Here is a 225,955-nt window from a genome sequence, read left to right as displayed (position 1 = left end):
ATCGTCGATGGGATCAGCCGTCAGGGTGGACAGGAGGACCTGGATGAATGGTTCGCCGGGATCCAGAAGTCAGGCGCACCGGCGAAGGACATCGAAGGCTTTGCCAACCGGATCGCCGAGGTGAAGCGGTCCTTCGAGCCCGACAAGGCAGCGGCATGGCTGGAGCAAAATCTCGACGAGCCGTGGGTGGAGCAAAATGGCATCGTGGCCAGCACGGCAAGTGCCTTCGCCGAGCGCAGTCCCGCGGAGGCCATGGAGTGGGCGGGGCGGACCGGCATGGAGAGCGCGACCATTCATGCGATGAACACGTGGTGCCAGCGTGACCATCAGGCAGCGGGAGAGTGGATACTGGGCAATGTGGGCGCACCGGGCCATGCCGCGTCCGTCCAAGTCTATGCGAATTTCCTGTGGCGGCGTGACCAGGATGCCGCGCGGGCCTGGGCCCAGCGCATTGATGATCCCACGCTGCGTGCCAGAGTGCTGGATTCCATCCCCGAGGGAGTCACTCCCGGGGGCTGAATCCCTTCAAGGATCCACGATCGCGCGCACCGCCGGGCGCAGGTCTTGCGGGAAGTTCAGCTTGAAGTGGATGCAGCGGTCGCGCGTGGTCCAGAAGCCGGTGATGCCGGGGACCTTTTCGGTTTCGAAGAGCTTCTTCAGCGCATTCACCTTCAGGTGCGACGGGTGACCCTTCCGGACGTGGACACGGCCGGCCTGCACTTCATACCACTCGATGGCGACTCGCTCGACGAACTGGGCCATGCCGGAATCTTCAGCAGCACTGGAGAATCGTCCAGACCTGATCAAAGCGACCTGCCGCTAGGTCTTCTTCCGGAATCCAGAAGTAGAGGCACCCGGCGTCGCCCCAGCACCAGCCGAGGTCGCGATCAGAGTCGAGCTGGAGCAGCAGCGTCCATTTCGTGGAGGAGGGGAGACCGAGGAATCCGGCGGCGTTTGCCAGATCGTCGTCCATGTCCTCCTGGACGAGGGCGGGTGCGGACAGGACTCGGTGGTCCTCGGGCGGGTTCGCTTCGGAAAGCGTCATCTGTGCGTCTGACACGACCTCCGCGATGGCCGCGTCCGATTGCTGGATGAAGTCTTCCAGTCGCTCCTCCTGCGCGCGGGTCGGGCAAAAGGCGGCGACCCGGGTGAAGGCGAGCGGCTTGCGCGGCGGTGCATGCGGCGGGGTGCCCGGCTTTAGAATCGGTCGGGCACTCGCGGGGTCAGGTGAGAATAGTACCACCGTGCCGCTGCGATCTCCGGCCTCGCTGCCCCATGGCGAATTTGCCGCGTCGTAGAAGAAGGAGATCAGGCCGCGCGGCGGGCGAGCGTGCCCGGTTTCGGGGATTTCTTCCAGATTGAGCTGGGCGAGGAAATCGAGTGGCTGGCCGTCTCGATGCGGCCATGCATGCGCGGGATCGAGCAAGGCCGCTCCGGAGAGCGAGGAAGCCGCGGCGGGGATGCTCTGGAGCGAGCGGAAAGGAGTGGCCAGCGTGATGGTCTGGAATGCACCGGCGATCTCCGACCGCAGCGGCTCCGGCAGATTGGCGAGGAGTCGTGTCTTGCTCGCATCCAGATCGACGGGCGCATCCAGCGGTGAGGGTGAAGATGGGGGTGGCCCCACACGCTTGGGAGCGGGATCGAGCTTGCCCAGCCAGCTCGCGTTTTTCTCATTCACCGCCTTCATCGCCCGGGTGCCCGCGATGCCGAAGACCAGCGATTTCATGGAGGTGAATAGGCAGCCGAGACCAAGCGCCCCCAGCGGTGACAATCTGACTCTAGGAGTCGAGATGAACATGAGATAGATCACCGCACCGAAGGCAAGCAGCCCGATCCAGTCCGCGGTCGATATCGCGCGGAGCTTCATCTGCGAGAGCAGGTAGGCGCACACGCCCCCGGTGATCGAGCCGCACAGGATCGCGATGATCATCCACGGGAGTGGCGGTGATTTTGCGAGAGCAAGGAAGATCCCGGCCGCGCCCCAGAGCGCCGCGGATTTTTGCCAGCCATCCAGACCCTCGTAATGGATCGTTGCCATATCGGCAGCTTATGAGGAAACGAGCACGTTCCTCAACTGCTGATGTAACTCTCCCGGGATGCTGTCGGAGAAATGATACCTGCCGGAGCCGTCGGCATGAATGGTGCCAGAGGCGATGCCCTCGTCGGAAACGATGGACTGGATCTCCCGGATGATGCCGCCGGACAGACGCCCCTTGGCCAAGCCGACCTTCCCTGCTCGGATCACGAGGACGAGCGGGGAAGTCAGCTTGAGCAGCCAGAGCATCGCTCAGAAGTGCTTCATCACCTTCGCGACCGCCGCTTCCGCGGTGAGGCCGTGGAGCTGCATCAGCGTGTCCGGCTTGCCGTGCTCGACGAATTCATCCGGCCAGCCGATGCGCTCGACCGGCGTGGTGATGGCGGCGTCGTGCAGCAGCTCGATCACGCCGCAGCCGAAGCCATTGTGAAGGACATGGTCCTCGAAGGTGCAGACCACCTTGCACTGGCGGGCGAAGCGCTCGAGCACCGCACCGTCGAGCGGCTTGATGAAGCGGGGATTGATCAGCGCGACAGAGAGGCCCTTGGCTTCCAGCAGCGCCTTCGTCTGCTTCGCCATTTCGAAGAGGGTGCCCAGGCCGATCAGCGCGACGTCGGTGCCCTCGGACTCGACGATCGCCTTGCCGAGCTCGATCGGAGCGACCGGCGCGTCCAGCGGGGTGCCATTGATCGGGCCGCGCGGGTAGCGGATCGCGGTCGGACCGGCCTCGTAGTCCGCCATCCACTTCAGCATGGCCACGAATTCCGGCTCGCTGGCCGGCTGCATGTGGACGATGCCCGGGACGGGGCGGAGGTAGCCGATGTCGAAGAGCCCGTGGTGCGTCGGGCCGTCGTCGCCGGAGAGGCCGCCGCGGTCCATGCAAAGGCGCACGGGCAGGTGCTGCAGCGCCATGTCATGGATGATCATGTCATAGGCGCGCTGCATGAAGGTCGAGTAGATCGCGAGGAAGGGCTTGATGCCCCGGGTCGCGAGACCGCAGGCGAAGAGCGCGGCGTGTTCCTCGGCGATGCCCACGTCGTAGTAGCGCTGGGGCAGCTCTTTCTTGAAAATCTCCAGCTTGGTGCCGCCGGGCATGGCCGCGGTGATGGCCACCACCTTCTCGTCGGCCTTCGCGAGGTCCGTGACCGTGCGGCCGAAGATGTCCGAGCAGGTCGGCGTGGCGGAGACGTCCACCGAGCCGTCCTCGATCTTGTAGGCACCGAGACCGTGGAACTTGCCCGGGTTGTCCAGCGCGGGCTGGTAGCCGCGGCCCTTTTCCGTGATGATGTGCAGCACCACAGGCTCGTTGAGCGTCTTCAGGTGCTCGAAGGTGCGGATCAGCAGCGGCAGGTCGTGGCCGTCGATGGGGCCGAAGTAACGCAGGCCGAATTTCTCGAAGAGGACATTCGGGAAAAGCAGGTTCTTCGCGCCTTCCTCCACCTTGTGGGCGAGCTTGCGAACGGCCTTGCCGGCGACGCGCTCGACGAATTCCGCGGCGGAATTCCGCACGCTCGCGTAGGTCGAGTGCGTCTGCAGGGCGTTGAAGTAGCGGGCGATCGCGCCGACGTTCTTGTCGATGGACCACTCGTTGTCGTTCAGCACGACGATGAATTTCTTCGTCGTCTCGGCGATGTTGTTCAGCGCCTCAAGGGTGGGGCCGCAGGTGAAGGCGGCATCCCCGGCGACGGCGACCACGTGGCTGTCATCCTTCGTCAGGTCGCGGGCGGCGGCCATGCCGAGCGCGGCGGAGAGGGCGGTGCCTGCGTGGCCCGCGCCATAGCAGTCGTGCTCGGACTCGCTGCGCAGCAGGAAGCCGTTCAGGCCCTTGTAGGTGCGGATCGTGTGGATGTCCGGGGCTCGGCCGGTCAGCATCTTGTGCACGTAGCCCTGGTGGGCCACGTCGAAGACGAAATTGTCAGCCGGGGTGGAGAAGACGCGGTGCAGCGCGATGGTCAGCTCGACGACGCCCAGATTCGGCCCGAGGTGGCCGCCGGTGCGGGAAAGCGAGGTGATGAGCGAGTGACGGACCTCCGCGGCCAGCTTTGGCAAGTCCGCCTCCGCGATAGCCTTGACGTCTTCGGGAGTGCGGATGGCGGAGAGGAGCGGCCCGAGGGCGGGGGGCTCAGAAGAGGCGGATGTCGTCATCGTCGTCGTTTTCGGCCGGTGCGCCGGTCAATTCATCATCTTCGTCCGCATCGGAGGTCTCCTCCTCGGCGGCTTCGGCGCGCGCGCTGATGGTTTGGAGGCGCTTCCGCGCGGAGGCGAGGACCGTTTCGCATCGAGCTAGCAATTTCGAGCCCTTTTCGTAGCGGGACACCAATTCTTCCAGCGGAAGCTGCTCTTCCTCCATCGCGGCGACGATTTCCTCCAGCTCCGCGAGCGCGGCTTCGAAGCTCGGATTGTCGCCGTTTTGACCTGCGTCGGGAGTTTTCTTGCGGGCGGGCATCTGTCGGGCAAGGGCGCGGGACTAGGGATTCGGGGCCGTCTCCGCGCGGCGCTCGCCGTAGTAGAGGATCTCCGTGCCCGCGAGGGGCTGGAGGTGCGGGTAGCGGCGCACGATGTCGCTGAGCTTCGGATCCTTGTCCATGATCGAGATGCCCACGCGATTCGCGCCGGCGGCAGTCACGTCCAATGCCAGACCATTGAAAATCATGGAGGCGAATTCGCCATACTGGTCCCGGACCACCGGTGCCGGGTCGAATGTGGTCGAGCTCGGGCTGACCATGATACCGCCGAAGGGGGTGCCCAGGGCGTTCGCCTGGTCTTCCATCTTTTCAAAGCCGCGCTTGGTCTTCGGCAGCCAGAGGCTGATCTCGTCGGCATACCATGCCACGGCCCAGGGCTGGTCGGAGACGACCACGCGGACCTTGTCCTTCTCGTCCTCGCTGGGGGCGACCAGCTTCGGGAGGGCTTGGTTCAGCACGGAGGGCAGGTAGGGGGGCCAGTGCGGATAGCCGCGGTCGCGTACCCACATGCCCAGCTTCACCTTGTCAGGGATGGACATGAGCATCGGGGCAGCGGAGAGGAGGATCACCGCGACGTAGTGGACATTCCGCAGGTAGGGGACCGAATTGACGGCTTCCAAGCGGCTCCACAGGATGGAAATGAACGCCAGTCCGTAAGCGGCCATCACCGGAGCGAAGAGGATGTGGATCTGGTTCGGATGCAGCAGGACGGTGCGATTGATGCCGAAGACCGCCATGCCCAGCGCCGCGAAAAGCCACATCAGGACGATGGCCCAGCGGAAGCTCGCGATCGACGTCCGCTTGAAGGGATGCAGCAGCGCGACGAAGAACAATGGGGCTGCGAGGATGCCGCCGAGGAAAGGCAGCAGCTCCGAGATCTGGACCAGAGTGGTGCCCAGGATCCGCATCATCAGGCCGTCCAGCGAAAGCGACGCGCTCTGCAGGTCGTGATTCCGCATGATGGACGCCTCGGTTCCGTTGCCGAGGCCATTGTAGAGCACGTAGAGGGCGGTGCCAAAGGGCTGCCCGGAGAAATCGCTCGCCCGCATAAGCGGCCACGCCAGCGCTATGGCCAGCATCGCGAGGCCGGAGAGCGCCACCAAGCCGCGAGGGCGGAAGGCGATGGCCGCGAAGACCAGGAAGCCGAGGAAGATCCACGCTGTGATCCAATGCGACAGCACCATCAGCACCAGGAAGAACGAGGCGGCCAGTGCGTGGCCGAAGGGCGTCTTGCCCTCCTCCGTGGCCTCCACCGCGCGGTAGGTGAAGTAGAGGGCGCAGCTGAAGAGCATCATCAGCAGCATCTGGGGCAGGCCGCTCTGGGAAAACTTCCACATCAGGTCGCACAGCAGCATCAGCACTGCCGTCACTCCCGCGATCTTCGCGTCGAAGATCCTGCCTACCAGCAGGTAGGTAACCCCGATGGACACCAGGAAGAAGAGGGTGGAAACCAGCGCGATCACCCGGTCGAGCGGATAGACCTGCTCGTTTTTCCCCATCGGCCATGCGCCATCCTTGTCCGCGCCGGCGAGCTTGAGGACCACGCCCATGATCAGCGGATTGAGCGGGGCGTGGTAGGTGTCCTTGAATTTCGTGTAATCCACCGCGCCGCCGTTTGCCTGCTCCGCCTCGTAGTAGGCCAGCGGGCGGATCATCTTGGTGGTGAGGCCTTCGCCGCGCGCGAATTGTCGACCGATCTGGGCCTGCTCCATGGCCTGCGGCGAGTCCAGCCCGCGGAAGAGGGGGAGCAGGTGCAGCAGCGTGAAGCTGACGAGCACCAGGAAGAACAAGATGCGGCGGATCATTACCGCGGTCTCGAACTGGGAAGAGGGAAGGCTGCTCATGGGGAATACGGTCGCGGCACCCGCGGGCCGTCAGTCCTCTTCCTCCTTCAGCTTCCGCTGCAGGGTCCGGCGACTGATGCCGAGTAGCTCGGCTGCCCGCGTCCGGTTGCCCCCGGCTTGCGCCAAAGCCGCGCGGATGGCGCTGGTTTCGAGCGCATGCAAGTTGAATTCCCCCCCAGCGGCAAGGGGGATTTTCCCGGTGTCGTCCGTCGTCACCAATCCCGCCGGAACGGGTGCCAGCGAAGGGAAGACCGGCAGTTCCCCCAGCACCGAGGCGGGCAGGTGGTGCAGGTCGATGACCGGCTCATTGCTCATCACGACGCCGTGCTCGATCGCCGTGCGCAATTCGCGCACATTGCCCGGCCACGGGTAGGCCCGCAGCACCCGCAGCGCGGCATCGGTCAGCGGCTTCACCGGGCGGCGGTTTTCCTCGGCGAATTCCTTCAGGAAGGCCCCGGCCAGCAGGACGATGTCCTCGGCCCGCTCGCGCAGGGGCGGCATTTCCACCCGGACGACATTCAGGCGGAAATACAGGTCCTCGCGGAAATCACCCCTCGCGACCAGTGCGGCCAGGTTCTTGTTCGTCGCGGCCACCACGCGGACGTCCACCTTCACGGTCGTGTTCGACCCGACTCGCTCGATGGTCCGCTCGGACAGGGCACGCAGGAGCTTCACCTGGATGGAGGCGTCGATTTCACCGATCTCGTCGAGGAAGAGCGTCCCGCCGTCCGCCTGCTCGAAGCGGCCGATCCGCCGCTGCACGGCCCCCGTGAAAGCTCCTTTCTCGTGGCCGAACAGCTCGCTCTCAAGGATTTGTGGGGCGAGCGCCGCGCAGTGGACGATGACCAGCTTCTCCGCCGGGCGGCCGCTCAGGCGGTGGATGGCGTGGGCGACGACCTCCTTGCCGGTGCCGCTCTCGCCCTCGATGAGGACGGTGGCGCGGGTCGGCGCGACCTGCCGGACCACGTCGATCACCTTTTGGATCGCCGGGGATTTGCCCGCCAGCTTTTCGAGGCCGGTATTGTCTGAGACCTGCGCGCGGAGCTGTTTGTTCTCCGATTCCAGCTTCCGGCTGCGAAGGGCGCGCTTCAGCAGCATTTCCACCTCGTCGAGGTTCAGCGGCTTGGTGACAAAGTGCCAGGCACCCCGGCGCATCGCCTCGACGGCCGTGTCCACGGAGCCGTAGGCGGTCATCATGATCGCCACCGGCGGGTGGGAGAGCGCCATCGACTGGTCGAGCAGGTCCATCCCCGAGTCGCCGCCCATCCGCAGGTCGGTCAGCAGCAGGTCGATGGGCTCGGCCTTCAGCACGGTCATCGCCTCGGCGACATTCGACGCGGTGAAGACCTCGAATTCTTCCTCCAAGGCCGACCGCAGGCCATCGCGGGTGGCCTTTTCGTCGTCGGCTATGAGCAGGGTGGGGGTGGTCATGGGAAAGTGGAGCGACCGGTGAATCGGTCATCGTTGCGTGTGATCCCGTCGTGAATGCCGGGAGAGTCTTTCGAGAAATTCCTGATCGCTCGCCTTCGCCATCCGACGACGGGCGAGCGTGGAGGAGATCACGCGTCCGATCTCATAAAAAAGAAGGATGGCAGCCATCGGGATGGCGAAGGACAGCATGACACCGAACCAATCCAGCGACAGTCCGGGAAGACGCGGCAGCCATTCGCTGGGGAGGAAGGGGGCACAGGCAATCGAAGCGATGATCAGCACGATCGAAATGGTCCTGAGCCGCCGGAAGATGTCGGGTTCGTTTCGGTCCATGGTAATTCAGTCGATGTCGATGATGCTCACCGGCGGTTCCAGCAGCCTCACCGGCCGCGGGCCGCGTGGGAGGTGGATGAGGATGCGGGTGCCGGCGCCGGGTTCGCTCTGGATTTCGATCTCGCCGCCATGCTCGCGGACGACGCGGCGGACGATGAGCAGGCCTAGGCCCGTGCCGGATTGCTTCGTCGTGCGGTAGGGCTCGAAGAGCGAGCCCATCTGCTCCGGCGGGATGCCGCTGCCATTGTCCTCAATGGATAGGGTAGCCTCGAATTCATTCGCGTGCGCCGAGATCCGGATCACGCCGTCCTTCCCCGCCATCGCCTGATAGGCATTGCGCAGCAGATTGTAGAAGACCTGCTGGAATTGCCCGGCATCCAGCTCCAGCGCGGGGAAATCATCGTCCATGTCCAGCTCCACAGTCACGTGGCGGGACTCCAGCTCGGGCTCCAGCAGCTTCACGGCATCGCGCACCACCTGGGTCAGGTCGCAGCGCTCGCGATGTGGCGTGGTCGGGCGGATGGCCTGGAGGAACTGGCGGAGGATGGTATCGAGCCGCTGGATCTCACGGCGCGCGGTGGAGAGGTTTTCCTCCAGCGGCTGGCGGTCGCCAGGTGGCAGCTTCTTCAGCTTCCGCGCCATCAGTTGCAGGTGGATGTCCAGCGAGTTCAGCGGATTTCCGATCTCGTGCGCCACCCCGGCGGCGAGCAGGGTGAGGGCATTCAGCCGCTCGCTTTCCAGCGTCTGCTCCGCCTCCTGCCGGGTAGTGGTCAGGTCGCGCACCAGCATCACCCAGCCGACGGTGGCCGAGCCCTCGCCGGATTGAATGGGGGACAGGTAGAAATTCAGGAAGCGGTTTTCCGGGTAGAAGATCTCCAGGTCCCGCGAGACCGAGGTGCCGGGTTTCGCCAGCGACTTCCACTCCAGCCCCGGGATGCAGGCCGTGACCCTCATGCCGGGTGCCTCTTCCGCATCGATGCCGAAGAACCGGCACGCCGCGCCATTGATGAAGGAGATCTCCCCGTCCTCATCCAGCACGATCACGCCCTCGTGCAGTGCCTCGAAGACCTGCTCAAGGAAGCCCTTTTCCCGGACCAGCCGGTCCAATAGCTGCCGGGCCTCGGCCGGGTCGATCCGGTCGATGCGGGCGAGCAATTTGTCGAGGAATCCGGGCTTCAAGGTTGGATAGAGAGGTTCGCTGCCAGGCTGCCGAGCGCGCCAAGTTCCGAGTTGGAGATCGGAATCTTCGCGTCCTTGGCGTCTTGGCGGTTCATTTTTCCCGATGCTCGATTAGGAAAGGCACATGGAACCCGTGGTCGTCCTCTGCACCTTCCCCGATCTCGATCAGGCGCGACAGATTGGCGCGGCTCTGGTGGAAAGGCAAGTGGCTGCCTGCGTCAATCTCCTGCCCGGCACCGAGTCCATCTATCGCTGGGACGGCAAGATCGAGCGCGCTACCGAAGTCCTCGCCGTCATCAAGACCACCCGCTACCCCGACCTCGAAGCCGCCATCCGCGAACTCCACCCCTACGAGGTACCGGAAATCATCTCCCTGCCGGTGAAGGCGGGACTGCCGGAATATATCAAGTGGGTGGGAGAGTCGTGCGGGAGTCCGATTGGCTGAGGGGATAAGCTCTCAGCCATCACTCCGTCAACAATCCCAGCTCGCGGAGTCGCTGCTCCAGTTTCTCGATCGAGTCCCACGGCAGGATGGGTGAGTTGCCGCGCTCGTCCGGTGGATTGCTTTCCAATTGATCCGACCACCCGCCGTGACCGGTGAGTGGCAGTAGCGGGCGGTGGTGAAGCCACGCGAGGCACACCTCGGAGATCGTCCCGGCGCGGCCGCCGATGACCAGGCAGGCATTCCCGGCCAAGGCCATGAGGAGATTCCGGGCATCACCCATCCCGCAGGGGATGAGCACCGAGCACGGCCATCCTTCGAGATTGATATCGTCCGACGGGACAATGCTCACGACCGTGCCACCGGCAGCGAGGGCATTCTCCGCGGCGACGCGTGTCGCCGGGCTGCCGCAACCGCTGACTACGGTGATGCCGAGTTTCGCGAGAAGGGCACCCGCCGCAGCGGCCAGGGCAAATGCTTCCGACCCCGGCTCGGCACTGCCGAGGATGCAGACCTGGGGACGGCGGACAGGGAGAGTGATGGTGGTATCCATGGTTCGAGCCGCCAATTTCCGGGGGCATGTATCGGGCGTAAAGCCTCATCGCTCGTTTCCAAACCCGGTCACGCGAGGTAGCTGTTCCTGATAGCCGGGCGAAACCAAACATGTTAGATCAAGTGCACGAATGGCAAAACGCCCCATGCTTCAGTGGATCCTGCTTTGCGGAGCAATGAGCGCCATTCCCATTTGTGCCGAGCCGATGACTGCCGAGACCTTCGCCGACCACGCCTCAAAGCCGGATCTGACCGATGAGCAGATCTATACCATCGAAAAGCTGATCGATAATGTGCGTTGGGAGTTCGATAAGAGCTACTGGCGCGAATCCATCAAGCTCACCGACGAACGCCGCAAAGAGAACTACCAGCCGAAATTCAACCAGAAGCATGTTGCTCCAGCATCAGCGCTTCTGGAGAAAAGGGATTGGCTGAGCCTTCAGCGGGTGAATGCCGTGCGTCCTGTCAGGGACATCGGGGCGCTTCGCTTTTTCAATCAGGTGGAAGGTCTCTCACTGGGTGAAAATGAGATCTCGGACATTTCGGCGCTTGCTGGATTCAAGGAACTCCGGCGACTGCTTCTTAAGGAAAATCCTCTCCGCGATCTTTCTCCATTGGTCGGTTGCTCCAAGTTGGAAGAATTGGATATCGCAAGGAATCCCATCGAGGATTTCTCGGTTCTCGCAAAACTGCCGTCGCTCAAGCAGTTGACGATCTCGGCGGATCAATTGCCGACGCTTGGCAGGGTTGAGTCGCTGCCCGATCTTGTGGAACTCCATGTCTGGTCTATCGAAGCGGAGCCGGCGGATTCTCTTCGCCTTCTTCCACTGATGCCGAAGCTGTCTTCCTTGTCGGGCATCAGATCGAAAAGCCTGGCAGGCGTGGAGAGGTTTCCTTCGCTGCGGAATCTCTCTGTTGATGGGGACTTCGATTCGCTGGAGCCTTTGGCGGGGCTTCGAGCCTTGACCCACTTGCACATCATCACCACGTCGGAGGTCAGGGATCTCAAGCCACTTGGAGGCCTTGCCGGCTTGAAATCGATCTGGATCGTTTCGGACTCTTCGACTCTCGATCTGGAACCGCTCGTGGCGATTCCGAGACTTCGCGATGTCACCGTGAGATGTGCGGGCGTGGAACCTGCCGCGCTGGCGCCTTTTCGGAAAAAGCTCGGCTCTTGGGACGAGGACTTCCACTTGGCAACTCCGCGTCACGCCCCATCACAGAAGCTCGAGGTTCTGGACCAGAAAGCCTTTGAGGCGCTCGACCATCAAGCGCCCCATGGCACCTGGAATCCCGAGGGCAATTCGAACATGCTGGGTTCCGAAGTCGATTGGCTCGACGAGAAGCTCAAAGCCGCGTTCGACAAGTGGCTTCAAGAAGACGAGGATTATTACTTCCACCGATGGCAGGTCGAATGCCGGTGGCGCGACGTGCAGGTGACGAGCGAGAAGTCACTCGATTCGCTTCCGCGAGTGATCGCGGATATCCAGGATGTTCTCTGCCACAGCAAGAATGACTGGATCATCTACCTCCAATCAGAAGGTGAAGAAGAAACTGAGGAATTCAAAATCTGGGTCTATCCTGACAAGGTTGTGGTAGCAGAGGAGCACGCGGAGCTTATCAGGAAGCTATTGAGCAAGAAGTGACTTCTTCCTGCTTTTCTGCGCTCATTTCGCGTGACGGTTCATCGTCATCCGCCCGTCTCCCGGTGCCGATGCCATAGCAGTCCGGGCTCCACTTAACGGCAATCGGCTATCGCTCGATCGTGAATCCCTTCACGCCGTCGAGCGGCGGGATGTTCTTCACGTGCATGCCCTTGATGTTGTGGGCCAGCGGGCTTTCCTCGGCGATCTCGTTGATGAAGGCTTCCACCTCCTCGCGCTCGCCCATCACCTCCAGCTCCACGGTGCCGTCGGGCAAATTCTTCACCGTGCCGCAGACCTCGAAGCCTTTGGCCAGGTCCTTGGTGGTGTAGCGGAAGCCGACGCCCTGGACGCGGCCCTCGAATATCACACGGCGGGCAATCACTTCGCGTAGGATGCGCTGTAGGTGGCCACGCCGTCGAGGAACATTTGGACCGCCACCATGATGAGCAGCAGGCCCATCAGCCGCTCCAGCGCCCGTGTGCCCTTGGTGCCCAGCAGCTTCAGGATGGCAGGGGAGAAGAGGAGGATCACCGCGGAAACCAGCCACGCACCGCTCACCGCCAGAGCGATCGAGCCGATGGCCGCGGGGTATTTCGATGCGGTCAGCAGGATGAGGGCAATGCTCGACGGGCCAGCCATCAGCGGCACGGCCAGCGGGACGATGAATGGCTCCTCGTCTCCGGTCTCGCCGAGGATTGATCGCGTGGGGAAGACCATGCCGAGGGCGATGAGGAAGAGCAGGATGCCGCCGGAGATGCTCAGCGTGGCAGGCCGCAGCCCGAGGAAGCCGAGCAGGTGCTTTCCGATGAAAAGGAAGCCGAGCAGGATCGCCAGCGCGAAGAGCAGCTCGCGCAACAGCACCGTGCGGCGGCGCTCCTCCGGGATTTTCGAAAGGATGGAGTGGAAGATTGCCGCATTGCCGAAGGGATCGAGCACGAGGAAAAGGGTGACGGCGAGGGCGAGCAGATTCACCGGGCGATCTGAGCGTGCGACGCCGCGCCTGCCAATCCCGGACCCATGTTTACCGTGGCCCCGGCTTCCAGCCGGAGGTCTCGATGTCATGAGGGGCTGCCGGCTGGAAGCCGGGGCCACTTTTCCCGGCGGGGGAGTTGCATCTTTTCCCCGCCGGAGATGTCGGAATCATGATGGCAGGTGTTTCCGCCAGCCGCCACGCTTGCGAGGATGACCCTGAAACCCATTTCCCTCCTCCTTTTCTCGGCGGCGCTCGCTTCGGCGGAGTCGTTTCCCGTCACCATCACGGTGGACGCCGCGCGGCCGGGCAAGGAGCTGAAGCCGATCTGGCGGTTCTTCGGCGCGGACGAGCCGAACTACGCCTACATGAAGCACGGCGATGAGTTGCTGGGTCATCTCGGCTCGATGAAGCCGAAGGAGGTCTTCTTCCGCGCGCACAGCATGCTTGTCACCGGCGATGGCACGCCCGCGCTGAAGTGGGGCTCCACGAACGCCTACACGGAGGACGCGCAGGGAAATCCGGTCTATGACTGGACCATCGTCGATCGCATCTTCGACAGCTACCTGAAGAATGGCGTCCGGCCCTACGTGCAGATCGGCTTCATGCCGCAGGCCATGTCGGTGAAGCCCGAGCCCTACCGCCATCACTGGACCCCGGCGGCGAAGTATGACGACATCTACACCGGCTGGGCCTACCCGCCGAAGGACTGGGCGAAGTGGGAAGAGCTCGTCTATCAATGGGCCAAGCACTCACTGGAAAAATACGGCAAGGATGAGGTGCTGAAGTGGTACTGGCAGACGTGGAACGAACCGAACATCGGCTACTGGCGCGGCTCGCGTGAGGAATTCTTCAAGCTCCACGATCACGCGGTCCGTGGCGTTCGCCGGGCCATCCCGGGGGCAAAGGTCGGCGGTCCGGACCTGGCCGGCGGTGCGGGCGGGGATTTCCTGAAGAGCTTCATCGAGCACTGCGTGAAGGGGAAAAACCTCGCCACGGGAGAAACCGGCACTCCCACGGACTTCCTCTCTTTCCATGCGAAGGGCCAGCCTCGCCACATCGACGGACGGGTGCAGATGGGCATCGCGAACCAGCTCCGCGACATCGACGGTGCCTTCGCGGTCATCGCCCGCTATCCCGAGATGAAGGACACGCCGATCGTCATCGGCGAGTCGGATCCCGAGGGCTGCGCGGCATGCCAGGGGCCGCAGCTCGCGTATCGGAATGGCACGATGTATTCCAGCTACACGGCGGCGAGTTTCCCGCGGAAGCTGGATCTGGCGGACAAGCATGGCGTGAATCTGGAAGGCGCGCTGACCTGGGCCTTCGAGTTCGAGGACCAGCCGTATTTCGCCGGCTTCCGTTCGCTCGCCACCAATGGCATCGACAAGCCGGTGCTGAATGTCTTCCGCATGTTCTCGAAGATGGACGGCCTGCGCCTGCCCGTCGCCAGCGACCACGCCGTGTCGCTGCCGGACCTGCTGCGCTCCGGCGTGCGGGGAAAGCCAGACGTTTCCGCGTTGGCCGCCATGGATGGGAAGAAGATCACGGTGATGGCGTGGCATTATCACGACGATGACCTGCGCGGGCCGGACGCCGAGGTGCGCATCGATCTGGTCGGCGCGCCGAAGGGCTTGCCAAAGGTGAAGCGCTACCTGATCGACGAGACCCACTCGAATGCCTTCACCGCGTGGCAGGCGATGGGCTCCCCGCAACAGCCGACCGCGGAGCAGATCGCGACGCTGGAGCAGGCCTGCAAGCTCGCCGAGGTGGAGGAAAAGCCCCGCTTCATCGAGGAGGAAAGTCTCTCCGCAGTGATGCTCACGCTGCCGCGCCAGGGCGTCACCTTGCTGGAGCTGGAGTGGTAGGCCGGTGGATGCGGGCTGGAAATGCCCTTGTCACTTTTCCCCCGGTGCCTTTGATCTCCGGTCGTGCCCGCGAGATCCCAGCGCACCAGCGGCTCCGTCGCCATGGACGACTACCTCGAGCAGATCCTGCATCTGATCGAGTCGAAGGGCTATGCCCGCGCGGTGGACATCTCGAAGAACCTCGGCATCTCCCAGGCCAGCGTGACCAACATGCTGCGCCGCCTGGACACCGAGGGGCTGGTGAAGCACGAGAAATACCGCGGCACCGTCCTCACCGAGGAGGGCCACCGCATTGCCAAGGCCATCATCGACCGCCACGAGACGCTGACGCGCTTCCTCCGCCTCTTCGGCATCGATGAGGAAACGATCTACCGCGACGTGGAGGGCATGGAGCATCACGTCTCCCGGCCCACGCTCGCGGTCATCCGCGCCATGGCGGACCTGCTGGAGTCGCGGCCCGGCCTGCTGGAGGAAGCCCGTGCAAAGAGCCGGGAAATCCGCGGCTGAAAACTCAGTAGTTCAGATCCAGACTTCCTGGCGCGCGAAGGGCCAGTTCGTCTGGTAGGCGGCTCCGGCCGACTTTTCGAAGCGCGCATCATTCACCCCGTTGGCGATGGCGACGGACTGCGGCTTTTCAAAGGGCAGCATGAAGGTCGCTGGCCGCGGGGTCACGGCCTTGGGGGCCGAGCGAAGGGCGGCGATGGCCAATTCGGTGATTCTTTCCTGGGTGCTCATGGGGGAGAGACTGGGTTGGGGATTCCGCTGGGATGTTCCTGATGGGGAACAGGCACATCATTACGAAATTCGGACATGCTAACATTCCGTGATCATGTAGGGCGTGGTTTGCCCCTATCTCTCCCTTGGAAAGAATAGCCCCGCCGTCAGGAAATCCCGGGCGGGGCCGTGCCCGATGGGCAACTTCAGATCCAGAGCTCGCGTCTCGCGGATGGCGGGACGACCGGGAGACCGCCGGATTCCAGGATCAGCCGGTGACGGGCATGCGGCTGGGTCTCAAGGCTGGCCGTGGCAGGACGCCGGGCGGCAAGGACGGGAACAAGTTCGGGCACGGGGCCGGAGCACAGGACGGCACGCGCCGCCTGGGCGATTCTCTGTTCGAGGGTCATCGGAACGGGGGGATAAGGGGGAAGGTCGCGGCGACGGGGATCACCGTTGGACCACCCCGGATCCTGCCCGAAAATTACCCCTCCGACATCACGCGATCGCGTAGGGGGCTCAGAGATTACCGTCCGCCACGATCTCGGCCATCACCCGGCGGGCTTCCTCGGAGTCGGACCACGCGGGCAGCGAGAGCAGGTCGGCAGCCTCGTGCAATGAGGCGACCTCGGCGGAATCGGTCAGGCGGCTCGCCGCATCGCGCAGGAAGGGGATCGCATCGGCCTCGCCGAGCATCACCATGCCGTCGCGGGCGAGCTGGCGGATCTCCGGGTCGCTGTCGAGCAGCCACGGGCGGATGTCCCTCACGGCGGAGGGCTCGTAGCGAACGGCGGCCGCCTCGATGGTCTCGCGTGCGGTCGCAAGTCGCTTCGGATCAGAAGTCGCGGTGGCGGTTGCACGGCGGCTCCCGCTTTCGCGCTGCGATACCTTCTGCGGGGACTTCGCGGGCTTTGCGCTCTCTCCGGCAGGAGCAGAGGGCTCGGACTCGGCCTGCCGTGAGGAAGTGTAGGCGACGAAGGCGGTCCAGACAGCCAGGCTGGAGACGATGATGAACTTTTTCATGGCGACGGAAGGGAAAGGAATGGAGGGGAAAAGCCCCGCCGGACGGACCGGCGGGGACGGTGTCAGGAGCGGGGCAGATCAGGGAACGGCGTTGCCGGGCAGCAGGGCCGAGAGGTCGGCCGGCTTGGCCTTCGTCACGCGGTAGCTGCCGACGAGGACGCCGACGCCGGTGCCGCTCTTGCCGGTCAGGTTGTAGTTTTCGGTGATGGTCACCACCGGGGTGGTCGTGGAGCCTGCCTTGAAGTTGGCTGACTTCACCGTCTGGGTGCCGAAGGCGCTGCTCGCGCCGTTCTTCACATTCAACGTGGCGGAGACGCGGCGGAAGAGCGTCGGCTTGGTCGCGCCGCCGGTCGGGGTGAATTCCGTTCCGGTGGTGGCGGTGCCTTGGGCCACCGGCTGGGTCAGCAGCGTCGCCGGCACGGCCACGGCGGTCTTGCCCGGCTTGGTGGCGTAGACATTGCCGACGCCCGAGGGATTGGCCAGGCGCTGGATGGTCCAGCCCGTCAGTGTGCCGTCGAGGAGGTTGGCGACGCGCATTGCCTCGAGGATGTCGCGGTTGATGAAGCGGACCGAGCTGGTCGTGTAGGTTTTGCGCACGCCGCCCTGCACGTTGCCGGTGGTCGGGGCGTTCTCGGTGATGATGGTGGCTTCCACCAGGACGGGGGAAATGGTGCCGGGCTTGGCGGTCTGGCCGTGCGCGGTGGCGAGGCCGGCGATTGCAAGCAGCGGGAATACAAACGATTTCATGTGACGATTGTCGGTTCGATGGTGTCGTCCGCGGCTTCTTCCCCCGATTCTCCGGGAGCGGTGGAAACCGCGGACTCACCAGCAAGTCGGAGGATGGACGATTTCCTTGGAAATTTTCTTCAGGAAAACTTCCGCGTGGCCGCTGCGGACAGGCGCTTGGAACCTGCGTGCCGATTTGGAAGCCCCCACCGGTTGACGCGCGGGCCCACAGCCACGTAGCTTCGGGCCTCTCATGAAACGCCGCTCTGCCATGATCCGCCCCGGAGGAGTCCTCCGTTGGTCCACCGTGGCCCTGCTTGCCGGGGCCGGTCTCACCGGCTGCGACCGCGGCGATTACGTCGCGTCCGCAAAGGACCAGCAGATGGCAGAGACGCAGAAGCGCATCGACGAGCTGGACGCCCAGAAGGCGAAGCTGGCGAGCGGCATGGTGCCGAATAACTTCCACTTGGAAGGCGTCGGCTACTACCATGCGGATGCCCGTGATTTCTACCCGCACCCTTACGGCTTCGAGCGCGAAGGGAAGTGGTTCGTGAATGGCCTTTGGCAGAACGTCCCCGGCCCCGGCCTGGTCGCCGACAGCCGCCCGACCCCGGAAGCGCTGAAGAAAGTGGAGGGTGCTCTGGAAAAGGAGCAGCAACTCCTCGCCGGCCAATCCGGCACCGCGCGCAGCGGCGGCGGCTTCGGCATGGGGAATGCCCTGCTGATGTACTGGATGCTCTCCGGCAACCGCGGCTTCTTTTCTCCCGGGAATGGCTTCCGCCAGGCAACCTCGCAGGCACCGCAGTGGCAGGGCAATATGGACAACCAGCGCCGCGCCGTGGCCTCGCATGCGGCGGCGAATCCCGGCTACCAGCGCATGGTCGAGCAGAGCCGCGCGAGCGGCAAACCGGTCCGCGCGGGCGAGTCGGTCCGTGGTGGCTTCGGCTCCAGCAGCCGGAACAGCGGTGGCAGTGGCGGCTTCTCCTCCGGTAGCTGATGAGCGCTCCCATCCGATTGGAATCCCGGGCGCCCCGGCCGGATTGGCAGCGTCGCGTCGAGGAGGCGGGCCTGCTGTGGCATGCCACCGATGGCCAGCCCTACTGGACCGAGGACCAGAGCCTGGTCTTCACGCTGGATGCGGCGGAGGAGCTGGAAGCGGCGGCCAATGAGCTGCACCAACTCTGCCTGTACGCCTGCGGTGAGATCGTCCGGCGCGATTGGTTCGGGCGGCTCGCCATCCCGGACGCCGCCGCAGGCATGGTGCAGGCGTCTTGGATGACGGGGGATCGCGCGCTCTACGGCCGCTTCGACCTCGCATGGGACGGCACCGGCAAGCCGAAGATGCTGGAATACAATTCCGACACGCCGACCTCGCTGCTGGAGGCCGCGGTGATCCAGTGGCAGTGGCTGGAAGACGTGGCGCCCGATGGTGACCAGCTCAACTCCATCCACGAGGCCCTCGTCGAGCGCTGGAAGATTTTCCCCGAGCAGATGATCCACTTCGCCTGCGTGTGGGACAATCTGGAGGACCGGCAGACCATCGCCTATCTCGCGGAGACCGCGGAGCAGGCGGGCAAGTCGGTCGAGCTGATGGACATGGGCGAGATCGGCTTTTCCGAAGGCGGCCGCTTCACGGATCCCTCGGAACGCTCTATTGAGCGGCTCTTCAAGCTCTACCCGTGGGAGTGGATGGTGGAGGAGCCCTTCTTCGCCGAGATCGGCCTGGAGCGGGACCGCTTCACCGAGCCTGCGTGGAAGATGATGCTCTCGAACAAGGGCATCCTGCCCATCCTCTGGGAGCTGAATCCCGGCCATCCGCTGCTGCTTCCCGCCTACGATTCGCGCGAGGCCCTCGGCGAAATGGACCGCTGGGTGGAGAAGCCTTTCTTCGGTCGCGAGGGCAGCGGCGTGGTGCTGCGGTCCCGCGGACCCTTCCACTCGCCGCCACCCATCGGCCCCACGGTCTATCAGGGTCACGCCAATCTCTTCGAAGCCGCAGGTCGTCACGTCGTGTGGGGCCTGTGGATGGTCGGCGACGAATGCCGCGGACTCTCCGCCCGCGGAGATACCTCGCCGGTCACCGGGAATCTGAGCCGCTTCCTGCCGCACCGCATCGCGTGAAGCCGCCGCGCCGGGTTGCAAGGAATGCCGGGAGATGAAAGATCGGGCCATCGGAAGATCGATCCACATCACCGGCATGGGCTTGGCGGGCTGCTGCCTCGCCTGGCAGCGGCATTTCCGCGGCGAGGGATTCACGTGGGAGGATGACGATCGCCCCGGTGCCGCGTCGAAGGTGGCGGCGGGACTGGTCAATCCGGTGACGGGGAAGAACTTCAGCCCGAGCTGGCGGCTCGCGGAATTCCTGCCGGAAGCGGAGGCATTCTACGCGAAGGTCGGCGAGCTGCTGGGGCGGCAACTGTGGTTTTCCTATCCCGTGTGGAGGCTGGTGGCGGAGGGCGAATGGGCCAAGGTGGAGTCCAAGCTCGGGGAAGCCGGTCCGTGGCTGGAGCGTATCGAGGAAGACGTCCCCGGGTGGAGCCGCGCGGTCGTGCTGAAAGGCGGCGGACGAGTGGCGACCCGGGAATTCTGCGAAGGCACACGCGCCTATTTCTCGGCCATGCGGCAGCAACCGCAGGACCAGGCAGCGACGGTTTGGTGCGAGGGGGCTGCGGGATTGATCGCGGGACGCCTCGGGCGGCATCGCTGTGCGAAGGGGGAGATCCTCACGCTCCGTGCGGGCTGCCCGGAGGATCGCATCCTCATCGGTGGCGGCGGCTGGCTGGTGCCCGTGGGCGGCGGGCTCTTCAAGGTCGGCTCGACCTATGTGTGGGACCGCCTCGACGGCGAGCCGACGGATGAGGGCAGGGCGAAGGTCGAGAAGATCGCGCGCCTGCTCGTTGGCGAGGATTTCGAGGTCATCGCCCACGACGCAGGGGTCAGGCCCATCGTCAGGAAAAGCCAGCCGGTCATCGGCCCGCTGGAAGACGGCCGCATCGTTTTCAATGGCCTGGGATCGAAGGGCTCTCTCTACGCCCCAGGCGTCGCCACCCGTCTCGCCGCCTGGCTGGCGGGTGAAGCGGACATCGAGTCGGAGCTCGATGTGAGGTGCTTGTGATTTCCCGTGGCCCACTCTTCATCGCTTGGCTATTTCCTGCCGCGCTTCACCCAGATAGGAAAGATCAACGCTTTCGTCCCCATGCCCAAGACCAAGACCCGCCTGCCAAATCCCGAGGAGCAAGCAACGCTGCGAGACGCCGTTGCCTGGGTGAACAATCTCCTCGCCGAGGAATACCAAACCGATGTCCGCCTCACGGGTACGATGGAGGACATTCCGAACCTGCACACGATGCTCGGCGAGGGACCCTTCACGGATGACCCGGAGGCCGAGCTGAAAACATTCGGCATCGTCTTCGGCAATGTGTTGGCCCGCGAGCTTGGCCTGCGCTGGGTGATCCACCGCGATGACGAGGGCACCAACTACGCGCTCCAGTATCAGGACACCGAGCTTCTCGTCTTCCCGTGCGAGGTTATCTCGGCGCGCCTTGAGGAAGGCGAAGAGATCGACGAGATCAATCTGGAGGCGATTCTCGAAAGCCTGCGCGAGTCCTTGGCCGGGGAGGCTGCCAATAAGAAGCGGCGGGATTGAAGATCCTGCCACCTTTGTCCGGCTTGTATCGACGGAATGTCGATGCGCCTCAGAGGAATCGCGTCAGGCCGCGCACGGTTCCTTCATCGAGCCGGCGCACCAGCGCGGTCGCGAGGGCGACCATGTGGAGGTAGTCGTTCACGTCGATGATGGAGTTGTGCGAGTGGATGTAGCGCGCGGGCACGCCGAGCACCACGGACGGGATGCCATCACCCGCGAGGTGGAATGAACCCGCGTCCGTGCCACCGCTGCGGCGGACGGTCACCTGATGGGGAATGCCCTCCTCCTTCGCGGTGCGGATCGCCAGCTCTGCAAGGCGCGGATTCATGATTGCGCTGGGGTCGTAGAGACGAATCTGCACGCCACCGCCGAGGCGGCCCTGGCTTTCGGAGCGGTTGAAGCCCGGGGTGTCATCCGCGGGCGGACCTTCGAGCACGATGGCCACGTCGGGCTTGGAATGCACCGCGGCCGTCTTCGCACCGCGCAGGCCCACCTCCTCCTGCACCGTGCCGGCGAGGATGATCTTGTTCGGCCGGGCTGCGGCGGCGAGTTGCTGGCCGGCCTGGATGGCTCCGGCCATGCCCACGCGGTTGTCGAAGGCCTTCGCCATGTACCAGTCCTCGCGCTTCATCGGCGTGAATTCGGATGCCGGGGCGATGGGGTCGCCGATCGCGATGCCGAATTCATTTTCCGCCTCAGACCTCGACGTTGCGCCCACGTCGATGAAGAGCTGGTCCATGGTCATCACCTGGCGGCGCTGTGCTTCAGGAAGGAAGTGCGGCGGCTTCGACGCCACCACGCCGGTGATCTTTTCGCCGGAGCGGGTCCGGATGATGACGCGTTGGGAGAGCAGGCTGTGCTCCCACCAGCCGCCGAGCCCGATGAACTGGAGGAAGCCGTCGGGCGTGATGTTTTGCACCATGAAGCCGACTTCATCCATATGACCGGCCACGATCACGCGGGGCCCTTCGCCCGGCAGCTCGCAGAAGACGGAGCCGGAGCGATCCGCGGACAGCTCGCCGCAGTCTTCCAGCTCGTTGATGAAGATCGCACGCACCTCGTCCTCGTGGCCCGGCACGGAGTGGGCTTCCGTCAGTTCCTGCAGCAGCGAGATGGCCTTCGTCTTCATGCGTCCGAGGCTACCGGCCACCGTGCGGGGCGCAATCCGGATCGTGACAATCATGTGACCGATCCGCCCGGACCTGCTAGAAGACGCGCATGGAATTGCGGCAAGTGCAGTTGTTTCTCGCGGCGGCGGAGGAAGGGAGCATCACCGCGGCGGCGCGGAAGATGAACCTGACCCAGCCGGCGCTGAGCCGTCAGATCAAGGCGCTGGAGGAAGAGCTGGATGTGGAGCTCTTCACCCGCGGCGCGCACTCGGTCGCGCTCACCGCCGCCGGTCGCGTGCTGGTGGAGGAGGGGAGGAAGCTGGTGGAGCGTGCCGAGCGCGTGGTGAAGATGGTGCGCGCGGAGTCCGCGGGCGAGCCGCTGCGGATCGGCTACGCGCCCTCGCTCGCCGGGCCGCTCCTCGGGCTGGCGCTGGAGCGCTTCTCGCAGGTCCACCCGCGGGCACGAGTGCAGCTCCACGACTGCTCCAGCGCAGAGATGCGGGAGGGCCTGCTTTCCGGGAAATTCGACGTGGTCGTCACTGTCCCGTGGGAGGGCGATGCGGGGGCGGTGCAGTGGACGCAGGTGCGCCAGCACCCGATGAGGCTCGCGGCGCCGATGTCGCACCCCTTCGCCGGGCGTGACCGGGTGAAGCTTTCGGAGCTGAATGGCCAGCGGCTCCTCCTCTTTTCCCGCACGGACTACCCGGAGTATTGGCAGGGCGTGACGCGGCTCTTCCGCGACCACGGCATCGATGCCAAGGTGGCAGGGGAATTCGACGGCGTCACCAGTCTCGGCTCCGCGGTCGAGGCCGGGCTGGGCGTCGCGCTCATCGCCGCGGGCAGCCGCATCGAGCGCGTGGCGGTGCTCGCGCTGGACCCGGAGCCGGAGCCCGTGTGCGTCTCGGCCGGGGTAGCGGCCGGGAAGGAAACGTCGCCCGTGACTGCCGTTTTCGTTGCTGAATTGCGGGCCGTCGCGGCGGAAGAAGAGAAAAACGCGGCAAAAACCCGGTAACGAAGAGCGCTTTCCGGCGGAGAAACCAGCAACTGGCAAGGTTTCCGCTGCATCGGATACAATTTCTTGCTCGCGGAGAAGGAGACTACGATGTAATTACCGTTCTTGTGACTGCGCGCCACCGCTGCAGAACCAACCGTCGGGGATCCGCACGCGGATTCGCCTTGGTGGCGTGCATGATGATGGTGACGCTTTTGATGGTGGTGGCGCTCGGGCTGATGAGTCTTTCCAGCATCGAGATCCGGCGCTCCGGTCGCGAGGATCACGCTGCCGCGGCACGGGCAAATGCACGGATGGCGCTCATTTCCGCCATCGGCCAGCTCCAGACGACCCTCGGCCCGGACCAGCGTGTGTCCGCCACGGCGGAAATCCTCGGCGAAGGCGTGAAGCAACCTCACTGGACCGGCGTGTGGCGTACCCGGCAGGCGGACGGCAGTTCCTGGTTCACGCGGGACGATCTCGCAGGCGGGCTTCACGACGGTCGCGCCGCGGGCACGAAGGAAAAGGCACTAGCCTGGCTGACCAGCGGCGAGGGCGATCCGATGACCGGTCCGACGGGCGAGACCATCCCGCTCATCAGCGCCGGTGCGAGCGGCCAAGTAGACCCGGTGGCCGTGCCGCTGGTGAAAGTCGCGGAAAAGGGCAAGGCCACGGGCAGCTACGCCTGGTGGACGGGTGACCTGGGCGTGAGGGCAAACATTGCCACCGCCGACCCACGCTCGGACACCGTCGCCAGCCGGGAAAATCCTGCCGACGGCGGCATGTATCGCATGCTCGCCAGCGCTGCTCCGGATCTCACCATGATGGGTCTCCCGGAGAAGCTGGACAAATCCCACGGCGACCGGCTCGTCACCGCCAAGACTTCCGCACTTACACCGGCGGGCCCCCAGTGGACCAGGGATCATGGCTTTGATTTCACCGTCGCCTCCAGCGGCGTGCTCGCGGACGTGGCGGAAGGCGGCCTGAAGCGCGACCTTACCGCCTATCTCAGCGGGGATGGCACGGTGCCGGACCTGCAAGGACGCGTCGGCCTGAAGGACGATGATCCGCTGGTCGGCAGCCGGATTTCCGATACGGGTGCCACTGCCAGCAAAAGTGCCAGCGCGACCGCCGCCGATTCCCGCCATCGCATAACGGGTCCCCGCTTCGGTCTCCTCAGGGATTGGGCAAGGCAGTCTGTCTCGTTCGCTGATGGCTCATCCAATGTGCGTTTGCCCGAGACAATGGACGGTGATGTCACCGTCTCTCGCGCTAAGGCATTAGCGAATGAGAAGCCGGTCAAGCTTTCGGGAAACATTCACTCGGGTCTCCAGCCAATCGTCGTGGAGGCGAGCATGTATACTCAGATGAGCACGAATGAAATCGCTCATGTTGCTGGAGCGGGCAAGTCGTACCAGATCCGCCCTTTGCACTATCCGCGGGTGGTTTTGTGGAATCCCTACAATATACATCTTCAAACGGAGCGTATGATGGTGATGATTCAGGGTAATGGACGCCAAGAAATGTGGACGCAAAATAGTTATCGCGGGGTTAGTGTTGCTCCGTCTCAGTGGATATCTTACGAGGGTGGTCGAAGTGCGGCTACCTTCTTTTCAGGACTTCAGGTTTTTAATGATGAGGCTTACAAGGATCAATATGTTGGGTCTTATTTTTTTTCCATTCCGGTAACAATATTCGGCCCGGGGGAATGTCTCGTTTTCTCTCCAGCGAAATGCGCGGAATATGATTGCCTCACTTTGTATAATAATAGGCAGGATTATAATCTGGCTGGGAATGAGCTGAGTTGCGAGGTTGCTCCGGATTCGTCTCGATGCTATTATATATCTGACTCTGATAATAATGGGGGGTTTCCATATGTGATTACCGCTTTCTGGTACGCTCCAACTCCTTACTGGTCTCAAGCTGGGCGCAGTGGAATCGAGAATCAGGGCGACGACACTCGAGTCATTTTCAAGAGCTTGGGAACGTCGACGGATAAAGTAACGTTCTCTCGCTTTGATGCGCTCCCTCAACTCTCCGTCCTCTCCGCTTCCTTGCAATTCGGTGCTGGGCGGGAACCGCGGATTGCTTGGAACAACTTCGAGAAGATGCCAATCCAGCTCCTTGACCGGCTGAACCCGAAGCCGACCGTGGTGCCGAATGTCCGCACGCGCGAAGGTATCCGACTTCGTTGGTTCACGGAGCATCCGTCGAATCGAATCGGCTCCGGTCCGTTGGCGGCTACCCCGCATTTCGACGATGCAGTGCTGGCGAATTTCAATCCGCGCGCAAGTTACATCGTGCGTTCGCCATGGGAGAATGTCGCGGGCAGCTTGCCTGCCACTGGCAGCGGTGGCGGCCCGTGGTTCTTCGGCGCATACACGCGGGATCTTTACGATCAGGCGGTGAGTTGGGACGAGCAGGCACCCGTGCCGCGAAATGGACGCTACCACGGGAACCCTTTCGGCCCGCCCCAGGAGGGTGCGGAGCGCTACATTCTTTTCGATCTGCCGCGTCACGAGACCGGCGTGGTTTCGCTCGCGCAATTCCAGCACGCGAAGATCTCCGAGCTGGTGTGGCATCCTTCGTTCGCGCTGGCGAATTCACTCGCGGACCCGCGTCTCGGCACCGGCGAGAATGCCGGACTGAATCGAACCGCGGCCGCCGCCAGCGATCAAGCGAGTGCTGCCTACGGCGGCTTCCATGAGGATGACATCGGCTGGTCGAATGACTCGCAGCGCGGGAAAGACAAAGGCGACTGGGCCGCCACAGCGCGTGCCATTCTCGGCGAGACGCCCGAGACCGACAACCTTGTCTATGACCTATCCTTCGAGGCGAATCAGACGCTGTGGGACCGCTTCTACCTCTCCAGCGGCACGGCGCAGGAGAAGCTGAAATTCCGCGATGATCCGCTGGCGAACCCGCTGCCGAATTCACGGCTGCGTCCTGTCGCCGGGACACCGCCGGATTTTTCCAGCCTCACCGATTTCCACCGCTCGGCGTCGCAGCTCATGGTGGATGGAGCCTTCAATGTGAACTCAACGCGCGTCGAGGCGTGGAAGGCGCTGCTCGCCTCGTCAAAGCTCACCGGCTATGGCACCGGCGGCACGCCATTTCCCCGGGTGCTGGATGCTCCCGGCGGCGCGTGGAAGACCGGCGACGAGGCTTGGGATGACAAGGCATGGTCCGGCTACCGCGAGCTGAGCGATGAGGAAATCGGCAAGCTCGCCGAGGCAATCGTCCATCAGGTGAAGCTCCGCGGGCCCTTCATCTCGCTCGCCGACTTCGTGAATCGCCGCCTCGCTGAAGACGAGACCGGGCGCATGGGCCCGCTGCAGGCGGCCATCGAGAGTGCCGGGCTGAATGCCGCGCACGTGGAGGCCTACCCGCTGGACAATCATCACTCGCTGCCCGACTACCACCATCCGGACAATCTCCGCGACGCGACCCGGCTGGAGCAGACGCTGAAGCCGGCATCGAAGGCATGGGGCGCGCCCAGCTATCTCACACAGGCAGACGTGCTCCAGGTCATCGGCCCCGCGCTCACCGCCCGCTCGGACAGCTTCGTCATCCGCGCCTATGGTGACTCCGTGGATGAGTCGGGGCAGGTGCAGGCGCGCGCTTGGTGCGAGGCCACCGTGCAGCGAATTCCCGAGCCGGTGGTGGCGGATGAATCCGGTCTTGATCCGAAGAACGCGGGCCAGCCCGGGGACTTCGGCCGCCGTTTCGTCATCGCATCCTTCCGCTGGCTTTCACCGGAGGAGATCTGATAGACATGATCCCATGAAGTCCCCCGTTTTCGCCGGACTCCTCGCACTCGCGTGTGTCTTGCCAAGTCTTGCGCAGCAGCCGACCCCGCAGCCTGCGGAGGAGAAGGCGAAGGCACCCGCAGGGCGTCAGGTGCGCTTCCTGCCCGTTGGCGATCTGCCGCCCTTTCGCCAGGAGATCCGGGACGGCGTGGCGTATGAGCTTGAGCCGCCCGCTGGCAGCATTCCACCGCGGCAGGTAGCCGTGGGCTTCGGGGAAGAAAAGACGGATGCCGTGCCGCTGTTGCTAGGTCGCGTCACCGAGCCGCTGGCCGCTCCCGGTGGCGAAGGCCCGATGCTCATCCGCCAGGGGAATGACGCCGCCGATGCCGAGCCATGGCTGCGCGTGAATCGCCCGGAGACCGGTGACTTCCTTGTCCTCCTCTGGCGCGACGCGACGAAGGGCGATTGGGGAAAAGCGCGCTCGCTCGTCCTCTCGGATGCCCCCGAGGCTGCGCCTGCCGGTCGGGTCCGCATCGTGAATATCTCGCCCGTGGCCGTGGGCGTTGTCTTCGGTGGCGAGAGGATCAAGCTGGAGGCGGGCAAGTCCTACCAGCGGGCCATGCCCATCGGAAAGGACACCGAGTTTCAGCTCGGAGCGGTCACCACATCCGGCGATCTCCAGCGCTTCCACTCCGGTTCGATTTTCCAGAATCCCGGGGAAAGAAGCCTCATCGTGATCTACCGTGCCGATGGCGTCCAACCGCGCCGCCCGCTGAAGGCGGTGGTGCATCGTGAGCCGGTGAAGTAGCGGGAGAACTTGCTGGAAACCTGTGCAGAGACCGTCATCTGATCGCTGCCGCCCTATTGCTTCGGCTGACCAGTGGCTGCACGCTCCCAGGGGTCACTCGCGGTCCTTCGTGTCCATTACGATGGTGACCGGGCCGTCGTTCACGAGGGCGACCTTCATGTCGGCGCCGAAGCGGCCCTTGCCCACCGGCTTTCCGAGTTCGGTGCCGAGCACGGTGCAAAAGCGTTCGAAGAGCGGCTCGGAGATTTCCGGCCGGGCGGCGCGGATGAAGGAGGGGCGGTTGCCCTTCTTGGTCGAGGCGTGGAGAGTGAACTGACTGACGACGATCGCCTCGGCACCGCAGTCCGTGACCGCGAGATTCATCAGCCCGGCCTCGTCGGGGAAGATCCGCATCTTCGCGATCTTCGCTGCCAACCACGCGATGTCTTCCTCACCGTCGCCATCCTCAATGCCGAGGAGGATCAGCAGGCCGGTGCCGATGGACGATACGGCCTCGCCATCAATGGTGACGGAGGCGGAGGACACGCGCTGGATGACGGCTCGCATGACGGATGGTGGAGAGGCGGGATTTGCTTCAATACACCGGCACCGAGGGATCGATCTCCGCAGACCATTGGTCGATCCCGCCGCTCATCGACCACGCCTCGGCCCCGCGCTGCCGCCAGTAAGTCGCAGCCCGCAGGGAGCGCATGCCGTGGTGGCAATAAACGATCACCGGGATCTCCGGCGGCGTGGCTTCGGCGAAGCGGGACAGGGGCACCAGCAGCGCCCCCTCGATGCGGCAGATGCGCCACTCGTCGTCCTCGCGGCAATCGACGAGCGCGATTTCCCCACGGCGGACCGCCGGCAGTAGGTCCGAGACCTGTGCCGGTGTGACCTCGATGCCCGTCGCCGGGTCGGGCAGGGTGGCCTCGCTCATCGCTCGACGGTCACCGGGGTGCCGAGCGGGGCGTTTTCGAAGAATTTCACCGCCATCTGGTCCGGCATGCGCACGCAGCCGTGCGAGGCCGCGTAGCCCGGCAGGTAGCCGGTGTGCATGCCGATCGCCGGGGCGAAGTTCAGGTAGTTGAACATCGGAGCACCCTCGTAGTAGCAGCCCGGAGGCACCGGCTCGTTGTGCGCCTCGGCGTCGTCATCCACCACGCGGTTCGTACCCTTTTCCTTGAATACGCCGTAGCTGGAGGAGCGGTGCCACTTGTTTTTCATCGTCACCTTGTAGGTGCCGGAGGGGGTGCCGCGGCCTTCCTTGCCGGTGGAGATTTTCGAGACGCCCGCGAGCTGCCCGCCCTTGTAGAAGAATGCCTTCTGCTGCGTCAGATTGATCCGGATCGAGGCCGGGCCAGTCAGGTGGTCGCCATCCCAGTAGGACACGTCGTCGGGCAGCGGGCTGGATTTCCAGTCATGCTCCCGCTTCTGCGTGTAGCCGGACATGTAGTGGGACTCGCCGCGCATGCTGGAGAGGTCCATGCAGGAGGTGGCGAGGAAGGGGAGAAGTAGTGCTGATGTGGCGACGCAGGCTCTCATGATGGTGATTTGGTGGGGCGGATTATAAACTGTGAAAGCCGCTGCGGGTCAAGGACCGGGGAGGCGGCTTCGCAGTCGGGCGGGGTGCGGGATTCCCGTAGGAAATGAGGGGCAGGGAAAGGATTTCTTCCCGGGTATGCGCGGAATGCCGCGCTTTTGCGGCTCACCGGGCACTTGGTTCCGCCGGGCTTGCACCCCGGGCCCGGCATGATAAGGGTGCCGCCCCATGCCGAACTACGACTACGTCTGCGAGACCTGCGGCCACCGCTTCGAAGTCTTCCAGAGCATGAATGACGCGAAGCTCCAGGATTGCCCGCTGGAAAGCTGCTCCGGAAAGGTGAAGCGACTCCTCGGCACCGGGGCCGGACTGCTTTTCAAGGGCGCGGGCTTCTACCAGACCGACTACCGCTCCAGCTCCTACCAGGCCGGGGCAAAGAGCGACTCCGCCGCCTCGAAACCGGCCGAAAGCTCCACTCCGGCGGCCCCGGCTGCGGCTCCCGCACCCGCCCCGTCGAAGAGCTCCGAGTGAGAGCCCTTCCCAAACCGGGAAGCGTCTGCTACCGCTCGACGCATGGCCGATGAGAAAGCACCGCTCCCGAAGACGAAGCACAAGGGCAGTTGCCTAGAGAGGCTCATGGCCCTGGTGTCATTCGTCACCATGGCGGGCCTCGGCACGGCGGTCTATTTCATGACCCAGGCGCAGGACCTGACCGATATCAAGGGCCGCGCCACTCCCACCGCCTCCACGCCAAAGGTCCGCGACCTGCGTGCCGTGCTGAAGAACTCGCTGGACCGCAACTACCCGCTCACCCTCGGCGAGGAGGAGATCAACCAGTACATCCGCCAGACCCTCGTGTCGAAGCAGGGCGGATTCGCCGGATCGCAGGTCTCGCTGGATGGCGTGAGCGTGCGGCTGGAAGACGGCCGCGCCGAGATCATCACGGAGCGCAAGGTCTTCGGTCAGCCGGTCACGCTCTCCATGTATGTGCGCATCGAGCAGCACATCGACGTCCATGGGAAGACGCTCACCGGCCTGTCCCGTGACGGCGGTTCCTTCGCGCCAAATGTGAAGTTTCTCGACGAGCGCCTGAAGAAGGGCGGTCGCTTTGGAAAGCTTGTCGTGCCCCAGGGTTTCCTGCTGCTGGCGATGCCGCAGTTCGAGAAGCTCGCAAAGGTTTACGAGCGGGAGATCCACCTCGCCTTCGAGGAGATGTCGCGCATCCGTATGGAAAAGGGCAAGCTCGTCCTCGATCCCCGTGCCGACGGAGGCTCGTCGATGCTTCCCGGCGAATCCTTCTGAAGTCCGCTCAAGCCTCATCCTGCCATGGTCGCCGCCCGTGCCGTCAGTCTCAGCCTGCTCTCCTGCGCGGTGCTCTGCGGCCAGGAGGAGGTGCCACCACCGCTGCCGCCTCTGCCCCCGCCCACGGCGATCCCGGTGGATGAGGCGGAGGCCGTGGCTCCGGCTGAGGCCGATCAGCCCGTGCCGGTGGTGCCCGGCGGAAATGTCCCGCGACCGAAGGGCATGGAGGCCGCGATCAGCCAGTCGGGCATGTTCCGCGTGCTGGGAAAGGACCCGCTGAAGCGCTCGTCCATCGCGCTCGCGCTGGAGCAGGTGCGGGAGCAATTCCTCGACCTGCTGCGCGAGAAGTCCACGCCGGCAGCCGGGGCGGAGGGACGGCGCGGACAATTCGTGGATCCCGGCGCGAAGGACACGGATTCCTTCAAGGTGCCGGTCACGGTGGAAATCGTGGAGCCGGATCAGGACAAGCCGTCCGCCGCCCGGCCCGTCGAATACGGCCTCGTCAGCGCAGAGGGCCAGCTTTCGCTCATCATCCGCATTCATGCTGACCCGGGCATCGACCAAGAGCAGTTGGAACGCGCCGCATTCACCGTGCTCCTCTATGAGCGCTCGCTGAGGACCGCGAAGCCGGAGGACGATGAGCCGCTGGTCGTCCGTCCGTGGCTTGTCGAGGGACTGGTCGAGGCCCGGAAGTGGAAGATGGGTCAGGCGGACCGTCGTCTTTACGAAGGTGTCTTCCGGCGCGGGGGCGGCTTCACCATGGATGAGCTGTTCGAGTTGGGAGACCGCAGTTTCCAGCAGCTCGACAGTGCCTCGCGGCTGACCTTCCGCGCGCTCTCCGGCGCACTGGTGATGGCGCTGCTGGAGCAGCCGCAGGGCAAGGACGCGTTCAAGAATTTCGCGGGGGAAGCGGCGCGCTTTTCCGGGGAGATGCCGGTGCTCCTGCGCAAGCATTTCCCGGATCTGAATCTCTCCGAGCGCAGCCTCGCCAAGTGGTGGGCGCTCACCCTCGCCAGGCTGGTGCAGCCGAAGCTCTCCGAAGTGCTGCCGGTACTGGAGACCGAGCGCGAACTGGAGACTGCCCTGCAATTCCACACCCGCGACCCGGAGGGGAATGCCCTCGACCTCGGGCTGGACACCTGGCGGGAAATCATCGCGCTGGAAGAGGCGGATCGCATCGAGGCCGTGCGCCCCGCCGAGGACGGACTCGTCCGGCTTTCCTACCGCTGCTTCCCTTCCTACCGGCCCATCATTCAGGAGTATCAACAGATCCTCCGCGACGTGGCGGCGGGGAAGGACAGCAAGGTGGAGACGCGCCTGGCGGATCTCTCCGAGCAGCGGTTGGTCCGCTCGCAGCGCGCCACCCACGCCCGTGACTACCTCGATTTCTTCGAGATCTCGCGCGCCCGCGACCTCAGCGGTGAATTCGACGACTACATGCGCCTGAAGAAGGAGCTGGAACTCCGCCCGCGCCCGAAGCGCACCGACCACCTCAGCGAGGTGCTCGATACCCTGCAGAAGACTTACGAGCCGAGGGCGGGCAAGCGGTGAGGTAATCTTTGTTCCCGTATGCTCATCCCGCGGCGAACCTCTATCGCCACGGTTCTTGTCTCAAATATCTGTAGTCCTGGGGTTGCTTTATTGTCGTGATAACTTCCGGCTTCCGTTCCGGTCGGCGTGAGGTTAGCGGATGGACGTGAAATCGATCCTCCCCTTGATCTCGGGTTTCGCCCTCTTGCTCGGCGGTGTTTCCTCCGGTCAAACGCCGCAGACCCCGAAAACCGAACCCTCCCGTGTCTGGACCGTCGCGAAGACAGGGAAGGGGAATCCCGGCACATTGGTCAGCAAGACGGCCGACAAATCCAGCATCGTCATCCGCATGGCGAATGGCCGCGAGGTCACGGTGAAGACCGCCGATCTCGTTCAGGCAGACAAGGACTATGTGGCGAAATGGACCTCATCTGTGGATGCCCCGCCAAAGGGCATCGTCCGCGGCAAGGCATCGACCCTCGCACAGGCGCAAGGTGGCAAGAGCCGCGTGATGGAAGACCTCCAGAGCGTGCTTTCCCACTACGGCACGGCGAAGGAAGACACGGATACCCATCCCGATGCCATCATTTACAAGGGACCTGCATGGTATGAAGGCGGACCGGAAATAACCATCCCGTATCTCATGCCCGTGGAAAAGGCGCTCGCCCTGCTGGTGGAACGCCCCGGCCCCGCATCACGTCGGCCCGCTGTCGCTCCGGGCTTCCCACCTGGCATGGGAATTTTCGAGTACGACATCCGCAGCGGAGCATACAACCGCATGTTCATCGTCGTCGATCAGGCGAATCAGGTGGTGGCGCTGCAGGCGAAGTCCGAGAACAAGAACGACCCCGCCGTCCCCACGCGGAAATGGAACCGGCGGGACTTGCCCATGAACAGCACCTCGGACTTTCTCGAACCGAGAACCGGTGGTGCCAGGTGCCATGTCCATGATCTCCGGAAGAGCGAAAAGCGCATCGTCATCGATCTGGAGGCAAAGGGCGAGACCCTGCTCTTCCTGCCAGCCCCGATGGTCAATCTCTGTCTCTTCCACCTCGCGGAGGATTTGAGGAAGCGCTGACTCCCGCGCGGCAAGCGCCCAAATTGACCGAATCGGTCAAAAGTCCGCGCGTTTCCTGCCGGTGATTTGACACCTCCGGGCGGTCTTTTCACGCTCCATGCCTGTGAGCACCATCCAGAGCACGCCCTTGGAAAAACTGCACGTCCGCCTCGGCGCCCGCATGGTGCCCTTCGCGGGGTGGAACATGCCCGTCCAATACACCTCCATCATGGACGAGCACGGCGCGGTGCGCGGTGCCGCGGGGATCTTCGACATCTCCCACATGGGCCAGTTCATCGTCGGCGGTGCCGGCGCGCTCGAGTGGCTGAACAAGATGCTGGCGAACAACGTGGCCAAGCTCGGCGATGGCCAGGGCCAGTATTCCTTCCTGCTGAATGAAGCCGGTGGCGTGATCGACGACCTCATCGTCTATCGCACCGGCGAGAATGACTTCTTCCTCGTGGTGAATGCCTCGATGATCGAGGAGGACTTCGCCTGGATGGCGAAGCACCTTACGGGTGACGTGACGCTGCGCAATGAAAGCCCGCTCTGGGCTGGCATGGCCGTGCAGGGTCCCGAGTCCGCCGCCGCATTTGCAAAGGCATGTCCGGGCCAGACGCTGCCGCCGCGGAATGGCATCGTGCGCTTCCCGGTGGAGGGCGGCGAGGCCGTCGTCTGCCGCACCGGCTACACGGGTGAGGATGGTTTCGAGTTCTTCTGCCCCGCCGGCGAAGGCGAGGCCTGGTTCGAGAAGTTCATCGAGTGCGGGGCAAAGGCCTGCGGCCTCGGTGCCCGCGACTCCCTGCGCCTGGAGATGTGCTACCCGCTGAATGGCTCGGACCTCTCGCCGCAGCGCACTCCGATCGAGGCGGGTCTCGGCTTCTTCGTGGATCTGGAAAAGGGCGACTTCATCGGTCGCGAGACCCTCGCGAAGCAAAAGGCCGAGGGCCCTGCCGAGAAGCTCGTCGCGCTGGCCTACACGGACAAGGGCGCGCCGCCGCGCTCGCACTACCCGCTGGAAGATGCCGCGGGGAATGTGATCTCCGAGCTTTCCTCCGGCGTGCTTTCCCCCTCGCTGGGGCAGGGCATCGCCATGGCCTACGTCCCCGCCGCGCTGTCGAAGCTGGGCACCGAGCTTTTCGTCGATGTCCGCGGCCGCAAGTTCCCGGCCAAGGTCGTGAAGAAACCGTTTTACAAGCCCGCCACCGCGAAAGCATAAGCTAGCAACACCCGATGAACGTTCCGCAAAACCTCCGCTACAACAGCTCCCACGAGTGGGTGCTTCTCGAAGGCGACATCGCCACCGTCGGCATCTCCGACCACGCCCAGGAAGAACTCACCGACGTGGTGTTCGTCGAACTCCCGCCGGTCGGCAAGACCGTCGATGTGGGCGACCCGACCGCCGTGGTCGAGTCCGTGAAGGCCGCCAGCGACATCTACGCGCCGATCTCCGGTGAGGTGGTGGAAGTGAACGACGCCGTGGAAGCCGATCCTTCGCTCGTCAACACCGACCCCTACGGCAAGGGCTGGATCTTCAAGCTGAAGGTCAAGAACGCCGCCCAGGTCGAAGCGCTCCTCGACGCCGCCGGCTACGAGGCGCTGATCGGTTGATCGATCCCGTCAGGCATCCTTTTTGCAAAACCCCGCTCCGGAAACGGCGCGGGGTTTTCTCTTCCGTGGCTCTGGCATCCTGCCGGAAGCCTCTGCGGAGCCGCCAGATGAAGCCAACTCCTCGCTCGCGACTCCACTGATGGGAGCGCTCACATAGCCCTCCCATCCCAGCCGTCAAGTCAGTCAATCAATCGCAGCCGCAGCACGCCGGGCTGAGCGGGCGATCTTCCTCAGCGGTCGGTGCCGCCAGTGCCGGATTCGGAGCCAGCGTGCCGAGTCCGAGCTTGGACAGCAGCTTGCGGTCCGCCTCGATGGCCGGATTTTTCGCGGTCAGCAGCTTGTCCCCGTAGAAGATCGAGTTCGCCCCGGCGAAGTAGCAGAGTGCCTGCGTCTCGTCGGACATGCGCGTGCGGCCTGCGGAAAGGCGGACCTTTGCCTTCGGCACCGCGATGCGCGTCACGGCGATCATGCGGACCACGTCGAAGGCGTCGATCGACTGGCTGTCGGCCAGCGGCGTGCCGGGCATCGGCATCAGCGAGTTGATCGGCACGCTCTCCGGCTGCGGGTTGAATTCGGAAATCACCTCCAGCATCTTCAGGCGATCCTCCGTGGACTCGCCGAGTCCCAGGATGCCGCCGCAGCAGACCGACATGCCGGCGTCCTGCGCATTGCGGATGGTCCGCAGGCGGTCGTCGTAGGTGTGGGTCGTCACGATGTTCGGGTAGTGCTCCCGGGAGGTGTCGAGATTGTGATTGTAGGCGGTGACGCCCGCTTCCTTCAGCGCCTTCGCCTCCTCCGGGCCCAGCTCGCCGAGGGTCACGCAGACCTCCATGCCGAGGGTGGAGACGTCGCGGACGATATCCAGCACTTGCTCGAAGCGCTGCGTCCCGCCGCGCACGCCGCGCCATGCGGCGCCCATGCAGAAGCGGGTCGATCCCGTGTCCCGAGCGGCCTTCGCGCGCTCCATGATGGTCTCCTTGCTCATCAGGCGCTCGATCTCGACGCCGGAATTGTAGCGCGCGGACTGGGCACAGTAGGAGCAATCCTCCGAGCAGCCGCCGGTCTTGATGGAAAGCAGCGTGCAGAGCTGCACGTCATTCTCCGGCCAATTCGCCTCATGCACGGCACGGGCCTGCTGGAGGAGTTCGAAGAATGGCAGGGAATGGAGGCGCTGGAGTTCGGCGAGAAGCATGGGTGAAAGTCGATTGGAAGATGGTTCAGCACTCGTGGAACGGCGTGTCGCGATGGCGAAGCACGGTGCCTTTTTTTGAGATGATCCATCGGATGGTGGAGCGACCGTCGCATTCCTGGGGGATGCTCCACTCGATGAGGACGGTGCCCTTGTCTTGGGATAGGACCAGTTTCGGCTGGTGAAGCTCCGCAAGGTGCTTGTCGAACTCCCAACGCGAATCCTCCGGCACCTTGGCAATTTCCTTATCCGGATAAACGTCGATCCAGAGGCCGGTGAGGTCGTTCCAGAAACGGTCGGCGATTTCCACCGGCTGTCCCTCCCAGACGAGGCGGAATTCCTTGATTCGATCGTTCCACCGGTAGTCGGGGTGTTCCTTGATCAGCTTCACGTGAAGCTGGATGTCGGGCATCTTTCCCTCGGTGGACTGGATGCACTTGGCAGTGAATTCCCAACGGGGCTCCACCTTGTCGTGATGGAAAACCACCTCGTCCGCGTCCTGTGCGGCCGCCAGGGAAGCGGTCGCAGCGGACAGGCCGGTGCCTGCAAGGAATCGACGGCGGTTCATTCGCTCGGGATGTGAGGTGAATCTAGCGCACCCAGCCTTCGCCGATCGGGAGCAGGCCCTGGCCGACCACGGTGTAGTCCGTCTTGCCGCGCGCGCCTTCCATCTTCACGCCGGTGGCGCTCTTCCAGACCTTGCTCATGCTCTCGCCGGTGTGGCAGCCCCAGCTTTTGCAGTAGGCGTCCTTGGCGAAGATGCTGCCGCGGATTTTTCCCAGGTCGCGCTCGTGCAGCCAGGCGGTGCAGGCGGCCATGATGTGGCTGCCGTAGTCCAGCATGAAGCAGTGGCGATTCGAGTGGCCGAAGTAGTCGAAGGTCTGCACCGCGCCGCGCGGGCGGCCATTCAGCGAGGAGATCAGCTCCTGACCGCTCTCGATCCACACCAGCGAGACGCTCCGCTTCCGCGCGAGGTCGGATATCCAGGTGGTGTAGGGCTTGCCGTCTTCCTTGCCGCGGTCCTGGTAGCCCGGGCGATAGACGATCCAGATGATCGGTGCGTTTTCGCCGTAGGCCTTGCGGATCTCCACCATGCGCAGCGTCGAGGCGCGGACGAAATTCGCCCACCAGCGGTCATGCTGGTCGCGCTCCACGCGGAGGTTTTCCCACTCCCGCAGGGCGGGGCCGCCGGTCACGATGACGTGTTCGGCGGAGGCGAATGAAATCAGCGCGAATAGGGCTAGCAGGACGTGGCGCATGGGTGGCAGTGTAGGGATGAAGCGCGGGCTGGCAATGGTTCACTGGGACCGCGGAAGTCATTCCGCTGCGCAAGTTGCACGGCGTGAGGTCCCCGCAGCGCGACTCAGAGCACCGCCGCCATTTTCTCGAGACCGGCCAGCATGTGCTCGCGGGTGGTGCCGAAATTGAAGCGGATCCAGCCCGGCCAGCCGAAGAATGCGCCATCCGAGAGGAAAAGTCCGGCGTTCTTCTCGAAATACTGCGCCGGATTCTCGACGCCCATGCCCCGGGCATCGATCCACGCGAGGTAGGTCGCCTCGCCGGGGATCACCTTCAGCTTTGGCATGCGCTCGGCGACGAAGGCGTCCAGCGCGGCCCGGTTCCCCCGCAGGTAAGCGAGGAGCTGCTGGCGCCATGGCTCGCCGTGGCGGTAGGCGGCCTCGGCGGCGTAGTAGGAGAGGGCATTGATTTCCGAGAGGGTGTGGCCCCGCTGCGCGCTGAAGCGGCGGCGGATCGAGTCGTCCGGGATCACCGCGAAGGCATAGCCTAGGCCGGCGATGTTCCAGGTCTTGCTCGGGGAAAGCAGCGTGATCGTCCGCTGGCGCAGGTCCTCGGAAAGCTCCAGCGCGGAGAAATGCGGCGTTTTCTCCGCATCCAGCACCAGGTCGCAGTGGATCTCATCGGAGACCAGCACCAGATCGTGCTTCACGCAGAAGCGGGCGAGCTGCTCCACCTCCTCACGGGTGAAGACGCGGCCGAGCGGGTTCTGTGGATTGCAGAGCAGGAAGACCTTCGTCTCGGGCGTCACTGCGGCCTCCATCGCATCCCAGTCAAATTCGTAGCGTTCGTTCACGAGGACGTGATCGACGGTGATGAGCTTCGCCACGCCGTCGTGATGGACGCCGATGAATGGCGGATAGACCGGCGTGCAGGTCATCAGCGCCTCGCCCGCCTGGCAAAAGGCGCGGCCGGCCAGCGAAAGGGCGGGCACGAGGCCGCCGAGATGGACGATCTGCTCGCCCGGGACGGTCACGCCGCGCTGGTTTTCAAGGTAGAGGTCAATCGCCTCGTTCACCCCGGCATGTGCCTGCGCGTAGCCGAAGACCCCGTGATTGATCCGCGCGTGCAGCGCCTCGATGATTTCCGGTGCGGACGTGAAATCCATGTCCGCCACCCAGAAGGGATCGAGTTCCGGCCGGCGGTCGAACTTGATGCAGCCGGTTCCCTGACGGGTGATGGGGACGTCGAAGTCGTAGGTCACGCGCGGGTTTTTAATCCCGCTCCCGGCGCTGGCAAGTCCCCTGACGCCGTGAGAATGGGACTTTGTGCGATATGAGGGCTTGCGGCAGGATGCCGCAGCCACTTTTGTGACCGCCGTGCTCGCCAAACGCATCATTCCCTGCCTCGACGTCACCGACGGTCGTGTGGTCAAAGGCGTCAATTTCGTCGATCTCGTCGATGCCGGTGATCCGGTCGAGTGCGCCATGGCCTACAATGCCCAGCAGGCGGACGAACTCGTCTTCCTCGACATCACGGCATCATCCGACAACCGCGCGACGATGGTGGACGTGGTCCGGCGCACGGCGGCCCATTGCTTCATCCCGCTGACGGTGGGCGGAGGCATCCGCTCGGTGGAAAACATGCGCGAGATGCTTTTGGCAGGAGCCGACAAGGTGGGCATCAATACTTCCGCGGTGAAGGATCCCGGGCTCGTCGATGCCGGGGCGAAGGCATTCGGCAGTCAGTGCATCGTCGTGGCGATCGATGCGAAGCGCGAGGGCCCCGGCAAGTGGGGCGTCTACACGCACGGCGGTCGCACAGCCGTGGGGCTGGATGCCGTGGAGTGGGCGAAGGAGGTCTGGCGCCGCGGGGCAGGGGAGATCCTGCTGACCAGCATGGACGCCGACGGCACCCAGGCCGGCTACGATTGCGAGCTCACGGCGGCGATTTCAGAAAGCGTCGGCATCCCGGTCATCGCGAGCGGCGGCGCCGGAAATCTCGATCACATGGTGGAGGTGCTGGAAAAGGGGAAGGCCGATGCCGTGCTGGCCGCGAGCATCTTCCACTTCGGCAAGCACACCGTGGGCGAGGCGAAGAGCTACTTCGCCGAGCGCGGCATCCCGGTGCGGCCGGAGATGTGAGACCGGTGCGGACGTATCGACGGAACGTCGGCACTCCTCAGAGCATTTCCAGCGTGCCGACGATGCGGTCGGCCAGCGAGAAATCCAGGCACGCGGTGGTGCGGTTCGGCACGGCCCACACGTTCAGCCCGGCGGCCTTGGCGGACTTCACGCCATTCAGCGAGTCCTCGATGGCGAGGCATTCGCCGGCGGGGATGCCGAGGCGCTTCACCGCCTCCAGCCAGAGGTCCGGCGCGGGCTTGATGCGCGGGGCATCGCCGCGGCAGACGACGTGGCGGAAGTAGGGCATGAGCTGCAGCTTCTCCAGCCAGCCATCCACCCACTGGTGGGAAGAGCTGGACACCACGGCGAGCGGCACGCCCTCCGCGGTGAGCTTTTCCAGCAGTGCCACCACCCCGGGCATGGGGCCTGCCTGCTCCAGGTCGCGGCGGATCTCCACCTGCCGGTCGGCGTCGAGCTGGTGCCAGTCAAAGCTGCGGCCGGTGAGTTCTTCCAGGTGAACCTTCGGTGACCACGTGTCGAAGTCCGAGCCGATGCACTGCGTGTAGGTCTCCAGCGGGAGCGGATGGCCGTTACTCAGAAAGGTGCGGTGCCAGGCCTCGTAGATCGCCCACTCGGTGTCCACGAGCACTCCATCGAAATCGAACAGCACCGCCGAAAACTGCATGCGTCGGGATGAGGCGGCGGGGCAGGGCGGGCAAGGATGATTTTGTGGCGGGGCTGGTGGGATGGGTGATCGGGAGGGGCTTCGTGGGTTCGTGGCTTTGCCCAGCCGAAACGACGCAGTCGTTTCGCTACGAAGAGAGTCATGCTACGGAGGGAGTCCTGCCACGATTACTTCGCGGGCAGATGCACCCGGGTCACGAGGTCTGCCTCCGGGGTGACGGTGGGGTCGTTGTCGTAGATTTCGAAGAGCGGCACCTTCTTGTCCGTAGTGAATTTCTTCGCGCGGCCATGCATCATCCCGGCGGCCCATGCATTGCCGAGGTGACGATACGGGCCGGTGTGCTTCACGACATACGCGCGGCAGGACGGGATCTCCCCGCGAACGAAATCCGTGGGTATCTGGACGTCCCTGGTGAGGGGGAATCCGATCGTGTAGTCCGCCACTCCTTTCACCGGATCCCACTTGTGCGTGATCGTGAATGGCGGGCCGGAGGGTGTGTTCCTGCTCGCCTCCAGCCATGCCATCAGCTTTCCCATGTCGCGGCTGATGGACGTGCTGATCTCCGCCGTGGGCGTGGTGGACCTCACTCCCACGTAGCGGAAGCCCTTCACCTCCTCGATGCCGGGGAAATCCAGCCTTGATGGCACCGTGCCGGTCTCCACCAGATCCTTCAGCATCTTCAGCCCGCGCCCGTAGTCCGAGCCGATCCAGGCTGTCATCATCGGGCGCATCCACCACATGAACCACGGCAGGGAGCCCTCCATGGTCCACTCCACGTCGGTCTCGTGATCGTGCTCGGAAAGGTGGAATGCCACCTGGTTCACGGACTTCCACGGCTTGAGAAATGTGAGCCGGTGGTGGATGGACCACGGCGGGTCGCCGCCGGTGATCTCCATCTCGCCGCTGCCGGTGATGCTGCCGTCCCACGTGTAGCCGCGCCCGTCATCGGAGTAGGCGAGCTTTGCTCCCGGCTCCGCGAGCAGCCACGGCGACCACGCGGGCCAGCTTTTGAAATCGCGGATCAGGTCATAGACCTGCTGCGCCGGAGCCGCGATGCGAATGGACTTGTGGACGGAAAAGGTCGGCATGACGAGGAGGGAAAGTTTCCATCATCATGGACACGATTCCGCGTCAGGGAAAGCAGGCTTTCACTACTCCCGTGCGGATGCATCCCGTCAACCGACCTTCCGGCCCGGGCTTACATGATCCGGTTCACAAGCTTCTCGCCCTTCTCGAAGCGGCGGAGATTCTCGATGAAATGGCGGATCAGCACGCGTGCCTCGTCGTATTGCCCGCCCGCGGTGTGCGGCGTGATGTGACAGGTCTCACAGGTCCACAGCACGTGGTCGTCGGGCAGTGGCTCCGGGTCGGTGACGTCGAGCCAGGCGGCACCGAGGTGGCCGGACTTGAGGGTCGCGGCGAGGTCGTCCTGCTGGGTCGTGGTGCCGCGGCCGATATTGTAGTAGATCGCTCCCGGCTTCATCTGGGCGAACCGGGCGGCATTGAACCAATGCAGCGACTCCGCGTTGTCGGGCAGGATGTTGATGACGTGGTCGGCTTCCGCGAGGGCGGCGGAAACTTCGTCTGGAGTGACGATCTTCACCTTCTCGTCGCCACGAACCGTGCGGCGCATCGCGGTGATGCTCATGCGGAAGGGCTGCAGCAGCTCGATCACACGCTCCGCGATCGCGCCGTAGCCGACGATGAGCAGGGATTGCTCCTGCAGTAGCTTGCAGTCCCGGCGCAGGCCATTCCACTCGGCGGAGCCATTCGCGCATCGTGACTTCAGGTTGCGCGGAAGCTGGCGGGCATTTGCCAGCATGAAGGCGATCACGTGTTCCGCGCAGGCATCGTCATAAACATGCGAACTGTTGGAAACCGGGACACCCTTTTCCTTCACGGCTGCACGGAAGTCGGCGGTATCGTAGCGAGTGTAGCCCGCGGTGCTGACCTGCAGCCACTTCAGCTTTGGCGAGGAAAGCACGGCATCCACGCGCGGCTGGCCGAGCACGATGTCCGCCTCCTGCATCAGGGGATCGGTCGGCACGTCGGCGAGCACGGAGGCACCGCTTTGCGCGGGCAGCAGCAGTTCGTGAGGGGCGATCCCTTCGCGGAGATACTCCAGGAGTTCCGGCGAGGTGCTGAGGTCAGTGAAGATTTTCATGGGTTCGAGGGAATGGTGAGGATTGCCGACGTCTCGTCGACATGGATTTACGGGACGGTCTCCCGCACTCCTCAGGCACCGAGATAGGCCTCTTGAACCTTGGGGTCGGCCTTCAGCTCGGCAGACGGACCTTCCAGCAGGATCTTCCCGGTCTCAAGCACATAGCCGTAGCTGGAAACATCCAGCGCCAGATTCGCATTCTGCTCGACGAGCAGGATGGTGAGCCCCTGCTCGCGGTTGATCTCCACGATCCGCTCGAAGATCGACTTCACAAGCAGCGGCGCGATGCCGAGCGATGGCTCGTCGAGCATCAGGAACTTCGGATTGCTCAGCAGCGCACGGCCGATGGCCAGCATCTGCTGCTCGCCGCCGGACATCGTGCCCGCGGGCTGGTTCTCGCGCTCCTTCAGGCGGGGGAAGAGGTGGAAGACGTACTCGGTCTGCTTTGCGATCCACGCCTTGTCGCGCTGGAGGTAGGCCCCCATCGCGAGGTTCTCTTTCACCGTGAGATTCGCGAAGACCATGCGGCCCTCCGGCACGTGGCAGAGGCTGCGCGAGACGATCTTGTGAGCGGGAAGGTTCGCAATTTCTTGACCCTCGTAGCGGATCTTCCCGGAAGCAACTTTCACCAGTCCGGACAGCGCCCGCAGAGTGGTGGACTTGCCAGCGCCGTTCGCGCCAATCAACGTCACAATACTTCCCTGAGGCACCTTCAATGAGACGCCGTGCAATGCCTTAATCGCCCCATAGGAGACGTGGAGATTTTCTACATCAAGCATGCTGGAGGCGTGTGGCGTGATGGGAAAAGTGGCTGCGGCATCCTGCCGCAAGCCTCGAGCGCCTAGAAGGGCTCGCGGCAAGATGCCGCGGCCACGGTGAAGAAGAGCCCGCTTGCTTCATGGTCACGTCGTCTCAATCGGGGTGGCTGCCGCTCCGAGGTAGGCTTCGATGACCTTCGGATGGCATTGGATTTCCTTGGGCGTGCCCTCGGCGATCTTGCGGCCGTATTCGAGCACGGCGATGCGTTCGCAGATGCCCATGACCACCTTCATGTCGTGCTCCACGAGCAGGACTGCGAGCTGGTAGCGGTCCTTGATGAAACGGATGAGGTGCATCAGGTCGTCCTTCTCGGACGGGTTCATGCCGGCGGCGGGCTCGTCGAGCAGCAGCAACTTCGGCCGGGTGGCGAGCGCGCGGACGATCTCCAGGCGACGCTGGTCGCCGTAGGGCAGGGAGGTCGCCATTTCGTCGCGGAACTTCGCGAGGTTGAAGATCTCTAGGAGCTCCAGGGCGTCCTTCTCGATCTCCGCCTCGCTCTCTTTCCAGGCCTTCCCGCGCCAGAGCGAGCCGAGGAAATTCTGGGAATTGTGGAGCTGCTTGGCGACGCGGATGTTGTCCAGCACGCTCATCGAGCCGAAGAGGCGGATATTCTGGAAAGTGCGCGCGATGCCGCGGTCCGCCAGCTTGCTCGGCTTGATCCCGGCGGTGCATTTCCCGTCGAAGCGGATCGTGCCGGAAGTCGGCTGATACACGCCGGTGATCATGTTGAAGGCCGTCGTCTTCCCGGCGCCATTCGGGCCGATGAGTCCGACGAGTTGGCCAGCGCCGACGGTGGTGGTCAGCTCGCTGACCGCAGTCAGGCCGCCGAACTTGATCGTCACGTTCTCGAGTTCCAGGAGCGGTGTGCTCATGCTGCGGAGGAACGGCGCTTGAGGTTGAGGGTGAAGAGCCCGCCCGGGCGCACCAGCATCAGGAAGATGATGAGCAGCGCGTAAACGATCATCCGGTATTCGGCGAAGTCGCGAAGCAGCTCCGGCAGGACCGTGAGCAGGATGGCCGCGGCGATGACGCCGACCGTGCGGCCCATGCCACCGAGGATGACCATGACCACGATTTCCACGGACTTCAGCCAGTCGAAGCCGGTGGGCGAGAGGAACTGCTTGTGGTGGGCATAGAGGCCGCCCGCGATGCCAGCGAAGAAGGCCCCGGTCACGAAAGCGGTGACCTTGTAGCGCACGGTATTGATGCCCGAGGACTCGGCTGCGATCTCGTCGTCATGCACGGCGAGGAAGCCGCGGCCGTAGGTGGAATTCACCAGCGAGGTGATCGCGTAAATCGTCACGGCGGCGAGGCCGAAGGTCCATCCGAGGTTCGTGAATTTCGGGATGCCCTTCAGGCCGCTGGCTGCACCGATGGCTTCCGTATTCTGCGCGATCACCCGGATGATCTCGCCGAAGCCGAGCGTGACGATGGCGAGGTAGTCCCCGCGCAGGCGCAGCGAGGGAATGCCGACCACGAGGCCCACGACTGCTGCGAGAATGCCACCGGCAAGCAGCGAGAGGGGAAACAGCATCTTGGCATTTTCCCCCATCTGCAGCGAGAGCCAGGCGGCGAAGTAACCGCCCACCGCCATGAAGCCGGCATGGCCCAGGCTGAATTGGCCGGTGTGGCCGTTGATGAGATTCAGGCTGACGGCGAGGATGATCGCGATGCCGACATCGATGGTGATGCCGAGGTAGTAGCGATTCATCCCGCCGGAAGAAAGGGAGGCCAGCACCGCGATGGCGATGCCGATGAAGAGCCAGCGTTTTGCTCCGGAAAATGGCATCAGACTTTCTCGATGGTGGCGCGACCGAGCAGGCCGGCAGGTTTGAAAAGGAGGATCAGGATCAGGATGCCGAAAGCGATCGCGTCGCGGTAGCTGGACAGTCCCGGAATGCCACCTGCGAAGGTCTCAAGCAGGCCGATGAGCAGACCGCCGATCACCGCGCCGGGGAGATTTCCAATGCCGCCGACGACCGCTGCGATGAAGGCGCGCAGGCCGGGTTGCACACCCATCAGCGGCTCGATGCCGGGAGCCTTCATCGAGTAAAGGATGCCCGCGATGGCCGCGAGCGCCGAGCCCAGGCCGAAGGTGAAGGAGATGATGCGATTCACCGGCACGCCCATCAGCGAGGCGGCTTGTTGATTGAAGGAAACCGCGCGCATCGCCGTGCCGACGCGGGTCTTCTGGACGATGACCCACATCACGCCCAGCAGCAGCAGGGTCACCAGTGGCACGAGGATATCCGTGCTGCCGATGACGAGGTTGCCAAAGTGGAATTGCTTCTCCGGCAGCAGCTTCGGGAAGGAGCGGGTGGCCGCGCCGAAGACCGCCTTGTTCTGGCAGGTGAACTCGATGAAGAGCGACACGCCGATGGCCGTGATGAGGACCGTCAGCTTCGGGCGCTTCCGCAGCGGCCGGTAGGCGAGGAACTCGATCAGCATGCCTATGCAGGCACAGATTCCGGCGGCGAACACGATGATCATGATCGCGCCGAAAACCGACTGCGGACCGAAGGCCTTTTCCACCAGCGGAGCCAGGAAGAGCGCCGCGAAGGCACCCAGCATCAGCACGTCGCTGTGGGCGAAATTGATGAACCTCAGCACCCCGTACACCATGGTGTAGCCGAGGGCGATGAGGGCGTAGATCGATCCCAGCCCGAGACCGTTGATGAGCTGCTGGATCGTCTGCTGGAGGTCCACAGGTGTTCTGGGTGAAGAGTTGAGAGTAGAGAGTGAGAAGAAGGTTGTGCAGTGGAGGTTTTTTTACTCTCAACCTTCAACCATCGACTCTCGACTTCCTCACGGATTCACCGTGGCGGTGTAGCGGAACTGGCCGTCCTCGATCTTGATGAAGACGAGGGCCTTCACGGCATCGCGGTTCTCATTGAGCGAGAACTTGCCGCTGACGCCTTCGAAGTCCTTGGTGGCGGCGATCGCGTCGCGGAGCTTCGGTCCTTCGGTGGTGCCGGCGCGCTTCATGGCATCGGCCAGCAGCATCGCGGAGTCGTAGCCGAGCACGGCCATCGCGTCGGGGGTCTTGCCATTGAAGCGCTTCTTGTAGGACTCCACAAAGGCGGTCATCTTCGGCGTGCCCTGGTCGGCGGCGCAGTGGGTGGAGAAGTAGTGGCCGTTCATCGCTTCCTTGCCGATGTCGAGGAGGACGTTGCTCTCCCAGCCGTCACCGCCGAAAAGTGGCACGTTCAGGCCGAGGTCCTTCGCCTGGCGTGCAATGAGTGCGACGTCCGTGTAGTAGCCGGGGACGAAGACCGCCTGCGGGTTGCTGTTCTTGATGGTGGTGAGCTGGGCTTTGAATTCCTTGTCTCCGCCATTGTAGTCGAGCTCGGTGACCAGCGTGCCGCCGTTCGCGAGGAACTTCTCCTTGAAGAACTTCGCGAGGCCCTTGCTGTAGTCGCTCTTCACGTCGGTCAGCATGGCGACCTGGGTCGCCTTAAGCTCGCCGGTGGCGAAGTTCGCCAGTGCGGCACCTTGGAAAGGATCGGTGAAGCAGGCGCGGAAGATGAAGTCGCCGACCTCGGTGACCGAGGGATTGGTCGAGGCGGGGGAGATCATCGGAATGCTGTTGTCCCGGCAGACCGGCGCTGCCTCGAAGGAGCGGCTGGAGGCCACCTCGCCGAGAATGGCGACCACACCGTCCTTGGAAATCAGCTTGTTGACGGCGTTGGTGGATTCGCCGGCCTTGGACTGGTTGTCCTCGGTCAGCAGTTCGAGTTGCTTCCCGAGCACGCCGCCCGCCGCATTGATTTCCTCGATGGCGAGCAGGGTGCCCTCGTGCGACGAGGTGCCGAAGGTGGCTTCCTTGCCGGTGAGCGAGGCGAATTCGCCCACCTTGATCGTGTCGCCGCCGCCCTGTTTGCAATTGGTGAGACCGAGGGCGGCAATCGATGCCACGAGGGCGGGAAGGGCGAATGTGCGGATTTTCATGGGAAAGGTGCTCGGATCGTAAAACCGGAGCGAACGCTAGGAAGCCGCCCGGAAGAGCGCAACCGTAAAGCAGACGCCGTGCCCCGGACCGCGACTTGCGGGTTTCCCGGGGGTGGGAAATTTCGACCGAGAAGGGAGGTCTCACGGAGTACGCATCTTTTCGGGAAACTCGAAATGTCCCGACGGGACTTCGTTCCATAGCCCGGGGTTGATCCGACGAAGGAGGAGCTACCCCGGGAATGGAGCGGATGGCCCGGCTACCTCGAAGAGGTTGTGTAGGGCGGCTCTGTATCAATCCCACACGTATTGCTCATCCCAAGGAATGCCGTGCTTCTTCAACATCGCGCGGAATTCATCTTGGAACGATCTGGCCCGGTGGTGCTCTTCCTGTCCGGCGATGTAGGAGGTCACCTTCTCGACATTCGACTGGCTCACCGAGAAAATTCCATATCCGGATTGCCACGCGAAGTTCCTGAGAAGTGGAGCCTTGTTTTTGATCCACAGGCTGGACGCTCGCTTCAACTCCTTGACCCAATCAGCCTGCGAGATGGTCCTGGCCTGTCGCGCAAGGATGTGGACATGATCCTGCACGCCGCCGACGAGGATCGTCGGGCAATCGAGCTTGCTCGAAATGCCCGACAGATAAGCGTGGGTTTCCGAGCGTATCGAGGGGTCACTCAAAAACGCCTCGCGATTCTTCGTGGAAAAAATCAGATGGAGGTAAACGGCGGAGAGTGATTGCGGCATGGGAGGTTGGGCGCTTCACAACGCCTTTGGCGTAGCCCATCATCGCGATGCTACCCAGGGTAGCTCGTGCCTCGCAACCCTGGGCTGAGGGGTGAAGTCCCGTTGGGACACAAGGCCAAGGTTGACGGGGTCTGTCCGGCTTCCGATCCTGCTATTCTCAAGGAACCGCCTGGCCCCGAAGGCTAACGGCACTCAACGATCACCCGACAAAATCAGCTCTGACGATGATCCTACATCCTGCTCGGGGGGATGCGTGATGCCGGGCTGTCTCACGACGGAGAGGCATTTGCCGATGGCTTCCGCCGGCGTGTCAGCGGTAGTCCCCGTCCTGAGATTCGCCTCGGAGATCAGTCCGGTCAGCGCGAATGCAAACAATCCCAGGATGAAGATCACGACGATCCAAGCTGGGTTGCGCGAATTCATGGGCGCATCTCACAGGCGGGATGCACTGCTGGCAAGATTTAACTTTGCTTTGCAAAGTGATGCCGATGAAGGGCGATCATCATCAACCATTCTCCACCGCCGCCACGATGGCGCCGAAGACTTCTTCCGCGCAGCTCACCGGGACGAGGGAGCCGAGGATGAGTGGCTTTTCCCCGTCTTCCACGACGTCGCGGCCGTGGGAGCCTTTGACGAGCGTGGCATCGAGGGGGATGACTTCCATCAGGCCGCGGAGGCCGAGCTTCTTCTTGATGAGGAATTTTCCGATTTTCAGCTTCGGATTCGCGATGGCGGGATCGATGAAAAGCTCCGCCGGATCATAGCCGGGCTTTCGGTGGATATCGATGCAGCGGGCGTAGTCGGGGGCCTTCGCGTCATCGATCCAGAAGTAGTAGGTGAACCACGCATCCGGCTTCGAGATGGCGACAAGATCCCCGGCCCGCTCTGCGCCCACGCCGCTGCCCCACATCTCCCCGGCGGTGCGGACTTCGTCGATGCCGTCCGTTTCCTCCAGCATCGAGCGCACCTCGCGCATCAGCGAGCGGTCATTCACATAGACGTGCGCCATCTGGTGATCCGCCACGGCGAAGACCCGCGATCCACCGGCATCCAGCGTCTCGCGGCCGAGCTCGTCCTTCACCTGGATCCAGCCCTTCTGGCGGAAGAGGCGGTTGAGATGGATCGGCTGCGTCACTTTCGAAATGCCGTATTCTGAAACGACCAGTACCTTGATGCCGCGGGCTTCGAGGAAGTCGATCAGCTCGCCCGTGACCCGGTCGATCGCCTCCAGTTCGGGCGCGATCTCCGGCGCGCCTGGGCCGAATTTTTGCAGGCAGTAGTCGAGGTGCGGCAGATAGATCAGGCTCAGCGTCGGCTTTTCCCGCTCCTCCACCCATCGGGCGGACGTGGCGATCCACTCCGAGCACGGAATGCCCGCCATCGGACCCCAGAAGGAGGGGAAGGGAAACTCGCCAAGGTCCGCCTTGATCCGCTCACGCAGGTCCATCGGCTGCGTGTGGATGTCGAAGACCTTCCGCCCGTCCGCCGGGTAGAGCGGGCGCGGGGTGATCGCGATGTCCGCGCTGGAATACATGTTGTACCACCAGAAGAGCTTCGCGCAGGTGAAGCCGGGGTGCTTGCGTCGCAGGTGGTCCCAGACCTTTTCGCCGCGCACGAGGTGATTGCTCTGTTTCCAAAAGCGCACCTCCGCGCTTTCGCGGTCGTACCAGCCATTTGCCACGATCCCGTGCTCGCGCGGGCAGGTGCCCGTCAGCATCGAGGACTGCGCCGTGCAAGTCACCGCCGGGAATGCCGGGCGGAATGCCTGCTGCCCGTTCTTCTCCGCGAAGGCCTTCAGCCGCGGAGTCGAAGGACCGAGCAGGGAAGGGGAAAGTCCCACCACATTGATGACCGCCACGCGCTGCATGCGCGGAGTGTTTCAGCCATGCCACGCGATGCCAGCCTCAATCCTCAGCAAGGAAGACTGAAAAAGTGACTGCGTCAGCTCCCGGTCGCAGGCCCGGACTTGGCCTTCTTCAGGTTCTGCTCGTCGCGGATCTTCCGGAGATATTCCAGGTAGCGGCGCTGGGCGTCCACGTCCGGGCCGCCGGCGACGGGTTGGGTGCCTTTCGTTGCCGTGCCGCCGCCTTGGCCTGCGGCGGCACTGCGGGCGAGTTGCTGGATCTGCTGCTGGCCGTACTTTTTCCAAGCTCCGTAGGGGACCTGGGCTGCTTCGACGAAGCGCCAGTGGCACTTCTGGCCGGATTGGAGATTCAGGTAGTCACGGACTGCCGGGGAGATATCGATCCCGGCGGACTTGTTCGAGGTGTTCTTCGGGCGCTTGCCGAGGAAGACGTATTCGAAATCATCCGTCACCCACGGTCCGCAGTCTTCCCACTGCGCGTAGCAACTGTACTTGCCGTTGAAAATCTGCACCCACCGGCCTTTCAGGACCGTCTTGCCAGGGGCGGGATTCATCCGGTTGAACCACGGGATCACCTTGGAAGCCTCGGGCTTGTGGCGCGCCCAACCCTGCACGTCATTGTAGGGCAGGGCCACGTAAAAGGGATTCAACTGGGGCGTGAAGCCCTTCGGGCGGAAGTCGCCGGTGGTGTGGTTGGCGATGCGGGCCGCAGGTGCGGGGTCATCGTAGCCGCCGAAATTCACGGCCCATGCCTGATCCCACGAGGATTTGTGGTTCGGCGTCGGGTTGTTCTGCGTCGGCTGCTCGCCGATCCAGAAGACGGTGGCGGTGATATTCAGCCGCCACGGGTAAAGCTGGCCGACCGCGGGATTCACCGGACGCACCGGTGCGGTCGAGCGGTTCGAGGTCGGGATCACCACGCGGGGCAGGCTGCCGGTGGTTTTTCCGGACTGCTGCGCGCTGGCCGCGGAGGGGAAGATCGCGAGGAGCGCCGACAAGACGAGCCCGGCGGCTTGATTCCCCCGGCACTGGCGTTTGGCTGCAATCGCTGGTCTTCCCATCGTTTGGTTTTTTAAATTAAAAGCGTCGAAGGATCGTGTCCTTCACGAAGCGGTCGTCAGTCGCGGGGTAGTCTAGCGTATGATGCAAGCCCCTCGACTCACGGCGACGGATCGCGCAATCGACGACGAGAGAAGCGACCGCGACGAGGTTGCGCAACTCTAGAATGTCGGCATTGACGCGATGGCCCCAGTAAAACTCGCGGACCTCTTTTTTCAAATTCCTCAGCCGGGTGGCCGCGCGCCGCAGCCGGTTGTCCGTGCGGACGATGGAAACGTAGTCCCACATCAGGCGCCGGAGCTCGTCCCAGTTGTGGTAGATCACCACGAGCTCGTCCGGCTCGGCCACGTCGCCGTGGTGCCACCCGGGTATCTCCGGTGCGTCGTCGGTGTGCTTCTCCACGCCGTAGTGGTGGAGGATGTCCTCGATCGCGCGGCGGGCGGTGACGTTGCCTTCGAGCAGGGAATTCGAGGCGAGGCGGTTCGCCCCGTGCAGGCCGGTGCAGGCCACCTCGCCGATGGCGTAGAGCCCGCGGATGGTGGTCTTGCCATTGATGTCCGTGACCACGCCGCCGCACTGGTAGTGGGCCGCCGGCACCACGGGGATGGGCTGCTTCTCGCAATCGAGGCCGAAAGTACGAAGCTTCTCGTAGATGAAGGGGAAGCGCTCCCGCATGAAGCCCGCAGGCTTGTGCGTCACGTCGAGGAAGACGCACGGCGCACCGGTCCGCTTGATCTCGCGGTCGATCGCGCGGGCCACGATGTCGCGTGGCGCCAGCGATCCGCGCGGGTCGGCCTTCTTCGTGAAGTCCTCGCCCTTCGCATTGATCAGGATGCCGCCCTCGCCGCGCACCGCTTCGCTCACGAGGAAGGAGCGTGCCTCCGCACCCATCGCCGCGGGATTGTAGAAGCAGGTGGGGTGGAATTGGATGAACTCCATGTTCGCCACGCTCGCCCCTGCGCGCCAAGCCATCGCCACGCCGTCGCCGGTCGCCGAGTCGGGATTCGTCGTGTAGAGATACACTTTCCCGCAGCCGCCGGTGGCCAGCACCACGCGGTCCGAGCGGAAGATCTTCACCTCGCCCGTGGCCTTCTCCAAAACATAGGCCCCCAGCACCCGATCCTCCGTCACCACGCCCAGCTTGCCGGTGGTGATGAGGTCGATGCTGAAGTGGTGCTCCAGCAGCGTGAGATTCGGCGTGCGTCGCGCGACCTCCACCAGTGATCCGGCGATCTCCCGGCCCGTGGTGTCCCGCGCGTGGAGGATGCGGCGTTTCGAGTGCCCGCCTTCCTTGCCGAGTTGAAAATGGTCGCCCTCCTTGTCGAAGTCCACGCTGTGGGAGACCAGGTCGTCCACGGTGGCCGCGCCCTCGCTCACGATGGTGCGCACCACTTCCTCATTGCAGAGCCCCGCGCCGGCATCCAGCGTGTCTGCCACGTGAAGCTCGTAGCTGTCGCCCTCGTCGCGCAGGCCTTCCGGCAGCACGGAAGCCAGCCCCCCCTGTGCCCAGGCCGTGTTTGAGTCCATTGCCGCGCCTTTCGCCAGCACGATCACCGACCCGTGCCTGGCGGCACGGATTGCAAAGGTGAGACCGGCTATGCCCGCGCCGATCACCAGGAAGTCACACGTCATGGGGGCGGCAGAATCGCTGTCTGGAGCGAGGCGAAAAGCCGAAACATCGTCAAACAAGCCAAAGTTGCGGAGCTATCTGATTTTTCATGCGATGGATTGCTTTAATGGAATTCTAAAGTGCTTGATCTGCATTGTGTTTTGCGAAAATGGGTCAGAAAAGTCATTCAATGCGAAAATTAGTGAGTAAAAATGGCTTATTCCTTGCTGGCACGCGAATCGTTCTCTTCAGCTATCGCGACCTCGATGAATAAGACCCCGACCCCAACCTTCCAGCGCGACGCGCTCCTACGCGCCGCCCTCCGAACCGGATTCTCCCACGCCCCCGCTGCCGCCCTCTGTGCCGTGGTGGCGCTCGCAGGCTCGCTTTCCGCGCAGAGCATCAGCGTCAATTTCGGTGCCAACCACAGCGCCAGCACGATCACCGAAGCCACCAAGCTCACTGGCGCGCTGCCGGTCGCGGGGAACTTCTGGAACAATACGAACACGGCCTCCGGAACGCTTCCGGGCCTGCTCGACAGCACCGGTGCCATCACGAATGCCAGCGTGACGTGGGCCTCGGCCAATACCTACTTCTCCGCCTCGACGGGAGCCACGGCGACTTCGGAAAACGGCGATCTCACGAAGGGCTATCTCGACGATGCCGGGACCGGCTGGACGGTGAACCTCGCGTCTCCCTTCCTGCTGAATGACATCTATGTCATCCATGCCACCGACCAGGCGGCAGCGACCACCGCGATGTCCGCCGTGCAGGTGAACGGTGCCTTCTACAAGGGCAACGGGACGGGCGGCACCATCCCGGCTACTGCGAATGAGTCGTGGGCCGCGACGAACTGGACGAATCTCGACACGCTGGTCGAAAGCTCCCACTTCATCAAGGTGCTCGGCCAGCCCGGCGTGACCTTGGCGGGACTGAATTCCTCTCCGGGCCGCACGGCCATCGCCGGCCTGCAGGTGTCGAATGCCTACACCGGCACGCTTGCCTACTGGGACGCGAATGGTGCGGGCGCAGGCTCGGGTGACACTGGCTCCGGCTCGCTGAATGGCACCTGGGGCAGCAGCAATTTCTGGTCGTCCTCCGCGAGCGGTGACGTGGCCACCACCGGCTGGACGGCCGGGCGGGCCGCGGTTTTCTCCGCAGGCAGCGATGGCACGAATGACCACACCGTCACGGTCAGCGGCACCCAGGCGGCGGATGCGATCTGGCTGCAGGAGGGGAATCTGGCGCTCAGCGGCGGCGTGATCAATTTCTCCGGCGGGCTCGGCCTCATCCGTGCGGATGGTGCCAGCGTGCTCGACATCTCCTCGCAGGTGACGGCCTCGAGCCTAACCCTCAATGGCGCGATCACCCTGCGCAGCGCGGCGAATACGGTCAGCGGTCTCGTCACCGTGAGCGGCGGCAAGACCACGTTGGAAGCCAGCAATTCATTTGCCCAGATCGCGGGTACGGGAGGCATTGAGATTTTCTCGCCTGCGGAACTCACCATCGGCGCGACGAACCTGGACAGCACCTTCGGCGGAGCGATCACGGGCGACGGCCAGATCATCAAGTCCGGCACCGGCACGCTGACCCTCGGCGGGAATGCCGATGTCGGTGGAGACCTCCATATCAATGGTGGCTCGGTCATTTATGACACCCGCATCAGCGGCGCGGTCGGCCTCGACCGTTATCTCTTCGGTACCGGCGGCCTCCAGCTCGTCGGCTCCGGTGTCACGGCAGCCTCCGACATCGCGGTCACCGGACTGAACGAGGACTTCTCCGGGAATGTCTCGATCAATGGAGCACGTGTGAGGGTGCCCTATCCCGACGTGCTCGGCACGGGACCGGTGAGCGTTTCGAACAACGGCCAGTTCTGGGCCGTGGACGGGGTGGATTTCCCCGGCAGCATCACGCTGGCGGGACTTGGCCCCACTGAAACCGGCGGCCAGCTCGGTGCCCTCCGCATCGAGGGGAATTCCATCATCTCCGGCCACGTCACCCTGCAGGGTCAGGCCCGCATGTCGGCTTGGGCGGGGGCTTCCGGCTCGATCACCGGTGCCATCACCGGCGATGCTTCATCCGTTCTGGAAAAGGTCGGCACGGGCACGCTCTACATCGAGGGCGCGGCCAATGCAGGCTTCCTCGGCAAGACCCGCATCGACGGTTCAGCGGGCAATGGCACGCTGCGCATCGCGAGCCAGAGCTCGCTCGGCAATACCCCGGCGGCACTCGTGGCGGACTCCATCACGCTCCTGAATGCCGGCATGATCCAGGGCGGCACGAGCGTCGAGGCATCGGGCCTCACCCTTGATGCGAACCGCGGCATCACGCTCGCGTCCGGCAATGGTGGCTTCAATACCCCCGCCGGATTCACCACCACGGTGAATGGCCCGGTGACCGGAGCTGGCAGCCTCACCTTCGCGGTGGGCACGGGCACCACGGTGATGAACGGGAATGTCACGCTGGGAACCACGACGACCAGCGGTTCCATCAACGTGAACAACGGCACTGCGAGCTTCAATTCGCCTTCCATCACCGCGCTCTCGCTGGTGGGAAATGCCGCCACCACGAACCTCGCATCCGCCAACGCGACCTTCGGCAACATCAATCTCGGTGCGGGCTCCAACAACGCCCATACCGTGAACCAGACCGCAGGCAGCGTCTCCACCATCGCCCAGATGATGGTGGGCCACTGGGGCGGGAATACGTCGGTATACAATATCTCCGGCGGCTCGCTGAACCTGCCTGACACCGTCACCACTCCCACCGCGGAGAACCAAGCGAACCTCCTGCTGGGCATCGACGGCACCGGCATCCTGAACATTTCGGGAACCGGCGTGGTGAATACCTCCTCGCTCGTGGTGAACGGCCGCGGCGAAGGTCACAATACCGGCGGGGCGAATCCCCAGCCGGACACGCTGAACCTGAACGGCGGTCGTCTTAACCTTGGCAAGTGGGGCATGCGCACGAGCGGCACCACCTATGCGGTGAATCTCGGTGCCGGCACGCTGGGTGCCTACGCGGACTGGACTTCGCCGCTGAACATGACGTTGGCAGGGGATACCGTCGTCAACACCCTCGACTCGGTGAATGGTACGACGCCCCGGACCATCACGCTCACCGGCGTGCTGAGTGGCACCGGTGGCTTCGACAAGCAAGGCGCGGGAACGCTCGTCCTCAGTCAGGCGGCGGGCACTTTCACCGGCGTGGCAAAGGTTTCCGGAGGCGACCTGAGCCTCGTCGCGGGTGCCGCTGCGGCTGCCACGGTGCAAGTGGCGCCGGGAGGCACGCTGCGCGTCGGCTCTGTCATTGCACCCGGCACCGCCACCGCGGCAACGCTGGATCTGAACGGGGGCACCGCAGCCTTCCGCATCGGCACGGCGACGGATCTGCTGGCCGTCGCGAACCTGAACATCACCGCGCCCACCACCATCTCGATCACACCGAGCAGCGCGATCACCGGAACGCTGCCCGCGTCCTTCCCGATCCTCGACTACACCACGCTCTCCGGCTCGCTGTCGAACCTGACCCTGGTGCCTGCAAATCCGCACCTGACCGGAACGCTGGTCGAGGACACGGCGAACACGCGCCTCGCGGTGCAGATTTCCGCGGCGGACTCGCTCGTGTGGAAGGGTGGCACCAGCAATGCCTGGAACGTGAACACCACGGCCAACTGGGCACTCGCCAGCAATGGCACCACGCCGAGCAACTTCTACGCCTTCGACGTGGTCTCCTTCGACGACTCGGGTCTGACGCAGCCAGCGGTTACGCTCGCCGGGACCATCCAGCCGGCCGCGACCGCCGTATCGAATACCACGGGCACCTACACCTTCAGCGGCACGGGCATCGCCGCGGGTTCGCTGACGAAGTCCGGAGCCGGATCGCTGGTGCTGCTGAATGACAATACCTACACCGGAGCCACCTCCATCACCGGCGGTACTGTGACCGTCGGAAATGGCGGCACCACCGGCACGCTCGGAGGCAGCGGCGCTGTCGCCGTCAATGGCGCGACGCTCGCTTTCAATCGTTCGGACGCGGTTTCCTTCTCCCGTGCGATTGCGGGCACCGGCACCTTCCGCAAGCAAGGCACCGGCAACTTCACCGCCACCGGCGCGGGCACGGCACTGCCCACGAACGTCGTGGTAGAAGCCGGGACGCTCACGCTTTCGAACAGTGCCTTCAGCACCAACCGCATGACGGGTGCCGGGGTCCTCACCGTGAATCCGGGTGCTTCGCTGGTGTTCACCACCGCACACGCGCTCGGTGGCGACAACAACGGGCTGGACGACACCATTGTGGTGAACGGGGGCACCCTTACCGTAAACGGCGAGCAGTATGTCCGGAACATGACCCTGTCCGGCGCGACGGTGAACGGGACGCACGAGATCCGCGTCCCGAATGCCGCGACCTACACCATCTCGGGAACGGCTCCGACCACGATCTCCTCCCAAGTGTGGAATGCCTACTCTTCCGCGAATTGGAACGTGGCGGACGTGACCTCCAGCGCGGCCGCGGACCTCACCGTCTCCGGCGTGATTTCGAATGTCTTTGGCATTACGAAAACCGGAGCGGGAACGATGGTCCTGACCGGTGCGAACACCTACGCGGGTACCACCACCGTCAATGAAGGCACCCTGCAGGTGGGCATCGGCGGCACTGTCGGGGCCCTCGGCACCGGGCCGGTGGTCAACAACGCCTCGCTGGTCATCAATCGCAGCGATGCCGTCACGGTGGCCGGAGTCATCAGCGGGACCGGCACCTTCACGAAGTCCGGTGCGGGCACCCTCACTTTGGCGGGAGCGAACACCTACACCGGCAACACCGTGGTCAATGCGGGCACGCTTCAACTCGCAGACAACGCGCAGTTGAAATTCGCCCCCGGGGCCAATGGCGTGTCGAACAAGCTGACCGGCGCGGGCTCGGTCGAGTTGCTCGGTGACTTCGTCATCGACCTCGCCGGGGCCGACCTGACAAGCGGCAATTCGTGGACGCTGGTGGATACCACCGGGAAGACATTCCTGTCGAACTTCACCGTCGTCGGCTTCACGGAGACCGCGAACGTCCACACGCTGGTGGAGGGGGGAAATACCTGGACCTTCACGGAGAGCACCGGCGTGCTGACGCTGGGCACCTCGACCGACGACTATGCCGCCTTTGAAAGCGCCAATGGCATCGTGGGTGCCGGTCCCGATGCCGACTCGGACGGGGATGGCATTCCGAACGGCATCGAATTCGTCATCGGTGGCAATCCTGCTCCCGGATCGGCTCCGGATTTCGACAAGCTGCCGCGCATCCTCAAGGCCGGAGAGGCAGGCTACGACGCCAGCTTCCTCAGCTTCGTGTATCGCCGCACCGATGCCTCCGCATCCTATAATCCATACGTCCAATACAGCACATCGCTGGCGGCCAATGGCTGGACCGAGGCAGAGGGTGGCGTGAATGGCGTGATAATCGAGGAAAGCAGCCTGACAGTCCCAGACGCCGTCACGGTGAAGATTCCGCGCACCCTGGCCACGGGCGGCAAGCTCTTCGCCCGCCTCCGCGTGGACATCGCCACCGCTCCGTGAGCGCGCGGTTCATTACTGTAGGTTGACCACAGGCCGCCCGGTGAAAGCCGGGCGGCTTTTTTGTGGCTCGCACCACCGCCCCTGAACGTGTGAGCGTGATCCGACCGCTCCATGATATCTCTCCGCTACACCATCTGGAGGCGCGCCTTCGCGCTGGGGCCCCTGTGTTTGCTCGGGGGCTTCGCGGGCCTGATGTTTTACGGCGAGGAGTCTTGGTCCTTCGTTTTCAGAATCCTGATTTACGCGGGGGTTGTCGTTCCCGCGATATTCATCCTTGTCGTGGGGATTCTCCGGAAATTGCGCCTGCTGGAATTCACCTATAGCGAGGCCGACAAAAACAGCTACCTCTTCAACCAGGAGCGCTCCCATCGCCAGATGATGGACTCGATGCGCGGCAAGCGGGAGGAATGATGACTCCCTGCGGCGCTCACGGCAGCAGCGTGACGTGGTCGATCAACCGCACTTCCCCGTAGAAGACGGCGGTGGCCAGCACGGTCGGGCGTTTGATGTGTCCCACGGGCTGCAGTGTCTCCGCGTCCACCAGCTCAAGGTAGTCGATCCGCAGGAAGAGCGACTCCTCCAGATGCTTCCGGGCGGCGGCGAGGAAGGGGGCTGCGGCGCGCTCGCCGAATTGGAGGAGAGACAGCGCACCCTCGAGGGCACGGCGGATTCGCGGGGCATCGGCGCGGTGCTCCGGGGTGAGGCGGACATTCCGCGAGGACATCGCCAGTCCATCCGGCTCCCGCACCGTGGGGTAGCCGATGATTTCCACGGGCACGTCCAGGTCGCGCGCCATGCGGCGGAGGATGGCGAGTTGCTGCACGTCCTTTTCGCCGAAGACGGCGGCGTCGCATTGGAAGAGATTGAAGAGCTTCAGCACCACCGTGCAGACGCCATCGAAGTGTCCCGGGCGGGTCGCCCCGCAGAGGTGCCGGGAGAGCAGAGATTCCGTCACGGTGATCGAGCGGTCCGGGAAATACATCCCGTCCGCCGCCGGTGTGAAAACCAGGTCAACGCCCTCCGCCTCGCATTTCGCCAGGTCATCGGCCAGCGGCTGCGGGTAGGCAGCCAGGTCGCCGGGCCGGTCGAATTGGATGGGATTCACAAAGATGGACACCGCCACGGTGCCCTCGGGGCCGGCCGCCTCCCGGGCGCGGCGGACCAGCGCCAGATGGCCCTCGTGCAGCGCGCCCATCGTGGGGACCAGCACCAGCGGGCGGGGCAGGGTGGCGATCTCGCGGCGCAGTTCTACGGTCGTGGCGGCTTGGCGCATGGCCGGAGGCTGGCGCGGCGGAGGGCATCCCGCAATCCCCCATGCGCGGCTCCTTCATCTGCCTGTCCTTCCGCGGATGGGGCGTTGACGCTGCGGAAAAATCGGTGCAGCCTCCGCCACATCCCAAGGGGAACCCCATTCATTTCATGACCATCATCCGCCGAATCTCCGCCCTCGTCGCTGCCGTCGCCCTCTGCGCGACCGCCGCGGCTCAGGAAGGCAAGCTGAAGATCGCCACCGTCGACATGCAGCAGGTCTTCAAGGAGTATCACCGCACCAACGAGGCTCAGAAGGAGATCAACGTGGAGCGCCTGCGGATCCAGAAGGACAACAACGACCGCCTCGCCACGATCCGCGAGCTGGACACCCAGCTCCAGACCATGCGCAAGCAACTGGAAGACCCCACCATCGCCCAGTCGAAAAAGGAGTCGCTCTCCATCGAGTGGGGCGTGAAGCAGCAGGAAGGCACCGCACTCGACCGCGAGCGCCGCGAGTACCTCCAGCGCCGCACCGAGACGCTGAACCAGAAGATGGTCCAGCGCATGAAGGGTATCCTCGAGGAGATCCGCAAGCTGGTGGAAGAAAAGGCCAAGGCCGAGGACTACGACTACGTCTTCGACAAGTCCGGTCTCAGCACCTCGCAGGTTCCCTTCTTCCTCTACACGAAGGACGCGACCGACATCACCGCGGTGCTGCTGAAGGAGCTCAACAAGGACGCACCGGCCGAAAGCGCCCCGTCCCCTGAAGAGACCCCTGCTGGCGAGTGATCCCGCGCTTCCCGTGGCACTGACCCTTTCCGAACTGGCCCGCCTCGTCGATGGTGACATCGTCCGGGGCGGGCCTGATCTTTTGATAGACGGCATCGCGGCCCTGGATGAGGCCGGCGCAGCCGAGCTGTCCTTTCTGGGTAATGAGAAATACCGCGCCCAATACCTGGCCACCCGGGCCGGCGCGGTGATCGTTCCCCGGGGTGTGACCGAGGGCCCGGAAGCGAGCGCCCTGATCGCCGCCGAGAATCCCTCCTACGCCTTTGGCTTGGCGGTGAAGCATTTCGTCGCTGCCACGGCGCGCGTCTTCACGCCGGGCATCCATCCCCGGGCGATCGTCGATGAGTCGGCGAAGCTCGATCCCGCGAAGGTCCGCATCCACGCCGGAGCCGTGATCATGGCCGGAGCTGAGATCGGCGATGGCAGCGAGATCGGGCCGAATGTGGTGGTGGGCGAGCAGGTGAAGGTCGGTCGCGACTGTCTCTTCCATGCGAATGTCTCGATCCGCGAGCGCTGCCTCATCGGCGACCGCGTGATCCTCCAGCCGGGTGCCGTGATCGGCTCGGATGGCTACGGCTACGAGGTGGTCGATGGCCGCCACGTGAAGGTCGATCAGGTCGGCATCGTGGAGGTGCAGGATGACGTCGAGATCGGTGCGAATACCACCATCGACCGCGCCCGCTTCGGCCGCACGGTCATCGGTCAGGGGACGAAAATCGACAATCTCGTGCAGGTCGCGCACAATGTGCAGGTCGGCAAGCACTGCCTGCTGGTGTCCCAGAGCGGCGTGGCCGGCAGTTCGCGGATGGGTGACTACGTGGTCGTCGCCGCGCAGAGCGGGGTCGCCGGGCATGTGAAGGTCGGCGCGAAGGCCATCCTGGCCGCCCGCACCGGAGTCACGGCCGATGTCGAGGGTGGCAAGACCTACGGGGGAAATCCCGCTCGCCCCTACATGGACGAGCAGCGGTCCCGCGCGCTCGTCCGCCAGTTGCCAAAGCTCGTCGAGCGCATCAAGGCACTGGAGAAAGATGCCTGACGCGCAGTCGATAATAACGGTTTCCCTCCGCGCGATGCGTGCTACACCCGGCGCGTGAACGAAGAACGCGAGCACGGCACGCAGCCGCTGGACGGGATGATGACGGCATGGGGCCTGGGCAACCACGACCTCGTGGATGCCTCCCCCGAGCAGCTCACCCACAAGCAGGTCCAGCGTGCCCGCAGCGGCCGGACGCTGACGCTGCACATGATGCAGAAGACCACCCGCGCGCTGAATATCGCCGTCTGGTATCGCCTGAAGAAGGAAGAGCGGGAGACCTACTTCGAGTATCTCCACAAGCATGTCTTCAACTACGCGAAGAATCACGACCCGGCCTTCGTGGATCCGAATGCCGACCTGATGGAGGCCGTGCTGAAGCGCGGCTCGAAGGTCATCAGCCGCGAGGCCTGACAGGCGCGTCGCCCCCGCGGGCGATGCCGCGGCTTGGTCACATTTGTCGAGAAATCGGGTCTCCCGGGGTCGTATCCGGGTATTCCCCGGGTGCGGATTTTGTCCGTGGCCTGCAACGAAACTCGCATACGACCATGACCGAAAAATCCATCCTCGCCGACCGCCGCGGCTTCCTGAAGTCCGGCGCCCTCATTACTGCCGCCACCGCCATGCCGGGCATCCTGCGCGCGCAGGGTGGGGCAGGGGAGGAGCTGAAGATCGCGCTCGTCGGCTGCGGCGGTCGTGGCAGCGGTGCCGCCGCGCAATCGCTGAATGTGCCCGGCACCCGCCTCGTCGCGATGGCGGACGCATTTCCGGACAATATCGACGCCGCGCATGAAGGGCTGAAGCAGCAGTATGGCGACCGCGTGGACGTGCCGAAGGAGCGGCGTTTCGTGGGATTCGAAGGCTACAAGGCGGCGATCGATGCCGCGGACGTGGTGCTGCTCTGCACGCCGCCCGGCTTCCGCCCCGCGCACTTCGAGTATGCGGTGGAGAAGGGGAAGCACGTTTTCATGGAGAAGCCCGTCGCCGTCGATGGCCCCGGCATCCGCAAGGTCCTGGAGGCCGCGAAGCAAGCCGACGCGAAGAAGCTGAAGGTGGTCTGCGGCCTCCAGCGTCGCTATCAGGAGAGCTACCTCGAAACGCTGAAGCAGGTGCAGGACGGAGCCATCGGTGACTTCGTGGCCTCGCAGGTCTATTGGGTCGGCAACGGCGTGTGGGTAAAGGACCGCTCTCCCGGCATGAGCGAGATGGAATACCAGATGCGGAACTGGTATTACTTCAACTGGATCTGCGGCGACCACATCTGCGAGCAGCACGTCCACAATCTCGACGTCAGCAATTGGTTCAAGGGCGGCAAGCACCCGGTGAAGGCGCTCGGCATGGGCGGCCGCACCCAGCGCGTGGGCAAGCAATTCGGCGAGATCTACGACCACTTCTACGTCGAGTACACCTACGAGGACGGCACGATGATGAATTCGCAGAGTCGCCACTGGAACGGCGTGGCCTCGCGCATCAGCGAGACCATCACCGGCACGAAGGGCTCCGCCTATCCCGGCATGATCAAGGACCGCTCCGGCAAGGTGGTGTGGCGCTTCCGCGGCCAGGACAACAACCCCTACCAGACCGAGCACGACCGCCTCTATGACTTCATCCGCAAGGGCGTGGCGCACAATGACGCCTACCACACCGCGGAGAGCACCCTCACCGCCATCATGGGCCGCATGGCCTGCTACACCGGCCACGAGGTGACCTGGGAGCAGGCGCTGAATTCCTCCGTCGATACCATGCCGAAGGTCCTCGCCTGGGATGCGGACCCCGGCCCGAAAGCGGGTCCCGACGGCATGTATCCGTCCCCGGTCCCCGGCTCATCGAGCATCGTCTGATGCCTCCGCCACCGGGCGGAATCGAATCCTCACCCCATCCGGCGCCGGGCCCCACCCGCCGCCGGATTTTTACTGGGAAAGCGGAATTCATTCCGCCCGAAGTGGTGAAAGATGCCGGCTTCACGGATGATATCTACTGTAAATATAGTAGTATATGGTTACAGTGGCAGGCTGAATGTCACCGGGGTTCTAAACTGGAGCTGAGATTTTTCAGAACGCCGTCTCTTGCATCCAGTCGCTCGGAAGCTGCATGCTGTGGCGACCGAAGCAATCCCATGGCGCGCCAATCGCTCTTTCGAAAAGCAGTCGAGAAGGTAGCTGTTCCTTGGGCGTCGGCGAATGACTTTGCCCGTACGTCAGCCCATGTCTTCGTCCGCCCATCTGAAGCCGCAGGAATTTGGGAAGTCGTGGAGCTGCAAAAGTCGGTTAAAAACCCTTATCGGACATTCACGATCAATCTGGCACTGGTGCGCACCAGCTCCGTTGGTGGGCAGCTTCCGGAGATGAAGAAACTTATCGCGGCAGATTGCGACCGTGTCATTCGCATCGGACACGTGATGTCAAAGAATTGCCTGGCTCGGGCCGTTCTCTGGCTTCGTTTCGGTTGTGGATGGAATTGGTGGCAGATCTTCCCCACGGATTTCTGGTGGTCGTATCAGGAGCGCGAGTCGTCAATCACTGAAGCGATGGACAATGCTTTGTCACATGCCGCAGACCACGGCTTCAGATGGCTGCGTGAGGCTGTGGATGAGATGTAGGGAGTTCCGGGATTTTCACCGGACCGGCTCCCGATGCATCGCTTCCTCCCACGTTGAGATCCCGATGACCGGCAGGTAGGGGGCGCTGGCCTTGTCTTCCTCGGGCGCGGCGAGGGCACGGTAGAGGTGCCAAATGGGCTTCTTGCCGTGAGGGTCGCCGGGCTCGTCCGGGAATTTCCGCAGGCCGATGCGCAGGCCGCCTTCGTGGCGGTTGTCGATCCAGTTGTGATACTGCCATGCCTCGATCGAGGAGAGCGCCTGGATCTTCTTCCACGCGAGCGCCATGCCTGCCGCTTGGTCGCTTAGTTCCTTTTCGGAATAGTCCTTCGAGTTGAAGCCATTCTCCGAGCAATGCACAGGCCTCACCTTGCCGCGGTGGAGCATGGCGGGCTGCTTCATCCAGGCGTCGAGCACCTCCAGGTTCTTCGGCGTGATCTTCGCGGTCGCGAAGCTGAAGGTGGCCTGCTCGTCCTCCCATGTCCGCGGCTTGAAGAGATCCTGCGGATACGGGTGATAGGCCAGCGCCCATGGGAAATCCCCCTCCGCCCGAGTGAACTTCACCAGCAGCTCCAGCAATTGCTTCGAGCCATACCACTTCGGCTCGCCCTTCTCCGCCCAGTGGTGGGTCAGCGAGATGAAGGCGCGGCTGCCGGGATCGTATTGCCGCGCGATCAGGTCCATCAGGCGCATCGAGCGCTGGTAGAGGTCCATGAAATCGAGCGCGGATTTCTCGCCCGCATTCGTCCACACCCACCCGGCGTCCACCTCGTTGTGCATGATCCAGTGGTGGACGCGGCCATGCTTGCCATCCGGTCGCGACCAGCGCTCCGCCATCAGATTCAGGATCGCTCCGTAGAGTGCGAGCCCGTCCGGTGAGGTGACATTCGGCATCGAGAAGATGCCCTCGGGATGCGCGTCCGGATGGCCGATGATTTTCACGACCGGGTTGGCATCCTTCGCGGGATTTGCCACCAGCAGAATCGCGGAGACCATGACTCCGCTTTTCCGGGCCTCGAGGAAGGTCGTGTCGAGTTCGGCGAGCGACTTCTCACGCGCGTGATAGGTGCGGCCCTGCCATTGGAAGGGCACCGTATCCGGCTCCGCCGCCAGCGAGACCAGAGAGTGGACCATCACATTCACCGTCACGGAGGAAATACCCAGCTCCTCCAGTTCTCCCGGGATGCGTCCGGCATTCCAGCCGCCCAGGCCCTTCTTCGTCTTTGGCTTTGCAGGTGGCAGGTCCGGGGTGCGGCAGGCGACCTCGTCCGCATAGCGCGCGTGGGAGATCGGCTCGACGCTCTCGCCCGCCTTCTTCACCAACTGCCATCGTGAAACGAGCCGGTCGTAGGCGAGGCCATCGCGGTCGCGCTTCCGCGGGAGTTCGATGGTGAATGTCCCGCCCTCCGGCTTCACCCCGACCAAGGTCTGCCCGCCTCTTGCATCTCCCTGCGGCACGTCAATCGGGATGTCCGCCAGAAAGATCTCCCCGTCTTGCCCGGAGACCTTTCCCTCGACGCGGACCTTGTCTCCCAGCACCTCCACCCGCGTGACCTGTGCGGGGAAATCCCGGGAGAGATACTGCTCAAGATTCTCCCCGGCGAGGAGACTGGAGACGAGGCAGCCGAAGACGAGGACGAGCCGGGAGAATGCAGTCATGCGATAGCTAGCTACCTCATGCAGGCGGCGCTGCTTTCACGCGACTTGAGTTCCAGTCATGAACGTCCGCGCCTCGCGACGCATGACCGCGACAAACTTGTTGGCCCTCACGTAGCCCGCGTATTCGTCACGCTCTTCGGCGGTGAGCTCGCCCTCGGTGTTTCTTGAGGCGAGTTCCTCGATCCGGTCGCGCAGCGACTGATCCGCACTGATCGAAAGCACTTCCTCCTCCTTGCCGGGCAGCAGGATCTGGAGCAGCGGTTGCACGCCGCGCTGGAAGGCTGCTTGAGCACTCATGGCGTCACCCTACGGGGCGAGCCGCAAAAAGCAAGACCGGGGGCTTACCTCTGCCTCACCGCTTCACGTCCTGCAGCGTCGCCTCAATGTGCGGGTTCACCCGGTGCTGGACGGTTTCCATCCCGACGCGGATCGCGTTCCGCACCGCCACCGCGGTCGAGCCTCCGTGGGCGATGATCACCACGCCATTCACGCCGAGCAGCGGGCTGCCGCCGTAGGACTCGGCACTGGCGCGCTCTTTCACGGCCACGAAGGCGCCCTTGGCGATCTTCGCGCCGATCATGCGCACGGCGTTCGCGGTGAGCTCCTTCTTCAGCCACTTGAACATCGCTTTGGCCGTCGCCTCGCAGGACTTCAGCACCACGTTGCCCGTGAAGCCGTCGCAGAGGACGACGTCGAGCTGCGTTTCGAAAAGATCGTGACCCTCGACGTTGCCGACGAAGTCGAAGGGAGCCTTGCCGCTGTCGGCGAAGCCCTTGAGCAGCGCGAAGGTCTCCTTGGTGAAAGTGGTGCCCTTCTCGTCCTCCTCGCCATTCGACATCAGGCCCACCTTCGGGTGCTTCACGCCCAGCACGTGGCGGGCGAAGGCGCTGCCCATGATGGCATACACCAGCAGGTGCTCCGGCTTGGCCTCGGGATTGGCACCGGCGTCGAGCAGGTGGCAGATGCCGTGCTCGTTTGGCAGGCCGGAGGCGATGCCCGCGCGGTCCACGCCCTCGATCAGGCGCAGCTTGATGGTCGCGGAAGCCACGGCCGCACCGGTATTCCCGGCGGAGACGAAGGCATCGGCCTCGCCCGCCTTCACCAGGTCCATCGCGACGTTGATCGACGACTGTTTTTTCCGGCGGACCGTCTTCGCGCCCGGCTCGGCCATGCCGATCACCTCTGGGGCATGCACGATCGCGATGCGTGGGGAGGTGGTGGACAGGCCCTGCTTCTGGCACTCCGCGCGGATCGCATCCTCATCGCCGACGAGGAAGATCTTCTCGATCGAGGGGTAAAGTTCGAGGGCTTCCTTGGCCCCACCGATATTGACGGCGGGGGCGTGGTCGCCACCCATGGCATCGAGCGCTACTTTCATCGCGGAAAAACGGAAGGAAACAGGTACACGAAATCACCGCGCCGGGAAACCCGGCACGGCGAGGGAAAAATAAACGGGAAGGAGCGCTTCAGAGCGCATCCACTTCAAGCACCTTGCGGCCCTTGTAGGTGCCACAGGAAGGGCACGCGATGTGGGAAGGCACGCGGCTTTCGCACTCAGGGCAGGTCTTGAAAATCGGAGCGCGCCAGCGGCTGGCACCCCGGCGCATTTTTTGCCGGCTCTTGGATTGACGGCGCTTTGGTACGGCCATGGCGGTAAGGAATTAGCGTTCGGAATCGAGGTTATCCAATGCGTCGAGAGCGGCCCATCGGTCGTCTCCCTGCGCGCGGGGGCGGGTCTCTACCCCAACGTCAGCGGGTTTGTCCACTGCCAAATATCGACTATCGATCTCGCAGTGCTGCGGATCGTCCGCCTCGTCGCACCTCGGGTAGTCCGGAAAGGCCAGCAGGACCTCCTCCCGGATGGCCTCCGTGGCGTCCAGGATGCCCTCGCTTTCGATCTCCACGGAGACATTCGCATTCTCCACGGTGATAGTCTGGGTGAAGGGGTGGATGGTGCGGACGCAGATGAACTCGAAGGGCGCGGAAAGCGTGCCGGAAAGCAGCAGCTCCGAGCCGAAGCGCTGGACGTAGAGATCGTAGGAAAACGGGCCGAGCGGCTTGGCATCGTGCTCGGGCAGGTCAAAGACCTCGGGCGGCAGCTCGCCGCTGAAGTTCTTGCCCTCCTCCGGCAAGGTGGGGAGGTCGATCAGGAGGCGGTCGGACATGCAGGGGATTTCAGCGAGCACAGCGCGGGATGCAATGGGAATTCCTCCATCGGCGCGGTCGTGGGATTTTCCGGTTTCCCTCTTCGGTTGCCCGGCCCACCATGGGGCCAGCGATGGCGAGCACGTTTGACAAGGCACAGGAGCTGAATCTCGACCCGGCGATTTACGGCACCTTTGCCGAGATCGGGGCGGGGCAGGAGACGGCGAATTGGTTTTTCCGCGCATCCGGCTCCGCGGGCATGGTGGCGAAGTCGATCTCTGCCTACGACATGACGATGAGCGATGCCATCTATGGCAAGAGCGACCGCTACGTCTCCCGCCAGCGCCTCCAGCAGATGCTGGATCATGAATACGGCATCCTGCTCGAGCGGCTGGGGCCGAAGCGCGGCAGCACCACGACTTTCTTTTCCCTCTGCAATACCGTCCGCGCGCGTGGCTACCGGGACACCGGGGAGTGCCACGGCTGGCTCGGCCTGCGCTTCCAGTTGAAGCCCGGGGATCCGCCGTCGGAGATCTTCCTGCACCTGCGCCTGCTCGACGACGAGAACCAGGAGCAAAAGGAAGCGCTGGGCATCGTCGGCGTGAATCTCATCCACGCCGCCTTCCGCTATCGCGGGCACCTCGGGCGCTTCGTCGCTTCCCTGGTGGAGAATCTGCGGCCGGGGCAGGTGGAGGTGGACATGCTGAAGTTCCACGGCCACGGCTACAGCTTCTTCGACAATCGCCTGTGCTCGCTGGCGCTGGTGGAAGCCGGACTCACGGAGTCGGCGATGTTCCTGCCGGACGGCGAGGTGGTGCAGCCGGCGGAGGCGCTCTATAAGAAGCCGATCCTGCTGCTGCGCGGCAGCTTCGACCCGGTGACGAAGCTCCACCTCCAGATGCTGGAGCAGGCGCGCGGGGTCTTCGCCTCGGCCCTGCAGCCGGGCGAGGAGGCCATGGAGCTGTGCGAGATGACGATGGCGAACCTGCTGCGTGGCAATGCGGTGGACCACGTGGACTTCATCGACCGCTGCGATGCCCTGCAGGCGCTGGGGAAGACGGTACTGGTGTCGCGCTACTCGGAGTTCCACCGGCTTTCCTCCTATCTCGCTCGCTCGACGCAGCGGCCGATCGGCATCGTGCTGAGCATCGGCCTGCTCAACGAGCTCTTCAAGGCGAAGTGGGCGGAGAATCTGGCGGGCGGCGTGCTCGAGTCCTTCGGTCGCCTGTTCAAGAATCAGGTAACGCTCTACGTCTATCCGTGGAAAAACCGCCGCAGTGGCGAGCTGGTGGATTCGGCGGCATTCGAGGCGCCGGAAGACTCGAAGTCGCTCTACCGCTACTTCGTGGAGACCGGTCGCGTGCGCGCCGTGCCGGTGGGGGATGAGGAACTGCTGCGCTACACCGGCCGCGACATCCACGCCTTGATCTGCCGTGGTGACGAAAAATGGCAGCAGTATGTGCCGGAGGCCGCGCACCGCTCGGCGCTGCATGTGCCCATGCGCATGCAGATGACCGCCGATGAGGATGCGGAGGATCAGCCGCGGATCTTCAGCCCGTCGTAGGCTACCCGCACGTGATGTGGCAGGGTGGCCTCCAGTTCGTGGTGGTCATTCTCGTGACCGAGGTGGGTCAACCAGCCGCGTGAGACGCCCGCTTCCCCGATGATCGCCAGCGCCTCCTCCGTGGAGAGGTGGGTGGGGTGGGGGAGGGATCGCAGGGCATCGATGATGAGGGTATCCGCCCGCTTGAGCAGGGCGATGGTCTCCGGCGGGACACTCTTCACGTCCGGGATATATGCCGTGGAGGGCAAGCCGGGGACCTCGAAGAGAAAGCCGACGGTCTCCGCCTTCGCGTGCTCCACCGGCAGCGGCGTCACGGTGAGATCGCCAAAGGTCATCGGCCCCGCAATGATCTGCGGGTCGGGCTTGATGTAGCCGCGGTAGATATTTTCCTCGGAGAAGGCCCAGCCGAACATCTTTTTCAGCGTGGCCATGCAGTCCGCGGTGGCGTGCAACGGCAGGGGATCCTCGCGGTGCCAGCAAAAGGCGCGCAGCTCGTCAAAGCCGACCACGTGATCGACATGCGAGTGGGTGTAGAGCACGGCATCCACCTTCGTCAGCCCCTCGCGCAGCGCCTGCGCGCGCAGGTCCGGACCGGAATCCACCAGCACGGAGAAATCCCCGGCGCGGACGTGGACGGAGGAGCGGGTGCGCTGGTTGCGCGGGTCTTCCGAGGTGCAGACGTGGCATTTGCAACCGATGACCGGCACACCGATCGAGGTGCCGGTGCCGAGGAAGGTCAGTTCGAAATCCGCCGCCATGTGTGCTCCGGAAACGTGGCAGTGTGACGATGCGGCGGCAAGCCCGGTTGACTCCATGCCGCAGCCCGGCATCATGCCGCTGCCCGAGGCCCCGCCATGCTCACCCTGCTGAAAATCCGCAATCTCGCCCTCGTCGATGAACTCGTGTGGGAACTCGGTCCCGGCCTCGTCGGCGTGACCGGCGAAACCGGCGCCGGCAAGTCCGTCATCGTCGGTGCCCTGAAGCTCGTGCTCGGCGAGCGTGCCGACAAATCCCTGATCCGCACCGGCGAGGATACCTGCACCGTGGAGGCCATCTTCGAGCTGCGGGATGCCTCGGAGGTCAATGCCGTGCTGGCGGAAGGCGGGCTGGAGCCGTGCGAGGATGGCTCGCTGATCGTCCGCCGCGTGATCGGCCAGAGCGCGAACCGCCAGTTCGTGAACGATTCTCCCGTCACGCTCAATCTTCTCAAGCGCCTCGGCGAGCATCTGGTGGACCTGCACGGCCCGCACGATCACCAGTCGCTGCTTTCCACGGAGCGCCAGCTTTCCATGCTGGATGCCTACGCGGGCTGCGATGCCGTGCTGGATGCCTATCGCTCGACGTGGCGGGCGTGGCGCAACAAGGAAACCGAGCTGGAGGACCTGCGCCAGGCGGAGTCCGCCAGCACCCAGGAGCTCGACCTGCTGCGCCATCAGGTGGGCGAGATCGATGCCGCGCAATTGAAGCCGGAGGAGGAAGACGAGATCGCCGACCGCTACCGTCGTGCGAGCAATTCCACGCGTCTGGTCGAGCTGTCCGGTGCTGCCGCCGCCGCGCTCGGAGCGGATGAGAATGGCGTGCTTTCCCACCTCGTGGAGGTGCAGCGGCTGGTGCGGGATCTGGAGAAGCTCGACCCGAGTATCCGCGAGCGCACGCAGGGACTGGAGACGGCGGTGATGGAATTGCAGGAGCTGGAGCGTTCGCTGGCCGACTACGCGGAGGATCTCGACATCGATCCCGCCGAGGCTGCGCGCCTGGAGGAGCGCGTGAATCTTTTCGAAACGTTGAAGCGCAAGTATGGCGGCGATCTGGCCACGGTGCTCGCGCATCGCGACCGCGCGGCCGCCCGGCTGGATGCGGTGGAGAACCGTGGCGAACGCCTCGAACAACTCGCTGCCGAGGCGTCACAGCTCCGAGAGGCCACCGACAAGGCCGGCCTCGCCCTCACCGCGAAGCGCAAGAAGGCCGCACCGAAGCTCGCCAAGGAAATCGCCGGGCAGCTCAAGGATCTCGGCTTCAAGCAGTCGTCCTTCGAGGTGGAGGTGGTTTCCCACAAGGAGCCCGCAGCGTCCGGCCTGGAGGGCATCGAATTTCTCTTCGGTCCCAATCCCGGGGAGCCCCTGCAGCCACTCCGGCAGATCGCATCCAGTGGTGAAATCAGCCGCGTGATGCTGGCGGTGAAGAGCGCGCTGGCGGAGCAGGACGCGACGCCGCTGATGGTCTTCGACGAGATCGACGCGAATGTCGGTGGCGAGATCGCCCGCGCTGTCGGCAAGAAGATGGCCGCGCTCGGACTCCGTCATCAGGTCGTGGCCATCACCCACTTCCCGCAGGTCGCGGCGCTCGCGGCGCGGCACTACGTGGTGGAAAAGGAAGTCGCCGGCGGCCGCACCCGCTCGCGGCTTTACCCGGTCGGCGGCGAGAACCGCATCACCGAACTCGTCCGCATGCTCGGCGGCGGCGGAGAGCAGGCCCGCGCGATGGCGGCGAGCCTGCTGACGGAGGGGTGAGACTGTTTTGGCGACTTGATGTCTATATCGAGCGCTGCAATTCTGCCCTGTGACGTTTTCCATTCTCCGCAGCAGGAATCAGACGACCATCCCGCAAGCGGTGATCGAGGCTCTGGGGCTGCGTCCCGATGTCCGGCTTGTTTACGAGATCGAGCCGGATGGCCGGGTGCTGCTTTCAGCCAAGACCGGCACGTTTGCGAGCGTGGCTGCGGACTTGGGTCGGAAGATGGGAAGTCCGTCGAGTTCGCGGACAAGACGAATGAGGTGACGGGTTTGGCAGTGCCCGGGCGATCTCGAGGAAGCTCGCAGGCTTGACGGTGATTCGATCTGTTGGATCATTTTTTCGTGATCGTCACCATGGATGCGAAGCACAGGCTTGCGGTGCCTCTGTCACAGGCCGCCGCGAGGCCGGGCGACGAATTTCATGTGAGCTACGATGCGGAAGAGGATGCCATCATTTTTCGCAGGTCTACCACCGGGCAGGATTGGTTGGAGATCTTGGCGGAATGTCCCATACCGATAGACGATCCGTGAAACGCAAGCCCCGCAGCTACACTGCCGTGCCGCAGCGAGTCGACACCCCGTCCGGCCAGCTCGCGCGGGAGATCGGGCTGCCGTGGAAGCAGGTGGGCATGCCGCGGCTGGTGCTGGGGCGGCTGGAGTGGCTGGCGCTGCCGGAGATCGGTGTGGGGCCGCTGCATGCCAAGACAGACACCGGCGCGCGCACTTCCTCCATGCATGCGGAGGATATCGAGCTCATCGGGGATGGCTCGCGTGTCCGTTTCGTCACGCGGGATCACTACGGTCGGATGATCACCTGCGAGGCTCCCGTGGCGGGGTCCGGACGGGTGAAAAGCTCCACCGGAGTGGCTCGGAAACGACTCTACATCGAGACGGATGCCGTGCTTCCCGGCGGGTTTACATGGAAGATCCGGCTGACCTTGGCACACCGTGGGAAGATGAAATGTCCCGTGCTTCTGGGCCGCCGGGCGCTGGCCGGATTTTTTCTCATTGACCCGCTGGGTCACCATCTGATGGGTGCGCTCCGCGAACTTGAATCGCAATTTCCCGGCATCTGCCGACCATGAAAATCCTCGTTCTCTCCCGCAATGCGAGTCTCTACAGCACCGATGCCCTGGTCAAAGCCGCCGAGGCGCGCGGGCATGATGTGAGGGTCATCGATTACCTGCGCTGCTACATGAACATCACGGCTCACAAGCCGAAGATCTTCATCGAGGGCGAGGAACTCACCGCCGATGCCGTGATCCCTCGGATCGGGGCGAGCCACACCTTCTACGGGAATGCCGTGGTGCGGCAATTCGAGATGATGGGCGTTTTCACCGTGAATGACTCGGTGGCCATCGCCCGCTCGCGCGACAAGCTGCGCAGCATGCAGCTCCTCGCTCGCAAGGGCGTCGGCCTGCCCATCACCGGCTTCGCTCACTCCACCGATGCCACCTCCGAGCTGATCAAGATGTGCGGCGGTGCCCCGCTGGTCATCAAGCTGCTCGAGGGCACCCAGGGCGTCGGCGTGGTGCTGGCTGAAACGACCAACGCCGCCGAGTCGGTGATCGATGCCTTCAAGGGGCTGCGCGCCGATATCCTCGTGCAGGAATTCATCAAGGAGGCCAAGGGCGCGGACATCCGCTGCATCGTCGTGGATGGCAAGGTGGTCGCCTCGATGAAGCGCCAGGCTGCCGAGGGCGAATTCCGCTCGAACCTCCACCGCGGCGGCACCGCCGAAAAGGTGAAGATCACTCCCGAGGAGCGCTCTGTCGCGATCCGCGCCGCCAAAATCATGGGCCTGAATTTCGCGGGTGTGGACCTGCTTCGCTCAAATCACGGGCCGGTGGTGATGGAAGTGAATTCCTCGCCGGGTCTGGAGGGGATCGAGAAGTCCTCCGGCAAGCCGGTGGCCGACATGGTCATCGACTTCATCGAAAAGGCCGCCGTGAAACGCCCCAAGCCACCGAAGCCGACGGACAAGTAAGAAGCGTGGCTGCGGCATCCTGCCGCAAGCCTTTGGATGGGAGGGGCTTGCGGCAGGATGCCGAAGCCACTTTTACGGAATGCCCAGCTCTTGTGGCCTAGCCCGGCGGCCACTCGAGCTGCCGGCCGGCCAGGATGTGGATGTGCAGGTGCGGCACGGTCTCGCCGCCGTTCTTCCCGCAGTTGATCACCAGACGGAAGCCGTCCTCGGCGAAGCCCTGCTCGCGTGCGATCTTCGGCGCGGGTAGAATTCCTGCCTCTTCCTGCCTTGACCGATCTTTCATCCGCCATGTTTCATCTGGTAAAATGAAAACGGCTACGAGCTTTGGTGGGCCATTCATTCTCCTGCCCCATCGGTTGGCCGGAGAATGGAGTGAAGCTTTGGGGGATCGGCCGGATACTGACCAAGGTCTCTATGGAGAGGTTTGCAAAGGCACCGGCACTTCGTTCATGAGCCTGATTCCGTTCAGGGGGATTGAGGTGCTCCGGATTTCCGATGTTCCTCACGACCTGAATTGGGTTCCTTTCCATACCGGTGGGCTGGTCATCCAGTGCGACTTTGCCGACTCACTTGAGCAACTTCTGGATTTCGTCGCTGCCGTTGCTGAAACTGAAATTTGGGAGGAAAGACTGGAAATGAATCTCGATGATACTGCCATTCGCATCATGGATTCATGCGGCTTCGATGGCGATGGCCAACCGAAGATCGACGTATTCCTCAAGCCCGGGAAATACAGGGTTGAAGCAGGATACGCCGAAAGTGAGACAGTTGGGGCGACGATCTTCCGACTGAGCAGGCTGGATTCGGGAGAGTGAAGCGGAAGCCTCACAATAAGTGGTTCCAAGCATACACGACGTTACTGGCGAAGTGAAATCCCGCGCACCCAGCCGCTGAATTCCTAGCCCGGCGGCCACTCCATCTGCCGGCCACCGAGGATGTGGATGTGCAGGTGTGGCACGGTCTCGCCGCCGTTCTTCCCGCAGTTGATCACCAGACGGAAGCCGTCCTCGGCGAAGCCCTGCTCGCGTGCGATCTTTGGTGCGGTCAGCAGCATGTGGCCGAGCAGCGCCTGGTCCTCCGCGGCCGCTTCCGCGATCCGTGGGATCGGCTTGCGCGGCACCAGCAGCAGGTGCATCGGGGCCCCGCGGTTGATGTCGTGGAAGCACACGCAGAGGTCGTCCTCGTGAACGATGGTTCCGGGGATCTCGCGGTCGCAGATCTTCTGAAACAGGGTCTTTTCCATGGTGGAAGAAAGCGGGTCTAGCGGTCGCCCTCGAGCCGCAGCCGCATCGGCCGCAGGAAGCGCTGGCGCTCGCGATCTACGTTATCGAGGAAATTGCGGATCTCCAGCAGCAGATGGTCGCAGTGGCTGTCCCACTTCTCCGTGCCGCGCAGGAGCTGGGCACACTCGCGCAGTCCTGTGAAGCGGATTTCCTCGGCACCCTCGGTCCGCAGGTGGGCCAGTTCCTCGCGCAGCGCTCCGAAGAAGGCGAGCTCGAAGCCATTGCCCGCTTCCTTCGCGATGCGTGGCAGCGACAGCGTCACCGGCGGGGCCAGCGGCTCCAGCTTGTCGGCGATGGTCTCGCAGCCGATGCGCACCAGCATGTGGCGCATGCGGTCGTACAGGTCCGACAGTGGCAGCAGCCGCAGCGGGCACTTCGTCTCAAGGTATTGCTCGATGCCCATGCGGATCTCGTCCACGAAGGGGAAATCCTGGCGATCGGCGGCAGTGGCGGCACGGCGCAATGCAGTGCCCAGCCACGACGTGTCGTAGTGGATCACTTGATGACGACCGACCTGGATGGCCGGGCGATTACCGATGAGCGAAATCACGGTGGGTTCGGATCAAGGGTGGCGGGTGTGCGCGGGGTTGAGGGTTGTGAAACAGCAGGGTGGGAAAGGGGCGGTCAGTCCTTGAAGAGGCGGCGTTGCATGGGGTCGCGGGAGGGGCGGCGTTCCAGGGCCTGGATCTCACGGATGAATTCACCGACGTCCTCGAACTGGCGGTAAACCGAGACGTAGCGGACGTAGGCGACGGGGTCGATCTGGTGGAGCTTGTCCATCACCTTGGCCCCGATGACGGACGATGGCACTTCTGATACGTGATCCTGGTGAAGTTCGGTGAGGATTTCGTCAACGGCGCGGTCGAGGCGATCCATCGAGACGGGACGCTTCTCGCAGGCTTTCACCAGGCCGCTCATGATCTTCTCCCGGTTCACCGCCTCGCGTGCTCCATCGCGCTTCACCACGCGCAGCTCGGTGCGCTCGATCTGTTCGTAGGTGGTATAGCGATAGTTGCATCCGAGACATTCGCGGCGGCGGCGGATCGTGGTGCCGTCCTTCGACATCCGCGAGTCGAGCACCTTGTCTTTGAAAGATCCGCATTGAACACACCGCATCAGGCCGAGAAAACGATGGCGAGGACCGTAGTTTCCACACGTGGGAGGGTCAATTTGAAAACTACGCTATATTTAGTAGATTGCCCGGATGGTCGGCCTATCTGAAGCGAAGTTTTTGCAAGTCGTCCGCTTTGCTCGCCGTTGTTCCATTTCGTGAATAAAACTCATTGATCCGATGTCCGTGACCAAGCCGGACGCCCGGATTCACCCTGCCAATACACCGTGATGCCGCTGAAAAAAATCCTCCTGCTTGCCCTCGCAGCCTTCGCGCTTCCTGCCTCCGCCGAAACAAAACGCATCGCCATCATCAAGGCGGACGACGTCACCGGCGTGAATGCGAAGTGGGAGCGCTTCTTCCTGCTCGCGGAAAAGCACGGCGTCCCGGTCTCCGCCGGAGTCATCGGAAACTCCTTCGAGAAACAGGACGCGAAGTACGACGAGTGGCTGAAGAAATGGGAAGCCACCGGCAAGGTGGAGTTCTGGAACCACGGCTGGGACCACCGGCGCTGGGATGAGAACGGAGCCTACAAGTCGGAGTTCAGCGGCTCGGGCTACGAGCACCAGAAGACCCATCTGGTGAAGACCCAGGAGGCAGGGGAGGCTGCGCTCGGAAAGCCCTTCATCGCCTTCGGCACACCCTTCAATGACATGGACGCGGACACGGCGAAGGCGCTGAATGAAATCCCGCAGCTCAAGCTGTTCTTCTGCCGTCCGGAGTCCGAGCCGGCAAAGCTGCTGGAAGGCAAGATCCTGCTGCCGATGCACCTGCGCGGCGAGAACGACGGAACCGGCAAGCCGAACTTCGCGAAATTCAAGGAGGAGTATGAAAAGCGGAAGGACGATCCTTCACTGACGCCCTGCGCCTTCCAGTTTCACCCCGGCTTCTTCAGCGAGGCGGCATTCGCGGACTTCTCCGCCATCGTGGAGTTCCTGAAGGCGGAGGGATGGTCCTTCATGCTGCCCGCGGACTATGCGAAGGCCGCGGGCAAGTGAGATGGCAGGGCGGCTCAGCGGCGGCACTTCTCGAGCAGCGCGGCGAGGTACCACGTGATCTGCTCCAGCGCCTCGACGTGCTCGCTGCCGGGCAGGCCGACGAGGTGGTCGCGGCAGGTGCCGAGCATGTTCGAGGCGGTGTCCACCGCGGACTCGATCGCGCCCTCATACTCGGCGATGCCGACGAGCACGGGGAGATCGAGCGCTTCCTGGTCGATGATGCGCTTGTTCAGCTTCGCGCGCTGCGAGTCGCTGGCGCTTTCGAGGAGATTGAGGATGGGCAGGGTCAGCTTGCCCTTTTCGAGGTCGGTGCGGAGCGTCTTGCCCACGTCTTCCTCGCTGCCCACGAGGTCCAGGCAGTCGTCGTAGATCTGGTAGGCCGTGCCCAGCTTCATGCCGTAGTCGAAGAGGCGGGCCTCGGTTTCGGCGTCGGCTCCCGAGAGCGCGGCGGCGATGCCCGTGGCGGCGGCGAAGAGCGCGCCGGTCTTCATCTCGATGATGCGGAAGTAGTCCGCCTTCGTCAGCGTGAGGTCCCAGCGGCGCTGGGTCTGGACGATCTCGCCTTGGCAGACCTCGCGCGAGGCGTGGCCGACCTTGCGGCAGATCGAGATGTCATTGAAATCCGTGGCGAGGTGCAGCGCGTGCGAGAAGAGCGCGTCGCCGAGCAGCACGGAAAGCCCCGCACCCCACTTGGCATTCGCCGTCGGGATCATGCGGCGCGTCACGGCACCGTCGATGATGTCGTCATGCACCAGCGTCGCCATGTGGATGAGCTCCAGGATGACGCCGATCTTCAGGTGACCCTCGTCCACCTGGCCGAGCGCGCCGCCGGTGAGGATCGAGAGGGCGGGGCGGATGCGCTTGCCCGAGGTATTGCAGACGTAGCTGACGTAGGGCTCCACCGCGGGATCGAAGGCGCGGATCTGATCGCGGATGGAGGCTTCCACCTTTTCCAACTGGGGCCGGACAAGTTCGAAGGGAAACCGCTCGCTGCGGCCCTGTGGGACGGTGCTGATACTCATGGCGCCTTGGGCTTGTGAAAAATTTCACAATAGCCCCAACCCCGCAACCCCGATGTCACGAAGGCGGTGAAAGATAAGGATTGCACGGAGCGAAAACCGCCCGGGAAGCCAGCCTCCCGGGCGGGAAAATACGCAATTACTTCGCCTCCGGCGTCATCCCGAGGTCCTCGGGCGTCGGGATCTTCACCTCGCGGATCCAGATATTGCGGAAGCGGACGGGGTTTCCGTGCTCATAGAGCTCGATGAAGCCCTTGGTCGGGTGCGGCTTGTCGTAGTTGCCCACGCCGCGGTAGCGGGTGTCGCCGTGGAGTTCGCGGCGGTGGTGCACCAGCACGCCATTGTGCAGCACGGTGATGTAGGCTTTCTTGAGCAGCTTGCCCTCGGCGTCCCAGCGTGGGCCTTCGAAAATGATGTCGTAGGTCTGCCATTCGCCGGGCGGGCGCGAGGCATTCACCATTGGCGGGGTCTGGCCGTAGATCGCGGAGGCCTGACCGTCGGCGTAGGTCTCGTTGTTGTAGGAGTCCAGCACCTGGATCTCGTACTTGCCGAAGATGTTCACGCCGTTGTTGCCGCGGCCTTGGCCGTTGCCCTCGACCTTGGCCGGGGTGGCGAACTCGAGGTGAAGCTGGAAGTCGCCGAATTCATCCTTCGTGCGGATGCGGCCGGTCTTGGTGGTTTCGGCGTAGCCGTCCTGGATCTTCCACTTCACTTCGCCCTGTTCTCCCTGCCACTTGGAGAAGTCCTTGCCATTGAAGAGGACCACGGCGTCGCTCGGCGCATCGGCCTGTTGGTTGAATTGCTTGCCGGGGGTGACCACCGGCGGCTTCGGGCGATCCGGATCGTGGACGTGCCACTTGGAGCCGGGGATGAGCGGCGTGTCCTTGAAGCCTTCGGCAGCGGATGCAGCGGAGATCAGGGCGGCAGCGACGAGGATGTGTCGGGATTTCATGGCGGGATCAGGGAAAAGATCGCCGCCCTATCGGTAGGGCGGCTACGGGAAACGTCGGATGAGGGCAGGGGGTTTAGGGCATTCCTTCCATCGCCTTCACGATCTGGCGGCGCATCTCCACGGGATCCACGGCACCGGTGTGGCGCCAGAGGATCTCGCCCTCGGGGGAAACGAGCACCGTGTGTGGCTGGGCACCGGTCCATTCCTTGTCGATCGCCTCGGCGAGCAGGTCCGGATTGTCTCCGGCGAAGAGGTAGTTGTTCGACTTGCGGCCTTCCTTCTCCATGGAAGCCTTCGTGCGGTCGCCAAGCGCGGCGTGCTGCTTTTCCAGGAATTTCAGGGCCTTCGCCTGATCGTCCACCGGGTCGAGCGAAATGGTCACGAAGTCGAAGGAGCGGTTCTGGAAGCGGCGGTAGGCATCCACCAGATCCGGGAACTCTGCGACGCACGGGCCGCAGGTGGTGGACCAGAAGTTGATGAGGCGCACGTTGCCGGACTTGTTCTCGCGGAGCTTCTTCGCGGTCTCCACGTCCAGCTTCTCCAGCGTCACCGGCTTGGCCTCCCAGTTCTTCTGGTCGGCGGCCACCTCGTCCTTCTTCCACAGCCACTTCGTCGAGCAGCCAAAGGAGCGGGTGGTCGGCGTGGCCACCGGCTTGCCGGCGAGCAGGGCGTCGAGCGCGTCCCTCACGTAGCTCTTTTCGACCGGGCCGGTCTTCCGCGCCGCATCGTCCATGCGGCCGGTGTAGGCAAGCTTGCGATCCTCGCCGAAGATGAAGACGTGCGGCGTTGATTGGGCACCCACGGTCGCGCTCAGCGTCTGGGTCTCGCCGTCGTAGAGGTAGGGGAAGGTCCAGCCGTTTTCCTTTGCGAAGGGAGTCATCTCCTCGAAGGAATCGCCGTGCGGCCCGTAGCCGAGTTCATCGGGACGCAGGCCGAGCGGGTTGCTGCTGTTGATGGCCACCACGGCCACGCCCTTGTCCTTGTAGGCCTGGTGGATCTCCTCCATGCGAACCGCGGCGGCGATCGCGTCAGGGCAGTGGTTGCAGGTGAAGATCAGGCAAAGCACCTTCGCACTCTCGTACTCGGCCAGCTTGTGATTCTTGCCATCGATGCCCGGCAGCTCGAAATCCGGCACCGGGGAGCCGATCGCCATCACGGCAGGATTCTTGTTCTCCGCGGCGAGCGCGGTGGCGGCAAAGGCTAGGCTGAGGACGAGAGCTTTCATGACGGGGATAGATTACCGGAAAAACAACCGCGATGTTACGGCCGGAACAACCGGAAAATCCCCGCGTTGACGTAAATCGGCCGCCAAAGAAGCCGCGCCGCTCAAGGCCCGGCCTTCTCCGCGGTGTCCTTGTCCACCTTCGGTGGATCAATCAGCGTGCGGAAGCGGTCGGCCCATTCGCGTGCTTTCGGATGGGTGAGATTTGCTTCGATGAGTGCGAGCATGTTCACCGCGGCGCGCTGTTGGTCGCCTGCCCTGTACATGTCCTCCTCCATCTGCCATTTCAGGTCAGGCAACGTTTCCGAGAGGAATTTCTCATGCTCTCCCGATCCGTCGCCGTTTCCGCCACCGCCCCGGCCGCCTTCGCCGCGACCGCGGCCCTCGCCACCACCACCGGCGGGGCGACCGCTCATTTCCTGGCGGATCAGGCCCTCGTAGCGGATGCGACGCAGCCACTGCTCGCGCATCAGGTCCAGCTTTCCGGTCACGCGCAGCGGCGGGAATATCACCTGATTGAAGACGGCGCTGATATCCAGCGGGGAGAGCGGCCAGTTGTCCACCTTGGCATTGGCGATATTGTAGGCACGGGCAAAGACCGTGCTGGTCACCGCTTCGCGCAAGGGGTTCGCATTGCCGCCGAACTGGTCGGGATTGCCGAAGATGTCATCGAGCGCGGCGCTGGCCTTGGGCGCGAGGTCCTTGTAGTTCCCCTGTGCCTCGGCGGCTTCCAGCGTGAGCACCAGCCAGCGGAGCTGGTGGCGGAGGCAGCGGCCCAGACCGTCCTGCTTCAGGCGGTCCTCCTGGCGGCGCTTCCATTCGCGGAATTCCTGCGAGCTTTTCTTCTGGTCGTCGAATTCGACCTTCTCCACGCACTTCAGGTAAAAGGCCATCGCTGCCTCGTCGCTCTGCATCGCCTCGCGATAGGCCGACAGCGCGACCCCGAGGCGGCCCATGGCCTTTTGTTTCGCGGAGTCCCGCAGTCCGTCCAGCTTCTCGATCAACGCCTCGCGGTCCGCCTCGGTGAGCGAGTCGGCATGGAGGGCGAGCGGTGCAGCAGAGAGCAGCAAGGAGAGGATTGCGGTGCGTTGCATGGGTTTGGCGTCGATTTGCAGGATATGTTGAAACGTCCGATTGGCGGAGATGTTTTGCATCCAGTTGGAAAAAGACAGGATTTTTCCGCGGGTGGTCCGCAGTGATGGACAGGCCTTGCCGGGTGCTCCAAGTTCCGCCCCATGTCGAATGCACGCATCGGAGTAGTCGGGACAGGGCGCATGGGCGCGAACATGGCGCGCCGTCTGAAGGACCAGGGGTATCCCGTGACCGTGGTGTATGACGCTTTCCCGAAGCTGGCGCAGGACCTGGCCGCGGAGCTGGGCTGTGAAGCGCCTGCGACGCTCGCCGAGGTGACCGCTGCCGCCGATGTGATCCTCACCGTGGTGACGGACGATGCCGCGATGCGCGGGATCTTCGCCGCGGAGGGTGACTCGCTGCTCACCGGAGCCAGCGGCAAGACCTTCATCAACTGCGCCACCGTCAGCCCCGCGGTCCACGAGGAAGTGGATGCCGCCTGCCAGGCCACCGGTGCCACCGCGCTGGAAGCCTGCATGGCCTCCTCCATCACCCAGGCACGCCAGGGCACTCTCTACCTGATGGTCGGCGGCAGCGCCGAGACCTATGCAAAGGTGGAGCCGATCCTGAAGGACCTCGCCTCCTCGCTGCGCCACGTGGGTGGCACGGGCCAAGCGGCGAAGGTGAAGGCGCTGGTGAACATGGTGATGAACATCAACACCGCGGGTCTCGCGGAAGGCCTCGGCCTCGGTGCGGCCCTCGGCCTCGACCTCGCGATGCTGAAGGAGGTCTTCTCCCAGACCGGCGCGAATTCCCGCGTGCTGGAGACCGATGGCGACGACATGATCGCCCGCGAGCACGACTGCTATTTCTCCGCCTCCCACGCCTGCAAGGACAGCGGCATCGCGAATGCCCTGGCAGCCGAGGCCGGTGTGAATACCCCGCTTTCGCTCGCCACCGAGGCGCAGTACCACCGCATGGTGGAGCTGGAGCTGGGCGAACTCGACAAGTCCGGTGTGGCGGAGCTGACCTTCCCGGGCCGCACGGTTCACTGATCAAAGCAAAGCAACGCACGCGACGATGGATCTTCCCGAATTCCGCAACCGAGTCGGCGAGAAGCTCGACACCTCCTTCCATCCCGGCAACCGCGATGACGTGCTCGTCCTGCTCGGGCACGGCGTCACGGGGAACAAGGACCGGCCGCTGCTGGTGGCCGCAGCCGAAGGACTGGCCGCGAAGGGCTGGCCATGCCTGCGCATCTCGTGGTCGGGCAATGGAAACTCGGAGGGCGACTTCCGCCATGCCACCATCACGAAGGAAGGCCGCGACCTCCGCGACATCCTCGATGCCCTGCCACCGGGGCTGAAGGTCGCCTACATCGGCCACAGCATGGGCGGTGCCGTCGGCGTGTCCGTGGCTGCGGAGGACTCGCGCATCCGCGTGCTGGTCTCGCTGGCCGGCATGGTGCGCACGGAGGCCTTTTACGAACGGGAATTCAGCGGCGTGGTCGCGGACAAGGGCTTCATGTGGGACGAGCCGGCCTGCCCGCTTTCCCAGAAGCACGTGGATGACTTCTGCGCCATCGGCGATCTCTTCGACGAGGTCGGCCAGATCAATGTCCCATGGCTGCTCATCCACGGCACGGAGGATGACGTGGTGCTCCCGGAGGACAGCCGCGATGCCTACGACACGGCGGAGGAGCCGAAGCGCTTGATCGAGATCAAGGGCGCCGGGCATTCCTTCGATGAATCCAGCTACCCGCAGGTCGTCTCGTCGATCGCCGATTGGCTGGACGAGTATCTGGCCTGACACAGTGGCCGCGGCATCTTGCCGCCGGTCCTTCTTCTCTCAGGCGGCCGAGCGCAAGATGCCTCGGTCTCGAAAAAGGGCGGCCAACACGGCCGCCCTTCTTTTGTCGTCTTGAGAGATAATCCTCCTTACTCGCCCGGCGGCTTTTCTTCCGCGGGCTGTTCCTCGGCAGGCTGCTCTTCCTCTTCCGCAGGAGCGGCTTCGCGTTCCTCTGCTGGCGGGATGGAGATCGGAGGCGTCACGGCTTCCACCGGCTTGCGTGGCGGCATCGGCGGGATCTGGATCGGCGCGGTGGCGGCACCGGCGCCGGGCGGGAAGGGCATCGCACTGCCGGGTGCGCCTGCGGCAGCGGGGGCTTCCGGCTTCGTCAGGATATCGGCGCGGCCCTTCAGCAGTGCATCCACGGTGTAGGTGGTCACCTTGAAAGTCTTGCCCGCGAACGCCTTTTCCGCGGCGAGGCGCTTCTCAAGCTCCGCCTTGCGATCGGTGAATGCCTTGTCCTTCGTCTTGGCGTCTTCCTCGGTCTCCTTCTCGTCCTTCTTGCGCTCGGCAGGCAGCGTTGCGGCCACGTCCACCGTCATCAGGTAGCTTTCTTCTGGAGCAGGGGCGGGAGCTTCGGGATCGGCGTCCTTCGGCTTCTCGGCTTCCGTCGCCGTGAGGGTGATGGTGTAGGCGAAGCCTTCAAATGTCTCGATCTTGATCGTGCGCTTGTCCTCCGGCTTGGCGATCTCTTCGGCCTTCTTGGCGGGCACGACGTCCTCGAAACGCGAGTAGGAGAAGAGGCTCTTCAGCGTGTTGCCGACCGTTGCGTCGAGCGACTCGCCAGCCTTCGCACCATCGAGTGCGAATTCGCCGTTCTCCTCGGCGCGCGCCACCTTCCAGTCCACCTCGTCGGGCTTGGCCTTCGGGCTCACGGTGATGCTCTTGATCTTCTCGACCTTGAGGAATTCCTCATCGAGCCAGCGCTGCGGCTCGGGAGTCAGCGCGGAGAACATCTCGCTCACCTTGTAAACTCCGCTCGAGTCGGAATGATTGCGAATGAAGCGTCCGACGGCACCGCCGCCACCCATCATCGCCGCCATCGGGTCCTCGCTGGCGGACTGCAGGTTCTTGCCCAGCGTGATGTGGGCGATCTCGGTGCCGGCGTCATTCGACATCACCACCTCGGTGCCGCGCTCTTCCGGCTTGCTGGACTTCGGGTCCATGCCGAATCGCGGGGCGTAGGAAGGATCGGCCTCGACGCCCTCGACGACCTGCACCTCGGCGAGTGAGCGGAGGAAATCCGTCACCGATGCGGTCTTCGCCGGGTAGCCTTCGCGCTCATCGACGGTCCACTTGCCGTCCTTGCGGACCAGCGTGGTCGTCTCGTCGCCGGAGCTTACCTTCAGCTTTGCCACCTGCTCGGCGGGAAATTCGGCGAGCACGGTCTGGCCGCGGCTGCGCTGGGTCTTGCTTTCAAAGCCCTTCGACTTGCCGGTCCACGAGAAGTAGGCGGCCATGGCCAGCAGGAGGGCGGTGATCCAGAGGACAACGACTTGGCGTTTGTTCATGGCTGGAGTGGTTGAGGGTTGGGTAGGGGATTAGCGGGCGCGGGTTGCGGCACGGCGTTTGATGAAGAGGCCGAAACCGGCCAGAATGACGAAGAGCGGCATGAAGGCCACGTTGTAGAGCGTGGCATTGCCGGAGATCCGGTCCTTCTCGCGCTTCAGGTTTTTCTCCAGTTCTCGCAGCTCCTTCTGGGCTTCGACCTTCTTGGCGGTGAGTTCCTTGTACTTCGTTTCGACCTCGCCGGTCATGTAGACCACCCCGTTCTGCTGGCGCTGCTGGGCGATCTGCATGAGCTCTTCCTCGAGCTTGGTGAGTTCGGCTTGCTTCTCCTCGACCTTCTGGCCGTAGTCGCGGTCGAACTCGCTCTCGATGTCCTTGATCTTCGTGAAGGGGCGGGCGATCGCCGCGCGGCTGCGGGCACCGATGAGGTGGCCGGAGGAAGCGGCCTGGTCCACGATGTTGAAGAGTAGCGAGGAGTTTCCGTTGATCGGCTGCGCCATCTGCATGCCGCCTAGGCGCTGCACGCGGTAGGCGAACTGGTCGAAGAAGACGTCGATGTCGGAGATCAGGAAGACATTGCCCTCCTTGGTCGCCTCGGTGAGGTGGGCGGGTTTCTCTTCCTTCTTTTCCTCGCCTTCCGGGGTTTCGGGCTTGGGTTCTTCCGCGCCCGGCTTGCCCTTCGGGAAGGCGGACTTGAAGTTGCCCTTGAGGTGCATCACCAGGTCATAGGACTTCATGTCCTTGATGGTGCGGCTCAAGGCGGGATCGAGCTGCGATGCCTTCATCGCATCGACCAGGCCCGCCTTGTCCGAGGACTTCACCAGTGAATTCATCGAGACACCGGAGCCGCCGGTCTTGGTCAGTGCGCCGGGTAGGAAGAAGGTCAGGCTATTCAGATCCCGGGTGAGCACGTTGTCCACTTGAGGCATGCCCTCCTTTGGAATGGTCAGCACGGCCACGGCGGGGCGATTGCCATTCATCACGGTCTGGTAGTTCAGGTCGCCAACGACCTGAGTGCTCATCGTGACGCCCCATGCGGGGAGCAGCGTTGGAAGCGTGGACGCGGTGGGATTGCCTCCGCCGCCCATCATCGGATTGCCTCCGCCGGTCATCTGCGCGGCGACCGAGTAGGGATCGACGCATGCCACTACCGTGCCGCCCTGGAGCAGGTATTGGTCGATGGCGAACTCCGCTTCCGGCGTGATTTCCGCCGGGTGGAATACAAGCAGCATGGAGAGCGATGGATCGATCGCCTCCGGGGTCATGGTCAGGTCCTTGACCTCGTAGGATTGCGCGAGCTGGGAGTAGAAGACCCACGGTGGCGAGCCTTGCTGGCCCTGCATCATCATCATCGGGTTCTGATTTCCTGCGATGGGCAGGCCGGACATCAGGCCGATGACCGGCTTCTCCTTGCGCGAGACTTCGGCGATGGCCTTGGAGATCTCATACTCCAGCATCGTCTCCTGGCTGGGGTCGATGAAGGGGATGGTGGCCGTGCTATCGATGCACGAAACCGCCATGCCGAAGTAGAGATTCTGGTCATCGAGGCGCTGGCCGCGGATGCCATCGAGGTTCGCGGCGTCCTCTGCATCGGTGTCGGGCTGGGGATCGAGTTGCTCCACCCGCAGCTTGCCGTTCGAGAGATTCTGATACTCCGCCAGCAGGTCGTCCACGCGGCGCATGTGGAGCTTCAGGTCCTCCGGCATGTAGTCCGAAGTACGGGTAGCGTAGTAGCGGATGGTGACGGGGGCTCCCAGCTCCTTCAGGATGCCGCGGGTGCCTTCGGAAAGCGTGTGGACCTTGTTTTCCGTGAAGTCGATGTTCTTGTAACCGATTCTCAGCGAGGAGACCAGGAGATTGGCCGACACGGCGATGACGCCGAGGGCGGTGATCGCGAGTGCGGCGCGCCCGATCGGGTGGGAGGCCTTGGCTTGCTTGCTCATGGGTCGTGGAGTGATGAAAGGTTAGGCGCGCTTGGCGGAGAGGATCGCGCTGGTGCCCAGCAGCGAGGTGATGATGATGGAGCCGAACCACACGGCATCCTGCAGGCGGAGGGAGCCGCGGCTCAGCGAGCGGAAGTGATCCCACACGCCCAGCGAGCTGAGGGCATTCCCCACGTTTTCCGAGGTCGCCTTGCCAGCCTCGCGCACGAAGTCATCGTAGCCGAAGAGCACCATGCCCACGCAGAGGACCACGGCGATGATGAGGCACACCACCTGGTCCCGCGTGCAGGCGGATGCCAGCATGGTCACGGCGAGGAAGGTGCAGCAGACGAGGAAGCTGCCGAGGTAGCCGGCGAGGATCACGCCATTGTCCGGGTCGCCCAGCCAATTCACCGTGATGACGATGGGGAAGGTGAGCAGCAGCGCCACCAGCCACACCAGGCAGGCGGCGAGATACTTGCCGAAGATGGCGCTCCACACCGAGATGGGGAAGGTGCCGAGCAGCTCGATCGTGCCGGTGCGTTGCTCGTCCGACCACAGCTTCATGCCCACGGCGGGCACCAGCACCATGAAGATCCACGGGTGCCAGAAGAAGAAGGAGTACTCCAGCGAGGCATCGCCCACGCGCATGAAGTTCCCGAAGGTGAAGGCAAAGCCCAGCGAGAGCAGCAGGAACACGACGATGATCGCGTAGGCCGTCGGCTGGCTGAAGTAACTGGAAAGCTCGCGCTTGAAGATGGTCCAGGTGTTCATTTGGAAAGGGAAGGGGTGAGGTTGGCTTGGCTTCAGGCCGCGGTATCCAGCGTGGTCACCTTGCGGAAGAGATCGGTGAGCGAGCCCTTGCCCTTGGCGATGAGCTCGGCCGGGGTGCCGTCTTCCACGATCTTGCCGCGGTCCACGATGACGGCGCGGGTGCAGGAAGCCTCGACTTCTTCCAGGATGTGGGTGGAGAAGAGGATTGCTTTCGTCTCTCCCAGCTTCTTGATGAGCTGGCGGACCACGTCCTTCTGGTTCGGGTCCAGGCCATCGGTCGGCTCGTCCAGGATCAGCACCTCGGGATCATGCAGCAGCGACTGGGCGAGGCAGGTGCGGTGGCGGTAGCCTTTCGAGAGCGTTTCGATGGACTGGAGGGCGACGCGTTGCAGGAAGCACGTCTCGATCGCCCGCTCCACGGCCTCCTTTTTCACGCTGCCGGAGAGCCCGCGAACGTCCGCGCAGAAGCGCAGGAAGCCGGTGACGGTCATGTCATTGTAGAGCGGCGCGGACTCCGGCAGGTAGCCGATCTTCCGCTTTGCCTCATTCGGCTGGTCCACGATGGAGATGCCGCAGATCCTGGCGTCACCGAAAGTCGGCGGCAGGAAGCCGGTGACCATGCGCATGGTGGTGGATTTGCCGGCTCCGTTCGGGCCCAGGAAGCCGAGGACTTCGCCTTTCTTCACGGAAAACGAAAGGTCATCGACGGCCGTCTTTTTGCCGAACTGCTTGGACAGGTTCTCGACTTCGATCATGGGAGTCTGAAGGTAAGGAGGAAGAAGGTAGGGTCTCCGGTGGACGCTTCGCGGAGCGACACCGGTCGCGACGCGTGTTTGAAAAAATGGCTCAAGCAAGTCATGGCAAGGGAAAAGGCGTGCTGGCTACGCTCGCACGATGCCGTTTTTGTCCACGAATGGACTACCCATTTGGTGGGAATTCGGGGTGTCAGACGGACGTTTTCGCGAGAACCTTGCGGTTACATGATTCGGTCCCAATTGCCGCTTTCGCATTGCCTGTCCGGGCGCGGTAGTCAGAAACAAGGGCGACCAGACCTCTCGAGAGAGCCAATTTATGGAGGTGCCGAAAATTGTTAGCTATTCCTGTTGCGACGACCTTTCCCCCGAGAAGATCATCAAGCATGCTCGCCAATATGAAGGGCTCGACATGTCTGTGTTGATTGGAGCGGACGAGGAAAATTTTCCGTTTGTGATCGACGATGGTGAAACCTCCCGAATCTGGTTTTGGAATAATCGTCGTGGGATTGAAGCTTGGTCGGGTGATGATCCGGTCCAATCTTACGCGGCAGTTCAATACCTCCGAAACAGAGCCTATCCAGTCTTCAAGAACTTGGCGGAGGCGGCGCGATACGCTGAAGATCGTGCTTGGCCGCTAAAGTCTAATTAGACTGAGCTTGTGAAGTTTGAGGTATTTGGACGGGGTTCTCAACCGGAGTCATGGTAACCTCCCAGATAAATGAAAAACGCTGAATACAAGCGCAGCCGTCTCATCACCACCGAGCGTCTGCTAGCCAGTGTTCTCGTCCTGATCTGGGTCGGGCTGGCGTTCTGGCTGGGTGGCCATGTTCTGGCGATACGTGCGTCCCTAACTTTCATGGTGCCGCTCGGCATGATCTGGCTTCCGCAGTTGCTGGCCCGAGTGGATCCGCGCGAGAATCGCTGGGGCGGTGATTTTACGGCACCGCCATCCGCGCTCGGGTTGAGGATAGTCGCGTGGTTTGTGATCGTGGGAGTTCCACTTTCCTAGTATCTGTTTGCCCGCTTGGCTCGTGAATGAAAGCGCGGGCATCGCCTTTCCGCTCTCTCGGACAGAGGTGTTGCCGAATCGTGGGGCGGGCAGTAATCTGCAGCATGATCAGCCCCTCGGGAGACCGCCAGTCGTTGCTTGGCAGGATCGTGATCGATCCGGAGATCTGCCATGGCAAGCCCGTGGTGCGCGGACTGCGCTACACGGTGGAGTCGCTTCTGGAATACCTCGCCGGCGGGGACAGCGTGGACGACATTCTGGCGGAATTTCCTGACTTGGAGCGCGAAGACCTTCTCGCCTGTCTTCAACACGCGGCTGTCTCGATGAAGGTGCATTCCCGTCATCTGGCGGTCGCATGAAATTTCTGATCGATGCCCATTTGCCGCCGGGCTTGAGGTCGATTTTCCGTGAGGCGGGACACGATGCGATCCACACGCTCGACCTGCCGGAGCAAAATGCCTCCCGGGATGGATTCTCAATGAAGTGTCGGTGGCAGAGCAGCGTGTAGTGGTATCGAAAGACACCGATTTCTATCATTCCCATCTGCTCCATGGCAGGCCGTGGAAACTGGTGCTGGTGAGGACTGGGAATCTCGGCCTGCGGGCGACGAAGGAAATGTTCGCGTAGCATCTGCCGGCCATCGCTTCAGCGCTGGAGGAATGTTCCTTTGTCGAGTTGGACCAGCAGCAGATTTCCGCCGTGGTGTAGATGTGGCGCGAATTTCCACCTGACCCGGGCGCTTCCAAGTGATTAGTTAGACCCGATGAGTGTTCCGGAGACGGAGATGAAGCTGGAGTATGAGACCGCGGCGTTCCTGAATTCGCTCTTTGCGAATGACACCCGCGAGCTGCGCTATCTGGAAGAGAAACTGGGCGTGCGCGCGGTGACGCGGGACGGGTGGATCATCTTCTCGGGCGCGGAGGAGGCGGTGAAGCGTGCTGCTGCGGCGTTTTCCGATCTGGAGGAGGCGCGCCGCCATGGGTCCGAGATCGCGGGTCGGGATTTCCGGCTGGCGGTGGATCTGGCGGCACAGGGCGGTGGCTCGGTTTCGGAGCTGTCCGGCATCCGCCTGCTCGGCCTGCGCGGTCGCAAGCCGGTGGTGCCGAAGACCCCGCGGCAATTCGACTACCTGAAGGCGATCGACAAGAATGACGTCGTCTTCGGCCTCGGCCCGGCGGGCACCGGCAAGACCTACCTCGCGATGGCCATGGGCCTGTCCATGCTGAAGGCAAAGCGCGTTCACCGCGTGGTGCTCACCCGCCCGGCAGTCGAGGCTGGGGAGGCACTCGGCTTCCTGCCCGGCGATCTCCGGGAGAAGGTCGCGCCCTACCTGCGCCCGCTCTACGACGCGATCCACGACATGATCGGCCACGAGGAAGGCGAGCGCTACCTCGCGGACGGCACCATCGAGATCGCGCCGCTCGCCTTCATGCGCGGGCGCACGCTGGCCCGCTCCTTTGTCATCCTGGACGAGGCCCAGAATACGACCCGCGAGCAGATGTTCATGGCGCTGACCCGCCTCGGCGAGGAGTCGCGGATGGTGGTCACGGGCGATGGATCGCAGATCGATTTGAAGCCCCACGTGCCGTCCGGCCTCTTTGAGGCGGAGCGGGCGCTGGCAGGTGTCGAGGGCATTGATTTCGTGCGCTTTACGGGTGCGGACGTCGTTCGCCACCCGGTCGTCGGGCGCATCATCGAGGCATACGATGCGCATCGGTCATCGGTTTCGTAAAGATCTGGAAAATAATGAGATAGGCGATCCGGTCCCGCTCGGTTCCTTGTGGGGAGGGCAATTCCCGCGGGTAGCCCACCTACGGCATTTGCGCATTGCAAACGGGTGCCGGATCTTCTAACCGTCTGCCCCGCCCGCGGGGTTATCCGCCGCCGGCCGCGTTTAGCAACCCAGTTGCCTCACCGTGGGATTCATCGATGCCTTCAAACGCTGGCGCCTCGCGCGCCGCGGACTTTCGTCCGGCCGCAAGCGCCGGATTCATGCGGAGAATTTGGTGGCGCTCACCCTCGACCGTAGCGTCTGGGTGCGGCTGTCGCTCTTCGCGATGTTCATTGTCGTCGTCGCCGTGACCGTCTTCGGCGCGGCTTCCGACACGAATTTCGCCGACGATGCGCTGCGGGGTGCCTTGTTCGGCGCGGTGATCGCGCTGACAGCCGTCGTCGTCCTGCACACGAACCACGAGGTCGCTGCCGGGCGGAATGGCCGCATCATCCTCATCCTGGGCGGCCTCGCCGGGTATCTGCTCCTCGTCCGCGGCATCTCGCTGCTGGTGGACAAGAGCGAGATGCCGGGGCAGATGAAATTCCTGCTCATCCCTTTCGCCCTCATCCCCATGATTCATGCAGTCTTGCTGGGGAAGGGGATCGGCACGTTTTCCACCGTCTATGCCGCCCTGTTGGGCGCGCTGGTGATGCCAAAGGAGGACGCCCTCATCTTCCTGGCCGTCAGCATGGTCTGCGGGCTCGTGGCGGTGCAGGCGTCCTACCGCGTGAGAAAGCGCGTGCAGCTCCTGCGGGCGGGGGTCTATGCAGGCCTCGCCTCGCTGCTGCTGTGCATCCTTTTCGAGCGGATCGACCTGATGCCCGGGATGGCCGACCAGCTCGAGGGGTTCAAGCAGGCATTGTGGAGCTCGCTCGCCGCGCTGGGCATGGGCATCCTGATCGCCCTGCTGGTCAGCGGCCTGCTGCCGGTGCTGGAGGGGGCCTTCCAGCTCACCACGGATATTTCCTGGCTGGAGCTGAGCGACCTTAATCACAAGCTGCTGCGCCGCCTCCAGCTTGAGGCGCCGGGCACCTTTCACCATAGCCTGGTGGTCGCTTCGCTCGCCGAGGCCGCCGCGGAGAGCGTGGGGGCAAATGCCGCGATGTGCCGCGTCTCCGCCTACTACCACGACATCGGAAAGCTCAGCAAACCGGAGTATTTCATCGAGAATCAGGGCGACGGCGTGGAGAATCCCCACAATTCCCTGACGCCCACGATGAGCGCGCTCATCATCATCGCCCACGTGAAGGACGGGGTGGACCTCGCGGTGAAGCACAAGCTCAACCCGAAGGTCATCGACATCATCCAGGAGCACCACGGGGACTCGCTGGTCAGCTACTTCCACCGCCGCGCGCAGGAGCAGAAGAAGGCCGAGTTGGAGAAGGTGGAGAAGGGCCTCGAAAACCCGGAAGACCTGCCGAAGATCGACGAGAAGAACTTCCGCTATCCCGGCCCGCGCCCGCGCACCCGCGAGAGCGGCATCGTATCGCTCGCGGACATCGTGGAGAGCGCGTCCCGCTCGCTGAAAAAGCCCACGCCCGCGAAGATCCGCACCATGGTCGAGGATCTGGTGAACGGCCGCGTCTGCGACGGGCAGCTCAATGAATGCGCCCTATCCATGCGTGATCTGGCGAAGGTGAAGGACAGCTTTTGCGCCACGCTGCGGAGCATGCTTCACACGCGGATCGACTACCCGAAGGATGACGAGCGGAGCACGCTCGGTCGCAAGTCCGATCTGGAAAAGCGACAGGGTGGCGGCTCAAAGACCCAGCCGATGAAACCGGCGACACCTCCGGCCACGAGTCCATCCACTTCCCCGTCTCCATCGCCCTCCGACCAGCCGCAACAACGCGCCGCCTCCTGATTGCCATGCCCGTGGAACTCATCGTCGGAAACAACCAGCAGCGCACCGAGATCCCGGAGGCGTGGCTGACCGCGCTGGAAAAAGGCGGGGCACTCGCCGCGAAGGAAATCCGATCCAGCCATCTCGCCACCGACGATGCCCCAATTCTGGAGCACGACTGCGTGGAGGTGGCCCTGGTGGACGACGAGACGAGCGCGCGGGTCCACGAGCAATTCATGGGCATTGAGGGCGAGACGGATGTCATCACCTTCCACCACGGGGAGATCGTCATCGGCGTGGAAGTAGCCTTTCGCCAAGCCGCGGAAAATGGCGAGCCCCCCTTGCGCGAGCTCTTCCGCTACATCGTTCATGGCCTGCTGCACCTAGCCGGTCATGAGGATGAGGAGCCCGCCGACCGCCAGCGCATGGAGGCCGCGCAAGAGCCGCTTGTCGCAAAGCTTTGGCCGGTGGTAGGGGAGGGGATTTGAGGTAGAGCCAAGTAGCGCCATGTAGCGGGGCGACTGCGTCGCTCCGGCTTCTCGCGCGTCGCGGCAAGTCGCCGCTTGCGAGTCGCCTGCACGCCCTGCGCCCGAGGGCGAATCGTGCCCGGGGACAATCTTCGTGCCGCCCCCAGCCTGAACGACGCAGTCGTTCAGCTACGAAAGGAAACAACCACCCATCACTGGGCCACCGCCGCGAGGAACCTCAGCGTCGTTCTTCCCGTCTTCTTCAGTGCATCCGCGTCGATGACTTCCATCGTGTCGCCGGGCTCGTGCCAGTAGGGCATGTTCATGAAGTCGCCGATGATGTGAAGGCAGGGGAGGCCTGCTTCCTGGAGCGGGACGTGATCGTCGAGGATGGCGGATGGCGAGCGGCGGAGCTTGGTCATGCCGGATTCGCGGGCTGCGGCTTCCACGGCCACGGCGAAGCTCGCCGGGGTCTCCGGATTGTAGAGGAACTCGCGGTCGTCATCGCCCACGAGATCGAGCACGATGCCGAATGCCGGCCAGTTGTGGCGCTTCGTCATCTCGCGCGCGTAGTGCTTGCTGCCGTAGAGCCCGTCAGTCGGGGTGATGGTGTGGAGCAGTGCCTCTTCACCGTCGAAGAGAACGAATTCCACCTTCGCTGCCGAAGCGGGATCCGCGGAAAGCACGCGTGCCATTTCCAGGATCACGCCGGTCGAGGAGCCGCCATCGTTCGCGCCGACGAATTCGAAGTCCATCTTCTTGCTGTCGAGGTGGCCACCGATGATGACCGGCGTCGATTTCGCCCAGTCCGCCTCGCCCGACTTGTGACGTGCGAGCAGGTTCGTGAAGTCGATCGGGCCCTTCGGCGTGCTGCGCGTGAATTTCTGCCGCACGGTGGTCCAGCCGTTCGCCGCGAAATCCTTTTCGAGATACTGCAGCGTCTTCTCGTAGCCCTCGCTGGCGGGCGGACGCGGGCCGAGATCGACGATCGCCTTCACGTGCTTGAAGGCATTCTCACCGGAAAACTCCGCTGCAAATTTGTCCGGGATGGCCTGGTAGGTCAGGCGTGTCGGCTCCGCCGGTGGCTTCGGCTTGCCACAGAGATACATCGTGGCCGCCCCGGCGAGGATGAGCAGCAGGAGAATCAGCGGGAAGCGTTTCACGACGTGATGAAAGTAGCTGCGGCATCCTGCCGCAAGCTCCGCTGCACGAGACCGCCGTGGCGAGGATCAGAGATCGTCGATGCCCAGCAGGTCGAGCAAGCGCTGGAGATCGTCGTCCCCGTAGTATTCCAGTTCGATCTTGCCCTTCTTCGCGCCGTGGTGGATGGCCACGTGGGTGGCGAAACGGTCACGCAGCTTGTTCTGGAGCGCGCGGAAATGGGCGTCCGGTGCAGCCGGGGTGGAGGCCGCTCCCTTCGCCTTGCCGTCATCGCTCACGGCGGCGGGGTCAAAGGTCTGTGCGAGCTTTTCAGCAGCCCGGACATTCAGGCCCTTCTTGAGAATCTGGTCGGAGGCGAGGAGCTGGGCGTCCTTGTCCTTGATGGAGAGGATCGCCTTGCCGTGGCCCACGCTGAGGCGGCCCTGGCCTACCAGGAGCTGCACGTCCGGGTGCAGGTCGAGCAGGCGCATCGCATTCGCCACGCTCGCGCGGGACTTGCCGACGCGCACGGCGATCTCTTCCTGCTTCATGGAGAATTCCTTCGCGAGGCGCACGTAGCCGGCTGCTTCTTCGATGGCATTGAGATCCTCGCGCTGGAGGTTCTCGATGAGGGCCATCTCCAGCACGTCGCGGTCGGATGCCTCGCGCTCGATGACCGGCACGGTGGTCAGGCCGAGCTTCTTCGAGGCACGCCAGCGGCGCTCGCCCGCGATGAGCTCGTAGGTGCCATTCACCGGGCGGACGATGAGCGGCTGGATGATGCCGTGCTGGCGGATCGACTCGACCAGCTCGTCCAGCGGCGTCTCGATGAATGTCGTGCGCGGCTGCAGCGGACTGGGGACGACCTTGTCGATCGGCACCTCCTTGGCGCGGCCGAGACCATCGGCTCCGGGAGCGGCGTCCTGGGAGGGAGCGCCGGGTTGTTTGCGAATCAGGGCACCGAGGCCTTTTCCGAGAGCCGGTTTCGACATGGGGCGCGGAGGTTGGCAAAGCGCCGGGTCGAAGCAAAGCGGATTCCGGAATCGGGCCGAAGGTTTTTAAAATTCCGCGAAAAACCAACGGCGGGCGGGATTCTGGCGCGCTTGACGCCGGAAGAATGGCGGGGCATCCATGCGTCGCGATGCGTTTCCTTTTTCTCTCCGCCTTGCTGTGCCTGCTCCCCGTGACGCGTGGTCAGGCCCAGGCCGCTGCACCGGTCGAAGTGACGAATTCCGCCGTGGCGGCCGTGAAGGCGCTCGGCGAGCAAGTCGTGCTCGGCAAGCACGAGGTGGCCATCGACCGCATGTACCCGGAGTGGAAGGAGCGCGCCGCCAAGCGCGCCGGTGGCATGGAGAAGCTGCAGCAGCAGCTCGCCAAGATCCCGGCACAGATGGCGCAGCAGGGCGTCCAGTTGATCTCCTTCCAGCCGCAGGGAGTGCCGACCTCCTACGAGGTCCTGCCGGGCAAGGAAGTGGTCGAGGAGAATGGCAAGAAGGTCGAAAAGCTCATCCACAAGAAGTGGATCGTCCTCATTCCCACCGTCACCGAGTACCGCATCGCCCAGCCTGCCCAGAAAGGCGTGACGCCGAAGTTCGTGGTCATCCGCAGCACCGGCTTCCAGGTGGCCGTGTCGGACAAGGAGAAGAACGACTGGACGTTTATCGATGGCGTTGGCCTGACCGTTGCTGATCTCCAGCGACTCTTCATCACGCTGCCGCAGAACATGGAACTGCCGCCGATCGCGAGGAAGCAAGTCCAAGGGAAGTGAGGACCGCACATGGCCAAAAAACCGAAGAAGCTCCAGGAGGAAGCCGCCTTGTATAAAAAGCTCAAGGCTCTCTGGTCCCGCGGCCTGAGCGACCTCTGCGAGGTGCGAAACTCCGCCATCCACGGCCGCGGCGTCTACGCGACCCGCGCCATCCCCGCGGAAGAAAAGATCATCGAGTATGTCGGCGAGCTGATCGACAAGGAGGAGAGCGAGCGCCGCGCCTGGGCCCAGCACGCGAAGGCGCAGGCCACCGGCGATGCCGCCGTTTACATCTTCACGCTCACCGAGCGCTACGACATCGATGGCGACGTGCCTTGGAATACGGCACGCCTCATCAATCACTCCTGCGAGCCGAATTGCGAGGCGTGGATCGATGGCAAGCGCATCTTCATCCACGCCCTGCGCGACATCAAGGCGGGCGAGGAACTCACCTTTGACTACGCCTTCGATGTCTCCTGCTACGAGGATCATCCCTGCCTCTGCGGCCGGAAGGGCTGCGTCGGCTACATCGTCAGCCGGGAGCAGTGGCCGCAGTTGAAGGAGATCCTTGCTGCGAAGAAGAGCTGAGCCGCGAGACGCCCGGGTGAGCGCCTTCGCGGCGTGAGTGCTTCTGCTTGCCTGTGGCTGCCGCATCTTGCGGCAAGCCGGTGCAGGGGAGGCTTCCGGCAGGATGCCGGAGCCACTTTTCCGCTTACCAGCTCTTCAGGTCCAGGCCGACGAAGCCGTAGAGACCGCTTTCGAGGTCATCGAGCTGATTCTGGAAGACCTTCGAGCCATCGGTGGTGGTGACGTTGATTTCACCGCCGAAGGTCATGCCCGCGCCGTAGCTCAGCCACAGGTCGCCCGCGAGATTGTGCGAGCTGGTGACGCCGGCGCGGAAGTTCGTGTAGTCGATGTTCGCCGAGCCGAGGGCGGTGTCGATGTTCCAGATGCCGCCGTTCGGGCGGACCTCGACGCCCACGCGCCACTTCGGCGTGATGTCGTGGGTGGCGCGGAAATTCGGGCCGAAGAGCGAGACCATCGTCTGGTCATTCGGCTGCCATGCGAAGCCCGGGCCCGCGGCCCACGTGGTGTCGCCCGTGATATTGAGCGCCGCGGCACCGAGGCCGACCATCAGGCGGTCATTCAGCTTGTAGCCCACGCCACCTGCGGCATCGAGGAAGAAGTCATCCCCGCTGATGCCCTGGAAGTCGGTGGCGAGCGCCGGATTGATCCATGCGCCATAGACCCACGGCGAGGTGTCGTTGAGGCGGAGGAAGTAGAGCGACAGCTCGATCTCGTGCAGGTCCTCGTCTCCAAGGAGTAGGGAGGGGACCGGGCCCGTCGTGTTCATCAGCATCGCCTCGTAGGAGAACTGCGGGAGGAACTGCCAGTCGGAGCCGAGCTGGATCGGCTGCGAAAGGAAGGCCGAGGCTTGGAAGGCGTGGGTCTCCAGGTTGCCGACCGAGTTGTCGAAGTCCATGTCGAAGCTGCCGATGTATTTCACGTCGGCGGCATTGAAGAGCTTCGAGAGGTCGAAGCCGGTGCCGGTCGGAGCCGGTGGCGTGACGGCGAAGGACGATGCCGGATCACCGGCGAGAGCGGCGGCGGTCAAGAGGGGCAGGGCGGCAAGGCTACGTCGGAGGCGTTTGGACATTTCCCCCTCTAACCGATGTTCTGGAAATTTGCCAGAGACGAAAATCGGCAACTGACGCAGAAGTTCGCGAAGGCCGGAATGCGGCCGGAAAGTCTCAAGCCACGAACAATTTCACCACCCACGCCGCGAGGGCGGCGGTGGCACAGAGCAGCAGCAGCAGGAGCAGCAGGCTGCGGCCCTGGGTGCGGCGTTCGTTGCGGATCTGGCGGCGCGAGACCGTTTCCTCGAACATCCGCTGCCGGCGGCGATCGGCGAGATCGTCCGGCGGCGGGATGGTGGCTGCCTGTTCCTGAGCCTCGCGCAGGATCTTCTCCGGCTCCGCGCGGATGCTCTGGATCTGGGCCTCCAGGGCACGCTGCTGATCCTCCAGGGATTTGAGGTCAGGCAGGTCTTCGGAGGTCCGGGGCATGGCGAGGCTCATTTCACGAGATACACGATCAGGGCGATGCTGCCGAGGATGATCACGGGGAGGTTATACGCCAGACCGTTGCGGAACTGTCGGGCGAAGTCTCCGGAGACCATCCGGCGGGCTTTCGATCCATTGAAAAGATTGCTGCTGCGGGTGCGCGAGTAGTGCTCGGCGGCCTGCGCGAATTCATCGTCGGCATGGTCGGCGATAGCCATCGCGCGCTCCAGACCGGCGGCAAGGTGCTCGCGGCTCCAGCCATCGGGATTGATCTTTTCCAGCTTTGCGAGGTGTGCTGCGAAACATGCGCGGGCCTGGTCCAGGTCGGCGGTGTGTTCCTTCAGCTCGTAGATCTCGCGCTCGATGCGTTGCACGGTGGAGGCGAGGCGCTCGGTGAGTTCCGTCTGCGCGGAGATGAACTCGCGCTTGCGGGTATTCAGCGTCTCGACTTCGAGACGCTCGCGCTCGAGGCTCTCGCGCTGATGCTGGAGCTGCTCCAGTTGCACCTGTGCGGCGCGGAGCTTTCCTTCCACATCTTCCCCCTGCCGGGCTCCGGCCGCAGGGCCGGGGTTCATTTCAAGCTGGGTGCTGTGGTTGCGGATCTTGAGGTGGTGGGTGTGCTCGGTGGCGGGTGGCATTGCCTGAGGGCGGGATGCGGGACAGCGCGATTTTTTTACTATTAGAGGCCATTTCCGGCCAGAAAAATAATCAATATCTCTGAACAACCGCTTCCTCTTCAGCCTCCCGGCTTTCCCGCTTGAAGGGCCCGGCATACCAGATCCCGAAGGCCTTCGCCTTCCCGAGTATTTCCTCCATCACGAGGAAGGCGGATGGCACCAGGAAGAGGGTGATGGTCGCGGAGAAAAGCAGGCCGAAGCCGAGCGAGACCGCCATGGGCACCAGCATCTGCGACTGCTGGGAGGTGTCGAAGATCACCGGCAGCAGGCCTGCGAAGCTCGTCAGCGAGGTCAGCATGATCGCGCGGAAGCGCCGCGTGCCGGCATCGATCACCGCATTGAAAAGGTCACCGCCCTGCGCCCGGCGCTGGTTGATGAAATCCACCATCACGATCGAGTCATTGATGACCACGCCCGCCAGAGCGAGCATGCCGAAGATCGAGAGGAAGGACGGCGTGATGTCCCGGATCATGTGCCCGGCCAGCGCGCCGATGATGCCGAAGGGCACCGCGAGCATCACCAGGAAGGGCTGGCTGAGGGAGCGGAAGGGGACCGCGAGCAGCGCATAGATCGCGATGAAGAGGCCGATGCCCACTTCCCAGAGTCGCTTGTTCGTTTCCTCGTGCTCGGCCACGTAGCCGTCGTAGTTCCAGGAAAGCTCAGGGTGCTGCTTGATCAGCGCGTCGAGCCGCGGCCCGAGGTCGCGGGCGATGCCCACCACGTCCACGGTGTCGTCCACGGGCTTGGCATTGATGGAGACGACCTGCGCGCCATTGATGCGGCGGATGTCGGACCGGGCGGGGACGAAGCGCGCCTCGACCACGCTGTGGAAGGGGGCATTCCCGCCGTCGGGCGTGCGTAGCGTCATCTGCTCCAGAGTGTGGAGCGACTGGCGCTGGTCGAGCGGCAGGCGGACCATCACGCGCACGTCATCCCGCCCGCGCTGGATGCGCTGGGCCTGCTCGCCGTAGAAGGCGGAGCGCACCTGGCGGGCCACTTCCGCCTGGGTGAGGCCTAGTGCGATGCCCTCGGGGCGGATGGTCAGGTGCAGCTCATTCTGGCTGCGGCCTGCATCTGCCGCCGCGTCCTGGATGCCTGCGTAGGATTCCAGGATGGACTCGATCTCGTCCGAGATATTGTCGCGGAGCTCGGAGGCCGGGCCGCGCAGTTCCACCTCCAGCGACTCCAGGTCGTCGCCGCCGCCGCGGAAGCCATCGCCGCGGTCGCCCGCGATCCAGACGGACTGCGCGTCGGGGAATTCGCCCACAAGCTCCGTCCAGCGTTTCGCGATCTCGCTGTTCTTCGGACCCGGCTCGCTGCGCAGGCTGGGGTCCACCACGGCGAGGGTGACGAAGCCCTGCCGCGCATCGTAGCCCGGCCAACCGGCCCAGCCGCCGCTGGCGGTGAGCACGTCGGTGATGAGGGATTGGCCGGTGGCGGGATCGACGAATTCCTTTTTGAGCTGCTCCGCCTTCTCGGCCATGTAGAGCACGCGCTCGTCGGTGATGGCCAGCGGCGTGTCGCGCGGCATCGTCACCTGGCCGATGATGCGGTTCTTATCCAGCGCCGGCATGTTCTGGAAGCCGAGGCGTCCGCTGGAGATCACGCCGATGGAGCACAGCGCGATGGCGAAGAAGACCGCCATGGTCACGTAGCGGTGGCGGGTGACGTAGATCAGCGCCGGGCGGAAGTAGCGCTCGATCGCGACTTCCAGTCCATCCGCGATGCCCTTCTGCGCGCGGCTGAAGACATTGAACTTCGTGCGGCCGGTCTTGATGTTCTTCAGGTGGCTCGGCAGCACGATCTTGGACTCGATGAGGGAGAAGAGCAGCACCGAGGCGACGATGGGCGGGACCATCCGCGAGAAATTCCCGTAGAAGCCGTCGATGAACATCAGCGGCATGAAGGCCGCGATGGTGGTGAGCGCTCCGAAGGTGACGGGCAGGGCGATCTCCTGCGTGCCGGTCACGGTGGCCTCCAGCGGATCCATGCCCTCCTTCAGCTTTGAATAGACGTTTTCCGACGTGATGATGGCGTCGTCCACATTGATGCCCATCGCGATGATGAAGCCGAAGAGCGTCATCGTGTTCAGGCTCAGGCCAAGCCACGGCATCAGGATGAGTCCGCCGGCGAAGGAGATGGGAATGCCGGCCGCCACCCAGAAGGCGATCGAGGGCCGGAGGAACATCCCCAGCACAAGGATGACGAGGAAGCCGCCCTGAATGAGGTTGTTCGTGAGATTTCCGAGGCTGCCCTCCAGCTCCACGGAGCTGTCGTCCCAGACGAAGAGCTCGATGCCTTCGGGGAAGCGCTGGCGCTGGTTAGCCACGTAGTCTTTCACCTTTGTGGCGATATCGAGGGCGTTTTCCTGGTTCAGCCGCAGCGCTTCCACCAGCAGGGCAGGGCGGCCGTTGAAGCGGAGCAGCTTGCGGTTCTCCTCGAAGCCGTCGCTGACCCGGGCGACGTCACGCAGGCGGACCTCGGCTCCCGATGAATTCCGCAGGACGATGCTCTCGAACTGTTCCTTTTCGAATGCCTGGCCCTTCGAACGGATGGTCAGGTTCCCTTCGTCGGTCTGGATCTGGCCGGCGGGCAGGTCCACCGAGGAGCGCTGCACCGCCTCGGTGACGTCGGAGAAGCTGAGGCCGAAGTCGCGCAGGCGGCCAAGGTCCGCCTCGATCGAGATTTCCGGGCGGGTCTCGCCGAGGGTGGCGACCTGGGAAATGCCGGGCAGCTCCACGAGGTCGTCCCGCACGCGGCGGGTGGCGCGGACGAGGTCCTCCTGGTCCATGTCGCCGGTGATGGCCACCTTGATGACGTCGAACCACTTGCCGGTGTCCGGGATCTGGATGCGTGGCGGCTCGATTTCCTGCGGGAAGCTGCTGATGGCGGCGACGCGGGTCTCCACCTCGTCGCGCATCTTGTCGGTGTCGGTGCCCTTTTCGAGGCGCAGGCGCACTTCGCCGCTGCCGGAGGAAGCGCGCGACTGGAGCTCGTCGATGCCGGAGAGGCCTTCCAGCGCGCGCTCGATGGGGATGATCACGTTCCGCTCGACGTCGTCCGGGCTGCCGCCGCGATATTCCACGTTCACGCGTACCTCGTCGAAGCGCAGGGTGGGCTGCACCTCCAGCGGCACCTTTTTGAAGCCGACCCAGGTGCCGATCACGAGAATCGCGATCATCACCAGATTGGCGGCGAGGTCGTTTCGGGCGAACCAGCGGATCATGGGCCTGTCGATACGTGGCCGAGCCGCCCGCGTCTAGCCCCGGGGGCCGGGCAAGTTGCCCCGGCATGCCTCTGCGCCGTTGTCGCGATCCGCCGTGGTGCTTGCTTTACACGGTCCCGGCGAAGTGTAGGCTCCCGCCGCTCACCCCACTCTCCCCCCCCAGACACCCGAAGATGCCGGATGACTCCCTCCAGCCGGATCCGGACGTCGATCTCGTTGCGCGCGCCAGGAATGGCGACACGCGCGCGTTTGACGCCCTGATTCACAAGTATGGCGAAAAGCTGTACGGGCTTGTTTACAACATGACCTCTCACAAGGAGGACACCCACGACCTCCTTCAGGACATCTTCGCGAAGGCCTACCACTCGCTGCCCCGGTTCCGCGGCCAATCCAGCTTCTACACCTGGATCTATCAGATCGCGGTGAACATGACGCTGAACTTCCTCAAGAAGCGCAAGCGCCGCGGTGGCCTGAGCCTCAATGAACTCGACGCGTCCTTCCAGGACGACCCCGCGCTGGTCGATGCCAGCCACCTCGCGAACCCGGAGAAGCAGAGCAAGCTCCACGAGCTTCAAAAAAGATTGAACGAAGCGATGCTTAGCCTGTCAGAAGCGCATAGAACAGTGGTCACCATGTTCGACATCCAAGGCATACCGCATGCCGAGATCGCGCGCATCCTGAAGGTCTCCGAAGGAACGGTCCGGTCCCGGCTGCACTATGCTCATCTTCACTTGCAGTCGAAGCTGCAAGATTACTGGGAGTGAGGAATTTGCAAAAATTTCCTTGCGGGTGAGTTGGAAATTTTAGATACATTAACCATCAAACGCCGTGAAGCCGACAGTTGAAGAAATCGGAAACCTGCTTGCCCTCAAGCGCCATGAGCGCCCTGAGGATGGGTATTTCGACGGATTCGTGCGCGAGTTTCACCAGCGGCTGCGGGAGGAAGAAGCCCGCCAGCAAGGTTTGGCGGGTTGGTGGCGCAAGGCGTCCGCATGGTTCTCCGATCTCGGAGCTTCCAAGTGGGCTTACGGCGGTGGCTTGGCGTATGCGACTGTCGTCGCCGTCATGATGACTGCTCCTCGTGGTGCTGAGGAAGTCTCCTCGCCCGCGCCGACTCCGGTCAGCCACGAGATGAAGTCCGTTCCACCGGCCGCTTTCGAGCAATTGGACGCCTTGGACTTGCGTCCTTCGACGCAGGGCAGCACCGGTGAGCAGGAGTTCTGACGGCCATCTTTCCGGATGCCTCTTTTCTCTTCTCGGTGCCTTCCGGCACTCGGCGTCGCTTGGTGTTTCGGCGTTTCACCTGCTTCGGCCGAGGTGGCATGGTCTGCCGTCTTCCCCTCGGGTGATGGCGATTCGAAATCGTCGGCCTTTGTCGTGGGCGATGGGCGCCATGTGATCACGGTGGCGCTTTCCGGCGCGAAGACGGAAGCGGGGAAGTTGATTTCCGACGAGCGTCTCTTGCCCGCGGAGGTAATCCTCGATCCGGTATCCCGTCTGGTCGTTTTCCGTTTGAGCGGGCCACCCGGTCGCGCCATCCCGATGATGTCGGAGAGCATTCTTCCTCCCGGCTCGCCGGTGAAGTCGGCGGACGGTATCGAGGGAAAGAGCTCCGGCTGGGTGAAGCAGGTGGAGGGGAAGATCCTCCCGCTTTCGCTCCTGAAGATCGACTATCCCGCCAAGGTTCCGCTGCCCGGCACGCCGCTGATGAATGCCGCGGGGAATGTGGTCGCGGTGGCTCACCAGCCGATCGGGGCCAAGAGTGGCTACGCCATCCCGGTCGAAGTGGTGAGGCGCGTGCTGGAAGACGTGCAGCGCGGCGGACATGTCAGCCGTGGCTGGATCGGGCTCTACCTGCGCCCGGATGCAAAGTCGCCGCAGGTGACCCGCGTGCAGGAAGGATCTCCCTCCGCACTCGCCGGGGTGAAGACCGGCGACGTCCTGCTCCAGGTGGGCCCACGCTCCCTGACCGAGTATGCCGATGCGGTGAATGCCTTCTTTTTCCTGCGCCCGGGCGTTGCCACGCCGGTGAGGCTGAAGCGCGGGAACGAGGAGCTGACGCTCTCGCTCACTCCGGTCGAGCGCCGCGTGGATTGAGGCTTGGCCGCCGCGCTGGCTTTTGCCAGATCCGGCGCATGGAATTCGTGGTTCGCCGACTCGCCGGTGCCGAGGTGCTGCCCTACCTGGCGGATGCCGCTCGACTGCGCATCTCCGTCTTCCGCGAGTTCCCCTACCTCTACGATGGGGACGAGGAAAGCGAGCGGGGCTATCTCCGCAGTTACGCGGAGTGCCCGCAGAGTGTCTTCGTGCTGGCGGAGGCCGGCGGCCAGATAGTCGGGGTGTCCACGGGGCTTCCGATGTCGGACGCGGATGCCTCTTTCCGTGAACCTTTTGAAAAGGCGGGCATCGATCCGTCAGGCTGGTTCTACTTCGGCGAGTCGGTGCTCGATCCGGCATGGCGGGGGAAGGGGATCGGCCATGCCTTCTTCGATCACCGCGAGCAACACGCCATCGGGCTGGGCTTCTCGAAATTCTGCTTCTGCGCGGTCGTCCGGCCGGAGGATCATCCGCTGAAGCCGGATGGCTACCGGTCGAACGACGCCTTCTGGGCAAAGCGCGGCTACGTCATTCGGCCCGGCTTGAGCTGCAGCTTCGCTTGGCATCAGGTCGACTCGGCAGGGGAGGACGTGGAAAACGAGCTGATCTTCCGCACCCGGGAACTGCCGGCGGCTCAGATGTAGAACATCGGCGCTTCGGAGCGGTCCGCCAGTTGGACCAGAGTGATCCGCTCGAGGTGATCCTTCAGTTCCTTGGCGACCCTTTCCCAAGCGTTTCGCACCGCCACACCGCTTTCACCCTCGGTGTGGGTGGAGAAGGAGAGCAGCGAAGGCTCCACCGCTTCGACGATTTCGCGGAGGTTGATCGTGTCCGGCTTGCGCGCGAGCAGGTAGCCGCCGCTCTTTCCGCGTCGGCTTTCTACGAGTCCCGCACGACGCAAGTCATTGAGGATCTGCACGAGGAAATTGGCGGACACGGCTTCGCGTTGCGCCAGCTCGTCGAGGCGTGTAATCGTTCGCCCGTCGTGACGCTTGGCCAGTTGGGCCATCGCGCGGCACGCGTAGTCGAGCTTTTGGGAAATGCGCATGGAGGCAAAGCAGCACAGGCAGGATGAGGGCGGAAGCGCTAAGGCTGTTCGACTCTGTCAGTCGGAGCAGGTGGATTCCACCGGAATCTGGAATTGGATCCGAGAAGAGGCCGCCCGGGTGGCCGTGGACGAGCCGCATTTGCGGTCGCTGCTGGAGGATGTGGTCCTCCGCCAGCCCTGTCTGGGAGCCTCGCTGGGCGTCCGCTTGGCGCGGAAACTTGCCCGTGAGGACATGACGCGCGAGGAGCTCGGGCCATTGCTCGCGGGGATCCTGCGCGGTGAGGACCAGCTCGTGGAAAGCGTGGCGCATGACCTGCGCGCAATCGTCGAGCGCGATCCCGCCTGCCGCTCGCCGCTGGAGCCGCTGCTTTTCTTCAAGGGCTTCATGGCCATCTCCACCTACCGCATCTCCCACTTCCTGTGGCAGCGCGGGCGGCGCGAGCTAGCACTCTATTTCCAGAGTCTCGCCAGCGAGGTCTTCGGCGTGGACATCCATCCGGCGGCCCGCATCGGCTGCGGCATCCTGCTCGACCATGCGACGAGCTTCGTGGTGGGGGAGACGGCGATCATTGAGGACAATGTCTCCATTCTCCACGAGGTGACGCTGGGTGGCACGGGCAAGGACTCAGGTGACCGCCATCCCATCGTGCGCTCCGGCGTGCTGCTGGGTGCCGGGGCGAAAATCCTGGGCCGTGTCGAGATCGGCGAGGGCGCGAAGGTCGGTGCAGGCAGCGTCGTGCTGAATGATGTCTCGCCGCACTCCACCGTGGCCGGCGTGCCTGCCGTGGTGGTGGGAGTCAGCCGTGAGGATGCGCCTGCCTTGGAAATGGACCAGCGCCTCGGCTGCCGGGGACGATAAGCTCCTGCCTCACCGAAGGTAGCAGTGGTCACGGGTCTCGATCCGTGATACCTGACATTCATGAAATCCTTAGCTTTTGTCCTGCCTCTTCTCATTCTGGGGATGGCGTCATGTGACAAGGCCAAGCGGGCCGTCCATGCGGCGCGGGAAAAGATCGAGGGCTCGAAAGATCCCGAGCTGCCCTCTCAACCGGGCGGGGAGGTCGGGTCGGAGTTCGCAGGTCAGGTGGACTCCGGTGCGGAGGGCGTGCGCTTCCGTCGTGATCTGGCCTTTCCGACCAGCGTGGAGGCCCGCGTGACGGATCGGGCGACATTTCACCGCACACGCAAGATCTCGAACTCTGCCCTGGGGACGGAGACGCTGGTGCTGGAGGGTACGTTCGAGATCGTCGGTATGTTCCGCCGGGAGGGCTCCCGGCTCACGCTCGCGATCGAAAAGGCGGGCAAGGTGGTCGATCCCAAGGAGGCGATGGAGAAGGCAAAGGCGAAGGCCACGACTGGACCACCGCCGCCTCCGGGGCCGGTCAGCCTCGCCGGGGCGAAGGTGGAGTTCCAGCAGACCCGGCAGGGCTGGCAGCTCGCGCCTCGCAAGGGGCCGATGGATTTCAATCTGAAGGTGCTGGAGCAAAACCTCCTGCCAAATCTGCCGGGCATCCTGGTGCAGCACGGGCTGATGCCGCGGCGCCAGTGGTTTTCCTCGTCGCGTCGCTGGTCGGCCGGGGACACGCTGGTGCTGGAGGGGGACTCGCTGGCGCTGCTTTTCGATAGCGGGGCGAGTGGCAGGATCACGCTGACCTTTGAGGCGACGGAGGCAATGGAGGGGCATCCGTGCGGGCGCTTCGCCGTGGAAGGCGACGTCTCGATCAAGAACGACACCACCCTCGATGGGAATGCCTCGAGCGGCGAACTGACCATCCAGTCCGGGAAGGTTTGGTGCTCGCTCGTCCATCCGCTGGTCCTGCGGGAGGAATACAAGACCGTGAGGACGGTCACCCAAGGCCAAGGAAGCGGTCCCAAGCAGAAGCTGCAGGGGGAAATCGACGAGATGAAATCCCGCCAGTGGAAGAGCCTGAGCGAGTGACGAAGATTGCGGAAAAAAATCAGAGAAAACTGAAACAAAAATCCGGCTCACGACGTTATATTACATGTGAGGCAGCTGCGAGAGCATGACTCCTCCGAAATAAAAGGTCTTGTCAGGGAGGAGACTCCCGGCAGGTGGCCCGACCGCTTGAGCCTTAGGTTTTTGGGTTTTTCCTGAGGCACAGCGGTCGGGCTTCTTTTTGTACATTTGCGAAGACCTTTTGATGGCTTTTTCGTCATCTGATACTGTGTGAATTCATAGGAATCAGTTATCGATTGTAGGTGAATTTCTGATGTTTCAATCGGGAGTCTCCCGAGTGCGAATCGGCATCCGTTTTTGAGAGATCGCTTGGGAATGAAGCGTTTTCGCCACAAGCCGGGAGCGCAGCCTCGCTTTCCGGGAATATTCCCGTTTTCATCCGTCTTTTATGAACCGGTCAAATCCCTTCAAGCGTCTGTTTTTCTGGTTGTCCGGTGCCGGCACCGAGACCCTCGAGCAGTGCCCGAATTGGGAGCAGCGGAAGTATGTCGCCTTCGGGGCCACCGTGCTGGTGCCCTGCGCCTTCGCCTTCATCGCCTGCGCCTACGCCCTGTCCACCCTGACGGACAATGCCAAGGTGATCTACCCGGTTGCCGCGGTGTGGGCCTTCATCATTCTCACCATCGACCGTGCGCTCCTCGCGGGCTACCGGCCCTTCCTCTCGTGGTGGCGGAAGCTCTCGCAGTTTTCCCTGCGCATGCTGGTGGCGGTCCTGATGGGGCTCACCATTGCGCACCCGCTGGTGCTGCTGCTTTTCCGCGACACTATCCAGACGGTGGTGGAGGAGGAGCGCTCCGTGGAAATGAGCCAGGAGCGCGCGAAATTCACCGTCGCGAAGGACAAGGTCCGCGAGACGATCAATGGAATCGAGCAAAGGATGGCCGCGCTCCAGCAGGAGCGGAAGGAGAGCTACAATGCCAAATTCATCATCCAGGACCGCGAGGATGCCACCGCGGCGATCCCCGGGCTGACCGCCGAGCAGCAGGCGGAATTGAAGGCCGCTACTGACGAGGCCACGAAGCCTTTCCGCGACCGTCTCGACACGGTCAACCAGCAGGCTGACGAACTGACGCCGCAGTATGCGAAGCTCCAGACCGAGCTCGGCTTCTGGCAGGCGGAATTCGAGCGGGAGCTGAATGGCCAGCGTTCCGGCATGCGTGGCGAGGGCCCGCGCGCCCGCTCGATCCGTGCCGATCAGCTTGAGCCTCGCCGCACCGAGACGCAGCGCATCGGGTCACTGCTGGAACACCTGTCCGCCGAGAAAGCCACGCTGCAGACGCAGGTGCGCGAGGCGGAGAAGGGTGCCATCGCCACTTTCGAAACACGGCTTGCCGAGATCGCCACGGCAAACAAGGCCGAGGCCGACCGCGTGGCCGCCCTCAAGCAGCGTGTGGAGGAAGACCAAGCCACCTCCTTCACCGAGCAGCAGAATGCCGTGCGCTCCGCCATCGACCAGCAGATCGAAACGCGGAACCTGGAGCAAAAAGCGGCGCAGGCCGAACTGGCCGCGATTGCCACCGAGGAACAGATCCGCATCAGCTCGATCCAGGCCGAGCCGCGAAAGGACATCCTGACCCAGACGCTGGCTCTCCACGGTCTTTTCAAGGCGGGCAGCGAGGGTGGCGAGTTCGCCTTCGGCACCTACATCGTGCTCACGCTGCTCTTCATGCTCGTGGATACGATCCCGCTGATCGTGAAGTTCTTCACGAAGCCCGGTCCCTACGATACGCTGCTGGATCGCGACGAGATCGCCTACGATTCCGAGCACCGCGCCTTCCGCCAGAGCCACGAGCGCTACATGGAGAAGCTCGCCACCGGCAACCTGATCGCCGTCACCCGGAACAAGCGCCTGGAAAACGCGCTCATCGATGGCGTGGAGCACAGCCGCGCCGCGCGCGAATTCCTCGATTCACTGATCGAGATGGAGAAGTCCTTCGCCGCGAAGATCCGCATGGAGCAGGAAGAAGCCTTCCACGCCGGGCCGGAAAAGATCGCGGCGCTCGAGGCGATCAAGAAGCGCTTCTACGAGGACATGCAGCACCGGATGGAAGTCTTCTTCGCCGGCCAGCGTGCTTGAACCTGACGTAGCGGGTTACTCCAGCGGTGGCAGCACGCCGCCGCTGCCGTCGTCCCATGGCGTCGCTTCTTCCTCCACCTTGAGCGGACGGAATTCACCATCGTACATGTCCAGGCGGAACTGCACCTCCATCAGATCGCGGTTCGTCTCCGCCTGGCTTTCACGCAGCCGCTGGTTTTCCTCCACGGTGCCTTCCAGCAGGCTGAGAAGCTTCTCGATGCGGGCGTCGGTGGTATTCCCCGCGGTGGCTGACGACGGGTGATTCGCGATTGGCTGGATCTTTTCGAGGGAAGTCCGGGCGCTGCCGGGTTTCGTCTTGCCGGAGCTTTCGCGGGCTTGAGCCAGGAATTCCTTGGCCTCGCGCGACGGTCCTGCGTCCGGCAGCGGGGAGTGAGACGGAGCTTGGAATTTGTCAGAGACGGGCGACTGCATCGGCAGCACCGAGGCGAGGGTCACCATGTCGCGCACGGAGCACCAGTGGGCGGCGGCAGCGCCAGCCATCATGGCGAGCGCGGTGCCGCAGGAGATCGGGATGAGGCTCTGTTTCATCGCTTCTTCTTGTCAGGGGTGGTGACTTCCTTCGGTGCGGGAGCGGGTTCTTCTGTCTTGGGTAGCGATCCGAGGAGCTGGCCGAGGCGATCGAGGGCGTTGCCGAGTTCGCGGGAGTCTTCCTCCATGCGCTCCACGGAGTTCGCAAGTACGGCACTCATCGTACCTGCCTGGGCGTAGCGCAGCGCGGGGTCGAATCCGGGCTCGTTCACGCCGATGACGTTTTCGCCATCGGCATCCGGCACCAGCAGGTGGGGACGGATGGAGAGAGGGATACGCGTGCCATTTTCCAGCAGCACCTCCTGGGTGAAGGACGGGATGTCCTCCGGGTGCTCCAGTCGCCAGCCAGCGGGCGGCTGGGAGAGCGGCTTGGCGGGAAAGGGTGCGAGCAGTTTGACTGCCGACGAGTTGACCTTTCCTGCGCCGCCCTTGCCCGGCTCCACCTGCACGGTCACGCCTTCCGGCTCCGGGATCGGTGGCGGTGCGTTTTCGATCTCAGCTCCCTCGGGCGGGGTGCCGGTGATGAGCACCGGCGGTCCATCCTCTCCCGACGGGTGCGCGGGCGAGGTGGCGGTGATCCCTTCGCGGACCGGTTCGTCTCCCATGTCCTCGGTGAGGGCGGAGATCACCGGATCGATCTCCGAGTCCTTCGGTGCGATATCCTGGGCCAGGGCCACGGGGATGATCGCGGCGATGAGAAGCAGGCGGGAGCGGGTCATCGGTTTTTGATTTCGATGGCTTGGGTGCTGTCGAGTTTCTCGGCGGCGGAGGAATTGAGGGATCCGGAAAGAGAGGGGCTATCGGCGCGGAGCACCGGCGTGGGGATGGATTCGCCAATCAGGGCATTCCATTCCCCGAGGAGCTTCTGTCCCTCATTGCGGACCATCTGGGCTGCCTCCTGATAGTTGCCGATGCGCGTCATCAGCTTGCGGGCCTGAGCTACTTCTTCGGGAGTCCAACGCAGCGCGCGGCTGCGATAGAGCACGGGCACTTCCAAGGTCAGCTTCCCGAGATCTTCGCCTTCGGGACCTTGGGCCTGGAGGACGTGTTGGATACGGAGATTGGTTTCCTCAAAGGCGGTTTCCGGTCCGCTGCCGGCGGAGGCGAGGCGCTTCGGATCGGCCGCCTGGGGCTTTGCCGTGTCGCCGGGCAAGAGGCTGCCATGGGGAAGAAGGGAGTCGGCCTGCTTCGGGCTGCCTGCCACCATTGCTGGCATGGGCGGCGCGGGGGCATTGGTGAGCGTGCCCGGTCCGGGACCTGCGGCGGCGACCACGACCGGCTTGGTGAGATAAAGTCCGCAGAAGATCGCGGCGAGCGCGGTGCTGGTGACCAGCAGCCACGGATAGGCGCGCTGGACGGCGGGAGAGCCGAGCGACCGGCGGTTTTGCGCGGGCGGGGAAGATTGATGAAGCGGTCCCACATCCAAGGTCTGGGAGACGGCGGGGGAACCCGCGGGCTTCGTGGGGAGGGGGGCGGCCTGTGTGGTGGTGGGCAGCGGACGCATGAGATCAAGGTGCGGGCGATCCTTTCTTGGAATCGGCGGCTGGCTCATCGGTGGGGGAGGGGGCGAGGACGGCGTGGGTGACGACGGTCTGGTCGGAGACTCCCGGGAAGACCGTCAGCGTGAGGGTGTCGCGGGTCAGGCGCAGGTGCTTGTGCACGCCGCGGTGATCGCTCGTGGCCTGTACGCCCGGCACCACTTCCAGCGGGCCGCCGGTGGTCTTCTGCCGGCCGATGCCATCGGACCGGTAGATTTTGAAGGTAGACCACGCATCGGACTTCCCTGCGGAAGACACGCGGATGGTGACGCCGTCGGAAGTGACGGTGAGCTTGAGAGGCTTGATCGGCACTTGGACCACCTTGCCATTCCCGGTGATCTTCATCTGGCTGCGGATCTCATACTCGCCGAATGACTCGAAGCCATCGTCGGTGGCCGCAGAAAGCGGCAGGACCGTGGCCAGGAGAGCGGCGAGCAGGGAGGTCTTCATTCGCCTACATCCCACAGGGAGTCGGTGAGGGAGCCGGATGGATCGTAGCGGACAGGCGGATTCGTGCCGGAGACCACGCCTGTGGTGGTAAAAAACGGGGGCGAGACGCCCACGAAAATATTCAGGGCTGATCCGTTGATCGCCGTGGCTGTCGGGAAAGCGGCAGGACTGTTCTGGATGTAGGGCAGGAGCTGGGCGTGCGTCAGCGACGTGACCGGGACGGTGGGATTGTCGGCCAGGAACGTGCGCTGGGCGACATACACGGTCCGCAGCGTGTCGGACGCTTCACGGGCGAGCTTCCAATTCTTGAATCCGCTGTTGGCCTTCAGTCCGACGGTGATGAGCAGGAGCATCACCGAGATGACCATCGTCAACTCCAGCAGCGTGAATCCGCTGCGGGACGAGTGGGCATGGGAGCGGGATTTCATGGGACGGATGAGGCTAGATTACTAAAGGAAGCTTGAAAAGCCGGAAGTGTGAACGATTTGCAGGGTAATATGTCCCCTGGCAGAATCGGGGTCGTCAGCCCTTCAGGATCTCGATGGCCTCGTTGACGTTCTTGCGCAGCTCGGGATTTGCCCAGGCGATGCGGCCGAGATGAACGAGACCGAAGACGGCGGCGGCAGTGACGCCGAGCCAGATGAACCACCAGGTGATGGACTTTCCCTGCGGGGCGATGAGCGGAACATACCACTCCTCGCGGTCCACCACGCGGGTGGTGAACATCAGGTTGCCCTCGCGCAATTGCTCGATGAGCGCCTGCACGGTGGCATCGCTGCGGACGATGAAGCGGTGCTTGAAGCGCCGGCCCGGGGACTCCGGCAACTCTTCCGCGATTACTCCCGGGGGCAAGGCCTCCGGTACGCGGAGCGTGTAAACGTGCGTCTCATAGACGAAGCGCTCCCTTAGCCAGCGATCGAGTCGAGTCAGTTGCATGGGGTATCGGGAGTAGACGTCACATCTTGCTGTTCATCATCTTCGGACCCATCAGGAAGATCGGCAGGAAGGTTCCGATGAAGACGGCGGCGATGAGGCCGACGGCGATGATGAGCACGAGGAAATTCACCGCGGCGGTGAAGCTGGTCATGTAGTTCTGGGCGTCCTCCTCGTACATGGTTGAGAGCATGTCGAGCTGGGAGTCCAGCGATGCGGACTTCTCGCCGATGGACATCATGTGGACCACCTGCGAGTCCACCGAGGTGTACTTCGAGAATGCGGTGGAGAGCGGCACGCCCGAGTGCTCGTACTTGTCGGCGGCGTCGCGCAGTTCCTGGTAGAAGGGGGTGCCCTTCACGCTGTTCGCGGACACGCGGATGGACTTGGCGAGGTTGATGCCATTTGCGTGGAGCATCTTCATCGTGGAGAGGAAGGTCATCTGCCGCAGGCTCATGATCATGAGGCGGAGCAGGCGCCACTTCGACATCGCGATGCCGAGGATGATGTTCCGCACCTTCTCGGACCGCCAGATGGTGATTGCCGATGCGATGATGCCGGTGACGACGAAGGGCCAGACGGCCTTGGTGATGGCGCTGACCTTGAAGGCGATGGCGGTCATGCCATCGGGCTTCTGGGACACGGACTTGAGCATGTCCTGCACCTGCGGGACGATGCTGACCTGCGAGAAGATGAAGGCACCGAGCAGCACGGAGATCACGGCACAGGGCATCACGGTCGCCTTGCGGATCGCCTTCGTGAAAATCATCTCGCTGGTGAAGCGGGTGGCCAAGGCTCCGAATGCCTGGTGGAGCTGGCCGGCATCGCTACCGGCCTGGATGAGGCCGACGACCATGTCCGAGAAGCGGCCCGTGCGGCGGAAGGCCTCATGTACGGTAACACCGGCATTGATCTCCTCGCGGATCTTCATCAGCGCGTCCGCCATCGGCTTGTCTTGCAGGCCCTGGCCATAGTACTTCAGCGCGTCGGCGGTATTGATCTGCGCGCGCAACATGGAAGCGAGGCCGCGGAACATCGCGACGAGCTGCTTCTTGGTGAAGGGCTTCGCACCGGCTGGCTTCAGGAAACTGAAGGAGCCCTGGGCGGCGGCGGGGGGCTTCCCGGCTGCTCCGGCGGGCGCTGCGGTCTTGCCCGGCTTGGCGGTGACGGATGCACTACTCATCGGTGTAAGTCATGTCGATGACCTTCGAGACGGCGTCGATATCGGTCTTGCCCTCGCGCAGGAGGCGCAGGCCGCTGCGGCGCAGGTTGGGCAGCTTTCCTTCTTCCTGGATCTTCACTTCCAGGTCGTAGGGGGAGATCTCGCCCTTCGACAGCATGTCGGAGGTCTTCGGGGTGATGGGGATGATTTCGAGAATGGCGGTACGGCCGCTGTAGCCGGAGTTGCGGCACTCCGCGCAGCCGCCCGGCTTGGCGGAAAAGACCGGAATGGTGGCCCAGGACTCGTCCAGATTGAAGGTCCTGCGGTCGTTTTCCGAGATGCCGGTCTTCGGCTCCTTGCAGTAGGGGCAGAGGAGCTTTACGAGACGCTGGGCACAGGCGGCCTTCAGCGTCTGGGCGATTTTCCAGCGCTCGATACCGAGCTGCTCGAAGCGCTCGATGATCTGGGAAGCGCGCGGGGTGTGGATCGTGGTCAACACCTTGTGGCCCGTCACGGCGGCCTCGATCGCGAGCTCGGCCGACTCGATGTCGCGAACCTCACCCATGAGGATGATGTCCGGGTCGGATCGCATGAAGGAAGCGATCATCGGCTTGAACTCCTTCGCGCTCTTCAAGTCGCAATGGGTGATGCCGGGGACCTCGTCTTCCACGGGGTTTTCCAGCGTCAGGATGTTCACGTCCGGGCGATTCAGCTCGCGGAGGATGGCATTCAGCGTGGTCGATTTGCCGGAGCCCGTGGGGCCGGACATGACGATGATGCCGGCGGGGACGCGCATCACCTTGCTGAGCTCGAAAAGCGTCTCCTCGTCGAAGGCGAGGGTGCCCTTGCCGAGGGTCACGTTGATGTGGCTCTTGTCGAGCAGACGCATCGTGACGTGGTATCCGCGGTAAGTACGATGTCTCTCGTAGCGGACATCGATGGGGCGGTGGAAGTAGGAGATGGTGAAGCGGCCCGAGATGCCCGGCGCGGTGGCGCGGATCTCGGTGGGGAGCTTCATCAGGTTCAGCAGGAAGGCATCGAGGCGATCCTTCAGCTTCATCGGGATCTCGACCTTCGTGCCGATGTCCCCGTCCACGCGGTAGGCGTAGTAGAAGGATTCTTTCTCCACCTTGAAGTGAATGTCGGACGCGCGGGTCTTCACCGCATCCGCCATCACCGTGGCCACGAGCTGGGCCATCGGCTCGGTGTAGTCCGTGGTGACGTCGAAGTCGCGGATGACCTCGTCGCTGTCCTCCACGTCGATGGCTTCGAGTTCCGAGCGGCTGGGGCCGGAATTCGTGGCCACCGATTCGATGGCGCGCGCGATCTCGGACGCGAGCGTGACCACCTTCACGATTTCCAGGTCCGGGAAGCGTGGGGCGAGATACTCGTCCGGCAACGGGCTCCAAGGATTCGCGACGGCCACGATCAGCTTGTCGCCCGTGATGCAAAGAGGGCTGAAAAGTCCACGGGTGAGCACCGTGGGATCGCAATACGTGTGCAGCGATCCATCGCAGAACTCGGCCACCTTCGGGAAGAAGGGGAGGCCGTTGATCTTCGCCAGTGCTCCCATGAAGCAGTAGCGGGTGACGCGGTTCGCCACCTGATCGTGCTCAAGTTCCGCATACTGCGGATCGTGGTTGGCCAGCGCGCGCATGATCTGCCCGCTGATCAACTCGTTGAAGGACATGCTGTCGTAGTCGATCACAATCCGAAGTGCTTGCGGGTGAGGAAGGACCAGCTCTCGTAGTCCATGCGGACCGAGGTGACGAAGGGCTTGATGCCGAAGCGGCGGTTCACCCCGGCGAGGATCTCGTCCGCCATGAGGCGTGCGGCGATCGGGTTCAGAGCCCCAGTCCCGACTGCGTCCGTGTCCTCCGCATAGAGGATGGGGGACAGCAGGGCGCGGGCGGCGTGGTGGAGCTGGTCGAAGGATTCGTAGAAAGCGGATGGCGCTATCAACTTGCCGGCGAAAGGCACCAGCGGGGGTGAAGGATGGATGACCATCGACACCGCGTGTGAGATGCGCGCGACCTCGATCCCCAGATGCTCTTCATCCGCACCCTGCACGCGCGCGAGGATCTCAAGCAAGTCGAGAGGCTCGCCCTGGCTGACCGAGCGCTCGAAGTGCGCCAGCATGCGGGCGATCTCCGTTTCGCTGGCAATGCCGGTGGCTTGGAGAGCCTGCACCGTCTGCTCCATGCAGGTCTGGAGCAGTTGCGAGGTATCGCCGGGTTTGCGCACGGCAGGATTTACAGGGGATGACATGGATCGGGGTGAATCGGGTGAAGACGGGAGAGGCGGGGTGAGGGCCCCGCCTGCCGTATCACTTCCGGGCGCCTGCGAAGGGCGAGCGGCGAGGCCTTGAGACAGGGGCTACTGGCTCGGGAGCGGAGCCGCGGCTCATCTCCGCCTCGGTCGGGTAGTAGGGAGCCTCCTCCGTGCGCAGGGCGCGCACGCCACGCTTGAGATTCGGCTCGTGGGCAGGGCCCGGATTGCACTCAGGATCCACCCAGTCGTGATCCTGCGGCAGCATCGTGTTACGATGGATGCGGCTGGACTGATTCGAGGTCGCGGAACGGCTGGCGGGATCGTAGGAGGTGGGGGTGACGATGAAGACCAGGCTGGCATTCTCCTTCACGGTGTCCTTGCTCTTGAAGAAGAAGTTCAGCACCGGCACGTCGCCGAGGAGCGGCACCTTGGTGCGGTCCTTGTTCTCCACCTCGCCATAGAATCCACCGACGACCAGCGAGTGGCCGTCCGGCACGCGCGAAATGGACTCGATCATCGACTCCGTGACGCGCGGGTAAACGTTGCCGGTCTGGCCGATGATGCTCTGGACGATCTGCGCGGAGCGGGGGCGGAGCTTCATCCGCACGGTGCCATCGGGCAGCAGCGTGGGATTGACCGAAAGTGAAATGCCGATTTCACGATGCTTTTCCGGTTCGTCGGTGATGGCCTTGTCTGCCTCGTCGATCTTGTAGCGGACTTCCTCGGTGATCTGGGCCGGGCCACTGCTACCCACGGTCGATGTCGAGGTGATGATCGGAACGCGATCAATGATGGAAATGGACCCCTGTTCGTTATCTTCGGTGATCAGGGTGGGGTTCGAGATCTGTGTGGCGAAGTTTCCTTCGGCCAGTGCCCGCAGCACGCCATTGAGCTGGATGGGGGACAGCACGAGATCGGAGGTGCTGCCTGGGGTGGCGGTGGTGGTTTCTCTCCCCGAAAGAGCAGTTCCTCCGGTGACTCCCGTGGTTGTGAAGCCAGCGGTATTGATACCAAAGAGCGAGTTGAGGCTGCCGGCCACTTCGAGTGACGTGCCGGCCTCGCCAAGGGAGGCAGACCAGTTCACTCCGGTGCGTTGGGCGGCCGTGCTGTTGACTCGCAGGATCTTGGTCTCGATGACGATCTGGCCCTTGGCTCGATCGATATTGCGCAGGAAGTTGCGTGCTTGCTCGATTCGGGTGGCCGTATCGATGATGACGACAGTGTTCGTCTTCGGCTCGAAATTCACGATGCCGGTGCCCGGGGTGAGCATCGGCGTGATGATCTCCTTGATCTGGGCGAAGTCGGTGGGGCGGAGGTAGTTCAGTTGGTAGGTGAATTCCGTGCTGGGAAGCTGGCCGAGCTGGGCCTGGCTGAGAGCATACACCGTATTGCCCTTGGTGTAGAGCGTGAGGCCATACATGAAGGCAAGCTCTTCCATTTGGTGGAGAGGATTGCCGTCATTGAGGTGACCGGTCACTCGGTAGTCGGGCGTGGCGATCTTTGAGTTGTGGAAATACTGGCGTCCGGCCTGCTTCGCGAGGAACTGGAAGATGTCATTCAGGGGCGCATCCTTGATGAGGTAGCCTTCATCGGATTCCTGGATCTCCTGGTGAACGGCGGGTGCGGACGGATCGGTGACCGGTCTCCCGTCGGGAGTCAGGTCTGCTGGCGGGGGGGCAACCGGCTCCACGGCGGGAGCGGGAGGCAGATCGATGGGATCCGGGCCAACGGCGGAAGGAGGCAGCTCGCCAGGGGCCGGTGGCGGCGGTGGCGCCGGGGCGGGTGGTGGCAGGTCAGGAACGACCGGCTCGGCCGCCGCCGGGGGATCGATGGTGATGGGCCCTTCGTTCTGAGCGATCAGAGTATGGGCAGGCAGGGCCAGCAACGTGGCGACGGCGATGGCAGGCTTCATGGTGTGCGGGTAGTGTGGGACAGCAGGGGAGGTGGGTATCAGTGATTGGTGGACAGGGGATTCGTCGGCTCGACGTCGATCGGCGCATCGGAGTCGTTGGGCTCGACTCCGGGGGCGTTGATCTTGCCGGCGCCTCCCTTTTGCATGCCGGGTGGTAGCATGTTCAGGACGAGGTCGGCGGTCTCGTTGCTGGAGGCATTGAGAAAGCGGATGCGGGAGGCATTCACCGACACCACCTTGACGGCGAGTTCCTTGCCATTAGGAAGGCGCAGGGTGACGGTGTCACCCACGGCGAACATGCGGTTCCCGATGAGGAACTGCTGTTTTGCCGGGATGACGGTATTGATCGAGATACCGGCAATGATTTCCGAGAATGGCATCGGAGGCTCAGGCCGGAAGCGCTGGGCCGGGCTGGCTTTCTGGATCTTCGGCTCTGGGGCGACATGGTCGGGATCCTGATAGCGGCCGAAGGGATCGGTGGCCCGCTTGCGGATGGAGAAGCGTGCCGCAAGCTGACGGACGTATGCGGGGACTTCCTCACCGGCATAGCGCGACGGCTCGATCTCTGCTGCGGCTGCAGCAGCAGCCGGAGAATTCGGCTTGGTCGTGGCCGGAGAGGGAGCCTGCCCGGCGGGGGGGGCAGGAGCGAGATCGCCCGAGTCGAGCCCTTCCGCCATTTGCGCAAATGCCGGTCCTGATGCAAACAGCAGGCCGGTGGCGAAGGTCAGGGTGCGTAGAAACGGGATCGGTTTCATTTTTCCCACGCGGTGTAGTTGACTTGGAAATTCAGGGACGAGGTGGAACCACTGCTCGGGTCGATCCTCAGGTCATTGAGCTGAAGCTGGGGCATCTGTGACTCAAGTTCGGCGAAGGCGAGCTGGACGGAGCGGAAGGTTCCGCGGAAGGCGAGGCGGACTTGGGACGAGCGCTGAGCGGAGATGGAGCCGAAGCCGGCCTTGCCCGTGGGATACTCGACCGCCGTCCGCTGGAATTCCTTGGGCGGCAAGTCATCTCCGATCTGCTTGAGATGGGACGAGATGGCATTGGATGTTTCCTTTTCGAATTGGGAAAACCAATGATCCATGTGCGGGCGCTTCTTGCTGATCTGGGCCTCGATTCCAAGTGAACCGATCCGATCGTTTTCAGCGGTCTTGTAGAGAGCCTGCTTTTCGTGGAAGGATGCCGTGAACTTCGACTTGAGGAATATTCCTCCGCCGACGATCGCAGCGCAGACCGCAAATGGGACCACGAAGCCGAACAGGATGATGGATTGGCGGTAAAACATGGAAAGGATGAGTGGATCAGGGGGCTGCGGCCACGGTGATCGCAAGCTTGTCGGCGGACTCGAATCGCTGGGTAATTGTCAGCTCGAAAGAGAACGGATAGCTGTTATCGTCCAGGTCAGCGGCCTCTTCCGCCGGGCCCGGGCGATATCCGCCATTTTCCAAAGTGCGGGCGGTGACTACCAGCGATCGCGTCGGAAGATCGGTTTCAAAGGATTCATTTCCGGTGGAGTTGGCGACGTCCTTGAAGATAGCGGAGATGCCATCCTGGGTATTGAGCAGAGCAAGTTTTTCGTAGGCCTCGTCACGTGCGAGACCGGTGATTCTCCACTCGCGAACGAAGCCCGCCTTCACTTGTCCGGGGGATGCTTCCGGTGTGACACCGTGGTTGAAGGTCTTTATCAGGAAGCCGCTTTTCTCAGGGAAGAGGGCGCTCAGCAGTTCCATCGTAGTCCATGCCTTCGAGCGGTCCTCGAGCAGGTTGTCCCAATGATCGACTCGGTTTTTCTCCGCGGTGAGGTGAATCCGGCGTTCTTTCTGGGCATTGGCCCTTGATGAGTCCGAGGCGAACTCCGGCTTGCGGATCAGGTCGATGATCTGCAGGCCAAAGAATCCCAGGGCTACGGCTGCAAGCACCGCGAAACCCAGGCGGGCATAGCGGGCGGTGCGCAGCATCTTCATTTCGCTGCGGTTCGGGTAAACTTCTGCCACCTCCTTCGCTACCGGGAGGAAATCTTGCACCGCCCATCCGTCGCCTTTCAGCACCGTGAAAGTATGGGATGAGGCCAAGGGGGTCTCCGGGGTTGCTGCCAGATTGGTGGAAATCAGCAGCTCCGGGCTGATCCCCGGAGCGGGAGGCGCGTAAGGTGTGCCAGCCCATTCGATCTCGCGGATCGAGGCGGCGGGGAAAACAAGTTGGAGATCCGCCACCATTTGCGGATCGGTGAATTCGCCGGTTGCCAGGAGATAGACCTCAGGGTCCGCAAGTTCCAATGCCGCCGCGGTCGTCGATGCGGCATGGCGGAGATTTGTCGGGCGGCGCTGGCCGCGGTGCTGCAGTGTGCGGAGCAGGCGCAGGTCGCCGTGCTCATTGAAGAAGGCGAGCAGGGTGAATCGCGGGTAAGAAAGGACCGCGATCAAAGGATTGGTCATTTCATCCTGCTTCAGTTCCGGCAGAGCGAGGAGGCAGACCAGAGGAGCGCTCACCGCACGAGTGATGACCGGGAAGTTCTTTTCCTCTCCAGCCTTGCGCAGCTCGTCGAGGAAGGCGGTCCAGCCGCGGGAGATGCAGACGGTGGTGGCGATCGCCTCGCTGCCTGCGGCAGGGTAGGGGATGAGCCGCCAGCTCGACTCGGTGGCAGATACCGAGGAATCGTCGAGGACGCTCTTGGGATCGGACTCGACCATCGTGCGCAGTTCGGAAAGCGCTCCGGGATTATCGAGTTCCGGCTTGAGCTCGGAAGTGGCGAATTCGTCTGCCAGATGCAGGACGACGCCAATGGCGTTTGCCTTCGCCGCCTGAGCGACGCGGATGATCTCATCCGCGAAGGCGGGGATCAGGGTGAGGTCCGTTGCGTGGGCCTCGGAAAGCTGCGGGCCTGTGGACCACTGCCCCGTCCGGCGGTCGAAAAGCCGGGAGTCGACGCGGTTTCCATCCGCACGGAGATGAAGCTGGAAGTCCAGCTCAAGGGCGCTGCGATACCAAGCGGTATTGTCCGCACGGCTCGTGCCACGGAGAACGGAGCCGGCTTGGCGGAAGCGTTGGAGCGGATTGAGCCCGGCGGGATGTTGGTAGGCGACCAAGGGACAGAGGGTGGGTGGGTGCTTTCATCTGGCGGGGGGAAGAGGAAGGTCACCCGCCCACATGGCAGGCGGGTGACCTTGGATTATCGTGGGCTAGCCCGGCAGTGCGGGACGCCGTCCGACTGGATTACCAGTCGCTGGTGTCGGTTGCCGCCGGCTCGTAGTCGCTAAGGCTGCCGGTCATGAACAGGGTGCCAACCGTAGGGATGCTGCCGGTGAACGCGTAGACTCCGGAGGAAACCGGGTGAGTCGGCACCTTTTCGATGAACTGGCCAGCTCCGAAGATCGGGCCGTCGGTGGTAGCAGTGGTGGCGATGGTGAAGCCCACCGGCTTGTTGTTCATGTTCTGGTAGGAACGGACGGCCTGCTGAACATTGCGGATGTTCATGATGTTGGCCGCACGGTCCGAACCCTTCTTCCAGGCGCGGGCACCCACGAAGAGGATCGAGATGAGCGAAAGGAGGACGAGGATGACGACCGTCAGTTCAAGGAGGGTCATACCTTTCGCGCGCTTGGTGATACGAGTCAGTTTCATGTTTGGTGTGTTGTCTATTTGGGTGTGTTTTGGTCTTGTCGGATTGAGAAATCAGCGAAGGGGGCCCGGGAGGATCTGTGGGATCTGGAGCTGTCGCTGTCTCTCGAAAGTGTTCAGAGGATTTCGGATTCCTCGCGGTTCATACGGGCGTTCTCAAAGGTCTGCTCGGTGATGAGACCCTGGCGCAGGAGGCGGCGGAGATTGGCGTCCCACTCGATGTTCCCCGCGCGGCGGATCACGTCTTCGAGCGAGCGGGCACCGCCGTCGTAGTTGGCGATTGCCGAGGCAACCGAGTCGTCGTTGTTCTGGAGGAACTCGTAGGTGAGGACCCGGCGCTGGACGCCGCTGAGGAGGCCCTGGGAGTGGATGAAGATGAGGATCTCCGCGAGGCGGGAAAGGACGGCCGAGTGGCTATCCTTAGGGTAGAGCTCGAGGATACGGCCGATGGTCTTGACCGCGCCGGTGGTGTGTAGCGTGGAGAGGACCAAGTGCCCGGTCTGGGCTGCCTCCATGCAGGTTTCCATCGCCTCGCGGTCGCGGATTTCCCCGAGCAAGATCACGTGCGGTGCCTTGCGGAGCACGTCCTTCAGACCCTGGCGGTAGGAGTGGACATCGCGGCCGACTTCCTGCTGCGTCACCACGCTGGGGCAGGGGATGCGGCGACCGGGATACTCCGGGTCGTCCATGTCGTCCGGATATTGATACTCGATGGGGTCCTCGACGGTGACGATGTGCTTGCCGTGGTTGCGGCGCAGCCAATCGATCAGGGCGGCAAGGCTGGTGGACTTGCCGGAACCGGTGGGGCCGGTGACGAGGCACAGGCCGGCCCGCTTCTGCACGGCCATGCGGAGGATGGTCGTGGTATCGGGGTCGATGCCGAGGCTATCGAGTTCCGGGATGAAATCGTTCAGGATACGGCAGGTCACGCCCAAGCCGGAGGAGCTGAGGTGAGCCTGGATACGCAGGCGGCCGGAGCGCTCGCCGTTGTGCCCCATCAGGATGCCGTTGCAGGAGAAATCCGCCACCTTGCGCTCGGCGAAGTCGCGGATCGCATTGGCGATCTTTTCATCCACTCGCACGCCGAGATCGCTTTCCTCGCCAAAGCCATGGCTCGCGCTTTCGCGGTTGCTGATGAGCTCCTTGAGGATCTCATCCATGTGGATGTTCGAGAGGGTGCCGAGGTAGTCCAGCTTCTCCACACCCTTGTTCGTGTGGATATACACCGGGCGGCCGGAGCGCATCTGGATGTCCGAGACGCGGATTTCCTTGCAGACCCGGAAGATGATTCCCAGCAGCACTGCACCACTCATCCCCGGCGCGAAGCGCGAGGCTGCGACCGGACCATTCTGGACCGGCAGCGGAGGTGGTTCATGGACAGCAGTGAACATGGGAAGTGATGAGGGCGTGGAAAATCAGTGGGAGCTGACCGCCTGGCTGCTTTCGGAGGCTTCGAGCCGTTGGATCGTCTTCATGGCGGCTTCGCGGATCTTGTTCACGAAGCGCAAGCGCTCGAGCATTTCGGCCTGGCGGGCAGGGGAGAGGTTTTCGAATTCACCGGAGGCGAGCCATTTTTCGGTGAGCTCGTGGTTCTTCGCCAAGGATTGGTCGAGGAGTTGGAGGTGCTCCTTCATCTGCTGCAGCGTATGCTTGTCGGAATTCAGGAACATCAGTTCCAGGATGTTTCCGGCAGCGGCAGCGGCGGTGAGGGAGGGGCGGGGATCCGAGTCTTCCAGGAGGCTGAACTTGATTGTGCTCTGGGCCAACTCAATGACCTTGTCATTCAAGATCGGCCGGGTCCCCACCGATGGCTCGGTGAGGAAGAGGTGGTAGGAATTGTAGTTCGCGTAGTTCGAAGGATCGAGCTCGTAGGCCTGCCGGAGCCGGTCCTCGGTCTGACGACGGAGGTAGAGCTGGTGGCCTTTTGTGACCGGATTGGGATTCGTGCGCTCGGTGGCGGCCAGTTCGACCTTGGCGATCCAGTTGCGATCCTCGCCTCCCTTGCCGGTGTGGCAGAAGTCGCCGTCCGGGCCATGGTGATGTCCACATGCACTGCACGCCGCGGTGGGCACACCGACTTCCATGGTGCCATGCCAGTCGGACTCGATGCCTCCCTGCATTGCCAATGCAATGACCTGTCCGTATGGGCTGGTTTTGAGTCCCAGCGGATTCGGACGGAAATCGAAATCTCCGCCTCCCGCGAGGCGGGCAGCACCATACGACCACAGCGCCACGCCGGAGACGGCGAAGGTAGAGGTGATCGCGATGTTGCGGAGATTCATGGAAAGGAGGGTTGGAGAGATGACGGGCGTGTGTTTCTCAGGCAGTGGTGCGGACGCGGAAAATCAGGCGGGAGAGAGCGATGTGGACGAGCAGGATGCCGCCGAAGTAGGCGATCAGGAGGGGGAATTTGTCCCAAGCCACGGCACCGAGCTTGTAGCGGAGGCGTTCCGTGGGATCGGCGAAGTGGTAGTGCGGGGAGGCTGCCCAGATCCACTTGAGGAGGGCATTGCCTTCCAGATTTGCCAGCAGCTTCAGGTAGCCGACTCCATAGAGTCCGTAGATGGCCATCCCTGCCGAGGTGACGAATCCGGAGATGGCTCCGAAGCGCGAGGCCACCGACATCGCAAGCGCGGCCAGTGGCGCGATGGCGAGGAAGAAAAGGAGGCTATACTGGAGATTCGTGGCGATCCACATGCCCCGCTCGTCAGCTTGCGACGGGCTCGCGGCGAAGATGCAAATGGCAGCGGAGATCAGGGGGAGCGGGGCGAGGAAAGTGACGAGCGACAGCCACATTTCCACGAGTTGGCGGGTGGAGGAGATGCCTGTGGTGAGGAAATATTCGCCGACACCCGACTTGGCGTTGTTCTCGCCCAGCTTGGCCGCGGTGAAGAAGCCCCAGAAGATCGCGGAGAGGAGAGCCATGGCCCACGTGGTCTGCGCGATGGCGGGCTTGTAGAGCGCGGGATTCTCCGTGGCGTAGGAGACCTGCGGCAGGATGAAGGGGAAAATGCCTACGACCACCAAGGAAATCACCCAGGATTTCCATTGGAAGAGAGTTGCCGTAGTGAGCCGGTAGAGTCGCATGGCGGTTCAGTTCAGCTGGCTCTTGAGTTGATTCCACGTCTGGCCGCTGCCGGTCGTGTGGCGGATCTCCTCCCCTTGGATCACGACGGTGCTGGGCATGCCCATGGAGTCGTAGTCCGGATGACAGCTCACCAGGCGCAGCACGGTGTCTGCGCTGGCGCGCCACATTTCCTCGAAAGTTTCCCGGGCGAAGGCGTCGAGGCCGCTGAAAGGCTCGTCGAGCAGCAGGATATTGCCCTGGGTCGGGTCGATCGACAGCTCGGCCATGATCAGGTGGGCCTTGCGACGGTTGCCGGTGGAAAGCTTGCCGTACGGCTTCTGGATATCCAGTTCGAGGGTCTCGGCCAGCTTGATGGCATCCGCGACGCGCTTGGACGGGATCATTGCACGGAAGATCGCCGAGACCGTCGTGATGGGGTCGAAGCGGAGATCCTCGGGCAGATACTGGACCCGGCCGGTTGCCTCAAAGGACCCTTCCATCTGGCGCAGCGTCCTGGCGACGGTGCGGAGCAGGGTGGTCTTACCGCGGCCATTCCGGGCGATGAGGAAGTGGGTTCCGTTGCCAAGCAGAATATCTTCCCGGACGGTCGCAAGCGATTGGCGGTAACCAATGGCAAGGCCGGCGTGAAGGTTCAACTGTGGCGACTGTGAACTCATCTAGTGGCTAGGATGACGGAATTTTTTAGAGGGAGGCGTCCAGATATTCAAGCTTTATTGGATATCGGGTCGCCCGTGGCTTCCTTGGCTCTAAGAGTTTTTTTGAAAACTGACAATAAATTTTTGAACATTTTTCAAAGTTGTTGGTCCTCAATAATTGATGAATTTGCAGGGTTCCTGAAATTCTTGCGATGAGAACTGTATTTCGCTGAAACGCAGTCACTCTACGGGAGCAGGAGGAGTTATGGAAGATGGATCCTGTACGAGATCGCGGAGGATGGCTCCGATCTCAGCACTTCTTTCAGGGTGGAGGGAAAGAGATCGCTGGAGTGTTTGAATGGCCTTTTCGCGATTTCCTTCACGCCGGTACAGACCGGCCAGACGGAGGGTCGCATCGAAGTGCTGGGGGGAACTTTGGCGGACTAAAATTCTCACCCATGCCTCTCTTGCTTCGGCACTTTTCCCGAGAGCGGCCAAGGAATCTCCCAAGCGGAGCTGGCAATAGTCCTCAAGGTTGCTCCCTCCCTTCAGATGGGCGATGCAGTCGGTGAGGCGGGAGATCGCTTCTTCATGGCGTCCTTCGTCGCAGGCGATTGCCCCGAGGATCATTTGTGAAGAAGGGTGCCACGGGGCCAAGGGCTGGGCTTCACCGGCGAGCATGGCCGCGGTGGAGCGATCTCCGCGGGAGTACAATTCCCTCGCTGCCAGATTCATGGCCTGTACCTGCAGCGGGCGCGTGGCCACGATGGAGAGATACAGGTCCAGCGGCCGGGTCCAGAGCCCTGCCTGATGGTGGAAGTAGGCTCCGCTGGCGATCTTCCCCGCCGCGATGACGACCAGCGAGGTGATCGCCACCGTGCGGATGACGACTTCCCGCCGGGAAGTCACGAGCTTCGCCAAGGCCATCGCAGCACCGGAAAGGGCGATGGCGAGGCCGACGCTGGGGAAGACGAGGTAATAGTCCTCGATAGGGCCGGAACGGACGGGAATCAGATTCGAAGCCGGGAAGCTGGCGATGAGGAACCACGCGAGGCCGAAGGAGACCAAAGGCAGCCGCTTTCTGGTGAAGACTACCGTGGCGATCAGCGCCGCGAGGAATCCCCACGCCAGGCCGAGGTGCCAGAGGGGCGCGGATTTTCCCCAGAGGTAGGCGCTGACGAACTCGATCCGGCCGAAGGGGAAGAACCACATCGAGAAGTGCTTCCATAGGAACCACGGCGACGAGACGGAAAGCTGCCAGCCGGTCAGGGCGGGGTCGAAGGCGGGATTGAGCGCTTGGTAGGTAGCTCCCTGCGTGATGCGGACTCCCAGATAGGCAGCCGTCACGAGGGCGATCGCCGAGTAGCGGAGGAGCGCGGGCTTCGAGAAGATCCGCCTGCCGCGATGGTGATCGAGCAGCACGCAGAGCGGTGCGACACAGATGGCCGTCTCGTAGCTGGCCATCGCGAGGAACATCGCCAGCAGTGTCGCTGGCAGCCATCTTCCGGTCCGCCCGGACCACGACCGGTCATGGAGGCGTAGCGCCAGGCAGGTGAAGAACACGGCGACGCTGATGTGCACACAGCTCATCCAGACCGCGGTAGTGGCCTGGGTGGAGCTGGTCGCCCACAGGCAGGTGCCCGCGAAGGCCCATGCGCGTGCGGGGATGAGTTCGCGCAGGAAGAGGTAAACCCCGGCCGTGGCGGCGAGATAGGCTGCCAGATTGATGGAATGCCACGCGGTGAGCGATGGCGTGCCATTCACATGAGCGGCGTAGTAGAGGGCATTTTTGATCGGTCGGAAGAGTCCGTAGCAGTCCTGCTTCAGGACGTCTTTCCACGAGTGGAATTGCTGGACGTGCTGGAGTTGGTCGAGGTCGTCGAGCATCAGGGCGCTGCCCATGCCGGGTGCTGCGAGCAGCAAGACCACGAGGCAGAGCAGGAAAAGCGCGGCGATTTCCTGCCAGGTCCACGGCAGGCGCATGGATTGGCCGGAGGTATCAGTTTGATTGTGCTCGCTCACGTGCTCTGTGCGTTGGCTTCAACGTGGATCTGCGGCGGTCGGTGGGGTTGGTTCTCCCCGCAGGATCACGCTGGCGCGGTCCGGTAGCGTCCGGCGGAAGTCGTGGAGCAGGCCGGCGATCTCCGGGGCGAATTCCGGAGAGGTGGCGTAGAATGCCACGACCGGCGTGATCGGGGAGGTTAGCGGCCCCTTCACGTGCAGTTCCCCGACCTTGATCCATCCCAGGGCGCTTCCGGGTATCACGCGCTCGTAAACCATCACGAGACCGATGCCGCGCTCCCTGGCCATCTTGATCCGCCATGACGGGTCCTTGTCGGACAAGCGGGCTTCCAGCGCCTTTTGCGAACCCAGTCCCCAGAGGTCGAGCACGTAGGCGTCGTTCTTGTAGCTCACCCAGCCCAGATCATGAACGGCGACGGGGCGCTGCCACCATCCGGTGGCGAAGCGGTGCATCTGCTCCTGCTGCGAGTAGATGTCATTCGACGCCATCGGGAGGAAGGCGATCGCACGCAGGTAGGGGTAAGCGACCGGAATGGCGAGCAGCAGGACGGCACCGGCAAATGCAGGCCGCCATTTCTCCGCGAGGCCCGGTAGCGTCGACGGTACCATTGACAGCAGGGCGTAAAGCAGGGCCGCGTAGATGTAGCACTCGTAGCGGTGATACCACCCGTAGGTGCCAAAGGCCGCATGCAGCAGTCCGGCGGAGGCGATGAAGAGCGCGGCTTTTGCCCTGGAATGGGAAGTGATACCCCGCGCCCATGCCCACCCCGCGAGCACGGCAGTGAAGATCAGCAGCAGGACGCCGCGGTTCCCGGCAATGCTGGTATTCAGCGAATGGATCACTTTCGACAGGGGCCCGGAGGATCCCGTGAGATGGGACTTCGCCACGACGGAGCTCGGAATGGCTGGCAAGCCGAGGGAAAGCAGGAAGCCGGAGAATGCCGCGAGACCGAGCAGGGCGGCGGCACCTGAGATGATGGCGGCCTTCGGTTTGCCGGAGAAAAGCAGCAGTCCACAGGCGGCCGCCGTGAGTGCGAGATTCTCATATCGGACCAGCGGCCCTGCGATCACCGCGACCCAGAACCACCGGCTGAGGCGCTCGCCATCGGCGATCCGGATCATTCCATCCACGACCACGATGGCAGCCAGCACCTGCAGGCTGTGCTCCATGCCGGTGAAGACGATGCCGGTGACATTGCAGCAGAGGATGACGGCCCACGTCAGCACGATGCGTCCGGACTGCGAGCCGGGCAGCACCTTGCGGGCGCGCAGGAGGATGACCCATGCGGTGAGGGCTCCGAAGAGGAGGTTCAGCACCAGCGGCAGGTATTCGCCGATGGATAGGCGTGCGAGCGGGGCGAGGAGGAAGGGCCAGATGGCGCTGGATGAGGGGGACGAGAATTCCTCCAGATTGATCCCGTATTTGCCCACGGCGATTTGCTCGGCGACGGCCAGATGGATGTAGGGATCGTCGAGCGTGTAGGTGAAGCCGCCGTCATTCAGCGTGACGATGGCGAGGATCTCGATGAAGCAGACCAGCAGCCATCCCCCGATGACGACGATGGCGTCGAGCGGGATCTGCTTTTTCGATGGAAGGTCGGACATCGGGGGAATGTCAGAGTCGTGTGCGATGGAAGACGGGGGTTGGCACGCTGCAGATGATGCACATGACCCAGCGCCACCAGCCGGGCAGGTAGGCGACGGGCTTGCCCTTGCGGATGGCCTGCCAGCCGAGGGCACCGACCTTTGCGGATGAGGTGAAAAGCGGGCCTTTCTTGATCCCCGCCGTCATCGGCGTGTCGGTCATGCCGGGCTTCAGCAGGACGATGTGGATGTCTTTCGTCGCGGCGTGCCGGTGGCGGAGGCCGGCCATGAAGGTGTCGATGCCTGCCTTGGCCGAGCCGTAGAGGAAATTCGACTGGCGTCCGCGGTCCCCGGCTACGGAGCCGATCACCGCCAGCGTGCCTTTCGCCTGTCGCGTCAGGATCTCCGAGCAAGCGGCCGCAATCACCGCGTGGCTGGTGAAATTCACCGCGATCTCGCGGGCGACCGCGCTGCCATCGGCCAAGGTCTCATCCTGCTCCGGCAGCGAACCGTGGGCGAGGAGGAAGAGGTTCCACGGGGACGACGACTCGAGCAGCTTCTTCCACTCCGTAGCCGGGTCGGTCAGGTCGGTGGCGATGATGTGGCAGGTGGCTCCACGGGTCCGCAGGTCGGCGGCCACGGCCTCCAGCTTCACGGCGTCACGGGCGATGAGCAGGAGATCGGCTTGTTTGTGATCCGCGACCAGGGTGCGGAGGAGGTCCTGGGCGATGGCTGAGGTGGCTCCGAAGACGGCGGCTCGGTAAGGGCTCATGGATTGGAAAAGGTGAACCGCCGGTCGAGCTGGTATTTCCAGACGTAGCCGATCGCGAGGCCGATCGCGCCGCCGACGTACTTCGCGGCAGGCCAGCCGGGGAAGCCGTGGTGGAAGCCCAGTTCGAGTCCCCAGAAGACGGCGGTGGTGAGGAGGCCGGTGAGTGCGTAGCGGAAGAAGCTCTTCCCGATGTCCGCGGGTCGGGTGATGTGGCGGGCTTGGAAGATGTAGTGCTTGTCGAGCAGGTACTTCACCACGAGCCCCGCGCCGGTCCCGGCGACGAGCGCGGTCCAGAACTTGAACTCCGTCGGATCGAGAGCCGTGACCACGAGCTGCACGAGCAGGTTCGCCGCGGTCGCGATGATGGCGAAGAAGATGTACTGGAGCGCGATCTTCATGCCGTAGTGCCGGTCATCCGTTTCCAGAAATCCGAGGTGAAGGCCGGATCCACGTGTTGCCTGAACTCGGGCAAGCGCGGGTAGGCACGATGAAAGTCCGCGGCTTCCATGCGAGCGTCCTTCGCCGGGTAGAGCCTGCCGCCGCAATCGCGCACGATGCGGTCGAGCGCTTCGAAGAGCTGCAGCGTGGCCGCGCCGCGATTCGGGAAGTCCAGTGCCAGCGTGATGCCCGGCGAGGGGAAGGACAGCATGCCGGGCGAGGCGATGTCGCCAAAGGTCTTCAGCACCGCGAGAAAGGAGCCCTGACCCGACGAGGCGATGGACTTGAGGATCGCGTCCATCGGGGCACTGCCAGCCTCGAAGGGAGTCACGCACTGGTACTGGTAGAAGCCGCGCTTGCCGTAGATGCGGTTCCAGTCGTGGACAGAGTCGAGCGGATGGAAGAAGGGCGAGTAGTGCTGCCGCACGCGCTTCGTCTTTCCGAGGAAGCGCCGGTAGTAGAGCGTATTGAAAGCGCGGATGGAGAGGGAGTTCAGCGCGATTTCCGGGAAGTCGATGGGCACGCCAGCTCCGGCAGGGCGATGGGTTTCCAACCCTCCTTCGTCCGCCCAGTTTCCGCGGATGAAGATACCGCGCGTCGCGGATTCGCCCGGGCTGAGGCAGTCGATCCACGCCACCGTGTGCTCCCACTTTTCCGGGGCGTCATTGGTGATCGCGAGGAATTCACCGATGCCGCGGAAGCGGATCAGTTCGACATCGAGCATCGCCGAGCGGATCGGCACGAGCTTCACCTCCACCCAGGTGATGATGCCGGTGAGGCCGAGCCCGCCGACGGTGGCGGAGTGCAGCGCCTCGCCCTCGTGGCAGGTGACATGCGAGCCGTCCGACCGGAGAAGGCCGAAGCGCGGGACGTGATTGCCGAAGCACCCCACGCGGTGGTGATTCTTTCCGTGCACGTCATTGGCGATCGCGCCGCCGAGCGTGACCTGCCGGGTGCCTGGAGTGGTCGGGAGGAACCATCCACGTGGCACGGCGAAGGTGAGGATGGCATCCAGCGTGACGCCTGCTTCCGCCTTCAGGATTCCGGTCGCTGGATCGAAGGAAATGAGTCGGTCGAGGAACCGCATGTCCACCATGGTGCCGCCATCCAGCAGGCAGGAGTCGCCATAGGAGCGGCCCAGGCCGTAGGCGAGGAGTGGCCCACTATCCGCGGAGATCTGGTCGGGCCATGCCGGGGTCAGCACGTCGGCCATGGCGGGACCCAGTCGTCCCCAGGAGTGGACCGGACGAGGTGTCATGGGGCGGCGATTGGTTGGGCGAAGAGGATGCAGGCGATGCCGATCACCCCGAGAATCCAAGTGCCGGGATCCTTCAGGGCGAAGACCACCGGGTCGTCATGCATTTCCCCGCGGTGGGTGATGAACCAGATGCGAGTGATCCAGTAAAAGGCGACCACGCAGATGCCCCAGAACCACTGCGGCCGCTCGTAGAGGGCGGTGACCTGGTCGCTATTCGAGTAAAGCCCAAGAACGATGCAGGAGGCGACACCGGCCGCGACGCCGAGCTGGGAAACCACCGATAGGTCATCGGCCCGGTAGCCGCGGCCCTGGATGGAAGCTGCGCCGGAATCCACCACCGACTTCAGTTCCACGAAGCGCTTCGCCGCCGCGAGCGAGACGAAGAGCAGGAAGGTGAAGGCGAAAAGCCAGAACGACACCACCGCCTCCGAGATCAGGAGGCCGCCGATCACGCGCGAGAGGTAGAGCATCGCCAGCATGAAGATGTCCGCGATGGCGACCTTCTTAAAGTGCAGCGAATAGGAAAGCGTGGCGACGATGTAGCCGACGAGTAGCAGGCCGAAGGACGGGGAGAGCAGGAAGCCAGAGGCCAATCCCAGCGCGACCATGATGACCGAGGCAAGCCCGACCCGCGGGATGCTGCTCTTGCCGGAGGCGGCGAGGCGCTTCCGCTTCCGTGGATGGGCGCGATCGTACTCCAGATCCAGCAGGTCATTCCACAGGTAGGTGCCCGAGGCGCACAGGCTCATGGAGAGGAAGGCGGTCAGCAGGCCCGCGAGCTGCCAGGCGGCATGGTAGTGGTGGCCGACGAGGAAGGGGACCGCGATGAGGAAGTTCTTCGCCCACTGGTGGACGCGGAATGCCTTCACCCAGTCCCGCCAGGTGGTGCCTGCAGGCTGGAAAGCGCGGTCCACGTCGAAGCTCTCCTTCAACTGCTGGATGCGTCGCGCTGAGCGGTGAACGACGATCGCCTTGCGGGCACGTCGCCAGACCGCCTCGTCCGCGCGCGAGTCGCCGGCGTAGTCAAAGCCCTTTTCACCGAAGCGCTCGACGAGCACGGCTGCCTTGTTCTCGCCTTTCAGATTCAGCGTGTCGGTCGAGGCGATGACCTCGTCGAAAGGGAATGCCGAGGAAACCTTCGCGACCGCGGCTTCATGGGAGGCTGTGACGAGGTAGACCGGGCGGCCGCTTTCCTTCTCGCTCTTCAGGAAATCGACCAGCTCTTCATTCTGGGCCGGGGGAGTCGCGGCATCGGGCAAGACCGCGGCGAGCCTCGACTTCAGCCTGGTCTTTCCCCTGGCGAGCCAGAAGGGCAGCCGGAAAGCCATCCACGGCCGGTGTCTCAGGAGGCGCAGCAGGGACTCGTGGAGAAGGTCCGACTTGATGAACGTGCCATCGAGATCAACACACAAGGGGATGTCATTGGCGCGACTCATGATCGTGGGATGGCGCGGGAACGGCGGGCGCCGGGGACACTTCGGCGAAAAAAACGGGGGGCAAAGTGGCCACTGCTTTGAGCCCGCGTTAAATACACGACCGTGGTTGTAAGGAAATCTAAAATATCGGGCGGGCTTGCCGCATTTGCGGGGTATTCGGGCGGATCGATGGGGTGATCATTTCGAGGGCGCCGCGGCCCGGGCGCGTGCTTTTTCCAAGGCGGTCCGGATCTCCGCATTATCAGGGTGGTAGCTCAGGCCCTTCTCCAGGGTTTTGATTTCTTCCTCCGGCTTGCCCCACTCGCGCATGAGGGTGGCCGCGAGCAGGACGTATCCCGGATGTTCGACGTGCTCGTGATGGCGGAGCAGGATCAACAGGTTTGCGTGGGCCTTTTCGTAGTCCGCGTTGGGCGGCTCCATCAGGCAGAGGACCAGTTGGCGGCGCGTCAGCAGCAAGATCTTGTAGCTGATATGCCGCAGCTTGAGGGCCTTCTCGTAGTGCTGGATCGCGAGGTCGCGCTGGCCACGGTAGCGGGCGACTTCACCTAGAGTGGTGTAGATGATGGCCATGTCGGGCATGTCCTTCTCCGCTTCGAGGGCGTTGGCTTCGATCAGATCGAGTGTTTCCGGGGTCTTCTCCGTGGGGCCGAGGGCGAGTTCGTAGGCGACCGAGGCGTGGGCGAAGAACTGGTGCGGGCGCGCGGCCGCAGTCTTCGCCATGATCTGGGGTGGCACTTCCCAGGCTTCCAGCCAATCGAAGAGCACCGGAAGCTGGGCGAGTCGCCAGCCTGAGATGCCCACGAGGATGGCGACCGCCCCGGCCATGGCGGGTCGGCCGATGCCCGGATGCCGCAGGCGCTGAATGGCTGCGCGAAGGATCGCCGCCAGCATCAGGCAGAGTCCGATGGACGGGATGGGCACGTAGTAGTCGGCGAAGGGTGTATTCCTCATGGGGATGAAATTCCCCGAGGGAAATGCCGCGACTATGAACCAAGCCGCGCCGAAGAAGAAGAGGGGAGCCCGCCGCCAGAGCCGGACGCCCAGGAAGATGGTGCCGAGGAGGAAAATCCAGCAGAAGGGAAGGATGACAGCGGGGACGGAGCGATCCCAGAGGTAGCTGCCGAAGGTCTCCAGCCTGCCGGAAGGGAAGAGCCACATCAGCAGGTGGGTCCAGAGGAAGTAGGGGGCCGAGGCGGAGAGTTGCCAGAGCGGCATCGCCGGATCGAGGCTCGGGTTATTGCCCCGGTAAGGAGGGGCACCGATCATCTTGCGGCAGACAAGCCAAGAAATCACGATCAGGGCGATGACCCCATAGTGGATCATCGACCGTTTGCAAAAGATCTTCCTGTCGCGGAAGGCATCCACAAGCACGAGGAGAGGCGCGGTGGCGATCGCGGTCTCATAGGAGAGCAGGCCCAGGACAAGGAACAGCGTGGCCATGATCCCCGGGATGATGGTGCGGCGGCCTGAGCCGCTCCGCATGACATCGTAGGAAAGGGCGCAAAAGGTCATCGCGGCGGCTGCGAGGTTGATATTGAAGCAGCTCGCCCAGGTGGCGACGGTCCCGCCGGTCGGTGCGATTGCCCAGATGGCTCCTGTGGCAAATGCCACGATGGCATTTCCGGAGAGACGCAGGGTCAGGGCAAAGACGCCGCAGGTGGCGAGGTAGTAGGCGGCCAGGGTGGCCCAGTGATAGCGGGTCATCCCGCCGCCCGATTCTTCGATCAGCAAGAAGAACAAGCTCTTCATCGGGCGGAAGAAATCGAAGGCATCCCGCCCCCATATTTCCATCCAGCCCTTGAAGCTTCTGACGTGAATGATCGAGAGATTGTCGTCGAACGCCATCGGCGATTTGAAGACCTGCTGGAAGATCGCGAGGATCATCGCGGCGAGCAAGATAAGCGGCAGACCCACGCGGAGTGCCGGTTGGAGGAACGCGAATCGGGGAGGATGGTCCATTGGCAATGGTGCGCGGGTTTGATACACAATCTTGATATTTAGGAAATCTAAAATGATTTCGCGAAGGCGGCTCCTAACCGGCCCGCCGGTAATTCCCGGTTTTTCCGCGTGACCGCCGGGAGGGGCGCTGTCACAACGCGCGGACTGAGCGCATGGGATCAAAGCTGACTTACCAGCAGGCCGGGGTGGACACGCGTAGAGCGGCCGCCCTGGTGGGTGACATCAAGAGCCACGTGGCCCGCACGCAGCAGAACCGTAAGCTTCTCGGAGCATTCGGTCTCTTCGCTGCCTGCTACGATCTCAGCTCTTATAAAGAGCCGGTGATCGTGACCGGCTGTGATGGCGTGGGCACGAAGCTGGAGCTCCTGCTGGAGCACGATCTCCTGGAGATCGCCGGCAAGGACCTGGTCGCGATGAGCGTGAACGACATCCTCACCACCGGTGGGGATCCGCTGCTCTTCCTCGACTACATCGGCATCGCAGCGCTGGATGAAGAGAAGATCACCCGCCTGATCGCGGGCATGTGCGACTACCTCGCTTCTTGCGATTGCATTCTCGCGGGCGGCGAAACCGCGGAGATGCCCGGCATCGTCCCGGCCGACGTGATCGAGCTTTCCGGCTTCTGCATCGGCTGCGCCGAGAAGCCCGAGCTGATCGATCCGTCCACGCTGCAGGTCGGCGACGTGCTCGTCGGCTACAAGTCGGACAGCATCCACGCCAATGGCTGGAGTCTCGTCCGCCGCGTGCTGAAGGAGAATCCCGGCTGCGTGAGCGAGGAGGAGCTCACCGGTTTCCTGGAGCCGACCCGTCTCTATCACGATGTCGTCCGCGACATCCGCGCCGCCGGTGTGAAGCCGAAGGCCTACGCCCACATCACCGGCGGTGGCCTGCCGGAGAATCTGGAGCGCCTTTTCCGCGGCTTCGGTGCCGATCTGGAGATCCCGAAGTGGGAACTCCCCGGCATCGACAAGCTGCTGGCCCACGTGGATTCGGAAGACCGCTTCCACACCTTCAACATGGGTATCGGTTGGGTGGCCATCGTTTCGCCCGCCGAGGCGGAAAAGATCCTCTCCGCCGGTCCGGGAGGAACAATCCTTGGCACCCTGGTTGACACCGAGGGTGTCCGGGTGAAAGTCCGCGGCGAGTAACCCGCCAAGCGACTCCCAACCGCGAATGGATGCCAATGGACGCGAACTGAATCCCAAGGACGAGGTGTGCGCGGGGAGTGCCCGCGCTGCCGCGTCCATGTTTTCATTCGTGTTCCGTGGAATCCCTTATACCCCGCAGCCGCGTCATGCGGTTCAGTGGCGGGCCATCCAGATGGGCGGATATCTACCCGATTTGGTGGTCATCGATTTCAAGCCCCGGCAGTCCGGACGGGAACGAATTGTCCCCGTCCTTTGATCCGACACTTTACTTAGCGTCCATTCGCGTCCATTCGCGGTTTTTCTTCTCCAGTCTCCATGAGCGACTTCCTGAAGCACGAATGCGGAATTGCCGCCGTCCGGCTCCGCAAACCGCTGGCCTATTACTACGACCGCTATGGCACCACCCTCTGGGGGTTCCAGAAGCTTTTCCTCCTCATGGAAAAGCAGCACAACCGCGGTCAGGACGGCGTGGGCATCGGCTGCGCGAAGCTCGATATGCCGCTCGGCCAGCCGTATATCTTCCGCCGCCGCGACAGCGAGCGGGACGGCCTGTCGAACATCTTCCGCAAGGAGATGAAGAACTTCAACAAGATGGCCCGCAAGGGACTGCTTGATCCGAAGCGCCCGGAAAGCATCAAGGCGAACTACGACTTCGGCGGCGAGGTCCTCGTCGGGCACCTGCGCTACGGCACGTCCGGCGAATTCGACGAAGGCTCCTGCCATCCGTACCTGCGCCGCAGCAACTGGCCGACCCGCACGCTCATGGTCATGGGCAATTTCAACATGACCAATGCCGCGGAGCTGAACCAGGTGCTCGTCGATCGCGGCCAGCACCCGGTCTTCGGCACCGACACGCAGACCGTGCTCGAGGAGATCGGCTTCCACCTCGATGAGGCGCACACCGATCTCTACCGCAAGCTGCGGGACGAGGGTGTGGACGGCCGCGAGATGCCGGAGCGGATTTCTTCCGAGCTGGATCTCGCCCGTATCGTCGGCGAGTCCGCCCAGGCATGGGACGGCGGCTACTCGATCTGCGGTGTCGTCGGAAATGGCGACATGTTCGTGATGCGCGATCCGCGCGGCATCCGCCCGTGCCACATGCTGGTGACGGAGGACGTGATCGCCTTCGCTTCCGAGCGAGTGCCGCTGATGACCGTCTTCGAGGCCGATGCCTCGCAGGTGAAGGCGCTGGATCCTGGCTGCGTCGTCACGATCAAGGCGGACGGCACCTTCAACGATACCCCGTTTTCCCCGCCGCAGAAGTACACGCCGTGCTCCTTCGAGAAGATCTACTTCTCCCGTGGCAATGACCCGCAGATCTATCGTGAGCGGAAGGCGATGGGTGCCTCGCTGGTGCCGCAGGTGGTGAAGGCGATCGAGAGCACCTTTGACAAGGCGGTCTTCTCCTTCATCCCGAATACCGCCGAGACCGCCTACTATGGCCTGATGGACGGCCTCCGCCTCTACCGCCGCCAGCAGGTCCGCTCGTCCATCCTCGAGGCACAGGCAAACGGGGAGCTTACCCCGGAGCTGCTCGACGACCTCATCCTCCGCAACTGGCCGCGTGGCGAGAAGATCGCCCACAAGGACATCAAGATGCGGACCTTCATTGCCCAGGAAAAGGGCCGCGACCAACTGGTGTCCCACGTTTACGACATCACCTACGGCGTGGTCCGTCCGGACGATGCGCTGGTGGCCCTCGACGACTCGATCGTGCGCGGCACCACGCTGAAGAAGTCGATTCTCAAGATCCTCGCTCGCACCACCCCGCGCAAGATCGTCGTCTGCTCCACCGCACCGCAGATCCGCTATCCGGACTGCTACGGTATCGACATGTCGGAGCTGGGCAAGTTCATCGCCTTCCAGGCGGCGATCGCCCTGCACCGCCGCGCCGGTCGCCAGGCTCTCCTCGATAGCATCTACGAGGACTGCCGTAGCGAGCTGCTGAAGCCGACGTCGGAAATGGTCAACCGCGTGAAGGGCATCTACGAGGCCTTCACCGACGACGAGATTTCCGCGGAGATCAGCCGCATGGTGTCGCCCGAGGACATCAACTGCGACGTGCACGTCATCTTCCAGACCATCGAGAATCTGCACGCGTCCGTGAAGGGCCCCTGCGGCGATTGGTACTTCACCGGCGACTACCCGACTCCCGGCGGCTACGCCATGGTGAATGCCGCCTATGTGAATTGGTATGACGGCGTCGGTGGCCGCAGCTACGGGCTGCAGCTCTGAATCCTGACGGCATCCTCTTTCGACCAAGGCGTGGACAGCGATGTCTGCGCCTTTTTCGTCGGTGCTTATTGCGAGGACACCTGAAGCTTCGCCGAACGTGGAAAATCGCATTTTTAAAAAATCTCACATTTTTTGGAAATCGGGATCTCCGGAACGCGATTGAGGTGACATGACGAGCTTCTTCCACCTCCAACCCTCCTCGACCGGGCCGGTAGTTCCGGGGGGTGCTGTCGGGACGGGCGGGGATGATGGGATGGAGAAACTCGTGGCACCGCTTCGGGGCGAAAGCCCCGCGGTGCCGACCTATTTCCGATGCACACCAGCCCGCCTGACGGGGGGAACCGTGGCAAAGGGCGATGGATATGTTGCATGCGATGCCGGGGGGCTCGCCGTGTGGACATCCGCGCCTGCCACTGTCTGTCAGGCGACCGATGAAGAGGGAGCGGCACCTGTCCGCCGGGGGGCGGGCAGGGTGTCTTCCTCAAAAAATTTCAGGCCCCGGCTAGGGTAGTTGCTCAAGCGCGTCGGGGCCCAGTGGTCCCGGCGTGCTGGGTTCCTCGTCGGTCAGATCAAATCACATCACACACGGAGAAAAGCCGCGGGGGATCGCGATCCGGCGGCTTACTTCCGGAAGAACTCCAGCGTTGTCGCCAGCGATTCGTCCAGCGCGTGAGCCGGTTGCCATCCCGCGTCGCGGAGCTTGTCGGCGCTGGAGCGCGAGTGCTTCACATCGCCCGCACGCTCGGGACCGTGCAGGACCTGCGAGGTGGAACCGGCTGCGGCGAGGATCTTCGTGGCGAGATCGTTGATGGTCATCTGGCCGCCATAGCCGGCATTGAAGACACCGGTGACACCGGGAGTCTCCACGGCGAAGGAGAGCGCGCCGACGATGTCCTTCACGTAGATGAAGTCGCGTGTCTGCTGGCCATCGCCATGCACGGTGATGTCCTCTCCCTTGAGCGCCTTTTCGATGAAGATGGGCACGGCTGCGGCATACGCGCCTTTCGGATCCTGGCGCGGACCGAAGACATTGAAGAAGCGGATGGCCGCGGTTTCCAAGCCACGCTCGCGGTTGAAAAGGTCGAGGTAGTATTCCCCGTCGAGCTTCGTGATCGCGTACGGGCTCTTCGGTTCCGGCAGCATCGTCTCCAGCTTCGGCACCGTGGGATTGTCGCCGTAGATCGCGGCGGAGGAGGCGAAAACGAGCTTCTTCACGCCTGCTGCTGCGGAGGCTTCCAACACGTTCAACAGGCCGTGGACGTTGATGTCCACGCACTCGGCCGGCTTCGCCATCGACTCGGGCACGCTGACCAGCGCGGCCAGGTGGAAGACGTAGTCCACTCCCTCGACTGCCTTTGCCACGGTCTCGTGGTCGGTGATCGAGCCTTCGATGAAGACGTGCTTCAGGCCATTGAGATTCTTCCGGTATCCCGTGCGCAGATTATCGATTACGCGGATCTCGTCCGCCTTGTCCTGATAGTGCTCGACGATGTGCGAGCCGATGAAACCGGAGCCTCCGGTGACGAGGATTTTCATGGGGGGCAGTCAGGCGGCGAAGACGATCTTGTCGCTGCCGGCGGTCACTTGCACGATTTCTTCCATGCGCTCGAGGTTTTCCTCGATGGCCTTCACCATGGTGAATTGCGAGCGGCAGCGGTCGAGATTGTGGCCGGGGCGCTTCGTCTTAAAGTAGGTGTCGCCCTGCAGGTAGTCGGTGAGGAAGCGGATGCCGCACTCCAGCGTGAGCAGCTTGCCGGAGAAGGCGAGGTGATCCACTTCCGCGCGGTTCAGGAAAGAGGCGGCGGTATCGAGATAGCCGCGGACGAGCGCATCGAAGCGGTCGAGCCGCATGCTGATCAGCGAGAGATCCGTCTCATCCTCACGGGTGGTCGGAGTGGCGGTGCGGACCATGTCGCCGAAGTCATAGAGCACGGAGCCCGGCATGGTGGTGTCCAGATCGATGACGCACACGCCTTCCGAGGTCACATCATCGAGGAGGACGTTGTTCAGCTTGGTGTCATTGTGGGTCACTCGCTCGGGGATGACGCCCGCGGCGATGAGGTCGGTGACTTTCCGGCAATCGTTGGCACGGGCGAGTGCGAACTCGATCTCCGGCTGGCAACCGAGCACGCGTCCGAAGCTGTCCGCGGCGATCGCGTCCTGCAGTGCCTGGAGGCGCTTCGGCGTGTGGTGGAAGTCCGGGATCGTCTCGTTCAGGCGCTTGCCGCCAAGGTCGGCCGCGAGCTTCTGGAATTCGCCAAAGGCCCGCGCGGCTTGCTCTGCCTGGAGATTCGTGCGGATCTCATCATAGCCGCGGGCGCGCTCGATGAAGGGATAGGTGCGCCAGAAATTCCCCTCGCGGTCCACCACGAAGGGCTTTCCGTCGAGGCCGGGTACGACGGACAAGGTGCGACGCCGGGCTTCCGGGTGGTTCTGGTCGAGCAGGCGGGCCAGCGAGTGGGAAGTCACCCGCTCGATATTCTCCATCAGGCTCGCCGGGTCCTTGAAGATTTGGTGATTGATCCGCTGGTGGATGAAGCGGACGCGGATGCCTGCCTGATCGTACCACGCGCAATACGTGTCGTTGATGTGCCCGGAGCCGTAAGGCTGGGCATCAACGAAGTCGGCCCTCATTTCAAAGAGGCCGGCGATCTGTCGGACATCGTGCATGGGTGCTGAATTAGGCGTGAAAGCTCATGCATTCCAGAATAAAATGACGCATACGCATCTTGAAATGCGTCCCATTGCTGGGATTTTGCGAAGTCAATGAGGCTTGGTGTCGTGAAGGCCGGGCAGAGAAAAAGCGATTTTGGGTTGATCCTAGGCGGGATCGGCAGGGAGTTTGCATCATGTTTGTGCCGGGCTTCCGCGACTTGGTGAAAGAGGGGTGGGTGAAGATCCTCGATGAATTGAAGGTATCCGGAGGCTTGCCCGTGCCCGAGCTGAGCCGGCGTCTCGGCGGCAGCTACATGGGGATGAAAGACCAGTGCGACCGTCTGGTGAAGCTGGGTTATGTGGAGCGCTGGCGCCTGCCGCGGCAGGAGGTCGGGCGACCTGAGATCATGTACCGGCTGGCGCCAAAGTCAGAGGCTATTTTTCCCCAGGCGGGCTCGGCTCTCTCGCTGGACCTGCTGGAAGCGGCGCGGACGCTTTTCGGCGATGCCGCGCCGGAGCGGCTGCTGATGCAGTATTTCACCCATCTCCGCGAGCGCTGGCGGCCGAAGCTGATAAAGGCGAAGTCGCTGGTGGAGCGGGCGACGCTGCTCTCCGGCCTGCGGGAGAAGGAAGGCTGCTTCGGCAGGTGCAAGTATGACCCGGCGCGGGGCTTTCGCATCGAGGAGTATCACCATCCGCTGCAGCCGGTCTTTGCAGCCTATCCCGGGGCGATTACCCTGGAAGTTCGGATGATGGAGGAGCTGCTGGGCACCCGCATCACCCGGCGGGAGATTCCCGGTGGTCGTGGCGGGCCGGCGCGCATCGACTACGAGGTGGCCACGCTGGGCGTCCGCGAGGGTGTCTGAAGGCGGGCTTTGATTTCGTGCAGAAGAGGATGAATAGTCTCCGACCGACTTCGGTCAAAGTGACTGCTATCCCCATCAACCGATGAAACCCCGACACTTCTTCTGGGCCCCTTCCGCCCTGTGTCTCCTGATCGCCTCGTGCGACAGGAACAAGTCCAGCTCCGCCACGACTGGCGGAAGCGAAGCTACCGACCCGATGGCAGCCGAACGTGCCGCCTTGGAAAACGAGCGCATGGCCTTCGAGCGACAGCGGCTGGATGACGAGCGAGCCCAACTGGAAGCGGACAAGGCAGCACTGGAAGCCGAGCGCGAAGACCGCCTTGCTCAGCGCGAACAAGACGCGAACCAGCGTGACCTGACCCTCGAAGAAAGGCAGCGCGCACTGGCAGATCGCGAGCTGGACCTGCGCGACCGGGAAGGGGACCTCGCGGATCGCGAGGCCGGCCTGAGCCAGCGCGAGCTGGAGCTGGCGGGACAGGACTACATTGAGGATTGGGAGCCGGATCCAATCCCGAACTACCAGGAGCCGGTGGCCGACTACGGCACCTTTTACAATGACCTCCAGCCTTACGGCTCGTGGTTCGAGACGCCGGACTATGGTTACGTTTATCAGCCGACCGTGGTCGTGCAGGACAATTCATGGCGTCCCTACACCCGCGGGAAGTGGGCATGCACGAACCGCGGATGGACTTGGGTCTCGGACGAGCCCTTCGGCTGGGCATGCTTCCACTATGGCCGCTGGACCTTGCTCTCCGGTCGCGGGTGGGTGTGGGTGCCCGGCGACGAGTGGGCTCCTTCCTGGGTGACGTGGCGCGAGGGCGACGACTGCATCGGCTGGGCACCGCTGCCGCCGGAGACGCTCTGCTATCGCGGCCGTGGCTGGAGCTCGAGCGTCGAGGTGGACTTTGGCATCGGCCACTCGCTCTTCAGCTTCGTCCACAGCCGGAACATGGCGGACCCGATCTGGCGTCACTGCCTGCCCGTCGCGCAGAACAACATCTTCATCAAGAAGACGGTCAATATCACCAACATCCACATCCAGCGCGACCGGGTGGTGAGCGGTGGACCGCGCTATGAAAAGCTGCGCGGTCTGGTTCGCAAGCCATGGCCGGTGTATCAGCTCGAGACGGATCGCACGAAGGGCATCCGCGATATCGCAAGCCGGAATGCACAGATGCGCGGCAATCGCCTCGAGGTCTTCGCGCCGGGTATGAATACCCGGTGGAATGCCGGGATGAAGCCCGAGCGGGTCAAGGGCAAGTGGGACGACGTGAAGCCGGTGCGTGCCGAGGGCGGCGTGAAGCCGGAGTGGACGCAGCGTTTCCGCGAAGCCCGCGAGAAGCAGAAGGAGCAGGCGGTGGCTTGGAAGCGCGATAACTCCGCGGGTGATGATGCGCAGAAGCAGCTTCAGGCGAACCGCGAGAAGGTCGGCGAAGCGCAGAAGACCTATCAAGCGAAGCAGCGCGAGATCGCGGAAACGCGCCGTGAGAAGATGGTGGCGAGGCGCGAGGAGCAGGCGGCGAAGAATCAGCCCAAGCCAACGCCGGAAGCCGGACCGGGCCAGCCCGCCACTCCCGGCAAGCAGTCGCAAGGTGGCGCACCGGATCGCAAGCCATCACTGGCAGAGCGGCAGCGCGAACTCACCGAACGCATGCGCGAAGGTCGCGGCAGGGGCCAGGGTCAGGGTGCTGCTGAGCCTCAGACGGAGACTCCGCAGAACACGCCACCGGGTCGCGGCGCTCGGCCTAACACCCCACCTGCAACCGGAGCGGAACGCAATCGTCCCGGCGGCAACGGCCGGAACCAAGGTGGTGGGGGCCGGGGTGGAAATGCTGCGCCTCCTTTGACGCAACAGGATGCGGAGAGAAACGGCCAGCCGCAGCAGCCGCAAACCCAGCCACAGCAGCCAAATCAGGAAAAGTCGCCGATGCCGAGCAGGCGTCCGTTGCAAAATCCTGCCGAGACACCCGAAGGCCAGGAGCGTCGTGCCGAAGCAAGGGCGGAGAGGAACCGTCAACGCGAGCGTGAGAAAAGCGCCGAGATCGACCAGCAGAACGAGCGTTTCCGCCAGCAGCAGCAGGAAGTGGCTCGCGAACGACGTGAGTCTGCGATCCGCGAACAGCAGCGCGCCCGCGACAAGGCTGAACGGGAAAGTCAACAAGCAGCGGATGAGCGCGCCCGTCAGGCACGCGAAAGTGCCGAGCAGAGAAGGCGCGATGAATGGGAGAAGGAGATGTCGGAGCGCGAGAAGAAAGCTCGTGACGATCAGCAGCGGGAACGCGAAAGCCAGGAACGTGACCAGAAGGCACGTCAGCAGCGTCAAGACGATCTGAACCGGCAAGAGCAGGAGCGGGAGCGTGGCCGCCAGCAGCAGGAAGAACGCGCGCGCCAGCAAGAGCAGATGCGTGAGCAACAGGAGCGCGCCCGCGAACAGCAAGAGGCACGCCGCCAGCAGGAGCAGGAACGCGCGAAGCAACAGCAGGAGGAGCGAGCACGCCAGCAGGAGCAAGAACGCGCCCGACAGGAGGAAAGGATGCGCGAACAACAGGAGCGTGCACGCCAGCAGGAAGAAGCCCGCCGTCAGCAGCAAGAGCAAGAGCGAGCCCGTCAGGAAGAGCGGATGCGTGAACAACAGGAGCGCGCCCGCGAGCAGGAAGAAGCGCGCCGTCAGCAACAAGAAGAGCGCGCGCGCCAACAGCAAGAGCAGCAACGTCAGCAGGAAGAGGCCCGTCGCCAGCAGGAGCAGCAGCGCCAGCAAGAAGAGGCTGCCCGTCGTCAGCAGGAAGAGCAGCAACGCCAGCAAGAGGAGGCCGGTCGCCAGCAGGAACAACAGCGCCAGCAGGAAGAGGCTCGCCGTCAGCAAGAGCAGCAGCGTCAGCAGTGAGTATCCCCCTGCGGATCACTGGGCAGTGATTCAGGTGAAGGCGTCAGAAGGGCGCCTTCACCAGTGTCGCCAGCAGCTCTTCCATGAGCTCGGCGTCCACTGTCTCACCACGGACGGACCATGAGGTGGCAAGTTCTTCCACCAGTCTCACCAGCAGTTCACCGGGTGCAGCGGGACGTGCGGCCAGTGATCGGATCTCGCGGGGATAGCGCCGGATGCGGTGTGCCAGATCTTCGCTGGTCACGGTGCGCCCTTTCACCGCGGGCTCGGTCATCATGACTTGCCCGTCCTCGTGAAAGCGGCAGAGGAAAGATTGCGGGAGGCTGATGCCTTCGACATCGATATCCAGCCGATGGGCGACGAAGAGGAATACCAGTCCCATGCCCAGCGCGTTTGACGGATTTCCCGCCAGGACATGGGCGATGTCATAGTTCTCCGGCTCGTCTTCCTCGTGGATATTCGGCTTGAAGCGACCGCTCTCGAACAAGGCCTTGTTCAGTCCGGCGGCGCCTTGATGATCGCCGATATCTTCGAGTTCCTCGGCTAGCAAATCGAGCGCATCGCCGAGTGGCTGTCTCATCGTCACGCCATCGTGAAGATAGTCGGATAGCGAACGGAGCAGGGCTTCGAATTGATCCCAGTCATCCTGCACCGCTTCGGCACCGCCGGCGGGGACCACCCATTCGCGGCGCAGGCGTTCACGCCGGGCAGGGAGCAGCAGCAGGGAGAGCAGCTCGTGATCGGCCTCGCTGAGATCGATGTTCATCTCGCCGAGCAATTCACTCACGTCGCCATCGTAGGCGGAGAGCGCGGCTTCCACGGATGCCCGCACTGGCGGGGAATCGTCGTCGAGCAGCCTCAGTAGAAGGGCGAGGCGCTCCGGGGAAGTGTCGGGAGCGGCGGTCACGAAAGAAAGGGGATGGTGCGCGATACTGGGATCGAACCAGTGACCCCCACCGTGTCAAGGTGGTGCTCTACCGCTGAGCTAACCGCGCATGTGCCCCCGGACGGGGCCGGGAGAATGGGTGGACCGGTGCGGGGATGCAACCCAATTTTCGATGAAATGCGGACCTTTTTTCGATCAGGGAAAAGACCCGGGAAACAAAAGGGCGGGGAGCCGCAGCTCCCCGCCGTTTGAGACAGTGAAACTCAACGCGAACAGGCCGCATCGCCCTGGGCGAGGGGATCTGTGCGCGGATGGGGAACCTTAGGCCTTTTTCGCGGCTTTCTTGGCGGCCTTTTTGGCAGGCGCCTTCTTTGCCGGAGCGGCTTTCTTGGCGGACTTGGCGGCTTTCTTCGCAGGGGCCTTCTTTGCCGGTGCGGCCTTCTTCGCAGCCTTCTTGGCAGGGGCGGCCTTCTTGGCGACCTTTGCAGCCTTCTTCGCTACGGTCTTCTTTGCGACCTTCTTGGCAGCCTTCTTGGCGGACTTCGCAGCTTTCTTGGCGGCCTTCTTGGCAACCTTCTTCGCAGGAGCGGCCTTCTTGGCGACCTTGGCAGCCTTCTTGGCAGGAGCGGCTTTCTTGGCAGGAGCCTTCTTCGCTACCTTTTTGGCGGCGGCCTTTTTGGCCGGGGCTTTCTTGGCGGCGACCTTCTTGGCCGCCTTCTTCGCTGTTTTCTTTGCAGCCATGGCTTTGTGTCGTTTGAGTTCGCGTTCGATGTTTGTTTTCTCATCCGGTGTCAAAGTCCCGGCGGAGAGTAGTGCGAGGATCGCCTCACCGAGACGGCCCCCGAAAGCATTGGTAAGGAAGTCGTGCGCGGCACGACGCACGATGACGTCCTGGGAGAACGCGGCCTCATAGACATGAGCGCGACCGTCGCGCACACGCTTGACCAGCTTCTTGCGTTCGAGACTCTGCAATACCGACAGCACTGTCGTGTAGGCGCGGTCCTTTCCGTCCGGGAGACTCTCAAGTACGGCACTTACCGTAGATGGACCCTCGTGCCACAAGACGGACAGAGCCTGAAGCTCAAGATTGGAGGGGTGGGTAGCTCGTGCCATGATTTTATGGTCGCCGAAATGGTGTCACCATAAATGTAGTAGTTCACAAATACGTCAAGTTCAAATTGACGGATTTTTCGGAACACTTAACGAAATTCACATGCCTTATGTTGTTCTACGATATCCATCGTAGTTGATGTCGGGATCAATGTCCTTCGATGGAGGGGCGTTTCAGGTCGGGTGCGAGCTTCGACAGGGATTTCCACAGTCCATCGTCCGATGGATGTCCGTTGAAGATCACGCTGCCGTCAGGAGATACGAGGACCATCGTAGGCAGGTCCTGCACGCGCAGCTTCCGCATGAAGGAGTCCTTCTCGCGATCCTGCAGCCATGCCCCCGGAGGCTTCGCGCCAAGGCCGCTGACAACTTCCTTCGCGTCCTTCGCGGCATCGGCGGTGAACTCTGCAAGCAGGGACACCACGGCCACGCCGTTCTTCTCCAGTTCGGTCGCGGTGACCTTGAAGTCCGGCATGCTGGCCTCGCATTCGCGGCTCCATGGCGACCAGAAGTGAAGGAGCGTCGCTTTCTTATCCTTCATCAGCGAGCCGAGTTCGACAGGCTTGTCCGCGAGCAGGGAAGACAGCTTGGCCGAGCCATCGATCTTGATGGAACGCATCGCCTCATCGAGGCGGAGGCGATCGATGTGTGGTGCGAAGGCGCTGGCCTGCCGCGGGCTCAGCCAGAATGCCTCGGTGATATGTTTCTTGAAGCCGTCGCGATCCTCTTTCTTCAGAGCGGCGATCGCCTGCACATACTCGACGACGGCGAGCCAATCCTCCTTAATGGCGAAGATCTCGGACTGCTCAATCTTGAATTCTTCCTTCCGCTTGAGGAATTCCGGCAGCATCGCGGCGATCAGGTCATCCTCGCCGCGATCGACGTGGTAGAGAAAGCGCGCCTCCAGGATGGGCTGCTCGCCCACTCCCTGCTCGCGCGCTTTCTTCACCGCGGCATCGAATGCCTCGGGCGTGCCGCGCTCGGAGATCATGCGCTCCAGCGCGGCCCGCTGCGGTGGCAGGGATGCGTAGGGGTCTTCCTCCGTCGCGGGCTTCGGCTCCTGGGCGAAGCAGGTTGCCGCCAGCATGAGCAGCGCGGCGACCGTGGATGTGGAGCGGCGGAAGGAAGACATGGGGTCAAGGGATGCGGAGCTTCGAGCCGAGTACCACGGTGTCGGACTTCATGCCGTTCGCCTGCTTGATGGCAGAGGCGGTGGTGCCGTACTTCGCGGCGATCTTGCTGAGCGAGTCACCGCGGACCACGACGTGGGTCTTGCGGCCTGCTGCTGCCGGTGCGGTGGCTGCGGAGCGGACCGGGCCGGAGGAGCCGGGGATGGAGAGGGTCTTGCCGAGCACCACGGTGTCGGAGGTCATGCCATTGGCCTGCTTGATGGCCGAGGTGGACACTCCGTAACGGCGGGCGATGCCACCGAGCGTATCACCACGCACCACGGTGTGGCTGGTGCCTGCTGAGGAATGCGACGGCGTGTGCGAATGGGACGGCTCGCTGTGCGAAGGGGCGGGAGCGGCCGAGTGATCTTCATACGCGGCCTGACCGTAGGTTGGATTGTGATCCGCGGGAGGATTCACCGGCTGATAGGGTACGGACTCGGCCGATGCATCACCGGGTACGCCGTAGGGATTCGAGGTGTCGTATTGATCACCACCATCGACGGTGTCGTAGTTTTCATTGCCGCCCTTGTTGAAGAGCGAGCAGGAGGAAAGGGAGAGGGCGGCAGTGGCCAGGGCGAGATAGCGAACGGAGCTCATGGATTCAGTGCGACAGGGGTGAATTAACAAGACGCGTGCTTCTTGGAAAGCACAGTCGCGTTGGAGATCAAACGCAGCCGGTCCCGCGCTTTGTTCAAATCACGATCACGCACCAAAGCGGAAGAATCGCGATACTGCAACTTCGCTTTCTTCGGAGAGCTTCTCAAGTGAAACCCCGCGATGAAGCGCGAGATGTTCCGCGACATGCCGGACGTATGATGGCTCGTTGCGCTTGCCGCGATGTGGCATCGGCGCGAGGTAGGGCGAGTCGGTCTCCAGCATGAAGCTGCCGGCTGGCAGTGCGACCGCAGTGGCGAGCACGTCGGTGGCATTCTTGAAGGTCGCCACGCCGCCGAAGGACACGAGTCCGCCGAGCGCGATCACCTCGAGGGCGCTCGCTTCGGGCCCGATGAAGCAGTGGAAGACGGCGCGCACCTTTGCGGCGTGACACCGATAGATGGCGAGCGCGTCTTGGAAAGAAGCATCGCCCTGTGTGTCGCGCGTGTGGATCACCACATTTAGCCCGGCTTTCGCAGCCAGCTCGAAGTGGGCATCGAGCAAGTACCGCTGGCGATCGCGGAAGGCCTGCTCCGTCCATCCGTCGGGTGCGGGATGATAGTAGTCGAGGCCGGTCTCGCCGATGCCGCAGACCCGCGGATCGGCCACGTGCTTCCGCAGGTGATCGATCACGTCATCCGGTGCCTCGTGAACGCTGCACGGATGGATGCCGATGCAGGCGGAGACTTCCGGATGCTCGCCCGCGATGGCGAGGTTCGCCTCCAGGTCATCGAGATCGGTGGCCAGGGTGACGAGGCGCGCGACGCCATTCTCCCTGGCGCGCGCGACAAGGTCAGGTACCTCCGCGGGATCGAAGCGATGGCTGGCGAGGTGGCAGTGGGAATCGGTGAGCACTGGCAGGTTGATCAATCGTGCAGGTAGGTCCGCGGGCGATACGCCATCGCGAAGGGCACGTAAAGCACGGCGGCACCGAGCATCAGCCACGTGAAGAAGCGGAAGTAGGCGGCTCCCTCGAGCTTGGTTTGGCCACCGCAGAAGGCGGAGGCGGAGTAAACGGTCTCGGTGGAGGTATTGACGGTGGTGATGCCCAGCTCCGTCTTGCGCTTCTCCAGCCAGCTTTGCTTGCTATCGGGTGCAGCGGGTTTTTCGACAGAGACAGTCAGGCCCATGTCCCACTTCGTGCCGTGGATGCGGTCCGCGCCGTCGCTGATGAGGCGGAAGTGGGAGGAGTCGATGATCTCGTAGCGGATGGGATTGCCGAAGAAGTCCTTGCCGAGATCGGCACCGAGCGTTTTCGGGTCGGGCAGCTTGTCATCGGCCTTGCGCGCTTCAGCTTCGATGATTGCAGCAGCGGCGGTGAAGGCTGCCTGACCGGGGATATCGAGCTTGTCGATGGCTCCGTTCTTCAGGTGGGCGACCATGTCGTCAGCCGGGTCTTCGAGGGAGAGGCCGGGCAGCACCACGTTGCGGACGTCCTTTTTCCAGTCGCCAGGCAATTGTGCGGTTGCGGCAGCCAGTTGCTCCTCGGCGGCGCTCGGGATCTGGATGAACTCGTTGACCTGGGCGGTCATCTTGTTGCCGATGAAGACAGCCGCGAGGTAGAAGGCCATGACGAGCGACTTCATGCTTTTTGGCGCCTGCGTGTAGGAGAATTCCAGGCCGACGATGGACACCATCACTTCCGCGGCGGTGAGGATGACGAAGGCGGTGAGCTGCCAGCCGATCGAGGGACTGTTGCCCTTGTCGATCCACGACTGGATGAGCGTGGACAGCGCGAAGCAGCCCACGGTGAGGAAGAGGCCGAAGCCGATCTTGCGAAGCGGGGTGAGCTTGAAGACGCGGTTGATCAGCGGATACAGCACGAGGCTGAAGAGCGGGACGAAGGTCAGGATCAGGATCGGGTTCGCCGCCTGGATCTGCGACTCCAGCCAGGTGATGCCCATGAAATTCAGGTCCATCTGTGCGGCCTGCTGCACCCACGAGGAGCCGGTCTGGTCATAGAGACCCCAGAAGACCGCGATGAAGAGGAAGAGGGGGATGAGCTTGGCCAGGGCGAAGAGGCCTTCCTTCGAGCCGAGTTCCTTGAAGAAGGACAGGCCTGCGGGTGGCACGTGGACGAAACGGTGCCGTCCCATCCAGAAGACCAGTGTGGCGAGCGCCATCAGTCCGCCGGGGATGCCGAAGGCCCAGTGCGGGCCGTAGTGCTCCAGCAGCCATGGCGTGAGTAGGGTGGAGAAGAACGAACCGAAATTGATCGAGAAATAGAACCAATTGAAGACCCGGGTGAGCAGATGTGAATTCCTCGGTCCGAATTGGTCGCCGACGTGGGCGGAGACGCAGGGCTTGATGCCGCCGGAGCCGATGCAGATCAGGATGAGGCCGGCGAAGAGCCAGCTCTGCGAACTGCCGGTGGTGCCCATGAGGGCGAGGGCAAGGTGGCCGAGGCAGTAGAAGATGGAGAGCCAGAGGATCGTGCGGTACTTTCCGAACAGCACGTCGCTGAAGAGCGCACCGATGAAGGGTGTGAGGTAGGCGTACGCGACGAAGTCATGGTAGTGCTCCCGCGCCTGGGCATCGGACATCGCGGAGCCCGCCTGCTGGTCCATCAGCCAGAGATACTTCGTCATGAAGACCACCAGAATGGTCCGCATGCCATAGAAGGAGAACCGCTCGGCGGCCTCGTTGCCGATGATGAAGGGGATGCCGGGCGGCATCCGGTCGGTATCGAGGGCGTTGGTGCGGTAGGACATGGGAGATGATGCTGAGCTTGGAGACGCAAGGCCGGAAAACGGCGGGCCATGCGTGGATATCGGGCGACGCTAGGAAGCATCCCGCGCGCCGTAAAGCTCAGGAAATCTTGGTAAAAACAGGGGCTCCCGCTAAACCCTGTGAAGGCCCGAGATCACCATCTAACCGCGGCGGCGGCCCACGTGAGGCCGGCCCCGAAAACCACGAGCACGATATTGTCGCCGCGCTTGATGTGGCCCCCGCGATTCGCCTCATCGAGGGCGATGGCGACGGCTGCGGCGGAGGTGTTGCCGTACTTTTGGAGATTCACGAAGACGCGCTCGTGCGGCACCGAGAGGCGGTCGGCGATGGCGTCGATGATGCGCAGGTTTGCCTGGTGAGGCACCACGAGCTTGATGTCCTCGGGCTTGAGTCCGGCGCGCTCGATGACCTTTTCCGCGGACTCCTTCATGCGGTTCACCGCGTGCTTGAAGACCTCCTTGCCCATCATCGAGAGGCTGGCGAGGTTCATACCCGCATTGTCGATGGTGATCGGGCAGGCGGAGCCGCCGCCGGGGATATTCAGCAGGTGGGTGAGCTTGCCATCGGTGCCCATCTCGGTGGCGATGATGGAGCCTTCCTCAGGCGCGGCACGGCGCAGGACCGCGGCACCGGCACCATCGCCGAAGAGCACGCAGGTGGTGCGGTCGTCCCAGTTGATGAAGGAGGAGAGCTTTTCCGCGCCGATGATGAGGGCATTCGCAAAGGCGCCGTCGGAAATGAGGCGCTTCGCGATCTTCATCGCGTAGAGGAATCCGGAGCAGGCGGCGGAGATGTCAAAGGCCACTGCGCCGGGGCAGCCGAGCTGCTGCTGCACGTAGCAGGCGGTCGCCGGGGTGAGCGTGTCTGGCGTGATAGTGGCCACAATGATGAGTTCGACATCCTCGGCGGCAATTCCTGCCTGCTCGAGTGCCTTGGCGCCCGCCTTCGCGGCCATGTGCGAGGTGAATTCACCCTCCGCAGCGATGCGGCGCTCGCGGATGCCGGTGCGCGTGAAAATCCACTCGTCCGAAGTCTCGACCAGCTTTTCCAGGTCGGCATTGGTGAGGACTTTCTCGGGCAGATAGCTGCCGGTGCCGGCAATGCAGACCTGATGCTGCGAGGTGAAGGCGTCGCTCATGAACGGGCGGACTTTGGAAACCGGCCGCGGGCGTTGCAAGTGCGAAGGATCAGGATGCCGGTGTGAGTCCGGATGCCGGGTGGATGCGGAGGCGTTTCCCGGATTTCAGGAGCTGCCATGCCCAGAGACCCAGCCAAGCTGCCAGAAGCACCCAGGTCGGAAGATAGGCTCCGCGGATTCTCATGACAGAGTCGCGGTCGTTGACGATCTTCGGCAGCCAGATCTTGCGGAATTTGGGGTCCGCTTTGCCGCGTTCGTCATTTCCCGAGTAGCTCGCATCCCGCATCAGCTCGTCGAGCCATCTGATGCCGATCGCGCCACCTGCGAGTTCCAGCATCAGGGAACCCGACTCGGCGGGCGTCCCGGCGGGTATGGTGGAAGTCGCCGACCAGTCCCGCCACGAGCCGCGGTGGATGGTGCGGATGACGGAGGTATTCACGTGGGAGTCCACCGTCAGCCAGATGAAAAAGGAGGTCACCAGCAGCCCCAGCCAGAACGTCCTCGAATGGAGGAACCAGGTGCGTGGTAGGGAAGGGGAGGTGGTGGGAGCACGCATGCAGGAGCGTAGACGCGGATGCTGGGGGCTTTCTTCACCCGCATTCTTCAATACATGCGCCGAGGTTAAAAGATAAAGGCCGGTCCTGTGGAGGACCGGCCTTTTGCTCTATTATAGAGGGAAGCGGCGTCTCAAAGACGCGCAAGGATCGCATCCGCCATGGCGGTGGTGCCGACCTTCGTCTCGCCAGCGGCTCCGGTGGCGATGTCGCCGGTGCGGAAGCCTTCGTCGATGGCCTTGGCCACGGCGGCCTCGATGGCGGCGGCGGCTTCGTTTTCGCCGAGCGAGAATCGCAGCAGCATGGCGGTGGAGAGGATCTGGGCGATGGGATTCGCGATGCCCTTCCCCGCGATGTCGGGTGCGGAGCCGCCGGAGGGCTCATACATGCCGTAGTAGAGGCCGCCGTCCTTCTGCTTGCCGAGAGAGGCGGATGGGAGCATGCCGAGCGAGCCGGAGATCATCGCCATTTCATCCGAGAGGATGTCGCCGAAGAGGTTCTCGGTGACCAGCACGTCGAAGGAGTCGGGGCGGCGCACGAGCTGCATCGCGGCATTGTCCACATAGAGGTGGCTCAGCTCGACTTCCGGGTAGTCCTTCGCGACCTGCACGGCGGTCTCGCGCCAGAGGACGGAGGTGGCGAGCACGTTGGCCTTGTCCACGGAGACGAGGCGCTTCCCGCGGCCCATGGCAGCGGTGAAGGCGACGCGCAGGATGCGGTCGATCTCGCTCTGGCGATAGATCATGGTGTCGTAGGCGACGGGCTCGCCATCGCGCTCCTCGCGGCCCTTTGGCTGGCCGAAATAGACGCCGCCGGTGAGCTCGCGCACGCAGAGCACGTCGAAGCCATTCGGGATGAGCTCGTTTTTCACCGGCGAGGCGTGGGTCAGCGAGGGCAGGCAGACGCCCGGGCGGAGATTCGCGAAGAGGCCGAAGTGCTTGCGCAGCGGCAGCAGGGCACCGCGCTCCGGCTGCGTGTCCGGCGGCAGGGACTCCCACTTCGGCCCGCCCACGGAGCCGAAGAGGATGGCATCACTGGCCTCGCAGGAGGCGATGGTTTCCGGCGGAAGCGGGTGGCCGGTGGCATCGATGGCCGCACCGCCGACCAGGCGCTCCTCGCGCGCGGTGGTGAAGCCGAACTTGGCCTCCACGGCGTCGAGCACGCGGAGGGCTTCGGTCATGACTTCCGGGCCGATTCCGTCGCCGGCGAGGACTGCGATGCGATAGCTGCGAGACATGGCCGGGACGCTAGGAGCCGCCCGGACGGAATCCAGAAGAAACGGGGTCAGCGCCTCACGGGGTGATGGTGAAGGCCCGGTTGACCGCTCCCGGGATGGGGGAGCCACTGACCGTTGCGGAACCCTCCACCCAGCCGCTGGTATCCCCATGAAAAGAGAGGTAAACGGAATTGAGGGAAGTCCATGCGTCTGTCCCGGCTGGAGAACTGAAGGTGGCACTCAGCACTCCGAGCGGAACGAAACGGGCCTGTGCTCCAGTCGCTGAATAAAGCCCCGTTGATGGAGCCGAATCGCTCCAAGACACGGCGCTGAGAGATCCGCTCGTTGAGTTCGAGGCGGTCCATGTGCCGGTAGTCCCGCCTCCGAGGGTGAGCTCCACCCAGTTTCCTGCGCGGCTGGTGATGCGGAGCTTGCGGTTTGCTTTGTTCAGGTCCGCAGGGGCGTTGTTGAGAAAGCTATAGTCCGTGTCGATCATCCGCATGAAGAACTTGGGGAAGGTCACGCTGGTGAAGCTGATCTCGGCTTCCTCGCTCTCGTCCAAGCTCAGGTAGTGGCGGAACGGAGTCCAAGTCCGGAGGTCCGTGGAGTGGCTATTATGATATTCGTGGCCAGCTCCCCGGTCGAAAACGATGGAGAAAGTCGATGCCGCGGCATTCCTCTTCGGCACGAGAGCGATGCCTTTTTGAATCGGCAATTTCAATGCGGGTGCATCGAGGTCGAAGGCAGCGTAGTCAGGTCCGGAGATGACGACGTTTGTGATCGTGATCGGTGTGACAGGCCGATCCGAATAGCCTGGATCGCTCGGGCCGGCATTTGCGGCAGTACGGTCGGTCGGGAAGTTCGCCGGATTGGTGAAGCTATCGACGATGGCGCGACCGCTGATCACCTCGCCGAAGATGGAGTGCTTGTCGTCGAGCGAAGGAGTTGCTTCGAGGGTGATGAAAAACTGGGATCCGCCGGTGTTTGGCTGGCTCGCCTTCGCCATTGAGAGGAAGTAGCGGCCGGTGTGGCGGAGGGAGGCGTGATACTCGTCGAGGATGGCATAGCCGGGGCTGTCGGTGCCCTGGCCATTCGGTGAGCCGCCTTGGATCACGAAGTTGTGGATCAGGCGATGGAAGGTCTGTCCGTTATAGTACGGGGTGTTCTCGACGAGTTCCCCGGTGGTCACCCGGACCCACGGACGTCGGCCGGTGGCAAGCCCGATGAAATTCGCGCAAGTCCTCGGTGCCTTGTCATGGTCCAGCCGGGCGCGGAACGTGCCGAGCGTGGTGCTACCTTGGGCGACGGTGAAGTCGGCGTAGATCTGGCCATGGGCGAGTGACGCCGAGGCAAGCAGCAGCAACAGGGGAACTCTCACGCGGCGCATGCCGCCATGAAGCGCCCCCTTCGGCAAGCACGTTGGTCAGACGCCCTCTGCTTCGGAGGGCTCCCACTCGTCGTAGTCCCGGGGCTTGTCCTCGGAGTCCTCCTTCAGCTTCCGCTCCCAGATGTAGCGGCGGAAGAGCACCTTCACCGCGGCGGTGAGGGGCACGGCAAGGAGCGCGCCGACGAAGCCGCCGAGGATCAGCGACCAGAAGAGCATCGAGAAAATGACAGTCATCGGGTGTAGCCCCACGGAGTCGCCCACGATCTTCGGTGCGGTGACGAGCGAGTTGATCTGCTGGACGATGACGAAGATGGCCACCACGCCGCCGACGTAGGCCCATGGGTTCGAGCCGAGGATGTGCTGGTTGTCCGGAACGCTGAAGTGGAAGTAGGCCAGCACGCACGCGGGGATCAGCGTGATGATGTTCCCGATGTAAGGGATGATGCCGAGCACGGCCATGATGATGCCGACCAGCAGGCCGAGCGGCAGGCGGAAGGCGGTGAGCGCGAGGCCCACCAGCATGCCATCGATGAAGGCTACGAAGACCTGGCCGCGGAAGAAGGAGATGAGGTAGCGGTTGATCTCGGTGAGCGTCTCGATCAGCTCCGTCTTGAAGCGCGAGGCCTTCAGCGGCACGTAGTCGTGCCAGTGCTCCTTGATGGCCGCGCTCTCGTTGAGAATGTAGTAGAGGTAGATAGGCACCATCAGGAAGCCGAGGGCGAGGCCGAGGAAGCCGAGCACCTTGCCCGCGCCGCCCTTCACCCAGCCGAGGATTTCGTCGATGTAGCCCTTACCCTGTGACCAGAGTTCGGTCTCCTTTAGGACGATCGGCGGTTCGAGTTGCTTGTTGCCGCTGGCTGAGGCTTCGTCGAGGGCTGCGGTCAGCGTTGCCTTCGGTGCATCCGAGTCGGGATCTCCCGGCGGGCCGAGCAACGGATCGATGAAGGGCTTCGACCACTCATGCTTGTTCCGGTTGTGGATCAGCATGTTTACGATGAACTCGTCGAAGGATCCCTTTTTTTGGGCGGGGTTCTCATCCAGAGCTGCCTGATCAGCCTGCGTCTGGACGGGCTGCTGGGTGGCGGCGATGGCTTGGCGCTGCTCCTGGAACTTGTGGATCTGGCCGCCCACCAGCGGGATCATGATCGCGACCAGTCCGGCGAACATCAGCGTGAAACCCGCGAACACCGAGACGACCGACCAGCGCCGGGAAAAACCGCGCTGCTGGAAAATGCGGACCACCGGCTCCAGCAGATAGGCCACGATGGCTGCCACGGCCAGCGGCACCAGCACCGGCTGGAGGAATCCGAAGACCTGTCCGACCAGCCAGACCAGCCCGACGACGAGTGCGCCTAGCACCAGGATAGACACGCCGGTGGCGGCGTTCCAGAGCGTGCGAAGCTGAAAGCGGGTGGGGTAGCGTGCCATCTTTCCGACGGTCTAGCAGATAGAGCGCCGGGAAGGGATGGGAAAATTCCGCTTGTTAAGGAATCGCTGTCGGATCCTCGGTCACCTGCGGGGCCGCCGTCTTCGCAATCTTGTCCAGCACGCCATTCACGAAGCGGCCGGAGTCGGTGGTGCCGAAGCGTTTCGCGAGCTCGATGGCCTCGTCGATGGCGACAGGGGCGGGGACATTCTTGGCGTGGAGGATCTCCCAGGTGGCCAAGCGCAGGATGGCGCGGTCCACGGGGTCAATGCGCTCCGGGGCGAAATTCTCCACCACGGCGGCGAGACGCTCGTCGATGGCGTCCTTTTCACGGATCACCGCGTCGGCCAGTTCGTTCGTTTCGCGGAGCAGGGAGGCGAGGGATTCCTTCGACTCGCGGAGCTTCGCGAGATCCACCTGATCGGGGAATTTCTCCGGCTCCTCCACCATGCTGACGCGCTCGGAGATGCGGGCGAGGCGGCGGATGCTACCGGCGACGGGGTCGAGCTGGGAGCGCAGCGCGGGCACGTCCTCGATCGCGTCGAGGAAGCGCTTGCGGGCGAAAATCAGGTCGCGATCCGTGCGGAAGAAGGTCGCAAGTGCGGGCTCGAAGCGCTGGCTGAAGGAGTCGCCCTCGCTGTCCCGTGGGATACGCGAGAGTTGGATCATTCCTGCCGTCCACTTGTGCTCCAGATCCGACACCTGCTGGAGCGCCATGGTGGTGCGCTCGAGCTGTGGCCGGGCCTTCAGCGTGGCCATGGCCAGGTCGAAGCGCTGCTGGAACTCGATCAAGCGGGCCTCGCGGCCGAGGCTCAGGTGATGCAGCGTCTTCCAGGTCGCCTGCAGGATGGCACGGCGGTCCGACTCGGTGACGAACTGCCAGAAGGCTTCGCGGAGCGACGCGGGGTCGGCTCCGCCTTCGAGGTCGGCGCAGTAGAGGAACTGGACTACCGCCTCGCGGATTTGTCGGCGGCTAGGCATTGCGGGAAGTGACGCGAGGCATGGTGCGCTCGATCTCGTGGAAGATGTCCACCATCGAGGCGGCGACGCGGGCAGCCTCGCGGCCGCGGTTGAGATTGGATCCGATGCAGCGGGCGTAGGCCTGCTTCTCGTCTTCGACAAGGAGAACCTCATGGATGATCGGCACCTTGTACTGCAGGGCCATCGACATGAGGGACTGGGTGATGGTGCCGGCGATGAGGTCGGCGTGCGAGGTCGCTCCCTTCAGGATCACGCCGAGGGCGATGATGCAGGCCGGTGGCTGCTCGCTGCGGTCGAGGACATTCGCGACGGTCACCGGGATCTCGAAGGCACCGGGCACGCGGATAATGTCCACGCGGGTCTGGGGCATCAGCTCGCCGAGTTCTTCCACGGTATTGTCCACCAGGGCGTCGGCGAACTGCTCGTTGTATTTGGCCGCGACGATGCAGACCCTGACGCGGGGTCCGATGATGCGGGGCTTGGGCGGCAAAGCCGAGGACATGGGCGGGATATGGCGGGAGGTGGCGAAAAAGTCAACGGAAGCGACCGGAGAATGCCACAGCAGTGGGAAACGGGTCGTAAAAGACTGTCACTCCACGTTTTGCACCTGCTCGCGGATCTTTTCCAGCTCCGTCTTTGCCTCCACCACGTGCTGGGCGATGACGGCGTCGGAGGCCTTCGATCCGATGGTATTGAACTCGCGGTGGATTTCCTGGCAGAGGAAGTCGAGAGGGCGACCGGCAGGCTCGCTGCCCGCCATGTATTCGCGGAATTTCCTGAAATGGGAATCGAGGCGGGTGACTTCTTCCGAAATGTCGCAGCGGTCGGCGAAGACGGCGATTTCCCGCAGCACGCGCTCATCCTGCAGGTCGAGGTCCAGGCCTGAGTCGCGCAGGCGCTTCGTCAGCACCTCGCGGTAGCGCTCGGGCCGTCCGGGAGCCAGCGTTGCGATGGTGGCGGCGGACTTTTCGAGGGCCGTGAGGCGGGTGGTGAGGTCCTTGGCGAGGTCATTGCCCTCGGCGGAGCGCATTTCCAGCACTTGCTCGATGGCGACTTCCAGGGCGCGCTCGATCGCGCTCCAGACCGTTTCCGCGGCGAGGCCGCCATCCTCGATCCGGATGATGCCGGCGGTGCGCATGAAATCCCCGGCCTCGGGCATGACCTTCCGGCCGGTGTGCTTGGAGATGCACTCGAAGGCGGACTCAAGGGCATCCACCAGCCGCAGGTCCACGCTGACGGGTGCGGGCGCGCCACTGGAGCGGTCGAATTGCACGCTGACCTGGATGCGTCCGCGGGAAATCGTATTCAGCACGGCGCGGCGGATGCGGGCCTCCAGTTCATTTAGTTCACGCGGGAGCTGGATGACCACCTCGGCCTGCTTGCGATTCACGCAGGCGATCTCGACCGTGGCCGTGCCCTCGTCCGCCGTGGCCGAGCCCCGGCCAAATCCCGTCATGGAATGCATGCGCGGAGGCTGGCGGGACAATCTCGCCTTGGAAATGGGAAACTGGAAGCCGGGGCCGTTAGAGATCCGTCATCCGGCGCTTTTCCTCGCCGGGGATGCTCTGCGGGGGATCGTCGTTCTCTTCTTCCTCCACGGGGACTTCGGGGCCGTCCTTCGGCTTTTCTCCTTCAGGTGCGGACTCTTCGGCAGGCTTCTCGGCTTCCTGGCCGGCCTTCCAGCCTTCCTCGGAGGCGGATGGGTCCCAATTGTCGCCGCGATCTTCGTCCTCGCCGCCGTCCCTTTCGTAGGTGTCCTCCAGATGGTTGCTCCGGTCCGTCAGGAGGCGTTCCATGCGCTCCTTCTCCTCGGCTTCCTCGGCCTTGCGCTGCTTTTTCGCATCGTACCAGGCCAGCCAGATGCAGATCTCGTAGAGAACGATCATCGGCGCGGCCATCAGGCAGAGCGTGAAGGCGTCCGGAGTCGGGGTGATGACGGCCGCGATGACCACGATCGCGAGGATGGCGTAGGAGCGTGTGCGGCTCATCGCCTCGTAGCTCAGCAGGCCGATTTTCACGAGGACCATGACCACCACCGGCAGCTCGAAGGAGAGGCCGAAGAGCAGGGTGAACTGGGTGGCAAAGGTGATGTATTCGCCGATCCGCCAGTCATTCGATACGCCGAGCTTCAAGCTCCACTCGTGGAAGAAGACCAGCGCCCGCGGCAGGACGAAGAAATACGCGAAGCCGACGCCGAGCAGGAAGAGGCCGAAGCCGATCGCCAGCGCGGGCCACAGCACCTTTTTCTCATGCTCGTGCAGCCCGGGTAGCACGAACTGCAGGATGAACATCAGCAGCAGCGGGAAGGCGACGATGATGCCGGCGAAGAAGGCCAGCTTCATGGAAAGCATGAAGCCCTCGGTGGGCTTCAGCGTGGACATCATCTGGACGTTACCCCGCGGGTCGATGTCCGGGCTCGCGCCTTTTTCGAGCATCAGCTCCAGCGCCTTGACCACCGCGGGGTCGGCCTTGCTGAAGTCGAGGAATGCGGGTCGCTTTTCGACGGGTAGCACCGCCATCGCCCGCAACATGCTGACCATCTGGACGAGGCGCTGCGTTTCCTCGGGAAACTGTGCGCGCAGGTAGGTCCCGCTTTCCGGGGAAAGGCCCAGCGCGGCGCGTTCGATCTTCTTCGCCTGTTCCCAATCCTCGGGCTTGATTTCCTCCGGCAGGATGCCCTTCGCGTGGGTCAGCCAGACCTGCTCGACTGGCTTCTTCAGGATCTCCATCAAGTCGTCCTGAAAGGAGAAACACGCGATCATCGAGACCAGCAGGGTGATCACGACACGGGTGACCATGACGCGCAGATCCTCGAGATGCTCCAAGAAAGGCTTTTCGAGATCCGGGTTCGCCTTGTCCCGCAGTTGGAAAACCTTCTTCAGCAAAAACATCGTCGCCGGTAGCGGCGGGATTCAAGGCGTGCCCCGGCCCCGTGGCAAGGGCTCATTACCCATCGTTTTATAGGGCGGGGTATTCGGAAAGAATGCCGCTTTGGCGGGCGTTTCCGTCGGGTTTCTCGGGGAAGCCCAGATTACCAGAGGATATCCACCGCCTTGCTGCGTTTCAGTGCCTTGTCCCGGCTCAGCAATGGGATCCCATGATGGACCGCGGTAGCAGCGATGACACGATCGAACGGATCGCCCTGAGGAAGCGCCAAGGATGTGGCGAGAGCCGCGATCTCCGGGGAGATCGGGAGGATCCGGAAGCTGTCAGCAATCTTTCCGAGGAGAAAGACGGGCTCCTGACGCGTCTGAAGCCTTCCCTTTGAAAGAAGCATGGAGACCTCGAGCAAGGTGATATCGGACACGATCAGATCGTCCCTAGTGGAGGACGCTATCAGCTCGCGTGCATTTTTCCCGAGCTTGGGGTCATCCATCAGGCTCCAGATGACCGCGTGGGTATCCAGACAGGCCTTCACAGCGAGGGCTTCCAATCGGTTGGCTTGCCGTCGGGTTGGTCGAGATCGTCGTCTGCGAATGTGATCTCGTCCTTGAGGCTGCCGAGGATGGACTCGCCCGTCCGTGGAACGGCGGTGATGCGGAGATCCCCGTCGCGCGTGTGAACGATCACCTCTTCACCTGCCAACGCGGCGCGGCGGACCTTCGGGAAGTCGCGGAGCAGCGTGGTGACGTTGGTTTTCACGCCCACAATCTGTCAGATGATTTGTCATATGTCGAGCCGCCGGTCACAGCATCCGGCACGGCGTCATGCCGTCGCGGAGGGTGCTCCACGGGGCTTGATCCGAGACATCTTCGGGATCCACGGCGGCGGCGAGGCGCTCAGGCAGTGTGGCGGGCGAGAGGATGGCGTGGAAGACCAGCGTTTCTTCGAAAGGATTGTAGGTCGCGTGGACGACTCCGGCCGGGAGGTGGGCGATTTCGCCGGGGCCGAGGATGCGGTATTCGTTGCCCACCCACTGCTCGGCGCGGCCGGAGACGACGTGGATGATCTCCTCGCGGTGAGGGTGACGGTGAAAGGGGTGGCAATGTCCCGGCGGCATGGTGGCGCGGACCATCAGCAGCTTTTCCGCGGCGACGATGTCCGGGCGGCACAGCCACTCGTTGTAGGTCCACGCATTGGTTTCGTGGATCTGCTCGCCGTCCTGGACGAAGCGCTTGGGTGAATCGCTCATATCGGAATTACACTCTCGGAATGGCGGGGGAGGGCGGCAAGTCTCAGAAGCACAATTTTCCCTATTGAAAATCCACATTCCATGAGCTTGCGGAGGAAGCTGGCCGGAGTAGTGTTGGCTGAATGTCCGTTTCAGAAACCCAAGTGAGTCGGCATTCGGTGATTCGTGCCGACGTCAGCGACGACCGCGACTGGCTGCGGGACAGTCCCGTGTGCCCGCTGCTCGCGCAGCACCACATCGCGCATACCGGCGTGATGATCTCAGAGCCGTCCTTCGAGATGTCGCGGCCGGATCAGTCGGGCACCTTCATGCTCGCCTGCGTCAGCGGTAGCGGGCTGGTGAAGGCGGATGGCCAGTGGCGGGAAGTGACCGCGGGGCAGGCGTGCCTGCTGCCGCCCTTCGTGACAAATGCGATGAAGACCACCGGCAGCGAGCCGTGGCGGATGTGCTGGGTGCGCTACCTGGAGTCGCGCGAGTCAAATCCCATCGTCTCCGCCGCCTCGCCAGTGCTTGGGGCCTACGATCCCCAGCCGCTGCTGAATGCGATCCAAGGACTGCACGCCGAGGCCACCGGCGCGAATGCCCCGGCGATGCTCCACCTGTGGACGGAGCTGATCCACGGCTACGTCCTCCGCTTTGCCCAGCCGCACCAGAGCGATGCCCGGCTCTGGAAGCTTTGGGACGCGGTGGAGAAATCGCTCGAGCACTCGTGGTCGCTGGAGGAACTCGCGGCCCGCGCGTGCGTCTGCAAGGAGCACCTGCGCCGCCTGTGCCGCGACGAACTCGGCCGCAGCCCGATGCAGCACGTTACCTTCCTCCGCATGCAGACCGCGAGGCACCTGCTCTCCACCACGGATGAGAAGGTGGAAACGATCACGCGGATGGTGGGCTACTCGAATCCGCACACCTTTTCGAACACCTACAAGAAATGGATCGGCTGGCGGCCATCCGAGAACCGCCGGTGAAATGAATGACTCTCCACTAGAATAAGAGCCGGAATTGCTTATGGGGCAGAGGCTCTTCAAAGGCGGGAGGCGACTTCAGCACTGACCGCTTGATCCAGTATTCAAGCGATGTGGACTCGGTTGTCACCATCCTGTCCATCGTCTCCAAGCTCTTCTCCACCAAGGTTCCCCCACAAACCGCACCTGATCAGGATTCTCCAATGCCCACAGAAGACGGCGGAGCTGCTCCGGATCACGCTTGGTGTTTCGCTCTTGCCTGTAAGTCACACCGAGGCGGATGCAAAAATCCGCGACAGTGGACTCGGCGATGTGCTCTGAAATCAGCAGATCACCTTCGAAGGCATCATGGAAGGTGAACAGCAAAGTCTCCCCGCGATAGGCCTTGATGTGATAAAATGCCTCTCCCGACGTTCGGGTGGCAGTGAGTTCGCAAAGCCCGGTTACGACGGCTGGAGAAAAATCGACATGGTAAGTATCCGGAGTCGGCGAAATCGTATCGCGGACGACTGCAACCGGGTTTTTCGCCCGGTGAGATTCATAAAATTCGGAAACTTCGCGGGCGATTGAGCAGCCCTCAAAATAAAGGACAGAATCCGCAGGAAGCAGGGAATCAAGGCTACGGAAGAAACGTTCAGCTTCTTCAATACCCTTGACATTCCAGCGGTATGGGGTGTCCAAGTCGATGCCGTCGCCTTGGCCGGCAATCATGCCGAGCAAGTTGGCTTTCAGGTGGTCGCGCTCCGCGTTGGACACTGCGTGAAGGTAAATGCCTGCTTTCGGGAGAATTGGGAAGGAATCTGACTCGCGGCATTGCGAGAACGGAGTTGGTGGAGCATAAGCAAGGGCAGGAATTCAGGCGAGGTGGGGCAAAGGCTGGATTTTTGAGAAGTCGTTCCCGCGCTTGTAGAATTTGCTTCCGACGAGCGAAACCGCCGGTGAAATCCACAATCCCGTATCGCGATTGCTGCACAGGCTAGAACCACCCCGAGACCCGAAGTAGAGGAGGAAACACGACCATGAGAGCGACCCTAGCCGCGATCCTAACTGCCGGATGGATGACCATCGGCCAAGCAGCCCCGCCACCGATGTTCCTGCAGGACGCGGTGGTCGATGGTGTATCCGCACAAAACGGTTTTCCGACCGCCGCCGACCTGTCGAAGGCAAAGGTGATCCTGCTGAGTGCCGGCGAGAAATGGACCGATGACCAGCGCCGTCTGATCGAGGCCTTCGTCGAAAAGGGCGGCGGCGTGGTGCTGCTGCACGATGCCATACCGGCGTCCGGATGGGTGAAAGGCGAGGTCACGCACTGGTCGGGCACCATCCCGCTGTTTTTCACGCCTCCGGGCCGGGAGCATCCGCTGACGAAGGGCATTTCGAATTTCGACATCGAGGATGAGATGATCCACGGCCTCGATGTCCCGGCTGGCGATCACGTGATGACCACGACCTGGTCGCCGAATCGCAAGAACATGAAGGGCACGGTGCCGCAGCCTTACGTCTATGGCGTCTCCCCGGTGGTGTGGACCGAGGCGAAGGGCAAGGGCCGCGTGGTCTATGTGGTGCCGGGCAAGACGGAGGCGACCCGCTCGCATCCAGCCATCCGCACGCTGCTGCGCCGCTCGCTTCTGTGGGCTGCCGGTGAGGACCAGGTGGACGAACTTTCCTCGAAGGAAGATCTCGCCGCGCTGGTCTATCCGCCGGGCGGTCCGCTCTCGCCGCAAAAGGCGATCGAGAGCCTGGAGGTGCATCCGGACTTCACCGCGGAGTTGGTGGCCTCGGAGGCTCTGATCTCGAAGCCGCTGAATCTCGACTGGGATGACAAGGGCCGCTTGTGGGTTGTGGAGAGCGTCGAGTATCCCGAGGGCAAGCGGGGCGGGGGACCGGAGTCGATGCACACGCTGTGGCAGCGCGAGACGGACCTCAAGAAGCCCGCTCCGGTGGAGCGCAAGGGCCGCGACACGGTCTCGTGGTTGGAGGACAAGGATGGCGACGGCGTGATGGACACGAAGAATGTCTTCGCCGACGACCTCGACCTCGCGACCAGCTTTTGCTTTTACAAGGACGGCGTGATCGTCGCGCAGCCGCCGCATATCCTCTTCCTCCGCGACACGGACAAGGATGGTAAGGCCGACAAGCGCGAGACGCTCTACACGGGTCTCGGCAACTTTGACACCCACGCGGTGCTGAACAACCTGCGCTGGGGCCTTGATGGCTGGGTCTACGCGACGCAGGGCTATTCATCTTCGAACAAGGTGACGTCGGGCGACGGCAAGATCGACTTCGGCGCGCTCGGCTCCGGCATCGTCCGCTTCAAGCCGGATGGCTCGAAGATCGAGATGGTCAGCGCGAAAAGCGGCAATTGCTGGGGCGTGGACCTCACGGCGGATGGCGAGATGTTCTTCACCCAGCCGACCTCGGGCGACCTCGTGATGCACGTGCCGGTGACCGACCGCCTGATGGCGGAGGCAGGCATGGGCAATGAGCCGTCGTGGCAGGTGATGGTGCACCTCCGCCCGGTGAAGCCGCTGATGTCATGGGAGGAAATCGTGGAGAACCAGCCGAACGACGTGATCGGCTCCTATACCGCGGCCTGCGGATGCGCCGTCTATGAAGGCGGCGCGTGGCCGGAGTCGTGGGATCTCGGCTATTTCACCTGTGAACCTACGGTACACATCGTACACCACGAGGCCCTCTCGCCGGATGGCGTGACCTACAAGGCCGAGATGGTCCGGGACAAGGAATTCTCCGCCACCCGGGACTTCTGGAGCCGCCAGATCGACACGCGGGTCGGGCCGGACGGCCAGCTCTACGTGATCGACTTCTACAACCAGGCGATCCTCCACAATGACCCGCGCGGTCCCATCCACCTGTGGAACCACCAGGCTGCCCGCCCGGACCGCGACCACTTCTTCGGCCGTATCCAGCGCTACTCGCACAAGCAATCGAAGGCGCTGCCGAAGGCCGACCTGACGACGCCCGATGGCCGCATTGCTGCGCTCTCCCACCCGAACCGCGAGGTGCGCTTCCGTGCCCAGCGGCTGATCGAGGAAGGCGACGTGAAGACCGCCGCGCTGAAGCTGAAGGACGCCAAGGGCGTGGCAAAGATCCACTCGATGTGGGTGCGTGCCGCCGCCGGCGTGCTGGAAGAGGATGAAGTCATCGCCGCGCTGGGAGATCCCGACATGGGCGTTCGCGTCACGGCGGGCCGCGTGATCGGTGCCCATCCGAAGCTTGCCACGAAGAAGGTCGTGGATGCGATCGGAACCCGCCTCGGCGCGGAAAAGGAATCGCGGGTCCGACTGCAGTGGCTTGCCGGTCTTCCAACAGAGGCAAAGCTTTCCCCGGAAGTCCTCGCCGCCGTGCCGACGGATGACCGCTGGACGCTCGCGGCAGTCGCCCGCCTCTCAAAGCATGATCCCGCCGCCGTATTGGCGAAGGCGCTCGCCCGTCCCGACGCGGCGAAGCACGCGGGTCTCGTCCGCCTGCTCTTCGATGCCGGTCGCAAGGATGCAAACCAGCTTGCCGGCATGCTCTCCGCGCTGGAGAGCTCGGAGGAAATGGCCGTGGCTTGCCTGAACTCGCTCTATCAGGGAGAGCTCCCGCGCAATGCCCGCCTCGACGGAGCACTCGGCGAGCTTGCCACGAAGGGCACGCCAAAGGTGCGCGCGGCTGCCCTGCCGCTCGCCGCGAAGGGCTGGAAGGAAGAGCAGCTCAACGCCGCGGTGGCGGAGCTGCTGAAGACTGCGGGCACCGATGAACAGGTGCTCGTCTCCCTCGCTGCGCTGCCGGTTTACTCGCAGGATCTGGCCAAGGCGCTTGGAGCCGGGGCCGCGAAGTCGGGTGCGGTTCGCGACGCGATCGCGGCCAGCGCTTCACAGGATGGTGCGAAGCTGCTGATCGCCGCGCTGCCGTCGCTCGGCGCGCAGGACAAGGCGAAGGTGCTGGAAGCGCTGCTTGGAAAGCCTGCTTCGGCCATCGCATTGATCGATGCCCTCGACAGCGGCGAACTCACGCTGGCAGTCGTCGGCACCACGGTGCTGCCGCGCCTGGCCGATCACCCGGATGCGAAGGTGAAGGAGCACGCCGCGCCGCTGATGAAGAAGCTGCGCGGGGCGAGCGAGGCGAAGGACGCGATCATCGCGCGCCTGCTTCCCGAAGTCAGCAAGCCGGGCAATGCCGAGATGGGCAAGGCACTCTTTGCCTCCTGTGCCGCATGCCACAAGTATCGCGATGAAGGTGCCCTCGTCGGCCCCGTGCTCGAGGGCATGGGCGTCCACGGCATCGAGACACTGCTGACCCACATCGTGGATCCGAACCGTGAGGTGGAGCCGAGCTACCACATGTGGAACATCACCACCACCGACGGCAAGACGCTGGCGGGCTTCGTCAGCCGCGAGACGGCCGGAAGCATCTTCGTGAAGAATGCCGCGGGTGAAACGGAGGTGCCGCGCAACACTATCGCCAGCCGCTCGAACACCGGAAAATCCCTCATGCCGGAAGGCTACGAAGGTCTGGGTGCCGAACCGCTGCGCGACCTGATCACCTACCTGCGCTCCGGCGAGCAGCGCTTCCACACGGTGTCCTTTGGCAAGGCGGCGACTGCCGATGGTAGCCGCGGCGTGTATCTCGCCCAGGATACCCCGAGCGACCGCGTCGGTCTCAAGCGCTACGGCCTGATCGAGGAGCGAGGCGTGCCATTCCAACTCTCCGATCCGCTCACCACCGCAGGTGGTAAGAATGTGATCGTGCTGAAGGGTGGCATGGAAGATCGCGCGGTGAGCCGCACGATGCCGGAGAAGATCGAGATCCCGGTGAATGCCGCGGCAGGTCGCATCCATGTGCTGGGTGGTGTCGCCGGATGGGGCTTCCCCGTCATGCAGGAGAAGGAGCCGCTGGTGACCATCGGCGTCCACTATGCGGGCGGTGGCGTGGAAGAGATCGCGCTGCGCAACGGCGTGGAATTCGCCGATCACGCGGGCCGCATCGATGTCCCCGGCTCAGCTTGGGCCGACCTCGTGAGCCACGGCCAGATCCGCTACCTGTGGCGCGATTTGAAGAAGAAAGATGGAGTGATCGAGAAGCTCGTCCTCACCAGCGGCAACAAGATTGCCGCACCGATGATCGCCGCGATCACCCTGGAGTCCGCCTCCAGCGACGGGAAGCTCGCCGCGCAACCGGTGGACGGTGGCCCAGCCGAGCAATCGAACGCATCCCTGCCGGCGACGAAGGAGAAGCTGCGAGTGCTGCTTGCGGGTGGCGGTGGTTCGCATGACTTCCCGCGCTGGTATGATCAGGAAGACCAGGAAATCCTCCGCGAGGCAGGCTGCGCCACGCTCTACACCACCGACCCGGCCAAGGCTGCCGAGGAGCTGGCCCGCACGGATGTCTTCCTCTTCAGCTCGAATGATCCGGCCTATGTGAAGAGCGCCGAGTTCCAGCGTGCCTTCGCGTCCTTCATCGCGGATGGCGGCGGCCTCGTGCTGCTCCACCCGGCTACGTGGTATAACTTCGGCGAGTGGCCCGCTTTCAACAGCACCTTCGTCGGCGGCGGTGCCCGCGCCCACGACCCGCTCGGTGAATTCGGCCTTACGGTCACCAAGGCGGATCACCCTGTCGTCGCCGGACTCCAGCGTGAGTTCAGGCTGAAGGACGAGCTCTATCAGGTGAACCTCGATCCCGCTGCCAAGGTGCAGGTGCTCATCGAGACCTCCGTCTCCGGCCAGACCGGCAAGAAGCACCCGTCCGTCTGGATCGTCGAGCACCCGAAGTCGCGCATCGTTTGCATCGCCCCCGGCCACGACGGCGAGGCCCATGAGGAGCCGAACTTCCGCAAGCTGATCGCCAACTCCGTGAAGTGGGCTGCAGGGAAGTGAGTGCAGTGGCATGATTGGCGGGCTCCGGCATGGTGTCGGAGTCCCGGATTCAACGCTTCCCCTACGGTCATGGGTTGTTAAGGTGACTTAACTTCCCCATGACCCAGGCTGCTGAATTTTTAACCGACCTTGAATCGAGAATCCGTGAGGAGGCTCGTCATGGTTGGGATCAGGCCCGCGAGCGCTGGGGCAAGCCGCTCGCGGAACGCGTCGAGGGGTGTCGAGCCATCGGGCTGTTGGAGATCAGCGAGATCGATTCGGCGGGCGGGGAATGGTTGGTGCATTTCCATCCTTCGGAGGAAGATATCGCATTCTTCCGTGAAGAGGACCGGGTGAGGCTGAGCCAGAATGACCCCGGCGGACACGATTGGGTGCCTGCCATTTTCCTCGGCCTGACTGACAAGGGGCTCACGGTCCGGGCCAGTCGGCGACCTTCCGGGACGGGTGGCTGGACCTTGGACGAGGACCACGTGGATCTCTCCGAATACTATCTGAAAGCCCTCGGCGAGCTTGCGAGGTCGGCACACGGACGGGACGTGGTGCTGCCGCTGCTCAATGGCCAGATCGACGATGACTTCGACCTTGATGCCTACGACGAGGAGATGGAGAAGTTGGAGGACGTCGATCTCGATGACTCGAAGAAAGATGCCGTTGCGCGCTGCCTCGCCGCGTCTCGTCTGCACCTCGTTCAGGGACCACCGGGGACGGGTAAGACCCGGGCGCTTGCGGAGACCGTGCGGCGGCTCGTGGAGGATGGACAGCGGGTGCTCGTGAGCGCTTTCACGCACCGGGCGATCCACAATGCCCTGCGAAAGATCCGCCCCCTGGTGGATTGCCCGGTCTTCAAGGTGTCCGACGTGATGCCGCAGGATTCAGACGGCATCGACTTCCGGTTCGATTTCGCCGACACGGGACTGGTGGACCACCCGGGTCCGTATGTGGTGGGCATCACGCCGATCTCGCTTTTCACAACACGGGCCTCCGAGGCTCGCTTCGACGTGGCGGTGATCGACGAGACCAGCCAGATGCGGGTGGAGGCGGCGATGATGCCGATGCTGCGGGCGGAGCGCTTTTTCTTCTTCGGCGATCACTGCCAGCTCCCGCCGGTGGTGCAGCGTCCGGTGATCGATCCCACCGAGGACTCCGTGTTCGTATCCCTGGCCAGGAGCGGGGCTAGCACGATGCTGGACACCACCTACCGGCTGAATGCGCCGCTGGCCGAGTGGCCGTCGGAAAGCTTTTACCAAGGCAAGCTGAAGTCAGCCCGGGAGATCGCCTCGCACCGCTTCGCGATGAAGAATGTGGGAAGCGCCTTGCTGGATCGCGAGCCGTCGTTGGTGAGCCTGGGACTGGATCATGAGGGCAATCGCTCTGCTTCATCGGAGGAAGCGGAGGCGACGGCTGCCTTGATCGAGGAAATGCTCGCCGGGGGAGTGGCGCCCGCGGAGATCGGTGTGGTGGTGCCATTCCGGGCACAGGCGGCGAAGGTGAGGAAGCTGCTGCATTTCCCGCGCTTCTCAAAGGTGCCGGGCATCCGGAATCTCGCGGTGGATACCGTGGAGAGATTCCAAGGGCAGGAGCGGGAAGCGATGATTGTGAGCTTCACCGTCTCGGATCGCGATTTCATGGATCGCCTCGCGGACTTCCTCGTCTTCCCGCAGCGGCTGAATGTGGCGGTGACCCGCGCCCGGACGAAAGTGATCCTGATTCATTCCGCCGCCTTCCGCGAGTGGCTTGAGCGCCGTGCCGAGTACGACGAAAAAGCCGCACTGGCGCTATCCCTCCTCCGCGCGGCAGGCTCATGCGGCGGAGTCCTGAGCTGAGACGATTTTACCATGGCCCGCATCATCCCCGACCAGCTCCGCGGCAAGCCCGGCAGCCCTCTTCATCTGTTCCGCAAGGTGCTCAAGAAGCTGCCTGACGACTTCACCGCGTGGTTTTCCATGGAGGCGGATGACGGCAGCAGGCCGCAGGTGTTCCTCGTCTGGCGCGAGCGCTATGCCTTCCTGATCCAAGTGGCGGATACTTCGCAGAAGATGGTGGAAGCCGCGCTCCAGCGGGACTTCTTCGCGGAGGATCAGGTGATCGAGCCCGAGGACATCGGCAGCGGGGAGCGGGAGCTGTTAGAAAAGTTCGTGGAACTCGCGAGCGGGGAATTCGGCCCGCTGGAGGGCAAGCTTCCCGTGAAGACCCTGGTGGTCTTTCCCAATGTGGAAGAGCGCACCATCGACGAGGTCATGCTGATGCGTGGCGATGAATCGACCGGCTATCTGGGGCTCAACCAGATGGCACCGACGCATTTCGAGCGTCGTCTGGAGGCCTTGGCGCAGTCCACGCTGACGGAGCCGGGGATCTGGCACATGCGCCGCATCTTCACGCCGGAGTCGGTGGTGCCCGATGACTTCAGTGCGCGTCGTCCGGCGGACCGGAATATCGGGGCCGCCATCGGAGGTGGCTTCCTCGACTTCGATCAGGAGTGGTGCGTGAAGAACGACCTGGAGTTGCTTCCGGAGCAGGAGGAGATCGTCCATGGCAAGGCCAACAAGACCAAGCTGGTGACCGGCGTGGCAGGCAGCGGGAAGTCGCTGGTGCTGCTTTATCGCGCGCTCTTGTCGGCGAAGCTCCATCCTCGGGCGAGGGTGCTGGTGCTGACCCACAACAAGCCGCTGCGGCATGAGCTCGAGCGGCGGTCGGCGAAGCTGAGTGGAAAGAGAGCCGCCCTCGACTGCCTGACCTTCTTCCAGTGGGCCGGGCGTTGCTTGAATCGAGATTTCGGCAGCAAGGAATTTCCATGGGGGCCGGACCAGACGGTCAAGCTGGTGAGCGAAATGCGTGCAGGGCGGAAGAGATTGGATCGTTTCTCCAGTGCCTACCTCGTCGATGAAATCGGCTGGATCAAGGATCATCGGCTGCTTGAGCGGCAGGCCTATCTCGATGCCGACCGCGCGGGTCGCGGCACGATGATGACGGCAGGCCAGCGTGAGGACCTGTGGGAACTCTTCCGCGAATATCAGCACGAGCTTGATCGCCGTGGTCTCACGGATTGGCACAATGTAGCGCTCCGTTTTCACCGCGAGGCGGTCGTGGAGAAGACCGTGAAGCTCCAGACTTACGACGCCATCTTCATCGATGAAGCGCAGTTCTTCGCGAAGCTGTGGTTCGAGGTGGTCCTCGCGGGGCTCAAGCCGGGCGGGCATCTGTTCCTCGCGGCAGATCCGACGCAAGGGTTCCTGCGCCGCCGCCAATCATGGCTGGCAGCCGGCATCGACGTGCGTGGCGGTCGCACGACCAAGCTGGCGAAAGCGTATCGGAACACCCGTGCGATCCTGCGATTCGCCCGCGATTTCTATCAGGAACGCTGCGGCGATGATCCACGTGAGACGGATCTGAATGTACCGGACGATGCGATGCTCGCCGAGATCCCGGAGGATGGAGAGGCTCCGCTGGTCATCCGCGTTGCGAATGCTCAGGACGAGATCGCCTGCGCGACCAATCAGGCCGCGGAGCTACTGGGGTCGGGATTGGCCCCGGGGTCCCTGCTGATCCTTCATGCCGATGGCCCGAAAGAGTGGGCATTACGGCATGCCCTCGAACGCAAGCTCGGGAAGGACAAGATTCGCGATGCGAAATCCGGGCCGCGCCCGTCCGAGGCCTTCTGCTCGGTGACGACACTGAATGCCGCCACCGGGCTGGAGGCTCCGGTGGTGATGCTGCTGGGAATGGATGCCCTGCTTGAAAGAGAAGGGGACCCGCGCCTGTCAGCGGAGGAATCGGCCGAACTGAAAAACGATGCGACCCGCCAGCTCTACATGGGCTTCACCCGTGCAGGCCAGCGGCTCATCGTCATCAGGACGGCCTGAGATCGCCCCGATCAGTCCTTCCGCTTCAGCAGCGGGAAGAGGATGACGTCGCGGATGGTCGGCGCGCCGGTGAGCATCATGATGAGGCGGTCGATGCCGATGCCGATGCCGCCCGCGGGAGGCATGCCGTGCTCGAGCGTCTCGATGAAGTCGTAGTCCACCTTCTGCTCTTCCTCGCCGCCTGCCTGGTGCTCCAAGCGGTCGCGCTGCACGTCCGGGTCATTCAGCTCGGAGTAGCCGGGGCTGATTTCCTGGCCGTTGATGATGAGCTCGTAGACCTCAACGGTCTTGCCGCCGGGAGTGACCTTGGCGAGCGGGACGAGTTCGCTGGAGACGCGGGTGACGAAGCAGGGATCGAAGGAGTGCTCCTCGACCTTCTTCTCGAAGACCTGCTGGATCACCTCGTGGTCCTCCATGTTCTCGGAGATCTGCACGCCGAGTTCCTCGCAGCGCTGGCGGCGTTGCTCGGGAGTGATGGTGAAGAAGTCGGCACCGGCGGCCTCGGCGATGAGATCGTGGTAATTCGCGCGCTTCCACGGGCGCTCGAGGTTGATGGTGCGGGTGACATTGCCCTCCTCGTCCTTGTGCTCGATCTTCAGCGTGCCGCAGAACTTCTCCGCGAGACGGCAGACCAGCGTCTCGACGAGGTCCGCCATGATCTCGAAGTCGGCGAAGGCCTGGTAGGCCTCCAGCATGGTGAATTCCGGATTGTGGCGGCGCGAGATGCCTTCGTTGCGGAAGTTGCGGTTCAGTTCGAAGACCTTCGTGAAGCCTCCGACCAGCAGGCGCTTGAGGAAAAGCTCAGGCGCGATGCGCATCGTGAGCGGCATGCCGAGCGCATTGTGATAGGTCTCGAAGGGACGTGCGGCGGCTCCGCCGGGGATGTCCTGCAGCATCGGCGTCTCGACCTCGAGGTAGCCGAGTTCGTGGAAGAAGGCACGGATCTCCGCGACCATGCGGCTGCGGGTGACGAAGACGGCGGCGCTTTCCTCATTCGACATCAGGTCGAGGTGGCGCTTGCGGTACTTGATCTCGCGGTCGGCCACGCCGTGCCACTTGTCGGGCATCGGGCGCAGGGACTTCGAGAGCACGGTGAACTTCGCGACCTTCACGGTCGGCTCGCCGGTGCGGGTGAGGAAGGTCTCGCCCTCGATGCCGAGCCAGTCGCCGCGCTCCAGGCACTCGAAGATCGCGAGGTTTTCCGTGGAGAGCTCCTTCACGGAGATGAAGCCCTGGACCTGGCCGTGGATGTCTCCCACGTGGAAGAAGCAGGACTTGCCCATGTTCCGCCAGCCATTGATGCGGCCGGCGACCTTCACTTGCAGGCCTTCCGCGAAGTTTTCGCGCAGGGCCGCAGGCGTGTGGGTGGTCTCGAATGCCGCGCCGAAGGGGTCCACGCCCAGCTCGCGCAATTTGCCGAGCTTCTCACGGCGGACGGCGATGAGTTCGGCTTCGGTCGATTGGGGCTGTGTGGTTTCAGACATGACGGAGCCGGGAGTAAATCCCCCGGCGTCCGGTGGCAAGTGGCAAGGGCTTGAAAAAGAGCGCGCGGCGGTGCTCCTGCGGACTCATGGGGCGACTGAGCCGGCGTAATCCACGCTCAGCCGGAGGAAAGCCTTCGGAGTCGTGGACAGCGGCTGGAAGTAGCGGCCGCTGATTTCCGAGGCGTCTTCCACCACGCCGGTCACCTGCGATGGCGACATGATGGCCAGATTGGTGCCTCCCTGTAGCTGGTAGGTGATCCCGCGCCTCTCCGGCGATGTCGGTTTGAGGAGGCGTCCATGGAAGTAAGTCGCACCACCGCTGGTGACGAAGGAGTAGGCCAGTTGTGCCATGCTGCTGCCGTCGTTCGGATCGCTACCGGCGGCGTATTCCAGAAGGTTCGACTGTCCGTCCTGGTCCGGGTCGTCGTGGAGGCCGGAAAGATTCGCGGGCAAGCTTTCGCTTTCCGCCCACTGCTCGAAGCCCCCGTAGCGATAAAAGCGGACGATGCCGGTGTCCGTGCCGACCGCGTCGTAGCCCGGTGATGCGATGGCAAAGTAGTCGCCGCTGCCTGCCATGCCGGAGCCGAACCGCTGCTCGGAGGCACCGGTGATGAGGAGACTGCCGGAGTCATTCAAGTAATCGGGCGTCAGGCTGTTAGATGCCGTCCACGTGGTGGGACCGCGGCGGAATTGATAGGCAATGCCGCGGTTGCTGGAAGGCGCGATGGGCACCCCGTCGTCTCCCGGCGCTCCGGCGATGATGAAGTCGCGGCCGATCGCGAGGGAGCTGCCAAAGCTGTCGAAATTGTCCAGGCTGGCCGGGCCAAGCCGGGCGACCTGCGACCAGCCACCGGGGCCTCTTTCGAAGACGAATGCCTCGCCCTTGCCGAGGCTGAAGGTGCCGGAAACCAGCCGATCCTCCCGCAGTGCGACCGTGAGGCCGAAGAGCCCGTGCCCGCTTTCCGACGGCTGGAGCTTCGCTGCCTGCGTGTAGGCACCGGCGGTCGAGCGATCATACATGTAAACCGCGCCATTGTTCTCGTCCGACAGGGCCCCGACCGCGAGGCGGTTGCTGGAAAAAGAGAGGCTGTTGCCGAATCCGTCTCCTGCGGGGCTGCCGTCGGCGTCCGTTCTCAGGAGCGAGGACCATCCCCAACTGCTGGCTCCTCTGACGTATCGATAGACAGCCCCGGCGTTTGTCCCGTCGACATCCGCTCCGGGAGCGCCGACGAGGACTTCGCTGTTATTGACCACCGCCACCGCACTGCCGAAGCGGATGTCGCCGGTGGGCATGCCGCGGTTGAGGGTGGTGAGAAATGCGGGATATCCCCACGCCGAGATCTGGAAAAGATGGGCGTTTCCTCCGGCCGCGGCGCCCGGGGCACCGATGGCAATCATTCCGCCCGTGCCGATCGCGACCGAGGAGCCGAAGTCCTCGGCATCGACGCCGGTGGGCGGGCCGAGCCGGGCGCGGAGCCGCCATTCCTCAGCAGCCGGGGCGAAGCTGCTCCGCATGCGTTGGAAAAGGTAGGCCGTGCCGCGGTCGGTCCCGCCGACCGCCGCATCCGACTCACCGACGATCAGATAATTCCCCGCGAGAGCCATGGCGCGTCCGAAGCTGCCGGAGCCGGGGGCATTCGGAATGATGGGGGAAAGCGGGCCGAATTGATTCGCTCCACCGGCATTCCGGCTCAGCGGGCGGATGATGCCCGCCCTGTGGGACGGCGGATCTCCGGCCACCCGGTCGAGGCCCGCGAGCACGCCATCCGTGGCCACGGCGAGGGCGTAGGTGGCAGTCGGCAGGTCCTCCCGGCCGATGATCCGGCTGGAGTGCTCGAAGTAATAATCACCCGTGGTGCCATCCCACACGCTCACGGTCACCCGGACGTCGCCGCTGTCCTCGCGATCCATCGTGACGTAGAGCTCGTCATTGATCGCCACCCGGCGCGGAGTCGATCCGGCCACCGGCATGTAGGCGGTGCTGGTGGTGAAGAGACCGCCGGAGTCCTTCCAGTAGATCTTCAGGTACGGCACGTTCTCGGTGGTCATGCCGGTGGCGACCATGCGTCCGCCGTGGACGGCCACCTGCAGGCCCTGCCGGTAGCCCGGTTGCATGGGCGGAAGCGTCTGCGAGAGTCCCCAGACATTCGGTCCGCCCTGGTTGCGGAGGAATGTCCGCACGACGGTACTTTCCTCGAAGTCATCGATGGCACCGCAAACCAGCACCTCGCCGTGCAGGTCGAAATTCGTCCCGAAGCGGAGTGTGCCCGGTCCCTTGGAGCCACCCATCTGGGGATTGTAGATCTGTGCAGTCTGACCCCAATTCGCCGCGCCGCCCTGATTCCGTTCGTGGATCTGGATACGGCCGACATCCCCGGCCAGCAGGGCAGGGGTGCCCACGGCGAAATGCGTGCCGGAGAGCGAGACGTGCGCGCCTGTGCCCTCGCTGGGCCCCACGATGGTTCGCTGGAGGCCCCAGGCATTGGTCCCGCCGGAATTCCTCGAATACACATACACGCGGCCATTCACGCCTTCCCCGGGCTGCTCTTGTCCGGCACCGAGAAGCGACGGGGCACCCACGACTACATTGTCGCCATCGATCGCGACGGACCATCCGAAGTAGAGTCCCGGATCAGGTGCGGTGAACACTTTCGCCCGCGCCCAGACGCCGCTCGCCGGATTCCTCTCCAGCAGCTCCACGGTGCGGGGTGCCACCGCGCCGATGTCCACGGCCCTCATGCGGCAGCCGACCACGGCGTAGGTCCCGCTGGCATCCATGGCGCTGCCGTAGGACGAGTCTCCGAGCGGGGTCAATTGCCCGAGAGGAGTAGGGGCGGCATGCAGCGAGGATGATGCAAGGGCCAGTCCGAGAAGCAGTCGAAGGAGTTTCATTTTGATGAGGAAGGTTGTTTCACCCCGTGGTCTGGCGAGGGCCGGAGCGACGTTACAAGAAATGTGACTGCGAGTTAAGATTGTTTGAAATGGATCAACCGAAACGGAGTCCGGTCGCCATGACTGCATGTTGCAATGGCATTATAATTCTCGCTCGACCGGGGGCATTGCCCCTTTACAAGGGCGTCGCACATGCACGCCCTGTCTGCCTCCTTCTTCCTTCAGATGGCCGTTATCCTGGTTGTCTGCCGATTGGTCGGGATTCTCGCGAAAAAGGTGGGGCAGCCGCAGGTGGTGGGGGAAATGATCGCGGGCGTGCTCATCGGGCCGTCGCTGCTCGGCTACTTCTTCCCGGACCTGATGAAGTCGATCTTCACTCCGGAGTCTCGGGGCATCCTGTATGCAGGCGCGCAGCTCGGTGTGGGGCTCTACATGTTCCTCGTCGGCCTGGAGTTCAATACGGACCACTTCCGCTCGCGGGCGAAGAGCGCGGCGTGCGTCTCCATCGCGGGGATGGTGGTGCCATTCATCCTCGGGGCGCTGCTGGTCCTCTGGCTGCAGCACGTGCCCGGCATCTTTTCTCCAAAGGTGCGCTATTTCGAAGGCGCGCTTTTCCTCGGTGCGGCGATTGCGATCACGGCCTTCCCGATGCTCGCCCGCATCATCTCGGAGCGGGGGCTCTCCGGCACCTCGCTGGGCACGCTGGCGCTCGCCGCGGGTGCCATCGACGATGCAGCCGCCTGGTGTGTGCTGGCCGTGGTGCTGGCGACCTTCGGTGCCTCGCATCCGTTGGTCATCGGTGACATTTCCATCGGTGCCGAGGTCGTGGCCATCGGCGGATCGGCGATCTATGGCGTGCTCGCGTTGACCGTGGGCCGGAAATGGCTGTCCGCGCTGGGCCGCGCCGCCGAGCGCAAGGGCGAGGTTTCCCAGCCGATGATGGCGCTGGTGCTCGCACTTTTCTGCCTTGCCGCCTGGTATGCGGACATCATCGGCGTGCACGCGGTCTTCGGCGGCTTCATCCTCGGCATTGCGATGCCGCGCGGGGTCTTCGCCGACGACATCCGGAAGAAGATCGAGCCCTTCGCTGTGGTCTTCCTCCTGCCGATGTTCTTCACCTTCTCCGGCCTGAATACGAAGTTGAACGTGCTGATCGATCCCAAGCTGATGCTCATCGGCGTGGTCGTCCTGCTCGCCTCGGTGCTGGGCAAGGGCGTGGCCTGCTGGGCCGCGGCCCGTCTCAATGGCGAGGACAATGCCACCTCCCTTGCCGTGGGTACTCTGATGAATGCCCGCGGCCTGATGGAGCTGATCATCATCAATATCGGCCTCCAGCGCGGGATCATCGGCGAGGCGCTCTTCTCGATCCTCGTGGTGATGGCGATCGTCACCACCCTGATGGCGTCGCCGGTCTTCGAGTTGGTTTACGGACGAAAGAAGAGGCTGGCTGAAGTGCCGGAAGGCGCGGCGGGAGCGTGAGTCCCGCCGCCTGAGCTGTTTCACCGGAGGTCCTTGATCTCTCGCCCGACGGCGTCGATGGGGACCGCCGTGATGAAAATGGTGGGGAAGCAACGAGATTCCACCTCGCCCAAGTTGATCGCCACGGTCTCTCCGGGGGACAGTCTGCCGATGCCCCTCGCAACCTTCCGCTGCAGCTTCTTCCAGTTGATCTTGCTCTCGTTGTCGAACATGCCGTCGGAAGGTGTGTTCATGGAATAGTGGGCGCGCGGGATGAAGCCGTAGTTGATGTCGGCGCTGACCTTGACCTTTCCGCCGTCAAGGGCCGGCGTGATCCGGAGGCTCCAGCCGACGAAGCGATTCGGGCGGGCCTGCGGGCGCTTGAGGTCGATGCTCCACGGTGGATCGTCCGGGTGTTCGCGGACGATTTCGAGAAAGGCGGTCTCGCCAGTCTTCGCCGTGACGGAAGGCATGGTCATCAGCATGGTGCCCCGCTTCTGGGCGTAGGTCCTCATGAGTTGCTGCATTTCCGCATCGGTGAAAATGCTGCCGTCCGCGGCTGCCGGGCCATCGGAGGGGGCCAGCACCTTCACGTTGATCTTGATCTGGGCGGCTTTCCCGGCGGGCAGCGTGTCGCTGGATGTGCTGGTGCGGGTCGCCTTCTCCGGGGTGCTGGCGGCGGTCGTGTCACGATGGTCTTCCCCGATGCGCACGCAGGAAATCATCAGCGACGCTCCCAGCATCGCGAGGCAGACAGGGAAGAGGACTTTCCTTTCGAGGCGGACCGGGCCTCCGGGTGCGGCTTTCAGCACGGTGACGATGCGGGCCTTCAGGGTCTTCAGTCGGTGGCTCCGCACCATGGTCACGGCGAAGGGATTCCGTGATGTGGGCTTGGCGGCCATTTCGATGAGGAACTCGCCATATGCGGGGCGATCACCTTCGCTCGCAGCCAGATCACAGACGTGTTCACGGGCCATGCTCCAGCGCGAGACGAGCAGGTGGAGGAAGGGATTCCACCACTGGATGGCGCGGGTCCACTCCAGCACGATGATCCACCGGGAGTCGTGGCCCCGGCAGTGACTCATTTCGTGGCGGAGAGCCCAGCCGAGTTCCCTGCGCATGGATGGGTCGAGCAGGAAGCCCGGGATCACGACCAGCGGTCGGAGGAATCCGGCGACGCACGGGCTGCAATCCACCGGAGCAATCCGGAAGCGGCGTCGATCCGGGTTTTCCGGTGATGCTCCGAGGATAGCTTGCCACGCCTCGTCATCAGGCATGGCGAGACCTCTCCGCCAACGCCGGATCTTGCCCGCGGCGGCAAAGAGCAGTGCCGACGAAATCAGCGCGCCGAGCAACCAGATTCCGAGGGCCAGGGTGAATCCTTCGAGGGCGACGAACGAGGCCGGGATAGCATCCGGGCCTGCCTCTGCTTCCCCGGCGGGAATTGTCATGACGGTCCATTGCGGCAGGCTCACCAAGGTGGCACTGCCTCCTTCTTCAATGGGATCGCTGTTCCTGCCAGCAAGCCTCATGGCGGAAAACCACGGAAGGATCGCTATGGCCAAGATGCCGCACAGTGAAGTCGTCGCGACGCGCTGCGGACTCCTGAAGCATAGTGTGGCCACGAGAACCGCAGCGGAAAGAACGGCGGTGTGAAGGACGACCGTCATCAGGTAGTGCTCGGGCAGTTTCATGGCTTGCCTCCCTTCCGGTGGCTATCGATGAGGCCCTTCAACTCCTTCAGCTCCGCATCGTTCAGGCCGCCTTCTTCCACGAGGCAACGGACGAGCGAGATGCCGGAGCCGCCGAAGAGGCGTTGCTTCAACTCGGTGAGGATCTTCCCGCGCCCCCGCCTTTCGGTGACGGCGGCGCGATACATCCGGACGCGATCGCTGTCGTCATGCTTCAGCCAGCCCTTTGCCTCCAGGCGGGTGAGCTGGGTCTGCAGGGTATTGCGGGAGATAGCCTCGTCGCGCCCGGCATTCACCATCTCCAGCAGGGTGGCAACGGACAGAGGCTGCTGCTGCCAGATCAGGTCCATCAAGGCCTGCTCGCCAGGCGACAGCGGGGGAAGGGATTTCATCGGCATGAACGATGAGTGACGACAAATGTCGTCTCATGCAAGCCGAATGTGACGACATCTGTCGTCATAGTGTGGTGCTTCAATCCGCCAGTTCGCCGTCACATCCGTCCGGCGCGGTCCGCCGGGCGGGGAGGCTCCTCACTCTCCTGAAAACGGCCACCGCGAAGGAAAGCAGGTGTCCCGTGCACAGGATGTCGGCTGCCAGATACGCGCGATTCTCTATCTCGATCCACAACTGGAGGTGTGAATTCAGAAAAGGAGTGGCGAAGCTGGCAGTGTAGGTGATCGCGACGATCAGCAGATAAGCAAAGCCCAGCCAGGCGGAAACCCGCCATGTCCGGTCCCCGGAACGCTTCGCCAGCCGAAGACAGGCCAGGCACACGACGGCAAGCGCCACATTGTAGGCGAGCCATGAGGCGGTTGTCAGGATGTGCTGGAGTTCCGGGCTCATTTGGGGAGGGAATGATCGAATTGAGGGTCCTTGGAGAGTCTCCACAAGCCGAGTGCGAAGAAAGCCCATCCGATCCAGCCGAAGAGATTGCAGTGAGTGACGATGCTGTAGGTACTTTCTTCGCCCAGGACGTTTATCAAAGGCTCATACCCGTTCAGGCTTACGAAAAGCCATGGCAGGCCCAGCACCACGACCCAAGCGAGCGAGGCGATCATCATGACGAGATGCCGCGAGGGGGCTGCCTTTTGCCACAGGATCAGGCCGCTGATGCAGGCCACCTCCAGCACGAACCAAATGATTTCGGAGTTCTCCATTTGACGGAAGAACGATGGGATGATCGCTCGGAAGCGGCAAGACAACTGTGACAGCATGCGAAACATCCAGGAGTGCCGCGCGTTTCCTTCCCATGATTCCCCGAATGCTTCTCTTCGCCCTCGCTGCCGTGCTTCCGGTCCGGGCGCAGGTCCCGCGTGACGAGACCTACCCGCGCATCCACGACCCCTCCACGGTGGTCGAGGAGAACGGAGCGACATGGTGCCTCTCCACCGGCAATGGAGTACTGCTCCTGAAGCGCGAGCAGGACGGCAGATGGAAGCGGGAGGCTCCGCTCTTCAAGGACTATCCCGCTTGGCACAAGACCGAGGTGCCGGAGAACAAGGGGCACCTGTGGGCACCGGACATCATCCGAGTGAACGACAAGTGGTTCATCTACTACTCCGTCTCCAGCTTCGGCTCGAATCATTCCGCCATCGGGTTGCTCACCGGCAAGACGCTCGATCCCGCGTCAAAAGACTACGGCTGGAAAGACGAGGGCGTGGTCATCCGCTCGCGGCGGCCGGATCGCTTCAATGCCATCGACCCTGCGGTGATCCTCGACGACGGAAAGCTGTGGATGAGCTATGGTTCTTTCTGGGAAGGCATCTTCCTCATCGAGCTCGATCCTGAGACCGGGCTGAGGAAGAACCACGATGCGCCGCTGCGGCTCGCGATGTATCCGGAGATCGAGGCTCCCTTCATCCACAAGAACGACGGCTGGTACTACCTCTTCGTGAATTGGGGGAAGTGCTGCCGCGGCGTGGACAGCACCTACGAGATTCGCGTGGGCCGCAGCAGGAAGATCACCGGCCCGTATCTGGACAAGGATGGCACCGACATGAAGGACGGCGGCGGCTCGCCATTCCTCGCCACACAGGGCCGCCACATCGGACCCGGCCATGCCTCAATCTTCCGGGAGAGGGGCAAGGAATGGCTGGTCCATCACTACTACGACCGCGAGCGCCGTGGTCGCTCCGACCTGCGCATGCTGCCGCTCAAGTGGCAGGAGGGGTGGCCGGCTGTGGAGTAGGCTTTTCGCGCCGCCTGCGGCAGACCGCCGCCACGGTGCCGAGCATCACGAGCATGGCAGTGGAGGGTTCCGGGACATTTGGCACCTGGGGCACGGAACTCGCGTCCACCGGCTCCAGTCCGTGTTGCTTGAATTGCTCCATCGTCTCTAGCACCACCGCGCCGGACACTCGGGTGACGAGTTGGTAGCGTGCGGCGAGAGCGGGGCGATCGATCTCGGGGATCGTTGAAAGAGGCGAGTCGATCGACTCCATCGCCCACTGGCGGGCGAGGTGGTCCCACACGGGATTGCCGAGATCGGTCGGCGGGGTCGCGCTGCGGCGCCAGTGCCAGGCGGTCTCGTCGCGCTCCAGGCCGAGCGTGTCGAGGAAGGCGGAGAGGTCTTCGAGCGGATTCAGCAGCGCGGGGCCGCGGCGCATTGCCCCGCTGCTCTGCAGGGCCTCGGCGAGGCGGTTCGGTCCCGGCGCGGCCATCACCTCATGGATCACGGGGATGCGGGTGCCGCGCTCGATCAGTTGCAGCAGCGCTTCCGCTTGCGAAAGCCCGACGGCCTGCGGGCCATGCAACCACACGATCTCGCCGACTTCGCCCGATTTCGCACGGCGGACCGCTTCACGCAGGGCGGGCTCGTTGTCGCGCCCTCCGGTGAAGCGATGGTCGCGGAGTTCCCGCACGGTGATCGGCTTCACGCCGTCATTCGCCAGCAGTATGTCGGCATTGCGCCCGTTGAGTGCTTGGAGCAGCCATGGCTTGGAAGCCTCCATCGAGACCGATCCGTCGATGACCACCAGCAGCTTGCCCTCGGGCTTGCGGTGGATCTTCTTCGGCTCGCGCACCAGGTAGCGCTCGTGGACGGGGGAGAACTTGTCCTCGCACCAGACCGTGGGTGCCTCGCCGGATACCGCGGTTGCCTTCACCGCAAGCAGGCCGCCGCTCACCGCGGACGGGGGCAGGGAGAGAGCCATCGAGCGACCGGGGCCATCGACCGCGGCAGTGCGAGGGGCGGCACCCTGCTCCAGTAGATCAAAGGTGCCCTCGCTCTGCATCCACACGGAGTGCTCCAGGCTTTCCTTCAGGCCGAAATTCCTCTCGAGGATGCGCGGCATTTCCCACAGGTCTCCATCGAGCGGTGCGGTGATGCCAAAGCGGATCTTCATGTCGCCGCCGGCGGGCACGGGGAAGCACTGCACCATCACCGTGTCCGGCCCGCACATGGTCACCAGCACGGGGTCGCGCCGCTGCACCACGGCCACCGCCTTGTAGGCTGCCTTCACTTTCGAGACTGCATTGAAAGCGGCCTCGCGCTCCTCGCCATTCACCCACAGCGTGAGGCGGGAGACGCGGCCGCCGCGCGGGAGCAGCACCTGGCAGCGGGCTTCCTGGGCATTCGCCGCGCGGTTGTGGAAGACCATCGTCCATTCGCCGTAGCCGAGGCGCGAACGTGGGTCCACGTGGCCGTCGAAGCGCGACTCGGTCATGTCCAGATTCTTCAGCCGCACCGCCACGTCATCGCTGCCGACGTGATCGTCGAATTCCCACTCGCGGGTGTCGCCGCGGGATCCGCGCGATCCGAATTCGGTGACGGTGCGCGGCGGTGCCACGCTGGTGAAAGGCTTTCCAGTCACCCGGAAGAAGACATCGCGGGACTTCGCGGGATCGATGTCGGGAGGGATCCTCATCCCGAAGATCGAGGCGGGGATTTCCCAGCCGCGCTCGATCCATCCTGCGATGTCCGTCACCCGGCCCATCTCGCCATTCCGCTCGTAGCAGGCACGGAGCAGTGTCCGCGAGGAGTGAAAGGTGCGCAGTCGCTCGATGGCGGCTTCACGCGAATCCCCATCGCCGGATGCCGTGGCGAGCTGCGACCTCGTCCACAACGCAGGGCCCTCCAGTGCAACCAGCGTCACGACCGCGATGGCGAACCCCACTCGCCACCCGCGGCGATAGCGTGGCGCGTCTGCTGACTCACGCCTCATGCCGCGACCGATTCGCCAGGTGACGATTCCCGCAATGATCGGCGTCAGGGAAAGAATTCCGAACCCGAAGAAGATCAGCGCGATGGCTGACAAGGGTGCCAGCGGCAGGAAGAGCAGCGCATAGAACGCGGAGACCACGAGCACGAGTCCGGCCACGAAGCCTTTTCCCGATTCCCTCCCTCCCGGGGCTCCCTTCAGAAGCCACGCATTGACTCCCGGCACCAGCAGGATCAGCAGCGCATGCCACCACGTGGGAATGGGATCGAAGAAAACGCCGCCGCAGAATGAACTGATCAGCTCGAGGATTACGACGAGCAAGGGCATCACGACTCCGAAGGTCCATGTTGCGATGGAACTTCGGCGACCGCGCGCTCTTTTGGTCGTGAGCTCAGGCGGCGGTTGGTAGCCGACATCCAGTCGGGAGAGGATGGTTTCCAATTGCATCAGCCCGATGCTCCCGGAGCTGTCCTTTTCCGCTTCCTCGTGGATGTGGCGGCGCAGGTCGGACTTCAGTTCATCGGCATCCTCGCCGTCGAAGCCTTCGCGGCGGACGCGTTCGTCGAGGTATTCGCCCAATCGTTTCTCGGCTTGGGATGTCCACGTTTTCATGATGGGAGATGTCAGTTGCGGCGCGGAATTGCCGGTTTGTTTGGAAGGTCGGATGAAGGAACGGTGAAATCGGGGAGACTGCCCACGCCCTTGGCCATTTCGCCGAAGTAGGCCTGCATCTCCTCGCCGAGTGCCTTGCCCTCGGGGGTCAGCCGGTAGTACTTGCGGGCCGGGCCTTCGCTGGATTCCTCCAGCCTGGTGGTGACGAGTCCCTGCTTCTTCAGGCGGGAGAGCAGGGGGTAGATGGAGCCTTCCGCCACGCCGATGCCCGGGATGGCCACCAGCGACTTCACCAGCGCGTAGCCATAGCACTCACCACCGGCGAGTGCCTTCAGGATGCACAGGTCCAGCACGCCCTTGCGCATCTGGACGGTCCAGTTTTCGAAAAGCTCCCTGGTCTCTCCGTCGCTCATGGCTCGTCGATCATGCCTGCGGGGAGGAAAGGAGGGCGCTCGCTTTTCTCGCCCCTCGTCAGGTCAAAGCTGCGCTCGATCTTGTCGCCGCCCGTCATGTCGAGGACGGTACCGTCCGCACTGAAGCGCACCGAGCAGCGCCTCCAGCGGCGTGCCTCGTGATCGACGTAGTAGGCCTGCCACGGCTGGCCCTGACCGCGCGTGTAGAGCCGCACGGTGTAGGGCTCGCTCCAGCTATCCCAGCCATTCCAGCGCTGCGTCACCACGTAGCGCACGCCCTGCGGGGAGGACCCGTGCGCGACGACGCCGCTGCGACCGGGCTGGATGCCCAGGCCGATGAATACCGCGATTAGGAGTGCCGCTGCTGCCATGTCCAAAGTGTTGCCGGACAGGTAGCGTGCATCACAAGGTAGTGGCAAGCCATTTCGCTGCCACCGTTTTTAGAACGTGCAAATCAGTGGGAGTGGCCGTGCTCCGCGGCGCCGAGATTCAGCACGAACTGGAGCCACACCGAGTGCTCATCCGCATAGCCGCCAAGCCGGTCGTAGGTGTATTGCAGCCGTGTGTGGATGTCCGCGTGACTGCCGAGATGGAAGGCGCGGCCGACATTCGCGGCGGCACGCCAGCGGCGCTCATTGCCTGACATACGGTTGCCGGATGCCCACTCGATCCGCGCGCCGGTGGTCCAGTCCTTCGCGAATTCGACACCGCTTGCGGCGTAGATGCCGAACTCGTCGTAGTCGCCCTTGATGCCAGCCCTGTCGCGGGCCTCGACCGAGCGGTAGAAGACCTCGCTGCGCCACCATGCCGGGCGACCTGCGGCCTCGTACTCGCCGAAGACATCCGCACCGGCGGTCCAGGTCGTGCGGCCGAATCCATTCTCGCCCGCGGCGAATGAAATGCCGGCGCTCTTCACGCCCTTCCATTCGGGCCTGGCCTCCAGCCTGCCGAAGAAGAAGCCATCGTCCAGATAGGCGTCCTCCGCATCATAGACTCCGCCGTTCCCGGCGAAGCCGTGGCCGTGATGCTCGTGGCCTTCTTCCTCGTGATCGTGGTCGTGATCTTCTTCCTCGTCGTGGTGTTCGCCCGCGTTCTCGACACCTTCAAAGTACGCCTCGCGTCGTAGTTCGCGGGTCGCGCCGTGACCGTGGTTGCGGCCCTGGCCGTAGCCGAGGCGCAGCAGCCAGCGGTCGTTTGTTCCCGGCAGGGGCCAGGAAAGCTCGGCGCCCTGCACGACCAATCCCTCCTCACCGAGCAGACGGATCATCGAGATCGGCGGCTCCACGAATTGCCGGTCGTGGAGGTGCAGCGTGTTCTCATGGCCGAAGGGAGCGAAGAACTGCCCGCCGCGCAGGACCAGATTTCCCGGGAGATCGACGGCCGCGAAGGCTTCTTCCCACTCGCTGTCCCAGCCATCGAAGCGATCCCAGAAGACATTGTGATTCGCATGCACCGAGATCCGCTCGCCGAATTCCATCACGGCACCGAGTTCGATCCCTTGCAGGTTGAAGGTATCGTCGATCGGTGCGTGGCTGCCGCGGATGAGCCCGAAGTTTTTCTCCGAGGTGGATCCGCCGACAGCGAAGGCGGCATTGAGGTGAGGATGGAAGTGGAACCAATCGTTGGATTCCTTCTTCAGGTCCAGATGTGGATGATGTGCGCTACCGGCTAGATGCGCGGCATGGCCGTGATCGTGGTCATGATGATCATGATCGTGCCCGGCGTGCGGGTCCTCGGCGAGGAGCAGGGTGGGGCAGAGCAGGAGCGTGGCAGCGCGGTTCATTTTCGCGAGAAAGAAGCGACTGCATAAAAATTACAACAAGAATATTGCAGTTCTATTGCGTTTCAGGATGCTGAAGTTCCTGTGCAGCAGGCCATCGCAGGCTGCCCATCCAGATCCCGCCATGTCCACGCCGTCACTCACTTCATTCGGTCCCGAGCAAGCAGCCGCCTATGACGAACGCTTCGCGAAGTTCGCTCCCCTGCGCGATGCGCTGCATCTCCTGGCGGGCACCGTGCTGGCAAGGCTGCCGGAGGATGCGCGTATCCTCTGTGTGGGCGCGGGCACCGGGGCCGAATTGCTCGCGCTCGGCAGCCGCTTTCCGGGATGGCGCTTTACCGCGGTGGAGCCATCGGGGGCGATGCTGGACCGCTGCCGGCTGAAAGCCGAGATGGCTGGCATGGCGGAGCGTTGTGAATTTCACACCGGCTATCTGGACTCGCTCCCGGAAGGTGAGCCTTATCATGCGGCGACTTCGATCCTCGTTTCACAATTCGTGCTCGATGAGGAAATGCGGCGTGGCTTCTTCCGCGAGATCGCAGGGCGCGTGATGCCCGGTGGCTATCTTTTGAATGCGGATCTCTCGACCGATCTGGCCTCGCCGCTTTCGGCGGAATTGTTCGAGGTGTGGCTGCGTTTGTTCGAGTATGCCGACTTCACGCCCGAGGCGATCGAGGGGCTGCGCACTGCCTATGGCACGGATGTCGCGATCACTCCGCCGGAGAAGATCGAGGCGATCATCGCTTCCGCCGGATTCGGCACTCCCACGGCCTTCCTGCAGACCGGTTTGATCCGGGCATGGTTTGCGACGCGGGGCGCGGATTGATCGTGCGATTGCATTTCAGCGCGCATTTCCCGCAAGTGATCGCCAGCAATCCGGAGATACATCGTGAATGCTGGAGGTGTCATGGATCCACGGCATTTCCTTCCCGTTCCCGTCCGTCTCAAGCACCTGCACCCGGATTTCCTCGATCGTCTCGCATCCCTCGGGGGGCTCTGCCTCCGTGCGAAGAATCTGGCCGTGGAGCTCGCGTCGATGACCGACCCGGGCGGGGCGATCCTCGAGGACGACGATCTCTCGTGGCTGCCATCCAGCGGGCTTTCCTTCAATCGCTCGCGTCTCGCCGGCGTGCATGCACTGCGGGCCGCCCAGCTCACGAGGTATCCCGGTGTGCTGGAGCTGGATTTCGTGGGTGACCGCCATCCCATCGGTTTCGCCATCCCGCCCGATGGCGCGGACGCCTTGGCAAAGCTGGTGGCGGACTTTTGCGAAGAGGAGTGCGACCACGAGCAATTGATCCAGTGGCGCAATGCCCTGGTGCCTCCCTTCGAGCCGTGCAACTGCTGCAAGTCATCCATCGAGATGCGCCGTGCCCATGCAGATGCGCACCCGCTGGCACCGATCCTTGGCGACGCGGTGGAAAGCGGCATCGAGCTGCACTGCCGCGTCGCGGACAAGAGCTACTCTTTTGAGAGATTCATCCAGCCGGCGAAGATCGACCTGAAGGGCGCGATCACCGTGAATGACATGACGTCCCTCGTCATCCTGCGCATCGATCCCGCGCTGATCCATTCGGTGCATGTGGGAACCACCGTGACGGATCGTGAAGTCCGCACCGTCGTGAAGGCGCATGACCTGCTGGGGAATGAGGCGCTCGTGCTATCCATGCCGGGAGACAGCCATGTCCAGGCATGGCGTCACTACTGCGCCGTGGCCGGTGCCTGATGGTAAAAGAAAGCGCCCGCTGCAGCGAGGCAGCGGGCGCAGACAACCAGCGTCTTTGTCAGCGATTACTCGGCTTCCGCCGGGAGAACGCTTTCGATCTCGGCCTGATCGCTCTGTTCGAGACCGAGACCGTGGATCTGGGCGTGCTGCACGCCGTGGAACTCGAGGGAGAAGCTCGAGACATCACCCAGGCCATCGAGGTCGTATTGGAATGCCCACGAATTGATGTAGAGGTCCTCCCACTTGAAGTTCATGTACACCTCGCCGTTGTAAACCTGCGCGTAGAGCGAGGTGAATTCGGCCTCCACCTCGTGAGTGCCGGTGCTGGAGACGACGTGCAGCACGGGTGCCTCGCCATTGTAGAAGTCGTAGGTCCATGCCTCGCCGATATCGACGTGGAAGACGATGGTCTTCACGTCATCCAGCACGCCGGTGCCACTGGCTTGCACGGCGAGCTCGCCGCCGTGGACATTCGGCATGCTGAGGATGCCGCCGAAGTAGATGGACTGCGATGCGGGGTAGGGGCCGCCGGCGAAGCCATTGGCGACCTTGACCAGACCGTTGGTGCCAGCTTGCGGTCCTTCCTGCGAGAGCAGGGCTCCGGTCCATGCGCCATTGCCGGGGAAGCTGCCATTGCCCGGATAGGCCGTGGAAGTCAGGGCTTCCCAACCTTCGGAGAAGGTGTTCCCGCCAAGGCCCACCGGGGTGTAAACGCTGCCGACTCCATCCACATACTCCGCCTGGGCGGCGTGCATGAGGGAGGCTGCGATGATCGTCTTGAGTAGTGTTGATGGTGTTGTCTTCATGACGGGATCATCATGGGTTCCGTGCCGTGGCTTCGCTCGCCGTGTCTTGCGATTGATTGGTGGCAGATCCACGAAGTTGCGCGTTCAGGTCAACGGGCCGTTATAACAGGCAATCTAACAGCATCATCATGATGATTTGCAATGTTGTCACGAGTGAGTGGCGGTGAGTTGCTTCGATTGGCTGCTGATTGCGCATCATGGCGCTCATGCGCAATACGCCGCGTTTGAAGGCAAGGGGTCGCCAGTGAATCGCAATCACAGGCAGGTGAATGGCAAGGGGCCGCGAGCAGGATGTGAAATCAGACTTCACGTTCCCGGCCCTGGCTTTCCTCTCTCTAATGAACACGACCCGATCCGCCCTCATTACCACGGCTCTAGTAGCAGTGGCATTCACCGCCCATGCCGCCGATACCCCCGAAGGCATGAGCTGGCTCCCCTCCGATCCGCTCGATCTGACGCTTCCAGGTACCCACACGCATGACTTGTGGCTGAACCTCGCCTTTTCGACGAACATGAGCCGCACCGCGCCTTTCATGATGGGTGGCGTGAACTACGGGAATCTGCCCTACTCCATCCCCGGCTACGGGACATTCATCATGTTCCCCGGCATGACGATGTGGAATCCCTTCAAGGCGCAGTTCTGGACGGGGACCACGCAGGGCGAGCTGATCAAGATCAGCAACGGCACGGGAGGCGGACCCTATCCGGCCGGATCATCGATCTACTTCGGCGGTGCGAGCCCGGACCCGAATGTCGATGGCGGAACGCTGGGCATGAAGGGCTACGCGATGCCGGGCGTGAAGACGGTGACCGCGCAGATCTCGATCGGTGAAGCCTACGGCTACTCGTTCTTCGACACCGGCGCGCCGGGGATCGGGCCGGAAGATCTTCCGAAACTGAAAGTCTACAACGCGGCGGGCACGCTGCTGGCGACGCTCGATGCCACGCACAACGGCATCATCAAGAAGGCCTACAATGGCAGCCTGGAGATGCCTCCAGGGTCCGGCCTCGACGAAGACATCTACATCAACACGCTCGGCCTGCAGTGGAATCTCGCGAACGTCGAAGGCGATATCAGTTGGTTCCAGGCGGACTGGACCGGCGTGCAGCACGCGCAGCTCTGGTCGCTGCGGCTTGACCAGACGGACACCGTGCAGAGCAGCTTCGTCTTCGACCTCACGTCGACCTGGACCGGCGCGACCGACACGAACTGGACCACCGCAGGCAACTGGCAGGGCAGCACCCCGCCGACCACGGTGGGCAAGGCGGTCTTCGGCACCGGCAGCGGTGTGAACATCGACGCACCGGTGACGGTGGGGCAGTTGGCCCTGAGCCCGGGTGCGGACTTCACGGTCTCCAGTGCGAATGATTCGAAACTCACGGTTTCGCTCAATGTCGTCACGGAGAACACCGGCGACCACACGATCTCGTCGGACCTCGTCTTCCCCGCCATCACGACGGTGGACATCGGTGAAGACACCTCGCTGGCCATTACCGGCGATGTCTCCGGCTCGGGCTTCTACAAGCGCGGCGCGGGTCCGCTCACGGTTTCGGGCAGCAACAACTTTAGCGGCACGATCATCCTCGCGGGCGGCACGACCACGGCGAGCGGCACGTCCCTGACCTCGGCCGGGTCGGTGCTCGATCTAAAGAACGCGCGCCTTATCCTGAAGGGCAGCGACCGCTTTGAAAACGAGTTCAAGGTGAAGCTCAGCGGCACCTCGATCGCGGGTCAATCCGCGTGGGTCCAACTTGGCGACGCCACGACCGGTGCCGTCACTCAGACCTTCGCCGAGCTCAATGCCGCGAAGCCGCAGTATGTGAAGGATCTCAATCCGAATCCGCAGACGAATCCTCCGGTTCATGTCGTCAGCGGCACGCCTGAGATTTCCACGCTCACGCTGAAGGGCGGTACCTACTCCGGCACGCTCGGCGGCACGGGAACGAACGAGAACAACTTCGGACTCTCGGTCGAAGGAAATGTCATCCTCCAGGGCACCAGCACCTACGTGGGTGATACGGTCGTGAAGCCCGGCGGCACCCTGCAACTGAACCGCGAGGAAGCACTCTCCGCAAACAGCGCCATCAAGCTCCAGGGCGGCGTGCTGGCTCTCGGTGCCTTCAGCTACATGACTCCCGGCGGTGAGAATGACAACGGCATCACGGTGAACGAGTCGATCCCGTCCCTGAACCGCAGCCTCGGCACGGGTCCCGGCCAGATCGAGTTCACCTCCGGCACCTTGCGTGCCGTGGCCGGTGCTCGCAGCGTGAACTTCGGCGGGAATGGCGACTCCATTTCCTGGGGCCAGCCCGGCTTCATCGCGGAAGGCTCCCCGCTCGTGATCACCGGTGATCTTGCCACGAGCCGCGTGGTGCTGGCCAATGCCCTCAACCTCGGATCGACGGACCGCGAGGTTCAGGTGAATGACTTCAACAGCGTCGCGGAACTCTCCGGCAAGATCAGCGGCAGTGGCGGCCTGATCAAGTCGGGCACCGGCACGCTGATCCTCACCGGCGACAATGACTTCACCGGTCCTCTCGTGGTGGATCGGGGCAAGCTCGGCATTGAGTCCTTCGGCACTGCAGGCACTTCCGGTCCCTTCGGAAATACTTCGAATGCCGCGTCCAGCATCGTCCTCACCGGCGGTCTGTCGGATGGCTACGGCGGTGGTATACTGAACTACACCGGCAGCGAGAATCTCGTCACCGATCGCTTGTTCACCATCAAGGGCACCGTCGGCTCTGTCGCGGTCGATGGCACCGGCACGCTTCATTTCACGAATACCGGAGCCATCGCCTTCGACTCGTCGGCACCGTCCATCCTGGAGTTGCGCGGCATCAACAATACCCCGAGCCGCTTCGATCCCCTGATCACCGACAACGGCCAGCATCCGGTCTCGCTGCGCAAGGCCGGCTCCGGTGCAGGAGGCACGGGCGGCTACTGGATCATCGGCAACGAGAATCACAGCTACACCGGCCAGACCGTGGTGAATGCCGGCACGCTCGAAGTGTCGAAGCTCGCCAATGGCGGCCAGCCCAGCAGCATCGGTGCCTCGTCGAGCGACGCGTCGAACCTCGTCCTGTGGCGCGGCCGTCTCCTCTACACCGGGCCGGAAGTCAGCACCGACCGCTTGTTTGCCATCACCACCGGCAGCAGCCACGTCAATGACTTCGACAAGTCTCCGCGCATCGATTCCTCAGGCACGGGTGCGATGCACTTCACGAATACCGGCTCGCTGCGGAATGCCGACGTGAGCGGCACCACGCAGGAAATCGGCAACGGTGCTTGGCTGACCCTCATGGGATCATTCACGGGTGCGGACAATACCTTCGCGCCCCGCATCGGCGGCGGCATCGCGGCGAATTCCCGGATCTTCAAGGAAGGTCCCGGCACGTGGGTGCTGTCGAACACCGGCAACAGTTGGGTGGGCATCACGGAGATCACCGGCGGCACGCTGGCGGTGAATAGCATCGCGAACGGCGGCATCGCGGTGGTGATGAATACCACGATCAACTCGACCACGGCCACCGTCACCAGCGCCACCGGACTGGTGGTCGGCATGTCGGTGAACGGTCCCGCGATCGCGGCTGGCACCACGATCTCCGCGATCAATGGAACGACCGTCACGCTCTCGCTTCCTGCGACCTTCACCTACTCCACAGGAAGCAGCCGCAACAAGGTTGCCGGCTACCCGAGCACGCTTGGCACCGCACCCGCGGCACCGGCGAATCTCGTGATCAATGGCGGCACGCTCCGCTATGACGGGGCGGGGGATGCCACGGACCGCCGCTTCACGGTTGGCATCAATGGTGCAGGGCTCGCTTCTTCCGGCACGGGCGCTGTGAATTTCAACAGCACCGCCGCTCTGACCTACGCGGGAACCAGCGCACGCACGCTGACGCTCGGCGGCTCGAATGCGGGTGAGAATACCCTTGCCGCAGCCATCGGGAATGCGGGCACGGGCGTTGTTTCCGTGACGAAGTCCGGCAGCGGCACCTGGGTGCTCGGCAATGCGAACACCTACACCGGCAATACCACGGTGACGGGTGGCACGCTGAAGCTCACCGCCGCCGCTCTCGCGGATGCCAGCACGCTCAGCATTGCGGCAGGTGCGACGGTCGAGTTGGCGTATCCCGCAAGCGCGATCGACCTGGTGGACACGCTCATCCTCGGCGGCGAGGAAGCGGCGTCCGGCGTGTGGGGCGCGGAGGGATCCGGTGCCCAGCACACCAGCCCGCTGATCACCGGCACGGGATTGATTCGCGTCGCCGGAGCATTCGAGGCCTGGGCCGCTGGCATCACCAATCCCGCCCTGCGCGACCGTGATGCGGATGCGGATGGCGATGGCATCAGCAACCTCCACGAATACCTCTTCGGCACGTCCGCCGCGGTCGGCAATGGCTCGCTGGTCCAGTCGAGCCGCGAGGGTGGCGACCTGATCCTGCGCTGGAACGAACTGGTGGCCGGTGGCGTCTATCAGCTCCAGGAAAGCACCTCCCTCGCCGAGACCCCATGGCCTGCCAGCGAGATCGTCCCGGTCACCCCTGACGATCAGGAGGGTGTTCCAGATGGATACATCCGCAAGCAGGCCACCGTGCCGATCGAAGGAGCCGCGAAATTCTTCCGCGTCTCCGGCAGCGAGGAATAACCCGCGTCCATCCCCTGGGGAGGCCGGCGTGATGCCGGCCTCCCATTTTTGCCATGAACTTCCGATTCCCACTCACGCTTCTCGCCACGGCCATTGCCGTGATCTTGCCCGCCGCAGCGCAGTCGCTGCTGAAGACCTACCCGCTGGAAGGCGACGTGAAGAACACGCGCTGGACCTTCCTCGCCTCGCAGAATCCGAGCCGCTACCCGGATACCTTTCCCGGGATGAGGGGCACGATGACCGTGGCCCTGCCCGGCTACGGTGCGGGGATGGGACTGTATAGCTGGACCGGTGGCTATTCGCTGAAGGTGAACCAGCCTTCGTCGAACACCAGCAGCACGCAGGGCTTCGACATCCATCAGGTGGTCTTCCAGCTCGACGTGACGTGGGACCCGGCAACGACCTTCCCCGCCAGTGGAGGGCCTAAGCTCAGCTACAATGGCGGCAACCAGCAGATCGCCGCCACCTTGCCGATGATCGTGGACGGCACCCGCGTGGTGGAGAATGAGACCGGCGTGCCGGAGATGGAGGATATCGAGTCCTTCTCGTATCGCGGCATCACCTGGCAGTGGGATCTCTCCGGCCTGCCGGAGAACGTGCAGACCGTCCAGATCCACATGCCATTCGCCAATCACACGTCGGTGGTCGGCGCGCAGATCGATGTCTCCTCGCAATTCGTGAATCTCGCGGTGGAGAAGACGCCGGTCGAACTCTGGCGGGAGACGCATTTCGGCAGCTCTGCCAATTCGGGCCAGTCCGCTGACGATTTCGACTTCGACAACGACGGCCTGTCGAATCTCGTCGAGTATGCCCTCGGCACGAGCCCGGTGTCTTCCACCGAGGGGCGTTCGGCCGCGCCGCGTGCGGTGATGACGGCGGGCCGCCTCGCTCTTTCGTTTTCCCTCCCTGCGTCGCCACCGGCAGATGCCATCTACCGGGTTCAGGTATCGGATTCCCTTTCGGGCTGGCGCACGCTCGCCACGAAGACCGGATCGGGTGCCTGGAACTGGTCGGGTGGCGGCGCATCCGGCGTCACCTTGGGGACTGCGGCTGCGGGTCGCGTCCCCGTCACCGTCGCTGACGATACCACCGGGCAACAGCGCCGGATGATGCGTCTCCAGATCGCCTACTGACCGACTTTGTTTTTTCATGAGCCCTCACCCCATGCTCCGCATCCTGGCGCTGGCTGCCCTCTGCACGCCTGTCGCCCATTCCGAAGAGGAAGAGATCACGCCCTTCCCCGATGATCCGCCAGCCGCGTCCACCGGCAGTGTCGTGGAAGACCTCGGCGAGATGGTCGTGGTCGCCACGCGCACGAAACAGCGCTGGCTGGACACCGCGGGCACCGTGACCCGCGTGGACAAGGACACGTTGGTCCAGACCGGTGCGCAGGACCTCGGCGGCATCGTGAAATACGATCCCACCGTGGTAGTGCCCTTTGACATGACCACCGGCGACGGTGCCGTGGCCTACGCGGCCACCGGGTCCGCGAGCTTCAATATCCGCGGCACTGAGGGCAATCGCGTCGGCGTGGAAGTGGACGGCATCCGCCAGCCGCCCGAGTATGTCTCGACGTCCTTCGACGCGGGGGCCGAGACCGGCGCGGGCGGCATGGGACGGGACTACTTCGATCCGGCGATGTTCCAGCTCGTGGAGATCCTGAAAGGCGGCGCGAGCGCCCTCTACGGCAGCGACGCGCTGGGCGGCATGGTTTCCATGAAGACACTCTCCGCGGAGGACCTGCTGGGCGACGATGACTGGGGCGGGCTACTGCGCACGCAGTACTTCTCGCGGAACGAGGGCATGGCCGGTCAGCTCGGCGGCGCGTGGCGGAAGGGGAACTTCGACTTCATGCTGCTCTACGCCGCCCGCGATGGCGAGGAGACCGGGAACAACGGCATCATCCCGCCGGACCCGCTCCAGATGGAAAGCAGCGCGTGGCTGGCGAAGGCCGGCTACACCATCGGCGACCACCGCTTCCTCCTCACGTGGGAGAACTACGAGCGGAATGTCCACGCCGAGATGCGCAGCGCGCTGCACCCGAAGATCGCGATGTTCAACATCTTCAAGAAGAGCATCGACAACTGGCAGGACATCGAGCGCCAGCGTCTCAGCCTGAACTGGGACTGGACGCCCGCTGCCGCACCCATCGACAAGCTGTCCACCCATCTCTACAGGCAGGACTCCACGAGCGCGAGCCGGAACCGGAGCCTGAATCCGCCACGCACCGGATTCCCGCCGGGGTGGGGAATCAATGAAACGGAGGGCCGCAACCGCCGCCAGCGCATCGACTTCAGCACGGCCATCACCGGCATCACGTCGATCGCGGAGCGAGAGTTCGATCTCTTCGGGCAGAAGCACTTCCTGCTCGGCGGCATCGATATCTCGCGCGAGGACTCGTCGAACCGCTTCGACCGCATCGAAACGGACGGGCTCGTCGGCTTTGACGAGGACACGGGGCAATTCTACGCGGACACGCAGACGACCGTCTCGGACCGCATTTCCTTCGCCCCCTCGGAGACGTGGCGGCTCGGGTTCTTCCTGCAGGATGAGATCAAGCCCGCCGAGCGCTGGACGATCACCCCGGGCGTGCGCTTCGATTTCCACGAGATCAAGGTGGATGCGAACCAGCAGTACCTGGAGCGCCTGTCGAACCTGATGGGCTCGGACATCCAACCGTCCACCGGCTACGATAACTTTAGTATTTCCCCGCGCCTGGATGTCGTCTTCCAGACCACGGAGAATACCCGCGTCTACGCAGGCTACGGCATGGGCATCCGGAATCCCACCGCGGAGGAACTGACGATGATCTTCGATCACCCGTCCGGCGGCTTCCAGCAGGTCACGATCCCGAATCCCGACCTGAAGGAAGAGGTCAGCCATGCCTTCAAGGTGGGCTACAAGGGCGAGAAGGAGATCGGCCGCTTCGCGATCGAGGGCTTCTTCACGAAGTACGAGGACTACATCGAGAACAACGTCCCCGTCGGCCTGCTGCCCGATGGCACGGCACTCTCCACCACGAAGAACCAGGGTGAGGCGATCATCTACGGCTTCGAGGCGAGCGGGGAGTGGAATGTCGGAGAGAGCTTCCAGCAGATGCAGGGCTGGACCCTCGGCCTGAATACCGGTCGCGCCTACGGCGAGAACGAGACGAAGGACACCGCGCTCAATACCGTGGAGCCATGGAAGACCGTCGGCTGGGTCGGTTGGCAGGAAACCGAGGCGAAGTATGGGGCCCGCGTGATGGGCACCTACACCGCCGCCGTGACCCGCACGGACGATACGACGATGAACGGCCGCATGTTCCACCCGCCATCGTGGTTCACCCTCGACCTGGTCACCTGGTGGCGTCCCACCGAGGGGCTCACCATCAATGCGGGCCTGAACAACATCTTCGACGAGAAATACTGGGACTGGGGAACCGTCCGCCGCAGCGGCGGTCACATGGGGCTCGATACCTTCGGTGGCCAGGCAGGATCGGTGGACGACCGCACCACCGCGCCGGGCCGGAATTTCTACCTCTCTGCGACTTACGCCTTCTGAACGATGGCGGGCAAGCGCGCGCCAATGTTTGGCAAGCGCTCGCCAGACAACCGGAGGGAGATGTGAAACACTCCGCTATCAGATTTCCCATACGCATCGCGGGCGTGCCGGTTTCATCCGGTGCGCCCGCACTTTTTTGGCCTCTTGCTGGCGTTGGGAGCGGGTTTTCAGGGGTGATCAGACGAGGAATTACATTAGCGGTTAATTGCGATTTGGCTTCGTAAGGCAAATGAGAATGCGTCGCAATTCATTGAAGAACTGAGACTTGAGACTGTTTCTCAAGTCATTCTTTGGTTGCGCGGCGGGAGTCGGAGGGGCATGTTAGGCCAATCTTTCCAACAACCATTAACGATCATGAATACGAAGACCGCTACCCGCGCCTGCACCGCCTGCGCCTACTGGAACAAGCTCGATGAAGAAAACGGCGAGTGCCGTCGCCACGCTCCTCAGACCGTCGCCTTCGAGGTGGATGACGAAGTGAAGTTCGAGTCCCTTTTCCCCGTCACCGGCGCTGAAGACTGGTGTGGAGATTTCTCCAAGGCCGACTGAGCCCCGCAAGTTTCTGGTTATGAGCAGCCCCGTCCAGCCATGGACGGGGCTTTTTCGTTATGGATCAGAACGATGCAGTGGATGGTGGCGGATCGTAGGACCGCAATATGGCGCTAATCGTCGTTTGAATCAGTTTGCCTGCGAATTTCTGAGATTTTTTCTCCTAAGATTACTGCGTGGAAATCGTTCCGAGATCGGTCCGCGCGACCCGTCTCCTTCCGGGGGAAAAGCGCGGCCATCACCATTCCAAAAGCGTTACCAATGATCCCATCCCCTCGACGAGCCGTCTGCGGCTTGGCCTCCATCACCGTCGTCTCCATCTTCGCCCCGGCGATGCTCCTCGGCCAGCAGGCGACCCCGGTCCCCGCCGTGCCGCCGAAGTCCTTCGACGAGATGGTGGTCGCGGCCGACAAGGACAAGGGCCCTGTGGCGAAGCTTTCCGGTGCGCCGACGAAGACGGACACCCCGCTCATCGAGACCCCCCAGTCCGTGTCCGTCGTGACCCGCGAGGAAATGGATCGCCGCGGCGCGCAGAGCGTGGCGCAGGCGCTGACCTACACTCCCGGCGTGCTGACCGGCGTGGGTGGCGAGGACAGCCGCTTCGACGACATCGTGATCCGCGGCTACGATGCGGGTAGTACTTCGACGAACATGTACCGGGACGGCCTGCGGGTTCCGTCCGGCGGCCAGTGGACGCGCAGCCAGTTCGATCTCTTCGGCTTCGAGCGCGTGGAAGTGGTCAAGGGACCCTCCGCCGTCCTCTACGGCCAGGTCGCCCCGGGTGGCCTCGTCAATCAAGTCAGCAAGCGCCCGACCGCTGACCATCGCGGGATGGCTTCTTTCCAATACGGCAGCTTCGACACCTGGCAGGCCGCCGCTGACGTGAGCGGTCCCATCGATGGCGAAGGCCGCTTCCTCTACCGCATCGCCGGTCTGTATCGCGACGGTGGCTCGCAGATCGACCATACGGACCTCGAGCGGAAGTTCATCGCGCCGTCCTTCACCTGGAACATCAGCGAGGACACCTCCTTCACCCTGCTCACCGCCTATCAGGAAGACCGCGGCGGCGCGACCTACCAATTCCTCCCGGTCGCTGGCTCGCTCACCCCCGCGCCTCTCGGCTACATCCGCCGCGAGAACTTCCTCGGGGAGCCGACCCACAATACTTTCGACCGCGACCAGTGGTCCATCGGCTACGAGCTGAAGCACCGCTTCAATGACACGCTGAGCTTCCACCAGAATGCCCGCTTTGCCGACAACAGCACCCTCTATGAAGGCGTGGTCGGCGGCACCCGCGGCGCGCTGCTCCTGCCAAATGCGGCGGGCAACTGGACCCGCCGAGCCGTCCGCGGCATCGGTGACGCTCACAATTTCTCCATCGATAGCCGCTTGCAGGCGGACTTCGAGACCGGTCCGGTCGAGCACACCACCATCGTCGGCTTCGACTACATCCGCGGTGCCTGGACGCACCTGCGCACCGGTGCCACGGTCCCGGCGATCAATATCTTCCTGCCTGTCTACACTGGCATCCCCGCAGGCACGGTCTTCGCCAACCAGGTGAGCCAGGACGCCGTGGAGAGCCAGAAGGGCGTCTATTTCCAGGAGCAACTGAAGTGGGGCGGCTGGCACCTCACCCTCGGTGGCCGCTATGACAACTCGGACATCGAGCTGCTGAACCGCATGACGAAGGTCATGTCGAACACCGATGCCGACGAGTGGACCGGTCGCGCGGGCCTGCTTTACCTCTTCGACTCCGGCATCGCGCCGTATGCCAGCTACTCGACATCCTTCGAGCCGCTGGCGGGAACCGATCGCAATGGTTCGCCCTTCGACCCGACCGAAGGCGAGCAGGTCGAGATTGGCGTGAAGTATGAACCGAAGGGCTTCAACGCGGTCTTCACCGCTTCCGCCTTCCAGCTTAACCAGACCAATGTCCTCACGCTGGATTCCGTCGATCCGCTCTTCCAGGCGCAGACCGGCGAGATCGAGCTGCGGGGCGTGGAGCTCGAGGCAAAGGTCGCCCTTACCGAGGGCCTGTCCATCACCGGCGGCTGGACCTTCATGGACTCCGAGATCAAGCGGAACAACGACGGCAATGTAGGCAATGACTTCGCGAATGTGGCGGAAGACACCGGCTCGCTGTGGATCGACTACACCTTCCAGGGTGGTCCGCTTGAGGGCCTCGGCGTCGGTGCAGGCGTGCGCTACGTGGGTGCCCGCTTCGGCGACAATGCGAATGCCTTCCGCGTGCCGGACTACACGCTCTTTGACGCGGCGATCCGCTACGACCTTGGCAAGCTCTCCGAGTCCCTCGAAGGTGCCGCTGTCTCGCTGAGCGCGACGAACATCGCCGACGAGATCTACGTCGCGAAGGCCGAGACCGCGATCTCCGCGAACTACGGCCCCGGCCGCGTGATCAACATGAACCTGAGCTACTCCTGGTAATGATGAAGCTGCCCACATTTCCCGCGATCCTCACCTCCGTCCTGCTCGTCACGGCTGCCAGTGCCGCCGAGTTCAAGCCCTACACGCTGCCCGGTTGCACCGAGACGGTCGTGAAGTCGGCGGAGGGCAAGGAGTACCGCGTGATGATCTCCGTGCCGGAGGGCGAGGCCCCGGCCGGCGGTCACTCCGTGACCTATGTGCTGGATGGCGATGAGCTTTTCCCGGTGGTGACCAGCGTGCTGAAGATGCAGGCCGGCACCGGCAAGCTCTCGAAGCACAATGGCATCGTCCCCGGCATCGTCGTCGGCATCGGCTATCCCGGTGAATCGCGTCGCGACTTCGACTACACCCTCGACGCTCCCGCCGGACCGCCCGAGACGTATCGCAATGGCAAGCCGTATCCTCCGCGTCCGGGTGGCGGGGCGGACAAGCTGCTCGACTTCATCCTGAAGGAAGTCCGTCCGCTCGTGGAGAAGCAGCAAAAGGTCGACACCTCCCGCCAGACCCTGATGGGAAATGGCTACGGCGGTCTCTTCGCGCTGCACGTGCTTTTCACGAAGCCGGAACTCTTCCAGACCTACATCGCGTCCAGCCCGTCGATCTGGTGGAATGACCGCTACATCCTGAAGGAGGAAGCGGCCTTCCGCGAACGCATCGCGAAGGAGCCGGTGAAGGCGACACTCGTCCTCACCGTGGGCGAGCAGGAGCAGTCGCTCACGCGCATCGAGTCCTCCTGGGCGGAGGACGAGCGCGAGGAGCACCGGCTGAAGGTCACGCGCCGCAAGATGGTGGACAATACCCGCGAGCTCTTCTGGCGTCTCGATCAGGCGTCCACGCCGGAGTTTCCGGTGAGCTTCCGGATGTTCGAGGGTGAGAGCCACAAGTCGGTCATCCCTATGGCTGTAAGCTACGCGCTGCCCTTCGCCTTTCCCGCAGCGCCCTGATTCGCAACGACGGGCGTAATTTCCGCAAGCGACCGCGAGCAGCGGGGTGCGGGTGTGGCCTATCCTCCGGGCATGTTCTGCTCCTGGAGGAAAAGCCCCTCGGCCCCGTGCTCGTGCGCGTTCCTGCTGCGCGGGCCGTTGCCGGAATTGCTGAATCACCTCTGCTGTCTCGGCGAGTCCACACTGGTGCTGCGGCAGCAGGGCCTCAGCCTGGCGAAGTGCACGCGCTTCGGCCTCAGCGTGGCCACGCGCGAGAGCGGCTGGCAGGTGCTGCGCGATCACCTCAGCGGCATGGAGACGGATACCGGGCGATCCTTCTCCCTCTATCTCCTGGCAAACCCCGATGACCGGAAGCCGGTCATCGGCATCGCGGAAACCGGGCGGACGCTTCACGCCTCCATCCGGCTCGACAACCACGAGTGGAACTCACCGGTGGTCGCGAACCTCGTCGATCACTTCGAGGGCGTCTCGCTGGATTGCATGGAAAGCCGACGCCTCGGAGCCGGGGCGTGGCTGGATGAATGGGAGCGCCCCGTGGCGGATGAAAGCGCGGTCTGCATGGAGCAGGCCTGCCAGATCCTCCACGAGTGCCGCGAGCTGGAGGTCTCCGTCAGCGCGCGGGGGAATCAGGGCTCCGCACGGTTCGAGCCGTCCTTTGTGGATTCCTGCGGCGCGGTCCTGCGCATCGCCGATCGGGGTCGCCGTCACGTGGTCCATGCGGACGTGCAGGATCCCGGCTTCCGGCTCTTCCGCACGGATCGCTACGGGCTGCGACTGTGCGTCGAGGATCAGAGCGGTTCCACGATCCGGTAGCCGATGCCCGGCTCGTTGCGGATCAGCAGCAGGTCGCCGAGCTTCTTTCGCAGGAGGTTCGCATAGACGCGCAGGTAGTGCGTCTGCTCCTCCGCCTGTGGTCCCCACACTTCGCGGAGGAGTTGTCGCTGGGTGACGATCTTGCCCGGGTGCTTCACCAGTGCGCGGAGAAAGGCGAATTCGGTGGGCGTCAGCTTCAGCTCATAGCCCTTCAGGATCGCCTCATGCCGGTCCAGTCGCACGAGCAAGGGGCCGAAGACGATCTCCGGCGTGTCATTGCCATGTCGCCTTCGCTGGATCGCGGCGAGCCGTGCCAGCAGTTCGCCGGTGGCGAAGGGCTTGGTGACGTAGTCGTCGGCACCTGCCTCAAGCGCTCCGATCTTCTGCGGCTCATCGTCCCTGACGGAAAGGATCAGCACCGGTACATCGCTCCATTCGCGCAGCCGCTTGAGCACCTCTAGGCCATCGAGATCGGGCAGGCCGAGGTCGAGCAGGACGACATCCGGCCGGTGGACGGCGCAGGCCTGCAGGCCGAGTTGGCCGTTCTCTGCTTCATGAATCACGTAGCCGCGCGACTCCAGTGCCAGCTTCAGCAAGCGGCGGATCTGGACTTCATCGTCGATGACTAGTGCGGTCATGCTTCGGCCACGGTGGCGGGTTCCATCGTCTCGGCATTCAGGCGGATGGTGAACTCCGCGCCGCCGCCGTGATGATTGCGGGCGAAGATTTCACCGCCGAGTGCGCGGAGGAAGCCTTTTGCGATCGAGAGCCCCAGCCCCGTGCCTCCCGCCGGTGCTCCGGGAGCGCGGTGGAATTTCCCGAAGATCTTCTTCTCCTCGCCCTGCGGGATGCCCTTGCCGTGGTCACGCACGACGAACTCTATGCCCCCGGGATGTCGGCGGATCATAAGCTCCACCGGGGTATCCGGCGAAGTGTGGACGGCGGCATTGTGAAGGACATTCGCCAGCACTTGTTCCATCAGCGAGTGGTCGGTCTTCACCAGCGGCAGGTCGGGCACGATGCGGGAGGTGAAAGCGCGCTCGCGGAAGATATCGCCGGTGGACTCCAGTGCGGCGGAGACGATGTCGGTCGCGTCGCACCACTCGATCCGCGGCTCGATCACCGAGGATTCCAGGCGCGTCATCTGAAGCAGGCCTTCCACGATCCGCTGGAGCCTCCGGGAGGCGGTATCGATCTCGGCGAGGTAGGGGTCGTTCCCGGAGTCACTGGCATCCACCGCGGCGCGGATCACGGCGATGGGGGTCTTCAGTTCGTGGGAAACGCTGTCGAGCAAGGCGCGGCGGAGTTTTTCTCCCTCCTCCAATTTTTCCGCATGCTGCACCGCCACGATGAAATGCTCCTTCTCCAAGATCAGCGCGAGCTGCAGTGCGAATGCCTCGGTAGCCTGCCGCTCGGTGAAGGTGAATTGCTTCGCTTCCCGATTGAGGCCGAGCACCCCCATCGTCGAAGTCGCCGTTTGCAGCGGGAACCACGTCGCTGCCGCAGCGGGCAGCGTGTCGGTGAAGCGCCCGGCCAACTGGTGATTGGCGAATGACCACGCGGCAACCGCGAACTCCGCATCGTCTGGTGCGAAGGCGCTGGCCTGGTGCGCATTCCGTCCGAGCGAGTGATCGTCCTGGCGGAGCAACAGCGCGATCTGGCCGCCGAGGATGGACTCGATGATGCGCAGCGCCGCTTCCAAGCCCTTGTCCGGTTGGGGGTGCAGGGCTGCCTGCTGGGTCACGCGTAGTAGCGCGTCCGTGTGGAGCTGGCGTTCGCGTTCGGCGCGCTCGCGCATCTTCAGCCGCGTGGTGAGCTGGCCCATCGCAAGGGCCACGACGAAGAACATCGCGAGCATTGCCATGTCCTCCGGTTCATTGACGTGGAAGGTGAATCGCGGGGGGATGAAGAGGCAATCCCACGCGAATGCCGAAGCGCCAGCCATCAGCAGCATCGGCCCGCGCTCCCACTTCATTGAGCCGAGCACGATCGCCAGCAGATAGATGAAGGAGGGGACCATGTAGCCGCTGTAGGGAAGCAGCAGCATGGAGAGCAGCGTGACCGCGGTGGTGAGCAGGAGCGCGCTGCCATACTCGCGCCAGCGGGAGGCAGGGACGGCCTCCTGCGGCGGCTTCGCCCGTTTTCCCGCGAGCGGCCGTACAACGCACACGTCGATGTCACCGCTTCCCGCGATGATGCGGTCCGTTAACGTGGTGCGGCGGAAGCGCCGGTGGTCCGACTTGCCGACGACGATCTGGCTGACATTGCGCTCCTGTGCGACATCGAGCAGGGCCTTCGCGACATCGTCCCCGGTCACATGGACGACCTCGCCTCCGAGCCTGCGCACCAGCGCGAGCCCGCGCGAAAGCAGCTCTTCTTCATCAGGTCGGAGCATGCGCGATCCCTCCACCCACACGCCGATCCACGGGCAGCCGATCCTCGCTGCTGCCCGCCGGGTCCAGCGAACCAGGCTCTCCGAGTAGGGGGTGGGGGCGACGCCCACGAGCAGGCGCGCATTCGTCTTCCATGGCGTCGCATCACGTCGAGCGCGGCGGAAGTCTTCCAGATCACGATCCACCTTCTCTGCCGTGAATCGCAGTGCGAGCTCCCGCAACGCGGTGAGATTCCCTTCGCGGAAAAATCCTTCCGCCGCTGCATCAGCCCGCTCGCCGAGATACACGCGGCCCTCGGACATCCGCTGGAGGAGCTTCTCCACGCTGAGGTCCACGAGCTGGATCTCGTGTGCCCGATCGAGCAGGGAATCCGGCACCGTTTCCTGTACGGCCACGCCGGTCACCTGGCGGACCACATCGACCTGGCTCTCGATGTGTTGGACATTGAGTGTGGTGCACACGTCGATGCCCGCGTCGAGCAGCTCCAGCACGTCCTGATATCGCTTCGCGTGCCGGCTGCCCGTGGCATTCGTGTGGGCAAGCTCGTCCACCAGCAGGAAGTCCGGCCGCCGCGTGAGGGCAGCATCGAGGTCGAATTCCTCCAGCAAGTGCCCGCCGTGCTCGATCTTCCGGCGCGGTAGGATCTCCAGCCCGTCCAGCAACGCGGCGGTCTCCACCCTTCCATGCGTCTCCACCACGCCGACGAGCACGCGCAGCCCATCGTTCCGCCGCTGCCGCGCGGTTTGGAGCATGGCATACGTCTTCCCAACTCCCGGACACATGCCGAGGAAGATGAAAAGACGGCCGGGGCGACGCCTTCCTTCCTCGCGCTGGACCTGCGCGAGCAAGAGATCCGGATCAGGACGGTCGTGGGTCATGGATGGAAGGTGGATCCGCAGGCATGGTGTGGATGTTCCCGGCGCATGCAAGCGCTACTGCTTTTCCTGCCGGGCATCCATCGCGACATTCAGGCGCGCGACATTGATCCTCTGTCCGCCGATGGCTCTCGACGGATGCGGTTCCGATGCCTCGCTGATCAGTTCGGTCAGCGCCTGCCGGTCGCCCGCGGTCAGCTTCCGCTCGCGCATCACCCGGTCCAATTGGCCGAGGGCTTGCTGTGGCGAGATCCACGAGATGCCTTGCTCGTCCGGCTGGACCTCATTCTCCGGATGAAAGTAGGCCGGTCCGGATTGCTGGCTCTGCAGCAGGATCATCGCGGCTCGCGTCCCATCGGGAAGCCGCTCCCCATCGTCCCATGGCCAAAGCCATCCGACGGTCGCGAGTGCGATCCCGGAGAAGGTGATGAGGAGCGGGTGTTTCATCCGATGGTCGAGTCGTGGATGATGGCCGGAAATCCTTAGTTCGCCCCGCCAGCCGCCGGCGTGCCACCGAGCGAATCCAGCGCGAGGTTCAACTTCAGAACATTCACACGAGGCTCGCCGAAGATGCCGAGGTCGGGCTTGTCCGTATTGTCATCGATCACGGAGCGGACCTCTTCCTCGGGCAGGTTGCGGGCCTTGGCCACGCGGCTTGCCTGCAGCGCGGCATTCGCCGGGCTGATGTGGGGGTCGAGTCCGCTGCCGGATGCGGTGACGGCATCGGCTGGCACCTCCTGATCCGCGGCGAGGCCGTTGGTGATACGGTAGGCGGCCACGCGCTCCTTCACCTGGTCGGCGAGCTTCTGCGAGGTCGGCCCGAGGTTGGTGCCGCTGGAGCTGGCACCATCGTAGCCGTTTGCACCGGCAGCCGACGGGCGGGGGTGGAAATATTTCTCGCCGGTGAAGGTCTGGCCGATCAGCGACGAGCCGACGACCTTGCCGGACGAGTCCTTGATCAGGCTGCCGTCCGCCTTGTCCGTGAAGACGGTGCGGGAAATGCCGGTGACGATCAGCGGATAGGCACCGCAGGTGACGGCAGCTAGGACGGCGGTGGAGACTGCAGCGCTGCGAAGTTGGGAAAGGAATGAGTTCATGTCAGTTGATTGGGATGAGGCTCGCGGCAGGATGCCGCGGCCACGGTCAGACGAGGTGGAGGCTGGAGACGATGATATCGACCGCCTTGATGCCTGCGAATGGCAGCACCAGGCCGCCGAGGCCGTAGACGAGCAGGTTGCGGCGCAGCACGGCCATCGCTCCCAGTGGCTTGTAGGCCACGCCCTTCAGGGCGAGCGGGATCAGCGCGATGATGATGAGCGCATTGAAGATCACGGCGCTGAGGATGGCGCTCTGTGGTGATGCGAGCTTCATCACGTTGAGCGGGGCGATCGCCGGGAAAGTGACCATCAGCATCGCGGGGATGATCGCGAAGTATTTCGCGACGTCGTTGGCGATGGAGAAGGTGGTCAGCGATCCGCGGGTCATCAGGAGCTGCTTTCCGATCTCGACGATCTCGATGAGCTTCGTCGGGTTGCTGTCGAGGTCCACCATGTTGCCGGCCTCGCGGGCGGCCTGGGTGCCGGTGTTCATAGCCACGCCGACGTCGGCCTGGGCAAGTGCGGGGGCGTCGTTTGTGCCGTCACCGGTCATCGCGACCAGGTGACCTGCATCCTGCTCGGCGCGGATGCGCTTGAGCTTGTCCTCGGGTGTCGCCTGCGCCATGAAGTCATCCACGCCCGCCTCCGCGGCGATGGCAGCGGCGGTCATCGGATTGTCACCGGTGATCATCACGGTGCGGATGCCCATCTTGCGGAGCTGGGCGAAGCGCTCCTTGATGCCACCCTTCACGACGTCCTTCAGCTCGACCACGCCGAGCACCTTGCGGCCGTCGGCAACCACCAGTGGCGTGCGTCCGGCGCGGGCAGCAGCTTCCACGGCATTCGACACGTCCACGGGGAAGTGACCTCCTTGCTCTTCCACCCAGCGCTTCACCGACTCGGCGGCACCCTTGCGGATGCAGCGTCCGTCGAAGTCCACGCCGCTCATGCGCGTCTGCGCGGTGAAGGGCACGAACTGTGCGTGAGGCTGCTGGAGTTCGCGGCCGCGGAGGTTGAACTGCTCCTTCGCGAGCACCACGATGCTGCGGCCTTCCGGGGTCTCGTCAGCCAGCGAGGAAAGCTGGGCTGCATCGGCGAGCTCCTGCTCCGTCACGCCCGGTGCGGGCAGGAAAGCGGAGGCCATGCGGTTGCCGATGGTGATGGTGCCGGTCTTGTCGAGCAGCAGCACGTCGATGTCGCCGGCGGCTTCCACGGCACGGCCGCTGGTAGCGATCACGTTGCGGCGGATCATGCGGTCGATGCCGCTGATGCCGATGGCGCTCAGCAGACCACCGATGGTGGTGGGGATGAGGCAGACCAGCAGCGCGACCAGCACGGGCGTGGTGAATTCCATGCCTGCATAGATGCCGAAGGGCTTCAGCGTGATACAGACGAGCAGGAAGATCAGCGTCATCGCCGAGAGCAGGATCGTCAGCGCGATCTCGTTCGGCGTCTTCTGGCGCTTGGCTCCTTCCACCATCGAGATCATGCGGTCGAGGAAGGTATTGCCTTTCTCCGAGGTGATCTGGATGACGATGCGGTCGCTGATGACGCGGGTGCCGCCGGTGACGGCGCTGCGGTCGCCACCGCTCTCGCGGATGACCGGAGCGGACTCGCCGGTGATGGCTGCCTCATCGACGCTGGCGATGCCCTCGATCACCTCTCCATCGGCAGGGATCACATCACCGGTCTCGCACACGACGCGGTCGCCCTTTTCAAGCAAGGGAGCAGCGATGACCTCCTCGCGGCCATCGCGGGTGAGGCGGCGCGCCATCGTATCCTTGCGCGCCTTGCGCAGGCTGTCGGCTTGGGCCTTGCCGCGGCCCTCCGCCACCGCTTCCGCGAAGTTCGCGAAGAGCACGGTGAACCACAGCCAGATCGCGAGCTGGACGATGAAGCCGTGGTCGGTCTTGGTGGTGAAGATCGAGACGGTGGTGAGCACCGCGGCGATCTCGGTGACGAACATCACCGGGTTTTTCACCATCAGGCGCGGGTCGAGTTTCTTGAAGGATTCCCCCACGGCAGGCATCAGGATCGCCTTGTCAAAGAGAGATTGGACTTTGGTGGACATGGTCTGAGGGATGAAATGTTAGAAGAGGTTGCCGCCGTGCATCAGGAAGTGCTCGACGATGGGGCCGAGCGCGAGGGCGGGCAGGAAGTTCAGCGCGCCGATGAGCAGGACGGTGCCGATGAGCAGGATGGTGAAGGTGCCGCCGGAGACCGGGAAGGTGCCCGGGCCGGGAGGTGAGACCTTCTTCTTCACGAGCGATCCGGCGAGCGCGAGGATCGGCACGATCATCAGGAAGCGGCCGACCAGCATGGCGATGCCGAGGGTCACGTTGTAGTGCGGATCGCCGCTGGAAGGGTTCGCCGTGAGACCGCCGAAGGCACTGCCGTTGTTCGCGGTGGCCGAGCTGTAGGCGTAGAGGATTTCGGTGAAGCCGTGCGGGCCCGCATTGTTGAGACCCGCGAGTCCCCAGCCGGAGACGGAAGCCCAGGCGGTGAAGCCGAGGATGGTCAGCGTGAGCACCAGCAGTGCGAGCATGGCCATCTTCACCTCGAAGGCATTGATCTTCTTGCCGAGATACTCGGGCGTGCGTCCGACCATCAGGCCGGCGATGAAGACGGCGAGCACCACGAAGACGATCATGCCGTAGAGACCGGCCCCCACGCCGCCGATGACGACTTCACCCAGCTCCATCATGAAGAGGGGAATGAGGCCGCCGATCGCCGTGAAGGAGTCGTGCATCGCATTCACCGCACCGCAGGAAGCGGAGGTGGTGACGACCGCGAAGAGCGAGGAATTGAAGATGCCGAAGCGGACTTCCTTGCCTTCGAAGTTTCCGTCAGCCGCTGCCACGCCAAGCGCGTGGTGGATGGGATTGCCCGCGGCCTCCGCCCACCAGCAGGCGAGGGTGCCGCAGGTGAAGAGCACCATCATGGCCGCCCAGACGGACCAGCCGTGTGCCTGATTGCCGGTGGACTTGCCGAGATACCAGGTGAGGCCGCTGCCGATCGCGAAGATCGAGAGCATCTGGATGAAGTTCGCGAATGGCGTCGGATTCTCGTAGGGGTGCGCGGCGTTCACATTCACGAAGCCGCCGCCGTTGGTGCCGAGCATCTTGATCGCGGCCTGCGAGGCCATCGGGCCCTGCGCGATCGTCTGGGTGTTCACGACGGATGACTCGGTCACCGTTTCACCGGCATCGTTGGTGGATTCCACCTGCACGGTCTGAGGCTCCAGCATCTGGGCGGTGTCGTAGCTCTTGAAATTCTGGATCATGCCCTGCGATACGAGGAAGACCGCGAAGGCGACACAGATCGGCAGCAGCAGGTAGTAGGTGCAGCGCACCAGATCGACCCAGAAGTTCCCCAGCGCGTTCGTCGTGTGGCGTGCGATGCCGCGCACGAGTGCGGCGGCGATGCCGATGCCCGTGGCGGCGGAGACGAAGTTGTGGAAGGTGAGCCCCACCATCTGGGAGAAGTAGGACATGGTGGATTCGCCGCCATAGCTCTGCCAGTTCGTGTTCGTGGTGAAACTGACCGCCGTGTTGAAGGCGAGCGCGGGGGAGAGCGCGGGCAGGCCCTGCGGATTCATCGGCAGGATGTGCTGGAGGCGCAGAATCGCGTAGGTGAAGACGATGCCGACCAGACTGAAAAGCAGCATGGCGAGCGTGTAGCCTTTCCAATCCTGTTCCTCCCCAGACTTCACGCCCATGAGGCGGTAGGTGAGTCGCTCCACGGGTCGGAGCGCGGGGTCGAGACAGGTCTTCCCGTCGGGATCGAGGACCTGGCAGAGGTATCGGCCCATGGGCTTGGTGATCGCCGCGAGGATGCCGAGGAAGAGGGCGAACTGGAGCCAGTCGTTTGCGTGCATGATGACCGGGTGTTAGAATTTTTCCGGCCGGATCATGGCCGTGAAGAGATAGGCGAGCAGGGCGATGGCGATGACGCCGGTGACGATGGTTTCCATGGGATCAGAGGCGTTCGCAGAAGTTCGCGTAGAGGAAGGCCAGGGCGAAGAAGCCCCCGGCCATGCCGAGGTAGATGGCGTCGTTCATACGCAGCCATGATCCCACGGATCCCAGATCCGGGGAGTCAAAGTCCCGGCGGGAGGCATCAAGAAAGTATCAAGGCCGCACGCGGGCCCTGATTCGCCTGTCATTCATCCGGCCCGCGAATCAGCGGCCGAACTGATCGCGCCTGCGCTCCACGGCGGAGCGTTTCATCAGGTCGTACGGCGTCCCGCAGTACATGCAGCGGAAGCGGGTGAGAAAAAGCAGGCTGAGCACCGCGGTGGTGCCGTAATTGAGCGGCGGAATCCGCAACGCCTTCGCGTGCTTGGACGCTCCGGTGTCGAGCAGCGACGAGCCCTTGCAGAGCGGGCAGCGGGCCGTGCGCCTGCGGAGGAAGGAGGCCAGCCAGCTCACCGCGACAGCGATGGCCGAGGCGATCAGAGGCCGCACCATCGTCATGGGGTGCGGGTGCAGCAGCATGATCGCCCCGCAGGTGAGGAAAGCGATGAGGCAAAGGTAATGCACCAGCGCAAAAAGCATGGCGACCCGGAACGGCCGCTTGTCATGGATCGAGCGGGAGCGGGAGACGGATTCGGCGGAGGATCGGCTGGGCATGCAGGGGGCGACTCGGCAAGCAGACCGGACCAGCGGGGGCTCGGCAAGCAGGGATGAGCAGATCCGGTGCCCTGATTTCGTCTTTAGCGTGTCAGCGGAAAAGAATCGGGATAAGGAGGATCGCGAGGATATTCACCACCTTGATCATCGGATTCACCGCCGGGCCTGCGGTATCCTTGTAGGGATCGCCCACGGTGTCACCCGTTACGCTGGCCGCGTGGGCGGGCGAGCCCTTGCCGCCGTGGTTGCCGTCTTCCACGAATTTCTTCGCATTGTCCCACGCCCCGCCGGAGGAAGTCATCGCGATGCCGATGAAGAGCCCGGTGACAATGGTTCCCACCAGCACCCCGCCGAGGAGATACAGCCCGTGCTCCGGGATCAATGCGACACCCACCACGAAGATCAGCGGCAGCAGCGCGGGCATGATCATCTGGCGCAGCGCGGCCTTTGTGACAATATCCACGCACTGCCGGTAGTCGGGTGTTTCCTGGCCAGTGAGAATTCCCGGGAAGGCTTCGATCTGTCGGCGGACCTCCCGCACCACGGCCCCCGCCGCACTGCCCACTGCGTCCATCGCGTAGGCGGTGAAGGAGTAGGGGAGCAGGCCGCCGATGAAGAGCCCGATCATAACGCGCGGGTCCATCAGGTCGAAGACGAAGTTTTGGTGCAGGTGAGCTTTCAACTCCTCGACGTAGGAGCCGAAGAGCACCATCGCGGCGAGTCCCGCGGAGGCGATGGCGTAGCCCTTGGTCACGGCCTTCATCGTGTTGCCGACGGCATCGAGTTCGTCGGTGATCTTGCGGACGGATGGGTCGAGCCCGCTCATCACGGCGATGCCTCCGGCATTGTCCGTGATGGGGCCGAAGGCATCGAGCGAGATGATGATGCCGGACAGGCTGAGCATGCTGACCACGGCGATCGCGATGCCGTAGAGCCCTGCCTCCGAGTAGCACATCCAGATGGAGCCCGCGATGCACAGCACCGGCAGCACGGTGGCGTGGTGGCCGGTGCTGATCCCCGCGATGATATTCGTCGCGTGCCCCGTATTGCATGCCTCGGCGATCCTCCGGACGGGGCGATGCGCGGTGGAGGTGAAGTAGTTCGTGATGACCACCGCGGCGAAAGTCATGGCGATGCCGATCAGCACGCAATTGAAGAGCTCGGAAGCACCGACCAGCTTGCCGGAGAAATCGATGGCCTGCGGGAACATCGAGCTCGTGACCGGCTTGAGGAGCGCTGCGGAAACCACCCCGCTGATGACCACGCCGCCCACGAGCGCGCGGGTGGGGGAGAGGCGCGTGAAATTGACGAAGCCGATGCCCAGCAGGGCCCCGATGATCGAGACGCCACAGATGACGAAGGGATAGATGAGAACCTCCCTCGCATCGGCACCGGCGGTCAGGAATCCCACCAGCACGGCACCGATCAAACTCACGGCGTAGGTTTCGAAAACGTCTGCCGCCATGCCCGCGCAGTCGCCGACATTGTCACCGACGTTGTCCGCGATGGTGGCCGGATTCCGCGGGTCATCCTCCTGGAGATTCTGCTCGATCTTTCCCACGAGATCCGCGCCGACGTCCGCGGCTTTCGTATAGATCCCTCCGCCGAGGCGGGCGAAGACACTGATGAGCGAGCTGCCCAGGGCCAGGCCTACGAGCGAGTTGATCGCCACCCTCGTATCTCCGCTGTATTCCTCCACCGCCCGGAAGAAAAAGCCCACCGAGAGCAGCCCCAGCGCCACCACCAGCAGGCCGGTCACGGCTCCGCCATTGAAGGCCACACGCAGCGCGGAATGCGGGCTGACCGAGGCCGCCTGTGCCGTGCGGACATTGGCGCGGACCGCGATCATCATGCCGATGTATCCGGCGGCCAGCGAGCACACCGCCCCGAGCACGAATCCGGCGGCAGTGGGCCAGTCGCGAAGGAAGCCGATGGCGAAGAACAGGATCGTCGCGATGATGGAAACGGTGACGAGCTGCCGGTGCAGGTAGGCCTTGGCGCCCGCTTGCACCGCCCCGGCGATCTCCGTCATGCGGTCGTTCCCCGCATCGCTGGAATTCACCATCCGTATCAGGTGAATGGCCCCGGCCAATCCGACGGCACCGAGGGTTAGGGAGGTGGCGATGCCGTAGTCAGTTAGAAAGCGCTGCATGGGAGATGTACGCGTATGGGTTCAACTAGTAACTTGGATCATCCCCTCTAACTGACAAGCTTGAAACGGTCCGTGGCGTCGCTGCCGCGGATTTTCCCGCGCGGCCTCAGAACGCGAAAGGGCCCGCCGGGAAAGTGGCGGGCCTTCGGATTCTTCGTGGTTGTTGCCGGGGCGGCTTAGGCGCTCGCGGGCTTCCAGTCGGGATACTTCCGCTCGCGTTCGGCGCGGTATTTGTCCGCATCGACATTGTCGCCCTTCTTCTTGAGCGCCTGCTCCAGCTTCCAGAGCACCTCGGGCTTCAGCAGGCGGTCCTCATCGGCGAGGAAGACCACCACGGCGACGTATTCGTTCACCGCTTCCGAGGGGCTGTTCTTCTTCATGAGGATGTCCCCCTTGGTGATGCGGATGCCGGCATTGACGCGTCCCTGCGGGCGCATCACCTGGCATTCCTCCGCCACCTTCAGGGCCTCGTCGAGGCGGTTCAGGGCGAGCAGGGCATTGGCCTTGTCGAGGAGGCCGTCGGTCTTCCAGCCCTCGTTCTCTTCGAGTTCCAGTGCGTTGTTGATCGCGGGCAGGGCGGCTTCCGCCTTGCCGGCGGCGAGCAATGCCTTGCCGTAGTTGCGCCAGACTTCCTTCGGCGTGGCGCGCGGGTTCTCCGCGTCGGACACCAGCGAGTAGAAGCGCGCGGCCTGGTCGAAGCGATTCGAGCTGAATGCCTGCATGGCTGCCCATGAGATCAGTTGGTCCGGCAGCGAGGCGACGTTGCTTTCCTCGATCGCGCGGTCCACCTCGGTGCAGACGGCGTCGGGATTCTGCAGCGTCCAGTTCGCCAGCGCGAGCAGGGTGCCCGCGTTCTTGCCGTAAATCTTTGCGTCCAGTTTGCGGGCCGCCTCCGCCGGGGCGATGGCGTCCTTCACCTTGTTGGTCTTCACCAAGCCCCACGCCAGCCAGTAGTTCGCCTTCGCCTTGCGGGCCTCGGTGGATCTCGGGAAAGCCTCGAGGAAGGCCCGGTAGCGGGTGATCATCTCCTCCAGCTTGTTCTCCTGCTTGCAGATGTCCGCGGACTCCAGCATGGCCAGCGCGCGGAATTCCGGCTCGGTCTCCTGCCCGCGCAGCTTGTCGTAATCCGCGAGCGCCTTGGTCGGCTCACCCGAATCACGGTAGGCACCGGCGCGCTGGAGGCGTGCCGAGGCCGAGCGCTTGTCGTCCGGGTAGTTGTCGATGAATTCGCTGAGCGAGCGGATGGCACCCTGCGGATCCTCTGAGAGAAGCTGGCAGCTCGCCCGGTTGAAAAGGTAGCCCTTGCGGTTCTCCTTCGAGAGCAGGCTGGCCTCGATCTCATTGTAAACCTTCGCCGCCTCGTCCGGCTTCTTGTCGCTCATCAGCGTCTCCGCCTTCATGAGCAGCGCCGTGTGGATCTTCGGGTCGCGCGGGCGGTTCTTCCGATAGAGCTGGAGGAAGGCGTCCACCTGCTCCGGCACGTGGCGGCCCTCGATGCGGTAGAAGCAGAGCAGCCGCAGGTAGTTCGCCTCGAAGGCGAAGCTGTTGTTCGGCAGCATCATTTTCTCCACCTCGCGGAAAAGCTCCAGCGCCTCCACGTTCTTCTCCATCTGCATGTAGGAGCGTGCGGCGATCATCAGCCGCAGCGCCTCCTGCTCGCCCTGCGCCTTCTCGGCGCTCTGGCGGAAGATCTGGACGACCTCCGAATACTGCTTCCGGTCAAACCGCGTCTTCATCATCGCGATCTGGGCATCCGGGCGATACTCCTCGAATCCCGCGGTATTCAGCACCAGCTTGAGGTATTTGTCGGAAAGCTCGGCATTTCCCTGCTTCGCGGCGATCGCGCCGGCCTCGATCGCGGCAGGCCCGCGCAGGTCGGGCGTGCTGCGGGACATCACGACCTTGTCGAGCAGCGGCAGCGCTTCATCCAGCTTCTCCGCGCGGGAAAGCAGGCGGCCGAGGTAGAGCTGGCTCTTCTCGAGGAAGGCGTTCGGCTTGTCCGCGTCGTCGATGACCTTGCGATAGTAGTCCATCGCATCGCGCGTGCGACCGTGGAGCTCGTAGGAAAATCCCGCGTGGAAGAGCGCGCGCTGGCGCTCGGGGGCCGTCTGGGCCGAGGCGGCCATCCGCTCGAAAAGCGGGGCGGCCAGAGCATACTGGCGGTTGTTGAAATGATCCACCGCCAGCATGAAGGCGGCCGCCGAGGCGTATTTGCCCTTCGGGTTGTTACGCAGCAGGTTGTTGTAGCAGCGCTTCGCGTCGTCCACCCGGCCGCTCTTGTAGTAGCTGTCGCCCAGATACCAGAGCGCGGCTTCGGAGTTCGGGTGGTTCGGGAATTGGTTCAGGTATCGCGAAAAGACGTCGATGGCCCGCTCGAAGCCCGCGATCCGCTGGTCCAGATCGTTGATCTGCTTGGCCGCCTCGTAGAGATTCCGCCCGTGCTGGTAGAAGTCCTGGCCGGGATCGGCGCGCAGGGCTGGGTCCACCGGCTCCGCACGGGGAGGAGGCTCCTGGGCTAGCACGGTGCCTGAGGCGAGCAGGCAGAGGACGGTTCGGATGGTCACCACGGCGCGGAGCATCGCGCTCTTTACGTCCTTTGCCAAGGCGGGGTTTTCACCCGGAAATCGCCGCTGTCACCGTTACTGCTCGGATCTCCGCTGGGTGGCGAAGGAGATGTTCCAGATGCCGGCCTTCTGGCAGGTGTCGATGACCTCCACGATGGTCTGGTAGGTGGCATTCGCGTCGCCCCGCAGCCGGATGGGCTGGTTTTTGTGGAGGGCGGCGATGGCCGAGAGCTTCTCGCGGAGCTGCACCTGGGTCATCGTCTGGCCTTCCACGGTCACCTCGCCGGAGGCCTGGACGTTCACGATGATCTCGCCGAGCGCCCGCTTCGGGTCCGCACCCTCCTGGGCGCTGGGGACGGAGACCTTCATGTCATATTCCGACCGCTGGAACTCGAAGCTCACCAGGAAGAAGATCAGCAACTGGAAGACGACATCCAGCATCGGCGCGAGCTGCAGCTCGGCCGGGGCCATCTTGTGATTGCGGAATTTCATCGGCGCGCGGGAGTCGGGTCAGATGCCGTGGAGGTCCGGGCGGTCATCGTGCAGCGGCGATTGCGCGGGCATCGCGTATTCCTCGCGCGGCGCGCGCAGGGAAGGGTGTCCGTGGCCATGGCCGCCCGAGGAGGTATTGTGCCGGTCCACCTGGGCGCGCAGGATGGCCATGAGGTGGGTGGCCGCGCCTTCCAGATCGGAAATGAGCTTCTGCACCTTTCCGCGGAAGTAGGCGTAGAAAACGAGCGCTGGCAGGGCGATGCCGAGGCCGGCCGCCGTGGCGATGAGCGCCTCCGAGACACCGCCCGCGAAGGCGATCTGCCGCGCACCCTGGAAGCCGCCATCCGAGACCTGGATGAAGGACTTGATCATCCCGATGACCGTGCCGAGCAGGCCGACCATGGGGGCAATGGCACCGATGTCCGCGAGGTAGGACACCCGCGTGGTGAGCATGCTGGCCTGCCGCGAGCCCTCCGCCTCCGCCACGTCGCGGACTTCGGAGAAGAGCGCGCCGCTGTTCCGCGTCATGAATTCCAGCGCCCGCTCCGTGATCTGGGAGATGCACTCGTTCCGCCGCTTGCAGTAGCTGATGAGGCCGAGGAAGTCATTCCGGCGGATCAGCGCCTCAGCCTGGTTCATGAAGCGGTCGCTCACCACGGCATTCCGCCGCAGGATCATCAGGTAGAGCAGGATGAGCACCACGGTCAGCACCGAGAGCACGGCCAGCGCGGGCATCATGGCGCCGCCCGCCTTGAAGATCTCCATGAAATCCATCTGCTGTTGCTGCTGAGGAGCGGCGGGCGCCTCCTGCGCCCATGCCGGTGAGGCGGCCATGGCAAGCAGGATTGCCGGGAGAATCTTCGTGTGCCGGATCATGAAAGTTTGTGGAGCTTAACGGGCTACCCCCGGGACGCAAGCACGGCGGCCCGGATTGGCGGTTGCGGAATTCGCGGGACGGTTGTCCATTTCGGGGAGTGGCAGCCGCGGGATTGAAGGAAAAATTACGGGAGGTTCCCCACCAGCCGGGCGTGTACCTGATGAAGGACCGCCTCGGCTCGATCATCTACGTCGGGAAGGCGCGCGATCTACGGAAGCGGATGTCCTCATATTTCCTCGCGTCGCGGAAAACCCGCGCCGACCTGAAGACCCGCGCGCTGATCGACACCATCGCGGACTTCGAATTCCACACCGTCCGCAACGAGGCCGAGTCGCTGCTGCTGGAAGGAAAGCTGATCAAGGACTACCGCCCGCGCTACAATGTCGCCTTCCGAGACGACAAGCGCTTCCTGCTGGTGAAGATCCAGCCGTCCGAGCCGTGGCCGCGCTTCGTGCTGACGCGGATGAAGAAGGACGACGGGGCGCGGTACTTCGGCCCCTTCGCCCATTCGGGGGCGCTGCGGGCGACGATTTCCTGGCTGAACCGGAAATTCGGCCTGCGCGCCTGCCGCCCGCTCAATCCCGGGGAGAACGACTACAAGCACTGCAACGCCGACATCATCCGGAACTGCTCCGCGCCCTGCATCCTGCGGATCACCCGGGACGCCTACCTCGCCCGCATCGACGACGCCTGCCAGGTGCTGGAGGGCAGGGGCCGCCGCGAGATCTTCTCGGATCTGGAGGCAGACATGGTGAAGGCCGCCGAGCGCCTCGACTTCGAGAAGGCGGCGCTGCTCCGCGACGTGGTGGACAATCTCAGGAAGACGCTGAATCCGACCCGGCAATTCACCCGGGGGCGCGGCGTGCCGACGACCGTGAAGCCGACGGAGGACCTGGCCGATCTCGGCGAGGCGCTGGGCCTGCAGGGGCCGCCGCGGGTGATGGAGTGCTTCGACATTTCGAACGTCTCGTCGAATCACATCGTGGCCTCGATGGTCCGCTTCACCGAGGGCAAGCCGGACAACCAGAACTACCGCCGCTACCGCATCCGCACGGTGCAGGGGCAGGATGACTTCGCGTCGATGGCCGAGGTCATCCGCCGCCGCTACTCGCGCATCCTCGGCGAGAATTTCTCGGCGAATCCCGACCTCGCCGAGTCGCAGGAGGACCCGGTGGAAATCCAGCGCCGGCTGGCGAAGGAAGGCCGGGCAAAGATCGTCCTGCCCGACCTAGTCATCGTGGACGGCGGCAAGGGCCAGCTCTCCTCGGCCACCCGTGAGCTGCAGCAGCTCGGGCTGCATGATCTGCCCATCATCGGCCTCGCCAAGCAGCGCGAGGAAGTCTTCTTCCCCGGCGAGAGCGACCCGCTGCTGATCCCGCACGACCGCGGCGCGCTGAAGCTCCTCCAGCGCATCCGCGACGAGGCCCACCGCTTCGCCAACGGCTACAATGCCCTGCTCTACCGCCGCCGGATGAAGGAAAGCCTGCTCGACGACTGCCCCGCCGTCTCGCCGAAGAAGAAGCAGGCGCTGCTGCATAAATTCGGCAGCGTTGACCGCATCCGCAAAGCCAGCATCAAGGACATCGCCGCCATCCCCGGCATCTCCGAAAAGACAGCCGGGGCGATCCTGGAGTGGCTGGGGTGAGCGAATTTGGGCTGCCGATAGCCGCACCGTTTTGACTTCGATCGCGAAGGTGCCGTCGCAGTGATTTCTATATTCAAAGAACGCTTCGTCAGAGGAGCCGAATCGATGGTCAATAGGAAAGACTGCTCAATGATATATACCCATTTTTCGAGCTGGGCTTGATCATCGATCGAAATCAAGTGGTTCCGACGAAGCATCCCATTTGGCTCGAAAGCCCAGCATCGCGTGAGGTGCAAGATTCTAGAATTCGTTCATCATTTACATGGTTGATCGTTTTAGCGGAGCGAAGGTCGCCTGATATCGTCATCAAGCATTGAATGACCTCATGGAAATTTTCTTCGACAAGCTTCAGGCGGCAGGAGCGCAACATTCCGAGGAATCCGCTCTGTCACTTCGGGTCTTCGATGTCGCTAGATCGGCCACCATGAAGCAGCGGTGTTTTTTCGCGTCGGGCAGTATCACCATCTGGAAGGGTCCTGCTTAGAAGAGCCCGTGAACGGAACTTTCCGAAAATCCATCGGGTAAAACGATGGCTTTCTCGTCAAGCGTGCACTTCAGAAGCGGAGTTGTGGGCGAAGTTCAGGTCAGTTCGGCGTTAGCGGAATAGGCTGGGTGGTGGACAAGAAGCGGGTTCACTTGGGCAAGAAGCAGGGATGCGCGGATCTTTCGTAGAGCAGTAAACATGAAAGGGCGGCGATGCTTTTCGAGCAAAGGAGGAACCCATAAAAAGGGAATGTAATTTGGACGATTTTTTGTATTCGAAGGGTTCAGGGTGAGGTGGTATCAAGTTCGTGTCTTAAGAATAATAAATTAAACGCCATCCTCCCGAACATGGAAAATTACAATGGCTTCTCACTTTGGCCCTCAAATCGGCTTCAATTTGCCAGCTTCCTTATCATGCTTGCTCTTTGCTTGGGTGGGCTGGTCTATTATGTTGGGTATGCCCCTGATAATCATCGCCGAGCGATTTCCACGCTTGTGGCTACTCCTGATGGGAAAGAAAACCTTTACACGGAAAATAGCTACAATCTGGGTTTCTGGACGCCCGATCAATTTACTCAAGAGGATATGTTGAGTTCTGTTGATCCCCAGTATGAATGGCAGAGAGGGGGTTCAGATTCTAAGAATATCGAATTTGAGGAATTTTTGTTGAAACGTTGTGGTGATCATATGTTCGGGTGGAGGCGGCATGGAATCGTCGGAGTGGGGGGGAGTAGGGTGAAAAAGCGAGGCCAGTGGTGGACCGTGACACTGCATGACTCGATCACTCCAGAAGAATTTGCAGAGAAGTATCGTGCTTTCTGGAATCCAGGCTCAAAAGTTTACTTTGAGGTGCTAGGTAGGCCGCGTCGCTTCGAGCCGTTTAATAAGTCTAGCGAGAAATGACTAGGCTCATGGACGTGAGCGTCGCGAAGGGCCGAATATAGTGAAATTTGTTAATTAAACGCAAATTTTTGAGTTTTTCGCTTTGGCGAAAAACATGAAGAGACATCCGGATGCGGCTTACGCAAAAAGCAGCGAGACCGCTCGCAATGCTCTTCAATTCCCGTCGGCGTGCCATTCAGTAAGACGTGGCTAGCCGCGAACGCATCTTTCTGCACTCGGATAATCGGCGTCTTATCCGATGAGATGCGACCTCACAACAAAGGGGAAATCGAGCGACCGGGCCTGTCGGGCGGGAAAGCCAGCTTGTCATGAGCGAGGCAAGGGGAAGGAAGGTTGCCAGACAGGCCCGGTTCGCCTTGGAATATTGCAGTAGGAGGATGTTTCCTACTAGTACCCAAATGCGGGGTGTCGGTCCGTCCCGGTCAGCGGTCGCCGCCGTCGCCCTTGGTCATCCGGCTGACCAGTTCCGCTTGGGAATGGACGCTGAAGTGGCGGAAGATGACCTTCGAGTAGCCGTGGACGGTATTGACGCTCAGGCCGAGGTGGTCGGCGATACGCTTCCGGCCCCAGCCTTCGCAGAGCAGGTTCATCACGGTGCGGTGGCGCGGGTAGAGCCGGGCGATCTCCCGGGTCGGCTCGTCCGGGAAAGACTGGAAATGCAGCCACGCCACCTCGCTGAGGATGATGTGGGCGATCCGTGCCTCCCGTTCATCGAAATGTGCCTCGCCGAAGCGGCGATAGACCGCGACCCCGGAGATCCCGCCGCCGTCCATGGGCCGCTGGGAGATCAGCAGCGAGCCGATGTCCGCTTTTGCCCAGAATTTCCCGGCCTCGGAGCTTTCCAACCGCATGAATGGGTCGAGCTGCCGCTGGGTCCGGGTCAGGTGGGTGCCGCGTTCCTTCAGCTCGATGGAGGACGGGCGGGTGATTTCCTCCATTTCCGGGTGATTCATCGCTTCAATGTAGCGGGCGAAGCGTTCCTCGCCCCAGCCGCCATGCTCGAAGCCGATGAAGGACGGCGGCTTGTCCGGGTCGAATTCCGCCATGCACCAGGCCCAGCTCGAGGCATTCACCAGCCCGCATAGGCCGTCCATCAGCAGCCGGCGCTTTTCAGGGAAGCCACCCGACGCCGCGATCACTTCTCCGAGCAGGCGGACGATGTCGCGCACGTCTTGTTCGGTCAGCGGTGAATCGGAAATCCGGCAGTCGGAAGGCATGGGACGCCCCGACTCTCCGCGGAAAACCCGCCCCGGCCAAGCGAGAAGGTGTGACTATTCGGGGCGCATGATTTCAAACCCGCGCCTGCACCTTCTGGCTCGCAATCACCCGATGAGAGGCTATCCTCACGATGTGACGGCGGAAGCCATTTTACAGAAAAGCGTCAGATACGACCGGAACGGGAAGCCGCTCGAAGTGGTGATTCCCTACGAGGATTTCATCGATTTCGTTGAGACCTACGGACTCGATCTGACGTCGGAAGAAAAGGACGCCATCGAGGGCTCCCGTCGCGATCTCGCGGAGAAGAGGAACGACAATTTCGTCGGACTTGATGAGGCCAAGCGGCAACTCGGCCTCTGATGCACAGGATCGAGCTGACTCGCAGTGCCGTCCGTTCGTTGCGACGGATTCCCCAAGATCGCGTGCGCCAGATTTTCGGTGCGTTCGAGGAACTCGCGGCTTTGCCTGATCCCACGTCCCACCAGCACGTGAAGGCGATGAAAGGTGACTGGGCTGGGAGTTGGCGGATGAGGATTGGTTCGTATCGCGCGATCTTTGCCATCGCTCCTGATCCGGAATTGGCCCCAGGAGCAGGGTTTCTGCTGATCCTGATCCAAGCGGTCGGGCCGCGTGGAGACATCTATTGATCTGGCGAGAAGACGGTTTCGACAGGACTCCCGGGCAGAAGCAACCGTTGACGATCCGCCCGGGGAGTGGCAGGAAGCGGCGCATATGATTCCCGAGGACGAAAAGGATACGGCTGCCGGCGTGGAGGATGAACTCCCCGATGGCACCCCCGCCGACACCGACCCCTACTCCGAGCTGGAGGCGGACGTGCTCAAGTGGAAGGAGCTGGCAGTCCGCACGGCTGCAGATCTGGACAATTTCCGCAAGCGCTCCGCCCGCGAACGCGAGGAGGCGATGCGCTATGCCAACCAGGGCCTGCTCGAGGACCTGATGCCCGTCATCGACAACTTCGAGATGGGCATGATGGCCGCCGCCCAGGACAAGAGCTCGATGATCTACATCGGCATGGACATGGTCCGCCGCCAATTGAATGACTTCCTGTCTGCCCAGGGCGTCACGGAGATCCCGGCAGAGGGCAAGGTCTTCGATCCGAATGTCCACGAGGCGATCTCGCAGGAAGACTGCGCCGCCGAGCAGGACGGCAAGGTGCTGCGCGTGAACCGCCGCGGCTTCATGCTGCGCGACCGCCTGCTGCGCCCCGCCGTGGTGGTGGTGGGCAAGGTGGCATCCCCGGAAACCGACGGAGAGGAAGGCTGAAGATGGCGTCAAAACGCGATTACTACGAAATCCTCGGCGTCTCCCGCGACGCGAGTGCGGAGGAAATCAAGAAGGCCTACCGCAAGCTCGCGGTGAAATTCCACCCGGACAAGAACCCGGGGGACCACGAGGCCGAGGAGAAATTCAAGGAGCTCGGCGAGGCCTATGAGGCCCTGAGCGACGCGGACAAGCGCGCTGCCTACGATCGCTTCGGCCATGCCGCCTTCGGTGGTGGCGGCGGGGGCGGGGGAGGCGGCGGTGGCTTCCACGATCCCATGGACCTGTTCTCGCAGGTCTTCGGCAGCGCTTTCGGTGGCGGCTTCGAGGAGTTCTTCGGCGGCGGTCGTCGCCAGCGTTCCGGCAAGCAGCGCGGCAGCGACCTGCGGTACGATCTGGAGATCACGCTGGAGGAAGCGGCCCGCGGCGCGGAGAAGGAGCTCGAGATCGAGCACTACGGCGCGTGCGGCACCTGCCACGCCAGCGGCTCGAAGAGCGGCGGCGGCACGAAGGCCTGCACCACCTGCGGCGGACGCGGCGTCGTTGCCCGCCAGGCCGGCATTTTCATCCAGCAGACCACCTGTCCCGAGTGCCGCGGCGCCGGGGAATCGGTGGCCGATCCCTGTGGCAATTGCGGTGGCGATGGCCGCACGCACAAGACCAGCCGCATCAAGATCCGCATCCCGGCCGGGGTGGAGGATGGCACGCGCCTGCGCTCCACGGGCAATGGTGACTCGGGCGTCCGCGGCGGCGCGGCGGGTGATCTCTACGTCTTCCTCCATGTGAAGGCGCACGATGTTTTCGAGCGGGAAGGGAATGACCTCTTCTGCGAGGTGCCAATGCCCTTCAGCACTGCAGCCCTCAGCGGCGAGTTGGAAGTGCCCACGCTCGATGGCAAGGCCTCCATCCGCATCCCTGCCGGTACGCAGGGTGGCACGCTCTTCCGTCTCCGCGAGCGCGGCATGCCCGCCCTCTCCGGGGGCAAGAAGGGCGACCTCCACGTCCGCGTGCAGGTCGAGGTGCCAACGAAGCTGAGTGGCGAGCAGCAGGAAAAGCTCCGCGCCTTCTCCGAGTCGATCGGCCAGCACAATTCGCCGATGCAGGAGGGCTTCTTCCAGAAGGCCCGCCGCTTCTTCGATCTCTGACCTCCCGGCATGGCGCGCTTCTTCCTCCCACCGGAATGCTGGGGCGGTGCTCCCGCCCTCACCGGCGACGAGGCAAAGCACGCCGCGCAGGTCATGCGCCTGCGCCGCGGCGACCGTATCACGGTCTTCGACGGCGCGGGGCACTCCGCCTCCGCGGAGATCCAGGACGTCTCGAAAAGCGAGGTCCGCCTCGCTCTCGGCGAGACCGTCGAGCGTCCCCCGTTGCGGCCGCGCATCCACCTAGCGCAGGCCGTGCCGAAGGGGAAGACGATGGACCTCATCGTCCAGAAGGCGGTGGAACTCGGCGTCCATTCCATCCAGCCGCTCATTACCCGCCGCACCGTGGTGCAGGTGGATGCGGACGATGCCGACCGCAAGTCCTCCAAGTGGCAGCGCGTTGCCTTGGAGGCGTGCAAGCAATGCGGGCAGGACCTGCTGCCGGTGGTGGAACCGGCCCGCAGCTTTGCCGAGTGGCTGCCGCAGTCCGGCGGCGGGCTGCGGGTGATCGCGTCCCTTTTCCCGGGTGCTCGTCCGCTGCGCGAGGTGCTGCGGTCGGTCGAGTCCCCGGAGGACGTGATCCTCCTTGTCGGGCCGGAAGGGGACTTCACCCCGGAAGAGGGAAAATCGGCGATAGAGGGGGGATTTCAGCCCGCCAGCCTCGGCGAGATTATCTTGCGGGCCGAAACTGCGGCTTTTTTTGGGATATCGGCGATCCGATATGAATATTGAAGGTGTAGATTTACGTAAGTAGATATTTTTTAGAAATTAACAATTGATTGTTAGTTTCTTCTAAATATAGGTCGCCGCGTGCTGTCCCAAACGACCAGATTCATCTGGCCGCTCCCTGTCGTGTCTGCGTGCTGCATGGCAGCTACGTTGGCCGCTGCGAGTGCGGTCCCCACCCGAGGGTTCGAGGTTGACACCTCGGACCGCAACAGCGTTGTCGCGCATTTCCAGTCCGTCTACCGCGCCTCCGAAGGCTACCGGGACCGGATGGAATGGACCGGCAACTTCACTTCCACCGCCGCAGGCGCGGAAGGAACGGTCTCGCCGACTTTCGTCGGCGATGTGGAGCGTCGGGTGAACTACTTCCGCGCGCTCTGCGGCGTCCCGGCCAACGTGCGGGTGAACTCGGGCTCCACCGTGAATATCCAGGCGGCGGATGCCCACAAGCCCGATGCCTCGACGACGAAAGCCGCTGCCGCCCAGCGCTCGGCATTGATGATCGTGCGGAACTACCCGAGCACCTCGGGCATGAATCACAATCCGGCCCAGAGCAATGTCGCCTGGACCGCCGCCGCTTGGAATGCCAACAGGAACGGGAATCTCGCCTTGGGATACTTCGGTCCCGGCGCGGTCGACTCCTACGTGAAGGAAGACGTTTCCGGCGTGTCGAACTGGAACGTGGACGTGGGTCACCGCCGCTGGCTGATGAGTCACTGGTCCACGGACTTCGCCACGGGTGATACCCCCGGACGTTTCAGCGGAAACTCCGTTCTCCCGCCGACGAATGCGCTCTACGTGGTGCCAAAGGTCTCCGAGGTGGACTTCAGCGTGGCTCCGCTTTTCCACGCCTTCCCCGCCGCGGGCTATTTCCCGGCGAGGCACAATACCCCCTACTGGTCGCTATCGCACTCCGAGGCGGACTTCTCCTCCGCCACCGTGACGATGAGCGATTCATCCATGACAGCGGTGCCGGTGACCGTGGTCTCCAGGCGCGAGGGAAGCGGTGACAATTCGCTCGTGTGGCAGGTGCCGGCCTCAGTTTCGGCTCCGTCATTCCCGGCGGATACCACCTTCCATGTGACGGTTTCTAATATCAAAGGTGATAAGGTTCCGTCGCAATACACCTATCAGGTCACGCTCATCAATCCCAACCGGCTGAATGAATCCGGTGTTATCACCGGGGGGAATTCTCCGGTCGCGAGCGGTGCAACCTATCAGGTCGGAGGCTTGAATGGCGTTGATCAGATCGAGGCCGGGATGTTCCAGCGCAAGGCCGCTACTTGGTCCGAGGGCTCGGA

Annotated in this window: 210 protein-coding genes, 1 tRNA gene and 2 pseudogenes (2 of these 213 running past the window's edge); 78 read left to right on the top strand and 135 right to left on the bottom strand. The window is 63.5% G+C overall.

Annotation, left to right across the window (positions count from 1 at the left end):
* A protein-coding gene (locus OKA04_RS07565; RefSeq protein WP_264500541.1) for a hypothetical protein crosses the window boundary here: on the top strand, positions 1-519 show its end. 663 nt of this gene lie to the left of the window's left edge; only the last 519 of its 1,182 coding nucleotides appear in the window; the start codon falls outside the window, past its left edge; the stop codon is at positions 517-519.
* 6 nt (positions 520-525) lie between these two features.
* Here OKA04_RS07565 and OKA04_RS07560 read toward each other — a convergent pair whose 3' ends face one another.
* The 9 genes from OKA04_RS07560 to OKA04_RS07520 are packed head-to-tail and all read right to left on the bottom strand — an operon-like array spanning position 526 to position 9,287.
* Entirely contained in the window at positions 526-762 is a 237-nt protein-coding gene (locus OKA04_RS07560; protein ID WP_264500540.1) for a hypothetical protein, read from the bottom strand.
* A 10-nt stretch (positions 763-772) separates the two neighbouring features.
* Entirely contained in the window at positions 773-2,038 is a 1,266-nt protein-coding gene (locus OKA04_RS07555) for a YwqG family protein (protein ID WP_264500539.1), read from the bottom strand.
* A 9-nt stretch (positions 2,039-2,047) separates the two neighbouring features.
* Positions 2,048-2,284 (bottom strand): DUF3634 family protein, encoded by a 237-nt coding sequence (locus OKA04_RS07550; protein ID WP_264500538.1) that lies wholly within the window; start codon positions 2,282-2,284, stop codon positions 2,048-2,050.
* 3 nt (positions 2,285-2,287) lie between these two features.
* The gene (gene dxs, locus OKA04_RS07545; protein WP_264500537.1) at positions 2,288-4,180 is read right to left on the bottom strand and encodes a 1-deoxy-D-xylulose-5-phosphate synthase; all 1,893 of its coding nucleotides are present in this window, start codon (positions 4,178-4,180) and stop codon (positions 2,288-2,290) included.
* Positions 4,158-4,481, bottom strand: a complete 324-nt coding sequence (gene xseB / locus OKA04_RS07540; RefSeq protein WP_264500536.1) for an exodeoxyribonuclease VII small subunit — start codon at positions 4,479-4,481, stop codon at positions 4,158-4,160. Before xseB ends, dxs begins: the two co-directional genes overlap by 23 nt.
* Positions 4,482-4,502: 21 nt before the next feature.
* Positions 4,503-6,344: a glycosyltransferase family 39 protein gene (locus tag OKA04_RS07535; RefSeq protein WP_264500535.1), complete on the bottom strand. Its 1,842-nt coding sequence runs from the start codon at positions 6,342-6,344 to the stop codon at positions 4,503-4,505.
* Between the two features lie 30 nt (positions 6,345-6,374).
* Positions 6,375-7,775: a sigma-54-dependent transcriptional regulator gene (locus tag OKA04_RS07530; protein WP_264500534.1), complete on the bottom strand. Its 1,401-nt coding sequence runs from the start codon at positions 7,773-7,775 to the stop codon at positions 6,375-6,377.
* 27 nt (positions 7,776-7,802) lie between these two features.
* Positions 7,803-8,057 carry a hypothetical protein gene (locus OKA04_RS07525; protein ID WP_264500533.1) on the bottom strand — a complete coding sequence of 85 codons (255 nt, stop codon included), beginning with the start codon at positions 8,055-8,057 and terminating at the stop codon, positions 7,803-7,805.
* Between the two features lie 57 nt (positions 8,058-8,114).
* Complete coding sequence (locus OKA04_RS07520) at positions 8,115-9,287, bottom strand: sensor histidine kinase (RefSeq protein WP_264500532.1); 1,173 nt, start codon at positions 9,285-9,287, stop codon at positions 8,115-8,117.
* A 124-nt stretch (positions 9,288-9,411) separates the two neighbouring features.
* Between OKA04_RS07520 and cutA the strand changes: the two genes are divergently transcribed.
* Complete coding sequence (gene cutA / locus OKA04_RS07515; RefSeq protein WP_264500531.1) at positions 9,412-9,732, top strand: divalent-cation tolerance protein CutA; 321 nt, start codon at positions 9,412-9,414, stop codon at positions 9,730-9,732.
* A 19-nt stretch (positions 9,733-9,751) separates the two neighbouring features.
* Here cutA and OKA04_RS07510 read toward each other — a convergent pair whose 3' ends face one another.
* On the bottom strand, positions 9,752-10,282 hold the full coding sequence (locus OKA04_RS07510) for an SLOG cluster 4 domain-containing protein (protein WP_264500530.1): 531 nt from the start codon (positions 10,280-10,282) through the stop codon (positions 9,752-9,754).
* Positions 10,283-10,412: 130 nt separating this feature from the next.
* On the opposite strand from OKA04_RS07510, the gene OKA04_RS07505 reads away from it, so the two are divergent.
* Positions 10,413-11,927, top strand: coding sequence for a leucine-rich repeat domain-containing protein (locus tag OKA04_RS07505; protein ID WP_264500529.1), 1,515 nt, complete (start codon positions 10,413-10,415; stop codon positions 11,925-11,927).
* Positions 11,928-12,033: 106 nt separating this feature from the next.
* On the opposite strand, the gene OKA04_RS07500 is transcribed toward OKA04_RS07505, so the two are convergent.
* On the bottom strand, positions 12,034-12,309 hold the full coding sequence (locus tag OKA04_RS07500) for an acylphosphatase (RefSeq protein WP_264500528.1): 276 nt from the start codon (positions 12,307-12,309) through the stop codon (positions 12,034-12,036).
* Positions 12,306-12,893: a MarC family protein gene (locus OKA04_RS07495; protein ID WP_343226875.1), complete on the bottom strand. Its 588-nt coding sequence runs from the start codon at positions 12,891-12,893 to the stop codon at positions 12,306-12,308. Before OKA04_RS07495 ends, OKA04_RS07500 begins: the two co-directional genes overlap by 4 nt.
* 216 nt (positions 12,894-13,109) lie before the next feature.
* Between OKA04_RS07495 and OKA04_RS07490 the strand changes: the two genes are divergently transcribed.
* Positions 13,110-14,765, top strand: coding sequence for a GH39 family glycosyl hydrolase (locus OKA04_RS07490; protein ID WP_264500526.1), 1,656 nt, complete (start codon positions 13,110-13,112; stop codon positions 14,763-14,765).
* A 63-nt stretch (positions 14,766-14,828) separates the two neighbouring features.
* Complete coding sequence (mntR, locus tag OKA04_RS07485; protein WP_264500525.1) at positions 14,829-15,272, top strand: transcriptional regulator MntR; 444 nt, start codon at positions 14,829-14,831, stop codon at positions 15,270-15,272.
* 12 nt (positions 15,273-15,284) lie between these two features.
* Here the strand turns inward: mntR and OKA04_RS07480 are convergent, their stop codons facing one another.
* From OKA04_RS07480 to OKA04_RS07465, 4 genes are all read right to left on the bottom strand, one after another.
* The gene (locus OKA04_RS07480) at positions 15,285-15,500 is read right to left on the bottom strand and encodes a hypothetical protein (protein ID WP_264500524.1); all 216 of its coding nucleotides are present in this window, start codon (positions 15,498-15,500) and stop codon (positions 15,285-15,287) included.
* Positions 15,501-15,685: 185 nt separating this feature from the next.
* A complete protein-coding gene (locus OKA04_RS07475) occupies positions 15,686-15,889 on the bottom strand; it encodes a hypothetical protein (protein ID WP_264500523.1) in 204 nt (67 codons plus the stop codon).
* A 109-nt stretch (positions 15,890-15,998) separates the two neighbouring features.
* Positions 15,999-16,502, bottom strand: a complete 504-nt coding sequence (locus OKA04_RS07470; RefSeq protein WP_264500522.1) for a hypothetical protein — start codon at positions 16,500-16,502, stop codon at positions 15,999-16,001.
* A 78-nt stretch (positions 16,503-16,580) separates the two neighbouring features.
* Positions 16,581-17,249 (bottom strand): hypothetical protein, encoded by a 669-nt coding sequence (locus OKA04_RS07465; protein WP_264500521.1) that lies wholly within the window; start codon positions 17,247-17,249, stop codon positions 16,581-16,583.
* 232 nt (positions 17,250-17,481) lie between these two features.
* On the opposite strand from OKA04_RS07465, the gene OKA04_RS07460 reads away from it, so the two are divergent.
* The 4 genes from OKA04_RS07460 (at position 17,482) to OKA04_RS07445 (ending at position 20,874) form a co-directional block, all read left to right on the top strand.
* Positions 17,482-18,225, top strand: coding sequence for a hypothetical protein (locus tag OKA04_RS07460; RefSeq protein ID WP_264500520.1), 744 nt, complete (start codon positions 17,482-17,484; stop codon positions 18,223-18,225).
* Entirely contained in the window at positions 18,225-19,349 is a 1,125-nt protein-coding gene (locus OKA04_RS07455) for a glutathionylspermidine synthase family protein (RefSeq protein WP_264500519.1), read from the top strand. Before OKA04_RS07460 ends, OKA04_RS07455 begins: the two co-directional genes overlap by 1 nt.
* A 34-nt stretch (positions 19,350-19,383) precedes the next feature.
* On the top strand, positions 19,384-20,343 hold the full coding sequence (locus tag OKA04_RS07450) for an NAD(P)/FAD-dependent oxidoreductase (protein ID WP_264500518.1): 960 nt from the start codon (positions 19,384-19,386) through the stop codon (positions 20,341-20,343).
* 81 nt (positions 20,344-20,424) lie between these two features.
* Entirely contained in the window at positions 20,425-20,874 is a 450-nt protein-coding gene (locus tag OKA04_RS07445; RefSeq protein ID WP_264500517.1) for a DUF3806 domain-containing protein, read from the top strand.
* A 49-nt stretch (positions 20,875-20,923) separates the two neighbouring features.
* Here OKA04_RS07445 and OKA04_RS07440 read toward each other — a convergent pair whose 3' ends face one another.
* A complete protein-coding gene (locus OKA04_RS07440; protein WP_264500516.1) occupies positions 20,924-22,003 on the bottom strand; it encodes a M42 family metallopeptidase in 1,080 nt (359 codons plus the stop codon).
* A gap of 89 nt (positions 22,004-22,092) precedes the next feature.
* Between OKA04_RS07440 and OKA04_RS07435 the strand changes: the two genes are divergently transcribed.
* Positions 22,093-22,995 (top strand): LysR family transcriptional regulator, encoded by a 903-nt coding sequence (locus OKA04_RS07435; RefSeq protein ID WP_264500515.1) that lies wholly within the window; start codon positions 22,093-22,095, stop codon positions 22,993-22,995.
* 472 nt (positions 22,996-23,467) lie between these two features.
* Here OKA04_RS07435 and OKA04_RS07430 read toward each other — a convergent pair whose 3' ends face one another.
* Positions 23,468-23,647, bottom strand: a complete 180-nt coding sequence (locus tag OKA04_RS07430; protein WP_264500514.1) for a hypothetical protein — start codon at positions 23,645-23,647, stop codon at positions 23,468-23,470.
* A gap of 1,435 nt (positions 23,648-25,082) precedes the next feature.
* Here OKA04_RS07430 and OKA04_RS07425 point away from each other — a divergent pair.
* On the top strand, positions 25,083-26,744 hold the full coding sequence (locus tag OKA04_RS07425; RefSeq protein WP_264500513.1) for a hypothetical protein: 1,662 nt from the start codon (positions 25,083-25,085) through the stop codon (positions 26,742-26,744).
* A gap of 13 nt (positions 26,745-26,757) precedes the next feature.
* Entirely contained in the window at positions 26,758-27,531 is a 774-nt protein-coding gene (locus OKA04_RS07420) for a hypothetical protein (protein ID WP_264500512.1), read from the top strand.
* 93 nt (positions 27,532-27,624) lie between these two features.
* On the opposite strand, the gene dtd is transcribed toward OKA04_RS07420, so the two are convergent.
* The 3 genes from dtd to OKA04_RS07405 are packed head-to-tail and all read right to left on the bottom strand — an operon-like array spanning position 27,625 to position 29,055.
* On the bottom strand, positions 27,625-28,077 hold the full coding sequence (dtd, locus tag OKA04_RS07415) for a D-aminoacyl-tRNA deacylase (protein ID WP_264500511.1): 453 nt from the start codon (positions 28,075-28,077) through the stop codon (positions 27,625-27,627).
* 28 nt (positions 28,078-28,105) lie between these two features.
* Positions 28,106-28,450 carry a rhodanese-like domain-containing protein gene (locus tag OKA04_RS07410; RefSeq protein ID WP_264500510.1) on the bottom strand — a complete coding sequence of 115 codons (345 nt, stop codon included), beginning with the start codon at positions 28,448-28,450 and terminating at the stop codon, positions 28,106-28,108.
* Entirely contained in the window at positions 28,447-29,055 is a 609-nt protein-coding gene (locus OKA04_RS07405) for a L,D-transpeptidase family protein (RefSeq protein ID WP_264500509.1), read from the bottom strand. The genes OKA04_RS07410 and OKA04_RS07405 overlap by 4 nt, the downstream gene beginning before the upstream one ends.
* 226 nt (positions 29,056-29,281) lie before the next feature.
* On the opposite strand from OKA04_RS07405, the gene OKA04_RS07400 reads away from it, so the two are divergent.
* The 6 genes from OKA04_RS07400 to gcvH all read left to right on the top strand — a co-directional run bounded on the left by OKA04_RS07400 (position 29,282) and on the right by gcvH (position 34,553).
* Positions 29,282-29,584 carry an FmdB family zinc ribbon protein gene (locus tag OKA04_RS07400; RefSeq protein ID WP_264500508.1) on the top strand — a complete coding sequence of 101 codons (303 nt, stop codon included), beginning with the start codon at positions 29,282-29,284 and terminating at the stop codon, positions 29,582-29,584.
* Positions 29,585-29,626: 42 nt separating this feature from the next.
* Positions 29,627-30,355, top strand: a complete 729-nt coding sequence (locus OKA04_RS07395; protein WP_264500507.1) for a hypothetical protein — start codon at positions 29,627-29,629, stop codon at positions 30,353-30,355.
* A gap of 24 nt (positions 30,356-30,379) precedes the next feature.
* Positions 30,380-31,906 carry a hypothetical protein gene (locus OKA04_RS07390; RefSeq protein WP_264500506.1) on the top strand — a complete coding sequence of 509 codons (1,527 nt, stop codon included), beginning with the start codon at positions 30,380-30,382 and terminating at the stop codon, positions 31,904-31,906.
* Between the two features lie 145 nt (positions 31,907-32,051).
* Positions 32,052-32,963 carry a hypothetical protein gene (locus tag OKA04_RS07385; RefSeq protein ID WP_264500505.1) on the top strand — a complete coding sequence of 304 codons (912 nt, stop codon included), beginning with the start codon at positions 32,052-32,054 and terminating at the stop codon, positions 32,961-32,963.
* A gap of 97 nt (positions 32,964-33,060) precedes the next feature.
* On the top strand, positions 33,061-34,161 hold the full coding sequence (gene gcvT / locus OKA04_RS07380; protein WP_264500504.1) for a glycine cleavage system aminomethyltransferase GcvT: 1,101 nt from the start codon (positions 33,061-33,063) through the stop codon (positions 34,159-34,161).
* A gap of 14 nt (positions 34,162-34,175) precedes the next feature.
* The gene (gcvH, locus tag OKA04_RS07375) at positions 34,176-34,553 is read left to right on the top strand and encodes a glycine cleavage system protein GcvH (RefSeq protein WP_264500503.1); all 378 of its coding nucleotides are present in this window, start codon (positions 34,176-34,178) and stop codon (positions 34,551-34,553) included.
* Between the two features lie 187 nt (positions 34,554-34,740).
* Here the strand turns inward: gcvH and bioB are convergent, their stop codons facing one another.
* From bioB to OKA04_RS07355, 4 genes are all read right to left on the bottom strand, one after another.
* Positions 34,741-35,745 (bottom strand): biotin synthase BioB, encoded by a 1,005-nt coding sequence (gene bioB, locus OKA04_RS07370; RefSeq protein WP_264500502.1) that lies wholly within the window; start codon positions 35,743-35,745, stop codon positions 34,741-34,743.
* Between the two features lie 25 nt (positions 35,746-35,770).
* Complete coding sequence (locus OKA04_RS07365; RefSeq protein WP_264500501.1) at positions 35,771-36,310, bottom strand: hypothetical protein; 540 nt, start codon at positions 36,308-36,310, stop codon at positions 35,771-35,773.
* 22 nt (positions 36,311-36,332) lie between these two features.
* Positions 36,333-37,001, bottom strand: coding sequence for a hypothetical protein (locus tag OKA04_RS07360; protein WP_264500500.1), 669 nt, complete (start codon positions 36,999-37,001; stop codon positions 36,333-36,335).
* Between the two features lie 104 nt (positions 37,002-37,105).
* Complete coding sequence (locus OKA04_RS07355) at positions 37,106-38,242, bottom strand: MalY/PatB family protein (RefSeq protein ID WP_264500499.1); 1,137 nt, start codon at positions 38,240-38,242, stop codon at positions 37,106-37,108.
* Positions 38,243-38,357: 115 nt separating this feature from the next.
* Between OKA04_RS07355 and hisF the strand changes: the two genes are divergently transcribed.
* Positions 38,358-39,122 (top strand): imidazole glycerol phosphate synthase subunit HisF, encoded by a 765-nt coding sequence (gene hisF / locus OKA04_RS07350; RefSeq protein WP_264500630.1) that lies wholly within the window; start codon positions 38,358-38,360, stop codon positions 39,120-39,122.
* 37 nt (positions 39,123-39,159) lie between these two features.
* Here hisF and OKA04_RS07345 read toward each other — a convergent pair whose 3' ends face one another.
* The 13 genes from OKA04_RS07345 to nadB form a co-directional block, all read right to left on the bottom strand.
* Positions 39,160-39,789 carry an HAD family hydrolase gene (locus OKA04_RS07345; protein WP_264500498.1) on the bottom strand — a complete coding sequence of 210 codons (630 nt, stop codon included), beginning with the start codon at positions 39,787-39,789 and terminating at the stop codon, positions 39,160-39,162.
* A 167-nt stretch (positions 39,790-39,956) separates the two neighbouring features.
* The gene (locus tag OKA04_RS07340; RefSeq protein ID WP_264500497.1) at positions 39,957-40,877 is read right to left on the bottom strand and encodes an SRPBCC family protein; all 921 of its coding nucleotides are present in this window, start codon (positions 40,875-40,877) and stop codon (positions 39,957-39,959) included.
* A gap of 110 nt (positions 40,878-40,987) precedes the next feature.
* The gene (locus OKA04_RS07335; RefSeq protein ID WP_264500496.1) at positions 40,988-41,953 is read right to left on the bottom strand and encodes a D-2-hydroxyacid dehydrogenase; all 966 of its coding nucleotides are present in this window, start codon (positions 41,951-41,953) and stop codon (positions 40,988-40,990) included.
* A gap of 71 nt (positions 41,954-42,024) precedes the next feature.
* On the bottom strand, positions 42,025-42,732 hold the full coding sequence (locus tag OKA04_RS07330; RefSeq protein WP_264500495.1) for an ABC transporter ATP-binding protein: 708 nt from the start codon (positions 42,730-42,732) through the stop codon (positions 42,025-42,027).
* 123 nt (positions 42,733-42,855) lie between these two features.
* A complete protein-coding gene (locus OKA04_RS07325; protein WP_264500494.1) occupies positions 42,856-43,644 on the bottom strand; it encodes an ABC transporter ATP-binding protein in 789 nt (262 codons plus the stop codon).
* A complete protein-coding gene (locus OKA04_RS07320) occupies positions 43,641-44,561 on the bottom strand; it encodes a branched-chain amino acid ABC transporter permease (RefSeq protein ID WP_264500493.1) in 921 nt (306 codons plus the stop codon). Before OKA04_RS07320 ends, OKA04_RS07325 begins: the two co-directional genes overlap by 4 nt.
* Positions 44,561-45,478, bottom strand: coding sequence for a branched-chain amino acid ABC transporter permease (locus OKA04_RS07315; protein ID WP_264500492.1), 918 nt, complete (start codon positions 45,476-45,478; stop codon positions 44,561-44,563). Before OKA04_RS07315 ends, OKA04_RS07320 begins: the two co-directional genes overlap by 1 nt.
* A gap of 99 nt (positions 45,479-45,577) precedes the next feature.
* Positions 45,578-46,720 carry an ABC transporter substrate-binding protein gene (locus tag OKA04_RS07310; protein ID WP_264500491.1) on the bottom strand — a complete coding sequence of 381 codons (1,143 nt, stop codon included), beginning with the start codon at positions 46,718-46,720 and terminating at the stop codon, positions 45,578-45,580.
* Positions 46,721-47,011: 291 nt separating this feature from the next.
* Positions 47,012-47,467, bottom strand: a complete 456-nt coding sequence (gene tnpA, locus OKA04_RS07305; protein WP_264500490.1) for an IS200/IS605 family transposase — start codon at positions 47,465-47,467, stop codon at positions 47,012-47,014.
* Between the two features lie 192 nt (positions 47,468-47,659).
* Positions 47,660-47,890 (bottom strand): SurA N-terminal domain-containing protein, encoded by a 231-nt coding sequence (locus OKA04_RS07300; RefSeq protein ID WP_264500489.1) that lies wholly within the window; start codon positions 47,888-47,890, stop codon positions 47,660-47,662.
* An 82-nt stretch (positions 47,891-47,972) separates the two neighbouring features.
* Complete coding sequence (locus tag OKA04_RS07295; RefSeq protein ID WP_264500488.1) at positions 47,973-49,334, bottom strand: alkaline phosphatase family protein; 1,362 nt, start codon at positions 49,332-49,334, stop codon at positions 47,973-47,975.
* Positions 49,335-49,408: 74 nt separating this feature from the next.
* On the bottom strand, positions 49,409-50,329 hold the full coding sequence (locus tag OKA04_RS07290; RefSeq protein ID WP_264500487.1) for a hypothetical protein: 921 nt from the start codon (positions 50,327-50,329) through the stop codon (positions 49,409-49,411).
* A 79-nt stretch (positions 50,330-50,408) separates the two neighbouring features.
* Positions 50,409-52,022: an L-aspartate oxidase gene (gene nadB, locus OKA04_RS07285; protein WP_264500486.1), complete on the bottom strand. Its 1,614-nt coding sequence runs from the start codon at positions 52,020-52,022 to the stop codon at positions 50,409-50,411.
* A gap of 243 nt (positions 52,023-52,265) precedes the next feature.
* On the opposite strand from nadB, the gene OKA04_RS07280 reads away from it, so the two are divergent.
* Positions 52,266-57,566, top strand: a complete 5,301-nt coding sequence (locus tag OKA04_RS07280) for a beta strand repeat-containing protein (protein WP_264500485.1) — start codon at positions 52,266-52,268, stop codon at positions 57,564-57,566.
* 111 nt (positions 57,567-57,677) lie between these two features.
* Positions 57,678-57,977 carry a hypothetical protein gene (locus tag OKA04_RS07275; protein ID WP_264500484.1) on the top strand — a complete coding sequence of 100 codons (300 nt, stop codon included), beginning with the start codon at positions 57,678-57,680 and terminating at the stop codon, positions 57,975-57,977.
* 16 nt (positions 57,978-57,993) lie between these two features.
* On the opposite strand, the gene panC is transcribed toward OKA04_RS07275, so the two are convergent.
* A complete protein-coding gene (gene panC, locus OKA04_RS07270) occupies positions 57,994-58,839 on the bottom strand; it encodes a pantoate--beta-alanine ligase (RefSeq protein ID WP_264500483.1) in 846 nt (281 codons plus the stop codon).
* A gap of 146 nt (positions 58,840-58,985) precedes the next feature.
* On the opposite strand from panC, the gene OKA04_RS07265 reads away from it, so the two are divergent.
* The 5 genes from OKA04_RS07265 (at position 58,986) to OKA04_RS07245 (ending at position 63,238) form a co-directional block, all read left to right on the top strand.
* The gene (locus OKA04_RS07265; RefSeq protein ID WP_264500482.1) at positions 58,986-59,606 is read left to right on the top strand and encodes an OmpH/Skp family outer membrane protein; all 621 of its coding nucleotides are present in this window, start codon (positions 58,986-58,988) and stop codon (positions 59,604-59,606) included.
* A gap of 13 nt (positions 59,607-59,619) precedes the next feature.
* A complete protein-coding gene (gene lpxD, locus OKA04_RS07260; RefSeq protein WP_264500481.1) occupies positions 59,620-60,642 on the top strand; it encodes a UDP-3-O-(3-hydroxymyristoyl)glucosamine N-acyltransferase in 1,023 nt (340 codons plus the stop codon).
* Positions 60,643-60,696: 54 nt separating this feature from the next.
* Positions 60,697-61,053, top strand: coding sequence for a hypothetical protein (locus OKA04_RS07255; protein WP_264500480.1), 357 nt, complete (start codon positions 60,697-60,699; stop codon positions 61,051-61,053).
* 134 nt (positions 61,054-61,187) lie between these two features.
* Positions 61,188-62,480: a Gfo/Idh/MocA family protein gene (locus tag OKA04_RS07250; RefSeq protein ID WP_264500479.1), complete on the top strand. Its 1,293-nt coding sequence runs from the start codon at positions 61,188-61,190 to the stop codon at positions 62,478-62,480.
* A complete protein-coding gene (locus OKA04_RS07245; protein ID WP_264500478.1) occupies positions 62,480-63,238 on the top strand; it encodes a DUF4304 domain-containing protein in 759 nt (252 codons plus the stop codon). Before OKA04_RS07250 ends, OKA04_RS07245 begins: the two co-directional genes overlap by 1 nt.
* A 15-nt stretch (positions 63,239-63,253) precedes the next feature.
* Here OKA04_RS07245 and OKA04_RS07240 read toward each other — a convergent pair whose 3' ends face one another.
* From OKA04_RS07240 to OKA04_RS07220, 5 genes are all read right to left on the bottom strand, one after another.
* On the bottom strand, positions 63,254-64,894 hold the full coding sequence (locus OKA04_RS07240; protein WP_264500477.1) for a DUF5722 domain-containing protein: 1,641 nt from the start codon (positions 64,892-64,894) through the stop codon (positions 63,254-63,256).
* 36 nt (positions 64,895-64,930) lie between these two features.
* Positions 64,931-65,191, bottom strand: coding sequence for a hypothetical protein (locus OKA04_RS07235; protein WP_264500476.1), 261 nt, complete (start codon positions 65,189-65,191; stop codon positions 64,931-64,933).
* Positions 65,192-65,246: 55 nt separating this feature from the next.
* Positions 65,247-66,272 carry a phosphate acyltransferase PlsX gene (plsX, locus tag OKA04_RS07230; RefSeq protein WP_264500475.1) on the bottom strand — a complete coding sequence of 342 codons (1,026 nt, stop codon included), beginning with the start codon at positions 66,270-66,272 and terminating at the stop codon, positions 65,247-65,249.
* 88 nt (positions 66,273-66,360) lie between these two features.
* A complete protein-coding gene (gene rpmF, locus OKA04_RS07225) occupies positions 66,361-66,543 on the bottom strand; it encodes a 50S ribosomal protein L32 (protein WP_264500474.1) in 183 nt (60 codons plus the stop codon).
* Positions 66,544-66,555: 12 nt separating this feature from the next.
* Complete coding sequence (locus tag OKA04_RS07220; protein ID WP_264500473.1) at positions 66,556-67,059, bottom strand: YceD family protein; 504 nt, start codon at positions 67,057-67,059, stop codon at positions 66,556-66,558.
* A gap of 113 nt (positions 67,060-67,172) precedes the next feature.
* Between OKA04_RS07220 and OKA04_RS07215 the strand changes: the two genes are divergently transcribed.
* Positions 67,173-68,603, top strand: a complete 1,431-nt coding sequence (locus tag OKA04_RS07215) for a TonB-dependent receptor (protein WP_264500472.1) — start codon at positions 67,173-67,175, stop codon at positions 68,601-68,603.
* On the opposite strand, the gene OKA04_RS07210 is transcribed toward OKA04_RS07215, so the two are convergent.
* Complete coding sequence (locus tag OKA04_RS07210; protein ID WP_264500471.1) at positions 68,576-69,361, bottom strand: MBL fold metallo-hydrolase; 786 nt, start codon at positions 69,359-69,361, stop codon at positions 68,576-68,578. The genes OKA04_RS07215 and OKA04_RS07210 overlap by 28 nt on opposite strands.
* 96 nt (positions 69,362-69,457) lie before the next feature.
* Between OKA04_RS07210 and recN the strand changes: the two genes are divergently transcribed.
* From recN to rimK, 5 genes are all read left to right on the top strand, one after another.
* A complete protein-coding gene (gene recN / locus OKA04_RS07205) occupies positions 69,458-71,113 on the top strand; it encodes a DNA repair protein RecN (RefSeq protein ID WP_264500470.1) in 1,656 nt (551 codons plus the stop codon).
* 49 nt (positions 71,114-71,162) lie between these two features.
* A complete protein-coding gene (locus tag OKA04_RS07200; RefSeq protein ID WP_264500469.1) occupies positions 71,163-71,381 on the top strand; it encodes a type II toxin-antitoxin system PrlF family antitoxin in 219 nt (72 codons plus the stop codon).
* A 77-nt stretch (positions 71,382-71,458) separates the two neighbouring features.
* The gene (locus OKA04_RS07195; protein WP_264500468.1) at positions 71,459-71,647 is read left to right on the top strand and encodes a hypothetical protein; all 189 of its coding nucleotides are present in this window, start codon (positions 71,459-71,461) and stop codon (positions 71,645-71,647) included.
* Positions 71,644-72,201 (top strand): ATP-dependent zinc protease family protein, encoded by a 558-nt coding sequence (locus OKA04_RS07190; RefSeq protein WP_264500467.1) that lies wholly within the window; start codon positions 71,644-71,646, stop codon positions 72,199-72,201. The genes OKA04_RS07195 and OKA04_RS07190 overlap by 4 nt, the downstream gene beginning before the upstream one ends.
* Positions 72,198-73,103, top strand: coding sequence for a 30S ribosomal protein S6--L-glutamate ligase (rimK, locus tag OKA04_RS07185; RefSeq protein WP_264500466.1), 906 nt, complete (start codon positions 72,198-72,200; stop codon positions 73,101-73,103). Before OKA04_RS07190 ends, rimK begins: the two co-directional genes overlap by 4 nt.
* Positions 73,104-73,200: 97 nt before the next feature.
* On the opposite strand, the gene OKA04_RS07180 is transcribed toward rimK, so the two are convergent.
* Complete coding sequence (locus OKA04_RS07180; RefSeq protein WP_264500465.1) at positions 73,201-73,386, bottom strand: HIT domain-containing protein; 186 nt, start codon at positions 73,384-73,386, stop codon at positions 73,201-73,203.
* 22 nt (positions 73,387-73,408) lie between these two features.
* Between OKA04_RS07180 and OKA04_RS07175 the strand changes: the two genes are divergently transcribed.
* Complete coding sequence (locus tag OKA04_RS07175; protein ID WP_264500464.1) at positions 73,409-73,918, top strand: Imm21 family immunity protein; 510 nt, start codon at positions 73,409-73,411, stop codon at positions 73,916-73,918.
* Positions 73,919-74,001: 83 nt separating this feature from the next.
* On the opposite strand, the gene OKA04_RS07170 is transcribed toward OKA04_RS07175, so the two are convergent.
* The 3 genes from OKA04_RS07170 to nrdR all read right to left on the bottom strand — a co-directional run bounded on the left by OKA04_RS07170 (position 74,002) and on the right by nrdR (position 75,502).
* A complete protein-coding gene (locus OKA04_RS07170; protein WP_264500463.1) occupies positions 74,002-74,346 on the bottom strand; it encodes a histidine triad nucleotide-binding protein in 345 nt (114 codons plus the stop codon).
* Between the two features lie 17 nt (positions 74,347-74,363).
* On the bottom strand, positions 74,364-74,936 hold the full coding sequence (locus OKA04_RS07165; RefSeq protein WP_264500462.1) for a hypothetical protein: 573 nt from the start codon (positions 74,934-74,936) through the stop codon (positions 74,364-74,366).
* A gap of 74 nt (positions 74,937-75,010) precedes the next feature.
* Complete coding sequence (gene nrdR, locus OKA04_RS07160; RefSeq protein ID WP_264488206.1) at positions 75,011-75,502, bottom strand: transcriptional regulator NrdR; 492 nt, start codon at positions 75,500-75,502, stop codon at positions 75,011-75,013.
* Between the two features lie 225 nt (positions 75,503-75,727).
* Here nrdR and OKA04_RS07155 point away from each other — a divergent pair, with 225 nt between their 5' ends.
* On the top strand, positions 75,728-76,495 hold the full coding sequence (locus OKA04_RS07155) for a polysaccharide deacetylase family protein (protein ID WP_264500629.1): 768 nt from the start codon (positions 75,728-75,730) through the stop codon (positions 76,493-76,495).
* A 14-nt stretch (positions 76,496-76,509) separates the two neighbouring features.
* Here the strand turns inward: OKA04_RS07155 and OKA04_RS07150 are convergent, their stop codons facing one another.
* The 4 genes from OKA04_RS07150 to OKA04_RS07135 all read right to left on the bottom strand — a co-directional run bounded on the left by OKA04_RS07150 (position 76,510) and on the right by OKA04_RS07135 (position 80,782).
* Entirely contained in the window at positions 76,510-77,517 is a 1,008-nt protein-coding gene (locus tag OKA04_RS07150; RefSeq protein WP_264500461.1) for a polyprenyl synthetase family protein, read from the bottom strand.
* Between the two features lie 136 nt (positions 77,518-77,653).
* On the bottom strand, positions 77,654-78,466 hold the full coding sequence (locus OKA04_RS07145; protein ID WP_264500460.1) for a 3-keto-disaccharide hydrolase: 813 nt from the start codon (positions 78,464-78,466) through the stop codon (positions 77,654-77,656).
* Between the two features lie 73 nt (positions 78,467-78,539).
* On the bottom strand, positions 78,540-79,691 hold the full coding sequence (locus tag OKA04_RS07140; protein WP_264500459.1) for a redoxin domain-containing protein: 1,152 nt from the start codon (positions 79,689-79,691) through the stop codon (positions 78,540-78,542).
* A 101-nt stretch (positions 79,692-79,792) separates the two neighbouring features.
* The gene (locus OKA04_RS07135; RefSeq protein ID WP_264500458.1) at positions 79,793-80,782 is read right to left on the bottom strand and encodes a hypothetical protein; all 990 of its coding nucleotides are present in this window, start codon (positions 80,780-80,782) and stop codon (positions 79,793-79,795) included.
* Positions 80,783-80,923: 141 nt separating this feature from the next.
* Here OKA04_RS07135 and OKA04_RS07130 point away from each other — a divergent pair, with 141 nt between their 5' ends.
* Positions 80,924-81,814 carry an NAD(P)-dependent oxidoreductase gene (locus OKA04_RS07130; RefSeq protein WP_264500457.1) on the top strand — a complete coding sequence of 297 codons (891 nt, stop codon included), beginning with the start codon at positions 80,924-80,926 and terminating at the stop codon, positions 81,812-81,814.
* A gap of 25 nt (positions 81,815-81,839) precedes the next feature.
* Positions 81,840-82,568: an alpha/beta hydrolase gene (locus OKA04_RS07125; protein ID WP_264500456.1), complete on the top strand. Its 729-nt coding sequence runs from the start codon at positions 81,840-81,842 to the stop codon at positions 82,566-82,568.
* Positions 82,569-82,696: 128 nt separating this feature from the next.
* On the opposite strand, the gene OKA04_RS07120 is transcribed toward OKA04_RS07125, so the two are convergent.
* From OKA04_RS07120 to OKA04_RS07105, 4 genes and pseudogenes are all read right to left on the bottom strand, one after another.
* Positions 82,697-84,118 (bottom strand): DUF4340 domain-containing protein, encoded by a 1,422-nt coding sequence (locus OKA04_RS07120; RefSeq protein ID WP_264500455.1) that lies wholly within the window; start codon positions 84,116-84,118, stop codon positions 82,697-82,699.
* Positions 84,119-84,148: 30 nt separating this feature from the next.
* Entirely contained in the window at positions 84,149-86,059 is a 1,911-nt protein-coding gene (locus OKA04_RS07115) for a Gldg family protein (RefSeq protein ID WP_264500454.1), read from the bottom strand.
* Between the two features lie 21 nt (positions 86,060-86,080).
* The gene (locus OKA04_RS07110; protein WP_264500453.1) at positions 86,081-86,812 is read right to left on the bottom strand and encodes an ABC transporter permease; all 732 of its coding nucleotides are present in this window, start codon (positions 86,810-86,812) and stop codon (positions 86,081-86,083) included.
* Positions 86,813-86,898: 86 nt separating this feature from the next.
* Positions 86,899-87,567, bottom strand: a pseudogene (locus OKA04_RS07105) (ABC transporter ATP-binding protein); the annotation flags it as partial.
* 718 nt (positions 87,568-88,285) lie between these two features.
* On the opposite strand from OKA04_RS07105, the gene OKA04_RS07100 reads away from it, so the two are divergent.
* The 6 genes and pseudogenes from OKA04_RS07100 (at position 88,286) to ybeY (ending at position 92,681) form a co-directional block, all read left to right on the top strand.
* Entirely contained in the window at positions 88,286-88,576 is a 291-nt protein-coding gene (locus tag OKA04_RS07100) for a hypothetical protein (RefSeq protein ID WP_264500451.1), read from the top strand.
* Between the two features lie 104 nt (positions 88,577-88,680).
* Positions 88,681-88,935: a DUF433 domain-containing protein gene (locus OKA04_RS07095; RefSeq protein ID WP_264500450.1), complete on the top strand. Its 255-nt coding sequence runs from the start codon at positions 88,681-88,683 to the stop codon at positions 88,933-88,935.
* Positions 88,936-89,029: 94 nt separating this feature from the next.
* A pseudogene (locus OKA04_RS24720) lies at positions 89,030-89,203 on the top strand (DUF5615 family PIN-like protein); the annotation flags it as partial.
* A 136-nt stretch (positions 89,204-89,339) separates the two neighbouring features.
* A complete protein-coding gene (locus OKA04_RS07090) occupies positions 89,340-90,308 on the top strand; it encodes a PhoH family protein (protein ID WP_264500449.1) in 969 nt (322 codons plus the stop codon).
* A gap of 184 nt (positions 90,309-90,492) precedes the next feature.
* A complete protein-coding gene (locus tag OKA04_RS07085) occupies positions 90,493-92,214 on the top strand; it encodes an HD family phosphohydrolase (RefSeq protein ID WP_264500448.1) in 1,722 nt (573 codons plus the stop codon).
* A 5-nt stretch (positions 92,215-92,219) separates the two neighbouring features.
* The gene (ybeY, locus tag OKA04_RS07080; RefSeq protein WP_264500447.1) at positions 92,220-92,681 is read left to right on the top strand and encodes an rRNA maturation RNase YbeY; all 462 of its coding nucleotides are present in this window, start codon (positions 92,220-92,222) and stop codon (positions 92,679-92,681) included.
* Between the two features lie 191 nt (positions 92,682-92,872).
* On the opposite strand, the gene OKA04_RS07075 is transcribed toward ybeY, so the two are convergent.
* Both OKA04_RS07075 and OKA04_RS07070 read right to left on the bottom strand, forming a co-directional pair.
* Entirely contained in the window at positions 92,873-93,823 is a 951-nt protein-coding gene (locus OKA04_RS07075) for a M28 family metallopeptidase (RefSeq protein WP_264500446.1), read from the bottom strand.
* A gap of 66 nt (positions 93,824-93,889) precedes the next feature.
* Entirely contained in the window at positions 93,890-94,792 is a 903-nt protein-coding gene (locus tag OKA04_RS07070) for a ParB/RepB/Spo0J family partition protein (protein WP_264500445.1), read from the bottom strand.
* Positions 94,793-94,941: 149 nt separating this feature from the next.
* On the opposite strand from OKA04_RS07070, the gene OKA04_RS07065 reads away from it, so the two are divergent.
* Together OKA04_RS07065 and OKA04_RS07060 are read left to right on the top strand one after the other, a co-directional pair.
* Positions 94,942-95,568, top strand: coding sequence for a hypothetical protein (locus OKA04_RS07065; protein WP_264500444.1), 627 nt, complete (start codon positions 94,942-94,944; stop codon positions 95,566-95,568).
* Positions 95,569-95,577: 9 nt separating this feature from the next.
* Entirely contained in the window at positions 95,578-96,135 is a 558-nt protein-coding gene (locus OKA04_RS07060; protein ID WP_264500443.1) for an SET domain-containing protein, read from the top strand.
* A 124-nt stretch (positions 96,136-96,259) separates the two neighbouring features.
* On the opposite strand, the gene OKA04_RS07055 is transcribed toward OKA04_RS07060, so the two are convergent.
* The 4 genes from OKA04_RS07055 to OKA04_RS07040 form a co-directional block, all read right to left on the bottom strand.
* Complete coding sequence (locus OKA04_RS07055; RefSeq protein ID WP_264500442.1) at positions 96,260-97,204, bottom strand: DUF6268 family outer membrane beta-barrel protein; 945 nt, start codon at positions 97,202-97,204, stop codon at positions 96,260-96,262.
* Between the two features lie 94 nt (positions 97,205-97,298).
* Entirely contained in the window at positions 97,299-97,613 is a 315-nt protein-coding gene (locus OKA04_RS07050) for a DUF3379 domain-containing protein (protein ID WP_264500441.1), read from the bottom strand.
* Between the two features lie 8 nt (positions 97,614-97,621).
* The gene (locus OKA04_RS07045; protein WP_264500440.1) at positions 97,622-98,248 is read right to left on the bottom strand and encodes an ELKS/Rab6-interacting/CAST family protein; all 627 of its coding nucleotides are present in this window, start codon (positions 98,246-98,248) and stop codon (positions 97,622-97,624) included.
* 70 nt (positions 98,249-98,318) lie between these two features.
* Positions 98,319-101,513, bottom strand: a complete 3,195-nt coding sequence (locus OKA04_RS07040) for an efflux RND transporter permease subunit (RefSeq protein ID WP_264500439.1) — start codon at positions 101,511-101,513, stop codon at positions 98,319-98,321.
* A 173-nt stretch (positions 101,514-101,686) separates the two neighbouring features.
* Between OKA04_RS07040 and OKA04_RS07035 the strand changes: the two genes are divergently transcribed.
* The 4 genes from OKA04_RS07035 (at position 101,687) to OKA04_RS07020 (ending at position 104,254) form a co-directional block, all read left to right on the top strand.
* Positions 101,687-102,277: a sigma-70 family RNA polymerase sigma factor gene (locus OKA04_RS07035; RefSeq protein ID WP_264500438.1), complete on the top strand. Its 591-nt coding sequence runs from the start codon at positions 101,687-101,689 to the stop codon at positions 102,275-102,277.
* 64 nt (positions 102,278-102,341) lie between these two features.
* Positions 102,342-102,737, top strand: a complete 396-nt coding sequence (locus OKA04_RS07030) for a hypothetical protein (protein ID WP_264500437.1) — start codon at positions 102,342-102,344, stop codon at positions 102,735-102,737.
* Between the two features lie 93 nt (positions 102,738-102,830).
* Positions 102,831-103,610, top strand: coding sequence for a S1C family serine protease (locus tag OKA04_RS07025; RefSeq protein WP_264500436.1), 780 nt, complete (start codon positions 102,831-102,833; stop codon positions 103,608-103,610).
* A 38-nt stretch (positions 103,611-103,648) separates the two neighbouring features.
* Positions 103,649-104,254, top strand: coding sequence for a GNAT family N-acetyltransferase (locus OKA04_RS07020; protein ID WP_264500435.1), 606 nt, complete (start codon positions 103,649-103,651; stop codon positions 104,252-104,254).
* Here OKA04_RS07020 and OKA04_RS07015 read toward each other — a convergent pair.
* Complete coding sequence (locus OKA04_RS07015) at positions 104,245-104,658, bottom strand: RrF2 family transcriptional regulator (RefSeq protein ID WP_264500434.1); 414 nt, start codon at positions 104,656-104,658, stop codon at positions 104,245-104,247. The genes OKA04_RS07020 and OKA04_RS07015 overlap by 10 nt on opposite strands.
* A gap of 70 nt (positions 104,659-104,728) precedes the next feature.
* Between OKA04_RS07015 and cysE the strand changes: the two genes are divergently transcribed.
* The 3 genes from cysE to OKA04_RS07000 all read left to right on the top strand — a co-directional run bounded on the left by cysE (position 104,729) and on the right by OKA04_RS07000 (position 108,713).
* The gene (gene cysE, locus OKA04_RS07010) at positions 104,729-105,517 is read left to right on the top strand and encodes a serine O-acetyltransferase (RefSeq protein WP_264500433.1); all 789 of its coding nucleotides are present in this window, start codon (positions 104,729-104,731) and stop codon (positions 105,515-105,517) included.
* Positions 105,518-105,577: 60 nt separating this feature from the next.
* Positions 105,578-106,597: a hypothetical protein gene (locus tag OKA04_RS07005; protein ID WP_264500432.1), complete on the top strand. Its 1,020-nt coding sequence runs from the start codon at positions 105,578-105,580 to the stop codon at positions 106,595-106,597.
* A 427-nt stretch (positions 106,598-107,024) separates the two neighbouring features.
* Positions 107,025-108,713 (top strand): DUF4407 domain-containing protein, encoded by a 1,689-nt coding sequence (locus OKA04_RS07000; RefSeq protein WP_264500431.1) that lies wholly within the window; start codon positions 107,025-107,027, stop codon positions 108,711-108,713.
* A gap of 15 nt (positions 108,714-108,728) precedes the next feature.
* Here OKA04_RS07000 and OKA04_RS06995 read toward each other — a convergent pair whose 3' ends face one another.
* From OKA04_RS06995 to OKA04_RS06875, 25 genes are all read right to left on the bottom strand, one after another.
* Positions 108,729-109,262, bottom strand: a complete 534-nt coding sequence (locus OKA04_RS06995; protein WP_264500430.1) for a hypothetical protein — start codon at positions 109,260-109,262, stop codon at positions 108,729-108,731.
* Positions 109,259-109,981 carry a hypothetical protein gene (locus OKA04_RS06990; RefSeq protein WP_264500429.1) on the bottom strand — a complete coding sequence of 241 codons (723 nt, stop codon included), beginning with the start codon at positions 109,979-109,981 and terminating at the stop codon, positions 109,259-109,261. The genes OKA04_RS06995 and OKA04_RS06990 overlap by 4 nt, the downstream gene beginning before the upstream one ends.
* Entirely contained in the window at positions 109,978-110,766 is a 789-nt protein-coding gene (locus OKA04_RS06985) for a hypothetical protein (protein ID WP_264500428.1), read from the bottom strand. The genes OKA04_RS06990 and OKA04_RS06985 overlap by 4 nt, the downstream gene beginning before the upstream one ends.
* Positions 110,767-110,770: 4 nt before the next feature.
* Positions 110,771-111,250: a hypothetical protein gene (locus OKA04_RS06980; protein WP_264500427.1), complete on the bottom strand. Its 480-nt coding sequence runs from the start codon at positions 111,248-111,250 to the stop codon at positions 110,771-110,773.
* Complete coding sequence (locus OKA04_RS06975) at positions 111,247-111,678, bottom strand: type II secretion system protein (protein ID WP_264500426.1); 432 nt, start codon at positions 111,676-111,678, stop codon at positions 111,247-111,249. Before OKA04_RS06975 ends, OKA04_RS06980 begins: the two co-directional genes overlap by 4 nt.
* A gap of 94 nt (positions 111,679-111,772) precedes the next feature.
* On the bottom strand, positions 111,773-112,186 hold the full coding sequence (locus OKA04_RS06970; RefSeq protein ID WP_264500425.1) for a hypothetical protein: 414 nt from the start codon (positions 112,184-112,186) through the stop codon (positions 111,773-111,775).
* A 19-nt stretch (positions 112,187-112,205) separates the two neighbouring features.
* Positions 112,206-113,366 (bottom strand): type II secretion system F family protein, encoded by a 1,161-nt coding sequence (locus OKA04_RS06965; protein WP_264500424.1) that lies wholly within the window; start codon positions 113,364-113,366, stop codon positions 112,206-112,208.
* Positions 113,359-115,053 (bottom strand): GspE/PulE family protein, encoded by a 1,695-nt coding sequence (locus OKA04_RS06960; RefSeq protein WP_264500423.1) that lies wholly within the window; start codon positions 115,051-115,053, stop codon positions 113,359-113,361. The genes OKA04_RS06965 and OKA04_RS06960 overlap by 8 nt, the downstream gene beginning before the upstream one ends.
* A complete protein-coding gene (locus OKA04_RS06955) occupies positions 115,050-115,613 on the bottom strand; it encodes a hypothetical protein (protein WP_264500422.1) in 564 nt (187 codons plus the stop codon). The genes OKA04_RS06960 and OKA04_RS06955 overlap by 4 nt, the downstream gene beginning before the upstream one ends.
* 58 nt (positions 115,614-115,671) lie before the next feature.
* Positions 115,672-117,528 carry a type II secretion system protein GspD gene (locus OKA04_RS06950; protein ID WP_264500421.1) on the bottom strand — a complete coding sequence of 619 codons (1,857 nt, stop codon included), beginning with the start codon at positions 117,526-117,528 and terminating at the stop codon, positions 115,672-115,674.
* Between the two features lie 38 nt (positions 117,529-117,566).
* Complete coding sequence (locus OKA04_RS06945) at positions 117,567-118,283, bottom strand: hypothetical protein (RefSeq protein ID WP_264500420.1); 717 nt, start codon at positions 118,281-118,283, stop codon at positions 117,567-117,569.
* Positions 118,280-118,813 carry a hypothetical protein gene (locus OKA04_RS06940; protein WP_264500419.1) on the bottom strand — a complete coding sequence of 178 codons (534 nt, stop codon included), beginning with the start codon at positions 118,811-118,813 and terminating at the stop codon, positions 118,280-118,282. The genes OKA04_RS06945 and OKA04_RS06940 overlap by 4 nt, the downstream gene beginning before the upstream one ends.
* 16 nt (positions 118,814-118,829) lie before the next feature.
* On the bottom strand, positions 118,830-120,614 hold the full coding sequence (locus tag OKA04_RS06935; RefSeq protein ID WP_264500418.1) for a hypothetical protein: 1,785 nt from the start codon (positions 120,612-120,614) through the stop codon (positions 118,830-118,832).
* A gap of 127 nt (positions 120,615-120,741) precedes the next feature.
* The gene (locus OKA04_RS06930) at positions 120,742-121,149 is read right to left on the bottom strand and encodes a hypothetical protein (protein ID WP_264500417.1); all 408 of its coding nucleotides are present in this window, start codon (positions 121,147-121,149) and stop codon (positions 120,742-120,744) included.
* 113 nt (positions 121,150-121,262) lie between these two features.
* Positions 121,263-122,537, bottom strand: a complete 1,275-nt coding sequence (locus OKA04_RS06925; protein WP_264500416.1) for a type IV pilus twitching motility protein PilT — start codon at positions 122,535-122,537, stop codon at positions 121,263-121,265.
* A gap of 24 nt (positions 122,538-122,561) precedes the next feature.
* Positions 122,562-123,428 carry a hypothetical protein gene (locus OKA04_RS06920; protein ID WP_264500415.1) on the bottom strand — a complete coding sequence of 289 codons (867 nt, stop codon included), beginning with the start codon at positions 123,426-123,428 and terminating at the stop codon, positions 122,562-122,564.
* A gap of 37 nt (positions 123,429-123,465) precedes the next feature.
* Complete coding sequence (locus tag OKA04_RS06915) at positions 123,466-124,233, bottom strand: hypothetical protein (protein ID WP_264500414.1); 768 nt, start codon at positions 124,231-124,233, stop codon at positions 123,466-123,468.
* 6 nt (positions 124,234-124,239) lie between these two features.
* Positions 124,240-124,869 carry an ATP-binding cassette domain-containing protein gene (locus tag OKA04_RS06910; RefSeq protein ID WP_264500413.1) on the bottom strand — a complete coding sequence of 210 codons (630 nt, stop codon included), beginning with the start codon at positions 124,867-124,869 and terminating at the stop codon, positions 124,240-124,242.
* Between the two features lie 240 nt (positions 124,870-125,109).
* Positions 125,110-126,852 (bottom strand): tetratricopeptide repeat protein, encoded by a 1,743-nt coding sequence (locus OKA04_RS06905; protein ID WP_264500412.1) that lies wholly within the window; start codon positions 126,850-126,852, stop codon positions 125,110-125,112.
* Positions 126,853-126,909: 57 nt separating this feature from the next.
* Positions 126,910-128,496 carry a DUF8728 domain-containing protein gene (locus OKA04_RS06900; RefSeq protein ID WP_264500411.1) on the bottom strand — a complete coding sequence of 529 codons (1,587 nt, stop codon included), beginning with the start codon at positions 128,494-128,496 and terminating at the stop codon, positions 126,910-126,912.
* Between the two features lie 10 nt (positions 128,497-128,506).
* The gene (locus OKA04_RS06895) at positions 128,507-129,247 is read right to left on the bottom strand and encodes an SDR family NAD(P)-dependent oxidoreductase (protein WP_264500410.1); all 741 of its coding nucleotides are present in this window, start codon (positions 129,245-129,247) and stop codon (positions 128,507-128,509) included.
* A complete protein-coding gene (locus OKA04_RS06890; RefSeq protein ID WP_264500409.1) occupies positions 129,244-129,645 on the bottom strand; it encodes a GtrA family protein in 402 nt (133 codons plus the stop codon). Before OKA04_RS06890 ends, OKA04_RS06895 begins: the two co-directional genes overlap by 4 nt.
* Positions 129,642-130,943, bottom strand: coding sequence for an FAD-binding oxidoreductase (locus tag OKA04_RS06885; RefSeq protein WP_264500408.1), 1,302 nt, complete (start codon positions 130,941-130,943; stop codon positions 129,642-129,644). Before OKA04_RS06885 ends, OKA04_RS06890 begins: the two co-directional genes overlap by 4 nt.
* A complete protein-coding gene (locus OKA04_RS06880) occupies positions 130,940-132,379 on the bottom strand; it encodes a UbiA family prenyltransferase (protein ID WP_264500407.1) in 1,440 nt (479 codons plus the stop codon). Before OKA04_RS06880 ends, OKA04_RS06885 begins: the two co-directional genes overlap by 4 nt.
* Before the next feature lie 177 nt (positions 132,380-132,556).
* A complete protein-coding gene (locus tag OKA04_RS06875; protein ID WP_264500406.1) occupies positions 132,557-134,338 on the bottom strand; it encodes a tetratricopeptide repeat protein in 1,782 nt (593 codons plus the stop codon).
* Positions 134,339-134,490: 152 nt separating this feature from the next.
* On the opposite strand from OKA04_RS06875, the gene purM reads away from it, so the two are divergent.
* Entirely contained in the window at positions 134,491-135,486 is a 996-nt protein-coding gene (gene purM, locus OKA04_RS06870; protein WP_264500405.1) for a phosphoribosylformylglycinamidine cyclo-ligase, read from the top strand.
* 315 nt (positions 135,487-135,801) lie between these two features.
* Positions 135,802-137,721 carry an amidophosphoribosyltransferase gene (locus tag OKA04_RS06865; RefSeq protein ID WP_264500404.1) on the top strand — a complete coding sequence of 640 codons (1,920 nt, stop codon included), beginning with the start codon at positions 135,802-135,804 and terminating at the stop codon, positions 137,719-137,721.
* Positions 137,722-138,342: 621 nt separating this feature from the next.
* Here OKA04_RS06865 and OKA04_RS06860 read toward each other — a convergent pair.
* Positions 138,343-139,257, bottom strand: a complete 915-nt coding sequence (locus OKA04_RS06860) for an NAD-dependent epimerase/dehydratase family protein (protein WP_264500403.1) — start codon at positions 139,255-139,257, stop codon at positions 138,343-138,345.
* A 9-nt stretch (positions 139,258-139,266) separates the two neighbouring features.
* Entirely contained in the window at positions 139,267-140,391 is a 1,125-nt protein-coding gene (locus OKA04_RS06855; protein WP_264500402.1) for a phosphotransferase enzyme family protein, read from the bottom strand.
* A 179-nt stretch (positions 140,392-140,570) separates the two neighbouring features.
* Between OKA04_RS06855 and OKA04_RS06850 the strand changes: the two genes are divergently transcribed.
* Positions 140,571-141,242 (top strand): helix-turn-helix transcriptional regulator, encoded by a 672-nt coding sequence (locus OKA04_RS06850; protein WP_264500401.1) that lies wholly within the window; start codon positions 140,571-140,573, stop codon positions 141,240-141,242.
* A gap of 82 nt (positions 141,243-141,324) precedes the next feature.
* Positions 141,325-144,126 (top strand): DUF6600 domain-containing protein, encoded by a 2,802-nt coding sequence (locus OKA04_RS06845; protein WP_264500400.1) that lies wholly within the window; start codon positions 141,325-141,327, stop codon positions 144,124-144,126.
* 43 nt (positions 144,127-144,169) lie between these two features.
* On the opposite strand, the gene OKA04_RS06840 is transcribed toward OKA04_RS06845, so the two are convergent.
* The 19 genes from OKA04_RS06840 to OKA04_RS06750 all read right to left on the bottom strand — a co-directional run bounded on the left by OKA04_RS06840 (position 144,170) and on the right by OKA04_RS06750 (position 161,512).
* Positions 144,170-145,033, bottom strand: coding sequence for a transglutaminase family protein (locus OKA04_RS06840; RefSeq protein ID WP_264500399.1), 864 nt, complete (start codon positions 145,031-145,033; stop codon positions 144,170-144,172).
* A 13-nt stretch (positions 145,034-145,046) separates the two neighbouring features.
* Positions 145,047-145,121: transfer RNA gene (locus OKA04_RS06835), tRNA-Val, on the bottom strand.
* Between the two features lie 212 nt (positions 145,122-145,333).
* Entirely contained in the window at positions 145,334-146,125 is a 792-nt protein-coding gene (locus OKA04_RS06830) for a BlaI/MecI/CopY family transcriptional regulator (RefSeq protein WP_264500398.1), read from the bottom strand.
* Positions 146,126-146,270: 145 nt separating this feature from the next.
* On the bottom strand, positions 146,271-147,254 hold the full coding sequence (locus tag OKA04_RS06825; RefSeq protein WP_264500397.1) for a TlpA disulfide reductase family protein: 984 nt from the start codon (positions 147,252-147,254) through the stop codon (positions 146,271-146,273).
* Positions 147,255-147,258: 4 nt separating this feature from the next.
* Positions 147,259-147,891: a LysM peptidoglycan-binding domain-containing protein gene (locus OKA04_RS06820; protein ID WP_264500396.1), complete on the bottom strand. Its 633-nt coding sequence runs from the start codon at positions 147,889-147,891 to the stop codon at positions 147,259-147,261.
* A gap of 105 nt (positions 147,892-147,996) precedes the next feature.
* Positions 147,997-148,803, bottom strand: coding sequence for a TatD family hydrolase (locus tag OKA04_RS06815; protein ID WP_264500395.1), 807 nt, complete (start codon positions 148,801-148,803; stop codon positions 147,997-147,999).
* An 11-nt stretch (positions 148,804-148,814) separates the two neighbouring features.
* Positions 148,815-150,659 carry a POT family MFS transporter gene (locus OKA04_RS06810; protein ID WP_264500394.1) on the bottom strand — a complete coding sequence of 615 codons (1,845 nt, stop codon included), beginning with the start codon at positions 150,657-150,659 and terminating at the stop codon, positions 148,815-148,817.
* A 152-nt stretch (positions 150,660-150,811) separates the two neighbouring features.
* The gene (locus OKA04_RS06805) at positions 150,812-151,816 is read right to left on the bottom strand and encodes a beta-ketoacyl-ACP synthase III (protein WP_264500393.1); all 1,005 of its coding nucleotides are present in this window, start codon (positions 151,814-151,816) and stop codon (positions 150,812-150,814) included.
* Positions 151,817-151,865: 49 nt separating this feature from the next.
* Positions 151,866-152,372 (bottom strand): hypothetical protein, encoded by a 507-nt coding sequence (locus tag OKA04_RS06800; protein ID WP_264500392.1) that lies wholly within the window; start codon positions 152,370-152,372, stop codon positions 151,866-151,868.
* Positions 152,373-152,503: 131 nt separating this feature from the next.
* Positions 152,504-153,607, bottom strand: a complete 1,104-nt coding sequence (leuB, locus tag OKA04_RS06795) for a 3-isopropylmalate dehydrogenase (RefSeq protein ID WP_264500391.1) — start codon at positions 153,605-153,607, stop codon at positions 152,504-152,506.
* A 55-nt stretch (positions 153,608-153,662) separates the two neighbouring features.
* Positions 153,663-154,973 carry a peptidylprolyl isomerase gene (locus OKA04_RS06790; RefSeq protein ID WP_264500390.1) on the bottom strand — a complete coding sequence of 437 codons (1,311 nt, stop codon included), beginning with the start codon at positions 154,971-154,973 and terminating at the stop codon, positions 153,663-153,665.
* Between the two features lie 36 nt (positions 154,974-155,009).
* Positions 155,010-156,401 carry an AI-2E family transporter gene (locus OKA04_RS06785; protein ID WP_264500389.1) on the bottom strand — a complete coding sequence of 464 codons (1,392 nt, stop codon included), beginning with the start codon at positions 156,399-156,401 and terminating at the stop codon, positions 155,010-155,012.
* A 55-nt stretch (positions 156,402-156,456) separates the two neighbouring features.
* Positions 156,457-157,380: a transcription antitermination factor NusB gene (gene nusB / locus OKA04_RS06780; RefSeq protein WP_264500388.1), complete on the bottom strand. Its 924-nt coding sequence runs from the start codon at positions 157,378-157,380 to the stop codon at positions 156,457-156,459.
* Entirely contained in the window at positions 157,373-157,882 is a 510-nt protein-coding gene (gene ribH, locus OKA04_RS06775; RefSeq protein ID WP_264500387.1) for a 6,7-dimethyl-8-ribityllumazine synthase, read from the bottom strand. Before ribH ends, nusB begins: the two co-directional genes overlap by 8 nt.
* Positions 157,883-157,969: 87 nt before the next feature.
* Positions 157,970-158,845 carry a YicC/YloC family endoribonuclease gene (locus tag OKA04_RS06770; protein ID WP_264500386.1) on the bottom strand — a complete coding sequence of 292 codons (876 nt, stop codon included), beginning with the start codon at positions 158,843-158,845 and terminating at the stop codon, positions 157,970-157,972.
* Between the two features lie 58 nt (positions 158,846-158,903).
* Positions 158,904-160,271: a twin-arginine translocase subunit TatC gene (gene tatC / locus OKA04_RS06765; RefSeq protein WP_264500385.1), complete on the bottom strand. Its 1,368-nt coding sequence runs from the start codon at positions 160,269-160,271 to the stop codon at positions 158,904-158,906.
* A 140-nt stretch (positions 160,272-160,411) separates the two neighbouring features.
* The gene (locus OKA04_RS06760) at positions 160,412-160,813 is read right to left on the bottom strand and encodes a type II toxin-antitoxin system VapC family toxin (RefSeq protein ID WP_264500384.1); all 402 of its coding nucleotides are present in this window, start codon (positions 160,811-160,813) and stop codon (positions 160,412-160,414) included.
* On the bottom strand, positions 160,795-161,022 hold the full coding sequence (locus OKA04_RS06755; protein WP_264500383.1) for a hypothetical protein: 228 nt from the start codon (positions 161,020-161,022) through the stop codon (positions 160,795-160,797). Before OKA04_RS06755 ends, OKA04_RS06760 begins: the two co-directional genes overlap by 19 nt.
* Positions 161,023-161,065: 43 nt before the next feature.
* Positions 161,066-161,512 carry a cupin domain-containing protein gene (locus OKA04_RS06750; RefSeq protein ID WP_264500382.1) on the bottom strand — a complete coding sequence of 149 codons (447 nt, stop codon included), beginning with the start codon at positions 161,510-161,512 and terminating at the stop codon, positions 161,066-161,068.
* Between the two features lie 158 nt (positions 161,513-161,670).
* Here OKA04_RS06750 and OKA04_RS06745 point away from each other — a divergent pair, with 158 nt between their 5' ends.
* Positions 161,671-162,477 (top strand): AraC family transcriptional regulator, encoded by an 807-nt coding sequence (locus tag OKA04_RS06745; RefSeq protein WP_264500381.1) that lies wholly within the window; start codon positions 161,671-161,673, stop codon positions 162,475-162,477.
* Positions 162,478-162,600: 123 nt separating this feature from the next.
* Here OKA04_RS06745 and OKA04_RS06740 read toward each other — a convergent pair whose 3' ends face one another.
* On the bottom strand, positions 162,601-163,230 hold the full coding sequence (locus OKA04_RS06740) for a hypothetical protein (RefSeq protein ID WP_264500380.1): 630 nt from the start codon (positions 163,228-163,230) through the stop codon (positions 162,601-162,603).
* Positions 163,231-163,493: 263 nt separating this feature from the next.
* Here OKA04_RS06740 and OKA04_RS06735 point away from each other — a divergent pair, with 263 nt between their 5' ends.
* From OKA04_RS06735 to OKA04_RS06725, 3 genes are all read left to right on the top strand, one after another.
* The gene (locus OKA04_RS06735; protein WP_264500379.1) at positions 163,494-168,350 is read left to right on the top strand and encodes a PVC-type heme-binding CxxCH protein; all 4,857 of its coding nucleotides are present in this window, start codon (positions 163,494-163,496) and stop codon (positions 168,348-168,350) included.
* A gap of 98 nt (positions 168,351-168,448) precedes the next feature.
* On the top strand, positions 168,449-170,173 hold the full coding sequence (locus tag OKA04_RS06730) for a DEAD/DEAH box helicase (RefSeq protein WP_264500378.1): 1,725 nt from the start codon (positions 168,449-168,451) through the stop codon (positions 170,171-170,173).
* A 12-nt stretch (positions 170,174-170,185) separates the two neighbouring features.
* Positions 170,186-172,210, top strand: a complete 2,025-nt coding sequence (locus OKA04_RS06725; RefSeq protein ID WP_264500377.1) for a UvrD-helicase domain-containing protein — start codon at positions 170,186-170,188, stop codon at positions 172,208-172,210.
* Positions 172,211-172,221: 11 nt separating this feature from the next.
* Here the strand turns inward: OKA04_RS06725 and lysS are convergent, their stop codons facing one another.
* Both lysS and OKA04_RS06715 read right to left on the bottom strand, forming a co-directional pair.
* Entirely contained in the window at positions 172,222-173,694 is a 1,473-nt protein-coding gene (lysS, locus tag OKA04_RS06720; protein WP_264500376.1) for a lysine--tRNA ligase, read from the bottom strand.
* 84 nt (positions 173,695-173,778) lie between these two features.
* The gene (locus OKA04_RS06715) at positions 173,779-176,586 is read right to left on the bottom strand and encodes an FG-GAP repeat protein (protein ID WP_264500375.1); all 2,808 of its coding nucleotides are present in this window, start codon (positions 176,584-176,586) and stop codon (positions 173,779-173,781) included.
* Positions 176,587-176,811: 225 nt separating this feature from the next.
* Between OKA04_RS06715 and OKA04_RS06710 the strand changes: the two genes are divergently transcribed.
* Positions 176,812-178,065 (top strand): cation:proton antiporter, encoded by a 1,254-nt coding sequence (locus OKA04_RS06710; protein ID WP_264500374.1) that lies wholly within the window; start codon positions 176,812-176,814, stop codon positions 178,063-178,065.
* Positions 178,066-178,085: 20 nt separating this feature from the next.
* Here OKA04_RS06710 and OKA04_RS06705 read toward each other — a convergent pair whose 3' ends face one another.
* The 4 genes from OKA04_RS06705 to OKA04_RS06690 all read right to left on the bottom strand — a co-directional run bounded on the left by OKA04_RS06705 (position 178,086) and on the right by OKA04_RS06690 (position 180,892).
* Positions 178,086-179,738: a M56 family metallopeptidase gene (locus OKA04_RS06705; RefSeq protein ID WP_264500373.1), complete on the bottom strand. Its 1,653-nt coding sequence runs from the start codon at positions 179,736-179,738 to the stop codon at positions 178,086-178,088.
* Positions 179,735-180,127 (bottom strand): BlaI/MecI/CopY family transcriptional regulator, encoded by a 393-nt coding sequence (locus OKA04_RS06700; RefSeq protein WP_264500372.1) that lies wholly within the window; start codon positions 180,125-180,127, stop codon positions 179,735-179,737. The genes OKA04_RS06705 and OKA04_RS06700 overlap by 4 nt, the downstream gene beginning before the upstream one ends.
* A 79-nt stretch (positions 180,128-180,206) precedes the next feature.
* Positions 180,207-180,578: a hypothetical protein gene (locus OKA04_RS06695; RefSeq protein WP_264500371.1), complete on the bottom strand. Its 372-nt coding sequence runs from the start codon at positions 180,576-180,578 to the stop codon at positions 180,207-180,209.
* Entirely contained in the window at positions 180,575-180,892 is a 318-nt protein-coding gene (locus OKA04_RS06690) for a hypothetical protein (protein ID WP_264500370.1), read from the bottom strand. The genes OKA04_RS06695 and OKA04_RS06690 overlap by 4 nt, the downstream gene beginning before the upstream one ends.
* A 104-nt stretch (positions 180,893-180,996) precedes the next feature.
* On the opposite strand from OKA04_RS06690, the gene OKA04_RS06685 reads away from it, so the two are divergent.
* Positions 180,997-181,923 (top strand): arabinan endo-1,5-alpha-L-arabinosidase, encoded by a 927-nt coding sequence (locus tag OKA04_RS06685; protein ID WP_264500369.1) that lies wholly within the window; start codon positions 180,997-180,999, stop codon positions 181,921-181,923.
* Here the strand turns inward: OKA04_RS06685 and OKA04_RS06680 are convergent.
* From OKA04_RS06680 to OKA04_RS06665, 4 genes are all read right to left on the bottom strand, one after another.
* Positions 181,889-184,507 (bottom strand): VIT domain-containing protein, encoded by a 2,619-nt coding sequence (locus OKA04_RS06680; protein ID WP_264500368.1) that lies wholly within the window; start codon positions 184,505-184,507, stop codon positions 181,889-181,891. The two genes, OKA04_RS06685 and OKA04_RS06680, sit on opposite strands and share 35 nt — an antisense overlap.
* An 11-nt stretch (positions 184,508-184,518) precedes the next feature.
* Entirely contained in the window at positions 184,519-184,920 is a 402-nt protein-coding gene (locus tag OKA04_RS06675) for a PadR family transcriptional regulator (RefSeq protein ID WP_264500367.1), read from the bottom strand.
* A complete protein-coding gene (locus OKA04_RS06670) occupies positions 184,917-185,291 on the bottom strand; it encodes a hypothetical protein (protein ID WP_264500366.1) in 375 nt (124 codons plus the stop codon). Before OKA04_RS06670 ends, OKA04_RS06675 begins: the two co-directional genes overlap by 4 nt.
* 83 nt (positions 185,292-185,374) lie before the next feature.
* The gene (locus OKA04_RS06665) at positions 185,375-186,703 is read right to left on the bottom strand and encodes a hypothetical protein (protein ID WP_264500365.1); all 1,329 of its coding nucleotides are present in this window, start codon (positions 186,701-186,703) and stop codon (positions 185,375-185,377) included.
* A gap of 121 nt (positions 186,704-186,824) precedes the next feature.
* On the opposite strand from OKA04_RS06665, the gene OKA04_RS06660 reads away from it, so the two are divergent.
* Entirely contained in the window at positions 186,825-187,526 is a 702-nt protein-coding gene (locus OKA04_RS06660) for a class I SAM-dependent methyltransferase (RefSeq protein ID WP_264500364.1), read from the top strand.
* Between the two features lie 81 nt (positions 187,527-187,607).
* Positions 187,608-188,426 carry a hypothetical protein gene (locus OKA04_RS06655; RefSeq protein ID WP_264500363.1) on the top strand — a complete coding sequence of 273 codons (819 nt, stop codon included), beginning with the start codon at positions 187,608-187,610 and terminating at the stop codon, positions 188,424-188,426.
* 65 nt (positions 188,427-188,491) lie between these two features.
* Here OKA04_RS06655 and OKA04_RS06650 read toward each other — a convergent pair whose 3' ends face one another.
* Complete coding sequence (locus tag OKA04_RS06650) at positions 188,492-189,232, bottom strand: hypothetical protein (RefSeq protein ID WP_264500362.1); 741 nt, start codon at positions 189,230-189,232, stop codon at positions 188,492-188,494.
* A 338-nt stretch (positions 189,233-189,570) separates the two neighbouring features.
* Here OKA04_RS06650 and OKA04_RS06645 point away from each other — a divergent pair, with 338 nt between their 5' ends.
* The 7 genes from OKA04_RS06645 (at position 189,571) to OKA04_RS06615 (ending at position 202,175) form a co-directional block, all read left to right on the top strand.
* Entirely contained in the window at positions 189,571-193,881 is a 4,311-nt protein-coding gene (locus tag OKA04_RS06645) for a beta strand repeat-containing protein (RefSeq protein WP_319800601.1), read from the top strand.
* Between the two features lie 53 nt (positions 193,882-193,934).
* Positions 193,935-195,014, top strand: coding sequence for a hypothetical protein (locus tag OKA04_RS06640; protein ID WP_264500361.1), 1,080 nt, complete (start codon positions 193,935-193,937; stop codon positions 195,012-195,014).
* A gap of 16 nt (positions 195,015-195,030) precedes the next feature.
* Positions 195,031-197,424, top strand: a complete 2,394-nt coding sequence (locus OKA04_RS06635) for a TonB-dependent hemoglobin/transferrin/lactoferrin family receptor (protein ID WP_264500360.1) — start codon at positions 195,031-195,033, stop codon at positions 197,422-197,424.
* A gap of 354 nt (positions 197,425-197,778) precedes the next feature.
* Positions 197,779-197,973: a hypothetical protein gene (locus tag OKA04_RS06630; protein WP_264500359.1), complete on the top strand. Its 195-nt coding sequence runs from the start codon at positions 197,779-197,781 to the stop codon at positions 197,971-197,973.
* 294 nt (positions 197,974-198,267) lie between these two features.
* Positions 198,268-200,418 carry a TonB-dependent siderophore receptor gene (locus OKA04_RS06625; RefSeq protein WP_264500358.1) on the top strand — a complete coding sequence of 717 codons (2,151 nt, stop codon included), beginning with the start codon at positions 198,268-198,270 and terminating at the stop codon, positions 200,416-200,418.
* Positions 200,418-201,362, top strand: coding sequence for an alpha/beta hydrolase (locus OKA04_RS06620; protein ID WP_264500357.1), 945 nt, complete (start codon positions 200,418-200,420; stop codon positions 201,360-201,362). Before OKA04_RS06625 ends, OKA04_RS06620 begins: the two co-directional genes overlap by 1 nt.
* Before the next feature lie 72 nt (positions 201,363-201,434).
* Positions 201,435-202,175 carry a hypothetical protein gene (locus OKA04_RS06615; protein WP_264500356.1) on the top strand — a complete coding sequence of 247 codons (741 nt, stop codon included), beginning with the start codon at positions 201,435-201,437 and terminating at the stop codon, positions 202,173-202,175.
* Here the strand turns inward: OKA04_RS06615 and OKA04_RS06610 are convergent.
* The 12 genes from OKA04_RS06610 to OKA04_RS06560 form a co-directional block, all read right to left on the bottom strand.
* Positions 202,151-202,813 carry a response regulator gene (locus tag OKA04_RS06610; RefSeq protein ID WP_264500355.1) on the bottom strand — a complete coding sequence of 221 codons (663 nt, stop codon included), beginning with the start codon at positions 202,811-202,813 and terminating at the stop codon, positions 202,151-202,153. The two genes, OKA04_RS06615 and OKA04_RS06610, sit on opposite strands and share 25 nt — an antisense overlap.
* Positions 202,810-205,446, bottom strand: coding sequence for a DUF4118 domain-containing protein (locus tag OKA04_RS06605; RefSeq protein WP_264500354.1), 2,637 nt, complete (start codon positions 205,444-205,446; stop codon positions 202,810-202,812). The genes OKA04_RS06610 and OKA04_RS06605 overlap by 4 nt, the downstream gene beginning before the upstream one ends.
* A gap of 54 nt (positions 205,447-205,500) precedes the next feature.
* The gene (locus OKA04_RS06600; RefSeq protein WP_264500353.1) at positions 205,501-205,890 is read right to left on the bottom strand and encodes a potassium-transporting ATPase subunit C; all 390 of its coding nucleotides are present in this window, start codon (positions 205,888-205,890) and stop codon (positions 205,501-205,503) included.
* Between the two features lie 35 nt (positions 205,891-205,925).
* Positions 205,926-206,540, bottom strand: a complete 615-nt coding sequence (gene kdpC / locus OKA04_RS06595) for a K(+)-transporting ATPase subunit C (protein ID WP_264500352.1) — start codon at positions 206,538-206,540, stop codon at positions 205,926-205,928.
* Positions 206,541-206,586: 46 nt separating this feature from the next.
* Positions 206,587-208,611, bottom strand: coding sequence for a potassium-transporting ATPase subunit KdpB (gene kdpB, locus OKA04_RS06590; RefSeq protein ID WP_264500351.1), 2,025 nt, complete (start codon positions 208,609-208,611; stop codon positions 206,587-206,589).
* A gap of 18 nt (positions 208,612-208,629) precedes the next feature.
* Entirely contained in the window at positions 208,630-210,417 is a 1,788-nt protein-coding gene (kdpA, locus tag OKA04_RS06585; protein ID WP_264500350.1) for a potassium-transporting ATPase subunit KdpA, read from the bottom strand.
* A 12-nt stretch (positions 210,418-210,429) separates the two neighbouring features.
* Entirely contained in the window at positions 210,430-210,513 is an 84-nt protein-coding gene (kdpF, locus tag OKA04_RS24620; protein WP_343226874.1) for a K(+)-transporting ATPase subunit F, read from the bottom strand.
* Positions 210,514-210,721: 208 nt separating this feature from the next.
* A complete protein-coding gene (locus OKA04_RS06580) occupies positions 210,722-211,171 on the bottom strand; it encodes a hypothetical protein (protein WP_264500349.1) in 450 nt (149 codons plus the stop codon).
* Between the two features lie 91 nt (positions 211,172-211,262).
* Entirely contained in the window at positions 211,263-213,323 is a 2,061-nt protein-coding gene (locus tag OKA04_RS06575) for a sodium-translocating pyrophosphatase (protein ID WP_264500348.1), read from the bottom strand.
* A 176-nt stretch (positions 213,324-213,499) separates the two neighbouring features.
* Positions 213,500-215,926, bottom strand: a complete 2,427-nt coding sequence (locus OKA04_RS06570; RefSeq protein ID WP_264500347.1) for a tetratricopeptide repeat protein — start codon at positions 215,924-215,926, stop codon at positions 213,500-213,502.
* Between the two features lie 36 nt (positions 215,927-215,962).
* On the bottom strand, positions 215,963-216,379 hold the full coding sequence (locus OKA04_RS06565; protein WP_264500346.1) for an ExbD/TolR family protein: 417 nt from the start codon (positions 216,377-216,379) through the stop codon (positions 215,963-215,965).
* An 18-nt stretch (positions 216,380-216,397) separates the two neighbouring features.
* On the bottom strand, positions 216,398-217,255 hold the full coding sequence (locus OKA04_RS06560) for a MotA/TolQ/ExbB proton channel family protein (protein WP_264500345.1): 858 nt from the start codon (positions 217,253-217,255) through the stop codon (positions 216,398-216,400).
* 98 nt (positions 217,256-217,353) lie between these two features.
* Between OKA04_RS06560 and OKA04_RS06555 the strand changes: the two genes are divergently transcribed.
* Both OKA04_RS06555 and OKA04_RS06550 read left to right on the top strand, forming a co-directional pair.
* Positions 217,354-218,901, top strand: a complete 1,548-nt coding sequence (locus OKA04_RS06555; protein WP_264500344.1) for an excinuclease ABC subunit UvrC — start codon at positions 217,354-217,356, stop codon at positions 218,899-218,901.
* A gap of 831 nt (positions 218,902-219,732) precedes the next feature.
* Positions 219,733-220,287 carry a hypothetical protein gene (locus OKA04_RS06550; RefSeq protein WP_264500343.1) on the top strand — a complete coding sequence of 185 codons (555 nt, stop codon included), beginning with the start codon at positions 219,733-219,735 and terminating at the stop codon, positions 220,285-220,287.
* Between the two features lie 422 nt (positions 220,288-220,709).
* Here OKA04_RS06550 and OKA04_RS06545 read toward each other — a convergent pair whose 3' ends face one another.
* Positions 220,710-221,504: a helix-turn-helix transcriptional regulator gene (locus OKA04_RS06545; protein ID WP_264500342.1), complete on the bottom strand. Its 795-nt coding sequence runs from the start codon at positions 221,502-221,504 to the stop codon at positions 220,710-220,712.
* Positions 221,505-221,571: 67 nt separating this feature from the next.
* Between OKA04_RS06545 and OKA04_RS06540 the strand changes: the two genes are divergently transcribed.
* From OKA04_RS06540 to OKA04_RS06515, 6 genes are all read left to right on the top strand, one after another.
* Positions 221,572-221,865 carry a hypothetical protein gene (locus OKA04_RS06540; protein ID WP_264500341.1) on the top strand — a complete coding sequence of 98 codons (294 nt, stop codon included), beginning with the start codon at positions 221,572-221,574 and terminating at the stop codon, positions 221,863-221,865.
* Positions 221,865-222,152 carry a type II toxin-antitoxin system RelE family toxin gene (locus OKA04_RS06535; protein WP_264500340.1) on the top strand — a complete coding sequence of 96 codons (288 nt, stop codon included), beginning with the start codon at positions 221,865-221,867 and terminating at the stop codon, positions 222,150-222,152. The genes OKA04_RS06540 and OKA04_RS06535 overlap by 1 nt, the downstream gene beginning before the upstream one ends.
* Positions 222,153-222,237: 85 nt before the next feature.
* Positions 222,238-222,789, top strand: coding sequence for a nucleotide exchange factor GrpE (locus OKA04_RS06530; RefSeq protein WP_264500339.1), 552 nt, complete (start codon positions 222,238-222,240; stop codon positions 222,787-222,789).
* A 2-nt stretch (positions 222,790-222,791) separates the two neighbouring features.
* Positions 222,792-223,931, top strand: coding sequence for a molecular chaperone DnaJ (dnaJ, locus tag OKA04_RS06525; protein ID WP_264500338.1), 1,140 nt, complete (start codon positions 222,792-222,794; stop codon positions 223,929-223,931).
* Between the two features lie 9 nt (positions 223,932-223,940).
* Positions 223,941-224,660: a 16S rRNA (uracil(1498)-N(3))-methyltransferase gene (locus OKA04_RS06520; protein WP_264500337.1), complete on the top strand. Its 720-nt coding sequence runs from the start codon at positions 223,941-223,943 to the stop codon at positions 224,658-224,660.
* Between the two features lie 135 nt (positions 224,661-224,795).
* Positions 224,796-225,955: the start of a thrombospondin type 3 repeat-containing protein gene (locus tag OKA04_RS06515; protein WP_264500336.1), read on the top strand. Its footprint extends 1,801 nt past the window's final position; the window shows 1,160 of its 2,961 coding nt (coding positions 1-1,160); its start codon is at positions 224,796-224,798; its stop codon lies off the right edge, out of view.

The organism is Luteolibacter flavescens (assembly GCF_025950085.1).
Classification (GTDB): Bacteria; Verrucomicrobiota; Verrucomicrobiia; order Verrucomicrobiales; family Akkermansiaceae; genus Haloferula; species Haloferula flavescens.
Note: the sequence above shows the minus strand (reverse complement) of the source record. Positions and strands in the feature narration are given on the sequence as shown.

What these genes read in the sequence shown, in the direction of transcription:
- OKA04_RS06985 (WP_264500428.1), bottom strand. Translation starts at nt 110,766, where the DNA reads ATGCGTCCGCTGCCCACCACCACACAGGCCGCCCCCCTCCCCACGAAG.
- recN (WP_264500470.1), top strand. Translation starts at nt 69,458, where the DNA reads ATGCTCACCCTGCTGAAAATCCGCAATCTCGCCCTCGTCGATGAACTC.
- kdpB (WP_264500351.1), bottom strand. Translation starts at nt 208,611, where the DNA reads ATGTCCACCAAAGTCCAATCTCTCTTTGACAAGGCGATCCTGATGCCT.
- OKA04_RS06630 (WP_264500359.1), top strand. Translation starts at nt 197,779, where the DNA reads ATGAATACGAAGACCGCTACCCGCGCCTGCACCGCCTGCGCCTACTGG.
- OKA04_RS06695 (WP_264500371.1), bottom strand. Translation starts at nt 180,578, where the DNA reads ATGAGCCCGGAACTCCAGCACATCCTGACAACCGCCTCATGGCTCGCC.
- OKA04_RS07240 (WP_264500477.1), bottom strand. Translation starts at nt 64,894, where the DNA reads ATGACTGCATTCTCCCGGCTCGTCCTCGTCTTCGGCTGCCTCGTCTCC.
- OKA04_RS07090 (WP_264500449.1), top strand. Translation starts at nt 89,340, where the DNA reads ATGAGTGTTCCGGAGACGGAGATGAAGCTGGAGTATGAGACCGCGGCG.
- OKA04_RS06610 (WP_264500355.1), bottom strand. Translation starts at nt 202,813, where the DNA reads ATGACCGCACTAGTCATCGACGATGAAGTCCAGATCCGCCGCTTGCTG.
- OKA04_RS07015 (WP_264500434.1), bottom strand. Translation starts at nt 104,658, where the DNA reads ATGCGCATTTCCCAAAAGCTCGACTACGCGTGCCGCGCGATGGCCCAA.
- OKA04_RS07040 (WP_264500439.1), bottom strand. Translation starts at nt 101,513, where the DNA reads ATGATCCGCTGGTTCGCCCGAAACGACCTCGCCGCCAATCTGGTGATG.
- OKA04_RS07070 (WP_264500445.1), bottom strand. Translation starts at nt 94,792, where the DNA reads ATGTCGAAACCGGCTCTCGGAAAAGGCCTCGGTGCCCTGATTCGCAAA.
- OKA04_RS06885 (WP_264500408.1), bottom strand. Translation starts at nt 130,943, where the DNA reads ATGACACCTCGTCCGGTCCACTCCTGGGGACGACTGGGTCCCGCCATG.
- OKA04_RS07425 (WP_264500513.1), top strand. Translation starts at nt 25,083, where the DNA reads ATGCCAATCCAGCTCCTTGACCGGCTGAACCCGAAGCCGACCGTGGTG.
- OKA04_RS07245 (WP_264500478.1), top strand. Translation starts at nt 62,480, where the DNA reads ATGCCTCCGCCACCGGGCGGAATCGAATCCTCACCCCATCCGGCGCCG.
- OKA04_RS06615 (WP_264500356.1), top strand. Translation starts at nt 201,435, where the DNA reads ATGTTCTGCTCCTGGAGGAAAAGCCCCTCGGCCCCGTGCTCGTGCGCG.
- OKA04_RS07120 (WP_264500455.1), bottom strand. Translation starts at nt 84,118, where the DNA reads ATGAACAAACGCCAAGTCGTTGTCCTCTGGATCACCGCCCTCCTGCTG.
- OKA04_RS07140 (WP_264500459.1), bottom strand. Translation starts at nt 79,691, where the DNA reads ATGAAAGCTCTCGTCCTCAGCCTAGCCTTTGCCGCCACCGCGCTCGCC.
- kdpC (WP_264500352.1), bottom strand. Translation starts at nt 206,540, where the DNA reads ATGAACTCATTCCTTTCCCAACTTCGCAGCGCTGCAGTCTCCACCGCC.
- nrdR (WP_264488206.1), bottom strand. Translation starts at nt 75,502, where the DNA reads ATGCGGTGTGTTCAATGCGGATCTTTCAAAGACAAGGTGCTCGACTCG.
- gcvT (WP_264500504.1), top strand. Translation starts at nt 33,061, where the DNA reads ATGCCTGTGAGCACCATCCAGAGCACGCCCTTGGAAAAACTGCACGTC.
- plsX (WP_264500475.1), bottom strand. Translation starts at nt 66,272, where the DNA reads ATGAAAGTAGCGCTCGATGCCATGGGTGGCGACCACGCCCCCGCCGTC.
- OKA04_RS06920 (WP_264500415.1), bottom strand. Translation starts at nt 123,428, where the DNA reads ATGAATCTCCGCAACATCGCGATCACCTCTACCTTCGCCGTCTCCGGC.
- OKA04_RS06825 (WP_264500397.1), bottom strand. Translation starts at nt 147,254, where the DNA reads ATGTCTTCCTTCCGCCGCTCCACATCCACGGTCGCCGCGCTGCTCATG.
- OKA04_RS06805 (WP_264500393.1), bottom strand. Translation starts at nt 151,816, where the DNA reads ATGAGCGACGCCTTCACCTCGCAGCATCAGGTCTGCATTGCCGGCACC.
- OKA04_RS07220 (WP_264500473.1), bottom strand. Translation starts at nt 67,059, where the DNA reads ATGTCCGACCGCCTCCTGATCGACCTCCCCACCTTGCCGGAGGAGGGC.
- OKA04_RS07210 (WP_264500471.1), bottom strand. Translation starts at nt 69,361, where the DNA reads ATGGCGGCGGATTTCGAACTGACCTTCCTCGGCACCGGCACCTCGATC.
- OKA04_RS07420 (WP_264500512.1), top strand. Translation starts at nt 26,758, where the DNA reads ATGAAGTCCCCCGTTTTCGCCGGACTCCTCGCACTCGCGTGTGTCTTG.
- OKA04_RS07150 (WP_264500461.1), bottom strand. Translation starts at nt 77,517, where the DNA reads ATGAGTATCAGCACCGTCCCACAGGGCCGCAGCGAGCGGTTTCCCTTC.
- OKA04_RS06735 (WP_264500379.1), top strand. Translation starts at nt 163,494, where the DNA reads ATGAGAGCGACCCTAGCCGCGATCCTAACTGCCGGATGGATGACCATC.
- OKA04_RS07310 (WP_264500491.1), bottom strand. Translation starts at nt 46,720, where the DNA reads ATGAAAATCCGCACATTCGCCCTTCCCGCCCTCGTGGCATCGATTGCC.
- OKA04_RS06620 (WP_264500357.1), top strand. Translation starts at nt 200,418, where the DNA reads ATGATGAAGCTGCCCACATTTCCCGCGATCCTCACCTCCGTCCTGCTC.
- OKA04_RS07465 (WP_264500521.1), bottom strand. Translation starts at nt 17,249, where the DNA reads ATGAAATCGTTTGTATTCCCGCTGCTTGCAATCGCCGGCCTCGCCACC.
- OKA04_RS06535 (WP_264500340.1), top strand. Translation starts at nt 221,865, where the DNA reads ATGCACAGGATCGAGCTGACTCGCAGTGCCGTCCGTTCGTTGCGACGG.
- OKA04_RS06915 (WP_264500414.1), bottom strand. Translation starts at nt 124,233, where the DNA reads ATGCGACTCTACCGGCTCACTACGGCAACTCTCTTCCAATGGAAATCC.
- OKA04_RS06850 (WP_264500401.1), top strand. Translation starts at nt 140,571, where the DNA reads ATGTTTGTGCCGGGCTTCCGCGACTTGGTGAAAGAGGGGTGGGTGAAG.
- OKA04_RS06580 (WP_264500349.1), bottom strand. Translation starts at nt 211,171, where the DNA reads ATGCCCAGCCGATCCTCCGCCGAATCCGTCTCCCGCTCCCGCTCGATC.
- OKA04_RS06880 (WP_264500407.1), bottom strand. Translation starts at nt 132,379, where the DNA reads ATGAGTCGCGCCAATGACATCCCCTTGTGTGTTGATCTCGATGGCACG.
- OKA04_RS07340 (WP_264500497.1), bottom strand. Translation starts at nt 40,877, where the DNA reads ATGCCGACCTTTTCCGTCCACAAGTCCATTCGCATCGCGGCTCCGGCG.
- OKA04_RS06645 (WP_319800601.1), top strand. Translation starts at nt 189,571, where the DNA reads ATGAACACGACCCGATCCGCCCTCATTACCACGGCTCTAGTAGCAGTG.
- dnaJ (WP_264500338.1), top strand. Translation starts at nt 222,792, where the DNA reads ATGGCGTCAAAACGCGATTACTACGAAATCCTCGGCGTCTCCCGCGAC.
- OKA04_RS07325 (WP_264500494.1), bottom strand. Translation starts at nt 43,644, where the DNA reads ATGAGCACACCGCTCCTGGAACTCGAGAACGTGACGATCAAGTTCGGC.
- dxs (WP_264500537.1), bottom strand. Translation starts at nt 4,180, where the DNA reads ATGACGACATCCGCCTCTTCTGAGCCCCCCGCCCTCGGGCCGCTCCTC.
- panC (WP_264500483.1), bottom strand. Translation starts at nt 58,839, where the DNA reads ATGCGCCAAGCCGCCACGACCGTAGAACTGCGCCGCGAGATCGCCACC.
- OKA04_RS06770 (WP_264500386.1), bottom strand. Translation starts at nt 158,845, where the DNA reads ATGCATTCCATGACGGGATTTGGCCGGGGCTCGGCCACGGCGGACGAG.
- OKA04_RS07440 (WP_264500516.1), bottom strand. Translation starts at nt 22,003, where the DNA reads ATGAAGACGAAGGCCATCTCGCTGCTGCAGGAACTGACGGAAGCCCAC.
- OKA04_RS06560 (WP_264500345.1), bottom strand. Translation starts at nt 217,255, where the DNA reads ATGATCCGGCACACGAAGATTCTCCCGGCAATCCTGCTTGCCATGGCC.
- OKA04_RS06640 (WP_264500361.1), top strand. Translation starts at nt 193,935, where the DNA reads ATGAACTTCCGATTCCCACTCACGCTTCTCGCCACGGCCATTGCCGTG.
- OKA04_RS07005 (WP_264500432.1), top strand. Translation starts at nt 105,578, where the DNA reads ATGAAATCCTTAGCTTTTGTCCTGCCTCTTCTCATTCTGGGGATGGCG.
- OKA04_RS06860 (WP_264500403.1), bottom strand. Translation starts at nt 139,257, where the DNA reads ATGAAAATCCTCGTCACCGGAGGCTCCGGTTTCATCGGCTCGCACATC.
- OKA04_RS06520 (WP_264500337.1), top strand. Translation starts at nt 223,941, where the DNA reads ATGGCGCGCTTCTTCCTCCCACCGGAATGCTGGGGCGGTGCTCCCGCC.
- OKA04_RS06955 (WP_264500422.1), bottom strand. Translation starts at nt 115,613, where the DNA reads ATGTCATCCCCTGTAAATCCTGCCGTGCGCAAACCCGGCGATACCTCG.
- OKA04_RS07435 (WP_264500515.1), top strand. Translation starts at nt 22,093, where the DNA reads ATGGAATTGCGGCAAGTGCAGTTGTTTCTCGCGGCGGCGGAGGAAGGG.
- xseB (WP_264500536.1), bottom strand. Translation starts at nt 4,481, where the DNA reads ATGCCCGCCCGCAAGAAAACTCCCGACGCAGGTCAAAACGGCGACAAT.
- OKA04_RS07000 (WP_264500431.1), top strand. Translation starts at nt 107,025, where the DNA reads ATGAACCGGTCAAATCCCTTCAAGCGTCTGTTTTTCTGGTTGTCCGGT.
- ribH (WP_264500387.1), bottom strand. Translation starts at nt 157,882, where the DNA reads ATGTCCTCGGCTTTGCCGCCCAAGCCCCGCATCATCGGACCCCGCGTC.
- OKA04_RS06715 (WP_264500375.1), bottom strand. Translation starts at nt 176,586, where the DNA reads ATGAAACTCCTTCGACTGCTTCTCGGACTGGCCCTTGCATCATCCTCG.
- OKA04_RS07480 (WP_264500524.1), bottom strand. Translation starts at nt 15,500, where the DNA reads ATGAGCACCCAGGAAAGAATCACCGAATTGGCCATCGCCGCCCTTCGC.
- OKA04_RS06700 (WP_264500372.1), bottom strand. Translation starts at nt 180,127, where the DNA reads ATGAAATCCCTTCCCCCGCTGTCGCCTGGCGAGCAGGCCTTGATGGAC.
- OKA04_RS07115 (WP_264500454.1), bottom strand. Translation starts at nt 86,059, where the DNA reads ATGAGCAAGCAAGCCAAGGCCTCCCACCCGATCGGGCGCGCCGCACTC.
- OKA04_RS07100 (WP_264500451.1), top strand. Translation starts at nt 88,286, where the DNA reads ATGAAAAACGCTGAATACAAGCGCAGCCGTCTCATCACCACCGAGCGT.
- OKA04_RS06930 (WP_264500417.1), bottom strand. Translation starts at nt 121,149, where the DNA reads ATGAAACTGACTCGTATCACCAAGCGCGCGAAAGGTATGACCCTCCTT.
- OKA04_RS06940 (WP_264500419.1), bottom strand. Translation starts at nt 118,813, where the DNA reads ATGTTTTACCGCCAATCCATCATCCTGTTCGGCTTCGTGGTCCCATTT.
- OKA04_RS06575 (WP_264500348.1), bottom strand. Translation starts at nt 213,323, where the DNA reads ATGCAGCGCTTTCTAACTGACTACGGCATCGCCACCTCCCTAACCCTC.
- OKA04_RS07095 (WP_264500450.1), top strand. Translation starts at nt 88,681, where the DNA reads ATGATCAGCCCCTCGGGAGACCGCCAGTCGTTGCTTGGCAGGATCGTG.
- rimK (WP_264500466.1), top strand. Translation starts at nt 72,198, where the DNA reads ATGAAAATCCTCGTTCTCTCCCGCAATGCGAGTCTCTACAGCACCGAT.
- OKA04_RS06605 (WP_264500354.1), bottom strand. Translation starts at nt 205,446, where the DNA reads ATGACCCACGACCGTCCTGATCCGGATCTCTTGCTCGCGCAGGTCCAG.
- OKA04_RS06905 (WP_264500412.1), bottom strand. Translation starts at nt 126,852, where the DNA reads ATGCGCCTGCCGTGGACCTGGCAGGAAATCGCCGCGCTTTTCCTGCTC.
- OKA04_RS06730 (WP_264500378.1), top strand. Translation starts at nt 168,449, where the DNA reads ATGACCCAGGCTGCTGAATTTTTAACCGACCTTGAATCGAGAATCCGT.
- OKA04_RS07505 (WP_264500529.1), top strand. Translation starts at nt 10,413, where the DNA reads ATGGCAAAACGCCCCATGCTTCAGTGGATCCTGCTTTGCGGAGCAATG.
- OKA04_RS07445 (WP_264500517.1), top strand. Translation starts at nt 20,425, where the DNA reads ATGCCCAAGACCAAGACCCGCCTGCCAAATCCCGAGGAGCAAGCAACG.
- OKA04_RS06925 (WP_264500416.1), bottom strand. Translation starts at nt 122,537, where the DNA reads ATGTTCACTGCTGTCCATGAACCACCTCCGCTGCCGGTCCAGAATGGT.
- OKA04_RS06810 (WP_264500394.1), bottom strand. Translation starts at nt 150,659, where the DNA reads ATGTCCTACCGCACCAACGCCCTCGATACCGACCGGATGCCGCCCGGC.
- OKA04_RS07125 (WP_264500456.1), top strand. Translation starts at nt 81,840, where the DNA reads ATGGATCTTCCCGAATTCCGCAACCGAGTCGGCGAGAAGCTCGACACC.
- OKA04_RS06550 (WP_264500343.1), top strand. Translation starts at nt 219,733, where the DNA reads ATGGAAAATTACAATGGCTTCTCACTTTGGCCCTCAAATCGGCTTCAA.
- OKA04_RS07235 (WP_264500476.1), bottom strand. Translation starts at nt 65,191, where the DNA reads ATGAGTGCTCAAGCAGCCTTCCAGCGCGGCGTGCAACCGCTGCTCCAG.
- OKA04_RS07060 (WP_264500443.1), top strand. Translation starts at nt 95,578, where the DNA reads ATGGCCAAAAAACCGAAGAAGCTCCAGGAGGAAGCCGCCTTGTATAAA.
- OKA04_RS07155 (WP_264500629.1), top strand. Translation starts at nt 75,728, where the DNA reads ATGCCGCTGAAAAAAATCCTCCTGCTTGCCCTCGCAGCCTTCGCGCTT.
- OKA04_RS07035 (WP_264500438.1), top strand. Translation starts at nt 101,687, where the DNA reads ATGCCGGATGACTCCCTCCAGCCGGATCCGGACGTCGATCTCGTTGCG.
- OKA04_RS06635 (WP_264500360.1), top strand. Translation starts at nt 195,031, where the DNA reads ATGAGCCCTCACCCCATGCTCCGCATCCTGGCGCTGGCTGCCCTCTGC.
- leuB (WP_264500391.1), bottom strand. Translation starts at nt 153,607, where the DNA reads ATGTCTCGCAGCTATCGCATCGCAGTCCTCGCCGGCGACGGAATCGGC.
- OKA04_RS07410 (WP_264500510.1), bottom strand. Translation starts at nt 28,450, where the DNA reads ATGAGCGAGGCCACCCTGCCCGACCCGGCGACGGGCATCGAGGTCACA.
- OKA04_RS07215 (WP_264500472.1), top strand. Translation starts at nt 67,173, where the DNA reads ATGGCGAGCACGTTTGACAAGGCACAGGAGCTGAATCTCGACCCGGCG.
- OKA04_RS07360 (WP_264500500.1), bottom strand. Translation starts at nt 37,001, where the DNA reads ATGCGCCACGTCCTGCTAGCCCTATTCGCGCTGATTTCATTCGCCTCC.
- OKA04_RS06675 (WP_264500367.1), bottom strand. Translation starts at nt 184,920, where the DNA reads ATGAGCGACGGAGAGACCAGGGAGCTTTTCGAAAACTGGACCGTCCAG.
- OKA04_RS06540 (WP_264500341.1), top strand. Translation starts at nt 221,572, where the DNA reads ATGATTTCAAACCCGCGCCTGCACCTTCTGGCTCGCAATCACCCGATG.
- OKA04_RS07390 (WP_264500506.1), top strand. Translation starts at nt 30,380, where the DNA reads ATGGTCGCCGCCCGTGCCGTCAGTCTCAGCCTGCTCTCCTGCGCGGTG.
- OKA04_RS07395 (WP_264500507.1), top strand. Translation starts at nt 29,627, where the DNA reads ATGGCCGATGAGAAAGCACCGCTCCCGAAGACGAAGCACAAGGGCAGT.
- OKA04_RS07460 (WP_264500520.1), top strand. Translation starts at nt 17,482, where the DNA reads ATGAAACGCCGCTCTGCCATGATCCGCCCCGGAGGAGTCCTCCGTTGG.
- OKA04_RS06725 (WP_264500377.1), top strand. Translation starts at nt 170,186, where the DNA reads ATGGCCCGCATCATCCCCGACCAGCTCCGCGGCAAGCCCGGCAGCCCT.
- bioB (WP_264500502.1), bottom strand. Translation starts at nt 35,745, where the DNA reads ATGCTTCTCGCCGAACTCCAGCGCCTCCATTCCCTGCCATTCTTCGAA.
- OKA04_RS06790 (WP_264500390.1), bottom strand. Translation starts at nt 154,973, where the DNA reads ATGCGCCGCGTGAGAGTTCCCCTGTTGCTGCTGCTTGCCTCGGCGTCA.
- OKA04_RS07055 (WP_264500442.1), bottom strand. Translation starts at nt 97,204, where the DNA reads ATGTCCAAACGCCTCCGACGTAGCCTTGCCGCCCTGCCCCTCTTGACC.
- tnpA (WP_264500490.1), bottom strand. Translation starts at nt 47,467, where the DNA reads ATGCCGCAATCACTCTCCGCCGTTTACCTCCATCTGATTTTTTCCACG.
- OKA04_RS07065 (WP_264500444.1), top strand. Translation starts at nt 94,942, where the DNA reads ATGCGTTTCCTTTTTCTCTCCGCCTTGCTGTGCCTGCTCCCCGTGACG.
- purM (WP_264500405.1), top strand. Translation starts at nt 134,491, where the DNA reads ATGGGATCAAAGCTGACTTACCAGCAGGCCGGGGTGGACACGCGTAGA.
- OKA04_RS06875 (WP_264500406.1), bottom strand. Translation starts at nt 134,338, where the DNA reads ATGGACCATCCTCCCCGATTCGCGTTCCTCCAACCGGCACTCCGCGTG.
- OKA04_RS07320 (WP_264500493.1), bottom strand. Translation starts at nt 44,561, where the DNA reads ATGCCATTTTCCGGAGCAAAACGCTGGCTCTTCATCGGCATCGCCATC.
- OKA04_RS07330 (WP_264500495.1), bottom strand. Translation starts at nt 42,732, where the DNA reads ATGCTTGATGTAGAAAATCTCCACGTCTCCTATGGGGCGATTAAGGCA.
- OKA04_RS07490 (WP_264500526.1), top strand. Translation starts at nt 13,110, where the DNA reads ATGACCCTGAAACCCATTTCCCTCCTCCTTTTCTCGGCGGCGCTCGCT.
- OKA04_RS07180 (WP_264500465.1), bottom strand. Translation starts at nt 73,386, where the DNA reads ATGAAAGATCGGTCAAGGCAGGAAGAGGCAGGAATTCTACCCGCGCCG.
- OKA04_RS06975 (WP_264500426.1), bottom strand. Translation starts at nt 111,678, where the DNA reads ATGAAATCCCGCTCCCATGCCCACTCGTCCCGCAGCGGATTCACGCTG.
- OKA04_RS07145 (WP_264500460.1), bottom strand. Translation starts at nt 78,466, where the DNA reads ATGAAATCCCGACACATCCTCGTCGCTGCCGCCCTGATCTCCGCTGCA.
- OKA04_RS06845 (WP_264500400.1), top strand. Translation starts at nt 141,325, where the DNA reads ATGAAACCCCGACACTTCTTCTGGGCCCCTTCCGCCCTGTGTCTCCTG.
- OKA04_RS07170 (WP_264500463.1), bottom strand. Translation starts at nt 74,346, where the DNA reads ATGGAAAAGACCCTGTTTCAGAAGATCTGCGACCGCGAGATCCCCGGA.
- OKA04_RS07535 (WP_264500535.1), bottom strand. Translation starts at nt 6,344, where the DNA reads ATGAGCAGCCTTCCCTCTTCCCAGTTCGAGACCGCGGTAATGATCCGC.
- OKA04_RS06820 (WP_264500396.1), bottom strand. Translation starts at nt 147,891, where the DNA reads ATGAGCTCCGTTCGCTATCTCGCCCTGGCCACTGCCGCCCTCTCCCTT.
- OKA04_RS07510 (WP_264500530.1), bottom strand. Translation starts at nt 10,282, where the DNA reads ATGGATACCACCATCACTCTCCCTGTCCGCCGTCCCCAGGTCTGCATC.
- ybeY (WP_264500447.1), top strand. Translation starts at nt 92,220, where the DNA reads ATGCCCGTGGAACTCATCGTCGGAAACAACCAGCAGCGCACCGAGATC.
- gcvH (WP_264500503.1), top strand. Translation starts at nt 34,176, where the DNA reads ATGAACGTTCCGCAAAACCTCCGCTACAACAGCTCCCACGAGTGGGTG.
- OKA04_RS06650 (WP_264500362.1), bottom strand. Translation starts at nt 189,232, where the DNA reads ATGAAGACAACACCATCAACACTACTCAAGACGATCATCGCAGCCTCC.
- OKA04_RS07335 (WP_264500496.1), bottom strand. Translation starts at nt 41,953, where the DNA reads ATGAAAATCTTCACTGACCTCAGCACCTCGCCGGAACTCCTGGAGTAT.
- OKA04_RS06945 (WP_264500420.1), bottom strand. Translation starts at nt 118,283, where the DNA reads ATGAAACCGATCCCGTTTCTACGCACCCTGACCTTCGCCACCGGCCTG.
- OKA04_RS07275 (WP_264500484.1), top strand. Translation starts at nt 57,678, where the DNA reads ATGATATCTCTCCGCTACACCATCTGGAGGCGCGCCTTCGCGCTGGGG.
- kdpA (WP_264500350.1), bottom strand. Translation starts at nt 210,417, where the DNA reads ATGCACGCAAACGACTGGCTCCAGTTCGCCCTCTTCCTCGGCATCCTC.
- OKA04_RS07530 (WP_264500534.1), bottom strand. Translation starts at nt 7,775, where the DNA reads ATGACCACCCCCACCCTGCTCATAGCCGACGACGAAAAGGCCACCCGC.
- OKA04_RS07555 (WP_264500539.1), bottom strand. Translation starts at nt 2,038, where the DNA reads ATGGCAACGATCCATTACGAGGGTCTGGATGGCTGGCAAAAATCCGCG.
- OKA04_RS06660 (WP_264500364.1), top strand. Translation starts at nt 186,825, where the DNA reads ATGTCCACGCCGTCACTCACTTCATTCGGTCCCGAGCAAGCAGCCGCC.
- OKA04_RS06830 (WP_264500398.1), bottom strand. Translation starts at nt 146,125, where the DNA reads ATGGCACGAGCTACCCACCCCTCCAATCTTGAGCTTCAGGCTCTGTCC.
- kdpF (WP_343226874.1), bottom strand. Translation starts at nt 210,513, where the DNA reads ATGGAAACCATCGTCACCGGCGTCATCGCCATCGCCCTGCTCGCCTAT.
- OKA04_RS06565 (WP_264500346.1), bottom strand. Translation starts at nt 216,379, where the DNA reads ATGAAATTCCGCAATCACAAGATGGCCCCGGCCGAGCTGCAGCTCGCG.
- OKA04_RS07045 (WP_264500440.1), bottom strand. Translation starts at nt 98,248, where the DNA reads ATGCCACCCGCCACCGAGCACACCCACCACCTCAAGATCCGCAACCAC.
- OKA04_RS06865 (WP_264500404.1), top strand. Translation starts at nt 135,802, where the DNA reads ATGAGCGACTTCCTGAAGCACGAATGCGGAATTGCCGCCGTCCGGCTC.
- OKA04_RS07250 (WP_264500479.1), top strand. Translation starts at nt 61,188, where the DNA reads ATGACCGAAAAATCCATCCTCGCCGACCGCCGCGGCTTCCTGAAGTCC.
- OKA04_RS06685 (WP_264500369.1), top strand. Translation starts at nt 180,997, where the DNA reads ATGCTTCTCTTCGCCCTCGCTGCCGTGCTTCCGGTCCGGGCGCAGGTC.
- dtd (WP_264500511.1), bottom strand. Translation starts at nt 28,077, where the DNA reads ATGCGAGCCGTCATCCAGCGCGTGTCCTCCGCCTCCGTCACCATTGAT.
- OKA04_RS07300 (WP_264500489.1), bottom strand. Translation starts at nt 47,890, where the DNA reads ATGAATTCGCGCAACCCAGCTTGGATCGTCGTGATCTTCATCCTGGGA.
- OKA04_RS06900 (WP_264500411.1), bottom strand. Translation starts at nt 128,496, where the DNA reads ATGTCCGACCTTCCATCGAAAAAGCAGATCCCGCTCGACGCCATCGTC.
- OKA04_RS07130 (WP_264500457.1), top strand. Translation starts at nt 80,924, where the DNA reads ATGTCGAATGCACGCATCGGAGTAGTCGGGACAGGGCGCATGGGCGCG.
- OKA04_RS07560 (WP_264500540.1), bottom strand. Translation starts at nt 762, where the DNA reads ATGGCCCAGTTCGTCGAGCGAGTCGCCATCGAGTGGTATGAAGTGCAG.
- OKA04_RS06680 (WP_264500368.1), bottom strand. Translation starts at nt 184,507, where the DNA reads ATGAAAACGTGGACATCCCAAGCCGAGAAACGATTGGGCGAATACCTC.
- tatC (WP_264500385.1), bottom strand. Translation starts at nt 160,271, where the DNA reads ATGTTTTTGCTGAAGAAGGTTTTCCAACTGCGGGACAAGGCGAACCCG.
- OKA04_RS07365 (WP_264500501.1), bottom strand. Translation starts at nt 36,310, where the DNA reads ATGAACCGCCGTCGATTCCTTGCAGGCACCGGCCTGTCCGCTGCGACC.
- OKA04_RS06890 (WP_264500409.1), bottom strand. Translation starts at nt 129,645, where the DNA reads ATGAAGATCGCGCTCCAGTACATCTTCTTCGCCATCATCGCGACCGCG.
- OKA04_RS06980 (WP_264500427.1), bottom strand. Translation starts at nt 111,250, where the DNA reads ATGAAGACCTCCCTGCTCGCCGCTCTCCTGGCCACGGTCCTGCCGCTT.
- OKA04_RS06670 (WP_264500366.1), bottom strand. Translation starts at nt 185,291, where the DNA reads ATGGCAGCAGCGGCACTCCTAATCGCGGTATTCATCGGCCTGGGCATC.
- OKA04_RS07475 (WP_264500523.1), bottom strand. Translation starts at nt 15,889, where the DNA reads ATGACCCTCGAACAGAGAATCGCCCAGGCGGCGCGTGCCGTCCTGTGC.
- nusB (WP_264500388.1), bottom strand. Translation starts at nt 157,380, where the DNA reads ATGCCTAGCCGCCGACAAATCCGCGAGGCGGTAGTCCAGTTCCTCTAC.
- OKA04_RS07280 (WP_264500485.1), top strand. Translation starts at nt 52,266, where the DNA reads ATGAATAAGACCCCGACCCCAACCTTCCAGCGCGACGCGCTCCTACGC.
- OKA04_RS07020 (WP_264500435.1), top strand. Translation starts at nt 103,649, where the DNA reads ATGGAATTCGTGGTTCGCCGACTCGCCGGTGCCGAGGTGCTGCCCTAC.
- OKA04_RS06995 (WP_264500430.1), bottom strand. Translation starts at nt 109,262, where the DNA reads ATGAAACAGAGCCTCATCCCGATCTCCTGCGGCACCGCGCTCGCCATG.
- OKA04_RS07455 (WP_264500519.1), top strand. Translation starts at nt 18,225, where the DNA reads ATGAGCGCTCCCATCCGATTGGAATCCCGGGCGCCCCGGCCGGATTGG.
- OKA04_RS06965 (WP_264500424.1), bottom strand. Translation starts at nt 113,366, where the DNA reads ATGAGTAGTGCATCCGTCACCGCCAAGCCGGGCAAGACCGCAGCGCCC.
- OKA04_RS06655 (WP_264500363.1), top strand. Translation starts at nt 187,608, where the DNA reads ATGGATCCACGGCATTTCCTTCCCGTTCCCGTCCGTCTCAAGCACCTG.
- OKA04_RS06785 (WP_264500389.1), bottom strand. Translation starts at nt 156,401, where the DNA reads ATGGCACGCTACCCCACCCGCTTTCAGCTTCGCACGCTCTGGAACGCC.
- OKA04_RS07175 (WP_264500464.1), top strand. Translation starts at nt 73,409, where the DNA reads ATGAAAACGGCTACGAGCTTTGGTGGGCCATTCATTCTCCTGCCCCAT.
- OKA04_RS07405 (WP_264500509.1), bottom strand. Translation starts at nt 29,055, where the DNA reads ATGAGAGCCTGCGTCGCCACATCAGCACTACTTCTCCCCTTCCTCGCC.
- OKA04_RS07470 (WP_264500522.1), bottom strand. Translation starts at nt 16,502, where the DNA reads ATGAAAAAGTTCATCATCGTCTCCAGCCTGGCTGTCTGGACCGCCTTC.
- cutA (WP_264500531.1), top strand. Translation starts at nt 9,412, where the DNA reads ATGGAACCCGTGGTCGTCCTCTGCACCTTCCCCGATCTCGATCAGGCG.
- OKA04_RS06950 (WP_264500421.1), bottom strand. Translation starts at nt 117,528, where the DNA reads ATGAAGCCTGCCATCGCCGTCGCCACGTTGCTGGCCCTGCCTGCCCAT.
- OKA04_RS07265 (WP_264500482.1), top strand. Translation starts at nt 58,986, where the DNA reads ATGACCATCATCCGCCGAATCTCCGCCCTCGTCGCTGCCGTCGCCCTC.
- OKA04_RS06970 (WP_264500425.1), bottom strand. Translation starts at nt 112,186, where the DNA reads ATGCAACTGACTCGACTCGATCGCTGGCTAAGGGAGCGCTTCGTCTAT.
- OKA04_RS07050 (WP_264500441.1), bottom strand. Translation starts at nt 97,613, where the DNA reads ATGCCCCGGACCTCCGAAGACCTGCCTGACCTCAAATCCCTGGAGGAT.
- OKA04_RS06750 (WP_264500382.1), bottom strand. Translation starts at nt 161,512, where the DNA reads ATGAGCGATTCACCCAAGCGCTTCGTCCAGGACGGCGAGCAGATCCAC.
- OKA04_RS06855 (WP_264500402.1), bottom strand. Translation starts at nt 140,391, where the DNA reads ATGCACGATGTCCGACAGATCGCCGGCCTCTTTGAAATGAGGGCCGAC.
- OKA04_RS06600 (WP_264500353.1), bottom strand. Translation starts at nt 205,890, where the DNA reads ATGAAACACCCGCTCCTCATCACCTTCTCCGGGATCGCACTCGCGACC.
- OKA04_RS07345 (WP_264500498.1), bottom strand. Translation starts at nt 39,789, where the DNA reads ATGCAGTTTTCGGCGGTGCTGTTCGATTTCGATGGAGTGCTCGTGGAC.
- OKA04_RS06690 (WP_264500370.1), bottom strand. Translation starts at nt 180,892, where the DNA reads ATGGAGAACTCCGAAATCATTTGGTTCGTGCTGGAGGTGGCCTGCATC.
- OKA04_RS06800 (WP_264500392.1), bottom strand. Translation starts at nt 152,372, where the DNA reads ATGCGTGCTCCCACCACCTCCCCTTCCCTACCACGCACCTGGTTCCTC.
- OKA04_RS07110 (WP_264500453.1), bottom strand. Translation starts at nt 86,812, where the DNA reads ATGAACACCTGGACCATCTTCAAGCGCGAGCTTTCCAGTTACTTCAGC.
- OKA04_RS07295 (WP_264500488.1), bottom strand. Translation starts at nt 49,334, where the DNA reads ATGCAGCGCGTGGCGGTCATCAATGTGGTGGGACTTTCCCCTTCCCTG.
- rpmF (WP_264500474.1), bottom strand. Translation starts at nt 66,543, where the DNA reads ATGGCCGTACCAAAGCGCCGTCAATCCAAGAGCCGGCAAAAAATGCGC.
- OKA04_RS07400 (WP_264500508.1), top strand. Translation starts at nt 29,282, where the DNA reads ATGCCGAACTACGACTACGTCTGCGAGACCTGCGGCCACCGCTTCGAA.
- OKA04_RS07550 (WP_264500538.1), bottom strand. Translation starts at nt 2,284, where the DNA reads ATGCTCTGGCTGCTCAAGCTGACTTCCCCGCTCGTCCTCGTGATCCGA.
- OKA04_RS06530 (WP_264500339.1), top strand. Translation starts at nt 222,238, where the DNA reads ATGATTCCCGAGGACGAAAAGGATACGGCTGCCGGCGTGGAGGATGAA.
- OKA04_RS06545 (WP_264500342.1), bottom strand. Translation starts at nt 221,504, where the DNA reads ATGCCTTCCGACTGCCGGATTTCCGATTCACCGCTGACCGAACAAGAC.
- OKA04_RS06990 (WP_264500429.1), bottom strand. Translation starts at nt 109,981, where the DNA reads ATGACCCGCTCCCGCCTGCTTCTCATCGCCGCGATCATCCCCGTGGCC.
- OKA04_RS06895 (WP_264500410.1), bottom strand. Translation starts at nt 129,247, where the DNA reads ATGAGCCCTTACCGAGCCGCCGTCTTCGGAGCCACCTCAGCCATCGCC.
- OKA04_RS06665 (WP_264500365.1), bottom strand. Translation starts at nt 186,703, where the DNA reads ATGAACCGCGCTGCCACGCTCCTGCTCTGCCCCACCCTGCTCCTCGCC.
- OKA04_RS06705 (WP_264500373.1), bottom strand. Translation starts at nt 179,738, where the DNA reads ATGAAACTGCCCGAGCACTACCTGATGACGGTCGTCCTTCACACCGCC.
- OKA04_RS07135 (WP_264500458.1), bottom strand. Translation starts at nt 80,782, where the DNA reads ATGCAACGCACCGCAATCCTCTCCTTGCTGCTCTCTGCTGCACCGCTC.
- nadB (WP_264500486.1), bottom strand. Translation starts at nt 52,022, where the DNA reads ATGACGTGTGACTTCCTGGTGATCGGCGCGGGCATAGCCGGTCTCACC.
- lysS (WP_264500376.1), bottom strand. Translation starts at nt 173,694, where the DNA reads ATGTCTGAAACCACACAGCCCCAATCGACCGAAGCCGAACTCATCGCC.
- OKA04_RS06710 (WP_264500374.1), top strand. Translation starts at nt 176,812, where the DNA reads ATGGCCGTTATCCTGGTTGTCTGCCGATTGGTCGGGATTCTCGCGAAA.
- OKA04_RS07450 (WP_264500518.1), top strand. Translation starts at nt 19,384, where the DNA reads ATGAAAGATCGGGCCATCGGAAGATCGATCCACATCACCGGCATGGGC.